At 60.7% G+C, this 229,409-nt stretch carries 189 protein-coding genes, 1 tRNA gene and 4 pseudogenes; 105 read left to right on the top strand and 89 right to left on the bottom strand.

The annotated features are described in order from the left end of the window. Positions 1-121: 121 nt before the first annotated feature. The 4 genes and pseudogenes from GOB93_RS06015 to GOB93_RS06000 form a co-directional block, all read left to right on the top strand. A pseudogene (locus GOB93_RS06015) lies at positions 122-412 on the top strand (HIT domain-containing protein); the annotation flags it as partial. 530 nt (positions 413-942) lie between these two features. Then, positions 943-1,695, top strand: a complete 753-nt coding sequence (locus GOB93_RS06010; RefSeq protein WP_173582572.1) for a hypothetical protein — start codon at positions 943-945, stop codon at positions 1,693-1,695. A 415-nt stretch (positions 1,696-2,110) separates the two neighbouring features. After that, the gene (locus GOB93_RS06005) at positions 2,111-2,575 is read left to right on the top strand and encodes a RidA family protein (protein WP_173582571.1); all 465 of its coding nucleotides are present in this window, start codon (positions 2,111-2,113) and stop codon (positions 2,573-2,575) included. Continuing rightward, positions 2,575-3,720: a GNAT family N-acetyltransferase gene (locus GOB93_RS06000; RefSeq protein ID WP_173582570.1), complete on the top strand. Its 1,146-nt coding sequence runs from the start codon at positions 2,575-2,577 to the stop codon at positions 3,718-3,720. Before GOB93_RS06005 ends, GOB93_RS06000 begins: the two co-directional genes overlap by 1 nt. An 11-nt stretch (positions 3,721-3,731) precedes the next feature. Here GOB93_RS06000 and GOB93_RS05995 read toward each other — a convergent pair whose 3' ends face one another. Continuing rightward, positions 3,732-3,974 carry a hypothetical protein gene (locus tag GOB93_RS05995; RefSeq protein WP_173582569.1) on the bottom strand — a complete coding sequence of 81 codons (243 nt, stop codon included), beginning with the start codon at positions 3,972-3,974 and terminating at the stop codon, positions 3,732-3,734. A 324-nt stretch (positions 3,975-4,298) separates the two neighbouring features. Further along, positions 4,299-4,799, bottom strand: a complete 501-nt coding sequence (locus GOB93_RS05990; protein WP_173582568.1) for a DUF721 domain-containing protein — start codon at positions 4,797-4,799, stop codon at positions 4,299-4,301. 11 nt (positions 4,800-4,810) lie between these two features. Between GOB93_RS05990 and GOB93_RS05985 the strand changes: the two genes are divergently transcribed. The 4 genes from GOB93_RS05985 to hemH all read left to right on the top strand — a co-directional run bounded on the left by GOB93_RS05985 (position 4,811) and on the right by hemH (position 8,070). Next, entirely contained in the window at positions 4,811-5,989 is a 1,179-nt protein-coding gene (locus GOB93_RS05985; protein ID WP_173582567.1) for an NUDIX domain-containing protein, read from the top strand. Beyond that, positions 5,986-6,621 carry a hypothetical protein gene (locus GOB93_RS05980; protein WP_173582566.1) on the top strand — a complete coding sequence of 212 codons (636 nt, stop codon included), beginning with the start codon at positions 5,986-5,988 and terminating at the stop codon, positions 6,619-6,621. The genes GOB93_RS05985 and GOB93_RS05980 overlap by 4 nt, the downstream gene beginning before the upstream one ends. Positions 6,622-6,724: 103 nt before the next feature. Beyond that, complete coding sequence (locus tag GOB93_RS05975) at positions 6,725-6,883, top strand: hypothetical protein (RefSeq protein WP_173582565.1); 159 nt, start codon at positions 6,725-6,727, stop codon at positions 6,881-6,883. A 152-nt stretch (positions 6,884-7,035) separates the two neighbouring features. Next, positions 7,036-8,070, top strand: coding sequence for a ferrochelatase (gene hemH / locus GOB93_RS05970; protein ID WP_173582564.1), 1,035 nt, complete (start codon positions 7,036-7,038; stop codon positions 8,068-8,070). Between the two features lie 38 nt (positions 8,071-8,108). Here the strand turns inward: hemH and GOB93_RS05965 are convergent, their stop codons facing one another. The 3 genes from GOB93_RS05965 to GOB93_RS05955 all read right to left on the bottom strand — a co-directional run bounded on the left by GOB93_RS05965 (position 8,109) and on the right by GOB93_RS05955 (position 12,945). Continuing rightward, positions 8,109-9,683: a S10 family peptidase gene (locus tag GOB93_RS05965; RefSeq protein WP_173582563.1), complete on the bottom strand. Its 1,575-nt coding sequence runs from the start codon at positions 9,681-9,683 to the stop codon at positions 8,109-8,111. A 72-nt stretch (positions 9,684-9,755) separates the two neighbouring features. Next, entirely contained in the window at positions 9,756-11,135 is a 1,380-nt protein-coding gene (locus GOB93_RS05960; protein WP_173582562.1) for a sodium:solute symporter family protein, read from the bottom strand. A gap of 145 nt (positions 11,136-11,280) precedes the next feature. Further along, positions 11,281-12,945 (bottom strand): TSCPD domain-containing protein, encoded by a 1,665-nt coding sequence (locus GOB93_RS05955; protein ID WP_173582561.1) that lies wholly within the window; start codon positions 12,943-12,945, stop codon positions 11,281-11,283. A gap of 427 nt (positions 12,946-13,372) precedes the next feature. Here GOB93_RS05955 and GOB93_RS05950 point away from each other — a divergent pair, with 427 nt between their 5' ends. From GOB93_RS05950 to GOB93_RS05920, 7 genes are all read left to right on the top strand, one after another. Beyond that, the gene (locus GOB93_RS05950) at positions 13,373-13,741 is read left to right on the top strand and encodes an NADH-ubiquinone oxidoreductase subunit NDUFA12 family protein (RefSeq protein ID WP_173582560.1); all 369 of its coding nucleotides are present in this window, start codon (positions 13,373-13,375) and stop codon (positions 13,739-13,741) included. A 142-nt stretch (positions 13,742-13,883) separates the two neighbouring features. Further along, positions 13,884-14,441: an outer membrane lipid asymmetry maintenance protein MlaD gene (gene mlaD / locus GOB93_RS05945; RefSeq protein ID WP_173582559.1), complete on the top strand. Its 558-nt coding sequence runs from the start codon at positions 13,884-13,886 to the stop codon at positions 14,439-14,441. Then, positions 14,441-14,656: a hypothetical protein gene (locus tag GOB93_RS05940; RefSeq protein WP_173582558.1), complete on the top strand. Its 216-nt coding sequence runs from the start codon at positions 14,441-14,443 to the stop codon at positions 14,654-14,656. Before mlaD ends, GOB93_RS05940 begins: the two co-directional genes overlap by 1 nt. Position 14,657: 1 nt before the next feature. Continuing rightward, on the top strand, positions 14,658-15,272 hold the full coding sequence (locus GOB93_RS05935; protein ID WP_173582557.1) for a DUF2155 domain-containing protein: 615 nt from the start codon (positions 14,658-14,660) through the stop codon (positions 15,270-15,272). 317 nt (positions 15,273-15,589) lie between these two features. Continuing rightward, the gene (otsB, locus tag GOB93_RS05930; RefSeq protein WP_242010570.1) at positions 15,590-16,330 is read left to right on the top strand and encodes a trehalose-phosphatase; all 741 of its coding nucleotides are present in this window, start codon (positions 15,590-15,592) and stop codon (positions 16,328-16,330) included. 2 nt (positions 16,331-16,332) lie between these two features. Next, positions 16,333-17,694 (top strand): alpha,alpha-trehalose-phosphate synthase (UDP-forming), encoded by a 1,362-nt coding sequence (locus tag GOB93_RS05925; protein WP_173582556.1) that lies wholly within the window; start codon positions 16,333-16,335, stop codon positions 17,692-17,694. A gap of 73 nt (positions 17,695-17,767) precedes the next feature. After that, complete coding sequence (locus tag GOB93_RS05920; protein WP_173582555.1) at positions 17,768-18,313, top strand: disulfide bond formation protein B; 546 nt, start codon at positions 17,768-17,770, stop codon at positions 18,311-18,313. Here GOB93_RS05920 and GOB93_RS05915 read toward each other — a convergent pair. Then, complete coding sequence (locus tag GOB93_RS05915) at positions 18,282-18,449, bottom strand: DUF1328 domain-containing protein (protein ID WP_173582554.1); 168 nt, start codon at positions 18,447-18,449, stop codon at positions 18,282-18,284. The two genes, GOB93_RS05920 and GOB93_RS05915, sit on opposite strands and share 32 nt — an antisense overlap. 262 nt (positions 18,450-18,711) lie before the next feature. Here GOB93_RS05915 and GOB93_RS05910 point away from each other — a divergent pair, with 262 nt between their 5' ends. Further along, positions 18,712-19,410: a fumarylacetoacetate hydrolase family protein gene (locus GOB93_RS05910; protein WP_173582553.1), complete on the top strand. Its 699-nt coding sequence runs from the start codon at positions 18,712-18,714 to the stop codon at positions 19,408-19,410. 232 nt (positions 19,411-19,642) lie between these two features. After that, on the top strand, positions 19,643-20,683 hold the full coding sequence (locus GOB93_RS05905; RefSeq protein ID WP_173582552.1) for an aldo/keto reductase: 1,041 nt from the start codon (positions 19,643-19,645) through the stop codon (positions 20,681-20,683). Between the two features lie 230 nt (positions 20,684-20,913). Here the strand turns inward: GOB93_RS05905 and GOB93_RS05900 are convergent, their stop codons facing one another. The 3 genes from GOB93_RS05900 to GOB93_RS05890 form a co-directional block, all read right to left on the bottom strand. Next, on the bottom strand, positions 20,914-22,272 hold the full coding sequence (locus GOB93_RS05900; RefSeq protein ID WP_173582551.1) for a glycosyltransferase family 2 protein: 1,359 nt from the start codon (positions 22,270-22,272) through the stop codon (positions 20,914-20,916). A gap of 136 nt (positions 22,273-22,408) precedes the next feature. Further along, the gene (locus GOB93_RS05895; RefSeq protein ID WP_173582599.1) at positions 22,409-23,842 is read right to left on the bottom strand and encodes a DUF2252 domain-containing protein; all 1,434 of its coding nucleotides are present in this window, start codon (positions 23,840-23,842) and stop codon (positions 22,409-22,411) included. A gap of 513 nt (positions 23,843-24,355) precedes the next feature. Then, positions 24,356-25,282 (bottom strand): LysR family transcriptional regulator, encoded by a 927-nt coding sequence (locus GOB93_RS05890; RefSeq protein WP_173582550.1) that lies wholly within the window; start codon positions 25,280-25,282, stop codon positions 24,356-24,358. Between the two features lie 119 nt (positions 25,283-25,401). Here GOB93_RS05890 and GOB93_RS05885 point away from each other — a divergent pair, with 119 nt between their 5' ends. The 6 genes from GOB93_RS05885 (at position 25,402) to GOB93_RS05860 (ending at position 31,522) form a co-directional block, all read left to right on the top strand. Further along, a complete protein-coding gene (locus tag GOB93_RS05885) occupies positions 25,402-27,096 on the top strand; it encodes an MFS transporter (protein ID WP_242010561.1) in 1,695 nt (564 codons plus the stop codon). A 21-nt stretch (positions 27,097-27,117) separates the two neighbouring features. Further along, on the top strand, positions 27,118-28,194 hold the full coding sequence (locus GOB93_RS05880; RefSeq protein WP_173582549.1) for an HlyD family secretion protein: 1,077 nt from the start codon (positions 27,118-27,120) through the stop codon (positions 28,192-28,194). 94 nt (positions 28,195-28,288) lie between these two features. Further along, entirely contained in the window at positions 28,289-29,803 is a 1,515-nt protein-coding gene (locus tag GOB93_RS05875) for an efflux transporter outer membrane subunit (RefSeq protein WP_173582548.1), read from the top strand. Continuing rightward, complete coding sequence (locus GOB93_RS05870) at positions 29,800-30,546, top strand: pirin family protein (protein WP_173582547.1); 747 nt, start codon at positions 29,800-29,802, stop codon at positions 30,544-30,546. The genes GOB93_RS05875 and GOB93_RS05870 overlap by 4 nt, the downstream gene beginning before the upstream one ends. An 80-nt stretch (positions 30,547-30,626) precedes the next feature. Then, on the top strand, positions 30,627-31,307 hold the full coding sequence (locus tag GOB93_RS05865) for a hypothetical protein (protein WP_173582546.1): 681 nt from the start codon (positions 30,627-30,629) through the stop codon (positions 31,305-31,307). Beyond that, complete coding sequence (locus GOB93_RS05860) at positions 31,304-31,522, top strand: hypothetical protein (protein WP_173582545.1); 219 nt, start codon at positions 31,304-31,306, stop codon at positions 31,520-31,522. Before GOB93_RS05865 ends, GOB93_RS05860 begins: the two co-directional genes overlap by 4 nt. Positions 31,523-31,808: 286 nt before the next feature. On the opposite strand, the gene GOB93_RS05855 is transcribed toward GOB93_RS05860, so the two are convergent. Next, positions 31,809-32,465, bottom strand: a complete 657-nt coding sequence (locus GOB93_RS05855) for a recombinase family protein (protein ID WP_173582544.1) — start codon at positions 32,463-32,465, stop codon at positions 31,809-31,811. Between the two features lie 534 nt (positions 32,466-32,999). Here GOB93_RS05855 and GOB93_RS05850 point away from each other — a divergent pair. Then, entirely contained in the window at positions 33,000-33,611 is a 612-nt protein-coding gene (locus GOB93_RS05850) for an HNH endonuclease signature motif containing protein (protein ID WP_198912677.1), read from the top strand. 439 nt (positions 33,612-34,050) lie between these two features. Here the strand turns inward: GOB93_RS05850 and GOB93_RS05845 are convergent, their stop codons facing one another. The 5 genes from GOB93_RS05845 to GOB93_RS05825 all read right to left on the bottom strand — a co-directional run bounded on the left by GOB93_RS05845 (position 34,051) and on the right by GOB93_RS05825 (position 37,764). Then, positions 34,051-35,703 (bottom strand): tyrosine-type recombinase/integrase, encoded by a 1,653-nt coding sequence (locus GOB93_RS05845; protein ID WP_173582543.1) that lies wholly within the window; start codon positions 35,701-35,703, stop codon positions 34,051-34,053. A 126-nt stretch (positions 35,704-35,829) separates the two neighbouring features. Beyond that, a tRNA-Ser gene (locus tag GOB93_RS05840) sits at positions 35,830-35,920 on the bottom strand. A 55-nt stretch (positions 35,921-35,975) separates the two neighbouring features. Continuing rightward, complete coding sequence (locus GOB93_RS05835; RefSeq protein ID WP_173582542.1) at positions 35,976-36,617, bottom strand: phosphoribosylanthranilate isomerase; 642 nt, start codon at positions 36,615-36,617, stop codon at positions 35,976-35,978. A gap of 1 nt (position 36,618) precedes the next feature. Then, the gene (gene pyrF / locus GOB93_RS05830) at positions 36,619-37,326 is read right to left on the bottom strand and encodes an orotidine-5'-phosphate decarboxylase (protein WP_173582541.1); all 708 of its coding nucleotides are present in this window, start codon (positions 37,324-37,326) and stop codon (positions 36,619-36,621) included. A gap of 12 nt (positions 37,327-37,338) precedes the next feature. Continuing rightward, the gene (locus GOB93_RS05825) at positions 37,339-37,764 is read right to left on the bottom strand and encodes a lipopolysaccharide assembly protein LapA domain-containing protein (RefSeq protein ID WP_242010560.1); all 426 of its coding nucleotides are present in this window, start codon (positions 37,762-37,764) and stop codon (positions 37,339-37,341) included. A 70-nt stretch (positions 37,765-37,834) separates the two neighbouring features. On the opposite strand from GOB93_RS05825, the gene GOB93_RS05820 reads away from it, so the two are divergent. From GOB93_RS05820 to GOB93_RS05810, 3 genes are all read left to right on the top strand, one after another. After that, positions 37,835-38,173: a hypothetical protein gene (locus GOB93_RS05820; RefSeq protein ID WP_242010559.1), complete on the top strand. Its 339-nt coding sequence runs from the start codon at positions 37,835-37,837 to the stop codon at positions 38,171-38,173. A gap of 94 nt (positions 38,174-38,267) precedes the next feature. Beyond that, positions 38,268-38,831: a protein-export chaperone SecB gene (locus GOB93_RS05815; protein WP_173582540.1), complete on the top strand. Its 564-nt coding sequence runs from the start codon at positions 38,268-38,270 to the stop codon at positions 38,829-38,831. 221 nt (positions 38,832-39,052) lie between these two features. Continuing rightward, positions 39,053-42,055 carry a glycosyltransferase gene (locus tag GOB93_RS05810; RefSeq protein WP_338422304.1) on the top strand — a complete coding sequence of 1,001 codons (3,003 nt, stop codon included), beginning with the start codon at positions 39,053-39,055 and terminating at the stop codon, positions 42,053-42,055. A gap of 79 nt (positions 42,056-42,134) precedes the next feature. Here GOB93_RS05810 and GOB93_RS05805 read toward each other — a convergent pair whose 3' ends face one another. The 4 genes from GOB93_RS05805 to GOB93_RS05790 form a co-directional block, all read right to left on the bottom strand. Further along, positions 42,135-44,186, bottom strand: a complete 2,052-nt coding sequence (locus tag GOB93_RS05805) for a hydantoinase/oxoprolinase family protein (protein ID WP_198912676.1) — start codon at positions 44,184-44,186, stop codon at positions 42,135-42,137. Between the two features lie 58 nt (positions 44,187-44,244). Then, a complete protein-coding gene (locus GOB93_RS05800; protein WP_173582539.1) occupies positions 44,245-46,107 on the bottom strand; it encodes a hydantoinase B/oxoprolinase family protein in 1,863 nt (620 codons plus the stop codon). 97 nt (positions 46,108-46,204) lie between these two features. Continuing rightward, entirely contained in the window at positions 46,205-47,563 is a 1,359-nt protein-coding gene (locus tag GOB93_RS05795) for an MmgE/PrpD family protein (RefSeq protein WP_173582538.1), read from the bottom strand. Continuing rightward, positions 47,560-48,753: a M20/M25/M40 family metallo-hydrolase gene (locus tag GOB93_RS05790; protein ID WP_173582537.1), complete on the bottom strand. Its 1,194-nt coding sequence runs from the start codon at positions 48,751-48,753 to the stop codon at positions 47,560-47,562. The genes GOB93_RS05795 and GOB93_RS05790 overlap by 4 nt, the downstream gene beginning before the upstream one ends. Positions 48,754-48,948: 195 nt before the next feature. Between GOB93_RS05790 and GOB93_RS05785 the strand changes: the two genes are divergently transcribed. Then, entirely contained in the window at positions 48,949-50,142 is a 1,194-nt protein-coding gene (locus tag GOB93_RS05785; protein ID WP_173582536.1) for a citrate synthase, read from the top strand. 31 nt (positions 50,143-50,173) lie between these two features. Here the strand turns inward: GOB93_RS05785 and GOB93_RS05780 are convergent, their stop codons facing one another. Together GOB93_RS05780 and GOB93_RS05775 are read right to left on the bottom strand one after the other, a co-directional pair. After that, positions 50,174-51,949 (bottom strand): M28 family peptidase, encoded by a 1,776-nt coding sequence (locus GOB93_RS05780; RefSeq protein ID WP_338422303.1) that lies wholly within the window; start codon positions 51,947-51,949, stop codon positions 50,174-50,176. 79 nt (positions 51,950-52,028) lie between these two features. Then, positions 52,029-52,886, bottom strand: coding sequence for an IclR family transcriptional regulator domain-containing protein (locus tag GOB93_RS05775; RefSeq protein ID WP_173582535.1), 858 nt, complete (start codon positions 52,884-52,886; stop codon positions 52,029-52,031). Between the two features lie 376 nt (positions 52,887-53,262). Between GOB93_RS05775 and GOB93_RS05770 the strand changes: the two genes are divergently transcribed. The 11 genes from GOB93_RS05770 to GOB93_RS05720 all read left to right on the top strand — a co-directional run bounded on the left by GOB93_RS05770 (position 53,263) and on the right by GOB93_RS05720 (position 71,385). After that, positions 53,263-55,008, top strand: a complete 1,746-nt coding sequence (locus GOB93_RS05770; RefSeq protein ID WP_173582534.1) for a M28 family metallopeptidase — start codon at positions 53,263-53,265, stop codon at positions 55,006-55,008. 101 nt (positions 55,009-55,109) lie between these two features. Further along, entirely contained in the window at positions 55,110-57,539 is a 2,430-nt protein-coding gene (locus GOB93_RS05765; protein ID WP_173582533.1) for a TonB-dependent receptor, read from the top strand. Between the two features lie 35 nt (positions 57,540-57,574). Further along, positions 57,575-59,350, top strand: a complete 1,776-nt coding sequence (locus GOB93_RS05760) for a hydantoinase B/oxoprolinase family protein (RefSeq protein WP_173582532.1) — start codon at positions 57,575-57,577, stop codon at positions 59,348-59,350. Further along, positions 59,337-61,388: a hydantoinase/oxoprolinase family protein gene (locus GOB93_RS05755; protein ID WP_173582531.1), complete on the top strand. Its 2,052-nt coding sequence runs from the start codon at positions 59,337-59,339 to the stop codon at positions 61,386-61,388. The genes GOB93_RS05760 and GOB93_RS05755 overlap by 14 nt, the downstream gene beginning before the upstream one ends. Continuing rightward, positions 61,388-62,794 carry a M20 family metallopeptidase gene (locus tag GOB93_RS05750; RefSeq protein ID WP_173582530.1) on the top strand — a complete coding sequence of 469 codons (1,407 nt, stop codon included), beginning with the start codon at positions 61,388-61,390 and terminating at the stop codon, positions 62,792-62,794. Before GOB93_RS05755 ends, GOB93_RS05750 begins: the two co-directional genes overlap by 1 nt. 36 nt (positions 62,795-62,830) lie before the next feature. Continuing rightward, positions 62,831-64,213 (top strand): MFS transporter, encoded by a 1,383-nt coding sequence (locus GOB93_RS05745; RefSeq protein ID WP_173582529.1) that lies wholly within the window; start codon positions 62,831-62,833, stop codon positions 64,211-64,213. Positions 64,214-64,262: 49 nt separating this feature from the next. After that, positions 64,263-65,405, top strand: coding sequence for a M20 family metallopeptidase (locus GOB93_RS05740; RefSeq protein ID WP_173582528.1), 1,143 nt, complete (start codon positions 64,263-64,265; stop codon positions 65,403-65,405). Positions 65,406-65,424: 19 nt separating this feature from the next. Next, the gene (locus GOB93_RS05735) at positions 65,425-66,762 is read left to right on the top strand and encodes an MFS transporter (protein ID WP_173582527.1); all 1,338 of its coding nucleotides are present in this window, start codon (positions 65,425-65,427) and stop codon (positions 66,760-66,762) included. A 35-nt stretch (positions 66,763-66,797) separates the two neighbouring features. Further along, the gene (locus GOB93_RS05730) at positions 66,798-67,598 is read left to right on the top strand and encodes an SDR family NAD(P)-dependent oxidoreductase (protein WP_242010558.1); all 801 of its coding nucleotides are present in this window, start codon (positions 66,798-66,800) and stop codon (positions 67,596-67,598) included. A 29-nt stretch (positions 67,599-67,627) separates the two neighbouring features. Beyond that, positions 67,628-69,694, top strand: coding sequence for a hydantoinase/oxoprolinase family protein (locus tag GOB93_RS05725; protein WP_173582526.1), 2,067 nt, complete (start codon positions 67,628-67,630; stop codon positions 69,692-69,694). Continuing rightward, on the top strand, positions 69,691-71,385 hold the full coding sequence (locus GOB93_RS05720; protein WP_173582525.1) for a hydantoinase B/oxoprolinase family protein: 1,695 nt from the start codon (positions 69,691-69,693) through the stop codon (positions 71,383-71,385). Before GOB93_RS05725 ends, GOB93_RS05720 begins: the two co-directional genes overlap by 4 nt. 765 nt (positions 71,386-72,150) lie before the next feature. Here the strand turns inward: GOB93_RS05720 and attM are convergent. Both attM and GOB93_RS05710 read right to left on the bottom strand, forming a co-directional pair. Beyond that, a complete protein-coding gene (gene attM, locus GOB93_RS05715) occupies positions 72,151-72,942 on the bottom strand; it encodes an AttM family quorum-quenching N-acyl homoserine lactonase (protein ID WP_173582524.1) in 792 nt (263 codons plus the stop codon). A 26-nt stretch (positions 72,943-72,968) separates the two neighbouring features. After that, on the bottom strand, positions 72,969-74,123 hold the full coding sequence (locus tag GOB93_RS05710; RefSeq protein ID WP_173582523.1) for an iron-containing alcohol dehydrogenase: 1,155 nt from the start codon (positions 74,121-74,123) through the stop codon (positions 72,969-72,971). A gap of 1,279 nt (positions 74,124-75,402) precedes the next feature. Here GOB93_RS05710 and gluP point away from each other — a divergent pair. Together gluP and nagB are read left to right on the top strand one after the other, a co-directional pair. Further along, the gene (gluP, locus tag GOB93_RS05705; RefSeq protein WP_338422302.1) at positions 75,403-76,704 is read left to right on the top strand and encodes a glucose/galactose MFS transporter; all 1,302 of its coding nucleotides are present in this window, start codon (positions 75,403-75,405) and stop codon (positions 76,702-76,704) included. Between the two features lie 5 nt (positions 76,705-76,709). Then, a complete protein-coding gene (gene nagB / locus GOB93_RS05700; RefSeq protein ID WP_173582522.1) occupies positions 76,710-77,510 on the top strand; it encodes a glucosamine-6-phosphate deaminase in 801 nt (266 codons plus the stop codon). Between the two features lie 4 nt (positions 77,511-77,514). Here the strand turns inward: nagB and GOB93_RS05695 are convergent, their stop codons facing one another. After that, entirely contained in the window at positions 77,515-77,748 is a 234-nt protein-coding gene (locus GOB93_RS05695; RefSeq protein ID WP_173582521.1) for a hypothetical protein, read from the bottom strand. A 97-nt stretch (positions 77,749-77,845) separates the two neighbouring features. Between GOB93_RS05695 and GOB93_RS05690 the strand changes: the two genes are divergently transcribed. Both GOB93_RS05690 and nagA read left to right on the top strand, forming a co-directional pair. Then, positions 77,846-80,014: a beta-N-acetylhexosaminidase gene (locus GOB93_RS05690; protein WP_242010557.1), complete on the top strand. Its 2,169-nt coding sequence runs from the start codon at positions 77,846-77,848 to the stop codon at positions 80,012-80,014. Between the two features lie 194 nt (positions 80,015-80,208). Beyond that, the gene (gene nagA / locus GOB93_RS05685; RefSeq protein ID WP_173582520.1) at positions 80,209-81,318 is read left to right on the top strand and encodes an N-acetylglucosamine-6-phosphate deacetylase; all 1,110 of its coding nucleotides are present in this window, start codon (positions 80,209-80,211) and stop codon (positions 81,316-81,318) included. An 86-nt stretch (positions 81,319-81,404) separates the two neighbouring features. Here nagA and GOB93_RS05680 read toward each other — a convergent pair whose 3' ends face one another. Beyond that, on the bottom strand, positions 81,405-82,064 hold the full coding sequence (locus GOB93_RS05680) for a TetR/AcrR family transcriptional regulator (protein WP_242010556.1): 660 nt from the start codon (positions 82,062-82,064) through the stop codon (positions 81,405-81,407). 321 nt (positions 82,065-82,385) lie between these two features. On the opposite strand from GOB93_RS05680, the gene GOB93_RS05675 reads away from it, so the two are divergent. The 13 genes from GOB93_RS05675 to GOB93_RS05615 all read left to right on the top strand — a co-directional run bounded on the left by GOB93_RS05675 (position 82,386) and on the right by GOB93_RS05615 (position 98,758). Next, positions 82,386-83,882, top strand: a complete 1,497-nt coding sequence (locus GOB93_RS05675; RefSeq protein WP_173582518.1) for an aldehyde dehydrogenase family protein — start codon at positions 82,386-82,388, stop codon at positions 83,880-83,882. Then, on the top strand, positions 83,882-85,477 hold the full coding sequence (locus tag GOB93_RS05670; protein ID WP_173582517.1) for a GMC family oxidoreductase: 1,596 nt from the start codon (positions 83,882-83,884) through the stop codon (positions 85,475-85,477). Before GOB93_RS05675 ends, GOB93_RS05670 begins: the two co-directional genes overlap by 1 nt. A gap of 122 nt (positions 85,478-85,599) precedes the next feature. Next, the gene (locus tag GOB93_RS05665) at positions 85,600-87,171 is read left to right on the top strand and encodes an acyl CoA:acetate/3-ketoacid CoA transferase (RefSeq protein ID WP_173582516.1); all 1,572 of its coding nucleotides are present in this window, start codon (positions 85,600-85,602) and stop codon (positions 87,169-87,171) included. 52 nt (positions 87,172-87,223) lie between these two features. After that, complete coding sequence (locus tag GOB93_RS05660) at positions 87,224-88,366, top strand: acyl-CoA dehydrogenase family protein (protein ID WP_173582515.1); 1,143 nt, start codon at positions 87,224-87,226, stop codon at positions 88,364-88,366. After that, positions 88,363-89,130: a 3-ketoacyl-ACP reductase gene (locus GOB93_RS05655; protein ID WP_173582514.1), complete on the top strand. Its 768-nt coding sequence runs from the start codon at positions 88,363-88,365 to the stop codon at positions 89,128-89,130. The genes GOB93_RS05660 and GOB93_RS05655 overlap by 4 nt, the downstream gene beginning before the upstream one ends. Before the next feature lie 8 nt (positions 89,131-89,138). Further along, positions 89,139-90,290 carry a dihydrodipicolinate synthase family protein gene (locus GOB93_RS05650; RefSeq protein WP_173582513.1) on the top strand — a complete coding sequence of 384 codons (1,152 nt, stop codon included), beginning with the start codon at positions 89,139-89,141 and terminating at the stop codon, positions 90,288-90,290. Next, complete coding sequence (locus GOB93_RS05645; RefSeq protein WP_173582512.1) at positions 90,290-91,147, top strand: sugar phosphate isomerase/epimerase family protein; 858 nt, start codon at positions 90,290-90,292, stop codon at positions 91,145-91,147. The genes GOB93_RS05650 and GOB93_RS05645 overlap by 1 nt, the downstream gene beginning before the upstream one ends. Positions 91,148-91,162: 15 nt before the next feature. Further along, positions 91,163-91,924, top strand: coding sequence for an electron transfer flavoprotein subunit beta/FixA family protein (locus GOB93_RS05640; RefSeq protein ID WP_173582511.1), 762 nt, complete (start codon positions 91,163-91,165; stop codon positions 91,922-91,924). Next, entirely contained in the window at positions 91,924-92,850 is a 927-nt protein-coding gene (locus GOB93_RS05635; RefSeq protein ID WP_173582510.1) for an electron transfer flavoprotein subunit alpha/FixB family protein, read from the top strand. The genes GOB93_RS05640 and GOB93_RS05635 overlap by 1 nt, the downstream gene beginning before the upstream one ends. Before the next feature lie 599 nt (positions 92,851-93,449). Further along, positions 93,450-94,787: a carbohydrate porin gene (locus tag GOB93_RS05630; RefSeq protein ID WP_173582509.1), complete on the top strand. Its 1,338-nt coding sequence runs from the start codon at positions 93,450-93,452 to the stop codon at positions 94,785-94,787. 36 nt (positions 94,788-94,823) lie between these two features. Continuing rightward, on the top strand, positions 94,824-96,023 hold the full coding sequence (locus tag GOB93_RS05625; RefSeq protein ID WP_173582508.1) for an MFS transporter: 1,200 nt from the start codon (positions 94,824-94,826) through the stop codon (positions 96,021-96,023). A 130-nt stretch (positions 96,024-96,153) separates the two neighbouring features. Then, positions 96,154-97,461, top strand: coding sequence for an MFS transporter (locus GOB93_RS05620; RefSeq protein ID WP_173582507.1), 1,308 nt, complete (start codon positions 96,154-96,156; stop codon positions 97,459-97,461). A gap of 403 nt (positions 97,462-97,864) precedes the next feature. Then, positions 97,865-98,758, top strand: coding sequence for a LysR family transcriptional regulator (locus tag GOB93_RS05615; RefSeq protein WP_242010555.1), 894 nt, complete (start codon positions 97,865-97,867; stop codon positions 98,756-98,758). A gap of 5 nt (positions 98,759-98,763) precedes the next feature. Here the strand turns inward: GOB93_RS05615 and GOB93_RS05610 are convergent, their stop codons facing one another. The 10 genes from GOB93_RS05610 to GOB93_RS05565 all read right to left on the bottom strand — a co-directional run bounded on the left by GOB93_RS05610 (position 98,764) and on the right by GOB93_RS05565 (position 108,462). Beyond that, positions 98,764-100,146, bottom strand: a complete 1,383-nt coding sequence (locus tag GOB93_RS05610; RefSeq protein WP_173582506.1) for an amidohydrolase family protein — start codon at positions 100,144-100,146, stop codon at positions 98,764-98,766. Beyond that, the gene (locus GOB93_RS05605; protein WP_173582505.1) at positions 100,143-101,153 is read right to left on the bottom strand and encodes an ABC transporter substrate-binding protein; all 1,011 of its coding nucleotides are present in this window, start codon (positions 101,151-101,153) and stop codon (positions 100,143-100,145) included. The genes GOB93_RS05610 and GOB93_RS05605 overlap by 4 nt, the downstream gene beginning before the upstream one ends. Positions 101,154-101,174: 21 nt before the next feature. After that, positions 101,175-102,158, bottom strand: a complete 984-nt coding sequence (locus tag GOB93_RS05600) for an ABC transporter substrate-binding protein (RefSeq protein WP_173582504.1) — start codon at positions 102,156-102,158, stop codon at positions 101,175-101,177. A gap of 118 nt (positions 102,159-102,276) precedes the next feature. Then, positions 102,277-103,050: a cysteine hydrolase family protein gene (locus tag GOB93_RS05595; RefSeq protein WP_173582503.1), complete on the bottom strand. Its 774-nt coding sequence runs from the start codon at positions 103,048-103,050 to the stop codon at positions 102,277-102,279. Next, the gene (locus tag GOB93_RS05590; protein WP_173582502.1) at positions 103,047-103,463 is read right to left on the bottom strand and encodes a cupin domain-containing protein; all 417 of its coding nucleotides are present in this window, start codon (positions 103,461-103,463) and stop codon (positions 103,047-103,049) included. Before GOB93_RS05590 ends, GOB93_RS05595 begins: the two co-directional genes overlap by 4 nt. Positions 103,464-103,465: 2 nt before the next feature. Beyond that, positions 103,466-105,136, bottom strand: a complete 1,671-nt coding sequence (locus GOB93_RS05585; protein WP_173582501.1) for a CocE/NonD family hydrolase — start codon at positions 105,134-105,136, stop codon at positions 103,466-103,468. A gap of 66 nt (positions 105,137-105,202) precedes the next feature. After that, complete coding sequence (locus tag GOB93_RS05580) at positions 105,203-105,976, bottom strand: ABC transporter permease (protein WP_173582500.1); 774 nt, start codon at positions 105,974-105,976, stop codon at positions 105,203-105,205. Further along, on the bottom strand, positions 105,973-106,767 hold the full coding sequence (locus tag GOB93_RS05575) for an ABC transporter ATP-binding protein (protein ID WP_173582499.1): 795 nt from the start codon (positions 106,765-106,767) through the stop codon (positions 105,973-105,975). Before GOB93_RS05575 ends, GOB93_RS05580 begins: the two co-directional genes overlap by 4 nt. Before the next feature lie 71 nt (positions 106,768-106,838). Beyond that, complete coding sequence (locus tag GOB93_RS05570; protein WP_173582498.1) at positions 106,839-107,846, bottom strand: ABC transporter substrate-binding protein; 1,008 nt, start codon at positions 107,844-107,846, stop codon at positions 106,839-106,841. A gap of 106 nt (positions 107,847-107,952) precedes the next feature. Next, positions 107,953-108,462, bottom strand: coding sequence for a DUF2165 family protein (locus GOB93_RS05565; protein WP_173582497.1), 510 nt, complete (start codon positions 108,460-108,462; stop codon positions 107,953-107,955). A 183-nt stretch (positions 108,463-108,645) separates the two neighbouring features. Between GOB93_RS05565 and GOB93_RS05560 the strand changes: the two genes are divergently transcribed. The 9 genes from GOB93_RS05560 to GOB93_RS05520 all read left to right on the top strand — a co-directional run bounded on the left by GOB93_RS05560 (position 108,646) and on the right by GOB93_RS05520 (position 120,249). After that, a complete protein-coding gene (locus GOB93_RS05560) occupies positions 108,646-109,470 on the top strand; it encodes a c-type cytochrome (protein WP_173582496.1) in 825 nt (274 codons plus the stop codon). Positions 109,471-109,504: 34 nt separating this feature from the next. Beyond that, the gene (locus tag GOB93_RS05555) at positions 109,505-110,326 is read left to right on the top strand and encodes a creatininase family protein (RefSeq protein ID WP_173582495.1); all 822 of its coding nucleotides are present in this window, start codon (positions 109,505-109,507) and stop codon (positions 110,324-110,326) included. Positions 110,327-110,348: 22 nt separating this feature from the next. Then, positions 110,349-111,692, top strand: coding sequence for an FAD-binding oxidoreductase (locus GOB93_RS05550; protein WP_173582494.1), 1,344 nt, complete (start codon positions 110,349-110,351; stop codon positions 111,690-111,692). Positions 111,693-111,695: 3 nt separating this feature from the next. Next, on the top strand, positions 111,696-112,979 hold the full coding sequence (locus GOB93_RS05545) for a cytosine deaminase (protein ID WP_173582493.1): 1,284 nt from the start codon (positions 111,696-111,698) through the stop codon (positions 112,977-112,979). Between the two features lie 270 nt (positions 112,980-113,249). Continuing rightward, positions 113,250-115,616, top strand: coding sequence for a TonB-dependent receptor (locus GOB93_RS05540; protein WP_242010554.1), 2,367 nt, complete (start codon positions 113,250-113,252; stop codon positions 115,614-115,616). Between the two features lie 257 nt (positions 115,617-115,873). Continuing rightward, a complete protein-coding gene (locus GOB93_RS05535) occupies positions 115,874-116,815 on the top strand; it encodes a nucleoside hydrolase (RefSeq protein ID WP_173582492.1) in 942 nt (313 codons plus the stop codon). 84 nt (positions 116,816-116,899) lie between these two features. Continuing rightward, complete coding sequence (locus GOB93_RS05530) at positions 116,900-118,039, top strand: carbohydrate kinase (protein ID WP_173582491.1); 1,140 nt, start codon at positions 116,900-116,902, stop codon at positions 118,037-118,039. After that, positions 118,036-118,950, top strand: a complete 915-nt coding sequence (locus GOB93_RS05525; RefSeq protein WP_173582490.1) for a pseudouridine-5'-phosphate glycosidase — start codon at positions 118,036-118,038, stop codon at positions 118,948-118,950. Before GOB93_RS05530 ends, GOB93_RS05525 begins: the two co-directional genes overlap by 4 nt. A gap of 54 nt (positions 118,951-119,004) precedes the next feature. Further along, positions 119,005-120,249, top strand: coding sequence for a NupC/NupG family nucleoside CNT transporter (locus GOB93_RS05520; protein WP_173582489.1), 1,245 nt, complete (start codon positions 119,005-119,007; stop codon positions 120,247-120,249). A gap of 67 nt (positions 120,250-120,316) precedes the next feature. Here GOB93_RS05520 and addA read toward each other — a convergent pair whose 3' ends face one another. The 5 genes from addA to fliI all read right to left on the bottom strand — a co-directional run bounded on the left by addA (position 120,317) and on the right by fliI (position 130,009). Beyond that, positions 120,317-123,919: a double-strand break repair helicase AddA gene (gene addA / locus GOB93_RS05515; protein ID WP_173582488.1), complete on the bottom strand. Its 3,603-nt coding sequence runs from the start codon at positions 123,917-123,919 to the stop codon at positions 120,317-120,319. Next, on the bottom strand, positions 123,886-127,083 hold the full coding sequence (gene addB / locus GOB93_RS05510; RefSeq protein WP_242010552.1) for a double-strand break repair protein AddB: 3,198 nt from the start codon (positions 127,081-127,083) through the stop codon (positions 123,886-123,888). The genes addA and addB overlap by 34 nt, the downstream gene beginning before the upstream one ends. Beyond that, positions 127,080-127,589 carry a tRNA (adenosine(37)-N6)-threonylcarbamoyltransferase complex ATPase subunit type 1 TsaE gene (gene tsaE / locus GOB93_RS05505; protein WP_173582487.1) on the bottom strand — a complete coding sequence of 170 codons (510 nt, stop codon included), beginning with the start codon at positions 127,587-127,589 and terminating at the stop codon, positions 127,080-127,082. Before tsaE ends, addB begins: the two co-directional genes overlap by 4 nt. Before the next feature lie 478 nt (positions 127,590-128,067). Next, positions 128,068-128,496: a flagellar FliJ family protein gene (locus tag GOB93_RS05500; RefSeq protein WP_173582486.1), complete on the bottom strand. Its 429-nt coding sequence runs from the start codon at positions 128,494-128,496 to the stop codon at positions 128,068-128,070. A 115-nt stretch (positions 128,497-128,611) separates the two neighbouring features. Further along, positions 128,612-130,009 carry a flagellar protein export ATPase FliI gene (gene fliI / locus GOB93_RS05495; protein ID WP_173582485.1) on the bottom strand — a complete coding sequence of 466 codons (1,398 nt, stop codon included), beginning with the start codon at positions 130,007-130,009 and terminating at the stop codon, positions 128,612-128,614. 171 nt (positions 130,010-130,180) lie between these two features. On the opposite strand from fliI, the gene ctrA reads away from it, so the two are divergent. Then, positions 130,181-130,939 (top strand): response regulator transcription factor CtrA, encoded by a 759-nt coding sequence (ctrA, locus tag GOB93_RS05490; RefSeq protein WP_173582484.1) that lies wholly within the window; start codon positions 130,181-130,183, stop codon positions 130,937-130,939. Here the strand turns inward: ctrA and thiD are convergent. From thiD to GOB93_RS05455, 7 genes are all read right to left on the bottom strand, one after another. Beyond that, entirely contained in the window at positions 130,924-131,784 is an 861-nt protein-coding gene (gene thiD / locus GOB93_RS05485) for a bifunctional hydroxymethylpyrimidine kinase/phosphomethylpyrimidine kinase (protein ID WP_173582483.1), read from the bottom strand. The two genes, ctrA and thiD, sit on opposite strands and share 16 nt — an antisense overlap. 4 nt (positions 131,785-131,788) lie before the next feature. Continuing rightward, positions 131,789-133,147 (bottom strand): phosphoglucosamine mutase, encoded by a 1,359-nt coding sequence (glmM, locus tag GOB93_RS05480; RefSeq protein WP_173582482.1) that lies wholly within the window; start codon positions 133,145-133,147, stop codon positions 131,789-131,791. A gap of 187 nt (positions 133,148-133,334) precedes the next feature. Continuing rightward, a complete protein-coding gene (gene pyk, locus GOB93_RS05475; protein ID WP_173582481.1) occupies positions 133,335-134,774 on the bottom strand; it encodes a pyruvate kinase in 1,440 nt (479 codons plus the stop codon). Further along, positions 134,774-134,920 carry a hypothetical protein gene (locus tag GOB93_RS05470; RefSeq protein ID WP_173582480.1) on the bottom strand — a complete coding sequence of 49 codons (147 nt, stop codon included), beginning with the start codon at positions 134,918-134,920 and terminating at the stop codon, positions 134,774-134,776. The genes pyk and GOB93_RS05470 overlap by 1 nt, the downstream gene beginning before the upstream one ends. Before the next feature lie 92 nt (positions 134,921-135,012). Continuing rightward, positions 135,013-136,146: an SH3 domain-containing protein gene (locus GOB93_RS05465; protein WP_242010551.1), complete on the bottom strand. Its 1,134-nt coding sequence runs from the start codon at positions 136,144-136,146 to the stop codon at positions 135,013-135,015. A gap of 77 nt (positions 136,147-136,223) precedes the next feature. After that, on the bottom strand, positions 136,224-136,706 hold the full coding sequence (locus tag GOB93_RS05460) for a DsrE family protein (RefSeq protein ID WP_338422301.1): 483 nt from the start codon (positions 136,704-136,706) through the stop codon (positions 136,224-136,226). Next, complete coding sequence (locus GOB93_RS05455; RefSeq protein ID WP_173582479.1) at positions 136,703-137,542, bottom strand: molybdopterin-synthase adenylyltransferase MoeB; 840 nt, start codon at positions 137,540-137,542, stop codon at positions 136,703-136,705. The genes GOB93_RS05460 and GOB93_RS05455 overlap by 4 nt, the downstream gene beginning before the upstream one ends. A gap of 154 nt (positions 137,543-137,696) precedes the next feature. Here GOB93_RS05455 and GOB93_RS05450 point away from each other — a divergent pair, with 154 nt between their 5' ends. Further along, entirely contained in the window at positions 137,697-138,314 is a 618-nt protein-coding gene (locus GOB93_RS05450) for a DUF2939 domain-containing protein (protein WP_173582478.1), read from the top strand. A 195-nt stretch (positions 138,315-138,509) separates the two neighbouring features. Here the strand turns inward: GOB93_RS05450 and GOB93_RS05445 are convergent, their stop codons facing one another. Continuing rightward, positions 138,510-138,740 (bottom strand): DUF3126 family protein, encoded by a 231-nt coding sequence (locus GOB93_RS05445; RefSeq protein ID WP_173582477.1) that lies wholly within the window; start codon positions 138,738-138,740, stop codon positions 138,510-138,512. 378 nt (positions 138,741-139,118) lie between these two features. Between GOB93_RS05445 and GOB93_RS05440 the strand changes: the two genes are divergently transcribed. The 8 genes from GOB93_RS05440 to GOB93_RS05405 all read left to right on the top strand — a co-directional run bounded on the left by GOB93_RS05440 (position 139,119) and on the right by GOB93_RS05405 (position 147,148). Next, positions 139,119-139,799: a hypothetical protein gene (locus tag GOB93_RS05440; RefSeq protein ID WP_173582476.1), complete on the top strand. Its 681-nt coding sequence runs from the start codon at positions 139,119-139,121 to the stop codon at positions 139,797-139,799. Positions 139,800-140,106: 307 nt separating this feature from the next. Beyond that, positions 140,107-140,670 (top strand): DsbA family protein, encoded by a 564-nt coding sequence (locus tag GOB93_RS05435; protein WP_173582475.1) that lies wholly within the window; start codon positions 140,107-140,109, stop codon positions 140,668-140,670. A gap of 60 nt (positions 140,671-140,730) precedes the next feature. After that, positions 140,731-141,360, top strand: coding sequence for an NUDIX hydrolase (locus GOB93_RS05430; RefSeq protein ID WP_173582474.1), 630 nt, complete (start codon positions 140,731-140,733; stop codon positions 141,358-141,360). 257 nt (positions 141,361-141,617) lie between these two features. Further along, complete coding sequence (locus GOB93_RS05425; protein WP_173582473.1) at positions 141,618-142,982, top strand: NAD(P)-dependent oxidoreductase; 1,365 nt, start codon at positions 141,618-141,620, stop codon at positions 142,980-142,982. 14 nt (positions 142,983-142,996) lie between these two features. Continuing rightward, positions 142,997-144,274, top strand: a complete 1,278-nt coding sequence (gene preA, locus GOB93_RS05420) for an NAD-dependent dihydropyrimidine dehydrogenase subunit PreA (RefSeq protein WP_173582472.1) — start codon at positions 142,997-142,999, stop codon at positions 144,272-144,274. Between the two features lie 61 nt (positions 144,275-144,335). Continuing rightward, positions 144,336-145,607, top strand: coding sequence for a M20 family metallo-hydrolase (locus tag GOB93_RS05415; RefSeq protein WP_173582471.1), 1,272 nt, complete (start codon positions 144,336-144,338; stop codon positions 145,605-145,607). A gap of 196 nt (positions 145,608-145,803) precedes the next feature. Then, on the top strand, positions 145,804-146,196 hold the full coding sequence (locus tag GOB93_RS05410) for a tautomerase family protein (protein ID WP_173582470.1): 393 nt from the start codon (positions 145,804-145,806) through the stop codon (positions 146,194-146,196). A gap of 301 nt (positions 146,197-146,497) precedes the next feature. After that, positions 146,498-147,148: a TetR family transcriptional regulator C-terminal domain-containing protein gene (locus tag GOB93_RS05405; RefSeq protein ID WP_173582584.1), complete on the top strand. Its 651-nt coding sequence runs from the start codon at positions 146,498-146,500 to the stop codon at positions 147,146-147,148. Here GOB93_RS05405 and GOB93_RS05400 read toward each other — a convergent pair. After that, the gene (locus GOB93_RS05400) at positions 147,081-148,535 is read right to left on the bottom strand and encodes an NCS1 family nucleobase:cation symporter-1 (RefSeq protein ID WP_173582469.1); all 1,455 of its coding nucleotides are present in this window, start codon (positions 148,533-148,535) and stop codon (positions 147,081-147,083) included. The genes GOB93_RS05405 and GOB93_RS05400 overlap by 68 nt on opposite strands. 126 nt (positions 148,536-148,661) lie before the next feature. Between GOB93_RS05400 and hydA the strand changes: the two genes are divergently transcribed. Both hydA and GOB93_RS05390 read left to right on the top strand, forming a co-directional pair. Further along, positions 148,662-150,065 (top strand): dihydropyrimidinase, encoded by a 1,404-nt coding sequence (gene hydA, locus GOB93_RS05395; RefSeq protein ID WP_173582468.1) that lies wholly within the window; start codon positions 148,662-148,664, stop codon positions 150,063-150,065. Between the two features lie 595 nt (positions 150,066-150,660). Beyond that, on the top strand, positions 150,661-151,155 hold the full coding sequence (locus tag GOB93_RS05390) for a nucleoside deaminase (protein WP_173582467.1): 495 nt from the start codon (positions 150,661-150,663) through the stop codon (positions 151,153-151,155). A gap of 117 nt (positions 151,156-151,272) precedes the next feature. Here GOB93_RS05390 and GOB93_RS05385 read toward each other — a convergent pair whose 3' ends face one another. The 5 genes from GOB93_RS05385 to GOB93_RS05365 all read right to left on the bottom strand — a co-directional run bounded on the left by GOB93_RS05385 (position 151,273) and on the right by GOB93_RS05365 (position 156,536). Further along, on the bottom strand, positions 151,273-152,442 hold the full coding sequence (locus GOB93_RS05385; protein ID WP_173582466.1) for an AI-2E family transporter: 1,170 nt from the start codon (positions 152,440-152,442) through the stop codon (positions 151,273-151,275). After that, positions 152,442-152,726: a hypothetical protein gene (locus GOB93_RS05380; RefSeq protein ID WP_173582465.1), complete on the bottom strand. Its 285-nt coding sequence runs from the start codon at positions 152,724-152,726 to the stop codon at positions 152,442-152,444. Before GOB93_RS05380 ends, GOB93_RS05385 begins: the two co-directional genes overlap by 1 nt. A gap of 26 nt (positions 152,727-152,752) precedes the next feature. Next, positions 152,753-154,918, bottom strand: a complete 2,166-nt coding sequence (locus GOB93_RS05375) for a S9 family peptidase (RefSeq protein WP_173582464.1) — start codon at positions 154,916-154,918, stop codon at positions 152,753-152,755. A gap of 132 nt (positions 154,919-155,050) precedes the next feature. Next, positions 155,051-155,386 (bottom strand): hypothetical protein, encoded by a 336-nt coding sequence (locus tag GOB93_RS05370; RefSeq protein ID WP_173582463.1) that lies wholly within the window; start codon positions 155,384-155,386, stop codon positions 155,051-155,053. A gap of 103 nt (positions 155,387-155,489) precedes the next feature. Continuing rightward, complete coding sequence (locus GOB93_RS05365) at positions 155,490-156,536, bottom strand: aldo/keto reductase (RefSeq protein ID WP_173582462.1); 1,047 nt, start codon at positions 156,534-156,536, stop codon at positions 155,490-155,492. A gap of 320 nt (positions 156,537-156,856) precedes the next feature. Between GOB93_RS05365 and GOB93_RS05360 the strand changes: the two genes are divergently transcribed. After that, a complete protein-coding gene (locus tag GOB93_RS05360) occupies positions 156,857-157,507 on the top strand; it encodes a TetR/AcrR family transcriptional regulator (RefSeq protein ID WP_173582461.1) in 651 nt (216 codons plus the stop codon). 254 nt (positions 157,508-157,761) lie between these two features. On the opposite strand, the gene GOB93_RS05355 is transcribed toward GOB93_RS05360, so the two are convergent. From GOB93_RS05355 to GOB93_RS05310, 10 genes are all read right to left on the bottom strand, one after another. Next, positions 157,762-158,181: a ketosteroid isomerase-related protein gene (locus GOB93_RS05355; protein WP_173582460.1), complete on the bottom strand. Its 420-nt coding sequence runs from the start codon at positions 158,179-158,181 to the stop codon at positions 157,762-157,764. Between the two features lie 15 nt (positions 158,182-158,196). Continuing rightward, on the bottom strand, positions 158,197-159,075 hold the full coding sequence (locus GOB93_RS05350; RefSeq protein WP_173582459.1) for a carbon-nitrogen hydrolase family protein: 879 nt from the start codon (positions 159,073-159,075) through the stop codon (positions 158,197-158,199). Beyond that, positions 159,075-159,710, bottom strand: coding sequence for a GNAT family N-acetyltransferase (locus tag GOB93_RS05345; protein ID WP_173582458.1), 636 nt, complete (start codon positions 159,708-159,710; stop codon positions 159,075-159,077). Before GOB93_RS05345 ends, GOB93_RS05350 begins: the two co-directional genes overlap by 1 nt. Beyond that, complete coding sequence (sucD, locus tag GOB93_RS05340; protein ID WP_173582457.1) at positions 159,710-160,591, bottom strand: succinate--CoA ligase subunit alpha; 882 nt, start codon at positions 160,589-160,591, stop codon at positions 159,710-159,712. The genes GOB93_RS05345 and sucD overlap by 1 nt, the downstream gene beginning before the upstream one ends. Next, positions 160,591-161,790, bottom strand: a complete 1,200-nt coding sequence (gene sucC, locus GOB93_RS05335) for an ADP-forming succinate--CoA ligase subunit beta (protein ID WP_173582456.1) — start codon at positions 161,788-161,790, stop codon at positions 160,591-160,593. Before sucC ends, sucD begins: the two co-directional genes overlap by 1 nt. 23 nt (positions 161,791-161,813) lie before the next feature. Then, positions 161,814-162,293: a Cys-tRNA(Pro) deacylase gene (gene ybaK, locus GOB93_RS05330; protein ID WP_173582455.1), complete on the bottom strand. Its 480-nt coding sequence runs from the start codon at positions 162,291-162,293 to the stop codon at positions 161,814-161,816. A gap of 195 nt (positions 162,294-162,488) precedes the next feature. Then, complete coding sequence (locus GOB93_RS05325) at positions 162,489-164,024, bottom strand: DUF2142 domain-containing protein (RefSeq protein ID WP_173582454.1); 1,536 nt, start codon at positions 164,022-164,024, stop codon at positions 162,489-162,491. Positions 164,025-164,233: 209 nt separating this feature from the next. Next, complete coding sequence (locus GOB93_RS05320) at positions 164,234-164,590, bottom strand: hypothetical protein (protein WP_173582583.1); 357 nt, start codon at positions 164,588-164,590, stop codon at positions 164,234-164,236. 234 nt (positions 164,591-164,824) lie between these two features. Further along, the gene (gene secB / locus GOB93_RS05315) at positions 164,825-165,340 is read right to left on the bottom strand and encodes a protein-export chaperone SecB (protein ID WP_173582453.1); all 516 of its coding nucleotides are present in this window, start codon (positions 165,338-165,340) and stop codon (positions 164,825-164,827) included. Between the two features lie 227 nt (positions 165,341-165,567). Then, on the bottom strand, positions 165,568-166,107 hold the full coding sequence (locus tag GOB93_RS05310; RefSeq protein ID WP_173582452.1) for a histidine phosphatase family protein: 540 nt from the start codon (positions 166,105-166,107) through the stop codon (positions 165,568-165,570). Between the two features lie 52 nt (positions 166,108-166,159). Here GOB93_RS05310 and GOB93_RS05305 point away from each other — a divergent pair, with 52 nt between their 5' ends. The 7 genes and pseudogenes from GOB93_RS05305 to GOB93_RS05280 all read left to right on the top strand — a co-directional run bounded on the left by GOB93_RS05305 (position 166,160) and on the right by GOB93_RS05280 (position 174,254). Continuing rightward, positions 166,160-166,339: a hypothetical protein gene (locus GOB93_RS05305; protein WP_173582451.1), complete on the top strand. Its 180-nt coding sequence runs from the start codon at positions 166,160-166,162 to the stop codon at positions 166,337-166,339. A 66-nt stretch (positions 166,340-166,405) separates the two neighbouring features. Next, positions 166,406-167,083 (top strand): Tim44/TimA family putative adaptor protein, encoded by a 678-nt coding sequence (locus GOB93_RS05300; protein WP_173582582.1) that lies wholly within the window; start codon positions 166,406-166,408, stop codon positions 167,081-167,083. 74 nt (positions 167,084-167,157) lie between these two features. Beyond that, positions 167,158-168,009: a DNA-methyltransferase gene (locus tag GOB93_RS05295; protein ID WP_173582581.1), complete on the top strand. Its 852-nt coding sequence runs from the start codon at positions 167,158-167,160 to the stop codon at positions 168,007-168,009. Between the two features lie 112 nt (positions 168,010-168,121). Next, a complete protein-coding gene (locus tag GOB93_RS05290) occupies positions 168,122-169,546 on the top strand; it encodes a cytochrome c peroxidase (RefSeq protein WP_173582450.1) in 1,425 nt (474 codons plus the stop codon). A gap of 437 nt (positions 169,547-169,983) precedes the next feature. Continuing rightward, positions 169,984-170,320: pseudogene (locus GOB93_RS21440) on the top strand (transposase); the annotation flags it as partial. A 184-nt stretch (positions 170,321-170,504) separates the two neighbouring features. After that, a pseudogene (locus GOB93_RS22375) lies at positions 170,505-170,920 on the top strand (transposase); the annotation flags it as partial. A 1,003-nt stretch (positions 170,921-171,923) separates the two neighbouring features. After that, positions 171,924-174,254, top strand: a complete 2,331-nt coding sequence (locus tag GOB93_RS05280; protein ID WP_242010550.1) for a TonB-dependent receptor — start codon at positions 171,924-171,926, stop codon at positions 174,252-174,254. Positions 174,255-174,356: 102 nt separating this feature from the next. Here the strand turns inward: GOB93_RS05280 and GOB93_RS05275 are convergent, their stop codons facing one another. Beyond that, positions 174,357-175,271 carry a mitochondrial fission ELM1 family protein gene (locus tag GOB93_RS05275; protein WP_173582579.1) on the bottom strand — a complete coding sequence of 305 codons (915 nt, stop codon included), beginning with the start codon at positions 175,269-175,271 and terminating at the stop codon, positions 174,357-174,359. Positions 175,272-175,506: 235 nt separating this feature from the next. After that, the gene (locus GOB93_RS05270; protein WP_173582448.1) at positions 175,507-176,529 is read right to left on the bottom strand and encodes an alpha/beta fold hydrolase; all 1,023 of its coding nucleotides are present in this window, start codon (positions 176,527-176,529) and stop codon (positions 175,507-175,509) included. A 320-nt stretch (positions 176,530-176,849) separates the two neighbouring features. Here GOB93_RS05270 and eno point away from each other — a divergent pair, with 320 nt between their 5' ends. Continuing rightward, the gene (gene eno, locus GOB93_RS05265; RefSeq protein WP_173582447.1) at positions 176,850-178,130 is read left to right on the top strand and encodes a phosphopyruvate hydratase; all 1,281 of its coding nucleotides are present in this window, start codon (positions 176,850-176,852) and stop codon (positions 178,128-178,130) included. A 417-nt stretch (positions 178,131-178,547) separates the two neighbouring features. Then, positions 178,548-178,877 carry an FtsB family cell division protein gene (locus tag GOB93_RS05260; protein ID WP_173582446.1) on the top strand — a complete coding sequence of 110 codons (330 nt, stop codon included), beginning with the start codon at positions 178,548-178,550 and terminating at the stop codon, positions 178,875-178,877. Between the two features lie 225 nt (positions 178,878-179,102). Here GOB93_RS05260 and rpmG read toward each other — a convergent pair whose 3' ends face one another. Next, complete coding sequence (gene rpmG / locus GOB93_RS05255; protein WP_146887705.1) at positions 179,103-179,270, bottom strand: 50S ribosomal protein L33; 168 nt, start codon at positions 179,268-179,270, stop codon at positions 179,103-179,105. Between the two features lie 155 nt (positions 179,271-179,425). On the opposite strand from rpmG, the gene GOB93_RS05250 reads away from it, so the two are divergent. The 4 genes from GOB93_RS05250 to GOB93_RS05235 all read left to right on the top strand — a co-directional run bounded on the left by GOB93_RS05250 (position 179,426) and on the right by GOB93_RS05235 (position 183,328). Beyond that, positions 179,426-180,631 (top strand): molybdopterin molybdotransferase MoeA, encoded by a 1,206-nt coding sequence (locus tag GOB93_RS05250; RefSeq protein ID WP_173582445.1) that lies wholly within the window; start codon positions 179,426-179,428, stop codon positions 180,629-180,631. Positions 180,632-180,780: 149 nt separating this feature from the next. Next, on the top strand, positions 180,781-181,488 hold the full coding sequence (gene lexA, locus GOB93_RS05245; protein WP_173582444.1) for a transcriptional repressor LexA: 708 nt from the start codon (positions 180,781-180,783) through the stop codon (positions 181,486-181,488). Positions 181,489-181,656: 168 nt separating this feature from the next. Continuing rightward, the gene (locus tag GOB93_RS05240; protein ID WP_173582443.1) at positions 181,657-182,406 is read left to right on the top strand and encodes a hypothetical protein; all 750 of its coding nucleotides are present in this window, start codon (positions 181,657-181,659) and stop codon (positions 182,404-182,406) included. Between the two features lie 136 nt (positions 182,407-182,542). After that, the gene (locus GOB93_RS05235; RefSeq protein ID WP_173582442.1) at positions 182,543-183,328 is read left to right on the top strand and encodes an MBL fold metallo-hydrolase; all 786 of its coding nucleotides are present in this window, start codon (positions 182,543-182,545) and stop codon (positions 183,326-183,328) included. A 22-nt stretch (positions 183,329-183,350) separates the two neighbouring features. Here the strand turns inward: GOB93_RS05235 and GOB93_RS05230 are convergent, their stop codons facing one another. Continuing rightward, positions 183,351-184,604: a class I SAM-dependent methyltransferase gene (locus GOB93_RS05230; protein WP_173582441.1), complete on the bottom strand. Its 1,254-nt coding sequence runs from the start codon at positions 184,602-184,604 to the stop codon at positions 183,351-183,353. 206 nt (positions 184,605-184,810) lie between these two features. Between GOB93_RS05230 and GOB93_RS05225 the strand changes: the two genes are divergently transcribed. Next, complete coding sequence (locus GOB93_RS05225; RefSeq protein WP_173582440.1) at positions 184,811-185,740, top strand: nucleoside hydrolase; 930 nt, start codon at positions 184,811-184,813, stop codon at positions 185,738-185,740. Between the two features lie 33 nt (positions 185,741-185,773). On the opposite strand, the gene GOB93_RS05220 is transcribed toward GOB93_RS05225, so the two are convergent. After that, positions 185,774-186,682 carry an AraC family transcriptional regulator gene (locus GOB93_RS05220; protein ID WP_277877216.1) on the bottom strand — a complete coding sequence of 303 codons (909 nt, stop codon included), beginning with the start codon at positions 186,680-186,682 and terminating at the stop codon, positions 185,774-185,776. Positions 186,683-187,260: 578 nt separating this feature from the next. On the opposite strand from GOB93_RS05220, the gene GOB93_RS21955 reads away from it, so the two are divergent. Beyond that, positions 187,261-188,892, top strand: coding sequence for a methyl-accepting chemotaxis protein (locus tag GOB93_RS21955; RefSeq protein ID WP_198912675.1), 1,632 nt, complete (start codon positions 187,261-187,263; stop codon positions 188,890-188,892). A 735-nt stretch (positions 188,893-189,627) separates the two neighbouring features. Here GOB93_RS21955 and nadC read toward each other — a convergent pair. The 7 genes from nadC to GOB93_RS05180 all read right to left on the bottom strand — a co-directional run bounded on the left by nadC (position 189,628) and on the right by GOB93_RS05180 (position 198,302). Then, positions 189,628-190,485, bottom strand: a complete 858-nt coding sequence (nadC, locus tag GOB93_RS05210) for a carboxylating nicotinate-nucleotide diphosphorylase (RefSeq protein ID WP_173582438.1) — start codon at positions 190,483-190,485, stop codon at positions 189,628-189,630. Further along, the gene (locus tag GOB93_RS05205; RefSeq protein ID WP_338422299.1) at positions 190,476-192,026 is read right to left on the bottom strand and encodes an L-aspartate oxidase; all 1,551 of its coding nucleotides are present in this window, start codon (positions 192,024-192,026) and stop codon (positions 190,476-190,478) included. Before GOB93_RS05205 ends, nadC begins: the two co-directional genes overlap by 10 nt. Before the next feature lie 30 nt (positions 192,027-192,056). Further along, complete coding sequence (gene nadA, locus GOB93_RS05200; RefSeq protein WP_173582437.1) at positions 192,057-193,037, bottom strand: quinolinate synthase NadA; 981 nt, start codon at positions 193,035-193,037, stop codon at positions 192,057-192,059. Positions 193,038-193,122: 85 nt separating this feature from the next. Then, positions 193,123-194,013 carry an NUDIX hydrolase gene (locus GOB93_RS05195; protein ID WP_173582436.1) on the bottom strand — a complete coding sequence of 297 codons (891 nt, stop codon included), beginning with the start codon at positions 194,011-194,013 and terminating at the stop codon, positions 193,123-193,125. Positions 194,014-194,415: 402 nt separating this feature from the next. After that, positions 194,416-194,973 (bottom strand): hypothetical protein, encoded by a 558-nt coding sequence (locus tag GOB93_RS05190; protein ID WP_173582435.1) that lies wholly within the window; start codon positions 194,971-194,973, stop codon positions 194,416-194,418. 121 nt (positions 194,974-195,094) lie between these two features. Next, the gene (locus GOB93_RS05185; protein WP_173582434.1) at positions 195,095-196,354 is read right to left on the bottom strand and encodes an aminopeptidase; all 1,260 of its coding nucleotides are present in this window, start codon (positions 196,352-196,354) and stop codon (positions 195,095-195,097) included. Between the two features lie 325 nt (positions 196,355-196,679). Continuing rightward, positions 196,680-198,302: an ABC-F family ATP-binding cassette domain-containing protein gene (locus tag GOB93_RS05180; protein WP_173582433.1), complete on the bottom strand. Its 1,623-nt coding sequence runs from the start codon at positions 198,300-198,302 to the stop codon at positions 196,680-196,682. 198 nt (positions 198,303-198,500) lie between these two features. Between GOB93_RS05180 and panS the strand changes: the two genes are divergently transcribed. The 3 genes from panS (at position 198,501) to GOB93_RS05165 (ending at position 201,215) form a co-directional block, all read left to right on the top strand. After that, positions 198,501-199,406, top strand: coding sequence for a ketopantoate/pantoate/pantothenate transporter PanS (gene panS / locus GOB93_RS05175; RefSeq protein WP_194299984.1), 906 nt, complete (start codon positions 198,501-198,503; stop codon positions 199,404-199,406). A gap of 299 nt (positions 199,407-199,705) precedes the next feature. Continuing rightward, a complete protein-coding gene (locus tag GOB93_RS05170; RefSeq protein WP_173582432.1) occupies positions 199,706-200,512 on the top strand; it encodes an NAD kinase in 807 nt (268 codons plus the stop codon). Between the two features lie 211 nt (positions 200,513-200,723). Beyond that, positions 200,724-201,215, top strand: a complete 492-nt coding sequence (locus GOB93_RS05165) for a DUF523 domain-containing protein (protein WP_173582431.1) — start codon at positions 200,724-200,726, stop codon at positions 201,213-201,215. Positions 201,216-201,288: 73 nt separating this feature from the next. Here GOB93_RS05165 and GOB93_RS05160 read toward each other — a convergent pair whose 3' ends face one another. From GOB93_RS05160 to GOB93_RS05145, 3 genes are all read right to left on the bottom strand, one after another. Next, positions 201,289-202,893, bottom strand: a complete 1,605-nt coding sequence (locus GOB93_RS05160; protein ID WP_173582430.1) for a GH39 family glycosyl hydrolase — start codon at positions 202,891-202,893, stop codon at positions 201,289-201,291. A 412-nt stretch (positions 202,894-203,305) separates the two neighbouring features. Next, on the bottom strand, positions 203,306-203,602 hold the full coding sequence (locus GOB93_RS05150; protein WP_173582428.1) for a SelT/SelW/SelH family protein: 297 nt from the start codon (positions 203,600-203,602) through the stop codon (positions 203,306-203,308). Then, positions 203,599-204,840, bottom strand: coding sequence for a multidrug effflux MFS transporter (locus GOB93_RS05145; protein ID WP_173582427.1), 1,242 nt, complete (start codon positions 204,838-204,840; stop codon positions 203,599-203,601). Before GOB93_RS05145 ends, GOB93_RS05150 begins: the two co-directional genes overlap by 4 nt. A gap of 415 nt (positions 204,841-205,255) precedes the next feature. Between GOB93_RS05145 and GOB93_RS05140 the strand changes: the two genes are divergently transcribed. The 5 genes and pseudogenes from GOB93_RS05140 to GOB93_RS22210 all read left to right on the top strand — a co-directional run bounded on the left by GOB93_RS05140 (position 205,256) and on the right by GOB93_RS22210 (position 211,853). Next, complete coding sequence (locus tag GOB93_RS05140) at positions 205,256-206,410, top strand: efflux RND transporter periplasmic adaptor subunit (RefSeq protein WP_338422298.1); 1,155 nt, start codon at positions 205,256-205,258, stop codon at positions 206,408-206,410. Further along, on the top strand, positions 206,403-209,516 hold the full coding sequence (locus GOB93_RS05135) for an efflux RND transporter permease subunit (protein WP_173582426.1): 3,114 nt from the start codon (positions 206,403-206,405) through the stop codon (positions 209,514-209,516). Before GOB93_RS05140 ends, GOB93_RS05135 begins: the two co-directional genes overlap by 8 nt. Continuing rightward, positions 209,509-211,110, top strand: a complete 1,602-nt coding sequence (locus GOB93_RS05130) for an efflux transporter outer membrane subunit (RefSeq protein ID WP_173582574.1) — start codon at positions 209,509-209,511, stop codon at positions 211,108-211,110. The genes GOB93_RS05135 and GOB93_RS05130 overlap by 8 nt, the downstream gene beginning before the upstream one ends. A gap of 283 nt (positions 211,111-211,393) precedes the next feature. After that, positions 211,394-211,537, top strand: a pseudogene (locus GOB93_RS21420) (transposase); the annotation flags it as partial. 4 nt (positions 211,538-211,541) lie between these two features. After that, a complete protein-coding gene (locus GOB93_RS22210) occupies positions 211,542-211,853 on the top strand; it encodes a hypothetical protein (protein ID WP_408742362.1) in 312 nt (103 codons plus the stop codon). A 46-nt stretch (positions 211,854-211,899) separates the two neighbouring features. On the opposite strand, the gene alr is transcribed toward GOB93_RS22210, so the two are convergent. Together alr and GOB93_RS05115 are read right to left on the bottom strand one after the other, a co-directional pair. Then, positions 211,900-213,021, bottom strand: a complete 1,122-nt coding sequence (gene alr, locus GOB93_RS05120) for an alanine racemase (RefSeq protein WP_173582425.1) — start codon at positions 213,019-213,021, stop codon at positions 211,900-211,902. Between the two features lie 75 nt (positions 213,022-213,096). Beyond that, a complete protein-coding gene (locus GOB93_RS05115) occupies positions 213,097-214,119 on the bottom strand; it encodes an NAD(P)/FAD-dependent oxidoreductase (protein WP_173582424.1) in 1,023 nt (340 codons plus the stop codon). Positions 214,120-214,518: 399 nt separating this feature from the next. On the opposite strand from GOB93_RS05115, the gene GOB93_RS05110 reads away from it, so the two are divergent. After that, positions 214,519-215,025: a peroxiredoxin gene (locus tag GOB93_RS05110; protein WP_242010563.1), complete on the top strand. Its 507-nt coding sequence runs from the start codon at positions 214,519-214,521 to the stop codon at positions 215,023-215,025. Positions 215,026-215,644: 619 nt separating this feature from the next. On the opposite strand, the gene GOB93_RS05105 is transcribed toward GOB93_RS05110, so the two are convergent. After that, a complete protein-coding gene (locus GOB93_RS05105; protein ID WP_173582422.1) occupies positions 215,645-216,493 on the bottom strand; it encodes an SDR family oxidoreductase in 849 nt (282 codons plus the stop codon). A gap of 211 nt (positions 216,494-216,704) precedes the next feature. Next, positions 216,705-218,156, bottom strand: coding sequence for an APC family permease (locus tag GOB93_RS05100; RefSeq protein ID WP_173582421.1), 1,452 nt, complete (start codon positions 218,154-218,156; stop codon positions 216,705-216,707). A 267-nt stretch (positions 218,157-218,423) separates the two neighbouring features. Between GOB93_RS05100 and glyA the strand changes: the two genes are divergently transcribed. Further along, on the top strand, positions 218,424-219,710 hold the full coding sequence (gene glyA / locus GOB93_RS05095) for a serine hydroxymethyltransferase (protein WP_173582420.1): 1,287 nt from the start codon (positions 218,424-218,426) through the stop codon (positions 219,708-219,710). A gap of 594 nt (positions 219,711-220,304) precedes the next feature. Here the strand turns inward: glyA and GOB93_RS05090 are convergent. Next, the gene (locus GOB93_RS05090) at positions 220,305-221,033 is read right to left on the bottom strand and encodes a CHAP domain-containing protein (protein WP_173582573.1); all 729 of its coding nucleotides are present in this window, start codon (positions 221,031-221,033) and stop codon (positions 220,305-220,307) included. 162 nt (positions 221,034-221,195) lie between these two features. Here GOB93_RS05090 and GOB93_RS22370 point away from each other — a divergent pair, with 162 nt between their 5' ends. After that, positions 221,196-221,606 (top strand): hypothetical protein, encoded by a 411-nt coding sequence (locus tag GOB93_RS22370; RefSeq protein WP_456304260.1) that lies wholly within the window; start codon positions 221,196-221,198, stop codon positions 221,604-221,606. Here GOB93_RS22370 and cydB read toward each other — a convergent pair whose 3' ends face one another. Both cydB and GOB93_RS05075 read right to left on the bottom strand, forming a co-directional pair. Continuing rightward, the gene (cydB, locus tag GOB93_RS05080) at positions 221,607-222,653 is read right to left on the bottom strand and encodes a cytochrome d ubiquinol oxidase subunit II (protein WP_173582418.1); all 1,047 of its coding nucleotides are present in this window, start codon (positions 222,651-222,653) and stop codon (positions 221,607-221,609) included. It abuts the gene before it with no gap. 3 nt (positions 222,654-222,656) lie between these two features. Next, positions 222,657-224,090 (bottom strand): cytochrome ubiquinol oxidase subunit I, encoded by a 1,434-nt coding sequence (locus GOB93_RS05075; protein ID WP_338422297.1) that lies wholly within the window; start codon positions 224,088-224,090, stop codon positions 222,657-222,659. Between the two features lie 565 nt (positions 224,091-224,655). Here GOB93_RS05075 and GOB93_RS05070 point away from each other — a divergent pair. After that, positions 224,656-225,201, top strand: a complete 546-nt coding sequence (locus GOB93_RS05070; protein WP_173582413.1) for a hypothetical protein — start codon at positions 224,656-224,658, stop codon at positions 225,199-225,201. A gap of 35 nt (positions 225,202-225,236) precedes the next feature. Here the strand turns inward: GOB93_RS05070 and GOB93_RS05065 are convergent, their stop codons facing one another. Genes GOB93_RS05065 through GOB93_RS05055 form a run of 3 tightly spaced genes read right to left on the bottom strand, consistent with a single transcriptional unit; the run spans position 225,237 to position 229,288 of the window. Continuing rightward, a complete protein-coding gene (locus tag GOB93_RS05065; protein ID WP_173582416.1) occupies positions 225,237-226,562 on the bottom strand; it encodes an NtaA/DmoA family FMN-dependent monooxygenase in 1,326 nt (441 codons plus the stop codon). Positions 226,563-226,603: 41 nt separating this feature from the next. Beyond that, on the bottom strand, positions 226,604-227,566 hold the full coding sequence (locus GOB93_RS05060; protein ID WP_173582415.1) for an ABC transporter substrate-binding protein: 963 nt from the start codon (positions 227,564-227,566) through the stop codon (positions 226,604-226,606). 18 nt (positions 227,567-227,584) lie between these two features. Then, positions 227,585-229,288 carry a TonB-dependent receptor plug domain-containing protein gene (locus tag GOB93_RS05055; RefSeq protein ID WP_173582414.1) on the bottom strand — a complete coding sequence of 568 codons (1,704 nt, stop codon included), beginning with the start codon at positions 229,286-229,288 and terminating at the stop codon, positions 227,585-227,587. Positions 229,289-229,409 lie beyond the last annotated feature (121 nt).

Raw genomic sequence — 229,409 nt, 5'->3', positions numbered from 1 at the left:
ACTGCGTTCAGAACCCGCCGCCAGAAGCAGAATATCGTCAATATTCCAGATCGGGCTCCTGTGGGATGACTGAATTCTACAAAATGACCCGAAATTGCCTCAAGTGTGAGAAATCCGCGTCGAGAACGAATGGGCGCTCGCCTTCCACGATATCGGTCCGAAAGCCCCCGTCCACGTCCTCGTTATTCCCAAAGGTCCCTACGTCTCCTTCGTGGACTTCAGCGCCCGCGCCTCGGACGATGAAATCACCGGCTTCACCCGCGCCGTCGGCCACGTCGCCACTTCTCTGGGTCTCAATGAACCCGGCTACCGTCTCATCGGCAATGTCGGTCCCGATTCCGGCCAGGAAGTGCCTCACTTTCACGTCCATCTCCTCGGCGGACGCCTCTTGGGTGCTCTGGTTTCGCCCTGAAATGCTGCTTATTACGTTGACACACTGACCGGGACGAACCGTCTCCGGCCTCTGTCCGAACCCGACAGAGGCCGCAGGACCCTGTTCTCTTTTTGCCGGCGTTTGTATGCTTTGCACATGCAGGCGCGGCAGCTTTTTGGGTTTTGCCCCAAGCCCCGCAAAGGGACGCGGTCTCTTTGATCCCGGTTTGTTAAGACAGAGAGGGGAGCAAGTCGCCGTGCATAAGTACACCTTCGCATGCTGATCTCTCTCAGGCGCAAGGCAATAGGGTCTGCTCTGTCTCCTGTCTGCAAAATATATAAACGCTGTTTTGTTCATCGATCGGTTTTTCTGATCTCTGTCAGATTCATTTTTGAACAGGACAGAATGAGACGTAAGATTGCGGCATGACCGGCGCGATTTCGGAAAGCAGATTTGCGCTGTAAGTTTCACAGAGGCATCGGCCGAACGGCCCGGCAGTCAAATGTCCTCCGTAACAATCCGCGTGCGTGATACGCTGTGTGAGGCATCAGCCTGAAAAGGATTCCCCGATGTTCTTGCGCCATCTGATCCGGTACATGCGCTGGCTCACTGCCGGTATCGTAACATGCATGTTTTCCCCATACGCTGCACATGGGGCGCCTGTCCGGCAGAGAAATTTCGTCGGATGTCCCGCTGATGGTCAGACAGGTCCGATCGCCCCTCCCGATCATTTAAGCACGAACTTCTCCACACCACGGACTCTGCCGGCAGGTCTGACAATCTATGCCGCGGAAGATATTGCAGCAGTGGCGCCGGCGGGGTGGCATTGTCTTGAGATGTATGGATCATCGGGCAGTTTTCTTCTTCTGCAGCCGCAACCCATTCCATCCAGCGCCATCATTTCTGACTTCCGGCTGACCGGCCCGGCAATCCAGGTCTCTTCCATCAATGGTGAGACGAGCGGTCGCTTCGCGGTTGCCGGAATAATCGCGCGTCTGTTTCCGGCTCATCAGGCGTTTGTCGACAAGGTGATCCACGAAGGGATCGAGCCCGCGACAGATTTCCCGCGCGGACCTTACCCTGCGGATCAGATGACACGCGTCAGCCCGCAGGAATGGCGTTATACGACGCCCGCCCACGCGACGGGTCTGGGAACGCAAAGCCGGCTGGCTCCCAACAGCGATCCTGTCAGTGGAATCGTGAAACTCGACTCTGACATGGGCGTTTTTGAAATACAGGTGCGCCTGGGGCCGGCAGATTCGAAACAGACACCCGATGTAATCAGCCTGATTTATGAACTTAATCGCAGAGCAGCAGAATAGCGCGGTTCCCGCCCTGTTTTGACGACTTCATATCCGCAGGTGACACGGAACGGCTGACCGTCTCCCCATCAATCCGGCATCGAAAAAGCTTCAGAAGACACCGCCTTTTTGAAAAAAGGCGGAACCCAAAAACTTCCTGATGATTTAAAGGAGGTTTCACGAACGGGCGTTGAAAACGGTCTGTTGCACCATACGCATTCCGGCCGGGGTCGCCTGCCGACATTCCGTTTTCCCTGCATCAGGACGTCGCCACTTTCCTGCGACACAACCTGCGTCAGAGGGCGCGGGCTTTTCCCCGAACCCCATACTCACAGGCGTGATCCCACAAAAATCAGGCTCCGCCCTTGCCCCGTTTCCGTCCCGAAGGCACCCTGCGCCCTTCATATCCGATGACCAGCCGCAAGGATCGACACCGATGTCCGAAACCCCGGAATCCCGCCTCTCTTCCCTCGGGATCACCCTGCCGACACCGGCAACGCCCGTCGCCAACTACCTCCCGTGGACCCGCTCCGGCTCGCTCATCGTCATCTCCGGCCAGCTCCCGCTAAAGGACGGCAAACTCCTCGCCACCGGCAAACTCGGTGACGCCGTTTCGCTCGAAACCGGCACAGAAGCCGCCCGCTACTGCCTCATCAACCTGCTCGCGCAGCTGAAAACGGCTGTCGGCGACCTCTCGAAAGTCACCCGTGTCGTCCGCCTTGGCGGTTTCATCTCCTGTACACCGGGCTTCACCGCCCATGCCAGCGTGATGAACGGCGCGTCCGATCTCGCCGTTGACGCCTTCGGTGATGCCGGTCGCCATGCCCGTTCGACCGTCGGCGTGCCGTCTTTGCCGCTCGACGCGCCGGTCGAGGTCGAAGGGATGTTCGAGGTCGGCTGATGTCCGGCTGGACTGTCTCTCTTCACGCGAAAATCGCGGATATCCCGGTCGCGGACTGGGATGCCTGCGCGGGAGAGGACAATCCGTTCGTCAGTCATGGCTTTCTGTCCGCTGTGGAAGACAGCGGCTCGGCCACGCCCCGGACCGGCTGGCTGCCACAATACGTGGTGCTGCGTGATCCGTCCGGCCGTGTGGTCGCTGTCGCCCCGGCCTATCTGAAGTCACACTCCTACGGGGAATACGTGTTCGATCACGCCTGGGCACGGGCGTTCGAAAACGCGGGCGGAGCATATTATCCGAAACTGCAGATTGCTGTGCCATTCTCACCTGCGCCAGGTCCCAGGCTGCTGGTCCGGCCGGATGCGCCGACCGGCACGCGGGCCGCGCTGGGACAGGCGCTGGCGCAGGTCTGTGACGAGCTTGATCTGTCATCGGCGCATGTCACATTTTGCAATACGCAGGATTACGACTGCCTCGCAGACCAGGGCTGGCTGCGGCGGCTCGGCATGCAGTATCACTGGCACAATCGCGGCTATGACAGTTTCGATGCGTTTCTCGACGCATTGTCTTCACGCAAACGCAAAGTGCTGCGCCGTGAGCGCCGCGATGCCAATGCCTGCGGCCTCACCTTCCGGACGATCCGGGGAAGCAGCATCACCGAAGCGCTGTGGGATGCATTTTTTGTCTTCTACCACGCGACCGTGGACCGGAAATGGGGTCAGGCCTATCTGACGCGCCGCTTCTTTTCTCTGCTGTCAGAAAGACTTGGCGACCGGGTCGTTCTGATGATTGCCGAACATGAGGGCAGACCTGTTGCGGGAGCGCTTAATCTTCTCGGTGGCGACACTCTGTACGGCCGGAACTGGGGCTGCACCGGCGACTGGCCGTTCCTGCATTTCGAGCTTTGCTATTATCGCGCCATCGATTTCGCCATCGGGCATGGTCTGGCGCGTGTCGAGGCGGGGGCGCAGGGAGAACATAAAATCCAGAGAGGGTATCTGCCCGCTCTGACATTCTCAGCGCATCTGATCAGAAATGCCGGACTGCGCGGAGCCGTTTCGGATTTTCTCGATCAGGAGCGGCCTGCTGTCATGGCGGAAGCCGAGGCCCTTCTCGCCTTTTCGCCATATCGGCAGGAAAACTGAAATCCGCGGGCTTATGCCTGGACGGGTTCGGCAAGAGGCCGGTCGCACTGGTTTTCCGGCGCGGCTGTCCGGTCAGCAAGATGCGGACTCGTTCGCCGCAGCAGGCTGGCGCGAAGCATGGCGCCCGTGTCGCGGGGCGACATCTGTTCCCAGCGGGCCAGAAAATCGAGATCGGACCGTGTCTGCGGGTCCTGCTTCGGGACGATGTCAGCGTGCTCCCCGGCAACTGATCGCCCGGTGGTGTCGTGATCCATTGTGTACTCCTGCCGGAACGAACGCAGCTTCGCGAATCAGCAATTGCCGGATCCGGAAAGCGGGTCGATCTCGCATGTCTCCATGACCAAAAGGTAAAGTAATTTTCAACGCATAGGGGGCATACCGGAAGCTCCGGTCTCCGTCTGTCTCAGTCGTCCCGCAACCCACAGAAAACACCCGTGTCATATCGCTGGTCTGCCCAGGCTGAGCCTCTTTCGGGTCCCGGCGTACCCCGTCTTCCTTCGTACTGTCCGGTTGTTAGTGAAGACTCTGCCGGACATCTCTGGCTTTTTCGTGACAGCTCCGCCGGACCGGTTCGCCCGTCAGCGCTGGCGGCGGCGGTTTCGTTCGCTGATGCGGCTGCCCAGAGCTTCCAGCGCGGTCCGCAACGGCCCTTCCGGCATGTCCGGCAGTGTCACGGGCGGCGCGGAAGCCAATTTTGACCGCGGCGCGCGGGAGGAGCGGGCGGGAGGCTGAAAATCCTGCGTCAGGCGCAGACGTTCAACGGTTCCGGGGCCGCACCATGTGTTGATCCGTTCGATCAGGCTGGTCTGCATATGCTGGAGCTCCATCGCCGCTGGCCCCAGACAGGCAATGGTGAGTGTGCCGGCGGAGAGTTTTTTCGGCTCCGTGCGCAGGGCCCAGTTCGGACCGACCACATTATGCCAGTCCAGAAAGAGGGTTACGGCAACGGGCGAGCGCTTGCGGAACGCCGGGCGCGTCACGGCGGGAAGCAGGGCGGAGAGACTGCGGGCGGTGAATGCGCGTCTGGGCGGCTGCGTTTCTGCAGTGTTGCCCTTGCCGGTTGTCTTCGCGGCTTTCATAACACGTCCCTGTGACCCTGAGTTCATCTGCGCTTCTTAACTGGTATGACCGGAATCGCCGTTCGCTGCCCTGGCGCGCGTCTCCGGGCGATCTGGCCGATCCTTATCACGTCTGGATCAGCGAGATCATGCTGCAGCAGACCACAGTCAGGGCTGTCATTCCATATTATCTGAGATTCCTCGAACGATTCCCGACGCTTTCGTCCCTGGCCGGCGCGCCGGTTGATGACGTTCTCGTTCTCTGGGCTGGGCTGGGCTACTACTCACGGGCGCGCAATCTGCATCGCTGCGCGCAGGTTCTGGTGGAAAATGGCGGCTTCCCGCGCGATGTCGAAGGACTGAAAGCGCTGCCGGGGATCGGCGCCTACACGGCCGCGGCGATTGCGGCAATCGCTTTCGGGATACCGGTCGTACCTGTGGACGGCAATGTCGAACGGGTGACGGCGCGCGTGTTCGCCGTCGAGGCCCCATTACCCGGCGCACGAAAGATACTGGCTGAACGGGCCGCCACGCTCAATATGGGCAGAGCCGCCAGAAACCGTCCTTCCGATTTTGCCCAGGCCCTGTTCGATCTGGGCGCCGGGATCTGCACGCCACGCTCTCCGGCCTGCGTTCTATGCCCGTGGCAGGATGGCTGCGCGGGACGTAAGGCGGGGATACAGGCGCTTCTGCCTTACCGGGCGCCGAAAGCGGACCGGCCAGCCCGTTATGGTGTCCATTTCCTCCTTACGGATGATACCGGCCGGATTCTGATGCGGCGCCGTCCGTCGACGGGGCTGCTGGGCGGAACAGTCGAACTGCCGGGAACGGACTGGCGGTCAGCGCCATGGCCGCCAGGAGACGCATTGCCCTATGCGCCGTTCGCTGAGCGGGCCGGTGAATCTGAGCGCGCAGGTGAAAATGTGAGATGCATCCGGTGGGAATCCGCCGGTTCCGTTAAGCATGTATTTACCCATTTCTCGCTTTCTGTAGCAGTGCAGGTGGCGAGACTTTCAACGATGCCCAACCCTGACGGCAGCGATGGTTTTCTGGTGCGGACGGATGAGATGCAGAAGAACGCGCTCTCCTCTCTGATGAAAAAATGCGTGCAGACAGGGCTGGAATTTCTCGGAGAGGCTGCCACCCCGTTGCCACAGGATGGGTCCGTCCGGGTGAGCCGCAGGAAAAGGACCGGAGGAAACAGCGTATGAGTCAGGCGCAGAATTCCGGGCAGGAGATCTGGCTGATGGATTATTTCGGCCGCTTTCTGCACAACGACCCCCGGCATGACCGGATTGTCGCTGTGACGCCGGACGCGTGTCCGGATGGGCGGCCGGGGCTGCTTCTGGACATCGATCCCCTGCGTGACGATGCGCCTTTCGCGCTGGTCAAACGCGAATCGAGCCCGATGCCACTGCCGCATATCGAACCCGTGACACTGAACGGCCTGGCGATCGCGATAAAGGTTCTGGACGAGGATGGTCCTTACGCTGAATGCCGGGACAGGTTTTTTTCCAGCCAGCCCAGCGGGGAAGTGATGTTTGATCGCAGTCACTGTTCGGGATGGGAGTTTTACGCGCCCATTCCCGCCAGCACCGCCAGAACATTATTCCCGGGCAGCGGATTTATTCTCCGGGACGATAAGGACAATGTATTTCCGGCGCCCGTACCGGAAACCGGTCATTCCGTCCTGGTCGCGGGGCGGACCTATCCGCTGGACACGGTCAGCACGTTTCTGACGCAGCTCGGCGCTCTCGCGCCAGATGAGAGCGCCCGGCTTGTTCTGCCTCCTCTCGGCGATCATCCTGAAATGCCCGTGACGGCCACTCATCTGCATGGATGATTTTGCACTTGCGCCCCGGCCGGCAGCGTGTCCTAGTTGAAAATCCGGAAGCAGCCGCCGTGCGCGAGGCCCGGCATTGCACCGGAAGCGTGGGAGTAGCGAAGTGTCTTTATTCAGTGACATCGCGTCATACATGCCGCATCTGAACATTGCCGAAATGATTTGTCTGTCTGCCGCCGCCGGAATGGCCGTGCTTACGGGGCGTCTGTCCGCACGCAGCGCCGCCCTGCGTTACGTCCCGGTTCGCGTCCGGCGTCGCTGATCCGGTTCTGACTGTGTGAGCCCGCATAATACCTCGCGGGTTCATGAAGGTGCCGGAACGGTATACCGTCTGACTGTCCCGGTTCTGATATCGGGTGTCGATCTCTGTCGTCCGCATTTCGCGAACGGAGCGATTGCGGTAAGCAGGATCGTATGAGCTTTCTGCATATTTCCGGCCCTTCCGCTCCGGCCCCGATGGGACAGGGCCGTATCGGCATTCTTCTGATCAGTCTCGGAACGCCGGACGACACCAGCTTTTCCGGTGTGCGGCGATATCTCTCCGAATTCCTTTCCGATCAGCGCGTCATAGAAGCGTCGCCGGTTGTGTGGCAGCCCATTCTGCAGGGCGTGGTGCTGACAGTCCGGCCCCGTCGCAGTGGCGCCGCCTACCGTCGCATATGGAACACCGGGCGCGATGAAAGTCCGCTGCGGACCTATACCCGCGAACAGGCGGATGGGCTGGCAAAGCAGTTCGCGGATGAGAACGTCAGCGTCGCCTGGGGCATGCGTTATGGATCTCCCTCCGTAGCGACGGCTGTTGAGGAACTGGTCACGGCCGGATGCGACCGCATCCTGTGCATGCCGCTTTATCCGCAGTACAGCGCAACGACGACAGCAACGGCGAATGATCAGCTGTTCCGGTTCCTGATGAAACTGCGTCGTCAGCCCGCCATCCGGACATTACCCGCTTTTGCCGATCATCCCGTCTATATCAGGGCTCTGGCGGAGACAGCGCGACAGGCCCTGAGCGCGCTGTCCGTGCCACCGCAGATGATTGTGACCTCCTTCCACGGCCTGCCGAAAGACTATGTCGCCAAAGGCGATCCATATCGCGAAGACTGCATGCGGACGGTCATTGCGTTGCGGGCGGCGATGGGCATGACGGAAGCGGACATGCCGCTGACATTCCAGTCGCGCTTCGGACCCGCAAAATGGCTGGAACCCTATACCGCGCCGTTTATCGCCGGCCTTCCCGCGAAAGGCATCAGACGGATCGCGGTCATGATGCCGGGCTTCATGGCTGACTGTATCGAAACGCTCGATGAGATCGGTAACGAAGTGCGGGCCGAGTTCCTCACGGCCGGAGGGGAGGAGCTTAGTCTAATCCCCTGCCTGAACGGCAGCCCCGAGGCGATTGGCCTGCTGGAGGCACTGGCGCGGTCTGAGCTTCAGGGCTGGATCGCATAACGCGGCCAGAGGGGAATTTCCCCCTCCGGCCTGGCGGTTCACGGCGTCAGGAAAGCCTTTACATCCCGCGACAGGGCCGCGCGGCTGGCGGGACGGGTGTAGAGCATGTGACCACCCGGATAGACATGCAGGTCAATCCGGTCGCGGCCGACAGGAATATGTTCGGCAACCCAGCGGGAACTGGCGAACGGACAGACCAGATCGAAATAGCCGTTGGCGATGAACACCCGCAAAGTGGGATTGAGCGCCAGCAGTTTGCGGAGCTGCGGAATTTCGCTGGCGACCGGCTCACCCTCGCCGCGATAATCCCAGGCGCTGTTCACTTTCAGATCAAGCAGATCATAGGTCAGCTCGGTATGAAAGCCCAGGGTCTGCGCGGCGTAACCTTCAAAGGCATTGCCATAGGCCCGCCCGAAGCCGAACAGAACGGGGTCCGGGCTATCACTGTTTTCGATCCCTTCGGGAAACGGATCGGCAATGGAAAGCGTGCCGTCATAGAGGGAGAAAAGGCGGCCGTTGCGGCTGCGGACATCGTGGGCCTGAGGGTCCGGCGTGCCACGCTCGCGGGCCACGACTGCCGGATCGAGCCCGGTTCTGGTGGCGACTTCCGCATAGAAACCACGGGCGTCATCGCTGCTGGCCGGCAGCGGAGCGGCGAGAGTCGTCAGATAGGGGCCGAAGGCGTAGCGATATGAGTCCTCGATCGCATCCGGCGTCAGCTTATGCTGCATGTCGAGACGCGAGGCCTCCAGCGACGGCAGCAGCATGGCGGAGGCAAGCGGATTGTTCGCCGCGTCCAGCAGTTTCATTTCCAGAGCCGGCGAGATCATGATGATTCCGTTCAGGATCATGTTCTGCTGCTGCTGAAGCGCCGTAGCCACCTCGATCGAGCGGATGCCGCCATAGCTTTCCCCGACCAGGTAATGCGGTGAGGCATGCCGGCCGTTCGCGCCGATCCACAGACTGATCGCCTTGGCGAAGGCGCGGGCATCGGCTTTCGTGCCGTAGAACATCTTGTCGGCGGTATCCGGTTTCACCGGCACGGAATAGCCGGTGCCGATCGCGTCGATGAACACCATGTCCGTGGCGGCCAGCCAGCTGTCGGGATTGGGACCAAGCTTCGCATTGGCGCCGTCTGTCGGATTGCCGGCAGGCATGGTCAGCGCGGTCGGACCAGCTGCGCCCAGATTAAGATATGCGCTGCCGCCACCAGGACCGCCATTAAAGAAGAAGGAAACAGGCCGTTTGTCCGCCTGACCGCCATCAAGAGTATAGGAGACATAGAAGACGCGGGCGGTCGGCTCGCCCTTGTCATCCCGCAGCGTGAGCGTGCCGGCATGCGCTGTGTAGCCAAGCTGCTTCCCGCCTGATGTGAGCGTCTGATGCGTAACGGAATCGGCCGGCAGAAGAGCGGCGGAACCGGTCATTTTCGGCTTGTCGTCGCTCTTGTCCGGATCGGTCTTCTGAACCGGATGCGGCTTGTCGAGCGCCATGGCCGGCATCGCGGACGTGACAAACAGCCCCGAGGTGACGAACAGCGTTGTGGCGCAGAGCAGAACGCGATTCAGAACCCGTTTCCGCGTTCCGGCGTGCCTGCGGGGATGTGTGACCATGATGCCTCCGTTGTGACAGAACCGGCCCGCCGCACTCCGGACGGACTTCACCTGCGGAGAGAAGCGATACCGTCAGCGCGGCGTCTGTGCCAGCCCATGCCGTGACCGCAGCGACACCGCCGTCACGATGGCGGCGTTGAAGGCGAGGCCGATCAGACCCGGATTGATGCCGTTCGTGTCGATGCCGCCGAGGAACAGCACGGTCGGGATCGTCACACCGGTGATGAGGCCGGCGATGACGCCGCTGGCCGGTACGGACAGATCGAGGCCGATGATCAGAACACCAGGAAGAAGCTGCGTCAGCCCGAAATAGCTCAGATTGTTCATGGTGGCCGCGATCGAGGCGGCCCAGGTGGCGCCAAGCATGGAGGCGATCAGATAGATCACCGAAATAAACTGCGCGCCGCGCTTCTGATGCCTCTCGCTGAGTCCCTTCAGCAGATTGTGAGTCAGGAGCGGGCCGATCACGAGGCAGGTGCTGGCGAGCACGACCAGCCCCGACAGCGCCGCGCCGCCGGCCACGACCCCGATCAGCCATGGAGAGAGGAGGTGGCGGGCCGTATCGATGAAAATGTGGTTCGGAGAGAGGCCGGAGCCGAAAGCGCCACGGGCATAAAACGCAGTCAGCATCAGAAACACGAACATAGTCATGTAAAGCGGCATGGCGATCATCGCGCGCCGGATCGCCTGCGGATTACGGGCGGTGAAAAACGACGCGATGGCCGCGGGAAACAGGAACAGGCCGGATGCCTGAAACAGCGTGTTCGTGATCATCACGCGAATGTCGCGGCCGGTGAAGACCGGATCATCAAGACCCTGCAGCATCGTTTGGTACCCATGCGGCAGCCGGAAGATCGCAAGCCCGACCACGACAATCGCGGCCAGCAGCAGCGTGTCCTTGATCACCGAGACATAGGCCGGCGCGCGGATGCCGGAAATGGCCGTGTAGCTGTAGGCGAGAATGGCCGCGACCGTCATCAGAACCCAGGACGGCAGCGTGAAACCGAGCCCCTGCAGCACCATTGTCAGCCCCATGAACTGCATGACGCCCCAGGGAATCATGAAGACGATCGCGACGAGAGAAACGAGGATTTCGAGTGTGCGGCTGCGAAAATGCCGGCAGAACAGATCCGAGACGGTCACCGGATCATAGCGCCGGGCAGCGTTCCAGATCATGGGAGCGAGGAAGTATCCCACCGGAAAGGCCAGCACCACATAGGCTGTGAACCAGATGCAGAAAGAGGTGCCGTGGAGATAAACTCCTCCGGGAAATGCCGTAAGAACGCCGAGGCTGTACGTTTCACCGGCGGCAAGAAAGAACAGCAGAAGGCCGCCGAACTGGCGTGACGCCACGAAATAGTCGTGGATTTCATCGTGACGCCGGCCGCCACGCGACCACCAGGCCGTGAGCAGCGATGCCGCCAGAATCGCAATGAAGACAAATCTGGTCATCAGGCGGGGCCGCTCCGTATCCGGTGTCACTCTGCCGGGTCAATGCCGACGCGGCAGAGTCAATACGGACAAGAAATAACAGGCCTGTCGAGAGGGGATCGTGAAAAGTGTCCCCCGCTTCTCTCTGCTCCGGTCTCGGCCCCGTCTAGCTGACCAGCCGGAGGCCCCGTGGTCGCGGCTGCCCCGGAGGCCGCGTTCCGGCCGCCCTGGCGGCATCGAACTCGAATGGCAGCAGCGGCGAGAAATCCTCTCCGGAGTCCCGTGGCGCGTCGGGCAGCCTGCGCCCAAGATAGAGATCGGAAAGCGCCCGGAAAGCATAATCGAGCATCGATGTCGCGTAGGAGGCAACCGGATCGCCTTCAACGGTGCCCGCCGGCCCGAAGCAGGAATAGGCGAAGCGCTCCACGAAGTCCTCAAGGGGAACGCCATATTGCAGGCCGATGCTCACGGCTTCGCTGAAACACTCCATCAGCCCGCGGACCATCGCGTTTTCCCGCGCCGGAGTCAGCGAGATTTCCCCGAGCGTGCCGTCTTCGTATTCCGCTGTGCGCAGGAACAGGCGATGTCCGCCGATCGCCGTCTTCTGCATGATCCCGGTATGACGTTCCGGCAGCGCGCGGGCCACACCACGAGGCGGGATGCGCGGCAGCGGAGACGCCGACGGGTCCGGGCGCGCCGGCATGCGATCAACAAATCCCGCCAGCGCCCGGTACATCCGCATATGCGCGTCCGGTGCGGGCAGGGCGAGCGGAACGTCTCCGGCAAGACAGGCCGCGAAGGCTGTTTCGAGCGACAGACCGCGCGCCGCCAGACGGGCGAGGGTGCTGGTCGCCAGCCGCCCGTCCACGCGCAGCGGCGAGAAGATCGGGGCGAGACCGCAGGCTTCGCAGCCCAGCAGCGCGTCGACCGGTCCCGGAGCGGAGAAGCCGGTTTCGATCCGCCGGGCCGGCATGTCGGTTTCAACGGCGGCGCGCGCCCAGGCTTCCCGTGCAACGGGTGCGAGACCAGGGATGACATGACGATGCGGCGTCAGTGGCAGATGGTCGCAACCCGTGCCTTCGCGCACGACGAGCGTGGCGAGTGCGACGAGCGAACAGGCCGCGTCGCGCCCGTCATTGCTGTCATAATCAAGACCGAGCGCGGCAAGACAGGCGTCGAGATTGGTCAGCAGGATCTCTCCCGCGACAGGCTCCGGCTCGCCGAGAGGCAGGCCTGGTGCCGGATCTGCATCTTTTTTATCGGAAGTTTTCCCCGGCTTCTTCCGTTCCGGACGGGCGGATGATTCCAGAGGCAGGTCGAACAGCGTCGGTGCCACGATGGTCTCATCGAGAGCCAGTTCGCCGTTTCGCCTGTTCGCTTTTTCCTCCGCCTCTGTGCGCAGCGTCGCGCAGAGCAGCCGCAGGGCGGCGACATAGGCCTCTCCGGAGAATCCTTCTCCCGGCAGCGCGAAAGCGGCCAGGTTGACGACAAAGCCCGGACGCCGGTCGAACTCTCCGCTCCACAGCGCCAGTGTCGGCGCCGCCTGCCGCAGCATCAGCAGCCATGCGAGGGAGCGTCCGCTGACCGGAGCGAACTCCTCGCTTCCGGACGCTTCCCGGCCGCCGCCCGCAGGCGCCACTGCGTCGATCCATCGCGCGGATTCATCCGCGACAGAGACAGCGCCTGTTCCCGGTGCGATGCCGGCGAGCGCGGCAGCCGCGTCGTCATCCCAGTCGGCAGGAAGCGTGACCTGGCGCGTCGGGGCGTCAGGATCGGCGGAGGCCATCACAGTGCGCATCCGCACACCGTTCCAGTATCGTTGGGCGTTCATGAAGACAGTCTATCCCTCCGCCTGGCCGGTGCGGAAGCTGCGATCAGGCCACTGACGGTTCGCTAATGGTCCGTAAAACGAGGATATGGGGGATAACTTTTTCAACGACCTTGTCCGGCCCCTCAGCCGGCCTCCGGACCGATGGGATTTCGGGAAGACTCCGGCCCTGTCGGGACATGGGAAAGTGCAGGTGACAGCATTCTCATGCTCCGGACTCAGGACAGAGCCGGTCCGGAAGATCTCCGGGACATCAGAATCCAGGTACGGGGAGCCGGGCAGGGGGGATGTGACGGGGACAGACAGCAGGGACAGACAGTGAATCGATTTATTTCCGCCATCCGGACAACAGGGCCGGACAGCAGATTGTGAACGGGCAGAGACGCCGGATCTGTGGACGTCTTCTGTCCGGCACCGTATCGTCAGCGCCATGGCAACGCTCGGCACACTTCTTCACACCCGCCTGAACGGTCGTCTGGTCGGTAAAGACCAGGATGGTCGCTCTTACTACGAGTCGCGTCGTCCGACCCGCAAAGGCGGCGGCGTGCAGCGCTATGAACGCTGGGTTCTGTATCATAAGGGCGAGGATGGGTCCGCCCTGCCGCCTGAGTGGTGGAACTGGATTCATCATGTCGAGGATCAGCCGATCCCGATGGAGGCGCGGAAACCCTGGCAGCTTCCGAATCAGCCCAATCTGACCGGCACTCCGGGTGCGTACAGGCCGTCCGGCAGCGCCTATCGCGGTGGCAAACGGCCTCCTGCCACAGGCGATTATGAATCGTGGTCGCCGGACGAGTAAGCCGGCTGGCCCGATTCCGGCCCGTTACACATTCTTCACGCCCGAAGGACAGCCCTGCCCCCTTCACGATGATCTGCTATTGGTGCAGACAGGCTTTCAGCCCGGAGGCTGATGCCGCGACCGTGGATATGAATGAGGGCCGATGAATTCCGTTTCGACCAGTGCCGCGACACCTTCCGCCGTGCCCGCGCGTCCGTCGCGTTCCACCGTGGAACTGATCGCCGGCTTCGTCGTGATCGCTCTGCTGCTGGCCATGCTGGCGCTGGCTGTGCTCGGAACCGGGCGGAAGAGCGATGAGGGCTACCCGCTGACAGCCGGATTCTCCCATATCGATGGCCTCGATGTCGGCTCCGACGTGCGTCTCGCCGGCATCACCATCGGGCATGTGGCGTCCGAAACGGTCGATCCGAAGACGTTCAGAGCCAGCGTGACTTTCACGGTCAGACCGGATGTGCATCTCCCCGTCGATACGGCTGCGATCATCACCAGCGACAGTCTGCTGGGCGGGAAATATATCGCGCTCTCGCCGGGCGGAGATACCCGGATGCTCCGGGCGGGAAGCACGGTGGCGGAAACGCAGGGCTCGATCAGCCTCGAACAGCTTCTGAGCAAGTTCATCTTCTCCGTGACCGACACGCTGACCCAGGCGAACCGGGCGAAAGCCGGTTCTTCCCCGCAGGGCGGCGGAGATCTTCCGTAATGCCGGACGAAACGCCGAAAATATGGCCCCAGCCTGACGGGGCACCGGTGTCCTGCACCGAAAAGCTCGTCGTGCTGCGGGAAAACTGGGAAGAACTGCGTGACGTCATGCGGGACGCGTTCGAGGACGCCGTGCTGATGGGTGTCGATGAAGGCGAGATGAGACGGATGATCGCGGAGATGGCCGCTTCCCTGGCCCGGCCGGGAGAGCAATGAAATGAGAGTCCTGAAAGCCGGACTGGCGGTTGCCGGTCTCGGCGCGCTTGTGACGACCTGCGGCGCCATGCGGCAGGCGCGGGGAGCCGAACCGCTCGCGCCGCCCGCCATATATCCGGCCGGCACCTGGCAGGGGAAAAGCGAGGCCGTGCTGCGCGTTCTCAACCGGCTCGACGGTCATGTCGAAACCATTCATGTCACGGCCGGCGGCTCTGTCAGCTATCAGCATCTGACGATCGGCGTGGCGCGGTGTCTTGAGAACGCTCCCACTCTGCGGACCGACGCCGCTGCCTGGATCGACGTCCAGGACACACGGACCCAGGATCCCGGTTTTCATGGCTGGATGCTGGCGGCCGAACCGTCGCTCGGTATTTTTGAGAACCCTCTCTATGATATCCGCGTTACCGGCTGTGCAGGCGATGCCGTCGCTCCGGCGTTGCCTCAGCTTGAGCATCCTCCGGTCCCGCCATTGCCGGGGGCTAAATCAGACACCGGCGCCGCCGCGCCGGAAACACAGGGCGGGGCGCTGCCGGCCACAGGCAGCGGGTCAGCCCCCGGCCAGCCGGCAGCGCCTGCGACGCCGGATCAGAATGGCGCCGATACGGGGCCGCTCTGATATCACGATCCGTTGAAACAGCGGATGCCGGTGCCGGACCGGATGTCCTGCACGGAGAGCTGTGGCATGTGATCCGCTCATTCGGTCCGCAGGGCGTTTTGCAGTCCTGTCTCCCGGGATGAGACGCTTGTCGCTCTTCGGAGGGTCCGGCATTGTGGGTTTCTTCATGTCGCGGCGTCAGCGTTGCGGCCGGTGGTTCCATGCTGCCGTATGAACCCTCTGCGACGGCGTGGAACGTACTTAGAAGGAAAGAGGGTCCACCAATCGTGATTGCCTCAACCAGAGACACATCCGCATCTTCGGGCTCGCAGCCGCGTCTGTCCCGCGATCATCTGCCACTGTCGGAGGTGGCGTTCCTTCTCGATTTTGACGGGACGCTCGTCGATATCGCACCGACGCCGGAATCGATCGTGGTGCCTCCGGGGCTGAAGGAAACCCTTCTTCGTCTGCGGGCCGCCTGCGGGGATGCGCTCGCCGTCATCACCGGGCGTCCGGTTCCCCAGATCGACGAGTTCCTTGGAGACGTACCTTTCGCCGTGGCCGGTGAACATGGAATCGCCATCCGGCATCGTCCCGGCGGCCCGATAGAACGGGCGGCACTTCCTCCCGTTCCGGGCGAGTGGCTCCGGGAAGCGCAGGACCTCGTGGCCTCGCTGCCGGGAACACGACTGGAACGCAAGGTCGGCGGATTTGTCCTGCATTATCGCGCGGCACCGGAGTCCGGAACAACTCTGCGGAAGGCCGCCGAGGCCTGGGTGGCTCCGACAAACGGCCTTTTTCATGTCCAGGCAGCCAAAATGGCCTGGGAAATCCGGCCCGCCGGTGTCGATAAAGGCTACGCCGTGCGGCTGCTGATGGAAAATGCGCCGTTCGCCGGCCGCAGACCCGTTTTCGTCGGAGACGACGTGACCGACGAGGACGGTGTGAAGGCCGCCGTGAGTCTCGGCGGCCTCGGTCTTCGCATTCCGGCTGATTTTCCGACCCCGGCAACATTCAGGGCGTGGCTCGCCTCGCTTGTACCGGCCACCGGAGATGCTGCTCCGGCCGGAGGTGCGTGACGATGGGACGTCTGGTCATTGTCTCGAACCGCGTGCCGGATCCGAGGGAACGGGATCAGCCCGCCGGCGGTCTGGCCGTGGCGCTGGCCGACGCGCTGCGCGACGAGGAGAGCAGTCTGTGGTTCGGCTGGTCCGGCCAGCAGGTGGATTTCGAGGGCGACCCGGAGGTCGCGGTCGACAGCCACCACAAGGTGACATACGCGACCATTCCGCTCACACCGGCGCAGCACCGGGGCTATTATCAGCGGTTCTCGAACGGAATTCTCTGGCCCTTATGCCATTACCGGCTCGGTCTGATGAATTACACCAAATCGGACTGGGAATCGTACCAGGACGTGAACACCATGTTCGCCCGGGCGCTTCTGCCGCTGCTGGAGCCCGGCGATACGATCTGGATTCAGGATTACCATCTCTTTCCGCTCGCGCAGATGCTGCGTGATCTGGGTGTGACGGCACCGATCGGCTTTTTCCTGCATATTCCGTTCCCGCCCTGGAGCCTCTTCAGGGCGCTGCCTCCCGCCGACGCGCTCCTCCGCGACATGGTCGCCTACGACCTGATCGGTGTGCAGACGGATGAGGACGCCGAGAATCTGAAGGAGTGCCTGCGGATCGAAGGGCTGGACGAGGGCGTGTCCCGGGTCATGGCGTGTCCGATCGGGATCGATCCGGTCAAATTTGGTGAGGAAGCCCGCGCCGCCTGGGATGGTGAGGAAGTCGCCCGCCTGCGGGACAGCATGCATGCCGAGCCGCTGATCATCGGCGTTGACCGTCTGGATTACTCAAAAGGTCTGGAAGAACGCTTCCTTGGATACGAACGGCTTCTGACGCGGTATCCCGAGCACCGGGGCCATGTGACCTATCTGCAGGTCGCGCCGGTTTCGCGCGGCGAGGTCGAGGAATACCGCCTGCTGCGTCGTCAGCTCGACGAGACGATCGGACGCATTAACGGCGCTTTCGCGGAATTCGACTGGACGCCGATCCGCTATCTTACGCGCCCGGTGCCGCGGACGGTCCTGGCGGGCTTCTATCGTCTCGCCGATGTCGCGCTTGTCACGCCGCTGCGGGACGGGATGAATCTGGTGGCCAAGGAATATATCGCCGCGCAGGACCCGGAAAATCCCGGCGCGCTGGTGCTGTCCCATCTTGCCGGGGCCGCGCCGGAACTTACCGAGGCTCTGCTGGTTAATCCTCATGACGCCGACGCCATCGCCGACGCGCTGCATCAGGCGCTGACCATGGACAAGGCGGCGAGGAAACGTCGCTGGAAACTGCTTGACGCGGAAGTACGCAGCACGACGGCGGGAACCTGGTCACGGGATTTTCTCACGGCTCTTCACGATGCGGGAAAGGCAAAGACTGCGTGATATCCTGCCGGATTGTGTTTGCATCCCGTGATCCGCGCGTTGTCCGCGCATCCACGGGAGAAGGGCGGTCTCAATGAGTCTGTATCCTCGCCGGCGTATTTTCCGCCGGACCGTGCCGGGACCGGTGAGGCTCCCGAACCTGCTGCTCGTCGTCGCGAGCGCGGTTGCCTTCGGCATGGTGTGGTGGGTGCAGGACGTGCGCGGAATCATGCCCTGCGGACTGTGCCTCTGGGAGCGATGGCCCTGGAGGATTGCGCTCATCATCGGCATCATTGGGCTGCTGGTGCCCAGGCGGATGGCGCGGGGGGTGGCCTGGCTTGGCACCCTGCCTCTGCTGGCCGTGGCCGCGCTGTCCGTGCTTCACGCAGGTGTGGAGTGGAAATTCTGGCCCAGTCCATTGCCCGAATGCCGGGCGCCGGTGCTTCACGGCACAACGATGGCCGAGCGTCTGGCGTCAATGCCGCTGACGCCCGGCAAACCATGCGATGCGCCGACCTATCTGGTCGACTGGCTTCCTGTTTCCATGACGGTGCTGGACGGTGTCGCAGCACTCGTCGTTCTTGCGCTGCTCGTTACTCTCCTGCGCGTCAGCGATTCTGGCGTCCGAAAAACAGGCTGACCACGAACAGCACGACGAAAATGAAGAACAGAATCTTGCCAATATAGGCAAAATTGGCCGCGATCCCGGTGAAACCGAATACGGCGGCGATCAGGGCGAAGATAAGAAAAATAAGTGTCCAGCGAATCAGGTCCATGGGGCTTTCTTCCATATCTGAGTGCAGGTCCAACGCGGCAGGATTGATCCAGGTTGCCCGGCACAGCGCTGTTTTGTGGCTCTCTGCTGCTGCATGCGTCTTTTCTGCATGATCGACTGTGCCAGACGGTTCTCCGGGGCGATCCCGGCGCACCGGATTTTCCCGTCGCGGCTTCGGGCACCGTTCCGGACACGTTTGCGGGAGCGGCCGGCGGAACGGGCGGCGTCCGATGTTATGATGCGACGCAGAGGAGACGTTCACGATGAACTACGTGTTTGAACCACCCGCGCAGGCCAGCATTCCGGTCGCCGGGGAAGCCGCCAGTTTTCCTGTGCGGCGCATCTGGTGCGTTGGCCGGAATTATGCGGAGCATACCCGGGAAATGGGAGGAGACCCTTCCCGTGATCCGCCGATTTTCTTCTCAAAACCCGCGGATGCCGTCACCACCGAGCGGTTTCTGCCGTTTCCGCTCCATACCGAAAATCTCAGTCATGAGGTGGAACTGGTTGTTGCGATCGGCGGAACAGGCGTCAATGTGGACCCGGAGGACGCTCTGGCGCTTGTCTACGGATACGCCGTCGGTCTCGACATGACACGACGCGATCTTCAGAACATCGCGAAAAAAGCCGGGCAACCATGGGATCTGAGCAAAGGGTTCGACCAGTCCTGCCCGATAACCGCGATCGTGCCTGCCGCGAAAGCGGGCCATCCGGATAAAGGCCGGATCACGCTTGAAGTAAACGGTGTGCTGAAACAGGATGGCGATCTGGAAGATCTGATCTGGTCAGTATCACAGATCATTGCCTTCCTTTCGACCTATGTCAGGCTGTGCCCCGGTGATCTGATCATGACCGGGACGCCGTCAGGCGTCGGCCCGGTGAAACCGGGGGATACGCTGCACGCAGAGTGCAAGGGGGTGGGACGTCTTGAAGTGACGTACACCGGCAAAACCGGAGACTGACGGTAAGGCGGCGAGCCGGGCATTGCACGGCTGCGCCGCAAAAGGCCGGAGTTGCTGCATCGCTCCGGCAGACAGACCGGAGCACGGACTTGCCCTGTCCCGGTCGCGGGCTGCGAGCGCATCCCGCCTGCGCCGGAGAAATGACCGGAGCGTCTCTGATATTATCCGCCAGATCAGTGCGGATGTCCCGGTATCAGGGACATCATGTTTTTACGGACGAGGAACACAATCAATGTATTATCGCCAGCTTGGCCGTTCAGGCCTTCGTATTTCCGCGTTCACACTGGGAACGATGACGTTCGGTGGCAGCGGTGACTTCGCGAAGACGGGGAATACGGACCTCGCGGGCGCGAACCGCCTGATCGATCTGTGCATCGATGCGGGCATCAATATGTTTGATACGGCCGATGTCTATTCGACAGGCGCTTCGGAGGAGATTCTCGGCCAGGCGCTCCGCGGACGGTCCGGCGAGATCATGGTGACGACCAAGGCGCGGTTCCGTATGGGACCCGGCCAGAACGACGCCGGTTCGTCCCGATATCATCTGATCGCCGCCTGTGAGGCGAGCCTGAAGCGTCTCGGCCGCGATCATATCGATCTGTATTATCTCCATGAATGGGACGGCCTGACCCCTCTGGAGGAGACGCTCGAGGCGCTTGATACACTCTGCCGGTCAGGCAAAATCCGTTATGCGGGCGTGTCGAATTTCACTGGCTGGCAACTGATGAAAACGCTTTCTGTTGCGGAACGAAACCGCTTTATCGCGCCTGTCTCGCAGCAGATCTACTATTCTCTCCAGGCCAGAGAAGCGGAGTACGAACTGCTCCCCGCCGCCGTGGATCAGGGGATTGGCGTGCAGGTCTGGAGCCCGCTCGCCGGCGGTCTGCTTTCGGGAAAATATCGCCGGGGCAGGCCGGAGCCGAAAGGACGGCAGCTCGAAAACTGGGGCGAACCGCCGGTCTACGACAAAGAGCATCTGTATGATGTCGTCGAGGTTCTGGTCGGTATCGCCGAAGCGCGGAACGTGCCGGCCGCGGACGTGGCTCTCGCCTGGACAGTGTCCCGCCCCGGCATCAGTTCTCTCGTCATCGGCGCGCGCAATGAGGATCAGCTGAAAGCCAATCTGAAGGCGATCGACCTTGTGCTGACACCGGACGAAACGAAAAAACTGGATGAGGTCAGCCGGCCGCCACTGATCTATCCTTACTGGCATCAGGCCAGAAATGCCGCTGACCGCCTGTCCCCCGCGGATCGTGTTCTGATTCCCGAATGAGCAAACCGGAGCCGATGAAGCGGATGCCGTCGCCAGATGTTCTTCGGACGGTCTCCGCCGGCGCTCACGCTCGTGCACCCGGACCGGAAACCGGTCCCGCATGATCCCGATACTGAAAACCGGACACAGCGATATTCACAGTGAGATGAATGTCGCCGGCAGATTCCGGAAAGTCTGCGATCAGAGTTGAAATTCAGGCTGTGACGCGGGCGAAAACGCATCCCGTATGTTTATGGAATGATATCCCCGATGACCTCTACCTGGCTCAGATGCAGGTATTCTTTCCGGGGAAGTCTGAGGCGGAGAATATCGCAGATGACAGGCTGATCCGGAGAAATTGTAAAGATATTATTGTGGGCGCTCCCGGCCATCATGCCTGAATCCAGAGTGCCGATCTCACGCCAGTCACCATGAGGAAGCCTGACTTCGGCGATAAGCCCGTTTGCGCGGTAAGGGACATCCGGTCTGTTGTGAATCACGACCGAGCGGATCAGGACCGGATCAGGAAAGGTCAGCGTCCACCAGGGATCTGGCTCATGTTCGGTATGAAAATGATATGCGCCGTCCGATATTCCGTTGATACCATTCGCCGCATCGTTGCGGGTCGTGGCTCCGACCGACCAGGGAGACACCGAACTCTGATCCGCGATTCCAAAGCGTTCGATTTTTATATTCTGCGTATTGCCGGAATTCGTCGTGGATCTGTTTCCGTTAAGCAGAAGGTCCATCCAGTATCTGCGAAGATACGTATCTTTCACTGCATTGAGCGGAGCGAAAAAGCCCTGCAGATTGCCGCTGTCATAAAGATCTTTCCAGGCTTTCTGACCGGAGAAGGAACCTTCCGTGCTGCGGCGCGCGCGTGCCACGAGATCCTTTTCGGATTTGAAGGCGTAATGAAAGATGCACGCCGTTTCGAGTATGCGCTGTGAGCGGTTTTCCTGATAAAGATAATGCGCCTTTTCGTCGTCTGAACCGTCAATGAAAGCCGTATAATCTTCTCCGAGGACATTTTTCACTGTCAGCCCCGGATGGGATGCGGGCGAGATGCGGTGATGGAATATGGCATCAAGATTTTCAATGCGGATTTTTTCATCGAAAACCGATGATTTAATCAGGTGTTTTGTCAGAATGAACACACCGGCGGACCGGTTGACATAATTCAGCAGCACAGAACCGCCAGGACGTTCGACAAACCCGCTGTTTCCGAACCAGACCCAGTTAAAGACGATATCGTCGCAGTCATTCAGGCCATTCTGCACCAGGGCGTCGATATTGTTCGTATTCCGGATACAGACGAACTCATCGACATCAAGAAACATGAACCGTTCGGTTTCATGCCGGAAATGTTGCAGAAAATGCCGGTACATTCCGTTCTGATCACCTTTTTGCGGGTGAAACAGGAATGTTACAAACGGCTCCGTCCCAATATTGAACGGAAGAATTTTCTCATACAGATCATCAGGTCTGTCGTCATTGCAGTAAATATAGACATGATCGAAACCAATCGACCTGTGATAGACAAGCCACTCCTGAATACAGTCTTTCTCCCAGCGTGCGCATGTCACCAGGCTGTAATTATTTTTCTTCATTAACTTCACCGAAACTTTTTAAGATGTTAGATTTTACCGATACATAATCATTAATATTATAACGATTTTCCTATAAATCGTAAATATCGTTCCGCCGCGATGGCCCGGGCGGAGTCAGCCACGCACCGGATCTGGCTTACGCCGGCCCGGACGGGGCAGGCAGCTGATTGTCTTTCAGCGCCGCAGTGAAAACGGCCCAGTCTCTGTGGGTCTGTTTCGCGTAGGCGGCGGAGAACCGGCTGATGGCATCCGCGAAAGCAGCACCCTTGCCGAGATAGCCGGCGATGGTCGCAACATCGCCGGAGCGCGCATGGGCGCGGGCGAGCGTCCGGCCACACAGCCTGGCGTAATCGGCCAGTCCCTGCTGGGCGGAATCCGAACCGATGGCGGCGAGGCGGGTGTCCTTAAGGCGCCGGACGTAAAACTGGCGTCCCTGGCCGGACAGGTCCGGGGCGGCGTTTCCCTTGTCCGTCTGGGGTCCGTCGCTGCGGGTCCAGCCCAGGAAGGAATCCGAAACGGCCTGAGTGATGCGCTGGCCGGTGACGACGCGTTCACCCTGATTATGGAAACAGGAGGGACCGGTAAACGGGGCAAGGACGGATTCCTGCGCCTCCTTGATCTGGAGAAGCAGCGTTTCACCATCGGCCGTGGCGAACAGGCCGATCGCGCAGAACGTGCCGACGCTCCCGATCCCGACGACTTTGAACACGACATCGCGCAGGCGGTAGCGATCGAGCAGAACGGCGCGTTCGGCGGGCTGGGTGGCGACGTAACGGGAGAAGGCCTGCCTGATGGTGTCCTCATGAGCGGGCAGACGCATGACGAATGGCGGGCGTTCACGCAGAGACGGAGCCGGGCCACTATCCGCGACAAGGCCGAAATGGTTGCGGGCGCTGTCAAGACGCCGTGCGAGCTGGGCCTGAACGGCCTCCCGGACCTTGCGGTCTTCGAACTGCGCGATGGCGGCAACCAGATCGACGCGGTCGGTCCAGATTTCGAGCGGACTGAGACCGGCCAGCCGCGTCATTTCCTTCGCATAGGTGAGCGTCATGTCTCTGGAAAGAAGCCGGGCCGCCTTATCCGACAGGCCGCCTTCAAGACCGGCCAGAACCAGAGACGTGCCAAGGCGCCTGATGTCCCATTCGAAAGGCGCGCGAAGCGTTTCGTCAAAATCGTTTATATCGAAGACGGGAATGCCCTCCGGCGAGGCATAGCTGCCGAAATTGGCAAGATGGCAGTCACCGCACGCCTGCACGGTCAGGCCGGTTGTAGGAGTGTGAGCAAGATCGGCCGCCATGACAGCGGCCGCGCCCCGGAGGAACGCGAACGGAGAAGCCTTCATCCGGGCATAGCGGACGGACAGCAGATCCGGGATACGGGTCAGACCCTGAGTGGCCAGAATGGCGACCGGAGACGCCCGGCCGGCAGGTGTCGTCCAGTCGGCATGGCAGCCGCGCCGCACGCTCTTCCGCAGTTTTACACCGGCGGCGTGGCATTCCTTCCTGGTCTGCAGGTGGGGGGCGGCTTCTGGCCGGAGAGAGGCGCTGGCCTGGCTGTGCTGAGTTTGCATCCCCGCATTATGGACCGGACCGGGCGATTCAGGCCAGTCCGCACCTCTTTCAGGGCTCTCCCCGAACTCCCCGCAAAGAGGCGAGACCTTTCTTATCCCGGTCATCTGGCCACTTCAGTCGGATCAAAGAGCACTGAGCGATCAGCCTCTGATAAAAAGTAATAAAAATTTTTGGGTGCCGCCTTTTTCCAAAAAGGCGGCGTCTTCTGAAGCTTTCCGGGGAAAGGTTCATCAGAAAATTCTTGATAATTTGAAGTATTTTTAAGTTATTTGTATATTTTGCAAATACAGACGAGATGGCTTTTCAGGGCTTTGCCCCGAACCCCACAAAGGGACACAGTCCCTTTGATCCCCGCCTGTTAAATTAGATGGATGAAAGGCAGAGCCCTGCTTTGTCTCCCGTTTGCAAAATACATAAACGCCCTTTTCAAACAGTCTCTGATAAAATGAGGTGCAGACTCCCACACCTCCTGCCGTGACCGGGTTTCTCCCCGGTCCGAAAGCACCACGCTCTTACGACATGTGAGAGTCGGGAAGCGCCGTATGGGCGATACGAAACAGTGTTTCCCGCAGCCAGCGATGCACCGGATCGGTGTCGCGTCTGGGATGCCAGGCCTGGAACGCCACAATGTAAGGCAGGGGCAAAGGAAATTCGAAAGTGGCGAGCCCGAGTGCCTCCAGGGAGATATTGTCCAGAACCAGTCCGGGCAGAGGCAGAATGAGATCCGTGTCCTTCATGCTCTCCACCATGCAGTGATAATTCGGAACGACCATGGCGATCCGGCGGGTCAGACCATACTGATCGCGCAGAATGGTATCGATCGGTCCATGGGCGCGCCCGCGCCGGGAGACGCTGATATATTCGTAACGGACCATCGTTTCCGGGGTGACGCCTTCGGTCAGGATCGGATGATCCTTTCTGACCACGGCCTGCATCGTGTCGCGGCTGAGCGTCTGACGACGGATCTCCGGCTTCATCACATCCGTGGCACCGATATACAGATCGATGCTGTCATGACGCAGAGGATCGCTGGCCGGATCATCGACTTCCGGCGCGAAGACCAGCTCGCATTGCGGGCAGTCCCGGCGGAGCGCCCGCAGCAGCGGCAACCCCAGAGCAGCGATGATGAGATCGTTGGCGCGGATTCTGAACGTCGGCGTAAGATTATGCAGATCGGCAAGGGCGCGGGTCTCGATCAGGCCGTCAGCGGCGCGAACCACCTCCTGCACCCGGTCCAGAATGCCGAGCGCGAATGAGGAAGCCGTCATCCGCCGGCCGGACTGAACGAGGATCGGGTCCCTGAACACCGTGCGCAGCTTGGCGAGGTGACGACTCATCGCCGGCTCGCTGATCTTCAGGCGACGCGCCGAGACCGAGACGCTTTCCTCTTCGATCAGAACCTGAAGGTATCGCAACAGATCAAGGTCGTATCCACGCATCCTTCCATTTTTAGACTTCTCCGAACGAAGACGCCAGCGAGGACCGATCCGGAAAGTGGAATCTATGATTGCCGGAAACAGGGGTATATCTGGTCCTCTTTCCAGGCAACATGGCCGGCATGCAGACTGCCTCCCCAGCTCCGGCAGAACCGGTCCTCCGGACGGATGCCGCGCCAGCGCCAGCGTCGGCACCGGCAACGACGCCGGCCGCGCCGGTTATCCACGCGTCGCCGCCCCGGCCGTCTTACATCCCGCCTTTCGGCCTCCGTACGGTCATCGGCTGTCTGGGGATGCTGCTGGCCGTGCATGTCGCGGGTTTCAACGAACACGTTACCGAGATCGGGCTCTCCGATATCCGCGGCGCGATGCATATCGGGCACGATGAAGGAACGTGGCTGATCGCGATCTACGAGGCGTTCAATATCGCCGCCATGGCGTTCACGCCGTGGTTCTACATGACGTTTTCGATCTACCGCTTCTCGATCTTCGTGACAGCCGTCATGGCGCTGCTGTCGATCCCGGCGCCGTTCATGCCGGATGTGACATCGCTCTGCATCCTGCGCGGCTTTCAGGGACTGGCCGCTGGCTGTCTGCCACCGGTTCTGATGACCGTCATGCTGAAATACCTGCCGCCGGAAATCCGGGTCTTCGGAATTGGCGGCTACGCGATGAGCGCGACCTTCGGCCCCAATCTCGGCCTGCCGCTGGAAGCCTTCTGGTTCGAGGACGCCGGCTGGCACTGGCTCTACTGGGAAATCATCCCGCTGGCCGCCCTGTCCATCGCGATGATGGCGTACGGTCTGCCGAAAGATCCTGTGCATATCGAACGGTTTGAGAAATTCAACTGGTTCGGAATTCTGGTCGGCCTCCCGGCCATCTGCTCCCTCGTCATCGTGCTGTATCAGGGCGACCGGCTGGACTGGTTCCGCTCGCCCGTCATCACGAATCTGGCTTTCTGGGGCGGGGCGGCGTTCATCGTCTTCGTCATCAACGAAGCGTTCCATCCCAGCCCGTATTTCCGGATTCAGTACTGGAAAAGCCGTAACATCCAGGCGTCATTGCTGTCTCTGGTCGGCATTCTGGCCATCTGTGCGCTGATGGCGGACATTCCGGCGACCTATCTCGCCGCCGTGCGGGGATACCGCCCGATCCAGACAGCGCCGATCTCCCTTGTGGTCGCACTGCCGCAGCTGATCATGCTGCCCCTGATCGCCGCGATCTGTAACAGCCGCAGGGTCGACTGCCGCTATGTGCTGGCAGGCGGCATGCTGTGCCTGGCCGCCGCCGCCTGGCTGGGCACCTGGCTGACCCCGGACTGGGTCCGCGACAATTTTTATCCCCTGCAGATCCTTCAGGTTTTCGGACAACCCATGACGGTGATCCCGACCCTGATGCTGGCGACGCTGGCGATGGGTCCCGCCGACGGTCCGTTCATCTCAGGCATGGTGAACATGCTCAAGGGCCTGGCGAACGCCGTCGCTTTCGCATTGTTCGCGGCACTTTCGCGGCGGCGTGAGCAGTATCATTCCACCATGCTGCTGGATCATTACGGCACGCACGGCCTCGCCCTGCAGGGAACGGGCGATCCCATCAGCGGACAGCTCTCCGTAACCTCGCCCGACGCCGCGCATGTCGCCCGCAATTCACTCCAGGTTTTCCATACCTACGTTCACGAACAGGCCCTCGTTCTGGCCCTGAACGATATCTATTACGTGCTGATCTGGGTCTGCCTCGGATACGCCGTTCTCAATCTCTTCCTGCCGCACCGGGTCTTTCCGCCCCGACCGCCTTCACCCGCGGCGCCCGTCCGCTGAGTATCCGAAAAAGCTGCAACCATGATCTATAAAAAACCACTTCTCTATGCCGGCTGCGCCGCCGTCGTTCTCGCCGTGGCCGCCTGGGGCGGCAGTCGTCTGGTCAACGGGAACGGTGTCGATCAGTATACGAACGACGCCTATGTCACGGCGGATTTCACCACCGTCGCGCCGAAAGTCTCCGGCCGGATCGACCGCGTGATCGCGCAGGATAACGAGCAGGTCCGGACCGGCGAGGAACTGGCCCATATCGAGGACGACGATTACCGTGCCGCTCTTGAGGTGGCGAAGGGCAACGTCCTCGCCGCCCGGGGCGATGTGTCCAATCTGGAAGCGGAACTGGGCCGCCAGGATTCCCTGATCGCCGGAGCGAAGGCCGCCGTCCTGTCCGATCAGGCGTCGCTTCAGTTCGCGCGGGAAAACGCGGTGCGGTACCGGAACCTTTCATCAGGCGGCGCCGGCACGGTCGAACAGAAACAGTCCTCGGAATCCCGCGAGAAAGAAGCAAATGCCGTCGTCGCCCGCGATCAGGCGGCCGTCGACGCGGCGGTAAGACAGGTCGCCGTGCTGAAAGCGCAGCTGCAGCGTGCCCAGGGCGTTCTGCTCCGGGCGCAGGGCGATGAAAAACAGGCCGCGCTGAATCTCTCCTATTGCACCATTCCCGCGCCGGTGGACGGCGTGGTTGGTGAACGCGGCGTCCGTGTCGGTGCTTACGTCCATCCCGGCACCGGCATCCTCGCCGTCGTTCCGACACAGGCGGCCTATGTGCTGGCCAACTTCCAGGAAACGCAGCTGACGAAGGTCCAGACCGGACAGACCGCGACCATCTGGGTGGATACCTTCCCCGGTCATCCCCTGAAGGCGCATGTGGACTCGCTGGCCCCGGCCACCGGGGTCGCCTTCGCGCCGATCCAGCCGGACAACGCGACCGGCAATTTCACCAAGGTCGTGCAGCGCGTGCCGGTCAAACTCACCTTCGATCCGGGCCAGGCGCTGGCGTCGAAAGTGCGCGTCGGCATGTCTGTCGAAGTGAGCATCGACACCGCCTCGCAGCCAGGCGGGCCTCACGCGAACGATGCGCGCTATGTCTGGCGCTGACCTCATGAAAACCCGCCTGACACCGGCAGCACCCCGGCCAGCACCCCGGCCAGCGCTCCGGACAGCGACGCGAGCAGCGACAAGGCGGGCGGCCATGCTGTCGCTGGGCGTTGCCGCGCTCGCCGGATGCACGGTGGGACCGGATTTCCATAAGCCGGACGTTCACGCTCCCGCCTCCTGGCACGAAAGCATGACCCCGGCGGAAAGCCGCCCTGTCATGGCAAAGATCGATCCGGACTGGTGGAAACTGTTCGGCGATCCGGTCCTGACCGCGCTGGAACAGCAGGTCACGGCCGATAATCTCGATCTGCGCGCGGCGGCGTATCGTCTGGCGGAAAGCATCGCCGAGCGCCGCATCGCCAGCGCGGCGCGCTTCCCTCATGCCGAAGCGGCCGCGTCCTACGGCCGGGAACGGGCGAGCACGAATGGCGTGCTGGGCCTGCTCGGCACGATGGAGCGCGAGGGAACCGGCACCGTCGCGAACGGGGCACAGGGTTTCGGACCGACAGCGCTGCCCGGCAGCGTCGGCAACCCGTCCTTCAACCTGCCGCAGTACGGCATGAGCGCGTCCTGGGAAGTCGATTTCTGGGGGCATGTCCGGCGTCAGGTCGAGGCCGCCACGGCCGCGATGCACGGCACGGAAGAAATGCGCCGTGACGTCATGGTCTCGCTCATGGCCGAAACCGCGCAGGATTATATCGATCTTCGTGGCATCCAGGCGCAGATCGGCATTCTGCAGCACAATATCGAGATCACGCAGCACAGCGTACAGCTGACGACGCTGCGTTATCAGCAGGGCGCGGCAACCCGGCTGGATGTCGCGGAATCGACCGGCCAGCTCCATACTTTCGAATCCCGGATGCCGGCGCTGAAGAGTCAGGAAATTCACCTGATCAACGCACTGAGCTTCCTCGTCGCGCGGGAGCCGGGGGCGCTGACGGTGCAACTCGGTCATAGCGGGGCGATCCCTCCGGTCCCGGCCACCGTGCCGACGGGACTGCCTTCGGAACTGGCCGATCGCCGTCCCGATATCCGGATGGCCGAGGACCAGCTCCACGCCGCCACCGCAAGTATCGGCGTCGCCATCGCCGACTTCTTTCCGCGCGTCACACTGTCCGGCAGTCTCGACATTCAGGCGCTTCAGTTCAGCGGTCTGGGCTCATGGGCCTCACGCCAGTACGGGTTCGGGCCAACCGCCACGCTGCCGCTCTTCGAAGGTGGCCGCCTGACCGGGCAGCTGCATCTTCGCAAGGCGCAGCAGCGTGAAGCGGCGGTGATGCTGCAGCGGACCGTTCTGAAAGCCTGGCAGGAAATCGACGACGCGATGGCGGATTTCTCCGCAGCGCAGACCGAGCGGGATCGCCTCGCCGAGGCGGTGCATGAAAACCAGATCGCGGTCGATACGGCGCAGATGCAGTATGTGCAGGGCTCTTCGGACTTCCTGAACGTGCTGACCCTGCAGAACGCGCTGCTGTCGTCGCAGAGTGCTCTGGCCGAAGCGACAACACAGGTTTCGCGCTCCGTGACCCATCTCTATCGCGCCCTGGGCGGAGGCTGGGAAACAGCCTATCCCGTGGCATCCGTTCAGAAAGCGAGGACCGTGCGATGATCACCGTGCGTCGGCAAACATCGCTCGGCCTGGTGCAGGATCAGGACATAACACTGCGCTGCCACTTCCCTTTCCGGACATATACCGATCCGGCGCATGGCGCCTGTGGACGGTTGCGGGTGCTGAATATCGGTGTCCTGTCCGCGAACGCTGCGTATCGCGCGGGTCCTGAATCCAGCATCGATATCCTGACCTGGCTGTGGCAGGGAACGCTGTCGACCTCGGCCGCAGGGTTCCCGGATGACAGGCTGGAGGCCGGCGGCCTCCAGGCAGTGAGCACGGGAGAGGGTGTGTCCTGTCTCGCCTGGCGCGCAGGACCGGACGGCGCCACATTCCTGCAGTTCTGGTTTCTGCCGGATGATGAAAGCGGAGAGCCATCGCAGGAGGTGCGTCCGGCTTTTCCCGCTCTCGAAGACGGAGGGTTCCGGATTCTGGCCTCCGGTTTCCCGGAGGACGATCCCGAAGAATGGCGCGATATCGCGGACGGAGCCCCGGTGACAATCCGGGCGCGGTCGCGGCTGATGGACGCGCGTGTCCCGGCAGGCGAAGGCGCGCGTTACGACACCACAACAGGCCGCGCACTGTATCTGGTTGTGGTTTCAGGCCGTGTGACACTCGGTCCGGACACGCTCGCCGCCGGCGATGCCGCCACGGTCATGAACCAGACCGGAATAACAGTGATGGCGGCTGAAGACGCGGTGGTGCTTCTGGCGGACACAGCCGCATCGGAAAGCGCGCTCTGACACTGACCGGGCACATTCTGCCGGGACGGCCGTTCTGATACTGCGTTATAGCCTGTCAGCAGAGTTTACAGGAGGCCGGGTTGCGCAGTCTTGACTTCAGTTCATGGCACAGTGTGCTGGCAACCGTCATCGGACTGGCGCTGTTCACGCTGATCGGCGTCGGTGTCCGTCTGGTCATGATGCTGACGATTCAGCAACGGAGAGAACGGTTCAACCGTCAGATCAACGAACGCCTCCGGGTACTGATCGCCGCGTACAAAACACTCGGCGGTTCGTTTACCGGTACCCTGAGTGTTGATCCGACGCACCGGCGCGATCTGAAGCCGCGTGCCGACACGGCTGATGAACACGCTCCGCTGGACATTTCCGGCAATTCCGACCGGTCGCGACGGATCCGGGACGCAGTCGAGGCCGCGCTGTCCGATGTCATTCTGCTCGGAACCGGGGAGCAGGTCCGGATGGCGGTCCGGGCTGCCACGGAACTGGCCGAAGGGCGCGCGATTCACACACATGATCTGGTCGTCGCACTTCGGAATTTCATCCGCAAGGCGCTGGATCTCGATCCCGTGCCGTCCGATCTGCTGTTTCCGAAACAGGGTCCGGCCCGGCCGTCAGGCTCGGGAAGCCGCGAAAAGGGAGAAGGCGGGAAAGACGGTGGCGGAAAAGCGGGTGGCGCTGGCGGCGGTGACATGGGTGGCGGCATGGGCGGAGGCGGCATCACGGACAGTGATACGGAACCGCTGTCCGGCCATCATTCATGACAGACGGTCTTTATATATTTTGCGAACGCGTGCCTGTAACTGCACAATACAACACTGTAACAACAGCGTTGTCTGATGTGCTGACTTTTCATGGAAAAACAGAGATATGGCGGAGAGAGTGGGACTTCACGCCTTATCGCTTAAAAACCGCAGAAGACAGCCATTTATTGGCCAAAACATGTAACGCTCAGCGCCCTGTAACGGCCTGGTTGTAACGCTCACCGCGCCTTGGGGCCTCCTTATCGGTCCTTTGAGACGATTGCAATTTCATTCAAAGAAGGCCGAACGCATAGCAAAACGTCGGTCCCATTGAATCTGCCACATGGTCCTCAGAGCTAACCAGCTCACCGCACAGGCCCCTTCAGCTTCTCATGGCTCCATTGGTGCCCATGCGACCACAAGGCCCTCAGCGGCCATCCTCGGGGCTGTCCTTGGGAGCTGAAGCTCTTTGGGTGGCGTTACAGAGCCTCAGAGCTGCAAGCTCCTCAGAGCCTCAGCTCCTCAACTCCTCAGGACCCTTTGCACAGCCGCTGCGGTCCAAAAGCCTCCTCTGGCTGTCCTTACGCCCTGCTCAGTCAGTCTTGCAGCGATCTGGCGCAGGCTGAGGCCTTCTTCACGCAGCCCGGCCACCATTGGTCCCACGCCTGCCCTGAACGCCTCAGCGGCCCTCTGGACAGCCTCTGTGCCCTTCCTGTGGTCCACCTTCGGGGCTCCCTCGCGATAACCGCCCAGCTTTACTCCACGGGCCTTTGCTGCAGACAGGGCCGCCTTGGTCCTCTCGGAAATCATGCGGCGCTCCTGGTCAGCTACAAGGGCCATAATGCCGACTGTCAGGCGGTTAGCGTTCGGCATGTCCGCTGCAATGAACTCCACGCCTGCTTTCTCAAGCCCGAGCAGAAAGTGTGCATCACGGCTCAACCTGTCCAGCTTGGCGATGAGCAGGACTGCGCCAGTCAGGCGGCAACGTTCCATTGCTTCCGTCAGCTTCGGTCGCTCGTTGTTCTTACCGCTCTCTATCTCAGTGAACTCAGCCAGCACCCTGCCTCCACTCTGGGTCACATACGCGGCCACGGCGGCCTGCTGCGCCTCAATGCCAAGCCCGGAGGCTCCCTGTCGTGCTGTCGAGACGCGGAAGTAGGTGACGAAAGAAGGAAGCATGGCGGCGTGTCCGTATCGTGAAAGTCATCGGTCGTTGACTGGTCTGATACGGCATAACCAGCGCCCCTGAGAATCCCCGGAAGGTGAATCCGTCACATACAGAAGGTGAATCAATAATCCCCGGAGTCCCATGCGCCGGTCCCTGAAATTCAAACTGATGACCTTGAGGTGACTTCAAAACCCCGGAGTAAACCACTCTGCTGGTGGTGTTGGATACTGCCTTCAGAGCTGCAAGCTCCTCAGGTTTCCTTTAGCGGCCCTTTATGGAGCCATACGGGCCGTTTTACAACGTTGCAGTATATATCTGAGAAGTAGTCTAAAATGGCTTCTTATCAGGGATGATGAGAGAGGTCCGTTGGATTGTCCATAACGCAATCCAGAGGATTCCATAACGCTCTATAGTATGTCGGCAAACTCTTGGAAATCACGGCTTTAGCCCCGGTGATGAGAGAGACCGAATGGATTGTCCATAGCGCAACCCGGTCAGTCCCGGCGGGCCTCTGTCATCCACCAACCTGAAGATAAGAGAAGATAATGAACGACGACTCACGCCTTACGCCTGAAGAACTGGCCCGTCTCATGTCTCATATTGAGAAGGCCGCTAAGCCCCTGCCAGAGATGCTAAGTCCCTGCTGGAACTGGACGGGGGCAGTTAAACAGGGGACGGACCGTCCAACCTTCGGACTGAGAGGCAAGATGGTCAGCCCGTATCGGACGCTCTATCAGCATTACCACGGCCCGCTCCCGGAGGGCAAAGTGGTCCGCCATCGCTGTGATAATCCCCTCTGCTGCAACCCTCATCACCTTGAGGCCGGGACGCACAAAGAGAACTCCCACGACATGACCATGAGGAATTCCCGTGGCCGTCCTCTGGCTCGCCTCCAGATGGTGGTCAGGCACAAAGAAGACGGCATGACCGTAGCAGAGATAGCCAGCGTCACTGGTCTGCACCACCTTGAGGTGGACCGCCTTCTGGAATTCCATGAGGAAGACGCGGGGCTTTACACTATCGAGCGGACCATGTTTGGCCCTGACGAAGCCAACAGACGCCGCACTGAACGCCTGCGGTCTGAATATGCCGGTCTGACCAAGATGGGCGAGTTCATAAGCATGAACAGCAGAGGCAGGGACGCCACGGCGGCATAACCAAGCACCCCAGAGCCACTGGCTTACGGCCATCCAAAGGAATCATAACGGTCCTCTGGGTGGCCTTCTGGTTAGCTTACATCTTCTGGTCATCACATAATAAGCCAGCCCTGACGCCATCCATGCGTATTCCTGGGACTCCATTGGGCAGGCACTGTCTGCTGGTGAGCCTATGGCTCTGGGAAGGTTTCGGACATGACAGACGACACGGTGATTGTCCTTGAGCCATTCAACCCCGAGACAGACAAGAAGCCCCCGTCGCATCCCCATGACTCCGAGGAACTGAAGCAGGCCTCTTCGTCCGCTTCTGGGTGTTCATGCCTGCCCTCGCTTTCTAAGTGCCAATCTGGCTCCCGTAGTGAAATAAGCCTATATACAAAGGCTTACAGACGATCCCTCGAAGCCTCAGAGCTAACCAGCTCCTCAGCTCCTCAGAGCCTCATAGGCACTCCCTCACAGCCTCAGGCATTCCCTTGTCCACCATGCCCATGATGGCCCGCTCATAGACAGGCCAGGCCATGTCCTTCTCAGTGTAAACGCTCTGAGTAATGGTCTCCAGCTTATGGCCCATCAGCCTCTGGACCACCGAAAGCTGACACTCAGGGACACCAGCCACGGACGCCCTGTGCATGTAAGTGCCAAAGTTCTTCCTGAAGCTGTGAAAGGCGGTCGCGCCATCGGATTCCTCAGCGCCCAGCACCCTCCTGCGGAACTCAGTGAACCTCTTGGCAAAGTAGTAGCTATGCTTATTCCCGGCGCCACCCGGTTTACACTCAGGGAACAGCAGCGCCTCTGCGCTCCCGTCAGTCTCACCTAAGCGCCTCTCAATGATCCTGCGGGCCAGTGGGTGCAGAGGAATACGCCTGACTGAACTGGTGGTCTTGGCTTCCGCATCGGTCACTGAGATTCCCCAGAGCTGTCCAGCTCCCCAGAGCGACCCATGCGCCAGCACCTGATCCCTGTTTATGATCCGCCCGACTGTCAGGCTGCAAAGTTCATTCTCACGGGCCCCTGTAAGCAACGCAAGACGCATCAGGTCACTGATGGCAGACCCCCACGCCCAGCGTCTGCGCAGTCCCGGCTCCTTTCCCTCATCAGGATCAGCAGACAGCAGCTTAACCAGCTCGTCCTCAGTGAATTCCCTGCGTTCCTTACCGTCCCTGCTGACTCTCTGGGCTTGCTTCTTCATGCCCTCCGTGGCCCCTGTCCATGGGTTTGGCCCGGTGATGACATGCTTGCGTATGCACCATTGCCAGAAGACCTTGAGCGGACTCACACGCCCCTGAGCGGTCTTCACACGCAGACCTCTGGACTCCAGCAGCCACTCCACGAAGCCACCAGTCACGCTGGGTTCAATCTGCTGAACGGCCATCAGCCGGAGGGCCTGCAATGGGGCGTCATTGGCTCTTGGTGAACCGTCACCCGTGCCTGTGGCGCTTACGGCCCTTGGCATGACCTCACAGACATACTCAGCGAAGTGATTGAACGCCGCCCTGTCAGCCGCCCTGCTGGTGTCTGTTATGCTCCGGTCCCGCTCTCTGCCCCAACGGTCCAGCAGCCCGCCCAGAGGCGTATGGGTGCCGTCAATGACCCCCATGGTGGTCCGATAGTAACGGGCTCCGTCAGCAGGCGGCATGGCCTCGGCGGCCTCTTCAACCTGATCCCGTATTACGTCTGCCAGCAGTTCCCGCTGGGTGTCTGGGGCGCCATCATCGGGCGCATGAGGATCGTCTCTTGCTATGTATTCGCCTGAGGCCTTCTCAAGGTCCTGCCGATAAGCCAGACCGTCCTCTACGGCCCGCTGATCCACGGACGGCCACGGAGGCTCCCAGTCACCATGAAGAGGGGCCAGACCAGCAGCCACCAGCTTGCTATCCAGCTCACGCCTGATGGCCTCCAGTGCCTTGTCACGGCGTCTCAGAGCCTCCCGGTGGTCCTTCGTCCCAAGCGTCCTCACGACCTCCATGCGGACAGGCGTGCGGCCAAACTTACGGCTCTCGGTGCCTGTGGCTTTCCCGGCGTCCTCCCAGCGGTCCTGAGGGACGATAAAGCGGGCATAGTAAGTCTGCCCGCGCTTCAACAGATTACGCATGTCTTTAGCAGCCCCTGCCTCTTCATCAGTGGGGGCCGGTGTAACGCTGGACCTGTAACGCACAGTCACATGACCTGTAACGCTGACATGCTATAAGTCACTGTTTCTATTGGATTTATGAGCCTATGGCGGAGAGAGTGGGATTCGAACCCACGGTACGCTATTAACGTACACACGCTTTCCAAGCGTGCGCCTTAAGCCGCTCGGCCATCTCTCCGGCGCAGGGACAGCTTCATACCAGTATCCGGCGGAGACTCAAGAGGAAAACCGCATCACACGCAGACCGGCTGCCGTGCGGCCGCGACGAAGCGTGCGACTGCCACCGGATCTTTAATGCCTGGCGCGGTTTCGACGCCCGATGAGACATCGACAGCCGACGCGCCGCTCTCGGCAATCGCGCGGGCGACATTATCCGGACGCAGGCCGCCAGCCAGCAACCAGGGGACCGGCGCTGTCCAGCCATGGGTGAGCGCCCACGGAAAAGCCACGCCATTACCGCCAGGACGGCCGGAATCCTTTGGCGGACGTGACTCTATGACGAGACGCTCCGCGACAGAGCTGTCCGGCAGGTCCGTGACAGCGGAGACAGGGCAGGACAGCCAGACCTCCCGGCCGAATCTGACCTTTATCTCCCGCGCCCGTTCCGGCGACGTATAGAGTTGCAGCACGTCCAGAGGGACTGCGGAAACTGCCGCTGCAATCTCGGCGTCAGACGGCTCGACAAACAGTCCCACACATCCGGGGCGAACCTGTGCATCCGCAAAATGATCCGCCAGTTCCGACGCACGCGCAGGAGTCACATATCGCGGCGACCGGGCGAAAAACACGAAACCGATCCAGTCGACCTGCTCCGCGAGACAGGCCGCGAGGCCGGTCTCCTCAGTCAGTCCGCAGATCTTGACCTGAACAGACATGCTATTCCGCCAGTTCGCGCGCGATTGCGGCCGCGGCTGCCCCCGGATCGGCCGCTCCTGTAACGGGACGCCCCACCACAATCCAGTCTGCGCCCGCGTCACGCGCCTCTCCAGGCGTCATGACGCGCTTCTGGTCACCTGCAGCCGCGCCCTGCGGCCGGATACCAGGCGTGACAAGAACCGGTGAGTCACCAAACTCCGCTCTCAGAGCCGCAAGTTCGTGGGCCGAGCAGACAAGCCCGTCGGCTCCGTTCCGCAGCGCCAGATCGGCCAGTCGCAGAACCTGGGATCTCACTCCGCCTTCCACTCCCGTTGCCGCGAGGGCGGCGTCATCGAGGCTGGTGAGAACCGTGACGGCCAGCAGGACCGGCCTGTTTTCCGTGGAGAAATTCTCATTCAGCGCATGACTGGCGGCAGCGACCATCGCGGCACCGCCGGAGGCGTGAATCGTCAGCATCGCCGGGTTGATTCTGCTCAGGCTGCCAATCGCGGCACCGACGGTATTCGGAATATCGTGGAGCTTGAGATCAAGAAAAAGCGCTCTGCCGGCTGCAATTTCGGAGACAGCCTCAAGTCCGGCGGCATAGACGAATTCCAGCCCGAGCTTGATCGCCGACGCATGGGGAGTCACGGCATCGGCCCAGCGGGATGCCTCACGCGGATCGCGCGTATCGAGGGCGGCAATCAGGCGTGTCCTGCGGTCAGACATCAGCACAGATCCTTACAGCGGTGGCGGCATTGTCGGAACGGCAGCCGGAGCTGAAGGCGGAGAATGCGGCTGCGCGCGAAGCTGCGCTTCCTGTGCGGCCAGCGTGGCTTCCAGCTCCCGCACTTTCGCTTCCGCCCGGCGCGCCCGGCGCCGCTGTCCGAGTTCGACAATCCACACGGAAAACGCCCCGAGAAGAAACGACACCGCGGCGACGAGAAGCGCAAGCACACCGATGGAGCAGGACCAGCCATAGGCCAGCAGCCACATCTGGGTGGATTCCTGATTGCTCGCGGCAAAAAACACCAGAGCCAGAAGGAAAGGAACAATGAGAATAAGCCGGATCATACTGGCTTCGTAGCCCTGTGACGGACTGAGAGCAAGAAAATGCGGTCTGTGCAGATTCGCGTCAGACTGCTGCGGACCGGTGACTTGCAACATCTGTGCCGGACATGGTCTCGTCAGTCCGCATCCCGTGTATCGTTCGTGTATCCTGGGCGGGATGTCCCGGATGGGAAACAGTGAAGCTGAGGGACCCGACCCGATGGCAACCATTCTGCCATTTGACCTGCCCGGCAGGCGCGGCGGCGATGCCGGACGCGACAGAATATGGGCCGTGATCGCCATTATCGGGCGCCGAAGACGGGTCGCGAACATTTATCCCACACGGGAAGCCGCGCTGACCGACTGCGCCTGGCGTCGCGAGCAGGTCAAAGCGTATGAGCGGTTCCTCAGTCAGTCCGAAGAACCTGCGCCGCTTTACCACATCGCGCCCATCCATCGCTCAGAACTGCCCCGTGGATGGAAACCGATGCCTGCCCTTGGTCTTTTGCAGGGACGTTTCACGTAATGGAAAGAGTTTCTCTGATACACTCGTCGGCGTAACACGAATTTGCTAGATGTTCGCACAGAACAGGTCATGAGAACGGAAAGACTTTTTGAGCATGGTCGATTTAAAAACGATGGAAACAGTGACAGGCGCCGGAACATATCCCGCCGGAAGCGGAACGGACTCCGTGACCGGAACCGGGACTGCGCCCGGGCAGCGGTCGTCACGGCCAGCCGTTCTCATGGGCGCGCAGTATGTCCGTTCCGTCACGTTCCGGGTCGTGGACTCAATCATGCTGCACACCCGTCCCCCCGTTCGTCCCAACACATCGCTTACACTGGATGTCAACGCCCGGCAGGTTGGAGAAAACCTGCCTGATTTCGAGGTCGATCTCGGAATGCGCTGTCATGGCATGGCCGACGCTCCGGCTGACGGCAGCCAGCCACCGACCCTGTTCGAGGCCGATATCATCTATTCCGGCCTGTTCTCCCTGCGCAATGTGACGGCCGAGACGTTCGAGCCCCTGCTGCTGATCGAAGCGCCCCGCATGCTCTTCCCTGCCGCCAGAAACTATCTGGCCGATCTGACCCGTGAGGCCGGTTTTCTGCCGGTTATTCTGCAGCAGTTCGATTTCGAGGCGCTCTGGATGTCGCAGCAGGCACAGAAAAAAGCCGGCTGAACCTTACCATATCAGTATCCTGCCGATCGCAGCCCTGCCGGTCGGCGCCCTGCGGGTCAGTTCTCTGGCGGATTTGCCTTTGCAATCATCCCGCGCGTAAACAATAAGCCATTGTTCAGAAAAGGAGACTGCCGTGCTTTCACTCTGCGGTGATCGTCCCTGCTGTGCGGACCAACGTGGCATTCCGGGCCGGAATACGCGTCAGATCAGTGTGAGGTAGCGTGTCGTCGGAGTCAGTGAAAGGGCCATCCTGGGCACGATTTGATGCCGGATGGTACCGTCAGCGATACGCGGATCAGCTTGGCGACCTCGCCCGGGCGGATGCGGGCACACTGGAGGCGCATTATCTCTCGGACGGGAAAACGCAGGGCTTCTCGCCCAATCCGTTCTTTGACGAGGCATGGTACCTTGCGGTCAATCCCGATGTCGCCGCGGCGGTCAGGCATGGTGGCTTTGCATCGGGTTTCGATCATTACCGCCTGAATGGCCACAGTGACCGCTCGCCGCACTGGCTGTTTTCAGAAACGGATTATCTTTCACGCTACCCGGATCTGACCCGGTCGACGCTTGATCGCCTTGGCCTCGTCAATGGTTATGATCATTACCTGACTTTCGGGGACCGGGAATTCCGGTCCGGTCATCTGTTCTTTGACCCGCGACTCTTTTACGCCAGAGCGCTGCAGGCCCCTCCGGCTTCCGCCGACGCTCACCCCGCGACAGAGATTCCCGAACGCGGTCCGTTCGCCTCATTCCTCGCCCGGCCAGATGCGGGCAGCAAAATCCGCTCAGCCTGGTATTTCGATCCTGACTGGTATCTGTCGACATATCCGGAGGTCGTTACAGCCATTCAGGCCGGAGAATATGAAAATGCCCTGCATCATTTCCTGACCAATACAACGCCGCAGGCGTTCTGTGCGCTCGAATGGTTCAGTGAAGAGTATTACATCGAACTCTATCCCGATATCGGCGAGGCCGTCTCGGCGGGACATATGACGTCGGCCTACGATCATTTCGTTCGCTATGGCGCACCTGAACGACGCAAGCCCCATCCCGATATCGATCTGCAGGCCTATTTCTTCACGGGCACCGTACGTGCGGACATTGAGAACGGGCTGGTGCGGGACGCTTTCGTCCACTGGCTGTCCCGACGTCATATCGTATCCCCGGACTCTGACACCTCCCGACCGGAACTGAAAAAATTCGAAGGACTGGCCGCGCGCAAGGCGGAATCCCTGATTCCGCTCCTGATCAGAAATCCTCTGATTTTCACACCAAAAACCACACCGGCGCTCAGCGTCATTCTCTTCGTCCACAACCGCCTGCCCGTCACGCTCGCGACGCTGTCCGCGCTGCGTGCCAGCATACGCGACTCAGCCGAGGTGATCGTCGTCGACGCCGGATCGCGGGACGAGACGCGACGTCTGGAGCAGTTCGTCCATGGTATCCGCGTGCTGCGCCTGCCGCAGACGACATCCCGGGCAGAAGCGCTGAAAGCAGCCCTGCCGCATGTCACGACAGAGACGCTTCTCTGGATCGGGCAGGGTATCCGGCCAGAGCACGGCGCCATAGCAGCGGCGCTCGCCCATCTGACGGGAACGCCCACGGCGTTACCAGGAAAACCGAAGGTCGGCATCGTCACCGGCAAAATACTGCGTGCCGATGACAGAATCCTTGAGGCTGGCGCTATCGTCTGGCGCGATGGCTCACTGGGCCATTACATGGAAGGCGCTGCACTGGAAGCGCCGGAAACATGTTTCCGGCGTCTTACGGCATGCGGAACCGTCCCGTGTCTGCTGTTCAGCCGTACTCTTGCCGAAGCGCTCGACGGCTTTGATCCGGCCTGTGAATCCGAGGCTGGCGCGCTTGCCGATTTCTCGCTCCGGGCGGCGGAAAAGGGGTTTGCGACCCTGTATGAGTCGGCAATGATTGCGACCTTCGACATCCGTGATCCGGATGCCTCGTCATACGGTCCGGGCGACATGCGCACCCTGCGTCGTCGACACACCGCCGCTCTCCACACCGCCGAACCACCTTCGCCCGCGCTTGTCGCCCGTGCCCGGACAGCCGGGAAAAGAACGCGCCGTATTCTGTTTATCGAGGACCGGATTCCGACGCGGCGGCTCGGATCAGGGTTTGTGCGTTCGAACGACATCGTCCGCACAATGGCGGCTCTCGGTCATGAAGTGACCGTCGCGCCGATTTATTCTTCCGTGGACCCGCTCCCTGTGATCTATGCCGATTTCCCGCCGGAGGTCGAACTGCTCCACGATCGCGGCTACGAGGTGCTCGACAGGCTGCTGGAAGAGCGAAGCGGCGCGTATGACTGCGTCTGGATTGGCCGCACCCATAATCTCGGTCGTCTGATGCCCGTTCTGATGGGGCACGCCTCAGCTCTTCCAACGGGCGGCATCGTGCTCGATACCGAGGCGGTGACAGCGCCCCGCACCGCTCTGCGGGCTGAAGTGCTCGACCTTCCTCAGACCAGAACCCTCAGCGAGGCGCTCGATGAGGAACTTTCCTGCGCATGGCTGTGTGAGACCATCGTCGCGGTCAATGCGATCGATGCCAGGGTGCTGCGTGATGCCGGTTACGACAATGTCGCCGAACTGGGTCATCTCTGCCCGGTCAGGCCCACACCGGCGGGATGGGCGGACAGGCGGAATCTCCTGTTTCTCGGTGCGATCCATGAGCCGGACTCACCCAATCATGACAGTCTGATATGGTTCGTCCGCGAGGTTCTGCCTCTGCTGAAGGACCGGCTGCCGGAAGATGTCCGCTTTACTGTGGCCGGCTTCCGGGGACCGGCCGTCGATCTCAGCGCTCTGGGTCGCGATCCGCGCGTCGAGCTGATCGGCCCGGTCGCAGACGCCTCAGTTCTTTACGGAACGCACCGTGTCTTCGTGGCGCCGACGCGCTTCGCCGGAGGCATTCCGTTCAAGATTCATGAAGCTGCATCCTATGGCCTTCCGGTCGTCGCATCAGAACTGCTCTGCCGGCAGCTTGGCTGGCGTGACGGACAGGAAATCGTCTCAGGCGGCACAAACGACCCGCACCGCTTCGCAGCCCGTCTTGCCGGGCTGTACAATGACGAGGACCTCTGGAACGCTGTCCGCGCCGGTTCGCTGCGGGCTCTTGAGGAAGAGAACAGCGAAAAAGCTTACAAGGTAAGTCTCAATACTATTCTGCAACATGTTTTCGCGGCGTCTGACCGGGCGAAACACTGAGACAGGTTCAGGATGTTATCTGTTGAATCGCTGATCACCACCCGGTTCAGCACTGGAAGATCGGGACAAAGGATAGCGCCTAACTTTCCTCGCTGACACAGAGAATGCCATAGCAGTCCACTGAAGCGCGCTGACCAGGAAGCACGTAGGTCGTGGCGTCCAGTTGCTCAATGATCGCAGGTCCGCTGAACGTCGCTCCGGCGCCGAGCCGATCGCGATCATAGACGGGGCAGGAAAGCCAGTCGCCATTGCTGTAGACCTGCTGCGAGCCCGTTATGGCATCGCTTGCGGCTCCCGTGATTTTCAGCGTGCGGAGCGCAGGTTTGGCAAACCGGCCGACTGCCGTTGCGCGTGCCAGCACAAGCTCCACCGGCATTTCCGGCTGAGAGAACGTATAAAGCTGGTGATGCGCTGAGTGAAAATTCCCGATCGCAGCAGTCAGTGTCGCGTCAGACACCTCTTTTACCGGCCACGGGACAAGGAGTTCAAAGCCCTGGTGAGCATAGCGCATGCTGACGAACCACAGAATATCCCGGTCGCTGTCTGGCACACCCTCCGTTTCGAGCCAGTTTCTGGCCTGGGTATCGAGTGACTGAAATGCTTTATCTAATAAGGAAAGATCTAAACTGTTCGTTTTCAGAATACATGTCTGCGAAAAATCGCTTTTCAGGTCCGACCAGAGCAGTCCAAGACTTGACAGCACGCCTGCCTCCGGTGGCACCATTGCCGCCTTCATGCCCAGAAGGCGGGTGAGAAAGCCGCCATGCAGCGGTCCCGCACCACCGAATGGTGCCAGAACGAATTCGGCGGGATCATATCCACGCTCGACCGAAACCACACGGATGGCACCGATCATCGCATTGTTGGCGATATCAAGGATCCCGCGCGCGGCTTCGTGGAGACCGATGCCGAGAGGACGCGCCACCGCACGTTCTATCGCCCGGGCCGCGGCATCGACGTCCAGTGTCATCGTGCCGTTCAGCAGGCGTGGTGGAAGATGACCCAGTACGACGTGTGCATCGGTCACGGTCGGGTCCGTTCCGCCGTGCCCGTAACAGGCAGGTCCCGGTAACGCTCCCGCACTGCCGGGACCGACCAGGAGGGAGCCATTCTCAACCCGGGCTATCGAACCGCCACCCGCTCCGATCGTATGGATATCAACCATCGGCAACGCCAGCGGCCAGTTTCCGACACTGCCTTCCGTTGTCACGGTCGGTATGTTTCCGTCGATGAGACAGATATCCGCCGATGTACCACCCACGTCGAACGAGATGAGCCTGTTCTCGCCGGTCAGCCGGCCGATAAGACTGGCTCCGACCGCACCGGCAGCCGGTCCCGACAATGCCGTATGGATCGGCAGGCGACGGATCGAACCGGCTCCCGTCACACCGCCGTTCGATTTCATGATCAGAAGGCGTCCGTCCGCTCCCTCTCCGGCGATCCTCTCTTCGAGGCTGGTGACGTAACGCGATACTTTCGGCATGACATAGCCATTCAGCAGCGTCGCCATACTGCGCTCGAATTCCCGGAAAACCGGCAGGACATCCGAGGACAGAGAGACCAGAGCCCGGGGATATTCCTCGGCGATGATTTCCCGCGTGCGCTGCTCATGAACGGCACTGACATAGGCATGAAGATAGGATACCGCGATGACCGGAATGCCCCTGCGGCGGATATCGGCGACGGCACGGCGCACCGTATCCTCCGACAGGGGGGCGATCTGCTTCCCCTCGAAATCGAGGCGGCCTTCGATTTCGTAAATTCGGTTTGCTGGCACTGGTCGTTCCGGCTTCACCCAGGAATGGATATTCCCGTCTCGGGGAATGTCGTGGCGACCGATTTCAAGGACATGACGGAATCCGGCAGTAGTCAGCAGAGCACAGGCAGCACCGTTCATCTCCAGGATTGTATTGGTTGCGACCGTTGTCCCGTGGAAAAAATGGCTGATGCTGTCAGGAGTCAGGCCTGCCTGCGCAAGTATGGTTCTGACCCCGGTGATAAATCCGACTGAAGGGTCGTCCGGTGTCGAGGGAACCTTGGCCTTGCAGAGGATTCCGGTCTCACGATCGACAAGCGTTATGTCTGTAAACGTTCCGCCAGTATCGACAGCTATCGAAATTGTACGGTTCACGGTGGCTCCTTCTGTCTGACAGGGTGGAAGCTTCATGTCAGGAGTGACGGGGTGGCGGTCATGTAACGGAAGGCAGAGCCTCGTTGCGGGTCGCGGCATCGGCCTCATCCCACCAGCTTCTGGGGTCGAAATAGTGCCTCCGGTGGAAAAGCTTTGTCGGCCAGCGTTTCACCGAACGATGGTCGAGAGTGGCGACGAGATCGATCGTTTCCGTTTCCGGCTCGATCACCACGCCATATTCCTCCAGTGCGCTTTCCATGCTTACGAACCCGGCTGTCACGTCCCGCAGAACCTGTTCCGGTTCCCGGTCAAACGGATGTCCGACTCCACCCCCTCCGGGCATGGCAATCCTCAGAACATCGCCAGTACGCAGAATAACTCCGTCCTGCAGGGATGGCAGAATCCGCTCGTCTGGTCTGCCGGGATTAAGTGTGAAACGACCTGAACGCCCGCAAAGGCCGCCTTCCACGCCGTAGGCCGGCCACTCCACGTTACTCATCCTCAATGATACAGAGGCTGTTTCCGAGCGCATCTCGAATTCCCGGATGACCCCGCATCCGCCCCGCCAGCGTCCCGGGCCGCCGGAATCCCGATTGATGGCATAGCATCTGATGATGAGTGGATAATTCTGTTCGGCAAATTCGACAGGATAATTTTGCTGGCTGAGGAAATAGATCGCATCAGGCCCGTCGGAGTCATGACGTGCGCCCTGACCGGCTGCGACGGCCAGAGTCTTAAGAAAAGGTGTGTGCGTGACCGGCCATGTTCCCCGAAGCTTATTCGCACTGTAGGCTGAACTCGATGCCTGCGGGCGCTCCGGTTTCGCCACATTGATCAGACCGACGCAGGCGCTCATGACCCGTGCGAGGGTGACCGACCGCTGGCCGAGAGAAGCCGGGAAACAGGGCTGGAGAATGCTTCCTTTCCGGAGCCGGACCTCGTCTACAAGGGTGAGCAATCCTTCGTTGAACATGAATTCAGGATGACCGGAGATCATATGGATTCCGAAAATCATCTGCACAGCAGAGGGATGCATCAGAAAATTGATCGGCCCCCTGGTCTGATCGTCCGTACCGGTGGCATCCAGAACCAGCCTGTCCTGCGCCGCGGTCATCACCATCCGGATGGCGATCGGTCCGGTACCATGCCCGTCCGTGTCGATCAGTTCGGCAAACTTGTATGTGCCGGAGCGGAATATCTCCCGCATCCTCTTCCGGGCGAAGTTTCTTGTCTGGTCAATCAGTATATCGAACGCCAGGTGTGCGGGACCGATGCCGAAGCGGCTGAATATCTCGATCATGCGCCGCCGCCCCAGTTCGACGGAGGCGATCATGGCCCGGACATCGCCAACGACAATATCGGGAAAGCGTGAATTGCGCGCGAAGGTACGAAACAAATCCTCGTTGAGCACGCCTTCCCTGTAGAGCCTGACCGGTGGCACGAGAATGCCTTCGTGAAATATCTCCGTGGCGTCGGGCGTTGTCGAACCGGAGCGGGTTCCGCCTATGTCCAGAAAATGTGCCCAGGAATGAGTGAAGCCCACCAGGGCCCCATCCACGAAGATCGGACTGACGAAGACCTGGTCCGGCGTATGCGAAACACCACCCTCAGAAAGATAGGGGTCATTGTACCAGTAAACATCGCCGTCCCGCATATCCGCGATCGGAAACCGCTCAAGGACCGGTGCAAGAATATTGCCGAGAATCGGCAGCTTCGTACCGATCAGAAGACGTCCGTCACGATCGAAAAGACCGCAGAAATAATCCTGCTTTTCCCGGATTACCGGCGACATCGCCGTACGCTGGAGAAGACGCTCCATCTCCGCCTGGGCTGAACGCAGCGCACCTTTGATGATCTCGGTCGTCACCGGCACGACGATCGATTTGCGACATATGGTCGCCTCCGTATTGCTGTCACTCACAGGTAATGCCCCTTTCCTTCGGATCCCGCCGATATGCCGCGACCGCCCTGCAAACAAACCCTGTGCATGTCCCGGCAGGGGCTGCATTCCGGAAGCATTATCGTGCCTTCCCGAAAGCACAGGCGATGAAAGCCAGATCCGGTTGCTTCTCAAGCGTCAGAAGCCGCTCATAAAGAGTGTCAGCATCAGAACGATCGAGATGCCGGCTGCAGCAGTCCAGATACTTGTCCCGCCGGTCGTTCTCGTTGAAGGTGCGGGCAGGCGGACTTGCCTCCGCCGTCCGTCCGGACCGCAGTGTCCGTCCGTCTTTGAGCCTTACGGTCACACGATGTCGCGGGACGGCAGATTCTTCTGCGCCACAAAGATGCGGATGGATCAGGGAGAGGAGCCGACGCCTCGCCGGTTCCTCCACAGCCTCCTGCGTGAAGTCCGAAAGACGCGGCACGCCCTGAAGAAGTGTGACAGCCGCACAGTAAGTCATCGAGAAACGCGCCTGCATCCCGTTCACCGGTTCCATGTAGGACAGATTGTCCATGGCCACCGCATCCAGCGCGATATCGACCCGTTCCACGTCCGCCGCGTCAAAACCATGCAGGGTCCTGAGATCAAGCAGCCTGTCAAGCGTGTCGTGTGTTGCGGCGCAGCAGGGATAGCGCTTGGGCGTCAGGCCGATGGACTCAATGGAATGCGGTGCGCCTGGCGACATCATGATCTGCGCCCATTTCTCGCCTTTGCCGGCACAGACTTTTTCCAGACCCATCGCATGTTCGATGATGTCCGGCCGTCCCGTCAGACCGGTCGCAGCGAGCAATGCCGCTTCGACGGCATTCCGCGCTGCAAGACCGGCATGAAGCGGCTTTGCCGGTGTGCCAAACTGTCCCTTGAGGCCCGAGGCCATGCTGACGGCAAGACTGGCGGCACGGGTCATACCCTCCTCGTCGAGTCCCAGCAGCCAGGCTGTCCCTATCGATGCCCCGATCGCGCCCACTGTCGACGTCGCATGCCATCCGGCAGCGTAATGACCGGGATTGAGACCACGCCCAAAGAGCGCCTGCGCTTCCAGACCAATGAGATAGGCCTCCGTCAGGCGCATACCACTGGTGCTGACCAGACCAGCCACCCCCAGCAGGGCGGGGACAAGCACTGCGGAGGCATGCCCCGACAATGGCCCGAACGTATCATCGTAATCCTGGGCATGGGCGGCCGTCGCATTGATCAGCGCCGCGTGCCCCGCCGGCGCTCCGCCACCGCCGATCACCGCGCAGGGACCTCCCGCCGGAGCAGAAAGCGCCTGACGCGCCATAACGACAGGCGCTTCCGCGACACCGGACACGATGCAGCCGATCGTATCCGTGAAAGCGTGCGATGCCCGGGTACGCGCGGTCAGACTGAACTGTGTATCATGCACGGTCCGGCGGGCAACGGATCCGATAACACTCGTGGAGAGATGATTCATGCCGTGTGGAAATCCGGCGTCGTTGCGATGACATCGCGACGCGGAACAACTGTGTAATCAAGACGCGCCAGAAGCAGGACGAGTTGTTGCAGGCCGTCAACGATCGAAGGAACATAAAGACTTTCGTCCGGCCTGTGCACATTCTTTCCAAGGCCTGACCCGACGCAGATAGCGGGAATGCCCATCGATAATGCAATATTAGCGTCTGTACTCGCCGCAGAGAGACGGGGCGTAATACCCATCCCATGCAGCACATCTGCTCCTGTCCGCACGAGCGGATGGTCGGCCGGAAGCATACCCGCAGGCCGGTCTCCGACCTGTTCCAGTTCCATCCCGCAATCAAACACTTTCGCGGTCTCCGAAAAAATATCGAGCACGGAGATAACAAGTTTTTCAAGTTCCGTCTGGGAAACCGAGCGCATGTCAATAATGGCGACTGCCTCCTGGGCAATGGCATTAACTGAGGTGCCACCATGAAATTCGCCTATGTTGAGAGTGGTCTTCGGCTCGGGCGGCAGTGAAATCTGGCAAAACTGCGCGCAGGCGCTTGCCAGTCCGTGAACTGCGCTGGGCTTTCCGAAATCCGCGAAACTGTGTCCGCCCGACGCCCGATAGGTGATTCTGAAACGTCGGCTCCCCACGCCGCAATGAACGACATTGCCCAGATCGCCATCGTAGACCACAACAGCATCAAATGACGCGCCCCGGTCGGCCATCAGCTTCCGCATTCCACGAAGATCTCCCAGCCCCTCTTCTCCGACGCTGCTGGCCAGCCAGAGATCGCAGGGCAAAGAGAGGTCAGCCTCAGCGAGAACCTGGGGCAGTCTGATCAGACTGGCGACAGCAGCGGTATTGTCCCGGATGCCGGGACAGAATACGCGGTCCTGTTCAAATCTCGGGACAAGCGGGGTGCCGGCCGGAAACACGGTGTCCATATGCGAGATGACCATGACCCGTGGACCCGCTCCTCCTTTCCAGTGTCCGATCACATTTCCGATTTCATCAGTGGTGACATCGGAAAGTCCGGCACACACAAACCGTTCCGCGATCCGGCTGCTGCGTTGTGCTTCTCCGAAAGGAGGAGCCGGAATGGTCACCAGATCCAGGAGTTCCGCCATCATCTGCGGTTCCTGTTCCCGAATCAGGCGAAGGGCCCGTTCCAGCTCACTGGCTGCTTCTGATGCACGCATGCCGGCGTCTCCTCCTTCAGGCGGGTCACAGCGCAGATGGGGCAGGGCGGGTCATCCTGCATCGCGCTGATCCGGTGTTGAAGTCGGAATATTCGGACTGATCCTTATATATTGCCGACTTTTTGAAGAGCTATGGAGAAGTTGACTTCGTGTCAATGTTGAATCAATCTTTCAATATATTTAGAAAGAAAGCCGATGTCTCAGGAAAATCCGCATGGATTTGTCGATGCCGCCTCGGCCTCTGCTTCGCTCAGCGTCAGCCGGTCGACACTCTATGCCTATGTGAGCCGTGGCCTGATCCGTTCGGTCCCGCAACCGGGAAACAGCCGTGCCAGGCTGTATGTTCAGGCTGATGTCGACAGGCTGGTATGGCGTAAGAATCATGCACGCAGACCCTCGGCCGCCGTCGCCACCGCACTGGACTGGGGATTGCCGATCCTCGAGACACATATCAGTCAGATCGAGAAAGGGCGGCTGACTTATCGGGGGCGGGATATCACCGCTCTCGCCGGTCATGCATCGCTTGAAGACGTTGCCGTGCTTCTGTGGGACGCGCATGCCGCTCCGTTCGATAAAGCACATTTCGACCCCGCTCTCGTTCCGGGATGGGCCGGAACGGCACGGATCAAGGCGAATGCACCGCCCGTTGATCGCGCGCTCGCGCTGCTGGCCCTTATGGACCCGTCGGCCTCCTCTGCACGACGACCGGAAAACGAACGTCTGGCCGCCGCCGTCTGTCTCGTGCGGGCTCTGGCCTGTGCCATGGCATCCGCGAAACTGGATGTCACGAAAAACCTGCATGATGCTCTGGCGGAAACGTGGCAGCGCCCAGACGCACGCGAAGTCATCCGGCGCATCCTGGTCTGCTGCGCAGATCACGAACTGAACGCAGCCTCATTCGCGGTCCGGGTCGTTGCGTCGATGGATGCGGACCTTACCTCGGCATTGCTCGCAGGTCTCGGGGCCTTTCGTGGCCTCGAACACGTAACCGCCTTCAAAGATGTCCGGGTTCTTCTGGAAGAAGCTGCGGCCACGGACGACCTGGAAGATTTCGTCAGGCAAAGAACCGGGAAGAACGGCGCCCTTCCAGGTTTCTTTCACCGTCTTTACCCGGAGGGCGATCCGCGTGCCGCCGCCATCATGGCGCATGTGCCGGTGCCACCGGCGACCGCGAAACTGATCGACAGTGTCGCCAGGCTGACGGGGCTGCGTCCCAATGTCGAACTCGCCCTGGTGATCACTGAAACCGGCTACGGCCTGGGACAGGAAGTAGCGGAGACTTTGTTCACAATCAGCCGTTCGATCGGATGGATCGCCCATGCCATTGAACAGCAGAAAAGCGGTATCCGTATTCGTCCGCGCGCCTGTTCACGCGCGACAGAGCTGTAACCGAAACAATATCCGAACACAGGCTTTGTCGTTATTCTCCTGTCTGTGTTTGCAGTGCCTCCCCCACGCTGTCCTGTGCAGCGACAGGCTGCAGCGCGGCGATCGCCTGCTGCAACGCAAACATCATCCGGTTGACGCTGCGTTGGGCCGCAACTTCGAGAAACAGGCTTTCATCCGTTTCCGCTGGCACATCCACCAGTTTTCGCAACGGGTCCAGAACCGGCCAGGCATGCTGCGGAAGCGCCGGATCATGGCCGAAACGGTCGCCCGTGGTGTAATCGACTGGAACGAATGCGCGTGACACCGCGATCAGGGCAGTATTGATGGCCGGAATCTTGCGTTCTTCCATTGTTTCCGCAAGGGTGTAACGCAGGCCGACACACTGCGCGTGCAACTGCCTTGCCCGGGCCACAAGAGAGGTAAGCGAAAATCTGCCATCCAGGTGGTTCTGCAGAGCTTCGAGTTCGGACAGGAGTGCGGCTGTCGCGCTCTGATAGTCCAGCGGCAGGATTGCCGAAGCCAGAAGCTGCCACAGGACATCTACGTAAACCTTTGTATCACGCAGAAGAAATTCGGGATCAATCTTGTCGATGAGATCTTCCGGCGTGTGCCACCACCAGCCAAGGCCACCACCCTGCCGGTCATCTTTTCCTGAACCCGGAACAGCCGGTTGCTCGCTCAAACTCATGAACATCGAGGGAATGCCGATACCCCAGAATGACTGGTCCCCCGCCCGAAGCATGCGGCGTCCCGTGAGATCCTGACCCGCCTCCCGTTTCACAGCCCGCATGGCGAGCGCTGCCAGCTCCGCTGAGACCGGGGCATCCGCCAGTACGGTGGCTCCCTTTCCGCCGGTCGAGTCCACATTCACATGGGCTGCGCAACGCCCGGCGAGTTCTTCCCAGTAATGATCAGCATACCACGCCGAACCGGCGTATCGCCCGTGGGAATGTCCCGACCAGAAACAAAGCCGGAGCCCCCGTTGCCACTCAGCACGCCGTTCTGCCAGAACACGCGCCGCTTCCAGCATCGTGGCGTTGGCACTTCCGTTATCCATCACTCCGAAATACCAAGCGTCATGATGACCCGACAGCAGAACGAAACTGTCGTCATTGTCGCGCGGAGACGTTAATTCCGCAACGAGAAGCGGTATCTTTCGCCATTCTGTTATGACTCTTGTGTGGAGTGTCGCAGTTACAGTCTCGCCTTTCGCCAGGCGTTGTTTCAACGAAACGCCAACGTGGTTCAGAACGCTGACGACAGCGGTCTTCGGCAGGTTCCCCTGCTCAATATCTGTTGGACTGCCCCAGACCGGGGAGATGCACATATCATGCAGATGTTCATGCGGGCTGATCTGAATCTGGCCAATTGCTCCCGCCTGTCCTGCACGCAAACTGGCGCCGGGATTCGCTATTCCGTCCATGAGAACGATCTTGCCTGCCACATTCCTGTCGGCGAAATCGGCCGGATCTCCACGCCCCGCCCAGATCACTTCGCCGGAGATGCCGGTCGCCGGCGTTGATTGCGAAAAGGAATGCGTGATGCATGTCGGAAAAACACCGTCGATCTCGATCTGCGCCTCTCCGGGTTCGCTGATATAGGCGGCATGGCGAAACAGAGTTGTGTCGTAGCCATAACCGGTCAGCGTCTTTTCCAGGTAGAGAAAGCTGGCATATTCGTCGGGCGATCCGGACATCTTTGTCCGCCGCGCGAATTCAGTCATGTGAGCCATCATCACATCCATGTCCACGGCGGCATGTGGTGCTTCCGGGACATCCGTCGAATCCGACGCTATGGTATCAGTCACGAGTTTTCTCCTGCATTGAAACGGGAATGTGATCTCGGCTGCCGAACAGGCGTTACAAAAATGCCGGTAATCGCCGAGGTCACGCGGCAACGCCATTTATCTGTCTGAGACGGCTGGTCAGGTCCTGCACATTCGATAGCAGATTCTCCAGAATCGTCTCGCGATGTTCGACAAAACTGCTAGTGACGCAGCCAACATTGATTGCGCCGAGTACCTTGCCTGCGCTGTCGAAGAACGGTGCTGCCACCGAAGAAGCGCCGACCATGCGTTCCTCAAAATTGACTGCGAAACCCTGTTCACGGATGTGCCGCAGACTGGCCCGGAATGCATCAGGTTCAACAATCGTACTGGCCGTCAACGGAGGCATTGGTGTATTCTGTATATAATATTCAACAAAATCTGTCGGAGAATAAGCAAGTATAGATCGGCCAATTGCTGTGCAATAAGCTGGAACCGGGTTCGCAATATCTGTATCGTATCGGATAACCTGTGGGCTCACACATTTTTCTACCAGCCTTACAGTCAGATCGGGCTGCATGACGCCGTACAGAACCGTTTCCCGGACAGCCTGCGAGAGCGTGAGCATGACCGGGCGCACCAGACGCAGCATCGCGCAGTTTGGTCCTCCAACCCAGTCCGCCCCGCCTGCATTCAGAATGGGATCAAGGTAGTAGCGTCCTTCCGCGTTTTTCATAGCGTAACCACGGGAGACAAGAGTTCTCAGCAGCAGCAGAGCACTGCTTTTCGGCAAGGCAAGCACATTGCGGACTTCGGCGAGCGAGACAGGTTCGGTCCGTAAAGCGAGAAGATCGAGGATATCGAGAATACGCCCGGCCGATTTGACCGAAGTATCGGCCTTTTGGTTCTCAGCAGGATCAGTTTTTGTTTGACGATACGGTTCGGTCATGCAACATTCTCCTACGGAAACGATGTTCACATATATGAACGGATGATCCGATGCAAATGTAAAGAGAAATCTGAAGACCGCTGAACCGGCCGAGGGATATATCCATTATCTCCGTTGCGGTTCGGGATCAGTATCTGTCACGGAGCAGCAGTCGGGCGTCTGACAGGACGCTCCCTTTCGCTGCTGAATTTCTGTGCCAGAAAATGGATTTATTATCACTGTGAGTGTTCCGAAAATACTTCATAACGATGAAATTTAATTTCATTGAATTGTGAAAGAAATAAGAACGCCGTTGGCATCATATGTTCTGTCGTAAGTATTAAACACAAATATAAAATCGCCGTAATGCGCTGAATTACGAAAATATCCAGACTGATACAGAAACAAGAATCGATGGAGAGACGAAATGACTGTCACGGATCTGGAGAAACGGTTTCTGGATGAGGTCCGGGTCGAAACCGCATGGAAACTTATTGAACTGTTTTCAATGAAACCTCGCTGGCGTCCGCAGGACGTTAATGCAGCGGCGGATGACATTACTTCCGCTCTGAGTGCTCTTGGGATTCCTGTCCAGGTCTGCGAACCTGATCTTTATCTTTCAGTCCCGCTCGAGGCATCCATCGCGCTTGACGGTGCTGCAATCCGGGCCAAAGCACCCTCATCGTCGTTCAGTGCACCGGACGGCGTGTCCGGCGAACTCGTTCATCTTGAAGCTAACCGGTCAAATCTTCGAAGCTATACGCGGGATATTGACGGACTGTTCGGTGGTGGAATCCATACGATGGCGGATCTCTCCGAACGCGTCCGCGGAAAAATACCTGTCCTGTCCGGATTTGGAAATCCCGCCCTGACGTCTCTGATCGAACAGGCGGGCGGACTGGGCCTGATCGTCGCCAATCCAGGAGCAGATGTTCATTGGGGCACCTGCACAACGATCTGGGGAAATCCCGGGCTCGCGGATCTTGCGCGCAAACCCCGAATACCGGTGGCGGCGGTATCCGCTCCCGACGGTGAGCGTCTTATGCGGCGCGCTGATGAAACGTGTGGCGTTGTTATCCGGACAACACTTCAGGAAGGCTGGTTTCCTCAGAAAATTCCGGTTGTGACGATTCCCGGAGCATCCGAGCCGGATGATTTTATTCTTCTGCACGGTCATTACGACAGCTGGGATGTCGGCGTCGGAGATAATGCCACCGGCGATGCAACGCTTCTCGAACTGGCGAGAGTGCTCTGGAATAACAGATTGCAGTTGAGGCGATCAGTAAAAATCGCCTGGTGGCCAGGTCATTCCACCGGTCGTTACGCCGGTTCAACGTGGTTCGCGGATAATTTCGCTCAGGAACTCGATCATCATTGTGTCGCGCAGATCAACTGCGATAGTCCCGGCTGTCGATGGGCGACAAGTTATCATCACACTTCGGCATTTTCAGAATGTGCCCATATCGCCACGACCAGCATTCGGGATGTGGTTCCGGACGCAGATATCGGCATTGAGCGTCCGCATCAGGCAGGAGACTACTCTTTCAATAATATAGGCCTTTCCAGTCTCTATATGCTCAGCTCGACGATGCCCGATGCGCTTCGTAAGGAGAAAGGTTACTACGACGTTTCCGGATGTGGCGGGAATATAGCCTGGCATACTGAAAATGACACTATGGAGATTGCCGATCCGGACGTCCTGCTGACGGATATGAAGATATACCTTCTTTCCGTGCTTCGTATCGCGATGCCGGAAGTGCTCCCGTTCCGCTGGACCGACACAGTCAGCGAAATCAAACATACGCTCAGAAATTATGATCAGATGGCGAACGGAGCGGGAGATTTCACGGCGGCACATAATGCGACCGCGAAATTCGGAAAACTGATTGAAGGCGTTTTTTCATCAGACTGCCCGCCGACCAGAAAAAACCGGCTTTCAATGGATCTGGCGCGGATTCTTGTGCCGATAAACTTTACTCGCCTCCCACGTTTCGAACACGATCCGGCCGTCACGGCGAAGCCGCTTCCTGTGCTGTCTGTCGCGAGTGAGATTTCGAAACTCGATGGAAATTTACGCCACTGTGCCGTGACCGACCTTATGAGAGGCCTCAACAGATACTGCGCGGCGATCAATGACGGGATCAGGCTCCTGGAGAGTATACCGTCCACGTAAACGCTGTTTTTAATCCTTTTTCTCCGGCGATTGCCTCCGTCGGAAATAAAAAATGTACGTTTTCTTGTAAATAACCAAAAAACCTGAAACAGGAGAAGGCAATGATCAGTGAAGGCTCCGCCCGCGCCCGACGTATATGTCTCCTCGGTACCATTCTCACCTCGGGAAGCGTTTTCGCGGGGACATCTGACGCTGCGACACGTCTCCACGGCCACCGGGTGCCTCCGCGGCACATAAAAGCAGTTCCCTCGCAGAAACCGGTAGCTGTTTTGCATGCTGCTCCGGTATCGACTGTTTCAACCGCGTCTCCGGAGGAGGTGCAGGTGACGGGGGCTGCGCGGTTCGATAACGGTGTGACGAACACAACACCGGGAGGCGGTCTCATGCCGCCGCAGACAGCGCCAAAAAGCGTCAGTGCAGTAACGCGTGATTTCATCGCCAAGCAGGTTCCGACATCAAATTCTCTTACTCTGGTCGCTAATCTTCCCGGTGTGGTTGTGTCTGGTACCGACCCTCTCGGAATTGGAGACCACATGGGAATCTCCATGCGTGGTCTGCCGCAAAATGAAGTCGGTTCCCTGCTTGAAGGAATGCCCGTCGCTGACCCGATTTCCTATCTCGCTTTTCCGGGAGAATGGGTGGATGCGGATAACATACAAAGTGTGACAGTTTCACAAGGGAATCCGGACATTACGTATCCGGTTCATAATGCTGTCGGAGGGGCCCTTGAAACGAAAGTTCGTAATCCATCAGACAGGTTTGGTGGACTGATCGATGTCAGTTATGGCCGTAAATCGCTTGAGCGTGAGTTCATCCGTGTTGACACAGGTGAAATCGGAAAAACGGGTGTTAAGGCGTTTGTTTCCTTTTCCGACGTGACCTACAATGAATGGCGTGGTTCCGGTCAGGGGCGGCGTGAGCATGTCGACGCAAAACTCCTGAAGGAATGGGGACGTGGCAGCAGTTTTGCATTTCGGCTGGGCTGGAACTCCATGGTGTCTCCTACAGATACGTACCCAACCATGGCCCAGTGGAAACAGTATGGCATTTCGTACAACTACAACAAAACATTTACCCCTGGTGTAGCGAGTTACCAGAAGCTGTCTGATTATTATCGTGACGTTATAAAAATGAATGCGCCAACGACACTCCGGCTTACGAACAGCCTGGATCTTGTTATCAATCCATACTTTTTTTATGTGAAAAGCACGCCAAATGGCGTTACGAACCTCAGTAATGACAACAGCTTCAACGGTGCGGAACCGGCAGGCCCGCTGAATCTGCCGAACCAGGTGGATGGTCAGACAACAGTCCAAAGTCAGGCGCTCTACCGCGAATATATGGGAGGGCAAAACTCTTATTTCAAATGGCGGACGTCACGCAACAATACCATGCGCTTCGGTTGGTGGTACTCCTATATGGATTTCCAGCAGGCGACATCCTTCGCGCTGATTGGCCTCAATGGCAATGTTGCGAGCCAGTACGGCGCATATCCGATTCTGATGGGCAATGGAAAGCCCCTCCGTACCTGGGACGGGCATCTCATTCAGCAGGATAACGGGCTTTACGTCGACGATACACTTAAGCTGTTCGGTGATAAGCTTACTCTGAATGCAGGTTTCAAGGCCGTTATGGTCTCCCGCTATGCAACAAATGCGGTCCCGGGGGCTGCGTATAGCAGTTCATCGCAGGTATTTGAGCCTTTACCGCAGGTCTCGGCCAGCTATCAGCTGACAGAAAAAGATCAGATATATATAAATGGAACAACGTCGTTTTCTCAGCTCAGTGGAAACTACTGGGATGTGTTCAATGTTAAAACAGGAAAGCTGTCTACACTGAACTCTGGAAATCTGGCTCCGGAGTATTCAATTGCTGAAGAAATTGGCTTCAGACATCATGGTCTGTTTAATTTCTCTGTTAGTGCGTTTAATTATAATATCTCAAATAAACAGATTTCGTCACAATCGCTCATTAATGGAGTGGCAACCGGCGTGTACATCAATGCCGGCGGAGAAACAGGACGAGGAATCAATGCGGAATTCGGACTGAGGCCATGGCATCATTTCAGCCCTTATGTTTCCGGACAATATCTCCATACATCCATCGATAATAATCTTCTGAGCGGTTCTGACTATCTGCCGACAAAGGGGAAAAGCGAGGTTCTGTCGCCGAAATTCAGCGGGTCGATTGGTCTGAGCTATGATAACGGCAGCGCCTTTGGGAACTTCGCGCTCAATTACGTAGACAGCCAGTATTCGACGTTCATGAACGATGAATCGATTCCCAGCCGGATCACTTCTAATGTTACGATGGGATATCGGTTCCGGAATGTCTGGTGGCTGAAACATCCGCAGATACAAATAAACCTCGTTAATATCGGTGACGAGAAATACCTTTCCGGTGCGTTTGGCGTGACCGGGGCAGCAAAGACGACGCGGGGAGTTTATGGCACGATGATCAGTGGAAGCGCTCCGACTTACTGGGTGGGAGGTGGCTTCTCGGCTTTCGTGTCGATGTCCACCGGGTTCTGATGACAGACACGCGCAGGACGGATTCGGGAGAGATTATGACAGAGACGAAGACAGCGGAGACATGCGACTCCGTCAATCTTGAGATTATCCGCGGCGGTATCCGGTCGATCCAGGCCGAGATGGAGGCGCTGATAGAGCGCACCGCCATGTCACCCTTCATTCGCGAGAAGAAAGATTTCTATACGGCCGTCTTCGATGCGTCGGGCATCATGGCAGTCTGTTCTAATAATCCCATTTTCGGTGACCTCGTCGGCCCCGTTGCCCGGGATTTTCCCCTTGAGACGATGCGGGAGGGAGATCTTTACTGGTATAACGACTGCTACGGATCAATGGGTGCGGTCAGTCATTCAAACGATCAGGTTTTTCTGGCACCGGTCTTTCTTGGTGAACGCCGGGTGGGATTCGTAATGAGCTGGGCGCATTTTGCCGATATTGGAGGACTTCGTCCTGGTTCGATCTCCCCCGATACCACCGACATCTTTCAGGAAGGAATCATCGTCCCGCCAATGAAGCTGGCGACCGGAGGTGTCTACAATGATGCCGCCCTGACGATGTTTTACCGCAACAGCAGATATCCCGCGAGTGCACGCGGAGACACCCGGGCACTGATCGCGAGTGTCGAACTCGGCGTGACCCGCATGCGCGAGCTTGCTTCCCGGTTCGGTCCCGCATGCCTTGGTGACGCGCTGGAACAGCTTGTCTTTCGCACGCGCGCCGTGGTCCAGAAGTGCCTGCGTGACGTCTTTCCGGTCGGTACATGTCGCTTCGTAGATCGTATCGACGGAGACGGGCATGGCAGCGGCACGCTGCGGCTGGTCTTCGAGATGACCCGTACAGAGGACGATCACTTCATAATCGACGCGACCGCGACAGACGATCAGTCCGTGGGACCGGTCAATTTTCTTATGAACCGGGACGTGCCTGGGATGGCGCTTGGCCTTTACTTCCTGGGGGGCAATCCGGATCATGTGATGAACGCGGGAGCCCCCCGTTCGCTCGACGAGGTCCGGTTGCGTGAAGGCTCGCTGCTGCAGCCCCGCTTTCCCGCGCCGCTGGGAATGCGCGGTCTGACCATGATGCGGACGCTGAGCGCGCTCAACGGTCTGCTGTCCGTGGCAGGCAGTCCGGCACCCGCTGCCCATTCATCCTACGTCGTTGTGCTTCTGAGGGGGCACGTCGGAGAAAGGCATTTCCTGATGAGCGACGGAATTGGCGTGGGCTACGGTGCCCGCGCCTATGGCGACGGTCCGGACGGCGTTTATTTCGTCGCCCAGGAAAACTACCCCGTAGAATTTCTTGAGCTGGAATATCCGGTTATTCTGCGTGAATACGGACTGAACCGCGACAGCGGCGGTCCCGGACGCTGGCGTGGTGGTTGCGGCATCATACGAGAATTCGAGATTCTCGCCGATGAAGCGATCCTCGCGATCCGCCTCGACGGCGTACACAATCCTCCCTGGGGTGCGGACGGGGGAATGTCGGCAGGACCCGGCCGGGTCGTCGTCAATCCGGGAACTCCCCGGGAACGCCATCTGAAACCGCTGTCGGATGGCAACCGGCTTGTCAAAGGTGACATCCTTCGCATCGAAACCGGCGGCGGCGGCGGTCGCGGACATCCGTTCGACCGGCCCCCGGCATCAGTGCTGGCCGATGTTCTCGGCGGCATGGTCAGCACCGCTGCTGCCGAGAACATATACGGCGTGGTAATCGCGGATCGCACCGTCGATATGGAAGCTACAGCCGCGTTGCGGAAAAACCGATACGAAACAAAAGATTTTCATCGCGGGAGCTACGCGCATGTCCTCGACTGATCCCGTCTCCTCTGTCGTTTCGGTTGCGGTCGATATTGGCGGTACATTCACTGATATCACAGTCCAGGACCGGCAGGGCCAGGCATGGACCGCTAAGACTCCGTCCACGCCAGGTGATCCGTCGGAGGCATTTCTTCTCGGTGTCAGCCAGGCGCTGAGCAAAGCTGGCATCCCGTCGCACGACGTCAGGCGTGTGCTTCACGGCACGACGATCGCCACCAACATGATCCTTGAGAACAAGGCCGTAGCGACGGCCCTGGTGACAACCAGGGGATTTCGTCATGTTCTGGAAATCGGACGACAGGATATTCCCCGCAAGGCTAACCTGTACACATGGATCAAGCCCGCCCGTCCCGTCCCGCCCGCTCATGTCTTTGAGGTCTCAGAACGCCTTTCCGCGGAAGGGAATGTCCTGATTGAGCTTGACGAGGAGTCCGTCCGCGAAGCCGGGCGGGCCTGTCTCAGCGCCGGCGTGCGTTCCGTCGCTGTCTGTCTCCTTCATGCCTTTGCCCAGCCGGTCCATGAACGTCGGGTGGTCGGAATTCTCACCGACATGCTGCCGGGTGTGACCATCACAGCCTCCAGCGACATCCTGCCCGTCGTCCGGGAATACGAACGTTCCCTTGCCACGGTCATCAACGCGCAGGTCATGCCTGGTGTCTCTTCCTATGTCCGGCGTCTGGAGGAGAGACTGACCGGATACGGTATCGCGGCTCCCCTGTTGCTGATGAAGAGCAACGGAGGGGTCGCAAGCGGCGGCTCCATCTGCCGTTCACCGGCGACGACGGCCCTGTCAGGTCCTGCGGCCGGCGTGGTAGGCGCCCGTGCTGTCGCGATGGCGGCTGGTTTCTCCGATATCATAACGGTCGATATAGGCGGCACGAGCGCCGATATCTGCCTGATGAAGGACGGTGCGATCAGGCTGACACAGCATGGACGGATCGGAGAATGGCCGCTCCCCCTGCCGATGGTTGACATGGTGACGATTGGCGCCGGCGGAGGTTCCCTGGCCCGCGTCACGCCGGACGGAGTGCTGGCGGTAGGCCCGGAAAGCGCCGGTTCTGTACCCGGGCCGGCTGCCTATCGCCGTGGCGGCACTCAGGCCACCGTCACCGACGCGCATGTCGTCCTCGGACATCTTCCCAGTCTTCTGGGAGGAGGAATGGACATCGACGTCCAGGCGGCCCGGAAGGCCATCGCGGATACGGTCGCAAACCCGCTCGGCCTGGAACCCGGCGAAGCGGCACGTGGTATTCTCGCCATTGCGAATAACGCGATGGTCGGTGCGATCCGCGTCGTCTCCGTCGAGCGCGGCTACGATCCTCGTGACTTCGTGCTGGTTCCGTTTGGCGGAGCAGGACCGCTGCATGGATGCGCGCTTGCTGAACTGGTCGGGATCCGCACGGTACTCATTCCTCCGTCACCTGGCGTCCTGTGCGCCCAGGGATTGCTGGCCGCGGATCTGCGGGCCGAATTCAGCAGGGGGCTGAGGGCGACCGGCACGCCCGACGCGGTCATGGTTGAACAGAGCTTCACAGCGGCAGAAACGGACGCCACCACGTGGTTCACGGAAGAAGGCGTCCCGGACGCCCGGCGTGAAATGTCGCGTGTGGCGCTCATGCGTTATGCTGGTCAGGGCGTCGAGCTGACCGTGCCGTGGCCCGGCACAATGGCTCAGGCCGCGGAAACATTCGCCGCCGAGCATCGCGCCCTCTATGGCTTCGATCTTCCGGACGCAACGGTGGAACTGGTCTCCCTGCGCGTGGAGGCAGTCGGGAGGCTGGGCGGCGCAATCACCCGTTCTCTGCCACCCGGTCAGGGTGCCCGCGCCACCGGCATGCAGACAGTCCTGTTCGCGTCCGAACCACTGGAAACCCCGGTCTACGACCGGACCATGCTGGGAGCCGGGGATACATTCGAAGGGCCGGCAATTGTCACACAGCTGGACGCGACAACTCTCGTGCCACCAGGCTGGCACGCCGTCATGGATGAGAGCGGCTCGCTGATCCTGCGGCACAAAATAAAGGAGAGCCGGTAATGTCAGGTCGTGAAGCCGCGATTGCCCGGGCGGTAGCCTGTCTGGACGATGGTGTGTACGAGGCCGTTCTGGCGGATCGCATCGCGATACCGACCGCAAGCCAGGACCCCACCTCAGGACCTGCCCTGCAGGCCTATCTCGAGAAAGACGTGGCCCCCTGGCTGCGCGTCCGGGGATACAGTTGCGAAATTCTGCCCAATCCCACAGGAAAGGGCGGTCCCTTCCTGATCGCCGAACGGATCGAGGACCCGGCGCTTCCCACATTGCTGACATACGGCCACGGCGACGTCGTGCCCGGTCTGGACGCGGGATGGGAGGAAGGATTGTCTCCCTGGCAGCTGACCCGACGGGGAGACCGGCTGTACGGCCGCGGAGTGGTGGACAATAAGGGACAGCACACCGCCAATCTGATGGCGCTGGAGGCGGTGCGCGCGGAAAGAGGTGGCCGGCTGGGCTATAATGTCCGGTTGCTGATGGAGATGAGCGAAGAGGTCGGTTCTCCGGGCATCGACGAGATCTGCCGGGAACACAAAGACCGGCTGGCCGCGGATGTGCTGATCGCCTCGGACGGTCCACGCCTTGTCCCGGAAACGCCCACCCTGATGCTCGGAACGCGGGGTGCGCTGAATTTCGATCTCCGGGTCCGTTACCGTGAGGGCGGCCACCATTCAGGAAACTGGGGCGGCCTGCTGGCCAATCCGGGCATCCGTCTGGCGCACGCCATCGCTTCTCTTGTCGGCCCCACCGGACAGGTTCTCGTTCCGGATCTGGTACCGGAATGCATCCCCGACGGGATAAAGCGTGCCCTGGCGAAATGCATCGTCGGTCAGGACGGAAGCGGCCCCGCAATAGACGCATGGTGGGGAGAGCCCGGCCTGACTGCTGCGGAAAAGGTGCTGGGCTGGAACACGTTCGAAGTCCTGGCCTTCAGCACCGGAACACCGCATGCGCCGGTCAACGCCGTGCCGCCCGATGCCTTCGCGCGCTGCCAGATACGCTACACGGTCGACAGGGACGTGAATGAGTTCCTGCCCGCCATTTCCCGCCATCTCCGGGAGAAAGGCTTCGATGATGTCGAGGTCGTTTCCGTTAAGAGCGGAGCGGAATGGTACGCCACGCGAATGGACCCGGAAGGACCATGGCCACGTCTTGTGGCGGCATCCATCATGGAGACGACCGGCAAGGAAGCGATGATCATGCCGAACTCCGGTGGTTCGCTGCCCAATGACAGCTTCGCGAACACACTCGGCCTGCCGACCATCTACATCCCGCACTCCTACACAGGCTGTTCCCAGCATGCCCCCAATGAGCACGCCCTGGTCCCGCTCGTGCGCGAGGGACTCGCCATCGCAGCCGGAGTTTTCTGGGATCTCGGTGAAACCCGCTGGCCGGCGAGAGATAGCTGAACCACCCTTCCAGTATGTTTTGAGAGGAGACCGGTGATGGCTGGTCAGGCAGTGTCCCCTGTGCCGAACGACTTCGCTCTCAATGAGACTCCCGCTCCCGCTGGTCTCTTCGGCCCGGGCAGCCGGGAGACAGGACGGGCGGTTCTCGCCTCGTCCTTCGGCAATTTCATGGAGATGTTCGACTTCGTCGTCTTCGGATTGCTGGCGCGCCAGATTTCCGGAAATTTCTTTCCGGGGCACGATGGCTCCCTTTCGCTTCTGGCTGCCCTTTCGACCTACGGCGTCGGATTCCTCACACGCCCTCTCGGCGGCATGATCCTGGGCTCCTACGGGGACAGGCATGGCCGGCGGGCCACTCTGATCCTCACATCGGGTCTGATGGCGATCACGACAGCCTGTATCGCGCTGATACCGCCCTATTCCAGAATTGGCATCTTCGCTCCTGTCCTGCTGATTTCCTGCAGACTGATCCAGGGAATCGCTGCGGGTGGCGAATGGGGCGGCGCCGCTGTCTTCCTGGTGGAACATGCCCCGGTAGAGCGGCGCGGACTGTTCGGCAGTCTTCAGCAGCTTGGGGTGGGCGCGGGAAATATCATGGGCGCCAGCATCATCGCCCTGCTCAGTTTTGCGTTGTCTCCGCTCCAGATGGAGCAGTGGGGCTGGCGCATACCCTTCGCTCTCGGCTTCGCCTTGTTTCCGCTGGGGCTCTATGTCCGCTCAAGGGTCTGCGAAACGCCTGTCTATACAAGCAGTCTTGCCGAAGGCGCTTCGGAGATCTCTCCTCTCTCCACCCTGTTCCGCACGCATCGCGCGGCACTCCTGCGCGGTTTCGGAGCATCCGCTCTGTGCATCGTCGCAAGTCAGACGACCAACATATTCCTTCCGGCATTCGCGACTTCTTCCCTGTCCATGGCCGGAGCCCCGGTCTTCCTGTCGTCCATGCTCGCCGCACTCGTCTTTTCGCTGGGAATACCTTTCGCCGGGGCCGCGTCGGATAAATTCGGGCGTCAGCCCGTAGTGCTGACGGGTGCCATCGCCCTGATACTTCTGCTGCCCTTTGCGCTGTATCGCCTGTATCTGACACCATCTTTCGGAACCCTGATCACAACCCAGATGATTTTCGCCGCGTGCCTGACCTGTCTCAGCGGTCCGCTCTGCGCGTATCTCTGTGAAATCTTTACGACGGATATCCGCCTGTCGGGTCTTTCGACCTCCTACAGCCTGGCAGTCACGCTCTTTGGCGGGCTGACTCCGTCGGTCGATCTGTTCCTGACGCAGAAACTGCACAGCCTGCTTGCGGTCATGGTCGCAGTCGGAATCGCTTCGCTGCTCACGATCATTTCCATGCTGTCCGTCAGAAATCGCCACCCTCGTTCGTTCGGCCGGACCAGCGGGGAACAGGGAAAAAAGGACACCTGACGAAACGACGAACCACCCGTCTCAACCCGATGCAACGGAGATTCAGACAATGACCGAAACACGCCCCGCCGCAATGCTTTGCGAAGATACGCTGCTGCGCGAACTACGTGACTGGGTCGGGATCGAAACCCCGACCACCGATGCCCGGGCGGTCAACCGCCTCGTCGATCGTATCGAAGGTGACGCTGTCTCTTCGGGGCTTCGGGTAAAGCGTATTGCGGGAGGCCGGAATTACGGTGATCACCTGCTGGTCGAAACTCCCTGGGGAGAGGCGGAAGAGCCGGGCATCCTGGTCCTGAGCCATACCGATACGGTCCACCCGACGGGCACGCTGACCGGTTTTCCCTTTCGGATCGAGGGAGATACCGCCTTCGGTCCGGGTATCTACGATATGAAGGGCGGCGCGCTGCTGGCGTTCGCCGCGTTTCGCGACTGCGCGGCAGCCGGCGGCAGAACGCCCCTGCCCATCCGCCAGCTTTTCGTCTCCGATGAGGAAGAGGGGTCTCTGGACTCACGCCCGCTGATCGAGGCCGAAGCCCGCCGCGCAAAATTCGTACTGGTGACCGAACCTGCCCGCGAAGGGGGGCGGATCGTCACCGCCCGCAAGGCAACCGCACGGTTCGAACTGACGATCAGGGGGCGGCCGGCACATTCGGGTACCCGTCATCAGGACGGAAGAAGTGCGATTCGCGAACTGGCAAGGCAGATTCTCGAACTGGAATCCATCACCGACTATGAGAGCGGCGTCACGGTAAATGTCGGCATCGTAGAAGCCGGAACCCGCGCCAACGTGGTCCCGGCCTTCGCGCGAGCCGAAATCGACATGCGGGCACCGGACAGCGAAAGCTGCGACAAAACGGTCGCACGGATATTGGCCCTTCGCGCCCATGATCCCGATGTGACCGTTGAGGTCACGGGGGGTCTCAACCGGCCGGCCTACGAAAAGACGCAGGATATAGAGAAGCTTTTCAGCCATGCAGGTCGCCTGGCATCTGAGATCGGCTTCGAACTCAGGGATCTTATGACCGGGGGAGGAAGTGACGGCAATTTCACGGCGGCGCTCGGCGTCGCAACCCTCGACGGGCTGGGCGTAGATGGTCGTGGCGCCCATACGCTAGAGGAGCAGATCGTGATCTCATCCCTGATGCCACGGGGCAGGCTTTTGCTGCGCCTGATGCAGACATTGTCCTGAGATGATGAGCGCCGGAACCATGAAACAAGGATACGAACGACATGGCCGGCGCCAGATCCAGGCGATCGCGGCCGGCGCAATCGGCAATTTCATCGAATTGTTCGATTTCATCATGTTCGGCTTTTTCGCCCTGGAAATCTCCGCTAATTTCTTTCCGGCACGCAGTCCTCTCATCTCCATTCTCTCGGTCTTCGCGACCTACGGAGTAGGCTTCGTCATGCGCCCTCTCGGCGCGGTCTTCTTCGGAAGCTACGGAGATAAGAAAGGGCGCAGGCAGGTTCTGATCCTGACCGTCGGACTGATGGCCGTCACCACCGGCGTGATCGGTATCCTCCCCGTCTATGCGGATATCGGTGTCGGCGCGCCGATCCTTCTCGTTATGCTGAGGCTGCTGCAAGGATTTTCCGCAGGCGGTGAATGGGGAGGAGCGGCGACTTTCCTGGTGGAATATGCGGACCCCGGTGAAAGGGGAAGGATCGGGAGCCTGCATCAGTGCAGCGCTGCCCTGGCTCTCGCGGCATCCACCCTGTTTGCGGCGTTTCTGCAAACCGTGATCCCCTCCGCCACCATGTTCGCCTGGGGCTGGCGCATTCCCTTCCTCGTCGCCTTCGTGCTGGCTCCCGTTGCCCTGTACCTGCGATCACAGGCCCTGGTCGAGACCCCCTCCTTCCTCGTCGAAAGCCGCCACCACCAGATCCCCCGGGCACCGGTCCGGGAGGCGCTGACCCTTCACTGGCGCCGGATTCTGACGGCCTTCGCCATTTCGGCCGCCGGCACAGCAAGCAACTACATGTTCCTGATCTTCTTTCCGACTTTCGCCATCCAGAATTTCCATATTTCTCCCCGATCCACCTATTACGCGACCGCGCTCTGCGCGACGGCCATGGCACTGGTGACACCGCTGTCAGGTCGTCTTTCCGACCACGTCGGACGCAGACCACCCATGCTGGTCGGGATCGGGGGACAGGTGCTCCTGGCATGGCCCCTCTTCCGCATGGTGATCGACAGCCATGATCTGACAGGCTTCATCTGTGGCCAGTTCGTCGCTGCCGTGCTTCTCGGCATTTCCGCAGGCCCTCTGGTCCCGCTGCTGACCGAGCTGTTCCCGACGACAATCCGGCTGACCGGATTGTCGATCGGATACGGTCTGAGCGTGACCATATTCGGAGGGTTCGGTCCTTTTATCGGAACCCTGCTCATCAGCTGGACCGGCCGGCTCGATGCTGCGGCCTTTTACGTGGTTGGCGCGGGAATGCTCAGTTTCATAACTTTGCTGACACTCAGTGAGCCGGCTGGCCTGCCATTCACCGACGATGCCACCGACGACACAGACGCCCCTGTCATGGCGGCAGACTGAACGCGGAAATCTTACCCATAATCGGCCATTTTTGCATGGGTGACTACAGAACCGGAGTGGATGCCATGACGACGTTGCGATTAAAGTCCGGAAAGGTCGCGCTGGTGACCGGAGCAGCACAGGGTATCGGCCGGGGCTGCGCACAGGCCCTGGCCCGTTCCGGTTTCGCCCTCGCGCTTGTCGATGTCCTGACGCAGGAGCTGGCGCGGACGGCAACAGAAATCCGGGAGTCCGGTGTCGATGTTCTGACGTTCGAGGCCGACGTTACGGACTATGAGCGGGCGCATACGGTCGTCCGGGAGACTGTCAGTCATTTCGGCAAGGTCGATTTCCTCCTGAACAATGCGGGAAAATCCGCACCGGCTGGCATTCTCGACATTACCGAGGCGGAGTTCGACCGGACGCTGTCCATCAATCTCAAGAGCTGTTTCAATTACATCAGAGCGGTCGCGCCCGTCATGCTCGGGCAGGGTGGCGGCCGGATCGTCTCCATGTCGTCGCTGAACGCACATTCCGGGGGCGTCACCGCCGCCGTAAGCCGGTTCGCCTATGCCGCCGCGAAAGCCGGCATTCTTGGCCTTACCCGCGCGCTCGCCAAGGAACTCGGCCCCACCATCCTCGTGAACGCGATCTGTCCCGGCATGATCGAAACCGAGCTGACGAAGCATGTCGTGCTGTCGGAGCGCGGCGCGGACCTCGTGCGGAACGGCATCGCACTTCACAGGGTCGGGACCACGGATGACATCGCACAACTGGTCGTCTTTCTCGCCATGTCGGAACCCTGCTTCATCACGGGTCAGGACTTCGTCGTCGACGGCCTTCAGTACCACCTCTGACACAGGACGTTATCGCCGGAGACATCTGAATGAGTCCGACCGAATACAGAATCGGATGCGATATCGGCGGCAGTTTCACCGATTTCATCCTTTATGACGCTTCGACCGGCGCAGTCGTGACACTCAAGGTCGCCACGACACCGGACGCTCCCGAACAGGGGCTGACAGCCGGAATCGATCATCTGGCCAGACAGCACGCCGCATTGCCCACGTCGCTGAAGACGCTGATCCATGGGACGACACTTGTCATCAATGCCATTCTCGAACGTAAAGGCGCCCGTACCGCCCTGCTGACAACAGCCGGATTTCGCGACGTGATCGAAACACGGCGCGAAATCCGTTACGATATCTACGATATTCGTCAGATTTTCCCCACGCCGGTCATTCCCCGCAATCTGCGCATCGGCGTGGCTGGCCGCATTGCATCAGATGGTACCGAAATCCAGCCGCCCGACCCATGCGAAGTTAAAACGGTGCTGCGACGGCTTGCGGATGACGGGATCGAATCCGTCGCGGTCTGCTTCATCAATTCCTACGCCAACCCGGATCATGAACGGCAAATCGCGGCCATAGCGGAGCAGGCGGCTCCCTTTCTGTCCCTGTCGCTGTCATCGGAGGTCCTGCCCGAAGTCCGGGAATTCGAGCGATTTTCGACAACGGCACTCAATGCCTATGTGAAACAAAAAGTGGATCGCTACCTCGCCGGTGTCGAAGATGCGCTTGCCAGCCGGGGATTCAGCGTCCCGCTCTATCTGATGCAGTCGGGAGGCGGTATCGTCACGGCGCTGACCGCGAGGCACAGCCCGGTCAGGCTGGCGGAATCCGGGCCGGTTGGCGGGGTGCTTGCGACACGCGATCTCGCCCGTCTCGCCGGATATCCCGATGCGCTGGCATTCGATATGGGGGGCACCACCGCCAAGGCCTGTCTGATCCGCAAGGGAGAAATGCCGGTCACCAGTCATTATGAGGTCGACCGTGTCCATCGTTTCAAACGTGGTTCCGGAACCCCTCTGGCGGTACCGACCGTCGATCTGATCGAAATCGGAGCGGGTGGCGGATCAATCGCGCGGATAGACGATCTTGGCCGTCTGCGGGTAGGACCGGACAGCGCCGCCGCCGATCCTGGTCCCGCCTGTTTCGGCCGTGGCGGCGTCCTGCCGACAGTGACCGACGCCAATTTGCTGCTTGGATATCTGGACCCGGCGGACTTCGTCGCCAGCGGCATCGTGCTGGACCCGAACGCGGCATACACAGCAGTGCAGCGGAGTATTGCGGACCCCCTGGGCATTCCTGTCCTTCAGGCCGCTGCTGCCATAATCGAAATCGTCAATGAAAGCATGTCGCAGGCTGCGCGAATCTACTCGGCGGAAAACGCTGGCGATCTGTCCGCGTCAGTCATGGTCGCCTTTGGCGGCGGCGGACCCCTGCATGCCGTGGATGTCGCACGCAAACTGAAAATGCCGCGTGTCATCGTGCCTGAGGCCGCCGGAGTCTTTTCCGCACTGGGTTTTTTGATGGCGGCCCCCCGTTACGAAACCTCGCGCTCATATCCGCGGCGGCTGGATCAGATCACCGATGATATGCTGACTGGAATCTTCGACGAATTGCGGCTTCAGGCTGAAGCCGTCGTCGCTGGTGCTGCTCCTGGCGCGCCGCAGAGCCACAGTCTCTTGGCCGATCTTCGCTATGTTGGCCAGGGGCATCAGTTGCGCGTCCGGATCGAACAATCCGAACGGAGAATCATCGCGGACGCCTTCAGACGCGACTATTTCGATATCTACGGATATTGCTGCGATGATATTAATATCGAGATCGTAACGCTGCGTGTCGAGGCGTGCGCCGACCTTCCCGGACCGGCCTTCAGGCCACTGAGTCATAGCGACGAGCCGGCGGAGGGTGAGCGCCTCGCGTGGGATGATGCTGCCGGAGCAATGATCCCGCACCGCACGCTGGAATTCGCGGCGATCCGCGCTCCCCTGGAGGGGCCGGCGCTTGTCAGCCAGCGAGGAGCTGTTGTGCGGATTGCACGGGGATGCCGCGCCTTGCGGCACGATCGTGGATGGCTCGAAATTACTATGGAGGCAGGTCCGTCATGACCACATCCGATGTCATAGACCCCATACGGCTTCAGGTCATCTGGTCACGACTGATCTCGGTCGCGGATGAAATCGCCACAACACTGGAACGAACCGCCTTTTCCCTGATTGTCCGCGACAACAAGGATTATGCCTGCGCACTCTATGATGCGCGCGGGGTCATGCTCGCGCAGTCCAGCCAGTGCACGCCCGGACAGGCAGGATCGACCCCGACGGTCATCGCCGCGATGCTGAACAGCTACCCCGCCGACGTGCTGACCGAGGGAGACGTGCTGATCTGCAACGATCCCTGGATCGGTGCCGGACATGCCCCGGATGTGTTCATCGCCGTCCCCGTCTTCCGGCATGCGCCGTCCGATGGTGTTTCAGGCGGCACGCTGGCCGGCTTCGCCTGCACCTGCGCGCATCAGGCGGATATGGGCGGCCGTCTGGGCGCGGTCGACGCCCGCGATGTCTATGAGGAAGGTGTCATCATTCCGGTCAGCAAACTGCATCGGGGAGGAGAACGTAACGAGGAACTCTATCGTCTCCTCGCGCGGAATGTGCGGATGTCGGAAAAAGTACTGGGCGACATCGACGCACAGATCGCAGCCTTCCGGGTCGGCGCGCGGGGCATCCGGCAGGTAATGGACGATTTCGATCTGAAGACACTGACGGATATTGCCGATCAGATCACGGCACGGACCGAAGATATGTTTCGGTCCGCGCTTCGACGCCTGCCGCGTGGTCGCTCTGACGCCGAAGTCTTTCACGAACTGCGCGATCCTGACGGCAACAGGCTGCGAATCCGCCTGTCGATGACGGTAGGGGAAGGTGAAGTGCATCTGGATTTCACGGGCACCTCACCCCAGGTTCCGATGCCGGTGAATGCTGTCCTCAATATTACCCGTTCCTATTGCATCTTTCCTTTTGTTGCCACGCTTTGTCCCGAATTACCGATGAACGCGGGAGCGTTTAGTCCGATCGTGCTGTGCGTACCGGAGGGCAGTATCCTCAATCCCCTCTATCCCGCTCCGGGAATGTATCGCTCGCTTCTTTCTTATTTCGTTGTCGAGGCGGTCATGAGCGCATTGTATCAGATTGCGCCTGATCTCGGCATGGCCGCTTCCGGCACCTATCCTCTCTGGATCGAGAAATTCGCCGGTACACGCGACGATGGCACAGAATTTTTATCGCATTACAACGCCCAGGGCGGCCAGGGCGCATTCCGGGATCGCGATGGGGTTTCCGCCGTGGTCTTTCCTGGAAACATCGCAACGACCTCAGTGGAACTGTTCGAACTGGAAGCGCCATACCGCGTCCTGTCGCGCGAGTTGCGACAGGACAGTGGCGGCGCAGGCAGGTTCCGGGGTGGACTGGGGCAGGACACCGTTATGCTGTGCCTGAACCGCACACCGGTTCAGGTCGCTTTTGGTGGCGGACGGTTCGCCGAGCCTGCGCAGGGAAGGGAAGGGGGGCTGCCGGGCGCCCCTGGCGTCATCTGCATACGGGACGACCAGCCGCTGACAATGAGTGGCCGCGATATGATGCAGTACGGCGATATCGTCCGGTTCAGCCAGCCTGGCGGCGGCGGTTTCGGTGACCCGAGGACGCGTGCTCCGGAGGCTGTCGCCCGCGACCTGGCCCTGGGCTATATTTCGGCCGGGGCTGCGATCCAGGTTTACGGCGCTGCGTCCACGGAGACGGACTGAAAGAGTATAAATCAGTCAATACCATGTTCAGAGAGAGCGGGTATCGTTCCGATCCAGCCGGATACGGTTAGGCTCCCGGCTGGAGACGCTTCGTTGAATTTCGGAAATATCTTTCTGGTATATATTAAACAGCATATCAGAGAATGACGGCACAAAGGAAACATGGTCACTGCATCCACTCTGATAGCTCGCCCTAAGTTATGAATCTCGTCTGAACGACCGAAATGAGTACGAGTAACGTCTGTCTGCTTATTTCTGTCAGAAGAGAGGTGGTTCGAATGGTCTGCAGAACATTTCACCCTGCTCACATCGCTGCTGGTTCTGATAAATAATTTTTATCCGCAAGCAAGGATGATCAAAATCTTCTGGACGGATACCTGGTCTGGAGGGGGTAGACGAAGGACTGGACGATGGCAGTAGCCATTAAGCACCAATCTGTAACTCCTCTGATGCAGCCTGGGACAGGAGCCTTGATTATGACGCTGGCCTCACCCGGCTTTCATCTCCCTGAAAGGCGACCGGGACCCGATATGACAATCGTCCCGATAACTATCTCAACACTGTAAGCTCATCTCAGTGAGAACCAGGCGTCGGTATTTATAAACCGGCACCACAGATCCGGTCTCCGGACCAGCCGACCGACAACGGACATTCCTTTTCCCGTTTCTGATCCGGTCTGTCACGAAGTTTACAGACCGCCCCTGTATCTCACCACACGCTGCCCGGACCGTCCGCTATCAGCAGAAGATGGACAGAAACTCCCGATCACGCATAATAATCAGGCGCTTTACGAAATCCGGGCCACGCCTCGGGGTCGTGCCCTGTGACGACCGTAGCATTTGTCTTCTCCGCCAGAGCCCGGAGTTTCTGTACAGAGCGAACCGATTCAATCGTGGACGTCAAAAAGCCGGGAAGCGACCGTTCATTCCAGTGATCGAGTGTATAGGCAGCATCAATGGTCAGGATAAATGACCCGCTTTGCGGCAGACGCACCAGGAAAGACTGATGTCCGGGCGCATGGCCCGGCGTGAATACAGTCGTGAGCGTCCCGTCGCCATACACGTCATAGAAATCGTCCTGCGTTCCGTTCAGAAACTGCCATTTCAGTCCTGGCCGGTCGAAGTCCTTGCGAATATAGCCGCCTGCCGCAAACCAGTCCGCTGTGAAAGCATACTCATATTCCGCTCGCTGGACGATATGAGTCGCATTCGGAAAGCGGCCCACAGCGCCGGTGTGGTCAAGGTGCAGATGGGACTGCACCACATAGCGCACATCGGCCGGATCGATCCCCAGAGCGCGGACCTGATCAACGCAGCCCTTGTCCTTATCAAGGACAGGCCAGTAAACATCGCAGACTGCACCCCAGTATCCGCGCGGGTCCGTCGCCACCTCGACAGCGTTTCCGCCATCGATGATGGTATGGCCGTCCGGGTGAGTAATCAGGAAAAACGGCACGGGAATCTCGTAAGGAGCCCCGTCGCCCTCATTCATTCTGATGTTGTGGACTTTACATTTCAGCGTGCCGGACTGAAGCATGCAGAGCCGGATATCGGTCATTTGACAACGCCTTTTTTCGTGCCGCGTCAGAACGCCTCGCGGTAGAGCGCGAGAGCATCCTCCTCGCGCACCTCAACCGGGTTATTGCCTAAAAGCCGCGTCTGTTTCATCGCATCAGACGCCATGACGGTCAGCATGTTGTCCGTCACCCCCACGTCGCGCAGACGACGCGGCGCACCGCTCCGGTCCATCAGATTTTCCATGTGCCGGACAAACGCTTTCGCGCGCGCCGGCGTATCGTCCCCATCTCCGGCCCCGACCACATCGGCAAGTTCCGCATAAAGCGGCGCCGCCACCCCGCTGTTGAACCGAAGCACCGGCCCGAGCATCAGCGCGTTCGAAAGCCCATGCGGCACATGGTAATGCCCTCCCAGCGGGTAGGCGAGGGCATGAACCGCCGCCACCGGCGCGTTGGCAAAAGCCTGTCCCGCCAGCAGTGCGCCCAGCAGAAGCGACTCACGCGCATCCCGGTTCGTGCCATCCTCGCAGGCCGCAATCAGATTGCCGCTCATCAGCCGCAACGCCTCGCGCGCCAGCATATCGGACAGGACATTTTTTTTGTGCAGGCTCGTATAGGCTTCAATCGCGTGAACCATCGCGTCGATACAGGTCGCAGCCGTATGCAGCTTCGGCAGCCCGATCGTCAGTTCCGCGTCCAGCAACACGTAATCGCCATAAAGCTGGGGCGCCACAACGCCCATCTTGGTTGTCTCACCCGTGGTGATGATTGAGATATTCGTGACTTCGGAGCCCGTTCCCGCCGTCGTGGGCACCAGAACAAGCGGCAGGCGACCGCCCTTCACGTTGCCGATCCCGTACATCCCGGACAATGGCTGGTCGGAGATGGCCAGAACAGCCACAAGCTTGGAAATGTCCAGAGAGGACCCGCCGCCAAGTCCGATCACGATGTTGGTTCCATTCTCCCTGGCCATGCGGGCACACTCGCCGACGACCGATTCCGGAGGATCAGCCACGACACCGTCAAAGATATGCACGGTAAAACCCGCAGCTTCCAGCCCGGATACAACCGGCGTAATCAGCCCGGCCTTTACCAGGCCACCATCCGTCACCAGCATGGCACGCCGCGCCTCAAAACGCCCGCTCAGGCGTTCTCCGAGACGAAGCGCTCCGCCCCAGGCCACGTCAATGGACGGAACAGTCCGGAACTCAAACGGCTTCATTCTGCCTGCCTCCTGCCCGATCACCGGCACAGATATCTGATCTCGGGATATTTCCCGATCTCATAACGGAATCTCTCACGACAAGGTTCCGATCTGCACTGGAATCCGGCGCTCGCCGGCCACATAAGCGTTCTTCAGAGGAGAGGAGCTGATCAGGCAGGTCATCGTTTGCTCGATGCTGATGTTCATTATGCTGAACTTGTTTTTATATATGGAACAATGGCCGGGTGGCTGAAACCTGTCAAGGAATCAGCAAGGCCTGCGCTAAACAGCCAGAGGAATGACGACGAAAACAAGCTACACCGCTGAGCGAACAGGAGGCATCTTCTGATTGCCTCCGCTGTCCTGACTGGCCGGAGATGCAGCGAATCAGGTTATGGCGGAGGCGTGATTTCCGAAGCCCTGCGAGTGGTAATGAGACCACCGAAGGTCAGGCCGCCTTTATTGTATGTTGTCACCAGACACCGGTCAGGCTTCCGGGCGACAGTCAGCTAAAACTGATGACCACCGGAACGACCTGGATGGCGACATGAAAGATTGATGTCAGCGTGTCGTAACCTGCTACGGCGTTTCTGAACTGCGTCAGTCCCGGCGAAAAAGCGTCCAATAACGTTTCTTTTACTGCCAGTAGAAAAGCTTCTGTTCCGGAGCTTGCAGAGGTGTCTCTGTGAAGAAATGACCGGGACAATGTCCCGCTCCCGGGCCTTTCGATGAGCGGACCCGCATCTCGATGAGCGGACCCGCATCGTAAGCCCTGTCAGCGATGCAGGGGTCGGAATTGAGGTTCTTCACGAGAGTTCTATCCCGGTCACATCAGCCGTCTGCCAGGCTGTCAGGGGAAAACAGCGGTGCTTCCCAGGGCATCGGCGATTACGTGGATTGCTGACGACATGCCCCGGACCGGTGTTCAGCATCCATATCGGGTTTGTAATGACCTCTTGTCAGGAAGCCTGTCCCGTCGAAACATTCTGTCCGCAGAAAGCGAGATAATCAGATCAGAATGCATCTTCACCTTTTAACCATTACATATTCACGCTCAGGACACGGATCAGCATAGGAACAGGGCACCATTTTCAGCCCGGAATGAATGGAGATGACCTGTATTCCTGATCAGAATTTCGCCCACGCACCCACAAACTGGTAACTCCCATGAAACCAGTCTTCAGCCAGTGATGAGATCGATAGCCAGTTCCGGTTAAGTTTATATACTTCCCCACGCTGCTGTCCGGTCTCAGCCTGTCCGGCCAGATCGAAACGTTATCTTTGAAGGAAGCGCCGCTTGCTCAGGTTCCCGATATCAAGCCCGGCCGGAGCCTATGGCTGGCGCCCCGTCCTGATCATGGCCGCTCTGTTTTTCAGCATCGGATTTGTCACCTGGCTGAACGGACCGCTGATTACATTCGTCCAGGTGGCGTTCAGCCTGAGCGATGTCGCTTCCTTCCTCGTCCCGGTCTGTTTTTACCTCGCTTATTTCGTGTTTCCCCTGCCTGCCACGGCGCTCGCGCGCCGGATCGGCCTGCGTCGCGGCCTGATCGCCGCTCTGGCCGTCATGGCAGCCGGCACGGCACTGTTCGGCGAATGCGTCAACGACCGCTGGTACGCCGGAGCCCTCAGTGGACTGACCGTCATCGGGGCCGGCCTGTCGCTGCTCCAGATCACCATCAATCCTTATGTCAGCCTGCTGGGCGACCACGAGCGCGCCGCCCAGCGTATCGCCATCATGGGTATCGCCAATAAATTCGCCGGGATCGTCGCCCCGGCTCTTTTCGCCATCATCATTATGCCCAGCGTCGGAGACGTCGCTGCCAGCATACGCAGCACCCCCGCAGGTCCGGCGAGAGACGCAATTCTCTCGCAGTTCACCCACGCCGTCCACATCCCCTATCAGGTGATGGCCGGTCTCCTCGTTCTGCTTGCGGTGCTCGTCGCCCGTGCGCGGCTGCCGGAAATCGAAATGCAGAGCCCCGTTCAGACCGGAACAGACGCCCGCGGGACACACCCGCTCTGGCTGATGACAGGCGTGTTCGCAATGTTCCTTTATGTCGGCGTGGAAGTCATGGCCGGAGACGCCATCGGCTTCTACGGGCGATCCTTCGGTCTTTCCCTCGATGTCACAAAATATCTCACAACGGTGACCCTGGCCTCAATGATGGCCGGTTACATCGTCGGAATGATGATCGTGCCCCGCCTGGTCAGCCAGGAACGCTATATGCTCATCTCCTGCCTCATGGGCATTATCCTTTGTTTCATGGCCACGATGACTCCCGGAATGATCCCGGTCCTGTGTGTCGCGCTCCTGGGTTTCGCCAATGCGATGATCATGCCGGCGCTTTTTCCTGTCGTCCTCGCGGAAGCCGGCTCCGGCGGCGCGGGCGCGACCGCATTTCTCGTCATGGCATTTTCCGGCGGCGCTGTCCTGCCACAGCTTTTTGTCCATCTCGCGCCGTCTCTGGGAACATCGGCCGCCTTCATGACCCTTGTCATTCCGTCCTATCTCTTTATTGCCGGATGGACTGTAGCGCTGCGTGCGAAAACCGGTGCTCCTGTCCCGGAATCGATCATCATGACGCTAGGAGACTGATTTTTATGAAGATTATGATCTGTCCCGATGCTTCGCACGCAAGGACGCTGGCCGCGCGAATTCTTTCCGATCAGATCAGGGAGAAGCCTGCTTCCGTCCTGGGCCTCGCGACCGGCCGCACCATGGAGGCCATTTACAGCCTGCTGGCGGAAAGATCCCGGCATGATGAAATCGATTTCAGCGCCGTCACAACATTCAATCTTGATGAATATGCCGGCCTGCATGCCGGTCACGACCAGTCCTATCGCTACTATATGCGGAAGCACCTGTTCGATCACGTCAATATCGCACCGGACCGAACGCATGTTCCCGATGGTTCCGCTGCCGATGTGGAAGCTGAGGCCGTATCCTATGAAAACCGGATTGCGGCAGCAGGCGGCATCGATCTCCAGCTTCTGGGGCTGGGAGAGAACGGCCATATCGGCTTTAACGAGCCTCTGTCGTCACTGAGCAGCCGCACCCGTGTCGTAACCCTGGCGCAGGCCACTCTCGAACAGAATGCCGTTATGTTCGGCGGCGATCCCGGCAGGGTTCCCACCCGCGCCCTTACCATGGGAACGGGCACAATCCTGGACTCCCGCAAGGTGCTTCTCGTTGTGACGGGCTCAAAAAAAGCCGACATAACCGCCCGCGTCATCGAAGGCCCCGTCAGCGCCCTGGTGCCCGGATCAGCGCTGCAGTTTCATCCTCACTGCCTCGTCATTCTGGATAACGCCGCCGCGTCAGGTCTCACCCAGCGGGACGCCATCGAATGGCAGATGCGCCACGATCCCGAACTCATCGCTCTGTCAGCAGATGGCAGCTGATGTTTCATCCTGATATCGTAAAAGAAACCTGCATTGATGGTCCTGAAAGTCCGTTCATGACAGGTAACGGAATGCCTGGCCGGATCGGGCGCAGACCGGCGCTGACGACAGGAGAACTGACTCTCCCCGAAAGACTGAGGACGATGCAGCGCTTCTCCACCATAGCCGCCAGCGGCATCTCAGCCGGCGCATCCCGAAGCAGCGTCTTCCTGGCTCCCGCCACAGACTCGTCCGGCAAACAGGTTCCGGAGAACAGACCGCTTCATCAGATGCCGGGATCATCGGAAGAATCAGATAAGCACCGGACGCGGCTGCCGTATGGAAAAGAAAAATAAATGATATTCAGAGAGTGTTTTCTCACATGGCGCATGGCTCTGCTCGGTTCCGCTCTGCTTATGAGCACCATGACGGGGACGGCTATGGCTGCGGCACAGAATGTCGCACCGGCTCTTATGCCGCTTCCCGCATCCGTCTCTTTTTCTCCTGAAGCGTTCTCTCTGTCCGGTGGAATAAGCATTTCCTGGAGCCGTCCGCCTTCCCCAATGCTGAGCAGAGCCGCACAGCGTTTCACCGATCGCATCAACGCTCTTGCGGGCCGCATTCTTCCCGCGCCTGATCCTGCCGCGCCTGACGCAAAAAATGCCGCCATACCGGTAAAAATTCAGGTGGGAGACGATCCGGAAGCCCTGACGGTCCACGCCAGGGAGAATTACAGCCTTTCAGTCGGCCATGACGGCGTAAAACTGACCGCTGACGGTCCTGACGGCGTCATTCATGGTCTTGCCACCCTCACGCAGCTGGTCACCCGGGACGAAAACGGCCCGACGCTCGCCTTCGCAACGATCACGGACAGTCCACGCTTCCCATGGCGTGGAATCATGATTGATACGTCGCGACATTTCATGAGCATCGCAACCATCAAGCGCCAGATCGACGCCATGGAGCTGCTGAAACTCAACGTGCTGCACCTGCATCTCAGTGATGGCACCGGTTTTCGTGTGGAAAGCAAAGTCCTGCCCGAACTGACCATCAAAGGATCGCACGGCCAGTATTACACCCGGAACGAAATCCGGGACCTTATCGCCTATGCCGCCGATCGCGGTATCCGGATCGTGCCGGAATTTGATGTTCCCGGCCACGCCCTCGCGCTGCTCTTCGCGCATCCGGAACTCGCCGCTCAGAAACCGGTCAATCCGGCACCGAAAAACAAAAATACAGCCGCGCTCGATCCCACGGTTCCCGGTTCGCTGAATCTTGTCCGCAGACTTTATGGCGAAATGAGCAGGCTTTTTCCTGACACCTGTTTTCATTCAGGCGGTGACGAAGTCGACCCGGATGAATGGCTTAAAAATCCTAAAATCGTCGCCTATATGAAGCAGAACGGCTTCGCGACGCCTCAGGCGCTGCAGGCTGAATTCACCGCCCAGGTACAGAAAATTCTCGCGGCCCAGGGAAAGATCATGGTCGGCTGGGATGAGGTCAGTGAAGCACCGATTCCGGAGGACGTCATTGTGGATGTCTGGAGAAGTTCAAAATTCATCGCCTCGGCCTCCGCCACTCATCATCCGGTCATCGTTTCGGCAGGCTATTATCTTGACCTGCTTCAGCCGGCGTCACAGCATTATCTCGTTGACCCTTATGATCCCGCCGCCAACGGAATTACGAAAGCCCAGGCGGATGTCCTGCTCAGGAAGGGCGTAAATCCCGATCTGGTCAACGCCTTTCTGAAAGAGCCTGCGCCACCATCGCTGACGGACGAGCAGAAAAAATACATTCTCGGTGGCGAGGCGCCGCTCTGGGCCGAACTGGTGACCGATGAGATGCTCGACGCGCGCTACTGGCCCCGCGCGGCGGCCATCGCGGAACGTTTCTGGTCCCCGGCTGCCGTGCGGGATGTGAAGGATATGTATCGTCGCCTTGCCGTCGTGAATTCAGAACTTCAGATCACCGGACTGCACGCGCAGGCCAGTACCGGACGCATGGCGGCGAGACTCTCCCGCGGCAATCCGGACCCCGTGCAGATTCTCGTCAGCGCCACGGTCCCGCTGCAAAATTACAATATGAACCGCTATGTCGGACGGCACGGCAACAATCTCGATGCCATCGGCGAAATCGCCTCTCCCGATCCGTTCCCGGCGATACGGTTCAGCATGCTGGCCGATCGCTACATCTCCGGGGATCATTCGGTGGTGCCGGATCTCCTGGCTCAGCTTCAGATCTGGCATGATAACGATGCGTCCTTCATTCAGGTCGCGACTGTGCGCGGCCTTTCGGAGGCTTTGCCAGTCTCGCATAATCTCGCGGTTATCGCCGGTATCGGATTGAATGCGCTGAGCGGACATAAAAAGGCATTGTCTTCGGAGGAGAGAAAAATCATTGATGATGAAGATGCCGTCATCAGCAGATCGACCGATGTGTCAGGGGCCTCGGGTGCCGCAAATCTGCCTTCCGGCGGCCTGATGATCACCATTGAGCCCGCCGTACGAAAACTGGCCGGCCTCTGAATACAGGCATATAAACGGACAAATCGATGACCGGCTCGCCGGTTTGTCCCGTTTCAGCCATCCGGGCGCATGGTTTTGTCGTCCGTCACGATACGCTACAATAGCAACGATCTGCCGGCCCGGCAGTCGTCCGTGTCCGTGTGCATCCGCTCTCCATCATTGTATCGTTATCCCGAAAGCAGGAATTCTGAATCATGTTACTCAGTGGCCAGATCGTTCTGCCGGATCGCGTTGTGCCCGGAACAGTCCGTTTTGAAGAAAGCGGCATCCAGACCATCACGCCATCCCATGACGCCGGCCGGCGTTACATCCTGCCCGGTTTCATAGACTGCCACGTTCATGGCGGCGACGGCGCCGACACAATGGATGGCGTCGCAGCCATCCGCCGCCTTTCCGCATTTCATCTCCGATGCGGCACGACCACCATTCTGCCGACAACCATCACCCGTCCCTGGAACGAGGTGATGGACGCATTACGGGCCGTCGCCGAAGTCGTCTCGGCACCGCAACCGGACGGACCGGAAATTTATGGCGCCCATCTGGAAGGTCCCTTCGTCAGTCCGCATAAACTGGGCGCCCAGCCACCGTTCAGTGTGTCTCCCGGTCCCGATAAGGTCGCGGAAGTCATCGGCACCGGAATCGTCCGCGTCGTCACGCTGGCGCCGGAACTGGAACACGCGGACAGCGCTGTCGCCGCATTCGCGAAAGCCGGCGTAAGGGTCAGCATCGGACACACAACAGCAGGCTACGAGCAGACGGAGCAGGCCATCTGCCGCATCTGCGCCGCAGGCGGCGTGCCGGGTGCCACCCACCTGTTCAACGCGATGTCACCCGTCGCCGGCCGCAATCCTGGCCCGGTGGCTGCGCTGATGTGCAGCGATGTGACATATGCGGAAATGATTTTCGATCTTCACCATGTTCACCCGGCAAACTTCCGGCTCGCCAGACGTCTGATGGGAAACCGTCTGCTGTTCGTGACCGACGCCATGCGCGGCGCCGGCATGTCCGAAGGACCCAGTCAGCTCGGAGGACAGGCTGTGGAAATCCGTGACGGTGCCGTTCGTCTTCCGGATGGTTCCCTGGCAGGAAGCGTGCTGACGCTCGACACGGCATTCCGCAACGCCATGAGAGAAGGCGGAATGTCCGTGGCCGCCGCTTCCGCTCTCGTGTCCGGCAATGCTGCCCGCTTCCTCGGTCTCCATGACCGTGGCCGGATCGAACCCGGCCTGCGGGCGGATTTCGTGGTGATGAACGAGGATTTTGAGGTCACGGAAGTCTGGGTCGGCGGCCGGCAGAAAATCTGAGGGTTACCCCGGAAGCCGGTGCCGGACCAGACAATATTCTGTAAATGCAACGACCTGCCGCCACGAAACACCTGATAACGACAGACCTACAGGCACAGAAGACGAAGGATCGTATCGGTATTGAAAGCAAGACGTTCTTTCAGCGCGGCCGGTGAAAGAAAATCACGGTTGAAAATAACCGATCCGGTATATCGGTTTGTAAAGTAATAGTACCCGATTGAAGCGATGGTGATGTTGACCTGAACGGCATCAAGATCCGGACGAAAAACGCCTTCCCGGGCACCCTGATCGAGAATAGCCTGAATGCGGCTGACGAATTTCTGGCTGACTTCCTGCAGCAACGGAGAATCTCTGAGGTGACGCGCCTGACACAGGTTCTCACTGTTGACGAGCGTGATGAATTCCGGGTTTTTGATATAGTAATCCCATGTAAAGCGAACAAACGTTATCATCGCTTCTTTGGGAGGCAGTTTTTCGAGATTTAAATTTGCTTCCTGCGTTCTGATATCGAGATAGGCTATTTCAAGAACGACTTTGAAGAGATTCTCCTTGCTCTCAAAATAATGGTAAATCATCCGCTTGTTGGCCCGGGCCTCCAGCGCAATACTGTCCACTCTCGCGCCTTCCAGTCCGTTCTGTGAGAACTCCTTTTTCGCCGCCTCAAGAATACGCAGCTTCGTCGCCTCAGCATCCCGAACACGATGTTTCGGCAGATCTGAAGGCTGATTTTTCTCGGGTGGCGTCAAGTCGGTGATCCTGCGGATTTTGCTGATGCTGCGTATTGAGCGCGCGGGACAGAAAAAAGAAGCATAAAAAAACATTCATAATCAGCTTTCGGCGGCGCGTTAAGCCATCAACCGGACGTGAACGTTCCCCCACAGAAAATGACTCAGCTTTAAGTAACCAATTGGTGCGAACGGCGTTAGGAGACGGAAGACCGTCCACAGCTCAAAGGCGGTGCAAAGCGAAGAAAAATAAAACAGACGCCGGATAAACGCAGAAAACCGGGTGAAAACCAGAGAATTTTACCGGTGTTCCGGCGTAAAAATGCGGGAAGGTTATGATAAATGGCTACGACTGAGCGTAAACTTTCTGTGCCGGCAAAGCCGCGTGAATTCGGCTTCTTCATCGACGGCACATGGCGTCAAGGGCGCGAACTGTACGACCGGGCCTCGCCCGCCCATGATACCGTCGTCACCCGCACGCCGCGCTGCACGAAAGAAGACCTCGACGAAGCAGTGGCTGCGGCCCGCCACGCCTTTGAAAATGACAGCTGGGCCACCATCCCGGCCGCCGGCCGCGCCGCCGTTCTGCTCCGTGTCGCGGACCTCCTGCGCGGCCGCGTCGATGAGATCGCTTACTGGGAAGTCCTCGAAAACGGCAAGCCGATCGCTCAGGCGAAAGGCGAGATCGGGCACTGTATCGCCTGTTTCGAAATGGCCGCCGGCGCCGCGCGGCTGCTGCATGGCGATACCTTCAACAATCTGGGAAAAGATCTGTTCGGCATGGTCCTGCGGGAGCCTGTCGGCGTGGTGGGACTGATCACGCCCTGGAATTTCCCGTTCATGATCCTCTGCGAGCGCGCGCCATTTATCCTGGCCTCAGGCTGCACGCTCGTCGTCAAACCGGCCGAAGTCACCAGCGCAACAACCCTGATCCTGGCGGACATCCTGACGGAAGCCGGCCTGCCAAAGGGCGTTTACAACGTCGTCACCGGCGCCGGCAGCCTGATCGGGCAGGCCATGGCGGAACATCCGGGCATCGACATGCTCTCTTTCACCGGTTCAACCGGCGTCGGACGCTCCTGCGTCCATGCGGCGGCCGACAGCAACCTCAAGAAACTCGGTCTCGAACTGGGCGGTAAGAACCCGATCATCGTCTTCGCCGACAGCGATCTGGAGGACGCCGCCGACGCCGTGGCGTTCGGTGTCAGCTTCAACACCGGACAGTGCTGCGTCTCCACCAGCCGCCTGATCGTCGAGCGCTCCGTCGCCGACGAATTCGAACGCCTCGTGGCAAAGAAGATGGAGAAAATCCGCGTCGGAGACCCGTTCGATCCGGAAACCCAGATCGGCGCCATCACCACGGACGCGCAGAACAGAACCATCCTGAAATTCATTGACAAAGGAAGAGAGGAAGGCGCCACACTCCTCTGTGGTGGCAAGGCCCTGAATTTCGGAAAAGGCCAGTATATCGCGCCAACCCTGTTCACAAATGTCAGCCCCTCAATGGCCATCGCAAGCGAGGAAATCTTCGGCCCGGTCCTCTCATCCTTCCGTTTCGACAGCGTCGCTGAAGCGATCTCGCTGGCCAACGACACGGTATACGGGCTCTCCGCATCGGTCTGGACGAAAGATCTCAGCAAGGCGCTGACAGTGACACGCGGCGTCCGCGCGGGCCGGTTCTGGGTCAACACCATCATGAGCGGCGGCCCGGAAACACCGATCGGCGGCTTCGCGCAGTCCGGCTGGGGGCGGGAGTCCGGAATTTACGGCGTCGAGGAATATACCCAGATCAAGACGGTCCACATCGAAACCAACAAGCGTACGCACTGGATTTCGTAATGACAAAGGGATTTGACTATATCGTCGTTGGCGGAGGCTCCGCAGGATGCGTGCTGGCCGCCCGCCTGTCCGAAAACCCATCGGTGAGTGTGTGCCTTATCGAGGCCGGGAAGCGGGACACAAACCCGCTGATCCACATGCCGGTCGGGTTCGCCAAAATGACCAGCGGCCCGCTGACCTGGGGGCTCGTCTCCGAGCCACAGAAGCACGCCGATAACCGGCGCATACCCTACGTGCAGGGCCGCGTCCTGGGCGGCGGCTCCTCGATCAACGCCGAAGTGTTCACACGCGGCCACCCTTCCGACTTCGACCGGTGGGCAAGGGAAGGCGCCGACGGGTGGGCGTTCAGCGATGTGCAGAAATATTTCATCCGCTCGGAAGGGAACAGCGTCCTGGCCGGCAGGTGGCACGGCACCGACGGACCGCAGGGCGTCTCATGCCTCGGCGATCCCAACCCGACCAGCCTCGCCTTCGTGCGGAGCTGCCAGGAAATGGGCCTGCCCTATAACCCGGATTTCAATGGCCCTTCACAGGAAGGCGCCGGGATCTATCAGATGACTATCCGCGATAAACGGCGCTGCTCGACGGCGGTGGGTTATCTGCGTCCGGTGATGAACCGCAAGAACCTGACGGTCGTAACGCGGGCGCTCGTCCTGAAAGTCACCTTCAGCGGCACGCGCGCGACCGGCGTGCAGTATATCGCCAACGGCGCGCTGACCACCGTTACCGCTGCCCAGGAAGTGCTCGTCACCTCGGGCGCCATCGGCACGCCGAAGCTGATGATGCTCTCCGGCGTCGGACCGGCGAAGCATCTGCGCGAGCACGGCATCCCGGTCGTGCAGGACCTGCCCGGCGTCGGCGAAAACCTTCAGGACCATTTCGGTGTCGATATCGTCGCGGAACTGAAAGGCAGTGAAAGCCTCGATAAGTATAACAAACTGCATAAGATGATGTGGGTGGGCCTGCAGTACACCCTGTTCGGCACCGGCCCCGCCACCTCCAACGTCGTCGAGGCAGGAGCCTTCTGGTACGCCGACCCGTCATCCGATGTCCCCGACGTGCAGTTTCATTTCCTCGCCGGAGCCGGCGCGGAAGCCGGCGTGATGTCGGTCCCGGACGGACGTTCGGGAATCACGCTGAACAGTTACGTGCTGCGCCCGAAATCACACGGCACGGTCAGACTGAAATCCGCCGACGCACGCGAAAACCCGCTGGTGGACCCCAACTTCCTCGCCGACCCGGACGATCTGCGGGTCGCGGCGGAGGGCGTGCGGCTGAGCTACGAGATGTTCTCCCAGCCCTCGCTCCGGAAATACATCCGGCAGATCTGCTTCTTCGGGGATAAAACACCCACCACGGAGTCATTTCGCGCCTATGCGCGCGCGCATGGCCGGACCTCCTACCACCCGACCTGCACCTGCCGGATGGGCCGGGACGAAAACACCGTGGTCGATCCGCGTCTGCGGGTTCACGGCCTTGACGGCATCCGGATCTGCGACAGCTCCGTCATGCCCTCTCTGCTCGGGTCCAACACCAATGCCGCCACCATCATGATCGGGGAGCGGGCGGCCGATTTCATCCAGGGCAACGCCTGAGAAGGACGCTGCTTCCGTGCTCCGGCAGTTCACGAAACTGCGTCTTGCCAGAGCACGGTTTTTCAGTGCATGTTATAAGTAACCATCTGGTTAGATACATAATAAGAAAACGGACCGGAGCCATGACAAAAGTCAGAACAGCCGCTGAAGCTGTCAGCCACGTTCAGAACGGCGCAATGGTCGCCGTCAATTCCTCTTCCGGGCTTCTGTGCCCCGATGCCGTCCTGGAAGCGCTCGGACAGCGTTTCGCGGCGGAAGGGGTGCCGAAAAATCTGACCACCATTCACCCGATCTGCGCGGGTGACATGTTCGGCACAAAGGGCGTCGACCATCTGGCCAGACCAGGCATGATCTCGCGCATCATCGGCGGCTCCTATCCCTCAGGCCCGAGTAATGCCGAACCGCCTCTCATCTGGCAGCGCATCCTGGAAGAAAACCTCACAGCCTATAATGTTCCCTCCGGCATCGTGTTCGACATGCTGCGGGAGGGCGCGGCCAGACGCCCCGGCGTGCTGACGAAAGTCGGGCTCGACACCTTCGCCGATCCGCGCCGCGACGGCTGCGCGATGAACGCCACCGCCCGCGAACGTCCCATCGTCCGAACCATGGAATTCGAAGGCGAGGAATGGCTCTATTTCCCGGCCCTGCAACCGGATGTCGCGATCATCCGCGCCAGCACCGCCGATGAAAAAGGCAACCTGACCTTCGAGCAGGAAGGAGCCACGCTCGGCGCCATGGAGATGGCGCTCGCCGCCCACAACAACGGCGGGATCGTCATCGCCCAGGTGCGCCGCGTCGCCGCCCAGGGCACGCTCAAACCGCACGATGTCCGCGTGCCCGGCATCCTCGTGGACTTCGTCGTGGAAGCCCCCGATCAGCTCCAGACCACCGCCACGCTGTACGATCCCGGCATCTCCGGCGAAATCTTCCGCCCGCTCTCCACTTTCGACATCCCCGCTTTCGGCCCGAACAAGGCCATGGCCCGCCGTGTCGCCCGGGAGATGAAAAATGGCTGGGCCGTCAATATCGGTTTCGGAATCTCCGCGAACGTGCCGCGTATTCTCCTGGAGGAAGGTCAGCACGGCGCCGTCACCTGGGTCATCGAACAGGGCGCCGTCGGCGGTGTCCCTCTGCTGGACTTCAAATTCGGCTGCGCGGCCAACGCCGAAGCCTTCGTCGCCTCGCCGCACCAGTTCTCCTATTTCCAGGCCGGCGGCTTCGACTGCTCGCTGCTTTCCTTCCTCGAAATCGGCCAGGACGGCTCCGTCAATGTCAGCCGTCTCGCCGCCACACCACATCGCACCGCAGGCGCCGGCGGATTCGTCGATATCACCAGTCGCGCAAAACGCATTATTTTCTCAGGAAATTTCAACGCCGGCGCGAAAATGCACATCGAGGACGGCAGACTGGTCATCGACCGCGAAGGTAAGATCGCAAAGATCGTGCCGGAAGTCTCCCAGGTCAGCTTCTCCGGCCGCAGGGCGACGGAAACCGGCCAGGAGATCAGCTACGTCACGGAGCGCTGCGTCATCAGACTTCTCGACGGCAGACTGACCGTAACCGAAATCGCACCCGGCATAGACCTGCAGCGTGATGTCATCGATCAGGCTACCGGCCAGCTGCACGTCGCCCCCGATCTGAAGGAGATGGACGCCGCCCTGTTCCGCGATGCGCCCATGGGCCTCGAACTCTGAAACCTTCCCGTCTTCATAACAGCCTTATTCAGATACAAATCCGGAGCCGATCATGTTTCTCAACGAAACGCAGGAAGAAGTCCGCAACACGACACGGAATTTCGTAAACGCCGTCATTCGTCCCGCTGCCGAGGCGCTGGATCGTGAAGAGCGTTTTCCCTCCGAAATCTATGAAGAAATGGGCAAACTCGGCCTGTTCGGCATCGCCGTGCCGGAAGACCTCGGCGGACCGGGGTTCGACACGCTGACCTATGCCGTCGTCATGGAAGAGCTGTCACGCGGTTACGCCAGCATCGCCGATCAGTGCGGCCTCGTGGAACTGATCTCCACCCTGCTCGTCCGCCACGGCACACCCGAACAGCAGAAAATGCTGCCGGACGTGATGTCCATGAAGCGCAAGGTGGCTTACTGCATCACCGAGCCGGAAGCCGGCACGGATGTCTCCGGCATCCGCACCACCGCCGTAAAAGATGGTGACGGCTGGGTACTGAACGGCGGCAAGATCTGGATTCACAATGCCCCCGTCGCCGATACCGGCTTCGTCCTCGCCCGCACGGACAAGGAAGCCGGCAATCGCGGCATGTCCATCTTCATCGTGGACCTGCATGCGAAAGGCGTCGAACGTGGCCCGAAGGAACACAAGATGGGTCAGCGCGCCAGCCAGGTCGGCGCACTGGGTTTCTCGGAAGTCCGCCTCGGGCCGAACGCCCTGCTCGGCGAAATGAACCGGGGCTTCCACATGATGATGAGCGTGCTCGACAAAGGCCGCGTCGGCATCGCGGCGCTGGCCGTCGGCATCGGCCAGGCCGGGCTGGAAGCGGCGGTCGACTACGCCGGCACCCGCAAACAGTTCGGCAAGCAGATTTCCGAATTCCAGGGCGTCCAGTGGCTGCTGGCCGATATGGCGAAGGATATCGAGGCCGCCCGCCTCCTCGTTTACTCCGCCGCCATGAAGATCGACCGGGGGCTCGACGCCACACGCTCCTGCTCGATGGCGAAATGCTTCGCCGGCGACATGGCCGTGGCCCGCACGGCGGATGCGGTGCAGGTGTTCGGCGGCTCCGGCTACATCCGGGGCTTCGAGGTCGAGCGCCTCTACCGTGACGCAAAAATCACCCAGATCTACGAAGGCACGAACCAGATCCAGCGCATGATCATCGCGCGCGAACTCCTGCGCAAAGGCGCCACGTCATGAGACAGACGGCGCTCGTCACCGGTGCGTCGCGCGGCATCGGTCTCGCGACCGCCGAGGCCCTCGCGAAAGAGGGCTTCGCGCTGGCGGTCAACGGACTGACGGATGACGAGGAACTCCGCAATGCGGTAAAGCATCTTTCCACGTTCGATGTCCCGGTCATCGGAATCGCGTTCGATGTCTCGAACCTCCGGGGACAGGCCGGCTGTCTCGCGCGGGTGGAAGCCGAACTCGGCCCGCTGACCACGCTGGTCAACAATGCCGGTGTCGGCGTCCTGAAACGCGGTGATCTGCTGGATGTGACAGAGGAAAGCTGGGACCGCTGCTTCTCCGTCAATGCACGGGCGATGTTCTTCCTTTCCCAGGCCTTCGCCCGCCGCCTTCTGTCCCGCGACCGTCCGGAAAACCTGTTTCATTCCATTGTGAATATCACATCCTCCAACGCCGTCGCCGTCGCAACGGCCCGCTCGGAATACTGCGCCTCCAAGGCTGCCGCGGCGATGGTCTCCAGAACCCTTGCCGTGCGTCTCGGTCCGGAAAACATCGCGGTCTACGACGTGCAGCCAGGCCTCATCGCCACGAAAATGACCGCACCCGTCATCGACCAGTACCGCAAACGCGCGGAAGAGGGACTGACGCTTTTGCCCCGCGTCGGTGAACCGGCGGAGATCGGCCGTATCGTCGCGAGCCTCGCATCCGGAAAACTCCCTTACACCACAGGCCAGGTCATTTCGGCGGATGCCGGAATGCTTGTGCCCCGCTTCTGAGAACGGCCATGAAAATAGCACTTCCCGATAAAGAAGGCCGGAAAACGGATTATCATCTGACCGGCAAAACCGCGCCGCATGTGCCCCTGTCCGCGCACCCGGCCCGCATCGTCTATTCCGCCGCCCATGTCACAGCCGATCCGTTCAGCGACACGCCGCCCTCCGGCCCGGCGAAGATCGACTGGAAAACCACGATGGCCTTCCGCCATCACCTCACCGGTCTCGGACTGGGCATCGCGGAGGCGATGGACACCGCCCAGCGCGGCATGGGCCTGGACTGGACCGGCGCGCTCGAACTGATCCGCCGTACAAAAGCCGAGCTGCCACACGCCAGGGTCGTCAATGGCTGCGGCACCGACCACCTCGACCCGGCGGACGCCCGCAGCGTCGATGATGTTATCGCCGCCTATATGGAACAGGTCGAGGCCATCCAGAAAGCCGGCGCACGCATCATCCTGATGGCCAGCCGCGCCCTGGTCAGGGTGGCGAAGGGGCCGGAAGACTATCTTCGCGTCTATGCGAAGGTTCTCAGCGCCTGTGACCAGCCCGTCGTGCTGCACTGGCTCGGCGAGGCTTTCGATCCCGCCCTTGCCGGATACTGGGGCGCGCGGGATTTCAGCGAGGCGCTGGAAACTGTTCTGGAGATGATCGGCCAGAACGTCGCGAAAGTGGATGGCATCAAGATCTCCCTCCTCGACAAGGAGAAGGAAATCGTCATGCGCCGCCGCCTGCCCGAAGGCGTGAAGATGTACACCGGCGATGACTTTAACTATCCCGAACTGATCGCCGGCGACGACCAGGGCTACAGCCACGCCCTGCTCGGAATCTTCGACCCGATCGCCCCTCTCGCCGCCAGCGCGGTCAGCCGGCTGGGGGAGGAGGACAGGGCCGGTTTCCACGAACTGCTCGATCCCACCGTCCCCCTGGCGCGGCTGATGTTCGCGGCCCCGACGCAGTATTACAAAACCGGCGTCGTCTTCCTCGCCTGGCTCAACGGATTTCAGAATCACTTCATCATGCTGAACGGCGCGCAGTCGATGCGGCCTTTGCCATACTTCACGGAAATCTTCCGTCTTGCGGATGGCTGCGGCCTGCTGCGGGAACCCGATCTCGCAGTCCGTCGCATGCAGTCCCTGCTCGCGCTCTACGGAGCCGACTGATGCGCGATTTCAGCCGGGATCATTCCGCGCTGGCGCTCAACACGGCCACGCTCGGTCACAATGTTCCGGGTGCCGGGGCCGGCTGGTCCCCGGAGCGCACGCTCGACGCCTGCGCCGAACGCGGCATCGGCGGTATCGTCTTCTGGCGGCCGGAAATCGCGGGACGCGCCGCTGAAATCGGACGCCGGGCGCGTGAGACCGGCGTGAAAGTCGTCGGCCTCTGCCGCTCTCCCTTCCTGACAGGCCCGCTCGGCTTTCAGAACCCGTCCGAAATCACCGACGATTTTTACAGGGCGATCGACGAGACCGCCGCGCTGGAAGGCGATATCCTTACCATCGTCACCGGCGGCGTGCAGCCGGGCACAAAGGGCATTCCCGGCAGTCTCAGTCTGGTCGCCGACCGGCTCGCGCCCGTGCTGGATCATGCCCGATCCTGCGGCGTCAGACTGGCCCTGGAGCCGCTGCACCCGATGTACGGCGGAGACCGCTCCTGCCTGACGACCACGCGGGACGCGCTCGATCTGTGCGACGCCCTCAGTTCCGATATCCTCGGTGTCGCCATCGATGTTTACCATGTCTGGTGGGACACGGACCTGCCCCGTCAGCTCAGGCGCGCCGGCCCGCGCATCTTCGGCTTCCATCTCTGTGACTGGCTGGCCCACACCACGGATTTTCTGGTGGATCGCGGCATGATGGGAGACGGCGTAGCCGACCTGAAAGGCCTCCGCGCGGCCGTCGAGGGCGCCGGTTATGACGGCTTCTGCGAGGTTGAAATTTTCTCTGCGAACAACTGGTGGAAACGCGACCCGGCCGAAGTGCTGGATGTCATGACAGAACGCTTTCGCACCGTCTGCTGAAAAACGGAGAGCCTTATGAAAATTCTCGTTCCGGTCAAACGTGTCGTCGATTACAACGTGCGCGTCCGGGTCCGGCCCGACGGCTCCGGCGTGGACCTGAACCACGTCAAAATGTCGATGAACCCGTTCGACGAAATCGCCCTCGAAGAAGCGGTGCGCCTCAGGGAAAAGGGCATCGCCACCGAGATCGTCGCCGTCTCTATCGGCGTGCCACAGGCAAAGGACACGCTGAGGACAGCGCTTGCCATGGGCGCCGATCGCGCCATTCTCGTTAAATCCGGCGATGATGTCAGTCAGGATCTGGAGCCGCTCTCCGTTGCCCGCATCCTCGCGAAAGTCGTGGCGACGGAAAAGCCGGAACTGGTGATCGCAGGCAAACAGGCGATCGACAACGATATGAACGCCACCGGTCAGATGCTCGCCGCCCTGCTCGGCTGGGGGCAGGGCACATTCGCCTCCGCCGTCAGAATTGATGAAGGCAGCGCGCTGGTCACACGGGAAATCGACGGCGGCCTTCAGACGATCCGCCTGAAGCTGCCGGCCGTCGTCACAACCGACCTGCGTCTGAACGAGCCGCGCTATGTGGCTCTTCCCGCGATCATGAAGGCAAAGAAAAAGCCGCTGGAGGAACTGGCGCTGGCGGATCTCGGCGTCGACACGCGCCCGCATCTCACGGTCGTCAGCGCCACCGAACCCCGTCAGCGTCAGGCAGGCGTGAAGATACAGTCCGTCGATGAGCTGTTGTCGAAACTGAAAAATGAAGCAGGAGTCATCTGATGTCCGTTCTGGTTCTGGCCGAAGCGCATGACGGCCATCTCCTTACCGATCTTCTCGCCCGCACCCTGTCCGCCGTCGCGCCGCTGGGAGACGCAGACGTCCTGGTGACAGGCGGCAACAGCGCCGGCGCGGCCGAAGAGGCGGCGAAACTGGCCGGTGTCTCGAAAGTCCTGCTGGCGGACGATCCTTCCTTCGCGCACGGTCTCGCCGAGCCGCTCGCCGCCCTGATCAGAAGCCTGGCCGGGGATTACACACATATCGCGGCCGGCGCGACGGCGTTTTCGCGGAATGCGCTGCCGAGAGCCGCCATGCTGCTGGAAGCCATGGTCCTCTCCGACGTGACGGCAATAAAGGACGCCGAAACATTCGAGCGACCCGTCTATGCCGGCAATGCCATTCAGACTGTCCGCTCAGCCGACCCGATCAAAATCTTCACCGTCCGCACCGCCGGTTTTTCTCCCGTCGGCGCCGGTGGGCCGGCTCCCGTCACCTCCATCAGCGTCCCGCCCGATCCGGGCCTGTCCGAATGGGTCGAGGACAGAACCATCACCTCCGAAAGACCCGATCTCACTTCAGCGAAAATCGTCGTCTCTGGTGGCCGTGGTCTGGGATCGGCGGAAAATTTCCACCAGATCACCGCGCTCGCCGATAAGCTGGACGCCGCTGTCGGCGCCAGCCGTGCGGCGGTCGACGCCGGATACGCCCCCAATGACTGGCAGGTCGGGCAGACCGGCAAGATCGTGGCGCCCGATCTCTACATCGCAGTCGGCATCTCCGGCGCGATTCAGCATCTGGCCGGAATGAAGGATTCCCGCATCATCGTTGCCATCAACAAGGATGAGGATGCGCCAATCTTTCAGGTGGCCGATTACGGTCTGGTCGGAGATCTCTTCAGGATTCTTCCGGAACTGACGGAAAAAATCTGAGAGGAGACCGGGCACCGCAGGGCGGAGTGGGTGAGTTTGCCACCAGCAGTCACCTCCGCCGGAAATAGTCTTCAGAATCGCGGGAATATCTGCCCGGGGAATTGACGCGCGCGCCATAACGCCCTATCTGGTTACTTAATAAGAATCGGCCTGATAAAAAGCGTGGTAACATTCACGAACGGGTCAGATTCTCACCACTGGTTAATAAAAAAAGAAAGATGACCAGATGACACTCAGAGACAACAGAAAAAGATGATGGCTGCGATCTGAGACCGTCAGGGTCTGCGCGCCCTGATGGCTGTATCCGCAGCACTTCGGTGTACGACGGTTTCATTCACATAACGGCGTAACCTGCTGACGGACCCGTGTGTCCGGAAGCCGGAAACCCCGGATTATTCTGGTTGCCGTGTGCCATGAAAAACATCTCCCTGCGGAGAATGATGGGGTGTATTCCCGTCATTTTCCTTTTTACCATATGGATGCAGACTGCTTCAGCACAGGATCAGACGCCATCTTCCGCTAAACCGGCCGCAGAGAAATCGGCAGTAAAAGAAAAACCCAGGCGAAATTTCTGGGACGATGGCAGCATCGTCCGTTTCATGGAAGCCGATAACGCCGCCGCCTCCTCCCAGCAGCGGGAGCGGACCGGCATGGCCGCAAGCGCCCTCGGATCGGCATGGTCGGAAGTGCGCGTGGTTCCAAAAGACGACCGTATTCTCGGCACCATCGGTGGCCTGAGGACGAAAATGGAGGATTACGGCTTCGCCTTTACCCTGACATACCTGATCGAAAGCCTCGGTGACGTCGCGGGCGGCCGCAGAAAAGGCTTCGACTACACCCATCAGGTGGTCATGGGAGGCGATATCGATTTCGAAAAAATGCTTCACTGGAAAGGACTGTCATTCCATATGCTGGGTGTCCAGCGCGCCGGTCGCAATGTCGCGACCGACTATATGGGCGTCACATCCCTGATCCAGCCACAGGAAGATTACGGCGCGGGCGGCAACGTGCTCTACAAGCTCGTCTACATGTATTTCGAGGAATCGCTGCTGAACAAAAAGCTCGTCATCGATTTCGGACGAATGCCCGCGAATATGAAATTCGGCACGTCCTATCTTGGCTGTTACGCAATGAACATGATCACCTGCGCCCATCCGTCAGGATTGTCCAATTCTTCCAAATGGCGTTCCTGGCCGTTCTCGCAATGGGGGATCATGGCACGCGTCAATCCGGGCTACCATCTTTACGCTCAGGCCGGTCTGTACGAAGTGTCGCCAACGGAAGGCGGCCGCGCCGGATTCAATTTCTCGTTCGTGCAGCAGGGATTTGTCATCCCGATGGAAATCGGATGGGAACCCTCCCTCGGACGGAATAAACTGACCGGCCACTACAAGCTCGGCGGTTATGTCGATACCTCCGATCATCCCGATCCGTTCACCTCCATCGACGGTCGCCCGAAACTGGTTTCGCACCTGCCCGGAAAAACCGAAAGGCAGCGCGGCGCGTGGTATGTCGGCGCGGATCAGATGGTTTACCGCTTCGGTCCCGCCGCGAACCAGGGCCTCATTCTTTTCGGCCTCGCTGGCTTCAACATGGGCGCATCATTGCCCAATCAGAGCCAGTATACACTCGGCATTATCTCACAGGGTATGTTCCCGGCCAGAATCACGGACGCCATTTCGTTTTTCTGGACAAGACAAACCGTCAATCACAAAATCACGCGTGAGCAGGAGATGCAGGCCGATCTGGGATTGCCGCTCCTCAATGGCGTGGCGGCCCCACAGACGAATTTCCAGGTCCTCGAACTGACCTATACGGCCTTCATCAGCCGTGGAATCAAGCTGTTTCCTGATCTGCAATACATCATTCATCCCGACGGAAACCACGTTTATCCGGATGCCCTGCTGGCCGGCTTCCGCCTGACCTCTCAGTTCTGAATCATGCCAGATTCACCGGGTGAAAAGAGAAACGGAATGATCTCAGGACGTCAGCAGGTTCACATCGTCGCAGCCTGCTTCGGCGGCTGGACGATGGACGCATTCGATTTCTTCATTACCGCTTTCGCGCTCAGCGGCATCGCGCACGATTTCTCCACCGATCTCACAACCATGACCTGGGCCATGTCCCTGCCGCTCGCCACCCGGATTTTCGGCGCGCTGAGCGTCGGCTGGCTGGCCGATAATTTCGGGCGAAAACGTGTGCTCGCCGGCAACATGATCGCCTTCGTGCTTTGTGAAGCCGGTGTCTGCCTCGCCCCCTCCCTGTCCGTTTTTCTCCTGTTCCGGGCGCTGTTCGGACTGGTGATGGGCGGAGAATGGGGCGTCTGCACGTCCTACGCAATGGAAAGCATCCCGCCGGGAAAAAGAGGCCTCGTTTCCGGACTCCTCCAGTCCGGCTATCCCGCCGGCTACCTTCTGGCCGCCGTTCTGTATGGGCTGATTTACGAAACTGCAGGCTGGCGCGGCATGTATCTGGTCAGTATGGGCGTGGCGCTCTGTGTCGTCATCCTGCGCATCACGCTGCCGGTTTATCAGACCGCCAGCCGGAAGGACCGCACGGGAACCATCTCTTTCCGGCAGAACATGACAGGCCAGTGGACTCTCCTGGGCTTTGCCGTTCTGTTCATGAGCGCGGGCGCAACCTTCAGCCACGCGACTCAGGATCTCTACCCGACCATGCTGCGAACGGAACGCGGCCTGACCGTGCATGCCGTCGCCCTGGTCGCTGTGGCCTACAATATCGCCGCCGTCGCCGGCTGTCTCTGCGGCGGCGCGCTGTCACAGCGTTATGGCCGCCGTCGCGCGATCGTCTTCGCCGCATGCGCCATCTTTGCGGTTCTGCCTTTCTGGGCCATGGCTGCGGACCTGCCGGCAACAATGCTTTCAGCCGTGGCCATGCAGTTTCTCGTCATGTGCGTCTATGGCGTCATGCCTGCCTATCTCAACGAACTGGCGCCGGCCGCGATCCGCAGCACATTCTCGGGCTTCGTCTATCAGATCGGCTTCCTGCTCACCTCCGCCAACGCGACGGTACAGGCCTGGCTCGCCACGCATGAAGGCTGGTCTTACAGCACCGTCCTTGCCGTAACCGTGGGCATCAGTCTCGCGATTTTTATTTCGCTGATGGCTCGGGGCGGTGAAACAGTCAGGACAGCGGAACGTTCGACGATATAAGATTGCGTAAATCTGTTAACCGGACACAGGATATTGCGTCAGTCGCCACTCTGGTGCGAGATTGAAAAAAGTTCTGTCCCCAGAAAAACGGGTGCCGCTGTGCCCGCAAAAAGAAAAACCGGAGGGCGTTATGAACGGAAAATATCGCTGGATGATATGCGGTCTGCTCTTTGCCGCCACCACGATCAATTACGTTGACCGGCAGGTTCTCAGCCTGCTCAAGCCGCTGCTCGAGCAGAAATTTGGCTGGTCTGAAAGGGATTACAGTTATCTGGTGATCATTTTCCAGGCCTGTTACGCGGCAGGCTTTCTTTCCTGCGGGAAAGTGATCGATAAAATCGGCACACGTCTTGGCTATGCGTTCTGCATGATGAGCTGGAGCCTCGCCTCCATCGGCCATGCCATCGTCGGCGGAACGGTCAGTTTCGGTATCGTCCGGGGACTGCTCGGCTTCGGGGAATCCGGAAACTTCCCGTCCGCCCTGAAAGCCGTCTCGGAATGGTTCCCGGCAAAAGAGCGCTCGCTCGCCATTGGCGTCGTCACCGCCGGAACCAGCATCGGCGCGATCATGGCCCCTGCGACGGTGCCGTGGCTCGCCGTCATGTGGGGCTGGCAGGCCGCGTTCATCATCACCGGCCTGTCCGGCTTCATCTGGCTGGCGATCTGGCTGCGCATCTACCGCCTGCCCGAAGACACGCCCGCCCTCCAGGCAGATGAGTTGCGGTATATCCGACAGAGCCCGGCGGAGAACGACGTGCCGGAATTTAAAGGCCGCTGGATCGACCTGCTGAAAATGAAAGAGACCTGGGCTTTCGCGATCGGAAAGTTCATGACCGATCCGATCTGGTTCTTCATCCTCTTCTGGCTGCCCTCCTATTTCGCCGACCGTTACCATCTCGACCTGCAGCATCTCGGTTTTCCGCTGATGGTTGTTTACTGCTCGACCTCCATTGGCAGCGTCGGCGGTGGCTGGGCCTCGTCTTTTCTGATCGGACATGGATGGAAAGTCGCATCGGCCCGGCGGCTGACCATGCTGATCATGGCGCTCCTGGTCGTGCCTCTTTCAGTCTCCGCACAGGTGAACTCGATGTGGCTGATGGTCGCGCTGCTCAGCGTGGCCGCCGGCGCGCATCAGGGCTGGTCCGCGAATATCTACTCGATCCCGGCCGACTATTTCCCAAAGGAGATGATCGCCTCCGTCCAGGGGATTGGCGGAATGGCTGGCTCCATTGGTGGCATCCTGTTTCCGGTCGGAATCGGTATCGTTCTGGATCATTACCGCCATATCAACAGCATCACGACAGGGTATTATCTTCTGTTCATCGTCTGCAGCAGTGCCTATGTGCTGGCATGGTGCGTTATCCAGCTTCTGCTCAGAGCGAAGCCCGGAAAAGCTCCGGTTGCGTCTCCGATGATGGATACGAAACCGGCAGCATGATCCCTGCAGATCCTGAATAATAAAAGTTTTTGGGTGCCGCCTTTTTTCAAAAAGGCGGCGTTCCCGAGCAGCTTCCCGAAAAAGTTTCGTCAGAAACATCTTTATAATTTACAGGCAGTTTCACGGGCAGGTTAAGGAAACAGCGCCGTTAGTCACCCCCGCAGGCCCCATAACCGCGGGAGAAAGCACCGATAACCCGCTCTCCGGGGCCTTCACAAAGAACCGGCCCTCGCCCTGAGACCACCCGACAAAAAGAACCGGCCTCCCGGAAACGCCGATCAGATCGGGCACCCGCCGGCACACTGATTGACGGTCTGTCCCCAGAGGGTCATTCTTCCCGCAATCCGGCGGTCCTGAAAACCTGCGCACCCCGCAACGCCGCCAGTCCCTGCGGAGAGTCCTGTTGCACAGTCGCGTCCTTGCCTATCTCGACACGGTGGCCCGATGCGGCTCGATCCGCAAAGCCGGAGAGCAGCTCAACGTGGCATCCACCGCGATCAACCGGCAGATTCTGGCTCTGGAAGCGGAACTCGGCACACCACTCTTCGAGCGCCTGCCCCGAAAACTCGTTCTGACGGCAGCCGGGGAAATTCTGCTCGCTCACGTGCGCGAGACGCTCAGAGGGATGAGCCACACCCGCAAGCTGATCGACGAAGTGCGGGGACTGCACAGAGGCGAAATCGTCGTCGCGGGAATGGATGGCCCCGTCACGGCGCTCCTGCCCGACGCCCTCACGGATCTGAGGAAAACGCACCGGAATGTGAGAGTTCACCTCATGGGGCTCGGACAGCCGGAGCTGGTGCGTACCGTCCAGGACGGAGAAGCGGATATCGGCGTCGGTTTCGACCTGCCCGGAGAAGCCGGGCTGCGGGTCATCTGTTCGCGGTCCGTAACACTGGGAGCGGTGGTCAGCGCCACACATCCCCTGGCGTGCCAGGAATCAGTCAGCGTACATGAATGTGAAGCCTGGCCGCTGGTCGTCGCGGACGAAACGATGGCGATCCGGCCTCATCTCGAAGAATTCTATAACCGTCAGAACCTGGCGTTCAGCCCCGCCATGGAGACGAACTCGATCGAATTCATGCGCCAGATGGCCATGAGGGGCGAAGCGATAACATATCTGACCCCGCTCGATATCATCAGAGAACAGCGTGAACGGATGCTGAAATTCCTGCCCTTCCGCGATGCGGAGCTGCAGCCCCAGCGCTTCTCGGTCATCGCACACGCCCGCAACACCAATCCGCTGCTGCCGTTTCTCGTCGAGCGGATCGAGGCGCTTCTGCCGGAAACCGCCTGAGCGGATTATCCGAGCCGCGCGACCACCTCTCTCGCCCGCGCAATCAGACGAGGCATGTCGAACCCGGGAATTACCCCGTCAGTGACCACCGGCCGGCCGGCTTTCAGAACATGGCGCACCGAGCTCCCGCCGGAGACAACCGGCGCGGCCAGCGGATCATGCAGACCCGCATGTCGCGGATCGTCCAGCCCGTGAACGACAAGATCCGCGATCCGCCCCTCCGCGACCACCCCCAGCTCCTCGTAGCCGAGCATCGCCGCTCCCGCCGTCGTGGACCAGCGGACCACATCCTCGACAGAAGCGGCATCCGCGCCCCCGACCGCGCGCTGAACCATCCAGCCCGCATGCATCTCGCTCGCCATGTCGCAGGCTTCATTCGAGGCAGCCCCGTCGACGCCCATCGCCACACGCCCGCCGGCCCGGTCCAGAGCCGCCGCCGGCGCGATGCCCGACCCGAGACGACAGTTGCTCTGCGGACAATGCGCCATCCCGGTGCCCGTCGCGGCCAGCACGGCGATTTCGTCCTGATCGACATGCACCAGATGAGCGAAAAACACGTCCGGTCCCACCCAGTCATGCCGCGCGACAAATTCCACCGGCCGGCAGTCATGAACCTCGCGGCACCAGGAGACGTAATGATCCGTCTCGGAGAGATGCGAATGAAGACCGATACCCATCTGCCGCGCCGCCGCCGCCATTGCCTTCAGTTCCTCCGGCGTCGCGCCCCAGGTCGGCGTGTTCGGAGCCAGCAGGATTTTCCGGCTGCTGTCCGGACCGGCATCGTGATAGCGTGTCGTGAGATCCTGCACCCGCGCCAGCATGACATCGAGGGTCTCGACCGGCATCGGCACAACATCGTCCGTGTCATAGGACCGGTCCCGTGTCGTGCCGCCGCGTGAAAGCGCCAGTCTTATGCCCAGACGTTCAGCCGTATCGAAAAGCACCGCGGCAGGATCGTATCCATAGCGGTCGGAAAACAGATAATGATGATCGTTGACCAGCGTGCAGCCGCTCAGAAGAAGCTCGGCAATCCCGATTTCCGCCGCGACCTGCAGAGCCTCTTCGTCGATCTTATGCCAGTAATGAACCGGAACAAGACGAAGCCATGTCTCAAGCCGCGCATTGATGGCCGAAGGCACAGCCTTGAGGACGCTCTGGAAAAGATGATGATGAACACTGACAAAGCCGGGAGTGACGATACCGCCCCGCGCATCCAGCACCTCATCGCCCGGCAAAGGCGCGATATCGCCGATCGCTACAATCCGGCCATCGCGAACGCGGATATCGCCCGAACGTCGCGCCGCCTCACCGCGCAGTCCGGTCAGGATGCCGGACGCGTTCCGGATCACCAGATCGTGCCGGTAAAGGGCCGTATCGATTTCCGTCATAGCGGCGTCACCTGCGCTGCGTCGGCAAAACGGGACGTAAACGCGTCCCGCCACGGCGCGTCGGCGCCGATCAGACCATTGGCCACCATGAACTCATGCGTCGCGCGCCACCGGTCCTGCGTCATGGTTCCGATATAATGAAAGGCCGGATCATCACTGTTCAGAACCTTAGCGGTTTTCAGCGCATTGATGCCATACGCCATGCGGGCCGCCGATTCATGCGGCGAGGCCTTCTGAATAAGAGCATTTCCAGGTGATGGATCACCATGCAGATAATCCCGCCATCCGAGCAGCGACGCCCGGACGAATGACGCAACCGTTCCGGGATCGCGCTCCGTCATCGGGCGGGTCGTCACGAGCGTCGTGCCGTAAGGAGGATAGCCCTCGTCCGAAAGACGGAAGAATCTGGCAGGAATGTTCTTCTGCACGACATCGAACATCTCCGAACTCTCATACCCCTGGAACGCGATATCCGGAGAGACGAAGAACGGCTGGAGATTGAATGTATAAGGCGCCACCTGTCCGTCATTCAGCCCGTACCGTTTGCGCAGCCAGGGCCAGAATGTCTGGCGCGATGAACTTGCGATCAGAAGACGCCTCGTTTTCAGATCGGCAAGAGACGTCGCCGGCTCGTGCATGATGATGCCCTGCTGGTCATGCTGGAAGGACGTCGCGACCGTCACCAGCGGCATTCCGCCCGCCACGCCGTGCAGGATCTGGAAGTCATAGCCGGTGATGAAATCACACTGACCAGCAAGCAGAAGCTGCACCGCATTCACCTGAGGACCGCCATTCGCGATCGTCACGTCCAGACCCGCGTCCCGGTAGAACCCTTTTGCAAGCGCCTGAAAAAATCCCCCGACCGGCGCCTGCGCGAACCAGGAGAGCGTCAGCCGGACCGGTTTCAGCCCCTCCGCTCTCGCCTGATACGGCGAAAGCCCCGCACCGGCCACCGCCAGACCGGAGCCCGACGCGGCAAGGAAAGTTCGGCGCGACAACAGTGCCATCTCAGCGCGGTCCTTAATCTGTCAGGTAAAAACGGAATCCATCGCCGGAGCGAAAGAAAAGTCGAACGCTTCTTCCCAGTGAACATCTCCGGAAAGCTGATGTGTGGCGACCATGAAATCCCGGACCGCGCGACAGCGATCCGGCAGTATCGTGCCGATATGCGATCCGGCCGGCCCAAATCCGCTGATCTTGCGGAACTGCCCGCGGGACCATGCAATCTGATCGTCTGTCATGATCGGATTTTCAGCGCGGATCAGCGCATTGCCAGGACCCGGATCGTTTTCCATCCAGTCCGCCCAGCCTTTCATGCTGGCATGGAGAAAACGCGCGACGTCGTCCCGGCGCTTCGTTACGACATCGCGCCTCGATAGAAGCGGATTGCCGTAATCCGCGACCGTGTAATCGGAAAAAGGGAAGTAGTTGTAGGGAATCTTCCTGCTCTGAAGCACGTAGGGCTCAGAGGTGGCAAAGCCCTGGATCGCCAGGCTGGGATCGATGATGAAGGGCTGCACATTATAACCATAAGGGCGCACCTGTGAATCGTCGAAACCGTAATGGTCTCGCAGCCAGGGCCAGAGCGTCGACCGCACCTCCGTGCTGAGAAGAATCGTATGCCCTTTAAGATCGGAAAACCGGGTAATATCCGGATGGGTCAGAATGCCCCCCAGAGACGTCTGAAAGGTCGTCGCGACAGTGACAGCGGGCATGTTCCGCTGGACACAGAGCATCGCCTCTCCCGTGCCGCCAATGATGGCGTCATAACGTCCCGCCAGAAGCAGCTGAATATTGTTGATCTGAGGACCGCCATGGTCGATGACCACATCCAGCCCTTCAGCCCTGTAATATCCTTTTGCCTGCGCCTGATAAAATCCGGCATGCTCCGCCTGCGCGAACCAGTTGGTCAGGAAGCGGAACGGCTCCGTCGCCCCGCGCGCAATCCGGGGCATGGCCAGCGTCGCCGCCGCTCCGAGGAATGTTCTGCGTCTGATCGTTGCGGCGCTCATCTGAACTGTATCTCCCATCCGGCAATCGCCATGGCGATGACACGGCTTTCAGTCCCGGATATCTGCTGCCGGATCATGCCATGATCGCAACAGACCATACCGCGTCCGGTCCCGGCGATCACAGCCCGGCACCCGCAGAGCACGCACTGTTCAGCTCGGATGATAATGCAGTAAATCCAAAACACTGCCGCACATTGTACAGCGTCGCTTCGGAACAGTACTGCGGCGAGGTCGTGGCGCAGCAATCCTCAAGCAGAATGGAGTCATAACCAAGACAGCTTGCATCGGCCAGCGTCGAGAGAACGCACTGATCGACGTTAACCCCCGCGAAAAGTAACGTATCAACGCGAAGATTTCTCAGAATGGAGTCAAGTGGCGTGTCCCAGAAACCGCTCATCCGGTATTTCGCGACATGAATATCATCCGCTTCAGTCTTCAGTTCATCGACGATGGCAGCGTTCCAGCTGCCTTCTTCAAGAACACCTTCGGTCTGACCCGAAAGACGATCACCGATTCCGGTACTCTCACCATCCGGATTGTAAACATGCAGAAGAGACGGACTGAGATTCGACCGGTCGGGACGATTTCCCCAGTTGACCCACAGAACCGGCACGCCTGCCAGACGAAGAGCCGGCAGCACCGTCTGCAAAGGCGATATGGGCTTGCGGACAGGCGCGATATCCACGCCAATGCTCGCCAGCCAGCCATCGGGATGACAGAAATCGTTCTGCATATCGATGACGAGGATCGCCGACCGCGCCAGATCGAATGTCAGCATCTGCGGCCGCGCCGGAATCGTCACGGGGCACGACAGGGCAGGGGGGCGCACGAAACTGACAGCCTCTTTCGAAACCTGCCAGACATTGGGGCGCGAGGAACCAAGACTCTTCATCGGCAGAGCACCGCGATATCTTCTGCATCCAGTTCGACAGGCTGACCCCGGCGGATCAGGGCGCCGAACTCCTCATCGGGAATCATGACCGTCAGCGTATAGAGTTTTGACGAGCCGGTGTTTTCAAGAACATGTTCGGAGCCCGGTCTGACCAGCAGTGCGTCACCTTTACGCAACTCCGTCGTCTGTCCGTCACAGTGGGCGCGGCCCTCGCCACTGAGCACATAAAACAGCTCATCGGCCGCGACATGCGAATTTGGCGGCGTCCTGCCACCAGCGGTAAAGATCTCCACGACGGCGACCGATGTGCATTTCGCGACATCTCTGTCAAAGAGAATGGCAAAATAGTTCGTGTCGTCAGGCGATATTCTGAACGCCTGAACCTTGTCGACGGAAGCTTTGAAAAAAGACATGATCACTCCTTGCCGTGTCCTGCGGACACGGCCAGCATCGGGAGATGAAGACGGGACGCGGCACGGTGAATGCGCAGGGTCAGGACGCGCTGGTCGGCGAGAGAAGCCTTCCACGGGTCCGCATCGGTACCGGGGTTGACGGGAAAACATGGGAAGCAGGCCGGAGAGATCGACAGACGAAGCCGCTCCCCGACGCCGACCGTGCAGCAGGTGGCCCGCATCGGCACACGCGCCTGTCCGGGTTTCAGGGTCGCATACCCCTCCGCGAGGGGATAAGCAGCACCATCTTTCGTGACACGGGAGAGCACGGCGTGGATGTCGAACGATAAAGCCGTCGCCTCAGCCTCAATGTCCAGAGTGACGGCCCCGGCCAGCAGCCGTGCCGTGCTGAAAGGTGCGGTGGTGAAGGTGAGCGTGTCGGACCGCGCATCCGTCTGCGCCCGGTCGACCGGCCCGGCCGGCTGACCGAACGTACCCCCGCAGGGCGAAGCAGGCCGCCAGGGGTCCAGCGTGACGGAGTCCGTCGGCACCACCTCCGTCGCTACTGCGATCCCGGAACCATCCGCCACACCGAGAACGCCATCACGCATGTCGATCGCGGCACGACCGGAGCCAGACAGCGCAAAAGCTTCGCTATTCTCAGGGAAAGACGCAAACTCGCGCCACAGATCCGCCCCCATGTCGAAAAGACGTGCGCCTGACAGCGGAGACACGGCCGGCTCGTCTTTCAGCCAGTGGTCGAACCAGGCAATCTGCTGCTGGTCGATATCGGTGACGGCATCCGGCCCGAAATCCAGATCCCCGACACGACGGTCCCACGGAAAATGCGCCCACGGCCCGACAACGATCCGCGTCGGCATCAGCGGACTCAGAGCATGATAGGCCGCAAGCGTTCCCGGAAAATGGCTGTCGAACCAGCCCCCGATCAGCAGAGTCGCCGGAGCGGTGGCCGAAATCTCCGTCAGACGCGCCGCGGGAGAGATCGTTCTCCAGTAAGGATCGTCCGCAGATGTGTCGCGCCAGCGGGCGTAATGGCTGTACCGGGTGAGCAGCGCGTCATGCCCCGGCCAGGCCGGACGGGGACTGGAGAAATTCAGAGACCGGCTGGCGGCAAACAGCGCCGCCTGCGCCTCATGATCACCGGCCAGCCGCGCCGTTTCCGCCGCCAGCTGCGTCGCCCAGCCGATATTCGCCCGCAGCGCGAAAGCCCCGTTCTCATAAGCCCAGTCGTGGTAAAGATCCCACCCGATCATCGCCGGAGCCACGGCCTTCAGGGCCGGACAATGCGTGCCGGCGGCGAGAAGCTGATTGGTCCCCTGAAAGGAAAAGCCAAACATCCCGACACGGCCGTTGCTTTCCGGGAGCGCAGCCGCCCATGCGACAGCATCGGCGCCGTCATCCGCCTCGTGCTCAAACAGGGTGAACGCGCCACCGGAATCACCCCGCCCGCGAACATCCTGCATGACGACGATATAGCCATGCGCCGCATACCATTCCGGAGGCGCGTAACAGAGGGACGTGCCGATTTTTCGCCCGTAGGCCTGACGCATCATCAGAACGGGAAACGGTCCCGCCCCCTCCGGCTGCCAGATATCGGCCACCAGAACAGTGCCGTCGCGGGCAGTCATCGCCTCCGTGCGGGGAAGCGGAACAGGGAAAAAGCGCCGGCTCATCAGCGGAGATGCTCCTTTATCCATGCCTCTGGCATCAATGCCTCCGGTTTCTCAGCCCCCGGTTTCTCAGCCATGTTCATGCCACCGCCGGAGAACGAGCTGCTGCAGCGCTGCTGTGGCGCCGAACAGAACAAGGCCGGCCAGTGTGATGAGCGCCAGCGCCGCGAACATCCGCGGAATATCCATCTGAAAGCCTGACTGAAGAATTTCGTAAGCCAGACCGGCACTGTTCCCTCCGGTGCCGGCCACGAACTCCGCCACCACAGCCCCGACCAGCGCCAGCCCGCTGGAGATGCGGAGCCCCGCCATGAACATGGGCAGGGCACCGGGAATACGCAGGCGCAGCAGAAGCTGCAGGCGTGACGCCTTATGCATCCGGAAAAAAGCTTCAAGGCCCGGATCGACGCTCCTGAGTCCCTGCAGCGTATTGGAAATAATCGGAAAGATCGCGATCAGGGTTGCGCAGATCACCAGAGCAGGCATCGTCGTCTTCACCAGAATGATGATCAGCGGCGCGATGGCGACAATGGGCGTAACCTGCAGGATGATGACATAGGGCATCAGACTGCGTTCGATCACCCGGCTCTGCACCAGAAGAAAGGCGACCAGAACCCCCGCGACCACAGACACGCCAAGAGCGATCAGCGTAACCAGCATCGTACTGCGCAGCGCATGCAGCAGTACCGGCCCGTTGGTCATCAGGGACGCTCCGATATCGGACGGCGCCGGCATCAGATAAGGCGGAATGTTCCAGACGCGGCAGATGATCTGCCAGACCACGAGGAAAAGCACGCCGACAGCAACCGGAGCGCCGATGGAAAGAAGGCGGGACGAGGTCATTGAGCCTGCTCCGTCCGGTGATCCAGATGGGATACTTCACTCAGTAGCGCATTGAGGTCCCGGCAGATCGCGGCGAATTCATTGCTGAGCCGGAAATTTTCGTCCCGTGGCATACCGGGGTCGATCGCATATTCCGCATAAATGCGCCCCGGACTGGCCGCCATGACAATCACCCGCGATGACAGAAAAGCCGCCTCATACAGGGAATGGGTGACAAAGATCGTCGTCAGTCCGTCCCGCGCGCAGAGCCGCGCCATGTCCTCGTCCAGCCGGTTGCGGGTGAATTCGTCCAGCGCCCCGAACGGTTCGTCCATCAGCAGCAGGTCCGGCTTTGTCACCAGCGCCCGCGCGATCGAGACACGCATCCGCATCCCGCCTGAAAGCTGCGCCGGAAACCGCGTCGCCGCATGGCTCAGACCCACCTGCTCCAGAGCGGGCAGAACACGCGCCTCCGCCTCCGCGCGCGGCACGCCATCCAGATCCAGCGGCAGCCGCACATTCGTCGTCACATTTGACCACGGCATCAGCGTCGGGTCCTGAAAAACGAAGGACAGCCGTCTGCCCTCGCTGCCGACACGGGAGAAATCACCACCCCACCAGGAAACCGATCCCGCCGTGGGGGCATGCAGACTGGCGATCAGCTTCAGGAGCGTGCTCTTGCCGCAGCCGGACGGTCCGATCAGCGTGACCAGCTCGCCCTGGCGGATGTTCAGATCGACCGGAGCCAGACCGCGAACACCGTTCGGAAAAACCTTTTCGACAGCCTGAAGCGTGACGGTTTCTGTGACCAAATTCCGGAATCCTGTTTCAGTATTAAGCCGTTTTCAACCGACCGGCCATGTGGTCCGGCCGCATGGCATTCTCAGGCGGGCACCACCTGGGTCAGGGCGTCCGACAGCTCCAGGGACCAGGCGTCTTTCCAGTTCGCGCTCGCAGCCACGGCGCCGGAGGCGACAACCATGTCCTGAATTTTCGCCCACTGTTCATCCGACATGGAGAACAGCCGGTCGCCCTTTTTCCCCATGGCGTGAATAGAACGGAGCTTTTCACGCGACCACGCCAGATGCTCCGTCGTCACCCCCGGATTGTCCCGGCGGATGGCGACGTCGCCAGGACCGGCATCGCCGTAGAGATAGGTCAGCCACCCGTCCGCGGAAGCCGAGAGAAAGCGCGCCAGCACGTCCCGGCGCTCGGTAAAGGTCTTTCGCGAGACGACCAGAGTGTTTGTATAGGTCGGATACCCGAAGTCCGAGAAAAGAAAATAATGGAACGGAATCTTCGCCTGCTCCAGCGCCCAGGGCTCGGACGACACGAAAGACTGAAAGGCCAGATTCGGATTATGTATGAAGGGCTGCGTATTGTACGTATAGACGCCGGCCTGCGAATCCCTGAAGCCATAGGTCTTTCGCAGCCAGGGCCAGTACGTGCTCCGGCCCTCCGTGCTGATCAGGATTTCATGGTCCTTCAGCCCGGACAGATCCGTCACGTCCGGATGCGCCGTCAGCCCGGTCATGCATTTCGGATAGCACGCACCGATCGTCACGAGCGGAATGCCCCGCTGAACCGCCATCAGCACCGCTTCCGACTGGCCGATGATCATGTCACAGGCGCCGGCGATCAGCAGCTGCATCGCGTTGATCTGCGGGCCGCCGGACTGCAGGGTGACCGCAAGCCCCTGCTTCTCGTAGAGCCCCCCGGCCTGCGCGCTGTAGAACCCGCCAAGCTCGGCCTGCGCATACCAGTTGGTGACCAGCCTGAGCGGCTCAGCCGCCGCGCCGCGCCGCATGGCGGCCATCGGGCCAGTCACGGAGGCCGCGGCGGAAAGGCCCAGAAATGTCGCCCGTCGTCCGATTTTCGCAGAGGTCATCATATACCTTCAGCTCAGATGCATACCGGTATCGTAACGGCATGACGCAGGAATTTAAAAGAGGCATTTCCTTCGCGCAGTGCTGCTTTTCCGGCAGCACCCGGATCGCTCATTCCGGCTGCATCACATAAATGCAGACGCCCAGCATCGTCATGAAAAACCGGAAAGCCGGCTGCTGGCCATTCCAGAGCTGGGACTGCCACATGACGAACCACTCCCCGCCAACCACGGAAAAACCGAGAAACCAGATCAGAAAACCCAGCGCCGTGCCCGGCGGGACAAAACGTTTGGCGCGCCGGAACCCCGCGTCATCGGATTTCAGCGCCCGCAGCATGTCCCATGTGGCCAGCGCGAACAGAACACCGGTCAGGGCCTCGCCCGTGATGATCAGCACATAAAATCCATGCCAGACCCAGTGCGCGCCGATGGCCCGCCACGTCAGCGCATTGCCCGGAAATGTCGTGTCCATCGCCAGCACATGGCGAACGAACATGAAATTCGAACCGTAATCCGTGATGTTGTTGAACGCCACAAGCAGCCCGAAAACCGCGAGAGAGCCGGTCATGACAAGCTTTGCAACGCGCCCCCCGGCGGGGAGTCGGGTCAGTTCGGGAGACATGGCAATCCTCCGTTTTTTATCAGCGCGGGCTTAATTGACGCCACTATCCATGGCACAGGATCGGCACTCTGAAGGAGACAAAAAAAGCAGCACCGGGGAAACGATTTGATGCTGTAAAATGTCGGCGAACCGGTGTCTCATGACGATCCGGGAATGAAACGGAGTGGAAATGGGTGAGACCACATGAGATCGGCCCGGCAGTCACGACCGGTCAGGCGCCGTAAGGTCGTCATGGCCCTCGAAATGAGCCTGCTGTGCCTGCCTTCCGCTCATGCCGCCTCCGGAATCCTGACAGTAGGGGAGGGGACGACCGCGAAACAGTATTCCGCCTCCGCGCTGCTCCGGCGCCCGGACGTCACCCGCCTCGATCTCTCCCGCTCCGGCGAGCCGCTCGGCGCCTCCGTGCCGGCCGTGCCACTCCCGCATCTCGTTGCGTCATCGGACCAGGGACTCTCTTTCGCCGCCACCGATAACTTTGTCGCCCGGATTCCACCGGATGTTTTCAGCAGGGCGCGCCGCGACGGTACCTCCGCCTGGATCGCCATCGAGGAGCAGCCCTGGCCCCGGAGAGACGGACAGGATATCGGCCCCTTCGCCCTGGTCTGGACAGGTCCGGGAGCGGAGAAGATCGACCGGGAACAATGGGTCGATCATCTGGCGGCGATCACGCCCGGCCGTGACGCGAAACTGCCCGCCGCCACCGGGAGCGTGGCCCGTCGCGGCCGCGACGTGTTCACGATCAGCTGCCTCCCGTGCCATCGCGTGTCCGGCGCCGGTTACGGAACCCGAGGCCCGGATCTCGGAGGCCCCCTCCCGGTAAGCCGGCGTCTGACGAAAGAGCGTTTTGACCGCACCGTCCGTCACCCGGAACAGGTCCGGCCTGACGCGGTCATGAAAGGCTTCACAGCGGAGCAGATCCCCGACGCCGATCTCGACGCGATCCGGGTCTGGCTCGGTCAGGTCGGCCCCGCCACCACATCCGTCACACAACCATCGCAGAATCGATAATCGGGTGTCGATCATCACAGGAGACAGGGAACAGATGTCCTATACGATGCCGTCACGTCGCTGGGAGGAAATGGTCTCCCGTCAGTTCCGGACCCTTCCGCCGGAAACCGTCGCCGTCCTGCCGGTGGCGGCAATCGAGCAGCACGGACCGCATCTCCCCGTCTGCGTGGACGCCTGCATCAATGCCGGCCTGCTCTCCATGGCGCTCGACCGCGCGCCCGAAACACTGCCCGTAACAGCCCTTCCCATGCAGGCGGTCGGGAAAAGCGACGAACATATCGCCTATCTCGGAACACTGACCCTCTCCGCCTCAACACTGACCGCCCTGCTGCTCGATCTCGGCGCGAGCGTCGCGCGGGCCGGAATCCGTCGTCTCGTGCTGCTGAACTCCCATGGCGGCCAGCCGCAGATTCTCGATATCGTCGCCCGCGAGCTGCGGCGCACGCATGAGATGTTCGTCGTCTGCGCCGGCTGGAGCGCCTTCGGTTATCCGGACGGTCTCTTCACGCCGGAAGAGCGCCGCTACGGCATTCACGGCGGCGATGCCGAGACCTCGCTGATGCTCTTCCTCCGTCCCGATCTCGTCCATATGGACCGGGCCGAAAATTTCGTGCCCTGGCCTCTGAAGATGGCGAACCAGTTCCGCTGGCTGGAAGCGGAAGGCCGGGTCGGGTTCGGATGGCACACCCAGGATCTGCACGAGGCGGGCGCGGCAGGTGACGCCTCCATCGCCACAGCCGAAAAAGGCGAGCTGGTCGCGGAGAAATACGTCGCCGGATTCCTGGAGCTGATAGAGGAAATCTCACGCTATCCTCTGGAGAAGATACGTCCCGCGTCACCGGATCTGGGTCTGTGAGCGAAAGAGGGAGCAGAGAGCCATGAGCGCGGAATTTCTGGCTGCACTCGGAGACGTGCCGGTGGTGACGGAGCCGGCCATCGTGCGCCGCAAGAGCCGTGATTTTTACTGGTACAGCCCGCTCCTCAAAGCGGCCCTGGACGGACTCACCGCCTCCTGCGTCGTCACGCCACGGGATACCGGCGATGTGCTGACCATCGCCCGCGCCGCCCGCGCCACCGGAACCTGCCTGACGCCACGCGGCGGCGGCACCGGCAATTACGGTCAGGCGGTGCCGCTGAAAGGCGGCGCGGTCGTCGATATGAGCGGCCTCGATCAGCTCCTGTGGGTGCGGGACGGCGTCGCGCGCGTGCAGGCCGGCATGAACATGCTCGCCATGGATCGCGCGCTGCACGAATATGGCTGCGAATTGCGGATGTTCCCGTCCACGAAACGGACGGCGACGATCGGCGGATTTATCTGCGGCGGCTCCGGCGGAATCGGCTCCGTCGCCTGGGGCGGCCTGCGCTGCCCCGGCAACGTGCTCGCCGCGCAGATCGTGTCGATGGAGGACGGCCCGAAAATCGTCGAACTGTCGGGCCGGGACACCCAGGTCATCAATCATGCCTATGGCACGACCGGCCTGGTCACCGAAGTCGAGGTCCCCGTCGCGCCCAGGGTCGCCTGGGAGGATATCGCGGTCTCTTTCTCCACTCTGTCCGAAGCGGTCACCTTCGCGCGGTCTCTCGCCATGCAGAGCGGAATCGACAAAAAGCTTGTCTCCGTCGCGGATGGCGGCCTCGTGCCGTTCTTCGCCCCGCTGCGCGATCATGTCCCGTCAGGACATGCCGTCGTCCTGCTGATGATCGCGCCGTCCGGAGCAGCCACGACCGTCGAACTGGCGAAAGCCGCAGGTGGCGCCGTCTATTATCGCGCCGGAACCGCGGAAGCCGAAGACGATCCGGGACGTGTTCCGCTGTATGAGCTGACCTGGAACCACACCACCCTGCAGGTCCTCAAAAAAGATCGTGGCTATACCTATCTCCAGGCCGGATTCCCGCCGCGCGGGACGGTGGATCTGGTCATGGAGATGGCCCGGCTTCTGCCCCCGGAAGAGATGATGACCCATCTCGAATTCATGCTCATGGACGGCGAAATGTCCTGCGCAGGACTGCCGGTCATCCGGTTCACGACACCGGAACGTCTGAATGAGATTATCCGGCTCTATGAGGAGCACGGGGTCCTGATCGTCAATCCGCACGTCTACACCATCGAGGATGGCGGCCCGCATCGCGTGGTCTCACCCGCGCTGGCCGCCGATAAACGCCGTTTCGATCCCGACGGCCTGCTCAATCCCGGCAAGATGCGCAGCTTCGGTCAGGTCTGAGAGATGCAGAATAGCACAGGAACAATCCGGAACGTCCGCATTCCTGCCTGCCTGTCATCCGCTCCGGCGGTGCCGGCCGGCCCGGATGATCTCCTGTCCTGTGACCTGCTGATCGGCGGCGGCACGCTCGCCGATATTCTGCCCGCCGGCACGGCGCCGGCGGAAATGCCGGACATCCTCGACGGACGCGGCCGGATCGTCCTCCCGCTTTTCGCCGATATTCACACGCATCTCGACAAATCCTTCATCTGGGACCGTACGCCCAACCCCGACGGCACCTTCGCCGGCGCCATCGGCGCCGTTGACCGCGACCGGGAGGCATTCTGGACCCCGGACGATGTCCAGGCCCGGATGGAGTTTTCGCTTCGCTGCGCCTGGGGCCACGGAACCGGCTTTCTGCGGACACATCTCGATACGATGGGCGCGCATGGTGAAGCTGTCTGGCCCCTGTTCCGGGACATGCAGGCCAGATGGGCCGGACGCATCGCGCTGCAGGCCGTCTCCCTCGTGATGCTGGAGCGCTATCTCGATCCGGAAAGTGTCCGGATTGCACAGGCTGTTGCCGAAACACCGGGCGGTATGCTCGGTGCGGTCATCATGCACGACAACGTCACCTCCGATCGTCTCGACGCCCTGTTCGGACTGGCCGAAGAGTATGGCTGCGATCTGGATCTGCATGTCGACGAAAACGGTTTCCCTGACGGCACGGCGCTGGAACAGATCGCCGAAAAAGCCATCAGCCGGCGATTTCAGGGAAAGATCGTCTGCGGACATTGCTGCAGCCTCTCCCGGCAGGATTCCGGACGGCAGAAGGACATCGTGGCGCGGGTCCGCGATTCAGGAATCGGTATCGTCAGCCTGCCAACCTGCAATCTTTATCTTCAGGACAGAAAGCATGGCGCGACGCCATTCTGGCGCGGCGTCACCCTGGTGCATGAACTCGCCGCCGCCGGCGTCCCCGTGATGTTCGCCAGCGATAACGTGCGGGACCCGTTTTTTCCTTACGGCGATTACGACATGCTGGATGTCTTCTCCCGCTGCGTCCGCATCGCCCAGCTCGACAGCCCGGTCGGAAACTGGCCCGAATCCGTAACGACCCGCCCCGCGCGCTGGATGGGACATAACACCATGCTCCGCTCCGGCGGAGGCGCGGATTTCATCCTGACCGACGCCCGCACGATGAATGAGATGCTGAGCCGCCCCGGCGCCGGCCGCCGGCTCATGCGTGACGGGCAGTTCATCGAACCGGGAATTCCCGATTACGATCAGTTATCGACAGGCCAGTAAAAAATCCGGTTTTTCCTGTACAAACGCAGCCTGTAAAATCATTATTAATTCGTTACGAATGGAAACGGCAGATTTTGCCATATAATTTAACCTGCCGGTTAGATTATCATTGCGGAGTCGTTCCATATCCCTGTATTCTCCGATCACTGTATGGTGAGATGGAATGCCAGCGGTGTCAGGTAGTCGGGTGTCGGCCTGCGCGACAGGGCGCTCCACAAACAGGCGAGTAAAAAGATGAGTCAATGTCGGATCTGGACAGTTCATATTCTGATGACGGGAACAATGCTCGGTTCAGTTCTTTTCAATGACCCGGCTGCCGCCCGCCGTACAACCCACGCGCAGACCTCCCAGACCAGAGGCGCGGCGACCACGGCTAAATCGCATGTCGTTCCGGTAAAAAACAGAACACCCGCGAAACCGCGCCCGACTTCCCGGGAGGCGTCCGAAAGTGACGCCGAGGCCGTCTCGGTCAGACTGTCGCGCCACGCGCGTGACGGCGGCGGAGGCATGATGCGGCTTGAGACGGCGCCCGTCTCCGTGCAGACCGTCGGCCGCCAGCTGATCGCGATGCGGAGCCCGAACTCGACAGGCCTGGATCTCGTCGCGAATATGCCCAGCGTCAGTATCGCCATGCCGGACACGACCGGCTTCAAGGGCGGCTCGATCTTCATGCGCGGTTTCACCGATCAGGACATGGCGCTGATGCTCGACGGCGCCCCGTCCTCGAACGCGGGCTATCTTCAGCAGAACGTGGACCCGGAGAATATCGAAAGCGTCCAGCTGACACCGGGCAGCTCACCGATCGACGCCCCCGCCACCCGCGCCGCCGCCGGATCGCTCGATGAAAAGACGATGACGCCGGCGAAGAAGATGGGCGGCGCGATGGATTTCTCCTACGGGACCAACAACCTGTCCCGCGAATTTCTCCGTCTCGAGTCCGGTTACATCGGCAACAGCGGCGTGCGGATGTATATCTCCGGCTCCCACGCCCATGCCCGGCAGTGGATGGGTGCCGGCACCAACGAGCGCATCCACATGGATGTCGGCGTGATGAAGGATTTCGATAACGGATCGTTCGTCAAATTTTTCGGCTCGTGGCACAACTCGATGTTCACGATCGATAATTATCCGACCGAAGCGCAGTTCGAGCTCTACAAAAAGACCGGACAGGGCTGGAACCGCACCAATATCTGGAATCCTGCTTCTTCCTCGGCCGGTAATTACTGGAAAAGCAATATCGATTCATGGAACCAGTTCTTCGTCAGCACCCAGGCGCATGTCATCCTGACAAAGCGTCTGACTCTGGACGTGACGCCCTATCTGTCCACCGGTTTCGGCTTTGACGGCTATGGTGTCGGCACGGTTTCCGGGCTTGGCGGCGTCTGCTCCGCAGGATGCACCACGGGCGCCGGCGCACAGGCGAACCCCAACGCACAGGTCAGCAATTACTGGGGCCAGCACTGGTCGCCGCAGGTCGGCCTCACCGCCAAGCTGGGCTATGACGTTGACCGCCACAACCATGTCACGTTCGGCTACTGGTACGAAAACAACGCCATTTCCTATCTCTCACCCTACATGCTGACCATGGAGAGCGGACGCAATCCGAAACTCTCCGCCAATGACTACAAGCTTTATACGGTGGACGGACAGGAAGTCAGCTCGCGCTACAACGCGGGGTATGAGCTGAACTCGTTCTTCATCTCGGACACCGCGAAGTATCTGAACGACCGGCTGACGGTGAACGCGGGCTTCAAATACGTGATGTCGAACTACTGGGATCACGGCGTCGGCGTAGGCACGGACACGATTTCGAGCTACAAGTTCGGCGCGAACTCCACGGCGCCGCTGCCGCATCTCTCGATTTCGTATCAGTTCAACGAGCACAATCAGATTTACGTCAACGCGGAAGGCGATTTCCGTCAGGCCCAGCCGTCACAGCTCTCGGCATCCACCTCCCTGCCGAAGAACCAGTATTCGATCACCGAGCAGATCGGTTACCGTTACAACAACAAATGGTTCATGCTGGATCTGTCCGCCTTCAACTCCAACATCACGAACCGCCTGCTGACGACCTATCTGCCGAACACCGCCTATGCGGTATCGAACGCGGGCAATATGACGGTCCGCGGTTTCGACGTGATGGTCGCAGGCCGCGACTACCATCACTTCAGCCCGTTCGCCTCCTTCGAGTATCTGCACGGCACACAGGATTCCAATATTCCTTACGGGAATACCTATCTCCCGACGAAAGGACTCCAGTCGATCCTCACCCCGCGCGTCATGGCCAATTTCGGTGTGAGCTATAACAGCACAGGCTTCTTCGGAAACTTCGCCCTGCATTACACCGGTCCGCAGTCGGTCACTCTGGTCGACGACCAGCGCATGCCCGGTTTCGTGACTGATACACTCGCCATCGGCTATCATTTCAAACCGTTCTCCTTCATGAAATCACCAACGTTCCGGCTCAACTTCTCCAACCTGACCGGGTCGATCGTCCGCGTCGGCACAACCGGCGTGGCAAACAACCTCCATAACGTCACACTGCTCGACGGCTCCACTCTCGCCGGCGGCAGCGGAGCCAGCTTCTACGTCCTCCCGCGCTTCTCCATGACCGGAACCGTCTCGACAGATTTCTGATCGGAAAACAGAGAAACACGGTAAGGCATTATCGCCACCAGAGCAGTCGTTCAGCAGAACGACAGCCATCGGCTGGTCACCGCCGGACAGCCCGCAAGGGCGAAGCAGGGGCAGCGGATCTGACGCGCAGTCCCTGTTTTTTTCGTCTGGCCGGTATGTTCACGGCCCCCGGCATCAGACGGAATTTTATCTTGCGGCCTGTTCTCCAGCGTCGATAATTCCGGTTCCGGAAAGCCCATAATCAGGAAATCTGTGCCTTGAAACGGAAAATCATCATCGATACCGATCCCGGTCAGGATGACGCGGTCGCCATTTTTCTGGCGCTGGCATCGCCTGAAATCGATGTGCAGGCCATTATCGCCGTCGCCGGCAACGTCCCTCTGCACCACACGGTCGAAAATGCCCGTCGCGTGCTGGAGATGGCCGGACGACCCGACATCCCCCTCTACGCCGGCGCCGCGCGGCCACTGCGCAGAACCCAGACAACAGCGGAACACGTGCACGGCCCGTCCGGGCTGGACGGAATCGACACCTCCTGGTCGCTGTCCATGCCCGTCCAGACGCAGAGCGGCGTCGATTATCTGATCGGCGCGATCCGTGCGGCGGAGCCGAAGGAGCTGACCCTCGTCATGCTCGGCCCGCTGACCGATCTCGCCATAGCCCTGACCCTCGCACCCGATATCGCCGGACGCCTGCGCGAAGTCGTCCTGATGGGGGGCGCCTGGTCCGAACTGGGCAACATCACACCCGCCGCCGAATTCAACATCTACGCGGACCCGGAAGCAGCCGACATCGTCTTCAGCGCCGGGATTCCGCTGGTCGTCCTGCCGCTCGATGTCACCCATCAGTGCCTCGGCCTGCCCGAACGACTGACCGCCATGCGGGAAAACGGCAACCGCTGCTCCGTCGCCGCCGCCGATATGCTCTCGTTTTCGGAGCGTTTCGATCTGAAAAAATATGGCTGGCCAGGCGCGCCGCTGCACGATCCCTGCACAATCGCCTGGCTGCTGAATCCCGAAATATTCGGCGGCAGAACCGTCAATGTCAGCATCGAAACCGGAAACGGTCTGTGCGCCGGCATGACAGTGGTCGACTGGTGGCGGGTCACGGACAGGACACCAAACGCCCTGTTCCTGCGGGATGTGGATTCGGATGCGTTCTATTCTCTCCTGACCTCGCGCCTGGCAACGCTGCCATGAGCGGACCGGCGGCACCGCACGTCCCGGAACTATTGTTTATCCGGTAAACATGTGTCAGAGTTCCGGCGGATCACGGAGCCGGAAATGCTGCCACGTCATGCGCTGAGCGAGAATGAACGGATAATCCTTGATATGATCGTGGAAAATCCGTTCGCCTCACAGAAAGAACTGGCCGAACGCTGCGGCCTCACACGGCCGACACTCGCCACCTATATCGGCCAGCTCACCCGAAAAGGCTTCCTGCTCGGCCGCGCTTATATCGTGGCCGAGCAGGGCCGCTGCGTCTGTATCGGCGGCGCTGCGATCGACAGAAAGTTCCGCCTCGCCGGACCGATGGTCCAGGGCACCTCCAATCCGGCGACCGGACACACGACCTTTGGCGGCGTCGCACGGAATGTCTGCGAAAACCTCGTGCGCCTCGGCCAGAATACAACGCTCCTGTCCGTCGTCGGCGACGATCCTTCCGGACATGCCCTTGTCGGGCATATGAAAAACTGCGGCGCGGACACGTCGCGCGTCATGTTCGCCAGCAATGTTCCGACAGCGGAATATGTCGCCATCCTCGACAACGATTCCGACCTCGGAATCGGCGTCTTCGACGCCTCCGTCTCGGATTTTCTGGACATCGCCTACCTGCAGCGCAACGCATCCCTGATCGCTTCGGCGGAATGGGTTTTCGTCGACTGCAACGTCTCGGCGGATGTGCTGTCCTGGCTTGTCCAGGAGGCCGCGCAAAGCCCCTGCCGTCTCGCCTTCGACACGGTCTCCGTCAGCAAGGCGCGTCGCCTGCGCGGTCATCTTCCCGGTGTCGACGTCCTGTTCACCAACCGGGACGAAGCGCTGCTGCTGCTCGATGACGCGCAGAACCTCACGGTTCCCGAACTCGCCAGGGCTCTCGTCAGAGCAGGCGTCACAACCGCGATCATCACCGAGGGCGCCCGTGGCCTGACCGTGGCGGATGCCGGTGGAGTCCGCCGCATCCCGGCCTTTTCCGCAAAAGTCGTGGACGTCACCGGCGCGGGCGACGCCCTGATCGCCGCGACACTCGCAGCCCTGCTGGAGGACGCGGAGATCGATACCGCATGCCGTCAGGGAACCGCCGCCGCCGCCATGACGATCGGATGCAGGGAAAGCGTCTGCCCGGACCTCGATCGTGAAACACTTGCGTCATTCATGGAACATTCCTCACCCGTCAGGGAAACCCGAAAGGTACAGACAGTATGAACACGACCAGTCTCCCGCTCATCCTCTCCCCGGCCGTCCGGGACGCTCTGGATAAAAAACAGGCCGTCGTCGCGCTGGAATCGACAATCATCACCCATGGCATGCCGTGGCCCGATAACGTGAACACAGCGCGTCTCGTGGAAGACGCGGTGCGGGCGGAGGGCGCCGTGCCCGCCACGATCGCGATCATCGAAGGCAAAATCCATGTCGGTCTCGATGACAAAACGCTCGAATGGCTGGGCACGGCAAAAGACGTGATGAAAGTCAGCCGCGCCGATCTCGCATTCGCCCTGTCCGCCGGCCGGCATGGCTCCACCACCGTCGCGGCGACCATGATCTGCGCCCACCTCGCCGGAATCAGCGTGTTCGCGACAGGCGGGATCGGCGGCGTCCACAGAGGCGTCGAGGAGACAATGGATATCTCGGCGGATCTGACCGAATTCGCGCGCACGCCGGTCGCCGTCGTCTGCGCCGGCGCCAAGGCGCTTCTGGATCTGCGCCGGACACTCGAATTTCTGGAAACCCAGGGCGTGCCGGTGGTCGGTTATAAAACCAGCGATTTCCCCGCGTTCTGGAGCCGCTCCAGCGGTCTGCCCGTTCCGCTGCGCGCCGACAGCGCCGCCGATATCGCCGCCATGATCAGCATGCGCCGCACGCTCCGCCTGGAAGGCGGCGTGGTCGTGGCCAACCCCGTCCCCGAACAGGATGAAATTCCCCAGGCGGAGATCGAAGCCCTGATCACCAGAGCCGTCGGCGAGGCCCTGGAAGCCGGTATCTCCGGAAAAGCCGTGACCCCCTATCTGCTTTCCCGCATGCTTGAACTGACGGACGGGCGCAGCCTCCGCACCAACGTCGCGCTCGTGCTCAGCAACGCGCGTCTGGCGGCGCAGATCGCCCGCGCTCTTGCATAAAGGCCCGCGTCGCGTCATTCCGAAGACGAAACAGGGCAGGGAACAGGGCGACGCATGACGGTTCATCTCCGGCCGCTTCTCGGCATCGCCGTTCTTCTGCTCACAGGAATCGTGTTCTCATCGGACAGACGCCGGATCAGAGCCCGCGTCATCGGGCCGGCGCTCCTCTGCCAGATCGCCGCCGGACTGGTGATGCTCGGCCTCCCCGCCGGCCGCGCCGCGCTCAGCCATGTCGCTGGCGCCGTCTCATGGGTCGCCGATTTCGGCCAGGCCGGCATCGCCTTCGTGTTCGGCGCGCTGGCCAGCCCGGAACTGACGAAAAATCTGTCCGGCGGGGGCTTCATCTTCGCCATCAGCGTTCTGCCGCAGATCATCTATCTCAGCGCCCTGATCGCCGTGCTGTATCATTACAACATCATGCAGATCATGGCGCGCGGCATCGGCGCCATCCTCACGCGGCTTATCGGCGTCAGCACCGTCGAAGCCTTTTCCGCCGCCATGGCCATGTTCCTCGGCCAGACCGAAGTGCCGATCGCCATCCATCCCTATCTCGCTTCCCTGAGCCGCAGCGAACTGCTGTCGGCCATGTCGAGCGGCACAGCCTCCATTTCCATGTCGATGCTGGCGGCCTATGCCGGGCTCGGCGTCCCCGTGGAGTATCTGCTCGCCGCGTCCTGCATGGCGATGCCAGGCGGCCTGCTGTTCGCCAAACTGCTCATGCCGTCGGACGGACGGGAACAGCCCCGCCTGACCGTCACGGAAACCGCTGAAATACGCTCGGCAAATCTCTTCGACGCCCTCGCGGTCGGCGCCGGCAACGGACTCAGGGTCGCAATTTCCGTCGCCGCGATGCTGATCGCCTTCATCAGCACCATCGCGCTGCTCAACGCGGTGCTGGGCGGAATCGGCCACCAGGCAGGCTTCAATGATCTGTCAGTCGGAACCATCATGGGTTTCGTCCTCCGCCCCGTCATCTGGCTTCTGGGCGTACCATGGGATCAGAGCAACGTCGTCGCCGGCATCGTCGGAACCAAGATCGCGGTGAACGAGTTCGTCGCCTATGGCAACCTGACCCCGTTCTATCAGCATCACCTTCTCACCCCCCAGACCCTCGCCATCGCCTCTTTCGCCCTCTGCGGTTTTGCCAATCTGTCATCCATCGGCGTTCTGATCGGCGCCTTCGGCAGCCAGTGCCCGGAGCGCCGGCAGGAAGTCGCCCGCCTCGGATGGCGGGCCGTGCTCGCCGGCACACTCTCAAACCTGACCAGCGCCGCCATCGCCGGAATGTTCATCGCGTAAATCCGCTGCCCGGATCGATCATTTTCCGCTACATGCCGGCTTTAAGGACTGTCCGCACAGCCCTTTCTCACGACGAAAAACCCTGCTCATCCAGAAGCGCATTCGGAAGAGGCATGATCATCGGCGTCTCGGTCCAGACCAGACTGCACTCCACCCTGCGGCCGGGATAAAGATTGCTCAGAAGCGCCCGGTACGCCGCCATCTGACGCAGATAAAGAACCGGAACGCGCCCGACCGTATCCGGAGGGCGACGGTTCGTCTTGAAGTCGCAGATCAGAACACGGTCTTTCAGGACCTGCATGCGGTCGACCTGACCGACAATGACAGCCTCGCCCACAATGCCGGCAAGCCGCTGCTCGGCCCGGCTTCCAGGTGCGAAAAGCGGCGCCAGGGCAGGGCTTTCCATCACCTCAAGCACCCGCGACACCAGACGGGCCGCCTCGCGTTCATCAAGCCCGTTTCCAGGACGCAGCAGCCATTTGTAAGCAATCTCCGTCCGATCTTCCTGTGGCCGGTCAGGAAGAAACTGAAGCAGGGCATGGACCAGAGTCCCGCGCCGGAAAGCCGCCTCGCGGGCTGCGTTCGGAGTCAGCGCGGCAAGATCGAGCGGTGACCGCGTCGGCGGCCTTTCGCCAAGCGTCGCATCGTCCGGCCGGCTCGGAGACAGCGGCCGGGCCAGAGCGGCCTCCTTCGGCGGCGGCGCGGGCGTCCAGTCCGGAGCCCGCCCGGCCCAGTCCGGCAAAGGCGGCGGAGAAAAAACCTTTATATGCCCGTTGCTTTTCGCGGGAACCGTCCGCTGCTCCTCGATCACCAGCCGCTCGCCGGCCCAGCCACCGTCAAAGGGCACGGATTTCGCACCCGCCGCGACAAACCCGTCCACACAACGGGAATACCAGCTCTCCTCGCTGAGCTTCCTCGGCTCCCACCCGCAGACAACCAGCCTGTCACTCGCACGTGTCAGGGCGACATAGAGCAGCCGGTTGTATTCCTCAGCTGCCCGCAGACGGAGTTTCTCCCGCAGCACCCGCGTCGTTTCGGTCGCCGTATCGCTTCGCGGCACGAAAAGCGGCAGCGCCGGTTCGTTTTTCTCCCGCGGCAGCCAGAGAAGACGGGAATCCGAGCGCGGCAGGCCAATCGTATCCGGAAGAATCACCAGACGCGCCTGCAAACCCTTCGAACCATGCGCCGTCATCACCCGCACAGCATTCCCGGTCGCGTCCGGCTCCCGCCTGACCGCCTCGTCCGAATGCCGCAGCCAGTGCAGAAAACCCTGCAGGGACGTGGCGTGCGCCTCTTCGAACCGCAACGCGGCGGAGAGCAGTTCATCAATGGGTTCCGCCGCTTCCGGACCAAGCCGGGCAAGAATGCGGGCGCGGCCGCCATGCGTACCCAGGGCCTCGGATAACAGCCTGTAAGGCGACGCATAATCCACGCGCCGGAACAGGGCGGAAAGAAACGCCCACGCCGCCGCCCAGTCCGGCCGCTCGGCATGGCGCTCCCGCAGAACGGTCCAGAGCGGCTCCGGCCGCCCGCCGGGTTCATGAGAACCGGCGGCTTCATCAGCGGATGTGCGATCGAGCGCCAGCGCCATCAGACTGTCATCCGTCAGCCCCCCGAGCGGCGACGTCAGCACGCAGGCCAGCGTGAGATCATCCTGAGGCAGCAGCAGCGCATCGCAGAGCGCCATCAGATCCTGCACAACCGTCTGATCGGCGAGCCCGGTCCGGACCAGCGTCGCGACCGGCACATCAACGGATTTCAGAGCCCGGATCAGCGCCCGCACAAAAGCGGAGCGACGCGGCACCAGAACCAGCACGTCACCCGGCGTCAGCGGCTGTTCCCCCGGCGCCGCCGGCTTCAGCAGTTCGGTCGCAATCCACCGGGCCAGCGTGTCCGCAAGCCGCTGAGACGGCGAGATCTGCGCGGCATTTTCCGTCGGCGCGGCCCAGGGATCGGACGGCGCCGGCCCGGAAGCTCCCGCGCTACTCTCTTCATCGCCCCCCTCTTCCTTCGGCACCAGCGGCCAGAGCTCAGCACGCCCGCCCTGGCCCGGCCGCGCACTTTCGTGACGCGGCATGGCCTCATCCGGCTCGCTGACCCCACGGGCCGCCAGAGGATTGCTGAACACCGCATCGACCAGCGAGAGCACCGGAGCCGTCGAACGGAAGGACACGGTCAGCGAGGGTTCCCGCCACTGCTGCCCGGCCGCCCTGACCCGCTGCTCAAAGCGCCGCCGCCACTCATGAAACGCATCCGGATCAGCGCCCTGAAACCCGTAAATGGACTGTTTGTAGTCCCCGACGGCGAAAACCGTGCGTGGCCCGCGCGCCCGTTCATGAGCGCCCTCTCCGCTGAAAAACTCCTCCGTCAGATCGCCGGCGATCCGCCACTGAGCGCGGGACGTGTCCTGAACCTCATCGAGCAGCAGATGATCGATGCCGCCATCCAGCTTGTACAGCACCCAGGCCGCGCCGGGATCGCGCAGCAGGCCCAGGGTGCGGAGGATGAGATCGTCATATTCCACCTGCCCGCGCAGACTCTTGCCCGTCGCATAGGTGTCCAGAACCGGCGCCGCCGTCCGGAGAAGCGAGAGCGTCAGCGTGACGAGCGCCAGCGCCCGCCTGGTTTCCTCAACCGCGAGAATGCGCGCCGCCTCGGCTTCCAGCACCGTGACGATGTCCTCGTTCGCCTCCGCGAACTTTTTGTTCAGACCGGCATTTTTTCGCGGCTCACCCTTCGAGGTGAGAAAGAGTCCGCGCCACGCCGCCCAGCCCGCGGCCCGCGCGCCGGCCTCCTGTGCAAGCCAGTCGAGCATCGCCAGAGCCATGACTTTCACACTGGCGGACCCGCCTTCCGCAACCTGCTTCAGAGCCTCCCGCAGCCGGTCTTCCTGCGGTATCGCCGTGGAGGCCTCCCGAACCGGATCGGACGTCCCGGCATCCTCCACCCCAAGCCCGCGCAGAAGCCGCGCGCGCAAGGTGTCAGGATCGGTCCGCGCCAGGGCGAGAGCGCCACGGGCATGACCGCCGCTGCGAAGCTCGGCCAGAAGCCCGGTGAAATCGGTCAGCGTGATCTGCGCGGCCAGCGGCGCGATCCTGCTCGACGGCAGCCGGGCCAGCTCGGTTTCCGTGGCGTCCTGAAGCGCCAGAGACGCATCCGTGTCTTCCAGCAGCGTAAAATGCGGATTGATCGCCGCCTCAAGCGGAAACCGTCTCAGCAGGGACTGGCAGAAGGCATGAATCGTGCCGATCCGCATCCCGCCGGGCAGATCAAGAACACGGGCAAACAGCGCCCGCGCATGAGCCCGCGCCGAGACCGGAACCCGCAGCTCGCGCAGGGCCTGGTCCAGCTTCGCATCCGGAAGCGTCACCCAGGTCCCGAGCGTCCGCTGCAGCCGGATCGCCATCTCCGCCGCCGCCGCCTTCGTAAAGGTCAGACACAGAATACGGGCCGGATCAGTGCCCGGAATCAGCGGCCCGGCCGGATCGTCCGGGCAGGGGCGGGGCAGCATCAGACGCAGCAGCCGGTCGATGAGCAGCTTGGTCTTGCCGCTCCCGGCCGACGCGGACACAAAAACCGATGCATTCGGATCGGAGGCGACAATCTGCTGCGCGCAGGCCAGTTCGATGGCGTCCATCATTCCGCTCCGTCTTCCCGCGCCGTGCTCCATTCCGCGACACGCGCCAGCTGCGCATAATCGGCGAAGCGCGGCTCATTCCCCGGATGCGGATGCGAGAGATAAGGCTGATCCGGATGATCGTACGCCGCCACCCGCAGGCGCAGACTTTCCCAGGCCTGCGCGGCAAGATCGGCGATCGTGCCGTCCTTCACGCTGATGGCCGCATCCTCCCCCGGCTCCGCGCCCCCCGTCAGCCGCCAGTACAGCAGCTCCCTGACACCAGCCCCTGCAACGTCCCCCGGGCCGGCCACTCCCCCCGACCGGGCCGTCACTGCCGGAAATCCCCCCAGCGCAAGCATGGCGGCTTCCAGCGGCAGCTGCGGATTCCAGCCGCGCACCACAGCGGTGTTCGACGGCACGGAACCGGTTTTGTAATCGAGGATCGCAGTGCCGCCATCCGCGAACACATCGATCCGGTCAGCCCGTCCCCTCAGTGAGAACGCACCGCCCGGCAGGTCTTCCATCGTCGCCCGCCCCCTGGCCTCCGTGACGATCGCCGCCGGCACCCCGTTCTCACGCCGCGCCGTCTCCGCACCGGCCACCCAGGCCGCGATGCGGATCAGACGTGGACGCCACCACGCGGCAAGCGCCGGCCGGAGCCCGGCCCCGTCGAGACTGGCGAGAAACATCGCCCGCAGCCGACCCGCAGCATCGTCCGGCCAGTTCGTGCGCTGCTCGCTGAACCACGCATCGAGCGCGCCATGAACGAGCGTGCCGTAATCCGACGCATCGACCGACTGTTCGAGCGGATCGAGCGGCCGCAGCTTCAGAACATGGCGGGCATAGATCGCATATGGATCGCGGATCCACGTCTCGATCTCGGTGACGCTGAGACTGCGCGGGCGCCGGCTGACTGGGGGGCGCGGGGACGGGGGAGGCGCCGCAACCGGCGCGCCGTCGGGACGATCGATCTGCTTCAGCCAGGACTGCGCCGGATGCTCGGTCAGATTCTGATCCCGCCCGGCAAGAAACGCATCGAGCCGCACCAGCCACCGCGCCGGCACCGCCGGCGCGCCTTCAAGGCGGCCCGGAACCGACAGAATCACCTCATCGGCGGCAGCCACACAGGACGCAAAATCATGCGCCGCCTGTCCGATCGCCCGTTCAGGAGACGGCAGCCCCACACGGGTCCGCATCGGCCGGCTGAGCCACGGCCCAGGATCGGTCGCCGGCGGCCAGACCCCTTCGACAAGCCCGCCCAGCACAATCAGATCGACAGTCTGCAGCCGGGCCTCGGCCAGACCCCAGATAAATACGCGAGGATGCAGCGTGAGCGCCGCTTCGCCCCGCCCGCGCAGCGCATGACGGGACTGAATCCGCTCCTCCGTCAGCACCGCGCAGAGCAGACCGTCCAGCACGGTCCAGGGCTGCGGCGGCAGAACATCGCAGGAGGCCAGCAGATCCGAAAGCCGGTGAGCCAGCGCGTTTCCGTCCTCGCCCCGCCAGAGACGATCCGCGCCCGACATGTCATCCGTGCCGGCAAGCGCCTCCGCGGCCTTCAGCAGACCGGTCAGCAGATCCGGCAGAGATCCCGGCTCACGGGCCGCTTCCAGCGCCGGCGCAAGACAGGTTTCGAGACGATCGAGGAAAACATCGACAGGCTGCGGCACATCCGGCCGGTCAGCGGACACCCCCGGCAGCGCCGCCCCGGCGGACTCTCGTTTTCCCTCCGCAGCCCGATCTTCCGTAGCCCGGTCTTCCGCCGCCCGCGCCCGGAGCCCCGCCATCCCCGGAGCCGGGGCCGGACCCCGCAGCAGCCGGCGCTCCAGAAGGCGCGCGGAGGCACGGCACGCCCCCGGATTCATCCCGCACGCCACCAGCGGATGCTTCAGCAGCGCCAGCAGCGCCACCGGCGACAGAGCCTGGTCAACCGCCTGCGCGAGCAGACGGATCAGCACAGCCGGCGGCGTCGCGATCAGAAGCTCGCCCGCGCTGTCATCCGCAAGAATATCCCATCGCGCAAGCTCGGCCGCGACCCGCCCCGCCAGAGCGCGATCCGGCGTGACCAGAGCGGCCCTCCGCCCTTTCCGCCCGATCGCCTCCCGCAGCGCAAGAGCGATGGCCGCCGCTTCCTCCTGCTGGTCAGCCGCCGTCAGCCGCGTCAGACCCGTGCAGTCAACACGCTCCGGGTCCTGCGCCCAGTCCCCCAGCGCACTGGCCGGCAGCAGGGCACGGGCAATCAGGCGGGACCGCGCCGCCGGCACCGCGCGCCGCTTTTCGCCATCCGGCAGAACCGAAGACCAGAGCGCCACATCGCCCCGCCGCGCCCCGAGACCGGCCAGCAGACGGGACAGCCCCGCCTGCGGATGACCGTCCGGCAGGGTTGCGAACGTGTCCTCATCCATGGACAGATCGACACCCGGAAAGACGAGAAGACCCTCCGGATTCGTCAGAATCCCACGCAGCGCCTCCGTCGTCGCCGGCAGCGCGTCCGTGAAACCAACAGCCCAGAGCCGGCCGGCGACACCGCTCTCAGCCCGGCCCCGGACATCATGCCGGGTCCCGTCATCGTCGCTCCGTGCTCCGTGCTCTTTCTGAGCCCAGTACTCTCCCTGCGCCTTCAGAAGCGCGACCTGGCGCGCAACCGGGTTCATCAGCCCTTCCTCACGCAGCCAGTCAGGCCAGATACGGGTGACGATCCCGAGGAATTTCAGCGTCACCTGCCAGTGCGCCGCGAAACCCTCCTCCACGGCATCGGGCAGCGCAGCCGCGAGATCCACGCCGGAACGCTCAGCCTCGTCCATGAGATCCGCCAGCGCAGCGGCCAGCGGCCAGGCCTGATCCAGCATCGGCCGGGTGCCGAACGCCTCTCCGGCCTGCAACACCAGCCGCGTCAGCACAGCCAGACGACGCATCGGCGGCACGGCAGGGGGAAGCAGCAGACTGTCCGGACTGGCAAGCGCGGTCTCCGCCTCATCCAGCCCGCCAATGGGAATGATCCGCGGCAGCAGAATGGCGCGCCCGTCAGCATGGCGGAGAAAGGCCTCCGTCAGCGCCCGCGCCGCGCGGCGACCGGGCAGAACAAGCGTCCCGTCCCCGATCCGCTCCGGATCGTCATCGACCCCGGCCGTCCAGCGGGCCGCGATCTCATCGAGAAAACACAGATGCGCGGGAATCGTCGCCAGCGGCAGGGACAGGGAAGCGGCCTGAGTCATTCCGGGGAAACCTCGCCTGTCAGCACCGCATCGAGCCGGTCGCCCCAGCCGGTCAGAGTCGCGATCCGGGGCACATCGTCCGCATCCGACCCTCCGGCAGAAAGCCCGTCCGCCACCTCGTCCACCATAAGGGTGACAAGCAGCGCGTCCGCCGGCGTCTCCTCCTCAAGCCGTTCCGGCCACTCAACCAGAACAACGCCATTCCTCGCGTCATCCCACCCCAGCTCCTCCAGCGCCTCAGGACCGTCGAGACGCCAGAGATCGAAATGGGCCACCGGCGCGACCGGCGAGTCATAGGTCTGCACAAGGGTAAAGGTCGGGCTCGGAACATCCATGGCCGGGTCTCCGCAAAGCCGCCGGAGAAATGCCCGCGCGAATACACTCTTTCCCGCACCGAGCGGGCCGGACAGCAGAATCGCATCTCCCGGCCGGACAGCCTGCGCGATCAGACCGGCAAGACGCCCGGTATCAGCCCTGGTCCGCAGCCTCATCGTGGTGTCCGTCATGCGCGATCCGTCCCGGTCGGAGCTGTGTCAGAAGCGACTGTGTTTACCCCTGTTAGCTGTCACGGACGAGTTTGCCAGGTCGAATCCGGCAGGAATCTGACAGGATGAATCCGGCAACATGAAACCCGCAGCATCGCCCCGGCCGCATGAACCCGTCAGCACGAAGCTGAAAGCGAGAAACAGGCACCGGGAGACAGAGGCCCTGAGGCCAGCACCACAAGGCCGTCACCATAACTCCGGCAGAGCAAAGTTCAGCGCGCGGCTCCGCTATACGGAGTCCGCCCCTGATTCATCTCCCTGGCTCTACCCCCGCTTCTGGCCTCAGTTGTGGGGCTCCCGGTCTGGCCGGAACAATGCCGGCCCGCGCGCACCCGACAGGCAAGACCGACCCCCGTATCTGGCTCCCATACCTGCCGTCCGGCCCGTCATGCCCCTGTCCGGCCCGCGCAAATCCGTCAGAACCACCGCGCGGAACCAGCTACTCCGTGTCGTGGGAGCGCCGCGCGGAGAGATCGTCGATCATGTTCTGCTCCTGCCTGTCCGCCCGCGCCTGAGCCTCCCGCGCCCGGCTCTCAGCCAGTTTTTCCGCAACTTCCAGCGCCGACCGGGCCATATTCACCCGTGTCCGCGAGGCCTGAACCCCGGACGCCGCGTCCTGCTCCAGCGCCCTGGCCCGGTCGAGAGCCGCTCTGCCGATCGGCAGCCAGCGGGAATAGGCTTCCACCGTCCGGTCATCGGCCGAAAGATCAAGCGCGATATCACGCTCACTGACCATGTTCTGCTCGGCGGTTTTCACGGCTTCCGCCGCCGTCATGGCCTGCGCGAGCGCTTCGGACAGCAGGCGCTTCGCTTCGTCGAGTTCCTGACGTCTCAGACGAAGAAGCGAGTCGAGAGGAGTGCGGGGCATGATGTCTGTCCTGTCAGGAAATAAGCCGGCCCCGCGTCCGGATAAGGGGGCCGGTCATAGTCGGGAATGATAGTCAGATCCGGGAGGCAGGCCCGGTCATCACAGGGAAGAAGGCTCACCCGCTGGCGTCCGGGTCCGCCGGTTCAGGCGTCTCAGCCAGAGCGTTGCGGAGAGCGGCGAAACAGTCGGGCAGCCGCGCGCATTCATGCCGGCCCTGAGCCAGAACCTGCCCGATGGCGGGCTGAAGCCGGATGGCCTCATCAACCTTCGGGTCCGCTCCGGGACGATAGGCGCCGAGACGGATCATGTCGGCCATCTCGCTGTACGTGGCCAGAATGGCGCGGGCGCGGCGCGTCAGCGCGTTTTCATCGTCCGAATTGCAGCCGGGCACGGTCCGCGACAGGGAGCGAAGAATATCGATGGCCGGATACCGCCCCTCTTCCGCGATCCGGCGGTCCATCACAACATGGCCGTCAAGAATGCCCCGCACGGCATCCGCAATCGGTTCGTTCTGATCGTCCCCCTCGACAAGCACGGAAAACAGCGCGGAAATCTGTCCGGCCGAACCATCCGGCCGGACAATCCCCGGCCCCGCCCGTTCGAGCAGCCGGGGCAGCTCAGCAAAAACCGACGGCGGATATCCCCGCGTCGCCGGCGGCTCACCCATCGAAAGCCCGATCTCGCGCAGCGCCTGACAGAAGCGGGTGACACTGTCCATAAGGAGAAGCGCCGACTTTCCCCGGTCGCTGAAATGCTCGGCCACGGTCAGCGCGGCATAGGCCGCCTCCCGGCGCATCAGCGGCGGCGAGTCGGAGGTCGCCACCACCACCACGGAACGCGCAAGCCCTTCCGGTCCGAGATCGTCCTCGACAAACTCCCGAACCTCGCGCCCGCGCTCGCCAACCAGCGAGATCACACCCACATCGCAGGCCGTGTACCGCGCCAGCATGGACAGCAGGGTCGATTTCCCGACACCCGAACCGGCGAACAGACCCAGCCTCTGACCTTCGCGACAGGTGGTGAACAGATTCATCGCCCGCACGCCAAGATCGATGCGCGGGCCAAGCCGGGCGCGCAGCGTCGCCTCAGGCGGGGAAGACCGCACCGACCGCGCCCTGTCACCCTGCGGAAGCGGCCCCTTACCATCCAGAGGACGTCCCAGCGGATCGATGATCCGGCCGATCCACGCATCGGACACGCGCAGACTGCCGCCCGGCTTCGGAGCTGAAGGACCGATAAAGAGCGGAAACCGGACCTCGCTTCCGCTCCCGATCCCGTCGAGGCTGCCGAAAGCCATGGCGCGCGCGACATCGCCCGAAAACCCGATGATCTCGGCCGGCGTCTCCGTCCCGTCGCGCCTGATCAGCGTAATACGGTCGCCCACGGACGCGAGTCCCCCCAGCCCGGCGACCGTCACGGCGAGTCCCGATACACCCGTTATGCGTGCAGTCGCGGTCGCGGCCGGAATACCCGCACAGGTTGCAGAAAGACAATCCGGCAGATCCAGAACCATCAGAACCTCGGAAAACTGCGGTTTTGTATCGGTTTCGTCTCAAAAATCATACGTTTTCCGTTTCATTAACGAGTTTAGAAATTCTTTATACACGCTTTACGTGAAATTTCCGTAGACTAATACAACCTGTGGTAGTAACTATTGGTCAACAACGAACCGGGAGTTACTCAGATGCGTGTTCTGCTCGTCGAAGATGATACGGTTGCGGTGAACGAGATCACCCAGATCATGAAGGGCGCTGGATTTACTGTTGATCATGTCGGCAGCGGAGAAGAGGCCATCGAGATGCTCCGGCATTACGATTACGACCTCGCCGTGCTGGAGCTGATGCTTCCGGATGTCGAGGGATACGAAGTCGTCCGCCGCGTCCGCGCCGCGCGCGTCGCAACCCCCATCGTTGTCCTGTCCGGCCTCACCCGTCCCCAGGCCAAGGTGAAAGCCTTCTCGGTCGGCGCCGATGACTATCTCACCAAGCCGTTCGATCCCGAGGAGCTGGTCGCGCGCATGCAGGCCATCCTCCGCCGCTCGAAAGGGTTCAGCGAGCCCACGCTGCGTGTCGGCCCGCTGCAGCTGAGCCTCGACAGCCGGGAAGTCACGGTCAATGACGCCCCCGTTCATCTGACCGGCAAGGAATATGCAATTCTTGAGCTGCTGGTGCTGCGCAAGGGAATGGTCCTGACAAAAGATGCGTTCCTGAACCATCTATACGGCGGCATGGATGAACCGGAGATGAAGATCATCGACGTTTTCATCTGCAAGCTTCGCAAGAAACTGCAGTCCGTCGGCGCCGGTAACCTGATCACCACCGTCTGGGGACGCGGTTACATGCTCCGCGAACAGCTCCAGCGCATGGATGTCGCCGCCACCGAGATCGCTCCGGAGGCTTCAGCCAGAACGGCTCCCGCCAGCCGGGCTCAGGTCGCCGCCTGAGACGAAGCGTCCCCGGAGGAGGCTCCGGACGGGTCGTCACTCCCGCCGGTCCATTCCGGCGAGACGGTCACGCCATGATCCAGCGGGCCGGCTCCTGCTCCGAAGCCCGGAGCCGCCGCAATGGCGGCTCTGAGATACACGCGGCTTTCCATCACGGCGTCGCGCAGGGTCCGTCCCTGTGCCAGCCGGGTCGCGATCCCGCTCGCCAGAGTGCACCCGGTCCCGTGTGTATGCCGGGTCTCAATCCGTTGTGCCGTAAAGGTCTCGATGCTGTCCGCGGTCACGAGCACGTCCGTCAGACGCGTGCCAGGCAGATGCCCGCCCTTCAGCAGAACCGCCGCCGCGCCTCTTTCCCGCAGTTCCCGCGCGGCAGGGACCATGTCCTCCTCGCCGCCGATCCGCCGGCCCAGCAGCGTCTCCGCTTCCGGAATGTTCGGCGTCAGAACCGTGCAGAGTGGAATCAGCGTGCCGGTCAGAGCCGTGAGTGCATCCCCGCTCAGCAGGCTCGCCCCGCCTTTCGCGACCATAACCGGATCGAGCACGAACGGAACCGGCCGGTACGCGCGGATTTCTTCCGCGACAATCGTGATATTGCCAGCCTGACCCAGCATGCCGGTCTTGAACGCATCGGCGCCGATGTCGTCGAGAACACAGCGGATCTGCTTTCGCAGAAAATCAGCCGGAATATCCATCACACCGGCCACACCCAGCGTGTTCTGCGCCGTGACAGCCGTAATCGCCGTCATCGCGAAGCCACCCATCGCGGTAATGGTCTTGATGTCCGCCTGAATTCCCGCCCCGCCGCCGGAATCGCTGCCCGCGATGCTCAGGACCCGGCCGCGCACCGCGTCAGGCCGGCTCGTGAACGGCGCGGATAGCCGCGCACATGTCGTCAACCGCGCTCTCGACCGTCGCCGGATCTTCCGCCTCGACCATCACCCGGACAAGCGGCTCGGTACCGCTTTCCCGCAGCACCAGCCGCCCGCTTTTCCCCAGCCGGGCCTCGATCTCCGCCCGCGCAGCTCTGACTTCCGGAAGAAGCAGCGGGCTGGAGCCGGAAAACCGGATATTTTTCAGCATCTGCGGATAAGGCGAAAACACACGGCACACTTCGCTGGCCGGCCGCCCGTCCTCAATCAGAACAGCCAGAACCTGCAAGGCCGCCAGCAGACCGTCCCCCGTGGTGGCAAAATCGGACAGCACGACATGGCCGGACTGCTCGCCACCGACATTGGACCCGTTTTCCCGCATGCGCTCGACCACATAACGGTCGCCGACCGCCGTGCGCTCAAGCGTCAGATCAAGCGACGCAAGAAAACGTTCAAGACCCATATTGGACATGACCGTCGTCACGATCGCCGATGTCGCGAGCCGCCCGCTGGCCGCCCAGGACCGGGCGATCAGACCGATGATCTGGTCGCCATCGATGAGATTGCCCCGCTCATCGGCCAGCAGCATCCGGTCCGCATCGCCATCGAGCGCGATGCCCAGATGCGCGCCATGCTCGACAACCGCCCGGCACAGCGCGCCGGGATGAGTCGAACCGCAGTTCTCGTTGATATTCACCCCGTCCGGCTCACAGCCAAGACGGATGACCTCCGCGCCGAGTTCCCACAAAGCCGTGGGAGCGACCCGATAGGCCGCGCCGTTCGCGCAGTCGATGACGATCTTCAGACCATCCAGACGGCAGCCGCGCGGAAAGGACGCCTTCACATGCTCGACATAGCGTCCGGCGGCGTCGTTCAGCCGCGTCGCCCGCCCGATCTCGGCCGGAGCCGCCAGCCGGCCCGACAGATCGGCGCCCATCATCGCCTCGATCGAGGCTTCCTCCTGATCGGAAAGCTTGAAACCTTCAGGGCCGAAAAGCTTGATGCCGTTATCGCTGAACGGATTGTGAGACGCGGAAATCATCACGCCGAGATCAGCGCGTAGCGACCGTGTCAGCATGGCGATCGCCGGCGTGGGCATCGGCCCGACCAGCGTCACATCCATACCGGCCGAGAGAAAGCCGGCCACGAGCGCACATTCGATCATATACCCGGACAGCCGCGTGTCCTTGCCGACCAGCACGCGATGCCGGTGATGACCGCGCATGAAATGAAGGCCCGCGGCCTGTCCCAGTTTCTGCGCGACATCGACCGTCATGGGATGGGTATTGGCTTTCCCACGTATGCCGTCTGTCCCGAAAAATTGCCGTGTCGTGCTCATGTCGCGCCTGATCGTTGTGTGCGTGCGAAAGCAGGCGGAAGCCCCGCGCGCCCAGCCGGTTTTCTGTCGTCATAGCCGGGCAGGGCGCGGCATTCCAGAGCGGACCCCTCCAAAAAACCGCCCGTAATCCCCGCAGACAACACTCCCGGACTGAAACAAAGCCGGATTCCGTCCCTTCTTCAGCCCGTCAGGCGTCAGCATCCGGAATGCGGGCGACACGCAGCGTATTCGTCGAACCGCTGACGCCAAACGGCATGCCCGCCGCGATCACGATCGTATCGCCAGGCTTCGTCACACCACTCCGCACCGCGATCTCAACCGCCGCCGTGACCATGGTTTCCGTGTTGTGCACATGGCTGCCAGGGTCCTCCACGAAAGCCTGCACACCCCAGACAAGCGTCAGACGCCGCGCGGTCGTCTCCGTCGGCGTCACACCCAGAATCGGAGAAAACGGCCGCTCGCGGGCAAGGCGGAGCGCCGTCGGTCCCGACCGGGTATAGGCGACGATCGCGCCGGCCCCCAGCGTCCCGGCAATCTGCTCCGCCGCCCCCGCAATGGCGTCCGCAACGTAATTCTCAGGCTCCAGCCGCCCCGCCTTCATCACGGCCTGCCATCCCTTGTCCGCCTCCACGCTCTGAACAATGCGGTTCATGATCGTCACGGCTTCACGGGGATATTTGCCTGCGGCCGATTCCGCCGACAGCATCACAGCGTCCGCCCCGTCATAAACAGCCGTCGCCACATCCGAAGCCTCGGCGCGGGTCGGCGTCGGCGCGGAGATCATGCTCTCCAGCATCTGCGTCGCCACAATGACCGGTTTGCCCAGCGTCCGCGCCAGCCGGGTGATGCGCTTCTGCGCAAGCGGCACGGTCTCCGGCGGCAGCTCCACCCCAAGATCGCCACGCGCCACCATCACGGCGTCGGTCACATCCAGAATCGCTTCCAGATTATCCATCGCCTGCGGTTTTTCGAGCTTCGCCACAATCCAGGCCCGCCCGTTTGTCAGCGTGCGGGCCTCAACGACATCCTCCGCGCGCTGAACAAAGGACAGCGCGACAAAATCCACCCCCAGATTCAGCGCGAAATCCAGATCGTCCCGGTCCTTCTGGGTCAGCGCCGGAATCGGCAGAATCAGATCCGGAACATTCACGCCCTTATGGTCGCTGAGCGTCCCGCCGACCACGACCTCCGTCTCCAGAAAATCCTTCCCGACCGTCGTCACCGAGAGCTTCAGCTTGCCGTCATCCAGCAGCAGAACACTCCCCGGCTTCGCGACGGAAATAATTTCGTGATGCGGAAGACTGACCCGCGTCACATCCCCCGGAGTCTCATCGAGATCGAGGCGGAACGGACGCCCCGTTTCCAGCACGACCCTGCCTTCGGCAAAGCGGCCGACACGCAGCTTCGGTCCCTGGACATCGGCCAGAATCCCGATCGGCCGCCCGATCTCCTTCTCCACCTGACGCACGATACGGTAGCGCGCCGCATGATCGTCATGAGTGCCGTGAGAAAAATTAAACCGGAATACATCCGCTCCGGCCAGAGCAAGATCCCGGATCGTATCCAGGTCGGAAGAAGCCGGCCCGAGAGTGGCGACAATTTTCGTACGGCAATGCGGAGCAGTCATTATGCAGTTTCTCCTGGCAGCACGAATGAAGACAGCCGCCAGCGCAGAAACGCCCCGCGACAATCACCATCGATGACAGGCGCCGCCTGTGACGGGCACCACCGATGCGGATCATGCCGCGACGTCTCCGTGACGAGCCGCTTCACCCATTATCCGGCACGGCCGGATGGCGGTGAAACGCATGACCACCGGGAGCGTTTCCACGTGCCCGCCCCACATTTCCGTGTCCGGGCGCGTATCAGGACGGCGGGTAAGGCTCGCCCGCCGAAAGACCCCAGATCGCACTGCGCTTCAGCCAGCCATCATACTGCCGCACCGACACCCTGCACCAGGCCGAGCCTGAGGCACAGGTCTTGATCGTCCCGACAGCGCCAGGCTGCAGCACCGCGACAGGCGCCGCCCCGTCGTCAGCCGACGCCCGCAGAACGACAGCGCCGGGAATGCCCGTAACGTCCGCGACAGAGGCAATATGCCCGACAACCTGCGATTCCGTGTGCCTGGCCGCCTGCTGGTCAGCGTTATGATCCGCCGCCCCCGGCTTCTGCCCGGCATCCGGACTCTGCCCCGCCGCTGAAGACGTCCCCCCCGCAGGCGCTTCTCCCGCAGGCGCTCCCCCCGACGACGCGCTCCCGGGCGGCACACTCCCCTGAGGCGCCGTCCCTGCCGGAGACGGCACAACAAAATCACGCGCTCCGGCAAGAGTCGCCTGATGCACCCAGCCCTTCACGCCGTCCGAATCCTCAACCAGCCGCCAGACATCGAACTCGCGCTCGATCTGAACCGGCAGCCCCCGCCGGTGATAGACCCACTGAATCGGATAGCGCTCGCCTGGGCCGGCCCGCATGTTGACCTTATCGGCCCGCAACGAGGCAAAGCGCGGAAGCGGCAGACCCGTATTGGTGCCTTTCGGCGCCTCGGGCGGCGTCCCGGCCGGCCCGTTCGCCCCGTCCGGCACAGCGCCGGGAGTGTCCGGCGCGCCATCATCCTGCGTCAGCGGAGCCGCCACCGGATGGCCGGACGCCGGATGCGCCGTTCCGGCATGCGGGTGTTTCGATCCGGCCGCTTTGTGATGCGGCTTTTCCGCGTGGTCGCCGGATTTCTTCGTCACATGTCCCTTCGCGCCATGCGTTTTCGTCGCAGCCCCTTCCGCCGACGCCTTGCCATGATGCGCGCCCGTCTTCCCGGAACCCGCTTTCCCCGAACTCGCCTTCGCGGACGACGAAGCCGCAGCCTTGTCCCCGGCCTTATGATGATGGTGGTGATGATGAGGTTCATCCTGCTGCGTGGCCGCACCGGCAACGCTGGCGAATGACACGGGGGCGGTCGCGGCCATCAGTATGGCGGCCGCGCGCAGAGGACGGAGAGCGATCATGGCCGCATCCGTGCCAAGCCAGACGCGCCTCGGCAAGAGGCTTCGTGCATTTGCACTGTTCCGGACGGCAACTTCGCTCAGAATGTCACGATCTGATGCCCCGCCGCGAGGTCGAGAAAGGTCGGGAGCCCCGCAACGCGGACGCCACCGATCAGATCCGATGCCTCGCAGCCGGTTCTCCGCAATCCCGATTCGCAGACAAGCAGAGTGGCATCCATCGCCACAAGGGCATCGCGAAGCACGAACAGGGACACCACGCCCCGTTCGGCAAGCCCCGCATTCTTCTCCGCATAAACAAGTGACGGCGCCTCCCGGCACAGCGCCAGCACCCCCGGCCCCGTCGCAAAGACAAGAACCGGCCGGTCAAGAGCCAGAGCGGCGGCCGCCAGCATGAATCCCGCATGAAGCCGGTCGAAATCGTCCCCGCACAGCATCAGCGCGAGCCCCTGCCGCCCGTCGCTGTCCCCGATATCGCCTCCGGTATCGCCCCGGATCTCATCCCCGGCATCAGCGCCCGGCTCACCACCGCCCCGCCCATCGTCCCCGACCCGGTCCGTCACAGCCGCGCCTCCCGCCCGTGCTCCGCTTCCGGCTCATGCTCCGCGCCACGCTGCGCCCCGCGCTCCGCCTCCGGCACAGACCCGCCGCAGACCGGACAATGCGGATCGCGCGCGATCGAAATCGTGGTGAACCGGGTGGCCAGCGCGTCCCACAGCAGCAGTCGCCCCGCCAGCGTCTCTCCCAGATCCAGAATTTCCTTCAGTGCCTCGGTGGCCTGAAGCGTCCCCATCACGCCGGTAACCGCACCGAATATCCCCGCATCCCCGCAGGACGGCGCATCGCCAGCGCCCACGCTCCGGGGAAACAGACACTCGTAACAGGGACCACCGATATGCGGGCGAAACGTCGAGATCTGGCCATCGAAACGGGTCACCGCCGCTGAAATCAGCGTCCGGCGCTCCGCCACGCATGTCGCGTTCACCAGATAGCGTGTCCCGAAATTATCGCTTCCGTCGCACACAAGATCATAGGCGCGCACCAGTTCCGCGGCGTTGTCCGTTGTCAGGCGCGTTTCATACGTCTCGATCACGATTTCCGGATTGAGGGCGGTGAGAGTCTCACGCGCCGAGTCAACTTTCGGCGATCCGACACGTTCGGTTGTGTGAAGAATCTGCCGCTGCAGGTTCGACAGCTCAACCCGGTCGTGATCGACGATCCCGATCCTGCCCACCCCGGCCGCCGCCAGATAATGAGCGGCCGGCGATCCCAGGCCCCCGGCTCCGACGACCAGAACCGACGCCTCGCGCAGACGGATCTGTCCGGTGCCGCCAACCTCGGGGAGAAGAATGTGGCGGGAATAGCGCTGAATTTCGGCTTCCGTAAGGTCAGGGGACACAGTGATCTCCGGTCTGCGAGGCCTGGAGCGAAAGAACACGATGTGCCAGGATGGAAATCACTTTTTCGTGATAACCGCACGAATCAGGGTGCGGATAAATGCATAACTGCGTTGCGCGTGGTATAAGGGTCACAACAGTCACCAGGAACGAGTCATGTTTACCGCACCAGTCACCCCCACCTCCGACGCATGGGCCTGTCCCGCCAGGAAGCGGGCACGTGTGATCTGCGTCGCAGCTTTCATGATGTCCTTCGCGCTCTATGCCGCGTCCCCGTTCGTGACATTGTGGACCATCGCATCCTTCGTCTCGACACGTGACATGACCGCTCTGGGTCAGACGATCAACTGGTCCTCTCTCGATGCGTCGCTCAAGGAACAGGTCATGGACGGGCTGCATCTCGGTCCCGCCGCGCAGCCGGTGGATGACCTGCCCGAATTCGGATCGTCATTTGCCACCAGTGTCGTCTCGAACGCCGTCGATCTGACGATCAATCAGAAAAATCTCGGCCACGTCGTAGACGAGGCGATAGCGGCTGCCCCCGGCGCCGTTCACGGCGGACAAATGGTCGCTGCTCTGACGCACGCCGTCGTCAGATTCACCAGCGCCAGTTCGTTCGAGGCTCAGGTCGCGCTTCCCGGTCACGAGAATGAAACGCCCCTGCGCATCCAGCTCCGGATCGAAGGCTGGAAATGGAAGCTCACCCGCGTCGATCTTCCCGCTCCGGCCAGCCACCCGGTGATGGAAGCCTCGATCACCCAGCGTCACGCCTGACGCACCACTCAGGCCTCGTCAGCTTTCTGTGTGAGCAGATCCGTGCCGGGAGGTTTTCCGGGGCTTTGCCCCGAACCCCACAAAGGGACGCAGCCCCTTTGATCCCGGTTTATCAGACATAACGGGGTGAAGGGGTCCGAGACCCCTTCCGGGTGCAGGGCAGAGCCCTGTTCTAAAAGAAGTCAGACGCCGTACTTATGCTTTGGCCGGCGGAAGATCTTCCTCCAGAAGCACGATATTGAGGTTATAGGACACCTCGCCCTCGTCATCGTCGCGATGAATGGTGCCGATAACCTCGCCGTTGACAGCAAGTTCGACAGAAAGCCCCGCCCGTGGCGGCGCATTGACCGTAAGACCCTGCGAACCCAGCAGGCGGCGCAGACAGATCTGCAGGCGGGTAATCTCGCTCGGTGAAATCGTGCTCATTGATGGCGTCTCCGGGGAAAAGGGCAGGGGGCTCAGGCTCATCTGTGCCGCCCGGAAGCTCAGACCCGCCCTGTGTGCTGATATGTATGCTGATACCTGTGCATGTACCGGTCTGTCTGTGCCAGCACAGGTGCATCCGTCAGATGCGTGGGGTTGGCTAATAGGCATTGCCGGCCAGGCCTGCAACACTTTCGCGGCGGTGAACGCGCCAGCCGCCGGAATGACGGCATAACCGCATGGTTTTCCGCAAAAACAGCCGCGCCGGATTGACAGCGGGAGACCGTTTGTCTTGTTTCGTCACAAAATCAATAGTGTTAATGATCTTTAACTTGCGGCAGTTGAATGACTGCTTCCACGAAAGTCCGTTACGGAGAGTTTATGTCCCGGTTTGGATCGCGTCTGGTGCTGATTGGTGTCGCCCTGAATCTGAGTGGCTGCGGTTACTTCGCTTCCCGCTCCGTGCATAAAGCGCAGATGGCGATGATTGGCATGACGTCAAACGATCTGCAGGCCTGCGCCGGTGCGCCCGATAAGGTGACGAAGCTGAACGCAACGACGCAGCTCTACCAGTACGCCTACAAACCCGGCACGACCGGCGCATTTTCAATCAACCCGTTCGGCCTCGGCGCCGTCAGCTTTACCGGGAACGGCAGCTCCTGCACCGCAATCATGCGCCTCGACCACGATCAGGTGACAGAAGTCCATTACACCGGCGACAACGACCGCGCCATCGGCAATGACGGCGTCTGCGAACCCCTGGTCCGCGGCTGTATGCGTCAGCCTGAATCCACAATGCGGACAATCAACGGCGGTCCGTTCGGCCCCGTCTCCGGCTTCACGCCCCCGCCAATCCCGGCCCAGAGCCAGGGCGCGGTCTGGAACGGTCCCGCGGCCGCCCTGCCGGCAACCGCCACACCGGGCACGGCAGGCGCGGCCAGCGCCGCAGCCGCCGCCACGTCCTCCGCACAGACCGCCGGCACAGCCGCCGCTGCCAGCGCCGCCAGCAGCGGAACCGCGATCATCAATCGCAGCTCCACGACAGCCGGATCGGCCCAGTAATAACGGGCCAGTAATAACGGCCTGGTCACAACGACCCGAACAGCAGCCCGGAAAACAGCGGCCACAAACCGCACCCGGGCAGCACCCGGCTCTGTCCAGGCAGGGCGCAGCCCTGACCAGGTCAGCCCGGTCCTTTAGATTCCATCCCCCTCTTCACACTCTGCGCCTTCACCCCCGCCCCGACGGCCGCGAAATTTCCGCAGCGCACGGATTGCTGTTAGCGTCCCGTCCTGTCCCGAAGCAGACCGGGATCAGAACAGAGAGACCGGAAAAGACAGCACAGCAAAGGCAGAAGAGGGGAACCGCAATGTCACAGTCACCATCCACATGGCGGGCCGACCCGCTGGTCTGGGGCCACGGCGCCACAGTCTTCGAGGCATTTCTGGAACCAACCTGCCCCTTTTCCGTGCGGGCCTTCGGCAAGCTCGACGAATTGCTGCGGACAGCCGGCGAAGACAGACTCACCGTTAAAATCAGACTTCAGTCGCAGCCCTGGCACCTCTTCTCCGGCGTCATCGTACGCTGCGTCCTCGCGGCCTCCACACTCGAAGGCGGAAAAGAAACCGCAAGGAAAGTCATGGCCGCCGTGGCCGCCCATCGGGAAGAGTTCGAATTCACAGACCATTGCTCCGGCCCCAATATGGACGCCACGCCGAACGAGATTATCGCCCGGCTCGAAGGCTATAGCGGTGTCAGCCTTGCGAAGGCATTTGCCATTCCCGGCCTCCAGAAAACCGTCAAATGGCACTGCAAATACGCGCGGCAGAACGGCATCCATGTATCGCCGACCTTCATGGTCGACGGGCTGATCGTTCCGGCAATCAGCAGCGGAGATTCCGTCCAGGAATGGATCGGAAAGATTTTCGCCTGAAAGAGAGCCGGCGAACCGGAAACCCCTCAGCCCGGAGACCTACATGAAGATGCGGCAGCCATGAGCGAACCCGACTGGCTCACCTGGGCACGCGAGATGCAGGCCATCGCCCAGACCGGCCTCGCCTTCACGCAGGACCAGTACGACCGCGAGCGTTACATCGCCCTGCGTGACCTCTCCGCCCGCATCTTCGCCACCTACACGGACATTTCCGCCGAGCGCATCGCCGCCCTGTTCGCCGGCGAAACCGGCTACGCCACGCCGAAAACCGATGTCCGCGCCGCCGTCTTCGACATGGAAGACCGCCTGCTGATGGTCCGAGAAACAGCCGACCATAACCGCTGGACCCTCCCCGGCGGCTGGGCCGACACGAACGTCACCGCCGCCGAAAACGCCGTAAAGGAAGTCGCGGAAGAAAGCGGCTACCAGGTCACCGTCACAAAACTCGCCGCCCTGTGGGACCGCACCCGCCAGGCCCACCCGAACGGCGTCTTCTCCTGCTACAAACTCTTCTTCCTCTGCGATCTCACAGGCGGCGCCCCCGCCACCAGCATCGAGACATCGGAAGTGGGATGGTTCGCGGAGAGCGACATCCCACCGGACCTGTCCGAAGGCCGCGTCCTCCCCGCCCAGATCCGGCGTATGTTCGACCATCGCCGTAATCCGGACCTCCCGACCGATTTCGAATGACAGACCGGCGGAACACACCGGACCATTCCACGCTCCGGATCGCGTCCCGCCATACCGCGCCACGACCGTAAAAAAACACCGGTCCCCACAAAATCCCGCAAATTGCTGTTTTAAAACCGTTTCTTTCTCCTCACGGAATAAATGCCCGGCAGTTTTGGCCGTCCGCGCATAAAAATTGAACATATGGTCAGGAAATATGTTGCGAAAACGGATTAATGCCCCGTAATATCGTGACAGAACATGTGACAGGAGCAGTCATGACGCGAACGCCCGATATCGCCAGTGGTCGACTGAATGACACTGCACTGGCCGTCAATTTCTCCGATGCCCACCCGCCGCTCACAAAGGAACAGGCGGTCGTGGAAGCCGATCGCTGCTTCTTCTGTTACGATGCGCCCTGCACCGAGGCCTGCCCGACCGGCATCGACATCCCGAAATTCATCCGGGGCATCGCCACCGGAAATATGAGGGGATCGGCGCGCACCATCCTCGAATCCAATATCCTCGGCGGCTCCTGCGCCCGCGTCTGCCCGACGGAAATTCTCTGCGAAGAGAAATGCGTCCACAACACACGCGAGGAAGGCCACCCCATCCGCATCGGCGCCCTCCAGCGCCACGCCACGGACTGGCAGATGGATCACGGCGGCCAGCCCTTCACCCGCGCCCCGGAAACCGGCCGCCGCATCGCCGTCGTCGGCGCCGGTCCCGCCGGACTCGCCTGCGCCCACCGCCTCGCCATGCACGGACATGACGTCGTGCTGCTGGACATGCACGACCACGCCGGCGGTCTCAATGAATACGGCGTCGCCGCCTACAAACTCGCCGGCGATTTCGCGCAGCAGGAAGTCGCCTTCCTCATGGAGATCGGCGGAATCACCTTTAAGGGCGACCAGAAGCTCGGCCGGGATTTCTCCCTCTCCGATCTGCGCCGCGACTATGACGCCGTCTTCCTCGGCATGGGCCTCGCCGGCGTGCGGGCGCTCGGAATCGAAGGGGAAGCACTGGAGGGCGTGCAGGACGCCGTTGCCTTCATCGAGGACGTGCGCTCCCGCGACAAAAAAACCGTGCCCGTCGGACGGCGCGTCGTCGTGATCGGCGGCGGCAACACGGCCGTGGACGCCGCCGTGCAGGCCCGCCGCCTCGGCGCCGAAGAAGTCACCCTGGTGTATCGCCGTGGCCACGAACAGATGTCCGCCACCCCGGTCGAACGGGAATGGGCGCAGACCAACGACGTCACCGTCCGCCTCTGGTCCTCCCCCGTCCGGATCGTCGAAGAAGACGGCGCCCTCGCCGGTGTCGAATTCTCCCGCGGCGCCGCGACCGGCGATGGCCGCGCCACCTATGACGCGCAGGACACGTTCATCGTGCCGGCCGATATGGTGCTCAAGGCCGTCGGCCAGCTTTTCGTGGCCGATCCGGTCAGCGGCGATTCCATCCTCATCGAAGGCGGCCGGATCGTCGTCGACGGGTCGTACCGCACAACCATGGAAGGCGTTTACGCGGGCGGCGACTGTACCGTCGGCGAGGATCTGACCGTCGCGGCCGTCCGTGACGGGCGGGACGCGGCGGAGGCCATGCACCTGGCCCTGTGCGCGGCTCCCGTATCTGGCGTCCCGGCATAACAGGAGAACGGATAATGGCTGATCTGCGCAGCAATTTCGTCGGCATCAAGTCGCCCAACCCGTTCTGGCTGGCCTCCGCCCCGCCAACGGACAAGGAATACAACATCCGCCGCGCCTTCGAGGCCGGCTGGGGCGGCGTCGTCTGGAAAACCCTCGGCGAGGACCCGCCGGTCGTCAATGTCAGCTCCCGCTACGGCTCGCTTGACTATAACGGCACAAGAATGATCGGCCTGAACAATATCGAGCTGATCTCCGACCGCCCGCTCGCGACCAACATCGCGGAAATCAAAGACGTCAAAAGAGATTATCCGGACCGCGCCGTCGTCGTCAGCCTCATGGTCCCCTGCGTGGAGGAAAGCTGGAAAGCCATCCTCCCCATTGTCGAGGAAACCGGCGCCGACGGGATCGAGCTGAATTTCGGCTGCCCGCACGGCATGTCCGAACGGAATATGGGCGCCGCCGTCGGCCAGGTTCCGGAATATGTCGAGATGGTGACCCGCTGGTGCAAGCAGAACACCCGCATGCCGGTCATCGTGAAACTCACCCCCAACATCACCAACATTCTCATGCCCGCCAAAGCCGCCCTGCGCGGCGGCGCGGACGCCGTCTCGCTGATCAACACCATCCAGTCCGTCATCGGCGTCGATCTCGACCAGATGGTGCCAATGCCCGTCGTCGGCGGCAAAGGCACCCATGGCGGCTATTGCGGCCCGGCCGTGAAACCCATCGCCCTGCGCATGATCGGCGACATCGCCCGCGATCCGGAACTCGGCGGCATCCCCATCTCCGGCATCGGCGGCATCTCCACCTGGCGCGACGCGGCGGAATTCCTCGCCATGGGATCGTCCACGCTCCAGGTCTGCACCGCCGCCATGCATTACGGCTTCCGGATCGTCGAAGACATGATCGACGGACTCTCCGCCTGGATGGACGAGAAAGGGTATGCCACCCTCGCCGACGTCACCGGCCGCGCAATCCCGAATTTCGTGCCGTGGAACCAGCTGAATCTGAAATTTAAAACCATCGCGAACATCGATCAGGATGCCTGCGTCAAATGCGGCCTCTGCTACATCGCCTGCGAGGACACATCGCACCAGTCGATCTCGAAATCTCTCGTCGGCAACGAACGCCGTTATGAAATCATCGAAGAGGAATGCGTCGGCTGCAATCTCTGCGCGCATGTCTGCCCCATCGATAATTGCATCACGATGCAGCCGCAGCCGGTTGACGGCATGCTGACCTGGCCCGAGCATCCCAACAATCCGAACCGGGTGGTGGAGCCCGTCTCCTGAGAGACGGACCCATCACGGATACGGAACAGTTCAGCGTGGTTTCGTCGCGAAAGGCACAGGAATGACAAAGCAGACCGGGAATACAGGCAGCAATCTGAGGGTCGACGGGCAGGCGCTCTGGACGGACCTGATGGAAACAGCCCGGTTCGGCGGCACCCCGAAAGGCGGCATCAGACGCCTGACCCTGACCGACGAAGACCGTCAGGTCCGCGACTGGTTCGTGAAAACCTGCGAAAGCCTCGGCTGCACCGTCACCTTCGACTCAATGGGCAACCTCTTCGCCCGTCGCCCAGGCCAGGACAACGCCCTGCCGCCCATCACCATGGGCAGCCATCTCGATACCCAGCCCACCGGCGGCAAATATGACGGCATCCTCGGCGTGCTCGGCGGCCTCTCCGTCCTCCGCGCCCTGCACAGATCCGGCTACACCACCCGTCACCCGATCGAACTCATCAACTGGACCAACGAGGAAGGCTCCCGCTTCACCCCGCCGATGATGTGCTCCGGCGTCTTCGCCGGCATCTTCACCGAACAGGAAGTCCTCGACAAACGCGACCGTGCCGGCATCCGGTTCGGCGACGAACTGGAACGGATCGGCTATCGCGGCGCCGAACCCTGCGGCCAGCATCCGGTCACCGCCTATTTCGAACTCCATATCGAGCAGGGACCGATCCTCGAAGCCGAGGAAAAAACCATCGGCATCGTCGAGGGCGTGCAGGGCATGCGCTGGTACGAAGTCACCGTGCACGGCAAAGACGCCCACGCCGGCTCCACCCCGATGCCCATGCGTCATGACGCCCTGGTCGCCTCCGCGAAAATGATCGAAGCCCTCAGCGAGATCGCCTTCGCCCACGCCCCGACCGCCGTCGGCACCGTCGGCCTGATCGAAAACCGCCCGAACAGTAACAATGTCGTGCCCGGCGAGACCTTTTTCACCGTCGATCTCCGCGACCCGAACGACGCCGTCGTGCTGGAGATGGAAACCGAATTCAGAAAGCGTTTCCCCGACATCGCGGAATCCTGCGGCGTCACTCTCGACATCGTGCAGATCTGGGACGCCCCCGCCGTCCATTTCAGCCCCGCCTGCATCGATATGGTCGCCGAAGCCGCGGCCGAAGGCGGTTACTCCGCCCGCCGCATGGTCTCCGGCCCCGGCCACGACGCCGCCTACCTCGCCAGCGTCGCCCCCACCTCCATGATCTTCGTCCCCTGCAAGGACGGCCTCAGTCATAACGAGGAAGAAAGCATCCTGGAGCCGGACGCCGAGGCCGGCGCCAACGTCCTGCTCCGCGCCGTCCTGAAAGCCGACGCCGCGTTCAGCCGGGAACCCTGAACCACACCCGACTGTTCTGATAACAGGGGTTTCCGGAACACACGATCCGGCTCACTCTCAGAATCGAGGTGTCAGGGCTCCGGCCCGAAACCCTCCGGAGGCCCCGCCAGAAGCCGGCAGCCTCCGGAAACCACCGATCCGGGACGCACGGGCCTGATGAGGTCCTGTCCCGTCATCCATCTCCAGGGAGCACACCATGCCACTGCTGCATTTCCACATCGTCAAAGGCAGCCGCACCCCCGACGAACTGAAATCCCTCCTCGACACGGCGCACGGCGCCATGCTGGAAGCCTTCAAAGTCCCGCCCCGTGACCGCTATCAGATCGTCTCCGAGCACGAGCCGACCCACATGATCATCGAGGACACCGGCCTCGATATCCCCCGCACGAACAAGGTCGTCCTGCTCCAGGTCGTCTCCCGCCCGCGTTCGAAAGAGCAGATCGAAAACTTCTACAGCCTGCTCGCGAAAGAGCTGGAGAGGGGCTGCGGCCTCGCACCGGCGGACCTGATGGTCTCCATCGTTCAGAACAGCGACGAACACTGGAGCTTCGGCCTCGGCCGCGCACAGTTCCTGACCGGCGATCTGTAAACTGGCGATCTGTAAACCGGCGATCTGTAAACCGGACGCCCTGCAGCCGGGCAGTCCGTAACCGGGCGACCTGTAAAAACCGGGTGATCAGCAGGCCGGGCGACCCGCAGGCAGCCCGTCATAAGCCGGCATCAGGCGGGCCGTCCGGTACAGTACCGCACGGCCCGCAGTTGCGTTAAACGGGGCACGTCCTACAATCCCCGATACCAAACAGGATGACAGACAGGCTGGTCTTTTGCCCGAATCCATTTCCAGTTCGAAACCACCGGCAAAACCCCCGGCAAAATCAGCCGCGAAGCCCGTGGCAAAATCCGGAAACCCGCGCAGAAGCACGGTCCCCCAGATTCTCAACGCCGCCGAGAAAATATTTTCCGCCCGCGGATTCGCAGGCGCCCGCGTCGATGACATCGCCCGGGCCTGCGATCTGCCCAAGGCCAATGTCCTTTATTATTTCGGCACAAAAGAAGACCTCTATCAGGCAACGCTCGAACGCCTGCTGACCCACTGGCTCGATGACGCCGATCACTGGCTCTCACCCGAGCACGAGCCGATGGTGGCCTTCGAAGGCTATATCCGGATCAAAATGGCGTTTTCCCGCCGCCGCCCCGAAGCCTCCCGCATTTTCGCCTACGAACTGCTCTCAGGCGGCACATTCGTGAAGGACTACCTCTCCGTCACCCTGCGCGAACACGTCGAACGCCGCGTGGAAGTCTTCCGCCACTGGCAGGAGCAGGGACTCATGACGACAGGGTTCGACCCCGTCCATTTCATGTTCCTGCTCTGGTCCATGACCCAGGCCTACGCCGACATGCAGGTCCAGCTCGTGGCCGTCCTCGGCCGGACCGGGATGAAGGAAAAAGACTTCGAAGCCGGCGTTCAGACCATTATGAAACTGGTCGCGTCCGTCTGCCTGCCTGCACGGCAAGATGTGTCAGAGCTATGTGCAGAATAAGACCGGCGAAAAAACCGATAAACCACGAGAAATTCTGCAGCGGACCCAGAAACGGCACAAAAATGGTGCTCAGACCGCACGCCACCGAAAGCAGCAGCGCCATCATCGCCACCGGATTGACCCCGTTCACATACCAGTAAGGCCCGCGCGGCGAGGCGCTGTATAACGCCTCCGGCGCCATCTGCTGTTTCCGCACGATATAATAATCACCCAGCAGAATACCGGTCAGCGGCGCAATGAACATGCCCAGCGTATCGAGCGTCAGATGAATCAGTTCAGGTCGCGCATACAGATTCCACGGCATGACGATAATCGCGCCCGCCGCCGCGATCAGCCCGCCCATGCGCCACGAAATGCGGCTGGGCGCCATGTTGGAAAAATCGAACGCCGCCGAAACAAAATTCGCCGAGATGTTGATGCCGATCGTCGCCACCACGAACGTCGCCACACCGAGAATCACCGCCAGCGAATTGTCGATCTGCGTCACCGTCTCCACCGGATCGAGAATCATGCGCCCGAAAACCGGCACAGTCAGCGCGATGGTCATCAGGCTGAGCAGCGAAAACGCCACGTAATTGAACGGCAGACCCCACATATTGCCCCGCCGGATATCGGCCATACTCTTCCCGTAGCGGGCGAAATCGCCAAAATTCAGAGCGATCGGAGAGAAAAAGGCGACCACCAGCGCCGTCGCATTCACAATCAGCGCCACCCGATGCCCCATGCCCGGCGGCGCGATGTGGAAAACATCAAGACTCAGCTGCCAGTGCGCCCGCGAGAGCAGCCAGACATCCAGCAGAACCATCATCACGTAAATGACCGGCCCCGCCCAGTCGATGAAGTGACGGATCGCCTCCATCCCGCGCCAGAACACCAGCGTCTGAAGCGCCCAGACCAGCAGAAACGCCCCCCAGCCAAGCAGCGACAGCCCCAGAAACCCGTGCAGCGCGACATTCGCCCACGGCGCCAGCCCCGGCCAGAAACGCATAAGAAGCAGAATGACGGCGTTCGAGGCCAGCCACGTCTGAATGCCATACCAGCCGACCGCGATCACCCCGCGCACCACAGCCGGAACCACCGCGCCATGCACGCCAAACGCCATCCGGGCAATGACCGGAAAAGGCGCCCCGGACCGGAAACTCGGCGCGGCGATCAGATTACAGACAAGCCAGACAACGAGAATCCCGAGAATGAACGCAATAAACACATCGCCCGGAGGCAGACCCATGGTAAACAGGCTGCCGGCCGTCACATAACCGGCCACGCTGTGAATGTCGGACATCCAGAGAGACAGATAATCCCGCCACCGCCAGTGCCGTGCCGTGACAGGCGCCAGGTCCTCGTTGATGAGACGACTGTCCGCATGAACGCCACTGGTTGCCGTCATATAATCTTCCCCGAAACCTGTTCCCCGTCCGGAACATTATATTGACCGAAAAGTCAGAATAACAATACGCTGCCGGGATGGGGCGGCAGCGGGCCGCGTGACATGCACTGATACGAGGAGAAAACGGTGCTTCTTATCAAGGGCGGAACAGTTGTCACAGCGGAACAGTCACACAGAGCCGACGTGCTCTGCGACGATGCAGGCCACATTGCCCGCGTCGCGCCGGATATAGAAGCCCCCGCCGGCTGTGAGGTGACCGACGCCACCGGACTCCTCGTCATGCCCGGCGGAATCGATCCGCACACACATATGGAAATGCCCTTCATGGGCACCGTCGCCAGCGACGATTTTTACACCGGAACCGCCGCTGGCCTCGCCGGCGGCACCACGACCATCATCGATTTCGTCATTCCCGAACAGGGCGGATCACTGCTCGACGCCTGGAAGGAATGGCGCGTAAAAGCAGAAAAAGCCGCCGGAGATTACAGCTTCCACGTCGCCGTCACCCACTGGGACGACAAGGTGCACGCCGATATGGAAACGCTGGTCCGGGACTGCGGCGTCAACTCGTTCAAACACTTCATGGCCTATAAAAACGCCCTGATGGTGGACGACGAAACCTTCATGCACTCCATGCGCCGCGCCGCCGGACTCGGAGCCCTCTCCACCGTCCACGCCGAAAACGGAGACGCCGTTTACTACCTCCAGCGCGCCCTGACGGAAGCCGGCCAGACCGGCCCCGACGCCCACCCGCGCTCCCGTCCCGCAACCGTCGAGGGCGAGGCCGCCCAGCGCGCCATCGGACTGGCCTCCCTGCTCGACGCGCCGCTCTACATCGTCCACGTCTCCACCGAAGAAGCCACCCGCGCCATCGCGGAAGCCCGCCTGCGCGGCCAGACCGTTTACGGCGAAGTCCTGCCGCAGCATCTCGTCATCGACGAAAGCGTCTATCTGGACAAAGACTGGCTGAACGCCGCGCGCCACGTCATGAGCCCGCCCTTCCGCGAACGCCACCACCAGAAAGCGCTCTGGGGCGGCCTCACCTCCGGCCAGCTCCAGACAACGGCGACCGACCATTGCTGCTTCTGCCGCGAGCAGAAGGAAAACGGCCGCCAGGACTTCACGAAAATCCCGAACGGAACCCCAGGCATCGAGGACCGCATGAGCGTCCTCTGGCATTACGGCGTCAGAACCGGAAAGCTGACCCCCGAGAATTTCGTCGCCATCACCTCCGCCAACACCGCGCGGATCTTCAACATCCACCCGCGAAAAGGCACCGTCACCGAAGGCGCCGACGCCGACCTCGTGCTGTGGGACCCGGACGCGACGCGCACGGTCTCCGCCAGAACCCACCACCAGAACGTCGATTACAATATCTATGAAGGACTCGAACTGACCGGCCTCGCCCGCAAAACCATCAGCCAGGGCCGCATCGTCTGGGATGACGGAGACCTCCGCGCCACACGAGGCGCCGGCCGCTACATCGAACGCCCCGCCTTCCCGAAGCCACTGCGCGCCCCCGTGGTCTGACACCCCCGGACAGCGGCGCGAAAATATCCGCCGGGAAACATCCGGCGGACATACCGCACCAGCAGGCAGGGAACCCCGGCATACACACAGCGCCGCCCGGCGCATGGCCCGACAGCACACAGGGCGGCAGGATGCCGGGCCACGGCGTGAGCACACAGGTTCGGTTGACGTAACGGTCCGGCCGAGACACAGGGCATTACAGGACGCAGGGCTCCGGTAACGCACGGGACTGCCAGACGCATGGCCGTGTCGGATATACAGGGATTTGCCTGCGCATGATCCGGCAGATACCCGGACACAACAGACACAGCAGGGCCGGCAGACGTCCGGCGGGACACGAATACAACAGACGCACGGACCCGGCGCAGACAGACGTCAGACGGATGCACAGTCACAGCAGGCAAGCACACGCGGCCAGCAGAGAAACATCCGGCAGATAACACGGACACAGCAGACGTAAGGGACCGGCAGACAGAGACAAATGTCCGGCCAGGAACTCAGGTCCGGCAGACACGCGGGGCCGGCAGACACACAGGCCCACCAGACAGACAGCCCCGGCAGACGCCAGGCACACCAGACGAGGAGGAACAGAACGATGCCGGAAACGCCACAGGACGAGACATATCTCCGCCTCGCTTTCGCCGCCGCCCGCCAGGCCCGGGAGAACGGCGACCACCCCTTCGGCGCCGTCCTCGTCGACGCGGACGGCACCGTCCTGATGGAGCAGGGCAACGGCTACAGCTCGGAAGGCGGCGACATGACCGCCCACGCCGAACGCGTCCTGTCCAGCCGTGCCAGCCGTGAATACGGCGTCGCCCGGCTGCGGTCCTGCACACTCTACAGCTCAGCCGAACCCTGCGCCATGTGCGCCGGCGCCATCTACTGGGCCGGTATCGGACGCGTCGTTTACGGCCAGTCGGAAGCCCATCTCCGGACCATCACCGGAAACCACGCCGAAAATCCAACCCTCGATCTCCCCTGCCGCGACGTGTTCGCCTCAGGCCAGCTCCCGGTGGAGGTCATCGGACCAATGCTGGAAGAAGAAGCCGCGGAACTGCAACGAGCCTTCTGGGCCGCCCGGCCAGAGTAACCCGCCAAAAGTAACAGGTCCGGTCTCAGCCTCTGGCGACTTCCGGCTTCCATACTCTGACACACAGCGCCGCCCGCACGATGTCACAGCCCGGATCGTGACCAGAAGCTCCACACCTCAGCTCGTCCGGTCCGGCCCATGCTCCCGGACCCAGTTGCTCCACAGCAGATGCAGCGCCGCCATCGCCGCCGGCCCCACAAACAGCCCGAGCAGCCCCCAGGTCTCCGCCCCTCCGAGAATGCCCAGCAGCACCCACAGAAACGGAAGCTGCGTGCTGCCGCCAATCAGGCTCGGCCGGACAAGATGGTCCGCAACAAAAATCACCACGGCGCCCGTCACCAGCACACTGATGGCAATAAACGTGCCGGCGCCGCCGATCAGAAGCAGAACGGAGGCCAGCGCAACCGGAATCATCGCGCAGAACGGAATCATCGCCGCAATCGCCGTCGCCACACCCAGCAGCGCGGAATGCGGCGCGCCGGCGACAAGATAGACAAGACCCATCACAAAGCCTTCCCCCACCCCGACCAGCACCAGACCGGCAACCGTGCCATGGATGGAAGCCACAATCTGCTGGCCGATCACCTCGCCCCGCCGCCCGAAAGCCCGGCGCGAGGCCAGCGTGCACTGCCGCGTGATCGCATCGCCGTCCTTGTAGAGAAAGAACAGCGTCAGGATCGAAAAGAAAAACAGCGTCGCGCGATGGACAAGCTGCGACCCCACCGTCCGCGTCATCGCAAGACTGCGGCTGTCCACGGAACTGAGCAGCTCATTCGCCGCTCCCGGATCGGACAGATTGTTCTGCCACCAGGTCGCAACGGTCTTGCTGCCCGCCGGCAGCTCACGCACCCAGGACGGAATCGGAATCCCGGTATGCCGCGCATGGTGCATCAGCAGAAGCACGCTCTGTGCCTCGTTGGCCGCCTGCACACCCGCCAGAATCATCGGAACCAGAAAGATCAGCGCCATCGCCGCCGTGCAAAGCAGAGGCAGCAGAACACCCTTGCGGGCAAGTCCGGGCCAGCGTTTCTCAGTCTTCTTATAAAGCGGCCGGGTCGCCACGGCAAAAACACAGCCCCAGGCCAGAGCCGTCAGAAACCCGTGGATCGTGTAAATCGCAACCGCCACAATCACGGCGACAAGAAATTCACGCGCTTTCCACTGCGCCCGTCCGGTCACCGTCCGCTGCGTCTCGGCTTCGCCTTCCGGACCATAAGGCGTGAGAGGTGCAGCAGGACGCAGCCTGTCACTTTTCCCGTCATGCGGAGGCGGTCCGGCGTGCGACATCAGGCGTCCTGTTCCCCTGCAAGCCTCTTCATCCTGTCCGAAAAAAGCGCCCGCCCCGATGAAGATGCCCGCGGAGAAAGGGGAGACGCCATGCGTTCATACGCGGCGGCACCATAAACCAGTTTCCCCCGGTCAGCGAACAGACAGGCGAACCGGCGGACGACCATAACGGCAGACACCGGCGCCACCACACCCGCGCAGACGACAGAACGCCCTCCGCCGCCGTCACCCCCGGAAACCGGACAGTCTCTCACCACGCCACCGTCATCAGACAGCCACGCCAAATACGGGTCCGTCCACCGGCCACACGTTAACCGCGTGTCTCCCGCGCCACTTCCGCCCGTGTTTCGCCGGCCTGTTTTTCTCCGACCTGTGTTTCTCTGGCCCGCTCCTCCGCCCAGATCGCAAACGCATGGATCAGCGCCGCCTCGTCCAGCGATTTAAACCGCCCCGAGGCCCCGCCATGTCCCGCCTCCATGTTGATCCGCAGCAGCAGCGGATTATCGGACGTCGAATACTCCCGCAGCTTCGCAATCCATTTCGCCGGCTCCCAGTAGGTCACACGGGGGTCCGTCAGTCCGCCAATCGCGAAAATCGCCGGATAATCCTTCGCCTCAATCCGGTCATAAGGCGAATACCCCGCAATCCGGTCGTAAGCCGTCGTGTCCGTCAGCGGATTGCCCCATTCCGGCCATTCCGGCGGCGTCAGCGGCAGCGTGTCATCCGACATCGTGTTGAGCACGTCCACAAACGGCACCACCGCAACGATCCCGGCAAACAGATCGGGACGCAGATTGGCGATCGCCCCCATCAGCATCCCGCCAGCCGACCGCCCGTCCGCCACAATCCGCCCGGCACCCGTGTAACCCTGATCAATCAGATGCTCCGCACAGGCGATGAAATCGGTAAAGGTGTTCGTCTTGGTCTCCCCGCGTCCGCCCAGAAACCAGTTCCATCCTTTCTCCGATCCGCCCCGCACATGTGCGATCGCATAAACCCAGCCCCGGTCGACGAGGCTCAGATTCCGCGTGGAAAAAATCGGATCGATCGAAATCCCGTAAGACCCGTACCCATACAGCAGCAGCGGCGCCGGCTCGCCCTCCGGCGTGTCGACATGCGACAGCAGCGTGATGGGCACCATCTCCCCGTCCGGCGCCCGCGCCAGCAGCCGCCGCGTGCGATACTTCGCCGGATCGTGCCCCGACGGCACATCCTGCTCCTTCAGCAGTTCCCGCGTCCGCCGCGCCATGTCGTAGGCGTACCACTGCCGCGGCGTCGTCGGCGACTGATAGGAATACCGGAGCTCATCCGTGGCGAATTCATAAGCGCCGTCGAGAGAAAGCGCATACGCCTCCTCATCCGTCGCCAGCTGATGCCGCACGCCGGCCCGGTCCTCAATCTCGATCACCGTGTTCGCGTTGACCCGTTCCGTCCACACCAGATGATCGGCAAAGCAGATACAGCCGGTCACATAATGCCCCGGCCGGTGCGGCACATGATCCTTCCACGCGGCGCGATCCCCGAGCGCGTCGTCCATCACGACCATCAGTCTGAAATCGGTCGCTCCGTCCGCGTTGGTCCGCACCACAAACCGGTCATCCCAGTGAGACAGGTCATACATCAGCCCCTTCTCACGCGGCGCGACACAGACAGGCGCCGCTGTCGGATCGCCCCCCGGAATCACCCAGCATTCCGATGTGTCATGATCGTTCGTGCTGATGACAATCCATTTGCCCGACCGGCTCGCGCTCACGCCGGTAAAGAACCCCGGATCAGGCTCGGCATAAACCAGCACATCCTCTGCCGGCATATCCCCACTGCCCGACAGAGCCCGGCGGAAAATCTTCACCGGCCGACCGTTCTCATCCCGATACGTCCAGAAAATATGCTGTGAATCCGGCGAGAAAGTGAAATCTCCCGAACAGTTCCCGATTTCAACGGGAAGAATTTCCCCCGTCGTCAGATCCCGCACCCGGATCGTATAAATCTCCGATCCCTGCGTGTCCTCAGCCCAGGCGAACAGACGATGGTCCGGACTGTGTGTCGCAGACCGCGCCGCATAGTAAGACAGATCCTTCGCCCGCTCATCCGCATTGAGCAGCGTTTCCGGCTCGTCCGGATGCCCCTCCCGGAACCGCACATAATGCGGATACTGCCCGCCGGTCTCATACCGCACGCCATAATGCCAGTCGCCATGTGGCAGGGCAGGGAAGGACTCATCCTCCTTCATCCGCCCCTTCATCTCAGCGACAATCTCCGCCTGCAGCGCCGCCGTCGGCGCCAGAACCGCCCCGGAATACGCGTTCTCGGCCCGCAGATAATCGGCAATATCCTCACGCAGCAGCGCGGGATCGCGCAGAACCGCCTGCCAGTTATCGTCCTTCATCCACGCATAATCATCCGTGCGCACACGCCCGAGCTGCTCGATACGGCGTGTTTCCTTATGGGGAACGGGTGGTGTGGGAATACCGGACATGAAGGCCTTTCCGAGAGACCAGGGGGAAGGGGAAAAAGCTTCGGCTCTGCATCCTGGCTGACTGATACAGACCGGTGTCCAGAGGCCACCGGCCTCTGGCGTGTTTCAGGGCGAAGCCCTGAGAGGTCAGACTCAGCCCTCGTTCTTCAGGGCTTTCTCTTCTTCCTGATACGTTCCAAACGGCACTTCCCGCTTGTCATCCAGCTCGTTCATGCTGCCGCCCGGATTGCCCAGATTCTCCTGAATCCGCGCATCCTCGATCGGCTCTCCGTCCGGACCCAGCGGCACCGGCGGCTCAACCGGAATTTCGCCCGCGTCAGGATTGATCTCCATCCCGATCAGATCGGTCGCCTGCTCCATATAGCCCTCCGGCCCGCAGGTCGGTTTGCCATCCGCAATCCACATCTCTTTCGCCTTAGCGCGGATTTTCGCATCACGCTGCGGGGAGTCCTCAAGCGGATTATCCATAACACTCTGTCCTTTCGCTCAGCCTGACGGCTCGTCCTGTGAACGGACGACCCGTCCGGTCGTTCCGCTCATCCTACCATACAGCGACAGCTTCACCCCATACTCAGGGAGCAGGGTTGGAATGAACCTGATGAATCGCGTTGATCTTCTTCTCCAGCTCCGGCGTGATCACAACATCCACCGAACCGAGAATCACCCGAAGCTGCTCCACGCTCGTCGCGCCGATAATGTTCGACGTCACGAACGACCGTGACGTAACAAACGCCAGCGCCAGCTGCACCGGATCGAGCCCTTCCTCCCGCGCCAGCGCATGATACGCCCGGATCGCCTCATCGACACCCGGTTTCTGATAACGCTGACCACGATCGAACAGCGTCGTGCGCGCACCCGGCGGACGCGCCCCGTCCAGATATTTGCCCGTCAGATATCCCTGCGCGAGCGGCGAATACGCCAGCAGCCCCACCTTTTCGCGCAGCGCGATCTCCGCCAGCCCGATCTCGAACGTCCGGTTGATCAGATTGTAAGCATTCTGAATCGACGCCACCCGAGGCAGCCCGTTTTTCGAGGCCGCGACGCACTGCATCACCCCCCAGGCCGTCTCGTTCGACAGCCCGACATGGCGGATTTTCCCTTCCGTCACCAGATCGCCAAGCACGCCCAGCGTCTCTTCCAGAGGAACCGCATCATCCTTCGGCACGCCCTGAAACGTTGTCCCGTTCGACCCGAACAGATTCACCTGCCGGTCCGGCCAGTGCAGCTGATAGAGATCGATATAATCCGTGCCGAGCCGCCGCAGTGATCCTTCCACCGCATAGCGGATCTGGCGCGGAGTCAGACGCGCTTCCTCCCCGTCCGGCCGGAACCAGGGCATTGCGGTCCGCCCGACCACCTTGCTCGCGATCAGCAGCTTCTCGCGCCCGCCGCGCGCCTTCAGCCAGCTTCCGATAATCTTTTCCGTCGATCCCGCCGTCTCCGCCCGCGGCGGGATCGAATACAGTTCGGCCGTGTCAATGAAGTTGATGCCATGCTCCACAGCCATATCCAGCTGCGCATGACCTTCCGCTTCCGTGTTCTGCTGACCAAATGTCATGGTCCCAAGGCAGATCTCACTGACCATCAGGCCGGTACGGCCAAGTTCACGTTGCTTCATAAAGAGTGTTCACCCGTTGCAGAGAGGACCGTAACGGCGATTGTTACGCCCGTTCCTCCGAAGCGCAAGCTCACGAGACTTTGCCCCGCACCCCGGCAGAAGGTGCGGCCTCCTGCACCTCATTTTACTAAACAAACCGGGATCAAAGGGTCTGCGCCTCTTTGCGGGTTTCAGGGCAGAGCCCCGAGCCGAAAGAAAACACCCTCTTCACAATAGTGACGATTTTTCCATCACGTGTTGAATGTTTTTGGAAATCCCTGTTTAACCTCCACAGAGTTTACTCTCTGGTTCTCCTGACCGCTCCGGACGAAACCATACCCATGCCCATCCAGCATTCCGCAACCCTCACGCCGCGCAAACGTGGTCGCCCCGCCAAAGGGTCGCCGCTCACGCGTGACGCCGTGCTGGGCGCCGCCATGGAGCATTTCGCCCGCGCCGGTTTCGAGGGAACCGCCCTGCGGGACATCGCACAGGATGCCGGCGTAGACGCCGCCCTGATCTGCCATCATTTCGGCAGCAAGCTCGATCTCTGGAAAGCCGTCGTCGATGAAATCGCAGGCCGGCTCGGCACCGCCCGTCAGGCCATCCTCAGCCTGCAGGACAGCGATCAGCCCTGTGACGCCAGAGTGCGTGCCGGTCTGTCGAATTTCATCGCGGCAAACTGCAATGTTCCGGAATTTGCCAGCTTCCTCTCCGATGGCATCAGCTCGGTCGGAGAGCGCCGGGATTACATCATGCACCGGATCTGGGACCCGTATCAGGAAGCCATGCTGCCCCTGCTCAGAGAAGCGCAGACCGAAGGTTTCCTGCGTCAGGGCAACCCGGAACTGACTCTGATGATGGTCATGGGTGCCATCATGCTGCCCCTGATGATGATCCGCTCCGCCGGAACGGAAAGCCTCCAGGAACTGGCCGCCCTGAAAGTCAGACTGGTCAAAAACGTCATCCCGATGTTTCTGCACACAGCCTGATTGTTCTGATCTCAGGGCTCTGCCCTGAAACCCGCCAGAGGCCGGCGGCCTCTGGACACCGGTTTGTTTAATAAGCTGAGGTGCAGGAGGCCGCGCCTCCTGCCGGGGTGCGGGGCAGAGCCCCGCAAAAGCAGACAAACCCGGCTCTGAAAAATTCCCAGCCTTCTGCGGATCACTTTCTCAGAAACAAACCGGGATCAAAGGGACCGCGCCCCTTTGCGGGGACCGGGGCAGCGCCCCGGATGACCATCCCCTCAGACCGAAGCCGCGTCGATCTGCTTCGTCCAGAGCGGCAGATTGTAGTAGTTGGTCACGCGCGCGATCTTCCCGTCCCGCACTTCAAAAAACGCCCCGACCGGCAGCACGTATTTCTGACCCTTCGCCGGCGGCAGACCGATTTCCGTCTTCACATAAGCCCCGTGCACGGCAAACTCAGCCGCCGCACGCGTGCCGTCAGGCGTGGTCATGATAACCAGTCCTTTTGACTCTTCCTTGTAATGCCCTTCCATTTTGGAAAGGAATGTCCGGAATTTGTCACGACCGACCTCCTGGCCACCCTGATTGATGTCATGCACGACATCGTCAGCAAGCAGCGCCAGAACCGCCTCGTTGTCCTCACGATTGAAGGCGTCATAATACGCCCGGATGATCTTCTGTGTTTCTTCAGCAGACATGGATTTTTCTACCTCTCAGCCTTCGACCGTAATCACACGCGGCGCAGGAACCGATTTCGGCCAGTCACGACAGTTGCGAACCGCCCCGTTTTCCTGAACCTCAGCCAGCGTCGCCGGATCGAGCGTGGCATACACCCAGCCCCCCTGGTCCAGCTTACCCTCGGCAATCACGCCATCATCCGGGAACCCCCGATCGACCGGCCCGTAAACCCCGGCGCAGCCATGATTCTCGTCCAGCGTCGCCAGCCACGGCGCATCGCCAACCGTCGGCGAGACCGCGACGAAACACTGGTTCTCCAGCGCCCGCGCCTCAGCCGAAATCTTCACGCGATTGAAGCCGTGCATGGAATCCGTGCAGGTCGGAACCAGAATCAGCCATGCCCCGGCTTCGATCTGAGCCCGCCCCAGCATCGGAAATTCGGAATCGTAGCAGATCGACGTGCCGATCTTCCCCCACGGCGTTTCAAAAACACCCGGCGGATTGCCGGCTTTCACGCCCCAGGACTCCGTCTCGAAACGGGTCATGACATGCTTGTCCTGAAAAGCGATCTTCCCGTCAGGCGCAATCAGCGGCGCACGGTTGCGCACACCGGATGCCTCCGGGCGGGGCAGGGTGCCTGGCATCAGCCAGACCTTATGCTTCACCGCCGCATCGCGCATGATCGCCAGGATCGCGTCGCTCTGCGCACAGACCGCTTCCAGCTCGGCGTTCGGATCAGGCCTGTCCGTCAGCGCGCCCGCCACTTCCATGCAGGAATACTCAGGCATCAGCAGCAGATCGGCATTCGGCGCCGCCTCGGCAACCAGCGCATCGAGATGCTTCGCGTAATCCTCAACCGTCTCACAACGGGCTACCGGCCACGCAAGAACACCCAGGCGAAGAGTCTTGTTCATCAGACGGTCTCTCCGTTCAGCAGCACAGCCGGAACCGGCCTGCCGCGCAGGGATTTAATGAAAAAATCGAGCAGATGCGGCGTCTCGCCCTCATCGCCGGGTTCCTTCCAGTCAATGGAGCAGGTCACGCCCGGCAGCGGATGATAACCCCGCTTCGCCCAGAATGCATGCAGAGTCGTCGCCCCTTCCGGCTTCGACGGATGCACCTCCGGACGACGCACCGAGCAGAAGGTCGCAAAATCCGAGCTGCTGGTCTCCAGAGCATGCTTCTCCCGCTCCTGGAAGAACCGCACACCCAGCCCGTGCCCGCGATACTCCTTCTGAAGAACGGATTCCCCGAAATAGAAGAAATCGCTGACCGGAAGACCACGTTTCTCGAACGGCTCGCGAATGGCGTCCATCTCGTCCGCCATCGGCAGACAGGTCGATGCCCCGATCACCTTTTCCCCGTCACGCGCCAGAATGACCGCCGCACCGGCGCTTTTCACGTAGAGCTGAAGATATTTCTCTTCATAAGCCACATCGCCGTCATAGAGATAAGGCCATTCACGAAACACCGTGATCCGCAGACGGGCAAGATCCGGCAGAAACGGCTCGATCGCCGTTCCCGTCATGGTTTCAACAGTAATGGACATCAGTTTTTCCCTTTAAGGACGGACTGCAGCGTCTCGCCCAGAAGCGCAGGGCTGGAAGAGATGTGAACCCCGGCCGAACGCAGCGCGTCGATCTTGGCCGCCGCCGTGTCGTCACCACCGGAAATCACCGCACCCGCATGACCCATCCGGCGCCCCGGAGGCGCCGTCTGCCCGGCAACAAATCCGACAACCGGCTTGGAAGAACGCGCCTGTTTCAGAAACTCCGCCGCATCCAGCTCAGAGCGGCCGCCAATCTCACCGATCATGATGATGGAATCCGTGTCCGGATCGGCCAGGAACATCTCAAGCACGTCGATAAAATCAAGACCTTTCACCGGGTCGCCGCCGATGCCGACACTCGTGCTCTGCCCGAGCCCCAGCGCCGTCGTCTGCGCCACCGCCTCATAGGTCAGCGTGCCCGAGCGGGAAACAATCCCGACATGCCCGCGCCGGTGCGCCGGTCCCGGCATGATCCCGATCTTGCACTCGTCCGGCGTGATCACACCCGGACAGTTCGGCCCGACCAGCCTGCTGGCCGACCCGTCAAGCGCGTAGCGCACCCGCACCATGTCGAGCACCGGAATGCCCTCCGTGATGCACACGATCAGCGGCATCTCCGCTGCAATCGCCTCAAGAATGGCATCCGCCGCCCCCGCAGGCGGCACATAGATGACCGAGGCATCTGCGCCCGTCGCGTCACGGGCCTCACAGACCGTGTCGAAAACCGGCAGATCGAGATGCGTCGTCCCGCCTTTGCCCGGCGTGACGCCACCAACCATCTTCGTCCCGTAAGCCAGCGCCTGCTGCGCATGGAACGTTCCCTGCGCGCCGGTAAAACCCTGCGTCAGAACTTTCGTGTCGCGACCGATCAGAATCGACATCAGGATTTCCTTCCCTCGCGGACAGCCGCAACAATCTTCCGCGCAGCGTCTCCGAGATCGTTCGCCACCAGAACCGGCAGACCGGAGTCCTTCAGTTTCGTCAGACCTTCCTCAACATTCGTGCCGGCCAGACGCACCACCAGCGGCACCTTCAGCCCGACCTCATGCGACGCGCTGATCACCGCATCCGCGATCACATCGCAGCGCATGATACCGCCGAAAATATTGACGAGCACACCTTCAACTTTCGGATCGGCCAGCAGAATGCGGAACGCCGCCGCGACCTTCTCGCGGGACGCCCCGCCGCCCACATCCAGGAAGTTCGCCGGCTGCTCGCCCTCGGCGTTGATGATGTCCATCGTCGCCATCGCCAGACCGGCGCCATTGACCATGCAGCCGATCGTGCCATCCAGCCCGATATAGGACAGACCGAACCGGGCCGCTTCCTGCTCGCGCGGATCTTCCTCGTTCTCATCACGAAGATCCTCAAGATCGCGATGACGGAAGAACGCATTCTCGTCAAAGCTCATCTTCGCGTCGAGCGCCAGAAGATCACCCTCTTTCGTGACCACCAGCGGATTGATCTCGACCAGCGACGCGTCATACGTCGTGAACGTGTCGTAAGCCGCCCGCAGCACCTGAATGAACTGACGGATCTGCTTGCCGCGCAGATCAAGCCGCACCGCCAGATCCCGCGCCTGCCACTCCTGAAACCCCATGCCAGGATCAACAGATGCCGTCAGAACACGCTCCGGCGTCTTCTCAGCGACTTCCTCGATATCCATGCCCCCGTCCTGCGAGGCCACAATCGTCAGACGCCGCTTTTCGCGATCCACCAGCAGCGACAGATACAGCTCCCGTCCGATCTGACAGCCCGCCTCGACATAAAGCTTGCGGACCAGACGCCCCTCCGGACCCGTCTGCTTCGTGACCAGCACCCGGTCGATCATCTCACAGGCAAAAGTCTCGACTTCACCCGCAGACCGCGCCAGACGCACACCACCCGTCGCCGGCTCACCGACATATTTTCCGGCGCCACGGCCGCCGGCATGGATCTGTGCCTTGACGACAAAAACATCGCCGGGCAGCGTCCGCGCAATATCCTTCGCTTCAGCAGCGGAATGAGCCACATGCCCCTGAGGCACCGGCATCCCGCAGGACTTCAGCAGCGTCTTTGCCTGATACTCGTGAATATTCATCAACAGTTCCTGAAATCTGCTGCTCAGGCCGCAGCAATGTCGGCAACGACGGCGTTCGTGACCTTCTGCGCATCGGCAGGAGACAGCTTCACGACCAGCCCGCGATCACCGGCGTTGACATAAATATAGGGCCGGTCCATCGCCTGACTGGCGATCACAACCGGCACAGGCGTCACCGATCCGAACGGACTGGTGCCGCCCGACTGATACCCGGTCAGGTTATGCGCCTTCTCCGGATTCATCATCTTAGCGTTGCGGCCTTCAAAAAGCGCCGCCACCGCCTTGAGATTCACTTTCTGATCGACCGGAACAACGACACAGACAGGCGTCTTTTTATCGACCTCGACAATCAGCGTCTTGAGCACATTCCCCGTGTCTTCCCCGATCGAGGACGCCGCCTGCATCCCGATCAGACCGCCACCCGGCGCATACTCGTAAGTATGAACCGAAAACGGAACGTTCTGCTCTGTCAGGAATTTCGTAGCACTGGTTTCTGTCGTCACGATCCCTTGCTCCGGGCAGATTTTCCACACATCATCACTGATATGTCAGATTATAAAATCAATGACCGTTGAATAGTTGGAGCGGACCTGCGCCGTCAATAGTCCGCATCCCTGAACCTGCGGCGATAATCAGGATCGGATCGCGTCATAAACATAATGCGCAACCCCCGCGCATTTCTGATGCTCCGGAGCCGGTCAGGCGGAAGGCCAGTAACGATACCCCAGGGTGTGGTACATCGTTATTGTCGTCAGAAGCAGGAAAACCGCGACTGCCACGGTCACAGCCCTTCGCAGGGCAGGCATATATGACCACCGGCCGGTGAAAACCGGTGTTCCCGACTGATCCGGCTGAAACGCAATGACGGGGAGCAGAGGAAGCATCATGGCGAGGGGCAGAAAATATCGCCCCTGAACCCCGTCGATAAAAGACTCCCCCACGCGGGTCCAGCTCAGAAATAATGCGACGTAAATGCCAGTGAAAGCAGCGAGAAGGGCGGCAGAAGCCGCGAAAACACGCAAAGCCCGCATCCGCCACTCCGTCAGCACCGGCGTCTGTTGCGACGCAGAGCGGGAGAGGGCGAGCAGCCACAGCGGAATAACAGACAGGGTCGCGGCAAGATATCCATACGCCAGTTCGCGAAAAACTGCGGGAACGGGCGTATCCAGCCACCCGAGGACCCCTATGAACTGATGCAGATTGTCCCGTCCGCCGAGAGGCAGCGTATGAAAGAAAAGCCCGCAGAACTGCAAAGGATGATGCACAAGAAACCGGGCCTGCAGCGCCACGGAGCCACCGGCCTGCTGCGGCGTCGTCGTCATGGCTGGCTTCAGCCCGCCGATAAACCAGAGCAGAAACACGCTGACGGCGATCAGGGACAGTATCGCCGGACGCAGGGAAAACAGATGTTTTCGCAGCAGAAAAGGCAGCAACACCAGGGTGATATAAGGACTTTTCGCAGCGATGACACAACCGAGAGCGCTCCCCGTCAGGGCAACCAGCCGCCACGGCCAGCGCCCGGGAGGGTATTCAGACAATCGCAGCAGTCCGGCGCAGGCCAGTGCGGAAAGAGCGATAATCACGCCATCCTGAGAGCATGTCGTCGCCAGGTGAATTGTCATCGGCAGAGACAGAACGATCACGAGAAAAGGCGCTGCGATGCCGCCGGCAGCTTTTTCCGCCAGTCTTACAGCAGCCATGCCGAGCAGAACGCAGAGAATCAGATTGCCGGCTCTGGACAGGTAGAAAGTGCTCAGCATCCCCGATCCGGCAGCGCGGGCAGCGGCAATGCCGAGCGCCGAACCGAAATAAGAGGTTGGCGGGTAGAGCGCCGTATTCGGAAGATTCTCGAAAACGACCGACGAGTCATGCTTTAAAGCAAAAGCCTGTTCGATCATCTGCGGTGAAACTTTGAGGTCCGGTGCGAATTTCAGAGGATCGAATATCTGGCTTAGCCGGGGGACGGAGGCAGGCAGATAAGCGCCCGCCTCCGTGTCGCCGCGCCGGACAGCGGTCAGTCTTCCATGGGATATCTGCAGAGCACGGAAATAATGATTCGGTTCATCCGGAGCCTGAAACGGAGGCGTCAGAAGAATGCATAAAGGACCGGTCACCAGCATGAACAGGCCATAAAGCCGGCTGAGAGAACAGTTTGTAAAAACCCTTGCGAGAGCATAGGAAAAAAACCGCACACCAGAAAAAACAGCGGATTTTTTTTCTCTGATGCGGCTCATCGGCGTCCTGTAAGGTAAACTTTGCCTTCTTCCTCGTCTTCACTGAAGCAGAAGGCGGCCGCTCCTGATCAGAAGCGGCCTTCTGACCGGCAGAAACAATCCGGACTCAGCCGAAACCTGTCCGGTAAACGGATCTGAGCATATGTGCGAAGAAAGCCCTGGCGGATCACTGAGATCTCAGATCAGCCCGGATTCCGCATCCTGATGACTTACCGGCACACCCGCCGCGTATTGTCCGACGCAATATAAGTCTGCGTCGCCGGGTCGAAACACGCGTTCTGCGTGCAGGCATTGCCGCTCGAAAGCGGCTGCGGATACATCGCCGCCCCCATCGCATTCGCCTCGCGCGCCGCCGTGCCACAGAGCGGCGTATTTGCCGGCGCGGACGGATCGTTCACCAGCTGCACGTTCTCCGGCGGCGGCGTCTCGGTCACCGTGCCCGGCGGAAATTCCTGCGGCGGAATGCGCGCCGGCGGAACGGACGCCGTCGCCTCCGGCGTCTTCTCAGCGCAGCCCGTCAGCCCAACGGACCCAACCATCGCCGCCAGCAGAACAGCACGCGACATCAGGCGAAAAGACCAGCGCCGCCCGGCGGAACCCGCTTCTGTCACGCCGGCGCCAGAGGCCGGATTGCGGTCCGGAGAGTAAGCCATGAACACAGTCCCGTCAGAGCATGTAACAGATACGCGGCCCGCAGAGGAACGGCCAGAGACGCACCAGAAGACGCCGCCGGAAAACCAGCCAGACCCGCGGCGAAACGCCCGGCCCGACTGTCTCCGGCCACACACCGCCTGATCGGATCAGGCGTGACCGACAGCTTCCGTCTGCGCGAACTCATTGCGGCGCGCCTGCCACAGAGCCACGAAATCGATCGGCTGCAGCACCACAGGCGGGAAGCCGCCATCACGGGTCACATCGCCAAGAATGTTCCGCGCATAAGGGAAGATCAGACGCGGCACTTCCACCAGCAGCAGCGGCTCAACCAGCTCCGGCGGCGGGTTGTTCAGAGACACGACGGCGGCATAGGTCAGCTCGGCGATAAAGACCTTGCGGCCGGCCGGACCACCCTCGGTCGCCGGGGCCTCGCTGGCCTCCGTTTTGATCGTCAGCGCAACCTCGAACACGGACTGGTCGTTCTGAAGACGGTTCGCCTGCACGTCGATATTGACCGAAATCTGCGGCGCGGCCTGCAGGGCCGTGAAAATCTCCGGGCCGGCCGGCACCTCGAAGGACAGATCCTTCGTGTACTGCAGATTGATGGCGAGCGGCAGGGCAGGGGGGACGCCCTGCGCACCCGTCTGGCTGGAATCGGACATGTAGCTTTGGTTCCTGTGTCTGTTTGGGCGCGTTTCAGCTACCGCGCGGTAGCATGATAGCCGGAGTTCGCCAACAGCGCATCCGTGACCACCCCGGCCCCGGCCACCCCATCGCACCGGCCCGCGAAGCACAGCCCGGCCAGCCATCCGCAGGATTTCCGACCCCAGCGATCCACAGAACTCACCCCCGGCCGCTCATCCGCCCCGGACCCGGCAACCCGCCCGGCTCAGACCGCAGGCAGCGGCTTCGTCGGATCGATGCGCCGCCAGCTGCCATTCTCCATGCTGGCCGCCGTCAGTGCGATCAGAAACCCCCAGTGACTGACCACCAGCGTCTTCCGCCAGACCGGGCTCGCGCTCATCTCGGTCCGGAAAATCGCCGCCCGCTCCTCCACTTCCTCCGGCGTCTCGATGCCGGTGGTCCACCACGTCTCCGCCAGCCCCGAAAAATCCAGCTCCGGCCAGGCCAGCGCCAGCCGCGCCGGCGGCGAACCCACATCGCAGGAGAACGCCGCCCGCTCGCGGATCAGCGGATGCACCACCGGCTTCACCCCCAGCGCCTGCGCGAGCGGCGCCGCCGTCTGCAGCGTCCGGGTGAACGGAGAGACGATGATGCGGTCGATCTTCTCCCCCGCCAGCGCCGGCACCAGAGCCTCAGCCTGCCGGTGGCCATGCTCCGATAAAGGCGGATCCGGAATGCCGGGGTCCCGGCGGGTCGCGGTGAAAAGCCGGTTAAATTCGCTTTCGCAGTGTCTCAGAACGATCATGATATGTCGCATATGAGCAACGGACGGATAATGTGCAATCACCAAAGTGGCCTTGCCCCGCTCTTCCTCCCGCCAGCCACAGGACAGGCGCCCGGTTCCGCAACCCGTCCTGCGCCCCGTTCTGCGCCCCGACCTGCGGATGAACGGAAGCGGATATGACGGATTTACCGCCCTTATCGGGGCACGGGTCATTGCGCGGCGCCGCCACGCCGCCTATTCTCTTAAGACGTAATCAGTACTTCATGAAGCGGGCCGGACTGTCCGGCCCTGTGTATCTCGGATCTGGGTGGCATCGCAGATGGACGGTTCCTTCGGCCGGTTTCCGGTCGACATTGTTATCTTCGCTCTGATCGCCGCGTTCCTCGCGCTGCGACTGCGCAGCGTGCTCGGCAAAAAAGTCGGCTTCCAGCCCATGCCGGTTCCCACGCCCGCGCCGAGAGAAGCCGAAGGACCGGTGATCGAAGGCCGGGCCGAGCCGCCCTCATCCCCGAAATTCGACATCCCCGCTCCCGGAACCCGCGTCGGTCAGCAACTCGCCCTGCTCGCCACGAAAGAACGCGGCTTCACCCCGCAGCAGTTCCTGACCGGCGTTGACGGCGCCTTCCGCCAGGTCGTGACCGCCTATGCCGCCGGCGACCGTAACGTCCTGCGCGAGCGTCTCACCCCCGCCGCCTTCACCGCGTTCGACGCCGCGATCACCGCCCGCGATGCCGCCAGCGAGGTGCAGAAAAGCGAAATCCGCGCCATCAACAGCATCGCCATCGAGGACGTGCGGATCGAAGACGTCGCCGCGGGCACCGCCGCCGCCATCGACGCCCGGATCGTCTCCGATCAGATCAGCATGACCCTCGGTCCGGACGGAAAGCCCGTCACCGGAACGGACGCCGTAACCGAGTTCTCCGATCTCTGGACGTTCGAGCGCCTCATCGGCGTCTCCGGCTCATCGTGGCGCCTCGCCGCGGCGCGGAGTGCGTGAAGCGGACAGCCTGCGTCGCAGATATCAGGCCTGTCGCGGAGACCGGGTCCGGGAATATCAGCGGGCCTGAGAATATCACGACGTCAGAAAATATCGCCGGACAGGCGGCCCCTCCCGCCGCCCGCGCCCGTGTCAGACGCTACCATATCGGCCGGCAGGAAATCATTCAGGGCGACTGCCTGCGCGTCCTGCGGCGGATGAAGCCGGAATCGGTGGATGTCATCGTCACATCCCCGCCGTACAATATCGGCCTCGGCTACCGCTCCTATCAGGACCGGCGATCGGAAAACGATTATCTCGACTGGATGGTCGAAATCGCGACCGCCCTGCGGCGCGTCCTGCGCCCGGACGGGTCATTTTTCCTCAATATCGCCGGAACCTCGGCCGAGCCCTGGCTGCCGTTCGAACTGGTCGTGCGGCTGCGCGCCCTCTTCGCGCTGCAGAATCATATCTCCTGGGTCAAATCGATCGCCGTCCCGGATGATTCGTTCGGCCATTTCAAGCCAGTCAACAGCGGCCGGTATCTCAATCGCAACCACGAACACCTTTTTCATCTGACTCTGAACGGCGACGTCCGTCTCGACCGTCTGGGCGCCGGCGTGCCGTTCAAGGACAAGAGCAACATCGCCCGGCGCGGTCACGCCCAGGACCGCCGCTGCCGGGGCGACACCTGGTTCGTGCCGTACGAGACCGTCCGTGACCGGGAGCAGAAATTCAATCACCCGGGAACCTTCCCCGTCCGCCTGCCGGAACTGTGCATTCAGCTCCACGGCCGCGCCGGCGCCGTGGTGCTCGACCCGTTCATGGGAACCGGAACGACGCTGCTCGCCGCTCAGAAAACCGGATCGCGCGGAATCGGAATCGAAATTGATCCTGATTATGTGACGATCGCCCGGAGCAGGCTAAAAGACGCCCCGGACGTCTGATTCCAGACAGAAACGGCGGTCGCGGGCGGTCCGCGGGAAAAAATAATAACTTTGACAGAATGACCGGATGTGCTCAGGAACGGAGCATGACATCATTGACCGGAGGATATGAGTGAAGGGCGTTATTCTGGGGATCGCGGGGGCAGGGCTTATCGTCTATGGCGGTACTGTCGCGTATCTGACACGTTTTGATCATGCGGGCGGACCGAAACTCGCAGCAGAGTCTCCGACACAGAACAATGCCGCGGCAAAAGCCGCGTTCGAGGTGATCCACGAAGCCCGGTGTGACTACTGTCATACAAAAGGCGCTGATCTTCCGTTCTATTTCCACCTGCCGGTCGCTTCGCAGCTCATGCAGCGCGATCTCGACCAGGGCCTCCGGCATTTCCGCCTGGAGCCGGTGATCGCCGCCTTCCAGAAAGGCGAGGCGCCGACCGAGGAAGAACTGTCCCGCATCGAGGAAGTCATCCGTCAGAACCGGATGCCGCCATCGATGTATCTGCTGATGCACTGGCACGCCCATCTGTCAGAAACCCAGCGCCAGACCGTGCTGAACTGGGTCAACGACGAACGCCGCAAACATTACGTGGCCAGAGACGTCGCGCCGGAATTCACCACCGAACCCGTGCAGCCGATCCCGGAAAGCTGGCCCGTCAGCGCCGACAAGGTCGCTCTCGGCCAGAAACTGTTCTTCGACAAACGCCTGTCCGGTGACGGCACCCTGAACTGCGCCAGCTGCCACGGCCTGGACAAGGGCGGCGTCGACAACCTGACAACAGCGACCGGAATCCACGGCCAGAAAGGCCCGATCAACGTGCCGACGGTCTATAATTCCGTCTACAACGTCGTGCAGTTCTGGAACGGCCGCGCGAAAACCCTCGCCGATCAGGCCGCCGGCCCGGTCATGAACCCCGTCGAAATGGGCTCGCATGACTGGAACGATGTCGCCGCGAAACTGACCGCCGACCCGGATTACGCCGCGGCATTCGAGCGCATCTATCCCGGACAGCCGGTGGGCCAGAACACGATCACCGACGCCATCGCCGAATACGAAAAAACCCTGATCACGCCCGACAGCCGCTTCGATCTGTATCTGAAAGGCGACAAAACCGCCCTCAGCGACCAGGAAAAACGCGGCTACGAGCGCTTCAAGGCCATCGGCTGCTCCGGCTGCCACAGCGGCCCGGATATGGGCGGCGGCGCCATGGAGGTCATGGGCCTTGAAGGCGATTACTTCAAAGCCCGCGGCGGTAAATTCACCGACGCCGACGACGGCCGCGAAGCCATCACCCACGACCCGCTCGATCGCTCCCGCTTCCTGATCCCGACCCTGCGCAACGTCGCCCTGACCGGCCCCTGGTTCCATGACGGCAGCGCAACAACACTGGAACAGGCCGTCCGCGAGATGGCGAAATACCAGACCCCTGACGAGAATATCTCCGATCAGGACGTCAGCGACATCACCGCGTTCCTGAAAACCCTGACCGGCAAATACAAAGGCACCCCGATCGACAAACTCGACGCGTCCGCAGAATAACCCGGCGCTTCACAGCACATCACCCGAAACCGGGCCGGCAGGCACTCCCTCCGGTCCGTTTTTTATTCCGAAAAGAACATGCCACCGCTGCCCTGTCCCCGGAAGAGACCATCACGCGAAGCTGCGCTTCACATAATGATACTTTTATTCAGGCGTTTATGTATTTCGCAAACAGGAGACAAAGCAGGGCGCAGCCTTTCACCCATTTAATTTAACAAACCGGGATCAAAGGGACTGTGTCCCTTTGTGGGGTTCGGGGCAAAGCCCTGAAAAGCTATTTCGTCTGTATTTGCAAAATATACAAACGCCTTTCTTTTTGGGGAGTGAGCAGGGCTCCGCTCTGCACCCGGAAGGGGGCGCGGATCTTTTCACCCCTTTTGACTTAGAGCGCCTTTCAAAACCCCATGTACTTTGGTGAAGGACAGGTGATGGGAGGCATGGCCAGCCCTCTTGTTTCCGATGCTCTGCGAGTAGTGATCGAACCGCTCCTGCCCGTCGTTTCTGTGCGCCCGAAAGGTGGACGCCCGCGAGTGCCCGACCGCGCGGCGCTTACCGATTCTGTTCGTTCTTCTGACAGGCATTCCGTGGGAGATTCTGCCGCGCGGGAAGGAGTGCGGCCCGGGCGTGAGCTGCTAGCGCCCTCTGCGCGACTGGCAGGAGGCCGGCGTATGGGCGAAACTGCACCGTGAGTTGCTGACGCGTCTGCACTGCGCGGGCCTGATCGACCGGAGCCGGGTCTGCATGGACAACTCGTCCATTCCTGCAAAAAAAAAGCGTTTATGTATTTTGCAAACAGGAGACAAAGCAGGGCTCTGCCCTGCACCCGGAAGGGATCGCAGATCCCTTCACCCATTTAATTTAACAGGTTGGGATCAAAGGGGCTGTGCCCCTTTGTGGGGTTCGGGGCAAAGCCCTGAAAAGCCATCCCATCTGTATTTGCAAAATATACAAACGCCAAAAAAAGGGGGGGGAGGCGAGCAATCCAGACCCGACGGATCGTGGCAAACCGGGCTCAAAGCGTCACGTCGTCACTGACCGACAGGGTATTCCGCTGACCGTCCTGCTCTCGGCGCCAGCGCCCATGACAGCCGGATGCCCGAACCCCTGCCCGATGCGATCCCCGCCTTCCGGGTTAAGCCCGTCCGCCCGAAACATCGTCCCGCAAAGCTCCATGCCGACAAGGGATACGACTATCGGCGCTGCCGCGCCGCCGGCACGCAACGAGGCATCAGGCACCGCATCGCCCGCTTCCGTTGCCTCGCCGTCCGCTCCGAAAGACATGCCGACATTCATCTTGCCTTCACGCTCATCGCCTGCGTACTCATCTGCCTCAAAGCGCTCAGTTCACGGTTTGAAAAGCACTCTAAACCGTAATCAAAAGGGCCACGCCCCTTTGCAGGGGCAGGACCCCGAAAACCCGCTCATATATGTTCGCACCACATGCAAACAATTTCACTGAAAACAGCCCTTAAAGCATAAGCCTTTTCCGTTTCAGCGATATCCGTAACGCTCACGGTAAAGATACAGTCCCGAAGCCCCGACACCTCCGGCCGGAAACAAAGAGACCGTCCTCTGCAAACAACCCGGCACGCAACAGAATATCCGGAATCGCCCGCAAGGATCGGCAGCAGACGAAAGGACACCCCCAAACCATTCCTTCCCCCTGATGACACAACGCCTGCTCAACTACTCCCCTCGATCCAATGGCTGACAGAGCTCCGGACCCCGCCGATGCCCAACCGTAAATCCGAAGCCCGGTCCGAGGCCTCAGTTCTCCCCAACGCTCCGCTCATCACCTGCCGCGCCAGAGACAGCATCATCATTTCAAACACCCTCTGCCCGCAGCGCAGAACCCGAGCAAAGAAGACAGCGCAGCCACGACTCAACCTGTCAGGATTTCTGTTTCGGCGGCCTCTCGCCACTCTTTCCAGCTCCCCCAAAAAACCATTCCACTCCCGAACCATATTTGTCCGGAACTCTCTGGAATTCCTTCCGTCCCCGGACTGAACCAATCCTCTTTGGACAAAAAAATTGTCCATCGCCGAACCGGAGACAGGTTCACTCACCGATCAGCCACATCCGGAACCCCGTCATGCCATTCCGCAATCACCCTCAGCGCACTCCACTCATCCGTCCGGCCCTCCCGGCAACATGCCACTTCTTCAGTCCGCCAGAAACAATCTGTGATGACCGCTCAGACCACCCCGACCTGTCTGGAAAACTTTCCCTCCCGGGGCCGGTCTTAAAGGGAACCGCCATGAACACAGGAATCGGCGTCTCACCGAAAATCGTTTCACTTCCGTGCAAAAAGCAGTTGATATGTTATAACATATCATTGTAGAACAGCTCCGGATTACCACGACCGGAACCGCCTTCTATGCCATCGCCTCAACACCTGCGGCTCCTGACACTCCTTCTCGTCAGCTCCGCCCTGATCCCCGCCGTCCCGGCCTGCGCCGCTGCTCAGGTACCCGCTTCCGACACAGCCACGGAAGCCCCCGGCGCAGTTACGGATACGAAGACGCTGAAAAAAACTCCGGCAAAGACAAAAGAGAAAGAAACGGAAACAACCGACGCCCGTTCCTCCTTCCAGACGAACCAGGCCGGAATCGAAGACTCTCTGTCCAATGAAGAGCACATTGTCGTCAACGCACGCCTCGACCGCCAGCGCGCTGCCCTGCAGCCCGCGACGGGCGCCACGATCTATCGCTTCTCCCGCAGTGATATCGAGAAAATCCCCGGTGGCGACAACGCCCCGCTGAACGCTGTCCTGCTCCAGGCCCCCGGCGTCGCTCAGGACAGCTACGGCCAGATCCATGTGCGCGGCGATCATAATGAAGTGCAGTTCCGCCTCGACGGCGTCATGCTCCCCGAAGGCATGAGCGTGTTTGGTCAGGCCCTGATGACCCGTTTCGCTCACTCCATGTCGATGACAACCGGCGCGCTGCCGGGTGAATACGGCTTTCTTCAGGCCGCCGTGATCGATATCACCACCAAAAACGGCAGCGCCGACCCCGGTGGCGAAGCCTCCGTTTACGGCGGCGCCCGCGATTACTTTTTCCCCTCTGCCCAGTACGGCGGACATACCGGGAAATGGGACTACTTCGCCACGGCGGATTTCGTGCATGACCGCGTCGGCATTGAAAACCCGACCCCGAAATTCAACGCGCTGCATGACCTGAGCAACCAGTATCACTTCCTCGGCCATCTGCGTTACACGGCTGATGAGAACACCCGCATCAGCCTGACAGCCGGCGTCTCCAGCGCCGAATATCAGCTTCCGAACAATCCTGGGCAGCAAAGACAGTTTGCCAATCCATCCTTCCTCGACAGCGCCCTCGCGCAGCAGGTCTATGGCAGTGTTGACAGCGCCAGTCTGAATGAACGCCAGAGGCAGATTACCGATTTCGGTATTCTGTCGCTCCAGAAAGAAATGGGTAAATTCAGTCTGCAAAGTTCGGCAATTGTCCGCTACAGCTCCCTCGGCTACTCCCCCGATCCGCTCGGCGAACTCGTCTATAACGGCATGGCTCAGCGCGCCCAGCGCTCCGTCTTCTCATCCGGCTCGCAGAGCGACGTCACCTGGCGTGCCGACCCGCACCATACCGTCCGTTTCGGATATCAGGCCTATGTTGAACGGACGATTTCAAAATCCGACTCAACCGTCTATCAGCAGACCGGAACAGATGAAGACGGAAACGCCGTGTATGACGGCCAGACCGTCAGCATCCATGACGGCACCGGCCGCACCGGCTGGGTCTACGGCCTCTACGCACAGGACGAATGGCGTCCCGTGAAAGGACTGACCATCAATTACGGCCTGCGTTTTGACGGCGTGGATGAATACACTCATTCAAAACAGGTCAGCCCCCGCCTCAATATCGTTTATCAGCCCTGGCATGGCGGCGCTTTCCACATCGGCTATTCCCGCTATTTCACGCCGCCACCCTTCGAGCTGATCGGGTCGACCCAGCTGAACAAATTCGCCAACACCTCCGGTGCACCCGGCACTTTTCAGAACACCACGGTCAAGGCCGAACGTGATCATTACTTCGATGCCGGTTTCTCTCAGGAACTTCTCCCCGGCTGGCACGCCTCCGTCGACGGGTACGTCAAGCTGGCCAAAAACCTGATCGATGAAGGCCAGTTCGGCTCCCCGATCCTCCTCTCGGTTTTCAATTATCGCCGGGGACAGGTGCACGGATACGAATTCTCTACCGATTATTCACATGGCCCCTTCAGCGTCTATGGCAACTTCGCCTGGTCCCGTGCCATCGGTAAAGACATCACCACCGCCCAGTGGAATTTCGATCCTGACGATCTCGCCTATATCCAGCATCGCTGGATTCACCTCGACCATGACCAGCGCTGGACCGCGTCAGCCGGTGGAAGTTACACCGCCTTCTACAAAACCGGCCACCCGCTGCGCCTGTCCGCCACCATGGTCTATGGCAGCGGTCTCCGCATGGACGGCCTCACCCCGAACGGCGCTTCCGTCCCGCAATACGCGACATTCAATCTCTCCGTCGTGCAGAGCTTCAACGATCTGTTTCACGTCTCCTTCCTCAAACGCACCCAACTGCGCCTGGATGTGACCAATCTGTTCGACAAACGCTACGAATTGCGTGACGGCAGCGGGATCGGCGTCGGTGCACCGCAATACGGCCTGCGCCGGACAATCCTGACCGGCATTTCACAACGTTTTTAGGCACCGGCTCCAGTGAGGCGGAACCGGAGCATTGCTTCGTATTCCTCCTCACTGAACAGACCCCTTACAAAGTCACGATTTTTTCAGGACGAAGCGCTGCTTTCAGTCCCTGGGCCGCAGATACGCCATGAGCCCCAGCCGCCGGCACATCTCCCGCGCCATCAGCGGCGTGTCATCCAGCGGCGTTACCGGCCAGGTTTCCGGTTCACCCTCAAACATCCTGATCCGCCCGGCCTCTTCCAGTGTTTTCAGAAACAACCCGATCCGTCGGGACTTTCCCGGAAGCCGGTACACATAAACCGGCGCCGGACCGGCGACAGCCTCCGAAACCATCGAGACACTGTCCGCCGTCACAACAAGAAAATCGGCACAGGCAATCAGTCCGATATACGGATTATCCTTCCCGCCGCTCCACAACCGCCCGCCAACTGATTCCACGGCTTCCCGCAGAACAGAAATCGCCTCATCGCCCGTCCGGCGCGAGGTTGTTACAAACAGCGCCGCGTCAGCGCAGCGCGCCGCATGAATCAGATGCCGCGCCAGAACTGTTGCCTCCTCCCGCCCAAACCGGAACCGGCCATTCGCCCCCCCCACCAGCGCCGCCATCAGCGGCCGCCCCGGCACTCTCAGCCGTTCTGACCAGGTTTCCCGCGTCACTCGGAGCCGGGAAGGCGTCAGCCCGTGCAGCGCCGTCCGGCTCAGCAATACATTCGGTCCCCGGATCTCATCGTGATTATTCGCAATCACAAGATTAAAACATGACGGACTGACACGAGGATTCTGAATCTGCACCACCGTGCGCCCCTGCCCATGAAGTATGCGCCCGGCAGCGCCTCCCTTACCCGCGACACTCAGAAACAGATCATGCCGCTCCGTTCCATCCACATCCCGCACGGTCCGCAGAGGATCAGGCCAGAACCGGAACGGAATTTTCTTCAGAAGCCCGGCAGGACTGACCGGACAGAACCGTGCCGGCAGAGAAAGATGCTCGGCCAGACCGAACGCCTGGGAGCGCATCCCGGCCAGATCTTCCGCGATCACGGAGATCCGGTCATATTCTCCGTCACTCACCTCAGTTTATCCGGCACAACTGAACATCCTTATCCGATAATTCTGACTTAATAACGCATTGAGAAAAAACAATAAAAGTTTTTGGTGAAGCTTTTTCCAAAAAGCTTCAGATACGCCGCTTTTTTGAAAAAAGGCGGCACCCAGAAACTTTTGTAATTTAGAGAGTATGACCGACAGTCTCTTAGCGGAGAACTTCCAGCAACGCGCTGTGGAAGGCCTCCGGGTCCTGAATCTGCGGCGCATGGCCCAGCGTCGGAAATTCAATCAGCTTCGCACCCGGAATCGCTGCCGCCGTCGCTTTCGCCAGAACCGGATAATGTCCCAGCCGCGCCCGAACCTCCGGCGACGCGCCATCCGCCCCGATCGCCGTGATATCCTTGTCGCCAATCATCAGAACCGTCGGCACCCGGAGCGCCGGAAATTCATACAGAACCGGCTGCGTGTAAATCATGTCGTACAGCCGCGCCGAATTCCACGCCAGCGCCTCACCTCCGGAGCCGCGATACTGTCCGGCCAGCATCTGCACCCAGGGCTCATAGGCCGGCTTCCATCCCCCGGCGTAATACACCTTTTTCTCATAGGCCCGGATCGTCTCCGCCGTTTTGTGCCGCTCGGCCGCAAACCACTGATCCACGCTCCGCCAGGGCGCGCCTTTCGCCCGCCAGTCCTCCAGCCCCAGCGGATCAACCATGACAAGCTGCGTAAGCCGGTCCGGGAACATCAGCGCATACCGCGCCGCCAGCATGCCGCCCGTCGAGTGGCCGATCATCACAGCCTTCTCAACGCCCAGACTGTCCAGCAGAGCGCGCGTATTCAGCGCCAGCTGCTCGAATGAGAACTGATAGTTTTCCGGCGTATCCGATTTGCAGAATCCGATCTGATCCGGCGCGATCACCCGGTATCCCCGGCCCGTCAGAACCCGGATCGTCTCCGCCCACGTCGCCGCGCAGAAATTCTTCCCATGCAGCAGCACGGCAACCTGTCCGTTCGTCCGCTCCGGAAGAACATCCATATAAGCCATTCTCAGCGTCTGACGCTGCGAGGCGAAGCTGAATTCCCGCACCGGCCACGGATATGCAAACCCTTCCAGACGCGGGCCATAAACAGGCGCCGGTTCTGCCTGCGCTTCCATGGTGACAGCTCCTGCGCCCATCATCAGAACAGCGGCGGCCTCCACCCACCCTGCATGCTTCCGTTTTCCCATGACTGTTCAGGTCCTCTAAAAGCCATCCGGCCATCCTGCCGGGGTTTATATCGGCACTGCATAAGGAAGTTTCAGTCTCTCAGGGACTGGTTCTTCCCGTCAGCAGCCCGGCCCTCGGTTTCGATGCCGAAACCGGCTCAGCCTCGCGTGGTTCCGTTTCCGGGGGTGCGCCCGTGGCCAGGGGCCAAACGAAGCCCATCTGTCCGCCTCCGGATTGTCAGTTGACAACTTCCGTCCGAGAGGCCTTCTGACAGACAGTGATCCGGCAGCGCGCCGGACCCACGTGCCGTAATAAGAACGCAACACGCAGAGGCAGATCAATGAGCGCTATCGTCGATATCATCGCACGGGAAATTCTCGACAGCCGCGGGAACCCCACCGTCGAAGTGGACGTCGAACTCGCATCCGGCGCGAAAGGCCGTGCCGCCGTCCCCTCCGGCGCATCGACCGGCGCCCATGAGGCCGTTGAACTGCGTGACGGCGACAAATCCCGCTATGGCGGCAAAGGCGTCCTGAAAGCCTGCGAAAACGTCGAAACGGAAATCTTTCCCACCCTCCAGGGCGCGGAATCGCAGGACCAGATCGATATCGACAACGCCATGATCGATCTCGACGGCACCCCCAACAAAGGCCGTCTCGGCGCCAACGCCATCCTCGGCGTCTCGCTCGCTATCGCCAAAGCGTCCGCCGCCGAACTGCAGATCCCGCTGTATCGCTATATCGGCGGTCCGTTCGCCCACACGCTGCCCGTCCCGATGATGAACATCGTCAATGGCGGCGAACATGCCGACAACCCCATCGACATCCAGGAATTCATGATCCAGCCGGTCGGCGCACCCACCGTCTCGGACGCCATCCGCTGGGGCTCGGAAATCTTCCAGAAGCTGAAAAAAGCCCTGTCCGAGGCTGGCCTCAGTACCAATGTCGGCGACGAAGGCGGTTTCGCGCCCAATATCGGCTCCGCCGACGAGGCGTTGTCCTACATCATCCGCGCCGTTGAAGCCGCCGGCTATCGCCCCGGTGAGGACATCACCATCGCGCTCGACTGCGCCGCGACCGAATTTTACAAGGACGGCAAATACCACCTGGCAGGGGAGGGGAAGACCCTCGACGCCGGCGGCATGGTCGCCTACCTGGAAGACCTCGCGAAGCGCTACCCGATCGCTTCCATCGAAGACGGTATGTCCGAGGATGACTGGGAAGGCTGGGCCCTGCTGACCGCCACGCTCGGCAAGACTGTCCAGCTCGTCGGCGACGATCTGTTCGTCACCAACCCGCAGCGCCTGCGGCGCGGCATTGAGGATGGCATCGCCAACTCCCTGCTCGTCAAGGTGAACCAGATCGGCACCCTGACGGAGACGCTGGCCGCCATGGAAATGGCCCATCGCGCCGGCTACACCTGCATCGCCAGCCATCGCTCGGGCGAGACGGAAGACGCCACCATCGCCGATCTCGCCGTCGCCACGAACTGCGGCCAGATCAAAACCGGTTCACTCTGCCGCTCGGACCGCACCGCGAAATATAACCAGCTCATCCGTATCGAGCAGGAACTCGCCACGGCCGGCGCCTATGCCGGCCGGACAATCCTCAAAAAAGCCTGAAACCAGAGTAGCAGGCGGACCGGGGCTTTGCCCCGGACCCCACAGAGGGACACAGTCCCTCTGATCCCGGTTTGTTTTTAATAATGAACGGGGCAGTGTCCCTTTCCGGGTCCTGGGGGCAGAGCTCCATCCACATCACAATCAGAGCCGCCAGGAATCAGCGACCCTTAACCAGATCGGGTGCATTCCGCACGCTGGCTATCTTCGTACAGCGCAGACTGTCTGTTGCCGAAAAACCACATGATCTGAAAAAAGATTCAAAGGTTTCTCTCTGTTCACCTTTGACTCTCCATAACCTTGTGACCCGTTTTTGGGACAGGCAAAGTCACGATCTGCCCGACTCCTGCCAGAATCGTGGCTTATTTTTATACTCAGTCCCCGCTTCCCGGAGGACGTTATCGGAGGTCGCAGACTCGCATGCAGCTTGGTCGTCTGTTCCGACGCGCGATGAACGCGGTCCTCCCTCCCGCCGTCTTCCTCTCTCTCTCAGGGTATTTCGGCTGGCAGGCCACCCAGGGCGATCACGGCCTCACCTCTTATCATCATCAGCTTCAGCTGCTGGATGAGGCCCACGAGTCCCGGACAAACGCTGTTGCAGAACAGACCGCCTGGCGCCGCCGCGTCTCAGGCCTCAGTGAGGGCGCTCTGAACGGTGACATGCTCGACGAACGCGCCCGGGCCATGCTCAATCTCGCCAACCCGAACGACATCGTCGTCCCCTACGACAAACACGATCAGCTTTACTGAGCTTTCGCCGGAGACCGGCTCCTGGTCCCGGTCGTTTGTAATATGACCAGCCGCGCTTAAGCCTGATAAACCGGGATCAAAGGGACTGTGTTCCTCTGTGGGGTCCGGGGCAAAGCCCTGAAAACCGCCCCGCCCGTATCTGCAAAATATCCGGACACTATAAAAAAAAGCGCTGCCTCCCGAAGGAGCAGCGCTTTTTACATAAGCCTTTCCCGAAGGAAAAACTTATTTGATTTTCGCCTCGCGGAAGACGACGTGCTTGCGGGCAACCGGATCGTACTTCTTCAGTTCCATCTTGCCGGTCTGGGCGCGGGCGTTCTTCTTCGTAACGTAAAAATATCCGGTGTCTGCCGTCGAGACGAGCCGGATCTGAATGACATTGCTCTTGGCCATAAGATCCTCGGGGTGGTAGCCAGGCCGCCGGTCCGGATATGCAGCCCGATCGCGACCCTGTTCAGATTTGGCGCAATTTGCGCATCCGGGCCTGTCAGGTCAAGCTCTCATGCGCCCCGGAGCCCTCCGGAACCCGAAAAAAGTCGAAAGTCGCCATGATCGACCCCTCCGAAGCCCGCACCCGAATCGTCTCAGGCCTCCCGCTTATGGGAACCGAAACCGTTTCGCTGACCGAAGCCGCCGGCCGAATCACCGCCACGGCCGTTCTCGCACGCCTTTCCAATCCCCCCGCCGACGTGTCCGCGATGGACGGTTACGCCGTCCGCGCCGCCGATACCACGGAGGGCGCGGAACTCCGCGTCACCGGAGAAGCCCCGGCCGGTCATCCCCCGGACCAGACAGTCACCCCCGGAACCTGTGTGCGGCTCTTCACCGGCAGCGTCATGCCGGCCGGAGCCGACGCCGTCCTCATCCAGGAAAACACCCTCCGTAACGGCGACTGCATTACCGTCACACAGCCCGTTTCACCCGGCCGTTTCATTCGCCCTTACGGTCAGGATTTCACTGCAGGCCTCCCCGTCATTCCGGCCGGAAAGCGCCTCTCCGCCCGCGATATCGGCTTGGCCGCCGCCGCAAACTGCCCCTGGATCACCGCCCGTCGCCGCCCCCGCGTTGCCATTCTGAGCACCGGCGACGAAATCGTCATGCCAGGCGACAACGTCCCTCCGGGCTCCATTATCGGCTCCGCCGCTTTCATGCTCTCAGCTCTTCTGAAAGAAGCCGGCGCCGATCCCGTCATCCTGCCCGTCGCCAGAGACAGTACCGGCGATATCCGTCAGGCGACCAGCGGCCTTGCCACTGTCGATATGCTGCTGACCATCGGCGGCGCCAGCGTTGGTGATTACGATCTCGTCAAGGCCGCGCTGGGCGAGGCCGGACTGGTCACGGATTTCTGGAAAATCGCCATGCGGCCCGGCAAACCGCTGATGTTCGGCCACCTTGATGCAACGCCCGTCATTGGCCTGCCCGGCAACCCCGTCGCCGTCTTCGTCTGCGCGATCGTTTTCGTCCTGCCCGCGCTTCGTAAGATGACCGGTGAGACCACACCCGATAACGGCCCGGAAAAAGCCCGCCTCACCTGTGACCTTCCCGCCAACGATCTCCGCTTCGATCACCTCCGCGCTACCCTGAAACGCGATGAAGCCGGTACCCTCATAGCCACCCCTTTCTCAAAGCAGGATTCCGGCATGATGAATCCCCTTGCTGCCTGCGACGCTCTTATTCTGCGCGCCGCCCACGCCCCCGCGGCCAGAACCGGGGATGTCTGTGACATTATCCGTTTCGGCCGGCGCGACGACTGATTTCGACCCGCCGGACTGTCCGGTCTCCGGGTGATTCAGGAGGCTCAGTCCGGCAGTCAGACTCCAGATCTTATTGACCCCGAATGAGAACCAATGTAGAACAAACTTCTCTGATTCCATCTCGAAAAACAGAATAAAGGGTCCGGTGAATGCTCACACGCAAACAACATGAGTTGTTGCTGTTCATCGACACCCATCTGCGTCAGACAGGCTTTTCCCCGTCTTTCGATGAGATGAAGGAGGCTCTCGGCCTCAGGTCGAAATCCGGCATCCACCGTCTCATCTCAGGTCTGGAGGAGCGTGGCTTCGTCCAGCGCCGGCATAACCGCGCCCGCGCACTGGAAGTCCTGCGCCTCCCGGATTCCGGTGACCGCCCGGAGAACGCCCCGGCCCGCCAGCCGCGTACCCTTAACGTCATCAAAGGCGATTTCTCGCAGCGCCTGCCCGGCGTCCGCACCGGCGACGCCACCAGCTCGGTCAATCTTCCGCTCTACGGAAAAATCGCCGCCGGTCTGCCGATCGAAGCGCTCAGAGATAGCGGCTCCCAGGTGGAAGTCCCGGTCGCCATGCTCGGTACCGGCGAACATTACGCTCTCGAAGTCTCGGGCGATTCCATGATCGAAGCCGGAATCCTCGACGGCGACACCGTCATCATCCGCCGCACCGAAACCGCCGACAGCGGCAAAATCGTCGTTGCCCTGCTCGACGATAACGAAGTCACCCTCAAACGCCTCCGCAAACGCGGCAACACCATTGCCCTCGAAGCCGCCAACCCGGCTTACGAAACCCGGATCGTCCCTGCCGAACGCCTCCGCATCCAGGGTCAGCTCGTCGGCCTTCTGCGCCGTTACCATTAAGAGTGCCGAGGCACTTCCGTTTCCGGTCTGCTCATGCCGGGAGCGGCATTTTCTGCCAGTCGGACAGAGGCCTGTAACCGGTTGATCAGACTTCATGCAGGCATTGCCTCCGGAGCAGAAAAAACAGAATGTTCCGGTTTCATAATAAAATGACAGGACTCAGAAAGCGTGCCATCTGCAAACAGAGCACCCGATATCGCATACCCGCTGCTGTTCGGGACCGCGGTGTTCCTGTCCGTGCTGACAGCCCACGCATTCAATTTCTTTTTCCACGAATATGCCCATTCATTTATGGCATGGGGCCTCGGCTGGAAGGCCGATCCGTTCGCTCTCGATTACGGAACACCAACGATCGACAACATTCTGCTCCAGCAGCAGATCAGTGAAAACGTCGATTACACCCCGATTTTCGCCAGTGGACATGGCTGGCAGGCCGCCCTGATCGCCGCCGCCGGCCCTTTATTTGCGAATGGCGGCACCGCGATTGCATGCAACAGTCTGCTTGCCCGGACACACCGTCCCGGCTGGTTGTGGTGTCTCGTCTGGACCGACGCCTTCGCCACCTTCAATGTCTGGAGTTATGCGCCTCTCCGTACTCTGACAACGCATGGTGATATGGCCCTGCTCGCTGCCGGCCTCGGAATTTCCACCTGGCTTCTGTTTCCTTTCGTCACGGCCTTCGCTCTCTGGCTGGTCATCCGCTTTTCCTGCCACGCTCTGCCCGTCGCGCAGGACCGTATGTTTCCCAGGACCGCGCAGCGCACACTCAGCACTACCGTCATCGCCGTCAGTCTGGGATTTTTCTCCATTGCCGGTCTTGCGCCACAATACGGACTGGCATCCGTGCTTCTGAGCGTGGCAAGCCTTCTCTTCCTGATGCCGGTTCTCATCGCAGCACAGGATAACGCGCCGCAATAATCATCAGCCGCTCACTCTGATGTCATTTCGGGGCGCCCCATTTTCCAGCAACAGATAAGACCAGGAAAAACAGAACAGGGCATCCGGACCTGTTCACAAAAGAAAACAGCCCGCCCCATGCCCCCATCCCGTTACCTTGAAGACACCCCCCGAATACGGCCAGGCCCTCACCGAAGCGCCCGGTCTCCGCCGCATCGTCGCCCGTAACCCCGGTCCGATGACGTATCACGGCACCAACACCTGGCTGATCGAGACCGGACCCGGCTGGCTCGTCGTCGATCCCGGACCCGATGATCCCGATCACCACAAAGCCGTGCTGGACGCCTGCGCTGGCAAAATCCATACTATCCTCGTCACCCACAGCCATCACGATCACGAAGCCGGCGCGCAGACCCTCGCCCGTCTCGCCGACGCCCCGCTCTGGGGCGGAACCCACGGCCAGAACCCGGATACCCTGACCATCCCCGGCCTCCGTCTCGTCAGAACCCCCGGGCACACCATGGACCATGTCTGCGTCGATATCGGCGAAGGTCGTCTCCTCACCGGTGATCACATCATGGGCTGGTCAACCTCCGTCATCCTCCGCGCCCCGCATGGCAGCATGAGCGCATATCTCACCAGCCTGAAAGACGTGCGCGCCCGCAGCGACGCCACCCTCTTCAGCGCCCACGGCCCGGCCATCACCGAACCGGAATCCTTCCTCTCCGGGCTGCTCCACACCCGCCTGCGCAAAATCGCCCAGACCCGGGACGCCCTCACAGCCAGCCCGCAGACCGAAAGCGAACTCCTCACCACTCTCTATAAAAACCTGCCGCAAAATCTCACCCGCGCCGCCTCGGAAATGCTCGGCTCCATGCTCGAATATCTCGAAGCGCAGGAAGAAGCTGTCCATGACGGCAAAAGGGGGTGGCGGAAGAACTGAGCATCTGTGACAGCCCTGCCACTCAGGGAGGCGGGGCCAGCAGCACCCGGTTAAGGCCTTCCAGCGTCACAAAAATCTCTTTCCACACTGCCGGAAACCGCTTCGCCGACAGGCCCCGGCTCTCCATCGCTTCCGCCAGATCCCGCACCGTCCGCACTCCGTCAATCAGTGGCAGCAGCCCGCGCGCCTGACCGGGCAGCGGAACCAGAACCTCCAGCGTCCCGAACGCAAAGCGCAGCCGGTTGTCCGGTGTCATCCGCTTCACCAGCTCCGCACCGGGAATCTCCCGCATCACCGGCACACTTTCCGGCGCCATCGGGTCCGCCCGCACCGGCTCCCTTCCACGACGCACCACATACACCACATGCGTCGCCATGTTCCCCGCCAGTTCTTCCGCCAGCGCAGCCCGCGCCCGCCGGTCCAGCCCCTCAATCCGCGCCCGCAGCCGTGGATCGGGCAGCAGCAGCGCCGGATCGTACCGTGACGGTTCCATCAGGCACGTCGCCGTCAGCCCGGTCCGGTCCAGCAGACCGAACAGCGCCGGCACGTCATAAGCCCGGTCACGCGGATTCAGCAGCAGGTCGTAAAGCCCCGCATCCCCGCCACTCAGATGATCGCCAAAATTCCCGTTCGCCCGCAGCCACGCCGTCGCCGGCAGATGACGCATCACCCGCCGCGCCACATCCAGCCGTTCCTTCGGCGGTTCAGACGCCGGAGCCAGACGCGCCAGCGCATCCTGCAGCATGTAAACCCCGGTCCGCCCATACGGCGCATAAACCATCAGCCCCATGCCGCCGCCCGGCGCCAGCACCTGTTCCAGCCCCGCCAGCGCCGCATCCGGGTCCGGCAGATGATGCAGAACCCCACAGCAGTCGATGTAGTCGAACAGCCCGTCGCCCGTCGCCTCCGGCTCCAGCAGAGACCCCTGTACGAAACGGATATTCTCCAGCCCCCGCATCTCAGCCCGCGCCCGCGCAACCGACAGCGCCTTCTCTGACCGGTCCAGCGCCACGATCTCACCCGCCCGTCCGGCCCGCGCCATATGCGTGCCCAGCATGATCGCCGCGTCCCCGGTCCCGCAGCCAGCAATCAGAACCCGCAACGCCACACTCCGTGGCCGCGTCGCCCCGAACACCCAGTAATCAATCTCCCGCAGATGACTCGGACTCCCGATCAGCAGCCGCTTCGTCTCATCCCGCGGATCACGCTCAGGGTAAGGATAAGCCTCATACTGAGACACCAGCGCCTCATCCCGTGCATCCTGTTCCCCGGCCATCGCAGCGTCCTCTCCTCAGTCACGCCGTCCTTGCAGCACCCGTCATCCGGTGTCGCAACCCGCAGGGCCATGCAGAGAGCGGGAAGACATCATGCGTGAGAGACAGGGTGCGGAGAGTGACGCTGGGCCGCATCCTGAGCGTATCCCCACAGGATGACACGCTCCCGCCATCCGGTCTAAGCCCACCGGAAGACAGCGGAGGCACCATGAAGATCATCATCGATACCGATCCCGGCCAGGACGACGCCCTCACCATCCTGCTGGCCATCATCAGCCCGGAAATCGAGCTCCTCGGTGTCACAACCGTCGCCGGCAATGTCAGCGTCGATCAGGCCACCATCAACGCCCTGAAAACCATGGATCTCGCCGGCCGCACCGATATCCCCGTCCATGCCGGCGCTGACCGCCCCCTCCTGCGCGCGCCCATCGACGCCACCCATGTCCACGGCCGTACCGGCTTCGAGGGCGCCGATCTGCCCGATCCCACGCAGAAAGCCGCCCCCGGACACGCCGTCGATTTCATCATTCGGACAGTCATGGACAATCCGCCCGGCAGCATCACGCTCTGCGCCATCGGTCCCATGACCAATATCGCCCTCGCCCTCGCCCGCGAGCCTCAGCTCCGCACCCGTATTGGCCAGATCGTCACCATGTCCGGCGCCTTCGCGGAGGTCGGCAACATTACCCCGACCGCCGAATTCAACGTCTATGCCGACCCGCACGCTGCCGCCATCGTCCTGGAATCCGGCATCAAAATCACCATGGCGCCCCTCGACATCACCCACAGCCTGCACACCAGCGCCGCCCGCCTCGCCCGCATCGAGGCCATCGGCAACCGCATCGGCAGGGTCGTCGCCGACTGGCTCCGTTTCGAAAAGGCCTTCGAGGCTGGCAAATACGGCACCGATGGCGGCCCGCTCCACGACCCCAATACCGTGCTCTGGCTCCTGCGCCCTGACCTCTACAAAGGCCGTCAGGTCAATGTCCGCGTCGAAACCGGCAGTGAACTGACCATGGGTCTCACCGCCGTCGACTGGTGGGGCATCACGAAGCTCCCCGGAAACGTCTTCTTCCTGAAAGAATGCGACACGGACGCGCTCTACGACGTCATCACCGAACGCCTCGCCCGGTTCTGACAGATCACCCGGCAGAGCCGCAACGGCAGACCGTCAGCGCTTCGCCAGCTGCGCCGGAGACACGCCATAGGCCTCCCGGAAATATCGGGTGAAACGCCCTGTATTCGTAAACCCCCAGCGCAGGGCGATGTCCTGAACGGACGTTCCCGGCTCGCGCAGAATGTCCTCCCGGGCCCGCTCCAGCCGGACACGCCGCTGATAGGTCGTGATCGATGTCCCGGCAAACTGGCGAAACCCAGCCTGAAGCGACCGCAGACTCACTCCCGACAGCGCCGCCAGCTCGGCGCCGCTCGAGATATGCTGCGGATTGTCCCGGATGAGATCGATGGCGCATTTCACATGCCGCGGCGCAACCATCGGCGGCGGCCGGTTCAGCGCCTCGGAGTAGCTGTTCGGCCAGCGCTCCAGCACGAAATCGATCAGCAGTTCATGGATATGCGTCGCCGTCAGCCTCGCCCCGTTCAGCTCACCGGCAAAATCCGGAGCTGTGAGAAAATGAAGCAGCGACCGGAGCGCCGGAACAGGCTCGCTTCCGGCTGCCATCAGCGGCTCAAAGGCCAGACTGCTGACAACCGCCCGGCCGAGCAGCACCGACAGCCGCTCAACCAGCAGGGCCCGGCTGATGATCAGCGCGCAATGCGCATGGCCCGCCGGGATTTCCAGGGACTGAGCCGCGATCGTATCGACCGCCAGAGCCGTCTCAGGCGTGGCGGAAAGGCTTTCAGCCTCCGTCCGGACCGTCAGAACACCTTGAGCGGGAAGGCAGAAGAACACCGCCTGCAGCGGCGTCTGCGGAATGAGGCTGAACCCGCCGGGAAAATGCACCCGGCTGAAATCGACACCTCCGATGGCGCCAAACACTCCCCGCATCGCCGGGATCTCTCCGGGTCGCAGCGGTTCAGCCCGTGCCGGCGCAAAACGACGGGTGAAGACCCCGGTCAGACTTTCCGCACCCTGAAAATCGAAATGCGCGACTCCCTAGGAGGCGTATGTATTTTTTCTTTTGGGCATGACGAAACAGCAGTCAGAGCGCGAACGAAACAACAGGGGAATCGTTACAGGCATGGCTGTCGGCATGTGTGGTCATAGCAGAATCCCATCGCAACCATGGTTTATGCTATTCGCCGGGTGTCGCCGCTGTCTCGCGCGACCTGCAGGGCCGGTTCATGCCGGTCCGCTGTCATTACGGTTTCGATATCATAATGGACAGCGTATGCGCCGGCAGCTTCTGCGACGACCTTATCGCAGAACAGAAAGGTGCGACCATAGGACAGTTTGCGCAGAAGCAGAACAAAATGCGCGAAATTGTTTCCGGATAAACCGGCAACGTTCCTGGTATTAAGTAATCCATAAGAACCAGATACCCAGATATAGCGGCAGCCTGGACACTAAAACAATTCCTTCCTGAGTGATTCAGTCTGTAACGGAGACCGGCAATATCAGCGATACGTCCTTCTGTACAATGCTGATTACCGTCTCCACGCAGTGAGAATCGTAACCAGGATCCGGAACCCCATCAGGTGAACAATCCATCGTCGAAGCCGCACCACACAGAAGCAGAGACACACGGCCACGCTGACGAAAGCAGGGTGGTGCGGGAGCGCCTGCGCTTCATGCAGATGACGCCGCCGGACTGCGCCGCGATCCGGTCGCTGAAACCGCTGGTGGAACGGGAACTGCCCGTCGCCCTGGACAAATTCTACGCCCAGGTGCGCAAAACCCCGGAAACCATGAAATTTTTCTCCTCGGAGAAGGACATCAGCCGGGCCGCCGCCGCGCAGGCCGGACACTGGGGCAATATTTCAAACGGCGATTTCAGTCAGGATTATGCGACCCGCGCACAGACCGTCGGCAGGGTGCACGCCCGGATCGGGCTGGAGCCACGCTGGTATATGGGCGGATACGCCATCATCCTCGATCATCTGATCAGAGCCGCCGCCGATGAGGTTTTTCCCAAAGGCGGCCTGTTCAGCAGGCCGTCGATGACAGCCGCCGATTTCGGCAAGGCCCTGGGCAGCCTGGCAAAGGCTGTCCTGCTCGACATGGATCTCTCCATCTCCGTCTACATCGACGAAGCGGAGAAAGCCCGGCAGCTCGGTGAAGCCAACGCCATCGCGGAAGAGCAGAAACTCGTCTCCGATACGTTCGGTAACGCCATGGCCGGCGTCGCCCGCAAGGATCTCACCTGCGAAATCAACAGCGAACTCCCGGAGGCCTACCACCCTCTGCGGGAAGATTTTAACAATTCGGTCGAAATTCTGCGCCAGTCGCTTCTGTCCGTCGCACAGGTCGCCACCTCGATCGAAAGCGCAACAGGAGAAATCAGCCGCGCCGCTGATGACCTCTCCGCTCGGACCGTGCAGCAGGCCGCATCCGTCGAGAAAACCGCCGCCTCCCTCGACCAGATCACGGTCATGGTGCGTTCCACCGCAAAGCGCGCCGAAGATGTCGGCAATCTGGTCGAACGCTCCCGGGCAGGCGCCGAACAGTCGGAAGGCGTCGTCCAGAAAGCCATGGAGACCATGAGCGCCATCGAACGCTCTTCCGGTGCAATCGGAAGCATCACGGATATGATGGATGAAATCGCTTTCCAGACAAATCTCCTGGCACTCAATGCCGGCGTGGAAGCCGCCCGCGCGGGGGAGGCTGGTCGGGGGTTTGCCGTCATCGCATCCGAGGTTCGGGTGCTCGCTCAGCGTTCTGCCAGCGCGGCGAAGGAGATTAAGGCCCTGATCACACAGTCACGGGAGGAGGTCCGCTCTGGCGTCGCCCTCGTGGGTGAGACCGGCTCCGCCCTGAAAGCCATTGTTGGAGACGTCGCGGAAATTAATCAGCATATCTCTGCTATCGTCGAAGCTGCGCGCGGCCAAGCCAGCGGCCTACAGGACGTCAACGCTGCGGTCGCTACAATTGATCATAACACCCAGCAGAACGCCGCGATGGTTGAGCAGACTTCCGCAGCCAGCCGGAATCTCGCCGCTGAGGTCAGGGAACTCAGCGCCATGCTCGGCACGTTCCGCCTCGAGGGCAGCGGACTACCAGAAAAAATCAAAAATCTGACCAGTACGCGCGCTTTGCCTGTCAGGAGATTGCACAGTCCAGGAAGCCCATTGCGTCCGGCAGAAGCGGACCCAACAGCCGAAATAGCATGATGCGAACGACGCGAAGCGGGGAATTTCCAAATTACATATGGACCACGCATGCTCACGTGGTCCTTCTACGGTATTGCTGATTGTTGTCAGGGTGGGCTCTGAAACTGTTTGCAATGCAATCAGACTACCGGTCCGGATATTTTGCCAGGAGTTATCCTGAGATGACGGAAAGAGAAAATTCTGGGATTCCAGACCCGAGGTCCAGTATGTGACATGGAAAAGGCTGCATATGCCTTTTGTTTTTAGAAAGAAACATCTTTTCCGGATGGAAGACTTGCCGACTCTATGCTCTGAAACTGAATGATTCCGGGTAGAAAACGCAAATCTGACGAACATCCGTTATGATGAAATCCGGACTTGAGCATGTCAAGCCTGAAAATCGTCCTGCTGGCTGCCTGAGAACCGGATGATGACGCTCGCTGAACTTCATGGTCTCATCAGGTGGCATTCAGTCGGCAATGCTATCGCTTACAATGTTAAAATCAGGCACTGGCATTTTGAGAAATGCTATCTCGCGCGACATCATCGGATAACCGGTCCTGATATTGCGATTCTTCCCGAAATGCTTGTCATTACGAAAAATATCGACCGTCATACTATATAGTTTTTGTATTTCTATAGGGACAAAATAACTGAGGATAAATCGTGATAATCGACAGATTGAAACCTGTTTCTCCTGCTTCCGGTTGTTGTCACGTTCATTGAACGTACTAACTGCCAGGGACTGACCTGCCTTCAATGAAGGATGTCGAGTCCGATATCGAGCGCCTGGACACTGTGAGTAAGCCATCCCAGAGATAACACGTCCACGCCCGTCTCCGCGACAGAACGGGCTGTTTCCGGGGTGATGCCGCCGGACGCTTCTGCAATGGCCCGATTGTCAATGAGATTTACAGCCTGTCGCAGTGCTGGCAGATCCATATTATCGAGAAGATAGCAATCGGCGATGTTACAGGAGAGAGCTTTTTCAAGTTGCTCGATAGTGTCAACTTCGAGTTCGATTTTGACGAGGTGACCGGCGCGGCTGCGTGCGGTCTGAAGAGCGGAGACGACATCTCCGCCACAGAGAGCAAGATGGTTATCCTTGATCAGGATAGCGTCATCAAGGCGATATCGATGATTGTGTCCCCCTCCGGCTCTGACAGCATATTTTTGTAAAGACCTTAGTCCCGGAAGGGTTTTTCTGGTGCAGGTAATGCGGGCCTTAGTCCCGGAAACCGCATCGGATATCTGGCGGGTAATGGTGGCTATCCCGCTGAGATGGGAAAGCAGATTAAGCGCAGTACGCTCTCCACCAAGTATACTTTCGGCCCTGCCCTCGACAGTGGCGATAACGACGTCAGGATAAAGAATGTCGCCATCTGTAAGGCTGGCATTGAAGCGGGTCTCGGGGTCGAGGAGCGTGAAAGCCAGTTTTGCTCCCTGCAATCCCGCAACAACACCGGGTTTGCGAGCCCGAAAAATGGCTTTCAGTATCTGACCAGGTTCAACCAGAGCCTGCGTGGTGATATCTCCGCCAATGCCGAGATCTTCAAGAAGTGCATTGCGGATGACAGGTTCCCACAGGATGTCGGGCAGCGATATTACAGACATTGTTCAAAAACCTTTTCAGGAGTGACGTCTCTTGCAGAAATTATCTGCCGCGTGAAAACCTGTGCAGATATGTTCAGGTTGCTTTGCTGGCTTTTAAAGGTCTCCGTCCCGGGCCGCATCTCGTGGGTCTCTGCGGAAACATCGTCTGTCCTAAAATGACTGCCCCGACTTCTGTGTCGGTTTAATGCCGCCTGTGCAACGAGAGCTGCCACCAGGGCGTTCTGGTCATAATTAATATATGGACCAGTTTTTTTAAGAAGACTTTTCAGACCGGCTGTATTCCGAAGAATGCCCGCATGCTCCATGAGAGCATTTCCAATATTCAATGTAGCAGAAAAGCGACCGGCCGGCCGGGGATGCACAATGCGAACAGTCTCAGACAACCTGTTGTCGAGATCGCGGGCAGCCCACTGACCGGTGACAAATGCTTCAGGCAGGGAATTGCTGGCAAGACGGTTGGCACCATGGAGTCCGTTACAGGCCGCCTCGCCCACCGCCCACAGGCCGGTAACAGAGGTGCGGGCATTTATATCGGTAGCGATGCCGCCCATGTGATAGTGCATCGCTGGTCGCACAGGTATGAGTTGCTGATCAGGATTAATCCCTGCAGCGCGACACGCAGCTGTGATTCCTGGAAACAACATTGAGAAACGCCCGCCAGACAGGGAGCGTGCATCCAGGAAAACCCTGTGACCTTCTCGCTGACAGGCGGCAATCGCACGTGCGACGATATCCCTGGGAGCCAGCTCATCGGTAAAGTTTCGCCCGGTTTCGTCAATGAGGCGTCCACCCGCGCCACGGACGGCTTCACTGATCAGGGGGCGACGGCCAGAGCAGGTCCCGGTATCAAGGGCCGTCGGATGAAACTGGGTGAATTCCATATCGATGAGATCTGCACCGGCACGGGCTGCGATGGCCAGTCCGGTGCCGGTGCAGCTTATGGGGCTGGTGGCTCCGGCATAGAGTGCGCCTATACCGCCGCTCGCGATCACACACCCCCTGGTGGGAATGAATCCATGATTTGTCCAGACACCATGAAGTTCATTATCTTCGGTGTGCAGACCGGTGAGAATCGTGTTTTCAAGTACTGCGATGCGAGGTGTGTTTCTCACGCGCGCAGCGAGAGCTTTCATGATCGCGGCTCCGCTGGCATCACCGTTAGCATAGACGATGCGATGGCGGGAATGGGCTGCCTCAAGATGAAGCGCGAGATCTCCACTGGCAGTCCGTGCGAAAGGAACGTCCCAGTTCAGAAGAGTTTCGACAGTCTGAGGACCGGCGGCAGTTATCTCGCGGACAACCTTCGGATCGCAGAGACCGACCCCGGCGGCGAGTGTGTCGGCTGCGTGCAGTTCAGGCGTGTCATCGGAGCCGATTGCCGCTGCCAGCCCGCCCTGAGCGAGGCTGCTGGCAGCGTTTTCTCCGAGCGGTCCGCTGGAAAGAAGAATACAGGGATGTTTCAGATGCAGAGCGGCAGAAAGTCCGGCCAGGCCGGATCCGGCTATGACGGGCCAGCCCGCGTATCGGGAGAGGGTAGTCACTTTTATACCTCCCTGACCGTCAATCCGTTCTCAGGCGGCCAGCATTCGCTCAACTGCCTGGCGCGCGCGCGGCTGGAGATGTTCCGGAACAGACACGGGTGTTTCCATCGTTTCCAGTGAGCGGCGAATACCGGCGAGCGTGATGCGCTTCATGTGGGGACAAAGATTACAGGGACGCACGAAGCTGGTGGCCGGAAACAGAACCGAAAGGTTATCACTCATGGAACATTCCGTCACCAGCAGGACTTTTTCGGGCTGCTTCATGGCGATATAATCCTGCATCTGAGCCGTCGAACCTGAATAGTCAGCTTCAGCGACGACTTCCGGCGGACACTCCGGGTGAGCAATGACGGTGACGCCTTTATGGATACGGCGATATTGCCGGATTTCCTGTGGTGTGAAGCGTTCATGAACTTCACAGTGAGCCGGCCAGGTGACCATCTCGATGCCGGTCTCGGCCTCGATGTTCCGGGCAAGAAATTCATCCGGGATCATGATAACTTTCGGAACACCCAGGCTTTCGACGAGACGTCTCGCATTCCCAGAGGTGCAGCAGATGTCTGATTCCGCTTTTACTGCAGCAGTAGAGTTTACGTAGGTCACAACCGGGACGCCCGGATGCGCCGCTTTCAGAGCACGGACATCCCCGGCAGTAATACCTTCGGCAAGGGAGCATCCGGCATGCGTGTCCGGGATAAGGACCGTTTTCTCCGGGTTCAGCAGTTTGGCGGTTTCAGCCATAAAATGAACACCGGCAAGCACAATCACGCTCTGGCTGAGCGTCTGGGCGGCGCGGGCCAGGGCCAGGCTGTCTCCGCGGATATCGGCCACGCAATGGAAGATTTCAGGTGTCTGGTAATTATGCGCAAGAATTACGGCGTCTCGTTGTTTTTTAAGGCGCAGAACAGCTTCGATATCGTCAGCATAGAGTCGTTCCCAGTCGTTGCGATGCATGAGATGTGAGACCGGTTCGTAAAGAGACGCACGACGATCGATGAGGGTCTCTGACATGGTCGCGCTCCTGCGCTTATTATACTCAACATGAGCATATATAGGCCGGAGTTCTGTTGATGCAAGAGAATGCATGTACACGTTTTCATGAGGACAGCGTCACAGGACTCAGCGGAAGTTTGGCGCCGGCCAGATAGCAGTTTTCAGATCCCGCGGGATCAAAACGGTAAAGACGCGCGGGCCTGCCTTGTCCTGCCTGTTCATAGCTACCGGTTTCACTGACGAGATGCTGGCTGAGCACCAGTCGGCGAAAATTTTGCTTATGCATAAAGCGGCCAGCAAGAGCTTCCATGGTCTGCTGAAGCTGAAACAGCGTGAAATGCATCGGCAAAAGATCAAATACGGCTGGAGTGTAGCGAATACGCGCGCGAATACGGGACATTGCTGTCGCCAGCACGCGTCGGTAGTCGTCGCTCATGGCGCGGCTGTGGAGAATGAACTCGCCCTTGATGTGAGATTCGGCGACCAGCCCCGCCTCCCAGAGAAGTTCATAGCGCTGAAGGACGAGTTCATCGTTCCAGGGGTGATTATCAAGCCCGAATGCAATCGCGCAACGCCGGTGGCGATCAGAGCGACCATCAGACCATTTGCGAATATGCTTAACGATTTGCGTCAGGATAACATCCGTATCACCTCGTCGTCGATCTTCCCATGGGAAATAGTCATAGACCGATCTCCAGTCACCTTCATCGGTCGATGTGCTGGTAAGAGCCATATAAGAGATCCGGACCAGTCGCATACCATCCTCGCACTGGGTATCACCGAACGTATACAACTGCTCGATATGACCGAGATGGAAGCCGGTTTGCTGCTCAACCCATGCCCGAAGACCTTTCTGCAGCGAACGATGGGCTGATTTCAGCGGGCCGGCCGGGAGGGAAGAGCCGTTTCTCAGCGTCAGTATATGAGGGGTTTCGTCTCTGACTGTCATGAGCACCGCAACGAGATCGGTTCTGCACAGATTTGCTTCAGTCATAAGGAAGGTAATTTTTACTCGAAGATCGCAGGAGACTTATAACCATACAGATTCACAGGATGTATATAACTGCGAAATTCCACCAGAAAATGAGAATTTTTCTTCCTTTTCCATGAGGTCTGCGTAAAATTTTTGCCTGTTTTCCGGGAAGCACAGAATGGAAAGATATCTGTCAGGCAGATATCCGCCTGCTCCTGACTGAACAGGAAGTGGATTTCTCCAATTTCTTCCTGACACTATCGTGAAAAAAACGGAATTTCAGGATGGCGTATTTTTCCAGGCATGGGAGCGCCATTATAACCTGTAAGTGCCAGGCTGCCTGTACTGGCCTCTGCAGGTGCCGTACAAGACGGATACCTGTAATAGTTTCCGGAGGCAGTTTACCGCATCAGAGTTGTGTTTTTATTGTTGTGGCTGAGCGTTCATCTCCTGCATCAGAGCCTGAACCCCTTCCGGGCTGGAATTAATGAGGGCAACATTGGCCGGATTGAGTTTTGGTGCCTGTGGAGAGTTCTGAGCCTGTGGATTATGAGTCAGCGCCACTGTCATTCCAAAGCAGGTAAGGCCAATCACGAAATCACGGGCTGTAAACCCATGAGCTTTCAGGAGCGGGTCCAGGCCGGGTACGCCGTTAACGCGCTGAATGGTAGCGTCGAGGGAAAGCTGTCCGGCGGGCGGTGGTGGCTGGAGACCCGAACTCCGGAGCGCCTGCAGCGTACTGGTCATGCGGGGAATGAAGTCAGGTGGCAGGCGCCAGGCTGCGGCAGTCTGAACATCCTTGCGCATCTGCGCCATTTCTGCTGCGGAAGGCTGAGGAGGGGGCTCTGCCGTAGATTGCTGACCCTGCTGCGCGGGCATATCCATCTGTCCGCTCTGTGCCAAGGCAGCGGCCGGAGAAAGCAGCATGCCTGCAAGCACGAAACCGGTGATCTGACGAGAGATAAGACTATATGCGATCATGATAAAAATTTTCTCCTTGCCGGAAAGTTGTCGTTTCTGTCAGTATCTGAGTGAATTTTTCGGTGGAACTGCCGGGCTTCGCCTGCTCTGAGAACCGGTGGCTCACTGCCGGGATTTGTTTTCAGACAGCGGTGACCCACTCTCCGGCGCGCATCAGCGGCACAGTTCCTCCCGCGGCGTCCAGACCTGTAACGCTGATTTCCCCTGAGCCGATCATCCAGTCGATATGAATGAGGCTGCTGTTGGCTCCCCGGGCAGCGAGAGCCTCGGTGGTTTTTCCACCTTCTTCTGTCATGCATTCGGAATACGCCTGTCCGAGAGCGATATGACTTGCAGCGTTTTCATCAAAAAGAGTGTTCTGGAAGAGAAGGCCACTCTGAGAGATCGGAGAGGAATGCGGCACAAGCGCGACCTCACCAAGTCGACGGGAGCCTTCATCGGTATCAAGCACACGCATAAGTACGCTTTCACCTTTTGTAGAATGAGCCTCGACAATCCGGCCATCGGCAAAGCGCACTTCAATGTCCTCGATGAGCGTGCCCTGATATGAAAGCGGTTTCGTGCTGCGAACGTAGCCTTCTACCTGAAGCCGGTGAGGTGTAGTGAAAACCTCCTCCGTGGGAATATTGGGATTACAAAGGATTCCGTTTTTCGCTTTGCTGGAGCCGCCAGCCCATAAGTGACCTTCGGCCAGTCCTACTGTGAGATCGGTTCCGGGACCGGCGAAGTGGAGTGCTGCAAAGCGGCGCTTATTCAGATAGTCCGCGCGGCGATGAAGCTGATCGTTATGGACGGCCCAGTCTGCGACCGGATCTTCGCCGTTGATGCGTGAGGCAGAAAAAATAGCGTCCCATAGCCGCGAAACAGCGATAGGTTCCGGCACACCGGGGAAAACGAGTGAAGCCCATGCCGGTGTGGCTGCTGCGACGATATTCCAGTTCACGGCAAAACTGGTGATGAGTTCCAGAGCGGGCCGATTGGCCACCGATGCTGCCCGGCTGGCACGTGACACAAGATCAGGGTTCTGACCGCTGAGCAGGGCAGGGTTTCCTCCGGTGATGGCAAGGCGGGCAGCGCCTTCACGGAAGCCGGCTGCCATGCCGTCAGCGAACCATGTGGCGGCGGTGTCAAAGGTGTCTTCGGCGGCATTGCTGAACCGGGCAAGGGTGGCTTCATCGTCAGCATAGAATGTCGTGACGAGCGAGGCGCCGGCCTTGTAGGCATGTTTCGTGATTTTCCGGACCAGAGGCACAGCCTCAAGAGGAGCCGTGATGATGACCTGCTGTCCGTGTCTGACATTCAGGCCGACACGTACGGCTGCCTCGGCAAGCCGGTCTGTTCCGGCTTCAATCTTATTTTCGACAGGGCAGGGTATGACCATGAATATGCAGCTTTCCTCATTACGTTCTGGCGGGCCGCCAGCCAGAGCGGATCAGAAGTGAAACTGAGCATCCGTCGCGAAAAAGAGCAACCCGGATGGGTAGGGTCTGGTTTGCGGACCGCATGAGAAATGTAATTCCACATGGGGCGAGTTTGTTAAGGAATTTAATACACTGATTTCTTTGAAAATATCCGGGAGCCATAAGATAAACACCCTGTAAAAACAGGTGGCCGGAATGGTTCCTGCGGACGCGGGTAAAACGGGAAATCAATAAATTTCAGGCAACTAGCCATTCTCCGAATACACGGCAAGGTTAAAGCTGCCCTCACACGTGCAGACCCGGCGCCTCCCGCCCGGTCCTGGCCACATATTCGGTATATCCACCGTCATAGCGATGAATTCCGTCCGGCGTCAGCTCAAGAACCCGGTTGGACAGTGCTGCCAGAAAATGCCGGTCATGCGAGACAAACAGCATCGTCCCCTCATAATCGGCCAGCGCCGCGATCAGCATTTCTTTCGTCGCAATATCGAGATGGTTCGTCGGTTCATCAAGCACCAGAAAATTCGGCGGATCGTACAGCATCAGCGCCATGACCAGACGTGCCTTCTCGCCGCCCGACAGCACCCGGCAGATCTTCTCCACATCGTCGCCTGAAAACCCGAAACCTCCCGCCAGCGCGCGCAGTGAACCCTGCGCCGCCAGCGGAAACGCATCGCTCAGTGTCTCGAATACCGTATGATCGCCGTTCAGGACATCCATTGCATGCTGAGCAAAATATCCCATCCTGACGCTGCCTCCGAGCGTTACCGTCCCCGCATCCGGCTCCGTTGTTCCCGTCACCAGTTTCAGCAGCGTCGATTTGCCTGCACCGTTGACGCCAAGCACGCAACACCGTTCCTGCCGGCGAATGAGCAGATCCAGGTCTTTATAAATTATCCGACTGCCATAGCACTTATCCACACCTCTCAGACTGACAACCGCGTCTCCCGAACGCGGCGCTGGGGGAAACGTGAAAGACAGCGCCTGACGCCGCTTCGGTGGTTCAACCCGGTCGATCTTATCCAGTTTTTTCACCCGGCTCTGCACCTGTGCCGCATGAGAAGCCCGCGCCTTAAAACGTTCGATAAAAGCTACTTCTTTCGCCAGCATCGCCTGCTGCCTGTCGAACTGTGCCTGCTGCTGCTTCTCATTCAGTGCCTGCTGCTGTTCGTAAAATTCATAATCACCTGAAAAGCTCGTCAGCGTGCCGCCGTCAATCTCAATCACCTTGTTGATGACCCGATTCATGAAGGCCCGGTCATGGGATGTCATCAGCAACGCGCCGTCATATCCCGCCAGGAACTGCTCCAGCCAGATCAGACTTTCCAGATCGAGATGGTTGCTGGGCTCATCGAGCAGCATCACATCCGGCTTCATCAGCAAAATGCGCCCCAGCGCCACCCGCATCTTCCACCCGCCGGAGAGACGCCCCACATCGCCGTCCATCATCTCCTGACTGAAACCCAGGCCGTGCAGAACCTCGCGCGCACGGCCCTCCAGCGCATACCCACCCAGTTCCTCAAACCGCGCCTGCACCTCGCCAAACCGTTCAAGGATGACGTCCAGTTCGTCAGACCGCTCCGGGTCAGCCATCGCAGCTTCAAGCTCCGCCAGCTCTGCTCCGATCTGCGCCACCGGACCGGCCCCGTCCATCACCTCGGCAACGGCACTCCGTCCGGCCATTTCCCCCACATCCTGGCTGAAAAACCCGACCGTCACGCCGCGATCCGTCAGTACTTGTCCTTCATCCGGCTCATCCTGACCCGTAATCAGCCGGAACAGTGTTGTTTTGCCTGCCCCGTTCGGCCCCACCAGCCCGACTTTTTCTCCTTTCTGAAGCGCTGCCGATGCCTCGATGAAGATCACCCGATGACCATTATGCCTGCTTATGTTGTCGAGACGGATCATGCGTCCTCAGAGCGGTGGAAAAGAAGTGAAATAAGAGATTGTGTCCTTATTACGCAGCCCGCTCAGCCCGTAAACAGCCCGTTGTCCATCTTGTCAGCGCGCCTTTAAACCGCTTGAAAGGCTGCCATTCTTAATCCCGGCTTCCGCGGAGACGCCCATGTCCCGGACAGCTCAGAGCCCCGGCCGTAAATATCTCCGATGCTGACACGCCTTTTTCCCGTCTGGGCGATCCTGATCTCCGCCTGTGCCATCGCATTTCCGGCACCGTTCGTCAGGCTGCTCCCTGCAGTGACACCACTCCTCGCTTTCATCATGTTTACCATGGGAGTCACGCTCACTCCCGGTGATTTCATCCGCATTATGCGTCGCCCTTTCCCCGTCCTGGCGGGCGTCGGTCTGCATTACCTTGTCATGCCTCTCGCTGCATGGGTTATCGCGCGCGCACTCGCCATGCCACCTGCTCTCGCCACTGGCATGATCCTCGTCGGCTGTGTGTCCAGCGGTACTGCGTCCAACGTGATGGTTTATCTTTCACGCGGAGATGTTGCTCTCTCCATCAGCATCAGCGCGCTGTCCACTCTGGTCGGAATTGTCGCCACGCCCATACTGATCCGACTTTACGTCTCCGCCGGCGTCACCGCAGACAGCTGGGGGTTGTTCCGCAGCATTGTCAGCATGGTCGCGCTTCCTGTTCTCGGCGGCGTCATTATCAACATCTTTTTTCATCGTACCATCCGGAGGATCGAATTTGTCCTTCCGCCGGTCGCTATGTTCTCTGTCCTGACAATAATCGGATGTGTTGTCGCCGGTGCCGGGCCGTCCGTTGTTACGGCTAGTCCCGTTATCCTGCTCGGCGTTATTCTTCACAACGCTGTCGGTCTCCTCGGCGGCTACTGGGGTGGGCGTCTTTTGGGCTTCAATGAGAGCATATGCCGTACCCTTGCTCTGGAAGTCGGCATGCAGAACTCCGGTCTCGCCGCCACTCTCGGAAGGATTTATTTTTCGCCTCTCGCAGCTCTTCCGGGCGCAATTTTTTCAGTCTGGCACAATATTTCCGGCTCGATACTCGCCGCGATCTGGAGATATCGCCCGGTAAAACGATAGTATTTATCGTGGGAAGCCACTGGAAAAATCCGTCTGATGCTGTGGTTGCCGGGTGCGACACCGATGAGCGGGTGTTGCAGTAGCCTGAGTGAGCCAGCCGGAGGCGGACTGGCTGAGGATATTGCTGATCGGGACCCTGCTTTGTATGAATTTCGCGATGAGATTCAGTGTTTATGGACAGGAGACTTTTGAGGCGACCATCCGGCGAACACGGCTTGCAGAGAATGCTGTTGTCTCTGCTATAGAATGATTAGCAGCCATCCGGGGAACCTGACGACTATGATGTTACGATCTTCGCTATGAACAGCGACATCACTGATTCGCCATGGGCAGGATCTGCCCCTCCCCAGAATCTCGCCTTCGTTGCAACAAATACTCCTAAAGCCGAAGAGGGCCTTGCAAGGCTCAGTCAGCGATATGGGAACTGCCCGGTCGGAACAGCGGATGTGATTGTCTGTCTGGGCGGAGATGGTTTTATGCTCGAAACGCTCCGTCATGTGATGGACCGGCCTGTTCCGGTCTATGGCATGAACTGTGGGTCGGTTGGATTTCTGATGAATCCGTTTGACGAGGACAACCTGCCGGAAAGGCTGGTAGCGACGCAGAGCGCTGTCTTGCATCCTCTTCATATGCGTGCCACATGCGTCGACGGAGGTATTCACGAAGCGGATGCGCTGAATGACGTTTTTCTGTTCCGTGAGACACGACAGGCGGCAAAGATCCGCGTAGATGTCGATGGGCGCGAGCGGATGCCTGAACTGATTTGTGATGGGGTTCTGGTCGCAACACCTGCCGGTTCGACAGCCTATAATCTTTCCGCGCATGGTCCAATCGTGCCTCTGTCGGGCAACCTGTTGCCTCTGACGCCCATCAGCGCTTTCCGGCCGCGCCGCTGGCGTGGCGCACTTCTGCCATCGACAGCGACGGTTACGTTTACAATTCTGGAGACAGAAAAACGTCCGGTCGCTGCCGTTGCCGACTTTACCGAAGTCCGGGACGTTGTATCCGTCGTAGTCCGGGAAAACCGGACGCGTTCAGTCATGGTCCTGTTCGATCCGGGACAGACGCTGTCTGAACGTATTATTGCCGAGCAGTTTTCAGCTTAGATGCCACTCGGAGGCTTGTGCGCTGAAGCCGGATCAGCCGGCTTCCGAAAGCCATAACCGTCAGCAGGAATCTGTTGCCCGGCTCACCTGTTTCATCGCGCTCACGGTACTGCAGACCATGATGCAAACGGTCCGGCCAGCATTTGCCGTCTTAGCTTATAGTCTCCACAGAAGCTGTCGGAATTAATCTGAATATGAAAAATAACCGGGTATGAAAGAAAAAATCCTTATCAGTTCCTGCCTTATCGGTCAGCCGGTCCGCTATAACGGCACCGCTAAGCAGGCACATCACCCGGTCCTGACCAGATGGCAGAACGAAGGCCGTCTGGTTCCCGTCTGCCCCGAGCTTGCCGCTGGTTTCAGTGTGCCACGCTCTCCGTCCGAGATCGCAGATAACCTGTCCGGAGAAGAAGTTCTGAATGGAACAGCCCGCATCGTCACAGATACAGGGCAGGACGTTACTTCCCTTTTTCTCTCAGGTGCACGGATCGCACTTGCTCTCGCGCAGCAGCATAAGTGCCGCTACGCCATCCTGACAGATAACAGCCCGTCCTGTGGCAGCACCACGATTTACGACGGTACATTCTCAGGGAAAACCCACCCCGGAACCGGTGCGACCGCTGCGCTTCTGCGTCAGAACGGAGTCGAAGTCTTCAGTCACACTGATATCGGTAGCCTGCAAAAACGGATAGACGGGTTCTGACGTCAGAGCGTTACCCGAACCTTGCAGTGCCCGGTTTCACTCCTTTGAGAATCAGTCTGCATAGCCTCTGGTATCAGTTCAGACTGTCACGAGGCACCTCCAGCAATACCAGCCCATGCGCCGGAACTGCCACATCAATCCCCGCAGCCGGAATCACAATATCCTGTCCACTATCCGCTGCAGCCGCCTGCAGCAGCAATTTCTGCTGCGCCGGTGTCGGCACAGCGGGTTCGCCAAGCCGTTTCCAGGCCGGCATGACATTTCCATGCGCCTGATCTACCCGCCACATCCGCGCTTTCACCCGAATGGAGGATGAGCGCATCCGCACATGAAAAATCTTCTTCTTTCCATCCGTAACTGAAGCCGTCTGTGAAACATCAGGGGGCGTATAGTTCCATAGCGCCACATCCATCCGGCCATCTGCATTCCGTGTGACCAGCGCCTCATCGTTGCGTTCCGGCAGGCGCCTCTCTCCGAGCCTGTGCAGAAGGCTGAAAGCATGAAAAGCCGGTTTCGGAATTCCCTGTTCAGACACGATCCCGAACACGCCCGGCAGTTCCGCGCGCGGAATGCCCTGTTCCTCGAAATTATCCGAAAATGTCCAGTAACTCATCATCTCCGTCAGGCCGTCGCAGTCATGCGCTGTTTGTGCCAGCCACGGACCGATATAGGTACTGGCCGCAAGTCCGTCGTCAGAGTTCCAGTCCGCCCCGAATTCGGAAATAATCAACGGGAGCCGTGCCTGCTTTGCTTCCCGCTTCAGATCGGCAACATGCGCCGTTGCCGCGCATACCATATGTGCCGGCGTCTTCTGCGCATCCGGTACCGGAACCCGCTCTGGCGGATCGTTGGCATAAACATGCGTGGACAGAAAATCGATCGGACTGTGTGCCGTCGTTACATGTGCCAGGAACTCCGGTACCCAGCTTGTCGTCGCCGTCGCCGGCCCTCCAACCCTCAGCCGCTCATCAACAGCTTTGACCGCCCGTGCTGTATGGTCATACAGCGTAAAATATGTGTCCATTTGCGGGTTTCCAGCCCAGGACGCCTGATTCGGTTCATTCCACACTTCAAAATACCAGTGCCGGACCTCATCCTTCCCATACCGGTCCTCAACATGTCGCGTAAATGCCCGGATCAGATCATCCCATTGTGCGTAATTCTCCGGTGGTGACACATTCGCCCGGTACCAGAACGTCCCGCTGCTGTAATCTGTCACCCGATGCAGCTTCTGAGCATCCGCCTGCAGCGGCTCCAGACCGCCACGTCTGCGAAAAGCATCCGATCCAAGCGGGCTCGGCATGTAACCGATTTCCACAAATGGCCGCACGCCGCGCGCAAGCAACTCGTCATATATCTGATCGACATATCGGAAGTTATAGACAGGACGTCCATCATCGCCGAACGAGACAATGCCCATCTCATCCCCGAAAACCCCATGAAACCGCACGTAGCTGAACTGCGTCACGCCTTTCACCAGCGCCATGTTCTTCAGATAGTTCTGACGCAGACCGAGAACCGCCCGCCCCGATCCGAACATCTCTTCCCAGAAATGCGGAAACGGTTTTCCGGATTGCTGCGGGTCAATCACGATCTCTTCTGTCTGCGCCCGCGCGGAAGGTATCAGCATCACAGTGAAGGAGAGCAGTATCAGAAGTGACAGATATTTTCCGGTCATGGCGGTCGGCAGATCCCTTGCAGTGGAAACCGGCACTCATCGTCGGGCGCAACCGGAAAGCGGACCCCCGACTTTGTCGTTTCTGTAACGGTTCGTAAAAATCAAGATTCAGCAACAACCCTGCTCAAACCATAAATCACGCCGTCTGGCAAAAATGATCCCTCCCACGGCTCGTTGCATAAGGTGCCCTCGCTACGGACCATGTCATCTGAGCTGACGCAACCGGACAGTTCGCAGAATGGTGACTACGGTAAGATCTCACCTTGCCGGGACCAGAACGGAGGGCTGCATCGCAAAGGCGTTCCGCACCGGAAAGTCCTGTTTGCGTCCGATGTGACGCTCTTTGGGCAGATGCGTGCCAGTGGTGTCACCTGCCGGACACATCGCTGATCAGCTTTCTGAGTCCCGCCTGTTATCGGTCCACGTGTCCCAGATCCCGCTCCGGTTCGATCACATCCCGAACCCGTTGCTTCAGTTCCTTCGGTCCCGGAAACCCGCCATCCCGTTTCCGCTCCCAGACAAGAACCTCTCCGACCCTGATCTCGAACACTCCGCCTGTATCCGGGATCAGCGCCACTTCGCCCAGGGCCTGTCCGAATGTCGACAGCAACTCCTGAGCCATCCAGCCCGAACGCAGCAGCCAGTTGCACTGCGTGCAATACCGGATCGACACCCTCGGCCCATTCCTGTCGTCCGGACTGTCCGTCATGACTCGGTTACCTCCGCACACCACCGGCGCCTCAGCATGTTCGCGATCAGCATCATCGCCGGCCCCACTGCCATTACACCCGCCATCGGAACCACGGAATCTGTTGGCATGAATCCCATCAGAATGCCGCTGACCGCTCCGATAGTGAACTGCATTGTCCCCAGCATCGCCGACGCGCTGCCTGCATGAGCGCCATGATGATGGAACGCCAGGACCGTCGCGTTGGCTCCCACGAACCCAAGCGCCGCATTCACGCCCATGATCAGTGCTCCGATCAGAGCCGGATGTGCCGGAGTCGCCACGCCCGTCGCAGTCAGCAGCAGGAACAGGCCGGCCGTCAGCGCCGTGCCAAAAATGCCGGACTGCATGAGCGTCTCCAGTCTCACCCGATGCACCAGTCGCCCGCTTATCTGATTGGACGCAATGAATACCGCCGCGTTCGCCCCGAAAAACAACGCGTATTGTTGCGGCGTAAATCCGATCAGATGCTCGAATACGACCGGTGAGCCACCGAGATAGGCAAAGGTCACAAACGTGCCCGCGCTTGCGATCAGCGCATTCAGAACGAAATGCGGCTCGCGCAGGATTGCCATATACCGCGCCAGAATCGCCGCGGGCGGCAGATGAAGCCGCTTTGCCAGTGGCAGCGTGTCCGGAAGCAGAAACCAGATCGCGGTAATCGCCAGAACGCCATAAAGCGCGGCGATCCAGAAAATCCATCGCCAGGATCCGACCGCCAGAACCAGGCCTCCCAGCGATGGCGCCAGAATCGGCGCCACACCAAAAATAAGCGTCAGCTGTGTCATGATTCGCGCACCCTCGCGCCCTGTCGCGACATCGCGGATAAGTGCCCGCGGCACCACACTGCCCGCCGAACCGCCAAGCGCAGCCAGAAAACGAAACAGACAGAACGCCCGGTAATCCCCGGTCACCGCACAGCCCACCGAAGCCAGGGTGTAAATTCCCATCCCGAAAAGCAAAGGCACCCGCCGCCCGAACCGGTCCGACAGTGGCCCGCAGGAAAACTGTCCCACCGCCAGCCCCGCAAACCACGTCGCCAGTGTGAACTGCGCCGAACCTGGCCCGCCTCCGAGATCACGGTCCAGCTGAGGAAACGCCGGCAGATACATATCGGTCGAAATCGGGCCGATTGCCGTAATCAGACCAAGCAGAGCAATCAGATAAAACGGCAGACGACCAGTGGCCTGAATCGTCTGAAGCGCAAGCGCGGGCGACATATTTCGACCTGTCATAAAAGGCGAAAGGGGATGGCGGTCATTCGACCGTTTTGAGCGCTCTGTCCACGGGTGCCATACGCGCAGCCGGCCCCGATCAGCGCATGGCAGATCAGAAAATGGTGAACAGAACGATGCGCCGCCGGTCTCATCCGGTTGTGGGTCGACATAAAAGTTTAAAAAATGTATCGCCTCGTATCGCCTGAAAGCGCTGTGAGACCGTTGCAGAGGCGGCTTCACTGTTTTAGGTGCAGGGTCTCTCTCAGGCGCAGTCGACAGCCCGTCCGGTCCGGTGCGTCTCCTGGCGTCACCAAAGGAAGCAGACCGATTGCCACACTCACTTTACGATGGCGGTACATGGGGTCTGAAATCCGGGCGTTCGAAATCCGGTCAGGCCTCAGGGACAGCGTTCCGGCCAGTGTCTGATAGCTCCCGGACGCTGGTGTCGCCACATTTTCTTCGTATCGCCATGACAGCCCTGACGGCTGTGTTGTTCGTCGTATCCGTAATGCCGGCCCGTGCCGGTGAGAAAGCTGCCGGGACCGAAACAGTCCCGGATGTGGAGCACCGTCCGAACGGAGTGCTTGTCGTCGAGCCAGGTTCGCCGGTCGATAAACGCCTCGTCGTCAGTACTGTGAATGTCAGCAAATGGAACCGCGGCACGACTTCACCCGGAACTATCGTCGCCGAACCCGCACGGAACGTCACCGTCCTGCCACCTGCCGCAGGCCGCATCATCGATATGACGGTCAAGATCGGTGACCATGTCCAGGTCGGAGATGAACTCGCTCATATTCTCTCTGCCGACGTCGCCCAGGCCACTGCCGACGAAATCAAGGCCCGCGCCGACCTTGATCTCGCCCGTCGCACTCTTAAGCGTACCCAGGGGGTTCTCTCCGCAGGTGGAGGCACGACCCGGGATCTCGAATCCGCGAACACGGCTCTTATCGAAGCCGAAGCTGAGGAAGATCGCGCCCAGACCAGACTGGACGCCCTTTCTGCAAGCACCACCGACAGTGGCGTCATGACACTGAAATCGCCCATCGAGGGTGATGTCAGCGTCGTCAACGCCACCGCCGGCATGAACATTACCGACATTACCCAGACGCTCGTTGTCGTCACCAGTATTGATGAGGTCTGGGCAGTCGCTGATGTCCCTGAGCGCGACATCGCGGGTCTCGCCCTCGGTCAGCCGGTCAACCTCACCATGCCCGCCTTTCCGGACAAAATCTTTCATTCCACCGTGTCCGGCATCACGCCCATCATGCAGCCCGACTCACAGGTCCTGCACGTGCGCGCCATCCTTCCCAATCTGGATGGCAAGCTCCATCCGAATATGTACGCAAACATGACCGTGATGGAGCCGGAACCCGCCACCTTGTCCGTGCCCCAGTCGGCCTTGCTGATGAACAATGATGCGGTCACCGTCTTTGTGGAAATAAAACCCCACACCTTCGAGCGGCGCGCCGTCAGAATCATCTACGATGAGGGCGATAACTGTCGGGTCCTCTCCGGTCTGAATCCTGGTGAGCGGATCGTGACCTCAGGCGCTATCCTGCTGAACGATGATTAACAAAATCATCGCAGGCTGCCTGCGTCAGCGCCGGCTGGTCTTCCTCGGCGCCCTCATGCTCGCCATCTGGGGCGTTATCTCCTGGCGCAACATCGCCATCGAAGCGTACCCGGACCTGTCCGCCGTCACTGTTATGGTGACGACACAGGTTCCCGGCCTCGCCGCCGAAGAAATCGAACAGCAGATCACTATCCCGCTCGAACGTCAGCTCGCCAGCACACCAGGTCTCGTCGATACCCGCTCTTCCAGCACCTTCGGCCTGTCCCTCATCACGCTGATCTTCAAAGACGGTACAGATGTCTATTTTGCCCGTCAGCGTGTCACCGAGCAGCTTGCCCAGGTCACGGTGCCATACGGTGCAACTCCGGGACTGGGTCCTGTCACGAGCCCGTCCGGCGAAATCTACCGCTACACGCTGGAATCTGACCGCGCGAATCTCATGCAGCTTTCGGAGATCCAGCGCTGGGTCGTGATGCCCGCGCTGCTGCAGATTCCCGGCGTTGCCTCCGTCAACAATTTCGGTGGATTCACCAGAGAATATCAGCTCGTTCTCAAACCGGGCGCGCTCCAGCGATACAATGTCGGCCTCAACGACGTCCTTACAGCTATTCAGAACAACAACGCCAACGCTGGCGGTGGTCGTGTCACGCGCGGCGACCAGTCCTATATTGTCCGCGGCAACGGTCTCGTGCGCAATCTTGGCGACATGGCCGATATTGCCGTCACGCAGCGACATGGCGTCCCGGTCCAGCTTCGCGATCTCGGCCAGCTCCAGCTTGGTCATCAGGTCCGCGAAGGTATCCTGGGCAAAGATAGCAATCCCGACACCATTGAGGGCATCGTCCAGATGCTCACCGGCCAGAACGCTTCTCTGGTGCTGAAAAACATCCATCAGCAGGTCGCCTCACTCCAAAAGCAGCTTGACCCGCTGGGTGTGAAAATCGTGCCCTATATCGATCGCGACACTCTCGTGAACGCCACCACCGACAAGGTGATGGACACCGTGTTCAAAGGTGTCGGGCTGGTTATCATCGTCCTGCTGCTTTTCCTGGGCAGTCCCCGCAGCGCCCTGGTGGCTGCCATTACCATTCCGCTGGCCCTCGCCTTCGTGTTCGTCGTCATGAACGCGCTTGGTATGCCGGCAAACCTCTTCTCTCTCGGTGCCATCGATTTTGGCGTGGTCGTGGATGGCGCCATAGTCATTACCGAAGCCATTCTGCGCCTCCGCGAGGAGCGTCCGAAAGACGTGATCGAGCTGAAAGACGTGTTGACGCTGACCAATCAGATTGGTCGTTCGATCCTTTTTTCTACTCTCATCATCATCGTGGCTTACAGCCCGCTTTTCGCGTTCGAGGGTTCGGAAGGCAAACTCTTCCGTCCTATGGCCTACACCGTCAGCTTCGCCCTGTTCGGCGCCCTGCTGAGCGCGACCATGCTGACACCGTCACTCGCCTGGCTTGCCATGCGCAGGCCGCATCGCCTGTTCCGAAACAAACCGCTCGAATGGCTTCATCGCCAGTATAAACACTGGCTCGGTCATTTCGTCGATCGCCCTCTGCTTGCCTATGCCGGCGGTGGCATCGCTTTCGCTGCCGTCCTTGTCCTCGGCATGACCGTTGGACGCGAATTTCTTCCCGAGCTCGACGAAGGCGCTCTCTGGCTTCAGGTCAGCCTGCCGTCAGGAATCTCGCTGGACAAGGCCAGCGAGATGGCCAGCGAGATTCGCCGGACCATCCACTCCTTTCCTGAAACCTCCTACGCCATCACTCAGCTCGGCCGGAACGATTCCGGCACTGATCCCTGGACGCCGTCTCATATTGAAATGCCAGTCGGTCTGAAACCGTACAGCACCTGGCCGAAGGGCGAGACGAAAGCGCAGTTCGAGCAAAAACTGCGACAGCGCCTTCACCAGATTCCCGGTATCAGTTTCGATATCAGCCAGCCGATTGAAGACGGCATGAACGATCTCGTCGGGGGCGCCCATTCGCCACTTGTGCTGCGTGTCTATGGCGATGATTTCCGCGAAATGCGCCGGATCGGCGATGATATCACCCGTCTGCTCAAAACCGTGCCCGGCACAACCGATGCGTCCATTTTTCAGGGGCCGGAAATACCGGAACTGTCCATCGCCGCCAACCGCCCCGCCATGGCCCGCTACGGTGTCAGCGTCTCTGACGTCATGAATGTTGTCCAGAACGGCATTGGCGACGCGCCCGTCTCACAACTTTATATCGGTGACCGCACCTATAATATGACGGTACGCTTCCAGGACGATCAGACGCGGAATCTACAGCTTCTTGCCCATCTGCCGCTCACAGGGTCATCGGGAGCTCAGATACCGCTTGAAGCTCTGGCAAAAATCGGACTGGAAACCGGACAGTCCAACATCTCGCATGAATACAACCACCGGCAGATAACGATCCGCGTGAACAACGGCAGCCGTCCTCTGTCGCAATACCTGCCGGACGCCCAGGCCCATATCGACCGCTTCGTCCATTTCGACACGACGAAATACCGCCTTGAATGGGCCGGAACCTTCCAGCAGGAACAGCGCGCCCAGGCCCGCCTCACCATCGCGCTGGCCCTCATGTTCGCGGTTATGCTCATCCTGCTCTTCGGCGAGTTTCGCCTTTTTCGTCAGGCGCTTCTGGTTCTCGCCGTTGTGCCGCTCGCCACTCTCGGCGGCCTCATTGCTCTGCATGTCCGCGGCGAGACCCTCAATGTAGCCACTACCGTTGGATTCATTGCCCTGTTTGGCGTTGCTATACAGAACGGCATTATCATGGTCTCGAATATCAACCATCTCCGTTCCGGCGGCATGGGCTTGCGTGATGCCGTGCTCGAGGGCGCCGGCGAACGCTTCCGCCCCGTTCTCATGACCGCCACGGTCGCCTCCGTCGGCATGCTGCCCGCCGCAATCGCCACCGGCATCGGAACCGACGTCCAGCGCGGCCTCGCCACTGTTGTTGTTGGTGGTCTCGGCATCGCTACAATTCTGACGCTCTTTATCCTGCCTACCTATTATGCCGAACTCGAAGCCTGGGTCGAAAAACGAGACAGCCGCAAACAGAGTCGGGATTCCACGGGAGACAGTCGTGATGACTGAGCAGGGCAGGGGGAAACACATCCGCTCGGAGGCTCACGCCGAACGGCACGGCAAACCGGCCCGGGGCAGCGCCTGCCTGCTCCTCGCCGCCACTGCTCTGCTCTCCGCCTGCGCCGTCGGCCCCGACTTCCATCGGCCTGGTGCTCCTCAGACCCGATATATTCAGGGAGGTGTCAGACCGGCAATCAGTGCAGTTTCGGAACGTCTGCAGGGGAATACTCAGACCTTCACCCCCGGTGCAGATATCCCCGCCGACTGGTGGACCCTGTTTCACTACCCGGAACTCGATCAGCTCGTACGCCGTATCCTGGAACGCAGCCCGACCCTGGAAGCTGCCAACAAGGCTCTTCTGGCATCGCAACAGGATAAAAAAGCCAGTGAGAGCGCGCTCTATCCTTCAGTCAGCGGCATGTACAATCCGGCCCGTTTCAAGACCTCACGCGCCTACTCTAACGTACCGATGGCGGATAACTGGAATTACACAATCCATACCGCCCAGCTGAACATCTCCTACTCTCCGGATCTCTGGGGCGGCGTACGGCGTCAGATCGAGTCCGCAAGAGCTCAGCGGAATGCCCAGCGCTATCAGCTGGAGGCCACCTGGCTCACGCTCACTAGCTCCGCCGTCAACGCTGCCATCTCCTATGCCATGGTGCGCCAGCAGATACGCACCACGCAGGAAATGGTCGCTGACCAGGAACGCATACTGAAATCGACCGTCGCCCAGCAGGCTCTTGGCAACATGTCCGGTAACGATGTCGCCATGCAGCGCACGCTCCTTGCTCAGACAAAGGCTACCTTACCCCCCCTGCAGCAGACCCTGGCTGCCCTGCACGACGAACTTGCCGCCCTGGCCAACGACATGCCGGATGCCCCGACGCCGGAATTCGAGCTCGACCGCTTCCATTTGCCGGACAGTCTTCCGGTCAGTCTGCCCGCGCAACTCATCGACCAGCGTCCCGACATCCGCACGGCCCAGGAATATTTCCATGCCGCCTGTGCCCAGGTTGGCGTCGCCATCGCCAATCGCCTGCCTAATGTCCAGCTCGGCTTCTCACCCGGTTTCGCTGCCGCCACCATCGCCCAGATGGCCGTTCCCGGCTACGGTCAATGGACCCTGGGCGCCATGATCACCCAGCCGCTTTTCGATGGTTTCCAGCTTCAGCATCAGGAAAAGGGCGCGCGCCTGCGCTACGACCAGGCCGCAGCACAGTACCGCGCCACTATTGCCAGCGCCGTGCAGGATGTTGCTGACAGCCTGAACGCCGTCCACAACGACGCTGACGCTCTTACCCAGGCCAGTGAAGCCGCCTCTCAGGCCACCCGGACCGCCACCATTTCAAAGGCTGAAACACATCTCGGTGCTCTCAGCCAGATCGCTCTTCTCAATGTCCAGACATCCTCGCTCCAGACCCGTCTCGCCCTTGTCGAAGCTCGCGCTGCCCGCCTCTCCGATACTGTCGGCCTCTTTCAGTCTCTCGGCGGTGGCTGGTGGAACCGCACAGACGACGTGGCTGACAGCAAAGCAGCCGGCGGCTCCGGCAAACAATCGCAGTCTGTCACGTCATCTCGCGTTCTGGCGACAAAGGGCTGACCGGGGCTTTTCTTTGTCCGAAGATCGCGGTTGCCGGGATCTCACTGGAAATGGCTGACAATACCGGCGCATGAGCTCTGGTGATGTTGGCAGGATCGCGGTCACAATTACGGAGCCATAAGGGCTGCCAGCGCTTCCTGAGATATGACCGCTCAGTTTTGTCAGTAAGCTGTCCGGCCTGAGACCCTAAGGCGTGTCGTCAGTTAGCGCGGTGCCATGAGGCTTGTACTTCCATCTGATCTGTGATGTTTTCTCCCTGTTTTTGGGACGGGGAAAGATGGGAATGCGACGGTATGGCCTGAGTGACAGCCAGTGGGAGCGGATAAAGGATTTCCTGCCTGGCCGTGAAGGTCATGTTGGGGGAACGGCATCAGATAACCGTCTGTTTGTGGAAGCCGTGCTGTATCGCTATCGCGCAGGTATTCCCTGACGTGATCAGCCGCCAGATGCAGGAAAATCTGCTCGATAACACCGCTTTCGCACCAGCGGCGCAGACGTCTATAAACATTTTTCCAGTAGCCGAACCGCTCATTGAAAAGCTCGAAGAGCGGCAGATTACAGTAGTCATTCCTTCAAGGAAAACCGTCGTAATCCACGGAAAATACTGTTCCAGCTTTATAAAAAAAGAACGGTTCTTCGTCAGACTGAAGCAGTTCAGAGACATTGCAACACGCTGTGACAGACTGGAATCAATCCTCCTCGCAGCAGCGCAACTCGTCTCCGCCATCATCGGAATTAACTGACGACACGCCCTGGTCGGGTTGCACATGAATTAAGACATGGAAGGCATCAAACATAGCTTCGGTGATAGCGGCCTCCGAGATCGGTGAGCAGTTCGTAGCCAATGGTGCCGGCGGCGTCGGCGGCCTCTTCGAGCGTATTGTGGGGACCGATGAGGTCAAGGGGGGTACCGGGGGGAACCGGAATATCACCGAGATCGGTGATGTCGATGGCCAGAGAGTCCATCGAAACCCGACCGATAATAGGCAGGCGGATGTCCGGATGAGATGGAAGGACGGCGCAGCCCCGGTTGGAGGTGGAGCGGTGGAAACCGTCGCCGTAGCCTATGCCGAGCAGGGCGACGCGGGTCGGACGCCGGGCGACGAAGAGGGCGCCGTAGCCAACGGACTGGCCTTCCGGAATGATCCGGGTCTGGATGACGCGGGCCTGGAGGCGTACGACCGGGGTCATGGGGTTTGGCTGACCTGGTGTCGGGTTGATGCCGTAGAGAGCGGCACCAGGTCTCGCCAGATCGAAGTGCCAGTCGGGGCCGAGAAAGATGCCTGACGACGCCGAGAGGCTGCGGGGGGCTGCGGGCAACAGGGCGCTGAGATGACGGAAGGCGTCGAGCTGAGCAGTGTTAGCGGGGTGCTCGGGGGTGTCGGCGCAGGCGAGGTGGCTCATGACGAGCACGGGGTCGATCCCTGTATAGCTGTCCGGAGTTTCCGCGAGCGTCGCAATGGTGTCGGCAGTGAGGCCGAAGCGGGCCATACCGGAATCGAGCTGGATCGCCGCCGGGAGGGCTTTTCCGCGCTTTCTGGCGAGAACCCGCCATTCCTCAAGCTGTTCGGGGCTGTTGAGGACAGGAGTGAGGCCGGCTTCAAGCAGGTCTTCGGAGGTTCCGGGCGGGGGGCCATGCAGTACGAAGATGGGGACAGCACGGGAGATGGTATTACGGAGGGCGGCACCTTCGGAGAGGTGGGCGACAAAGAAGCGGCGGCATCCGGCTTCTTCGAGGACGGGAGCGACGCGGGCGGCTCCGAGGCCGTAGGCGTCGGCCTTGATGGCGGCCCCGCAGACAGTTTTAGCGCCCCCGCGTGTAACGATTTCAGTGAGGTGCCGGTAGTTGGCCGCGATGGCGCTGAGGTCGATGGTCAGGGCGCCCCCGGCCCACTGTGCTGCAACATCCATCTCTGCGTCCTGCCTCCGACTGCTTTCGCTCCGCAAGCGCCACAGTATAGCGCCCCCGGCAGGAGGCGCCACCGGTCATTTCGTGTCTGGAACGCCCTTGCTGGTGGAGTATTCGAAATGGAGAGCCTGGTCCGGATTGATGATCGGGTAGATGGCGTGGGCAGCCATGGCGGCCTCGCTGAAGCCCTGAAGGATGAGCTTCAGTTTGCCAGGATAGGTGGCGACGTCGCCAATGGCGAAGACGCCGGGAAGACTGGTCTCGCAGGTCGAGGGGGTAACGGGGATTGTGGAGCGGATCTGGTCCATGCCCCACTGGGCGACCGGGCCGAGATCGGTGGCGAGGCCGAAGAATGCCAGAAGATGATCGGCGTCGAGAAGGCGGGTGTCACCATCAAGGGTAGCGAGTTCGACGCCGGAGAGCGTTCCTTCCTTCCCTTTCAGGGATTTCAGCTGATAAGGGGTAATTTTCTCAATCTCGCCTTTGGTGACAGCTTCATCGAGCTGACGGAGGCTCTCCGGCGCGGCGCGGAATTTGTCGCGACGATGGACGAGATAAATTTTGCGGGCGACTTCGCGGAGTGAAAGCGCCCAGTCAAGAGCGGAGTCACCGCCGCCGGCGATGACGAGGGTTTTATCAGCGAAATCCGCGCGGCGGCGGACATAATACTGGACGCCGCCGGTGGCTTCAAAGGCTTCGAGGTTTTCGAGCGGCGGCCGGTTGGGACCGAAGGCTCCGGCCCCGGCGGCGATGATAACCGCTCTGGCATGGATGGTGTCGCCTTTGCTGGTGCCAAGCGTGAAGGCGCCGCGGTGACCGGTGAGTGTCTCGACACGTCGGCCGAGGAGGCGCGGAACATCGAAGGGCTCGATCTGTTCGGCGAGGTTTTCGATCAGGCGCGCACCTTCGACGGCTGGAAGCGCCGGAATGTCGTAGATGGGTTTCTCAGGGTAAAGCGCGGTGCACTGGCCACCGATATCGGCGAGGGCGTCGATGAGAATGCTGTTCAGTTTGAGCATTCCGCATTCGAAAGCAGCGAACAGGCCGGTCGGACCTGCTCCGATGATGGCGACGTCTGTTGTGATCGTTTCGCCTGCCATAGTCGCGCTGCTCCTGTCTGCTATGGGGCCGGTAGTCCGGGCCGAATGGGTTCGGAGGATATGTGCGACAGACGGGGGCGGGACGCAATGTCGGAACATTCCTGGACCGATGAGGAACTGTTGTGCGGGTTTGCAGCAGGCGAAAATTAAAGTCCTGTCCCGCGCAACGTGACCACCGTTCGGCCCTATCCATATTTCCTAAGCGCCTTCGTGAATGACTTCGCTGCAGACTTTATTCATCTCCTGAACTGACTTCTGGTCTGGCGTCCACGGAGTATATTGCGGCAATGATGACGTCGTCCCGCCGTTGGTGGCATTATACTGACATGCCCGGACTCAACGGAAAGAACTGCCATTATGAAAAGTCACGTTTTTGCGCTTGTTGCCGTCACAATACTGATGCTGGCCGGCGGACAGGCCGCTCGCGCCGCACTCCCTGTAGGGCAGGCGGCACCCTCTTTCACACTACAGGCCAGTATGGGTGGCAGAGACTTTACATATTCGCTGGCAGGCGCACTGAAAAAGGGGCCGGTCGTGCTGTATTTTTATCCGGCCGCATTTACGCCGGGCTGCACGATCGAGGCACATGATTTCGCTGACGCGATGGATCAGTTCCATGCGCTTGGCGCGAGCGTCATTGGCGTTTCGATGGACGAGATCGATAAACTGCGCCGCTTCTCCGTCAGTGAGTGCCGTAGCAAGTTCCCGGTGGCAGCGGATCCAAAGGGTGAAGTGACCGGTGAATACGATGCTAAGATGGCGAGCGGCACACATGCGAACCGCACTTCGTATGTGATTGCACCAGATGGCCGGATTCTGATGAGTTACTCCGACCGCTCACCCGACGAGCATGTGACCCGGACGCTCGCTGCGCTGCAAACATGGAAGAACGGACATACGCATTAAACGGAAATGTTCTTTTTCGATCGTGTGATCCGCACGGCTCACCAAAGCAACTTTCCCGTGGCATGCTTCGTTAATGCGCGGGCTCTTCCAGGCCGTTGCTGCCGGCCGGGTAAACGGGCTCTTTCGCATATCACGAGCGACAAACTGTCGTATGACGCCGGCGGAGCTTTTCAGAACTGTTTTCTCCTGAGACGCCGATGGTGATCGCCTCTCATTGTCATAGGACATAATAGTTCCCTGACCACGCTTTCCTGGACTTTATCCTCCATAGTGCCGGCTTGGCCACCTGATGAAGTGATCCCATGAAAAGCAGGCTGCCTGCGCATCTCAGTAAGGTCCGGCGCAGTTCTGCGCCTCGGCGTTGTTGCCACAGTGCCGGCTCTCGCCGGTGTCGCATTTCTGTGGGCCGGGGAGGTTTTCTCCTCATCAGCTGATGCAGGACGCGCTGATGAACGCATTTCGCGCCGTGGATGATCCGTAGTCTCCCGTTGCAGATCATGCTTCCGCGGAGCGCTAAATGGCGCGTGGGTATCAACAACATTCCGGTCTTTCCGGTGCGAACCGTACGAAATTTCGATGAACTGACACTGGTTTCGCAGCCGGTTTGCATTGTCCGATACTACACGGGTGTGGCTGGCCTGATTTCAGAAGCTTTCTGCACAAGTTCCGCGCGTGTTCCGAGATGATCGGCGGAGCGGAGGGACCAGGTGGCTTCCAGCTGTTCTTTCTGCTGGCCGATGATGTCTTTCGGCTCGACGTTCCGGTAGGTGCCGATCTGGCCGGTGAGGACGCCGATGGTGGTCTCGAAGACGGGTTCGGGGTCGTACTGTTCGTGGGGGAAGGCGATCTTTGCGTAATCGAACAGGCGTTTCGTGGGGTCATCCAGCCAGCTTTTCCAGGTTTCGAACATCCGGTCGTTAAAGCCGGTCAGGAACGGGCCGGGATTGATGGTGGCGACCTCGACGCTGAATTCGCGGAGTTCCTGCTGCAGGGCGGAGGCGATGGCTTCGATGGCGTGTTTGGAGGCGGAATAGGCACCGGCGAACGGGTCTGTGGTCAGGCCGGCGACGGAGGACATGAAGACGATTTTGCCTTTTCTCTTCGCGGCCATTTTTCTGGCGATGTCGCGGGTGAGCAGGGCGGGGCCGATGACGTTGACCTCGAACTGATGCCGCAGATTTCTGGCGGGGATGTCGACCATCGAGCCGCCTTCCGAGATGCCGGCGTTGTTCAGCAGGACGCCGACATCCCAGCCGGACGCCTTGTGGCGGTCGCCGGGGCAGGTGACATCGAGCTTCTCAATGCGCAGCCGGGTGTTGCGGGCGGCGGCTTCGTCCTGGAGGGATTTGACCTGTGCGGCGATTTCGACGCCGGCGATGACGCTGTGGCCCTGTTCGGCCAGACGCAGGGCGACTTCTTTGCCGAAGCCGGTGCCGGCTCCGGTGATGAGGATGGTGCCTGCTGACATGCTGTGACTCCGCGATGAGGGGCAAACGCCGTTTTGTTGTTTTTTGCGACGGCGTCGTGATTTTAACATGCGGAGAGCGTGATGGTTCAGCTGGTGAGACAACGGCACTGCGTGCGGGCAGTGCCGTGACTGTTGTGAACAGGCGTCCGTGTGTCAGCGTGGGAACGGAACTGGTGCTGTTGGTGCGGGGCGGAATGCCCCGGCCTAGGTCTCAGCGGTTCAGCAGGCTGTGGCGGCGGCTGTAGCCGAAATAGATGATTGCGCCGAGGGCGAGCCAGACGACGAGGCGGAGCCAGGTGAGGCTGTCCAGGGAGATCATGACGGTCAGGCAGGAGGCGATGCCGAGGATGGGAATGACCGGGCCGCCGGGGACGCGGAATTTGCGTTCCATGTCCGGCGTGGTGCGGCGGAGGATGAGAACGCCGGCGCAGACGATGGTGAAGGCGAGCAGGGTTCCGATGGAGGTCATGTGACCGAGTTCGGCGATGGGCAGGAAGGCGGCGAGGACGCCGGTGATGACCATGAAGAACAGGTTGGACAGCCAGGGCGTATGAAAGCGTTTGTGGGTTTTGCTGAACAGCGGCGGCAGCAGACCGTCTTTTGACATGGCGAAGAAGACGCGGCTCTGGCCGAGGAGGAGGACGAGCAGAACGGAGGTGAAGCCGGCGAGGATACCGAATTTCACGGCGAGTCTGAGCCAGGTGGCGTGGGTGCGGTCGATGGCGGTGGCGACGGGGGCGGGGTCTCCGATCATGTCCTTATAGTTCACGATGCCGGTCAGGACGAAAGAGAAGCTGACATAGGCGAGGACGCAGACGAGCAGGCTTCCGATGATGCCGATGGGCATGTCGCGCTTCGGATTCTTTGTTTCCTGGGCGGCGGTGGAGAGGGCGTCGAAGCCGATATAGGCGAAGAAGATGGTGCCGGCGGCGCGCATAACGCCGGAGAAGCCGTAATGGCCGAAGGTGCCCTCGTTGGGCGGGATGAAGGGATGGTAGTTGGCGGTGTCGATATAGGGCAGACCGAAACCGATGAAGGCGGCGATGACGGACAGTTTGATGGTGACGATGACGGCGTTGACTCTGGCGGACTCTGACGTGCCGCGAATGAGCATCAGCGAAACGAGGGCGATGATGAAGGCGGCGGGGACGTTGGCGATGCCGGTTGTGGTGGTGCCGTCGGGGAGAGGGATGGTTTCGAAGGGAGAGGCGGTGAGGCGGGCGGGGAGATGGATGCCCCATTCGGCGAGCAGGGAGGTGATGTAGCCTGACCAGCTGACCGAGACGGTGGCGGCGCCGACGGCGTATTCGAGAACGAGGTCCCAGCCGATGATCCAGGCGACGAGTTCACCCATGGCGACATAGGCGTAGGAATAGGCGCTGCCGGAGACGGGGATCATGCTGGCGAGTTCGCTGTAGCAGAGTCCGGCGAAGCCGCAGGCGATGGCGGCGATGAGGTAGGACAGGGTGACGGCGGGTCCGGCATTGTCGCCGGCAGCGATGCCGGTGAGCGAGAACAGACCGGCGCCGATGGTGGCGCCGACGCCCAGCGCGACGAGGCTGGCGGGGCCGAGGACGCGCTTCAGGCCGCTGTCATCCTCTGTGGTGACGGGTTTGAGCCGGAAGAGGGTGCTCAGGGCTGACGGGCTCGTCGGTCGGGGCATGAACGGATGGTCTCCGGCTCTTGTTCGTCTGGATGTTTGTTACGGGTGTGTGAATAGCGGCTGCCGCGGAGTTTGTCGCGGGTTTGTCGTGACTGCGCAGGTGACGGGCCGGGGGCTGCGATGGTTCCGGTTGTGGCTCTGGCTGTGGTTTTGGCGGTGGTTTTCCGGTGCCGGACGGGCTACAAGCGCGCGGATGGCAGGGGGCCTCCCGGCTGGCATAGGGAGGCTTTTCTGCATGGCTGAAGCTCGTGGACAGGGATTTTGCAAATGAGCGACACGGATCTGCATCGTTTTTTTGGGTCTTCTCTGGGTGAGGTGGATGCGGACGTCGCCTCTGCGATCGGGGACGAGCTTGTTCGGCAGCGGGATGGCATTGAGCTGATTGCCAGTGAGAACATGGTCTCCCGTGCTGTTCTTGAGGCTCAGGGCAGCGTTCTGACCAACAAATATGCCGAGGGGTATCCGGGCCGGCGCTATTATGGCGGCTGCGTGGATGTCGATAAGGTCGAGGTCCTTGCGATTGAGCGCGTGAAGCAGATCTTTGGTGCGGGGTTTGCCAATGTGCAGCCGCATTCCGGCGCGAACGCCAATCAGGCGGCGTTCATGGCGGTTGTGGCGCCGGGCGATACGGTTCTGGGTATGAGCCTGGCGGCGGGCGGGCATCTGACGCATGGCGCGGCGCCGAACTATTCCGGCAAGTGGTTCAATGCGGTTCAGTATGGCGTGCGGCGTCAGGACGGGCTGCTGGACTATGACGAGATGGAGGCTCTGGCGCGCGAGCATAAGCCGAAGCTGATCGTGGCCGGCAGCTCGGCCTATCCGCGGGTGATCGATTTCGTCCGGTTCCGGAAGGTGGCTGATGAAGTTGGCGCGAAGCTGATGGTGGACATGGCGCATTTCGCCGGTCTGGTGGCGGCGGGGCTGTATCCGAGCCCGCTGCCGTATGCGGATGTTGTGACGAGCACGACGCACAAGACGCTGCGTGGTCCGCGTGGTGGTCTGATCCTGACGAATGACGAGGCGCTGGCGAAGAAGATCAACTCGGCGGTGTTCCCTGGTCTGCAGGGTGGTCCTCTGATGCATGTGATTGCGGCGAAGGCTGTGGCGTTCGGCGAGGCGCTCCGTCCGGAGTTTGCGGACTATCAGAAGGCGGTCGCGGCGAATGCGAAGGTGCTGGGCGAGGTTCTGCTGGAGCGCGGGTTCGATCTGGTGACGGGGGGCACGGACAGCCATCTGCTGCTGGTGGATCTGCGTCCGAAGAAGGTGACCGGCAAGGCGGCCGAGAAGGCGCTCGAGCGGGCGGGCATTACGGCGAACAAGAATGCGGTGCCGTTTGATCCGGAGAAGCCGGCGGTGACGTCCGGTATTCGTCTGGGCAGCCCGGCGGCGACGGCGCGGGGGTTCAGTGAGGCGGAGTTCCGGGCTGTTGGCGAGATGATTGATGAGGTGCTGACGGCGCTGGCCGCTTCGGGCGGCGAGGGGGACGCGGCAGTGGAGAATGCGGTGCATGAGCGCGTGAAGGCGCTGTGCGCGAGGTTCCCGATCTATAAGTGAGGGGAAGGCTCCGTCTGTTTCAGGGCGGGGCTTTTTTGTGAGAATGTGAGGCCGGGTCCTGCTGGGGATCCGGCTTTTTTTGTGGTTAATCTTTTGCAACAGGAGACGGAGCGGGGTTCTGTTCTTTACCTGTTTAAGTTTAATAAACCGGAATCAAAGCGCCTGTTATTCGCAAAGTATACAAACGCTTTTTTTATGGTTTTCTGTCGGAGATACGAGCTGATCCGGTCAGCGGCCGGCTGAGCGCTTTTCAGATATTGGATGATTTAGCAAAGCAGGATCTGAAAAATATTTCGGACGTGGAATTCTGATGATGTGGCTGATGTGAATGTGGCTCAGGCACGGCAGAATTTTGCTGTATCAGGGTGTGCTCAGCAGGGAGACTTGCAGTGTGTTCTAATGCTTATAAAGAAAAAAGCCGTTACATTGAAAATACAGGCCTTGGCATGAGAGGACGACAATGTCTTATTTTGTGGGGTTGTCCGGAAGGAGTAATTCCTTCTTCAGAACAGCTCCTGGCTCCTGAAAATCATTTGTAAAATAAATGAAGATTCAGAGTTGTTCTGGCCTGCTCACAGGCCGGAGTTTTTGGTGCTACCGGCGTCTGCGGTGAATCGTTTTGCGGACATGGTGATCTGAAAAACTGGTTGCCAGGTAATGGTTTTCAACAGTGCCGGCTGTGGGGGCTGCTTCTGCGTACTGCGCGGCGGCCTGCTGGGCGGAGGGGCTATCGGCAGTCATGACCTGAGAGCCGTATTCAGGTCTTGGGTAGATGAAGCCGTATGTTGGATAGATGGAGCCGAAAGTGCCAGTTTTGCCATTCAGTTCGACGCGGACGGCGGACCAGTCATTATCCGGAGAGACATCGACGACACGCACATTGCGCGAGATGCTGTTCTGCCCCCAGTGGGACTGGTCGATCGTGATAACGCGGCTGTTGAGAGTGCCGGTGACGATTGCGACGTGTCCCAGTGGCATGCGCCGGATTGGGCGAAAGTTAAGGACGCTTCCGGATTCAGGTGCCTGACCTCTCGCATAGCGACCGGCAGCGTTGCTCCACCAGTCACGGGCGTTTCCAGGCAGAGCGATATCTGATTCAGCTTTGGCGAATGCTACACACTGAATGACATGTCCTGACGAAGGACGATAGCTGTGCCAGTTACTGTGTGCAGCAGCAAAACGAATGCTTCTGACACCAGAGCGGTGATGGAGGTGGGCTCTTGTGTGAGCAGAAGCAGTTGATGGTTTGGCGGCACTGAAGACGGAAGCGATTGCGACGGCAGTTAAACTTAACTGTTTAAACCCAAGTCCGCCCAGCCGCATGTCGCAGTGCCTCATCTCTTTGAATTTCCTGATCTGCGTAGCAAGCGCAATGCTGATCTGACAAGGCCCTGGGGCTGAGCTTTCTGAAGGTTTTGCAGATAGTCGCTGGCAAAAAGTATCGCCAGTAATTTTAGGAAATAAATCCTATCATAGAGAAGCAATATGGACGTGATTTTACGTGGCGATCTGCCGCCTGGCGTATGGGGCATTGCTGCCTGGAATAGGAGATTCGGTCTGGATGGAGAGGATATAAATGAGTATTTGCCGGACGCCACTGATCCTGTTCCGGCTGTAAGCATCGCGGTTCTGTCTGAAGTGTTTGCCTGCCAGACTGGCTACTCTGGCACGGTCCGAAGTGCGGAAGCACTGTCCGGATTCGTAACGATCAGAGAAGCCGGTACCGGCAATCAGGAGTGTATGACGAGTCTGAGTATCGTCGCGACTACTGCGAGACTTGCTACACCGGCGAACCAGAGGCCTGCGAACCAGGCAAGTTTGACCGGGAGAGATTTTTCGATTGCCTGGTTCACAGTTCTTCTTTGCATGATGATGGGTCTCGTGGTGGTTCTTTAGTCAGTGATAGCTTTCACTGTGCTCGTTCACCGTGCCGCGGAACACGTGATAGGCGAAGGCGGTGTAGCTGAGGATCAGAGGCAGGAGGACGGCGGCGCCGACCAGCAGGAAAGTCTGGCTGGCGGGAGGAGCCGAAGCCTGCCAGATCGTCATCGAAGGTGGCACGATATAAGGCCAGATATTGATGCCGAGGCCGCTGAAGGCGAGGAAGAACCAGCCGAGCGCGCAGAAGAACGGAATACGACGCGAGGTTTTTCCGCGCAGGGCCTGGAACATGACGAGAGCCAGTGTGATGACCGCGACGGGGACCGGAGCGACGTAGAGGATGCGGGGCCAGGTGGTCCAGTTCTGCATGTAGGTGGCGTGCAGGGCCGGGGTCCAGACGGAGACGGCGGCGATCATGCCGAGCATAGCGAGGGACAGGAAGCCGGCCCATCTGCGCATGGTGGCCTGAAGATCGCTTTCGGTGCGCCAGATCAGCCAGGTTGCGCCGAGCAGGGCATAGCCGCAGGCGACGGCGAGGCCGCAGAAGAGGGGGAAGGGAGCGAGCCAGTCGAAACTGCTGCCGGCGAAAGCGTTGTTTTCGATTTTGATGCCTGAGATGAGGGTTCCGAGAATGATCCCCTGCATGAAGGTGGCGACGAAGGAACCAAGGCAAAAGCCGATATCCCAGAGGTTTCTGGTCTGCTCGGTGTGCATCCGGGAGCGGAATTCAAAGCCGACGCCGCGCAGGATGAGCGCGAACAGCATGATGAGCACCGGCAGGTAGAGCGCGGGCAGGATGGTGGCGTAGGCGTTGGGGAAGACGCCATAGAGCGCGGCGCCGCCGAAGATCATCCAGGTTTCGTTGCCGTCCCAGACCGGGGCGACGGTCTGGATCATGATGTTGCGATGTTTCTTGTCGGGCTCGGCCAGGAAGAGCATGCCGAGACCGAGGTCGAAACCGTCGAGGACGATATAGATAAAGATGGCGGCGGCGGCGAGGACGGCCCAGACGATGGGGAGCCAGTAAGCCGCGCCGGTGAGGCCGGTTGTCGCGAGATCCATCGGTTATTCTCCTGAACCGGTGTGACCGGCGGCTGCGGTGTCTGAAACGGCGGACGCCATGGAGGCGGCGCGTTGCGGATGATGGGCGTCAGGGCCGGTTTCGCCCTGATGCGGTTCCTCGGCGAAGCCGCGCAGGAGGATGCCGATGCCGGAGGCGAAGACGATGAAGTAAACGGCGACGAAGGCGGCGAGGGTGAAGCCGATGCTGGCGCCGGGAACGGGAGAGACGCTGTCGGTGGTGCGGAGCAGGCCATAGACCGTGAAGGGCTGCCGGCCGACTTCGGTGGTGACCCAGCCGCAGAGCAGGGCGATGAAGCCTGCCGGGGTCAGGAACAGGGCTGCGCGAAGAAGCAGTGGGTTTGTCCAGAGGGCGCCTTTCCGGCGCAGCCAGAGCGAGAAGAGGCCGGTTGCCGCCATGAGAACACCGAGCAGGATCATGATGCGGAAGCTGAAGAACACCACGTAGGACGGTGCGCGCTGGTCTTTCGGGTAGTCTTTAAGGCCCGGGACCTTGCCGCTGAGACTGTGGGTGAGGATCAGCGATCCCACGTAGGGAATGGCAATTTTGTAGTTCGTGACCTCATTTTCCATGTCCGGGATGCCAAAGAGCAGTTCCGGGGCATAACCTTCTGAATTCCAGTCGCCTTCCATCGCGGCGATTTTGGCAGGCTGATATTTCAGCGTGTTCAGACCGTGTGCGTCACCGGCGAGGATCTGCAACGGGCCAACGATGGCGGCCATCCACATGGCCATGGAGAACATGACTTTGACCGCTTCTGTCGGCTGGTTTCCGCTGCGTTTCGCGCGGAGCAGATGCCATGCGCCGACGCCGCCGACGACGAAGGCGACAGACAGGAAGGCGGCGAGCGCCATATGGGTGAGGCGGAAGGGGAAGGAAGGGTTGAAGACGATGGCCCACCAGTTCTCCGGGATGAAGCGCCCGGTTCCGGGTTCGATGGCATAGCCGCGCGGGGTCTGCATCCAGGAGTTGGAGGACAGAATCCAGCTCATGGAGATGAGAGTGCCGAGGGAGACGACGCAGGTAGCGAAGAAATGCAGTTTCTTCCCGACCTTGTTCATGCCGAACAGCATGATTCCCAAGAAGCCGGCCTCCAGGAAGAAGGCGGTCATGACCTCATAGCCGAGGAGGGGGCCGAGAATGGGACCGGCTTTCTGGGAGAACTGCGCCCAGTTGGTGCCGAACTCGTAGGACATGACGAGACCGGAGACGACGCCCATGCCGAAGACGATGGAGAATGCGCGGAGCCAGTACTGAAACAGGTCGAGATAGACCTGTTTGTCTGTCTTCAGCCACAATCCTTCGAGGACGGCGAGGAAGGCGGCCAGCCCGATGGAGAAGGCGGGAAAGACGATGTGGAATCCGACTGTAAAGGCGAATTGCAGTCGTGCCAGGAAGAGGGCGTCGGCTCCGGTCACGGGATTACTCCGGTTAGAGAAAACGGGGATATGTGTGGTTTTTTTTGGTCTTATCATGTATATATTCAGCGAATATTTATTATTCAGAACGTTATTTCTGATGGTATGTAAGAAGTAACGCAGAATGAACTCGGGATTCATTTGTAATCTTCGAAAGAAACTAGGCTTCCATCGGAATTATGACAAACTGTTTCTTTTTATCGCATCATAAGTCTGATTTATGATGCGCGCATACACATGGCTGAACACAACTGTGTATGGAGGGATTCTTACGGGTTGTTAGTAAAGGCAACGCCGCGGGTTGGACGGGGGATGCATCACGAAGTGTTTCAGGGACATGAAGTGATCCTTTTAATTAATGAAATTCATTAATTATGAAATTATTATAATACGTACTATTTAAATGTGAAGACGTAAAGGCGTCTCCATAGGAAATCCCATTTGTTCTGTTTGCGTTTTGAAAAAAGAGGCCAGAGCGCTTTGTATCGGAATGATACATTTGCTGATTTGCTTCGATAAACTTTTTTCTTTTCTGTGATGCCAAAGTCACAGTTCGGGGCGTAAAATGCTGGATATGCGCGGATGGGGGGCGAGGTCGGATCTGGCGTCTGTGCCGTATCGGGGTTTTTCGTCGGCGGTCTGCCTGATGGTGCCGCTTCTTCTGGCTGGTGGTCCTGCGGCGCGCGGAGAGGAGGGCGGCTATTTCATGCCGCCGTCGCAGTCGGATGGGCGAAAGAGCGGCGGGATCGATGCCGGGACGAAGAGGGGCCAGACGACAGCCGGTGTGAAGCCTGACGGGGCAGCGCAGGCGGCGAACAGGGTGAATGCGCAGATTGCAGCGGATCAGTATTATGTCACTGCGCCACGGCTGGATCTGAGTGCGAAATTTGATTCGCACGATTTCTCTCATGTGGGGCCGTTCGCTGTGGAGCACTCGGATGCGAGTCCGTCGCTGCTAGAGCATGGCAGGACGGTGACGCTGGCTTATCCGGTGAAGGGCGTGAAAGGTATGGATCTGACGATCAATACGTTTGCCGGACATCGCGAAACGAATACCGGCAGCAATGTAGGATCGACGGCGGTGACGGCGGGTGTGCGGTTTAAGTGGTAGGGTGTTCTTCCTGAGATGCTGCCAGAGAGGCGGGATCAGGGAACAGTGAGACCGAGATTGTCGCGCAGGGTTGTGCCGGTAAAGCTGCTGCGGATCAGTCCCCGCTCTCTGAGGAGGGGCAGCACTTCATTGATGAGACGCCGGAACTGAGAGGGATGTTCGAGATAGATATTCAGGGCATCGAATGCGCCTTCTTCGAACCAGTGCGTGATTTCGTCGGCGACGGTGAGGGCCGAGCCGATGAAGGGGGTGCCTTTGCCAACGGCGGCCTTGTTGCCTTTCTGTGTACGTTCGATCACCTGCCGGAGTGTGAGGTTCTCCGCGAGGGCCTGTTCGGTGATCTTTTTTGCGCCGGTGTACCAGCTTCGCTCCGCAAATTTCAGAACGCCAGTCGGGAAAGGCGCGTCGGGATCATAGCGTGTGAAATCGTGCCAGCCGAACAGACGGCCGAACTCCCCGAGCGCCTGTTCGAAGCTGTGGTCGGTTTCGTCGTAATGACCTGCGATGTCGCGCGCTTCAGCGTCTGTATCGCCAATGACGAATTTGATGCCGGGAGCGATCAGCAGACTGTCGGGATCGCGGCCTGCACGTGCAGCGCGAGAGCGTAAATCCTGTCGAAATTCTCTGGTATTTTCGAGTGTCGTGGCATGGGTGAAGATAGCGTCGGCATATTGTGCTCCCAGATTCCGGCCTGGTTCTGAATCGCCGGCCTGGAAAATGACGGGTTCGCCTTGCGGCGACCGTTCGATGTTCAGGGGGCCGGTAACGCTGAAATATTTTCCTTTATGACCAAGCGTGCGCAACTTTGAAGCATCAAGAAATTTCTTCCGGACGCGGTCACGCGGAAGAGCGCCCTCTTCGTAGGAACGCCAGAGACCGCGAATGACCTCGATGCTTTCGGCGGCGCGGGCGTGACGTGTTTCGTAATCGTAATGCTCTTCGAGGCTGAAATTGCCTGCGGTTCCGGCGTCCCCGGTGGTGACGACATTCCATCCGGCCCGTCCATGACTGATGAGATCGAGAGAGGCGAGACGACGGGCGATATTGAACGGGTCATTATATGAAGTGCTGAGCGTGCCGGCGAGACCGATATGATGGGTGACGACGGCGAGAGCGGAGAGCAGGGTGAGTGGTTCCAGGCGGCTGAGATAGTGAGGCGGAGACTGCGGGGTGATGAACTGGCTGTCGACGATGAAGATCCAGTCGAACTTTGCCGCTTCGGCCTGTTTCGCGATATCAATGTACCAGTCGATGTTCACGCTGGCGTCTGGTGGAATCTCCGGATCGAGCCAGCGGTTATAGGCACCCGGACCGCCGACACCGGTGGGTATGACGCCAAGTCTGATCTGTTTCTTTGTCATGATCTGTTCTTTCTCCGGGATGCTCGGGCTTTCGGATATCGTTATCCGATAAGCGGGATCGTGCTCATGTCGCTGCCAGGGGCGAGGATACCGGCGGCAGTGTATCGGGTTGCTATGGCTTCAAGTGCGGCGATATCGGACTGACTGGCGGCTCTGACAGAAAAATTCCTGTTCCTGAGAACCTGAGAGACGATATCGTCTGGCATATTCTGCCACTGTCGGGAGAGGATCTTCGCAGCCTCTTCCCTGTTGCCTGTGATCCAGGTGGCGGCGTCCCGCAGGCCGGCGCGGATGAGCGGGATGGTTTGCGGATTGTCCCGGACGAAGTTGCGGTCGGCCATGTAATAGCGGTTGTAGTGCATGCCGGCGGCGGCGCCATCTGTCAGAACGGAGGCTTCGGGCAGGGCGCGCCCGAAGGTGAGGAACGGATCGAATGTCGCCCAGGCATCGACGGAACCGTTTCGGAACGCCTGGAGGCATCCGGGTTCCGGAAGAAAGACCGTGTGAATATCAGAAAGTTTCAGTCCCGTTTGCTGCAGGGAGAGGATGAGGAGATCAAGGGCGCTCCCGGACTTCGCGACGGCGACGGAGTGGCCGGCCAGGGCCGCGAGAGAGGTTATGTTCCTGTCTTTGCGGGTCAGGATGCCCAGGGCATGGGGGCTGGGGCCTTCCGCGGCGTAGAGCGCCAGATCGGGAAAGAACCGGTGGATGAAGGTGGGAACGGCCTCGGCTACGTCGCTGAGGAAGTCCACCTGTCCCATTTCGGCGGGAGAATGTCCAAGTGTGCTCCAGACGATTTCAAAACCGGAATCGTGCAGAGAAGGAACGAGAAGATTCCGTGACCGGGCGATCTGGAACAAAATAGATGATTCCTGCGCGCTGATGCGCAGCGTGTGCGACGGCGCGGCGCAAAGAGGAGACGTGACCGTTGCCAGGAGGGTTGCGACACCTCCTGCCAGAATCTGCCGCCTGCCGCGAGTGATTGCTTTTCCGGACGTCGTCATGAGATTTCGTCCCTTGTTCTAAAAGGAAAATCCGACACGGGTGTAGTAATAAGACCCGGAGATAGGGATACCGGACGAGGAGGTGTCATAGATTGAATTGCCTTCATAACGGAGGATGAGCGGGAGTTTGCGGGGGCGAACATTGAAAAGATTGTTGATGCCGAGAGTGGCGTGCAGGCGGTGAGACAGAAAGTGGCGCGTGATTTCCAGGTCAGTCATCCAGCATGGTTTGTTTTCAAACTGCGCGAACTGTTCAATGGAATAACGGATGTCCGCCGGGGCGGCGATCTGGTAGGTCATATTCCCGGTGGTCTGGCCGTAACGGGTCTGGCGGACGTTCACATCCCATTCGCCGATGGTCCAGCGGGCATTGAGGATGATCTTGCTGCGGGGCATGGAGGTTGTCAGCCAGCCGATGGCCTGGGCGTTCAGGAGGGGCTGTCCGTTTGTATCATTCGAGAGGTGATGCAGGCGGGTTCGGTTAAGATCGATTCCGGCGGACCAGTCGACCCGCCCGAAACGGCCGAAACGAGTGGTGTAGTCGATGTTGATGTCGACGCCCTGTGTCCGGGTGCTGGCACCGTTTGAAAAGTAATTGGCGGTGACATCGGCCGGATCGAGACCGGAAGGCAGGGCGATCCCGGTCAGCCCGATGGCCTGTTCGGCTATGGCGCCGCTGTAGTTGCCACCGCCGACAATGCGGTCGCGGATATTGATCTGATAGACGTCTGCGGTGACATGCAGGAGCGGGAACGGTTCGAAGACAACGCCGGCACTGACATTGGTTGAACGCTCCGGTTTGAGTGCGCTGGCGCCAAGGAGGCGGGCAGCTTCTGAATCGACGGCGAGGCTTCCGGCGGCCCCGGTAGGGGTGACGCTGAGGCTGCTGAAATGCTGTTCAGCAAGAGTAGGAGCGCGGAAACCATTACTGATGGTGGCGCGGAAGGCGAGACGCCTCGAAACTTCGTAACGGGCAGATATCTTGCCACTCTCGGAATTTCCGAAATCTGTATAATGTTCGAAGCGACCGGCAAAATCGAGATCAAGCCTTCTGACCGGTGAGATATCGACGTCGATATAGCCGGCCCAGACGTCGCGGCTCCAGTTTCCGGCAGACTGGGGAGTAAGACCCGGCGCACCCTGCAGGCCACCAAGCTGCCAGGTGGGGGCGTTCCCCGATGTGATCGTATAGGTTTCCAGGCGGTGTTCGGCACCAAAGGCGAGTTTGAGGGGGCGTGTCAGGACGCTGAAGGAGCGGGTAACGTCGAAATTATTGGTCCATTGTGCGTTTCTGTAGGCTTCCGTGAAACCTTTCGTTGGTGTGTATCCGTACGTGGCGTAATAACTGAGATTTGCTGAGTTAATCGTTGAAAGTCTGCTTTCGTCGGCACCATAGGTCGTACTCAGATCCCAGTGGAAACCCCCGAAGAGATTATCGCCGGTGAGGCCGAGGGTTGCGGCATAATCGTTTTCCTCGTTCACGACGGATGGGTTGAATCCGTAGGGATAGACTTCCGGCAGGACGGAGGCGATGCGGTTTGTCATGTAATTCTGAATGTGCCGATGCATGTAAGTAATATTAAGATATGATCTGATATTTTCGGTGATGTCGCGCCCTGCTTCGATAGCAAGAGATTCCCGTGTTTCTTCGGGGAGGCTGAAATTGTAGTCCTGCGGACGGTAATCCCGTGAGCCGGTTACGTAATGATCAGCGTGATACATCTGGCCGCTGAGTGTCTGACCGAAAATGAGTTGAGTGATTTCAGCGGGTTATGATTCATGGGTTTGCGATAACCTGATGAGATCAAGATGGCCTGGACTGAAATCACCCGAGCGCAGTATC

This window comes from Acetobacter musti (assembly GCF_011516835.1).
Lineage (GTDB): Bacteria > Pseudomonadota > Alphaproteobacteria > Acetobacterales > Acetobacteraceae > Acetobacter > Acetobacter musti.
This window is presented reverse-complemented; position numbering and strand designations above follow the sequence as displayed.

What these genes read in the sequence shown, in the direction of transcription:
- GOB93_RS05795 (WP_173582538.1), bottom strand. Translation starts at nt 47,563, where the DNA reads ATGAATCATCTCTCCACGAGTGTTATCGGATCCGTTGCCCGCCGGACC.
- GOB93_RS05665 (WP_173582516.1), top strand. Translation starts at nt 85,600, where the DNA reads ATGACAAAAGTCAGAACAGCCGCTGAAGCTGTCAGCCACGTTCAGAAC.
- addB (WP_242010552.1), bottom strand. Translation starts at nt 127,083, where the DNA reads ATGACTCAGGCCGCTTCCCTGTCCCTGCCGCTGGCGACGATTCCCGCG.
- GOB93_RS05610 (WP_173582506.1), bottom strand. Translation starts at nt 100,146, where the DNA reads ATGACGGAAATCGATACGGCCCTTTACCGGCACGATCTGGTGATCCGG.
- GOB93_RS05820 (WP_242010559.1), top strand. Translation starts at nt 37,835, where the DNA reads ATGGGAAACAGTGAAGCTGAGGGACCCGACCCGATGGCAACCATTCTG.
- GOB93_RS05940 (WP_173582558.1), top strand. Translation starts at nt 14,441, where the DNA reads ATGCCGGACGAAACGCCGAAAATATGGCCCCAGCCTGACGGGGCACCG.
- GOB93_RS22370 (WP_456304260.1), top strand. Translation starts at nt 221,196, where the DNA reads ATGGACGTGATTTTACGTGGCGATCTGCCGCCTGGCGTATGGGGCATT.
- rpmG (WP_146887705.1), bottom strand. Translation starts at nt 179,270, where the DNA reads ATGGCCAAGAGCAATGTCATTCAGATCCGGCTCGTCTCGACGGCAGAC.
- pyk (WP_173582481.1), bottom strand. Translation starts at nt 134,774, where the DNA reads ATGACTGCTCCGCATTGCCGTACGAAAATTGTCGCCACTCTCGGGCCG.
- GOB93_RS05400 (WP_173582469.1), bottom strand. Translation starts at nt 148,535, where the DNA reads ATGACGGCAACCAGTGGCGTTCATGCGGACAGTCGTCTCATCAACGAG.
- GOB93_RS05280 (WP_242010550.1), top strand. Translation starts at nt 171,924, where the DNA reads ATGCCATCGCCTCAACACCTGCGGCTCCTGACACTCCTTCTCGTCAGC.
- GOB93_RS05445 (WP_173582477.1), bottom strand. Translation starts at nt 138,740, where the DNA reads ATGAGCACGATTTCACCGAGCGAGATTACCCGCCTGCAGATCTGTCTG.
- GOB93_RS05320 (WP_173582583.1), bottom strand. Translation starts at nt 164,590, where the DNA reads ATGTCGCGTGCTGTTCTGCTGGCGGCGATGGTTGGGTCCGTTGGGCTG.
- nagB (WP_173582522.1), top strand. Translation starts at nt 76,710, where the DNA reads ATGAAGATTATGATCTGTCCCGATGCTTCGCACGCAAGGACGCTGGCC.
- GOB93_RS05360 (WP_173582461.1), top strand. Translation starts at nt 156,857, where the DNA reads ATGCCCATCCAGCATTCCGCAACCCTCACGCCGCGCAAACGTGGTCGC.
- GOB93_RS05730 (WP_242010558.1), top strand. Translation starts at nt 66,798, where the DNA reads ATGGGTGACTACAGAACCGGAGTGGATGCCATGACGACGTTGCGATTA.
- GOB93_RS05960 (WP_173582562.1), bottom strand. Translation starts at nt 11,135, where the DNA reads ATGACCAGATTTGTCTTCATTGCGATTCTGGCGGCATCGCTGCTCACG.
- GOB93_RS05710 (WP_173582523.1), bottom strand. Translation starts at nt 74,123, where the DNA reads ATGAAGCCGTTTGAGTTCCGGACTGTTCCGTCCATTGACGTGGCCTGG.
- pyrF (WP_173582541.1), bottom strand. Translation starts at nt 37,326, where the DNA reads ATGTCTGACCGCAGGACACGCCTGATTGCCGCCCTCGATACGCGCGAT.
- addA (WP_173582488.1), bottom strand. Translation starts at nt 123,919, where the DNA reads ATGGAGCACGGCGCGGGAAGACGGAGCGGAATGATGGACGCCATCGAA.
- GOB93_RS05180 (WP_173582433.1), bottom strand. Translation starts at nt 198,302, where the DNA reads ATGATCCGTCTCGACAACATAAGCAGGCATAATGGTCATCGGGTGATC.
- GOB93_RS05860 (WP_173582545.1), top strand. Translation starts at nt 31,304, where the DNA reads ATGACAGACGGTCTTTATATATTTTGCGAACGCGTGCCTGTAACTGCA.
- GOB93_RS05070 (WP_173582413.1), top strand. Translation starts at nt 224,656, where the DNA reads ATGCTGGATATGCGCGGATGGGGGGCGAGGTCGGATCTGGCGTCTGTG.
- GOB93_RS05520 (WP_173582489.1), top strand. Translation starts at nt 119,005, where the DNA reads ATGACGGTTCATCTCCGGCCGCTTCTCGGCATCGCCGTTCTTCTGCTC.
- GOB93_RS05190 (WP_173582435.1), bottom strand. Translation starts at nt 194,973, where the DNA reads ATGATCGCATATAGTCTTATCTCTCGTCAGATCACCGGTTTCGTGCTT.
- GOB93_RS05410 (WP_173582470.1), top strand. Translation starts at nt 145,804, where the DNA reads ATGCCACTGCTGCATTTCCACATCGTCAAAGGCAGCCGCACCCCCGAC.
- GOB93_RS05300 (WP_173582582.1), top strand. Translation starts at nt 166,406, where the DNA reads ATGGACGGTTCCTTCGGCCGGTTTCCGGTCGACATTGTTATCTTCGCT.
- GOB93_RS05090 (WP_173582573.1), bottom strand. Translation starts at nt 221,033, where the DNA reads ATGCGGCTGGGCGGACTTGGGTTTAAACAGTTAAGTTTAACTGCCGTC.
- GOB93_RS06010 (WP_173582572.1), top strand. Translation starts at nt 943, where the DNA reads ATGTTCTTGCGCCATCTGATCCGGTACATGCGCTGGCTCACTGCCGGT.
- GOB93_RS05275 (WP_173582579.1), bottom strand. Translation starts at nt 175,271, where the DNA reads ATGCGCTCCCAGGCGTTCGGTCTGGCCGAGCATCTTTCTCTGCCGGCA.
- GOB93_RS05060 (WP_173582415.1), bottom strand. Translation starts at nt 227,566, where the DNA reads ATGACGACGTCCGGAAAAGCAATCACTCGCGGCAGGCGGCAGATTCTG.
- GOB93_RS05630 (WP_173582509.1), top strand. Translation starts at nt 93,450, where the DNA reads ATGGAAGCCGATAACGCCGCCGCCTCCTCCCAGCAGCGGGAGCGGACC.
- GOB93_RS05640 (WP_173582511.1), top strand. Translation starts at nt 91,163, where the DNA reads ATGAAAATTCTCGTTCCGGTCAAACGTGTCGTCGATTACAACGTGCGC.
- GOB93_RS05785 (WP_173582536.1), top strand. Translation starts at nt 48,949, where the DNA reads ATGTCTCAGGAAAATCCGCATGGATTTGTCGATGCCGCCTCGGCCTCT.
- alr (WP_173582425.1), bottom strand. Translation starts at nt 213,021, where the DNA reads ATGGATGTTGCAGCACAGTGGGCCGGGGGCGCCCTGACCATCGACCTC.
- GOB93_RS05310 (WP_173582452.1), bottom strand. Translation starts at nt 166,107, where the DNA reads ATGATCGTTCTGAGACACTGCGAAAGCGAATTTAACCGGCTTTTCACC.
- GOB93_RS05250 (WP_173582445.1), top strand. Translation starts at nt 179,426, where the DNA reads ATGATCGACCCCTCCGAAGCCCGCACCCGAATCGTCTCAGGCCTCCCG.
- GOB93_RS05935 (WP_173582557.1), top strand. Translation starts at nt 14,658, where the DNA reads ATGAGAGTCCTGAAAGCCGGACTGGCGGTTGCCGGTCTCGGCGCGCTT.
- GOB93_RS05765 (WP_173582533.1), top strand. Translation starts at nt 55,110, where the DNA reads ATGATCAGTGAAGGCTCCGCCCGCGCCCGACGTATATGTCTCCTCGGT.
- GOB93_RS05135 (WP_173582426.1), top strand. Translation starts at nt 206,403, where the DNA reads ATGATTAACAAAATCATCGCAGGCTGCCTGCGTCAGCGCCGGCTGGTC.
- eno (WP_173582447.1), top strand. Translation starts at nt 176,850, where the DNA reads ATGAGCGCTATCGTCGATATCATCGCACGGGAAATTCTCGACAGCCGC.
- GOB93_RS05110 (WP_242010563.1), top strand. Translation starts at nt 214,519, where the DNA reads ATGCTGGCCGGCGGACAGGCCGCTCGCGCCGCACTCCCTGTAGGGCAG.
- GOB93_RS05955 (WP_173582561.1), bottom strand. Translation starts at nt 12,945, where the DNA reads ATGAACGCCCAACGATACTGGAACGGTGTGCGGATGCGCACTGTGATG.
- GOB93_RS05980 (WP_173582566.1), top strand. Translation starts at nt 5,986, where the DNA reads ATGAGTCAGGCGCAGAATTCCGGGCAGGAGATCTGGCTGATGGATTAT.
- GOB93_RS05160 (WP_173582430.1), bottom strand. Translation starts at nt 202,893, where the DNA reads ATGACCGGAAAATATCTGTCACTTCTGATACTGCTCTCCTTCACTGTG.
- GOB93_RS05725 (WP_173582526.1), top strand. Translation starts at nt 67,628, where the DNA reads ATGAGTCCGACCGAATACAGAATCGGATGCGATATCGGCGGCAGTTTC.
- GOB93_RS05350 (WP_173582459.1), bottom strand. Translation starts at nt 159,075, where the DNA reads ATGAACAAGACTCTTCGCCTGGGTGTTCTTGCGTGGCCGGTAGCCCGT.
- GOB93_RS05875 (WP_173582548.1), top strand. Translation starts at nt 28,289, where the DNA reads ATGCTGTCGCTGGGCGTTGCCGCGCTCGCCGGATGCACGGTGGGACCG.
- GOB93_RS05580 (WP_173582500.1), bottom strand. Translation starts at nt 105,976, where the DNA reads ATGACCTCGTCCCGCCTTCTTTCCATCGGCGCTCCGGTTGCTGTCGGC.
- GOB93_RS05385 (WP_173582466.1), bottom strand. Translation starts at nt 152,442, where the DNA reads ATGTCGCACGCCGGACCGCCTCCGCATGACGGGAAAAGTGACAGGCTG.
- GOB93_RS05115 (WP_173582424.1), bottom strand. Translation starts at nt 214,119, where the DNA reads ATGGCAGGCGAAACGATCACAACAGACGTCGCCATCATCGGAGCAGGT.
- GOB93_RS05415 (WP_173582471.1), top strand. Translation starts at nt 144,336, where the DNA reads ATGACAAAGCAGACCGGGAATACAGGCAGCAATCTGAGGGTCGACGGG.
- GOB93_RS05850 (WP_198912677.1), top strand. Translation starts at nt 33,000, where the DNA reads ATGAACGACGACTCACGCCTTACGCCTGAAGAACTGGCCCGTCTCATG.
- GOB93_RS05760 (WP_173582532.1), top strand. Translation starts at nt 57,575, where the DNA reads ATGACAGAGACGAAGACAGCGGAGACATGCGACTCCGTCAATCTTGAG.
- GOB93_RS05745 (WP_173582529.1), top strand. Translation starts at nt 62,831, where the DNA reads ATGGCTGGTCAGGCAGTGTCCCCTGTGCCGAACGACTTCGCTCTCAAT.
- secB (WP_173582453.1), bottom strand. Translation starts at nt 165,340, where the DNA reads ATGTCCGATTCCAGCCAGACGGGTGCGCAGGGCGTCCCCCCTGCCCTG.
- GOB93_RS05130 (WP_173582574.1), top strand. Translation starts at nt 209,509, where the DNA reads ATGACTGAGCAGGGCAGGGGGAAACACATCCGCTCGGAGGCTCACGCC.
- GOB93_RS05600 (WP_173582504.1), bottom strand. Translation starts at nt 102,158, where the DNA reads ATGAGCGCCGCAACGATCAGACGCAGAACATTCCTCGGAGCGGCGGCG.
- GOB93_RS05065 (WP_173582416.1), bottom strand. Translation starts at nt 226,562, where the DNA reads ATGACAAAGAAACAGATCAGACTTGGCGTCATACCCACCGGTGTCGGC.
- GOB93_RS05675 (WP_173582518.1), top strand. Translation starts at nt 82,386, where the DNA reads ATGGCTACGACTGAGCGTAAACTTTCTGTGCCGGCAAAGCCGCGTGAA.
- nadC (WP_173582438.1), bottom strand. Translation starts at nt 190,485, where the DNA reads ATGTCTGTAATATCGCTGCCCGACATCCTGTGGGAACCTGTCATCCGC.
- cydB (WP_173582418.1), bottom strand. Translation starts at nt 222,653, where the DNA reads ATGGATCTCGCGACAACCGGCCTCACCGGCGCGGCTTACTGGCTCCCC.
- GOB93_RS05195 (WP_173582436.1), bottom strand. Translation starts at nt 194,013, where the DNA reads ATGACTGAAGCAAATCTGTGCAGAACCGATCTCGTTGCGGTGCTCATG.
- GOB93_RS05750 (WP_173582530.1), top strand. Translation starts at nt 61,388, where the DNA reads ATGTCAGGTCGTGAAGCCGCGATTGCCCGGGCGGTAGCCTGTCTGGAC.
- GOB93_RS05225 (WP_173582440.1), top strand. Translation starts at nt 184,811, where the DNA reads ATGAAGATCATCATCGATACCGATCCCGGCCAGGACGACGCCCTCACC.
- GOB93_RS05905 (WP_173582552.1), top strand. Translation starts at nt 19,643, where the DNA reads ATGTATTATCGCCAGCTTGGCCGTTCAGGCCTTCGTATTTCCGCGTTC.
- GOB93_RS05435 (WP_173582475.1), top strand. Translation starts at nt 140,107, where the DNA reads ATGTCACAGTCACCATCCACATGGCGGGCCGACCCGCTGGTCTGGGGC.
- GOB93_RS05720 (WP_173582525.1), top strand. Translation starts at nt 69,691, where the DNA reads ATGACCACATCCGATGTCATAGACCCCATACGGCTTCAGGTCATCTGG.
- ctrA (WP_173582484.1), top strand. Translation starts at nt 130,181, where the DNA reads ATGCGTGTTCTGCTCGTCGAAGATGATACGGTTGCGGTGAACGAGATC.
- GOB93_RS05345 (WP_173582458.1), bottom strand. Translation starts at nt 159,710, where the DNA reads ATGTCCATTACTGTTGAAACCATGACGGGAACGGCGATCGAGCCGTTT.
- GOB93_RS05595 (WP_173582503.1), bottom strand. Translation starts at nt 103,050, where the DNA reads ATGAAGAGTCTTGGTTCCTCGCGCCCCAATGTCTGGCAGGTTTCGAAA.
- attM (WP_173582524.1), bottom strand. Translation starts at nt 72,942, where the DNA reads ATGACCGATATCCGGCTCTGCATGCTTCAGTCCGGCACGCTGAAATGT.
- glmM (WP_173582482.1), bottom strand. Translation starts at nt 133,147, where the DNA reads ATGAGCACGACACGGCAATTTTTCGGGACAGACGGCATACGTGGGAAA.
- GOB93_RS05270 (WP_173582448.1), bottom strand. Translation starts at nt 176,529, where the DNA reads ATGGGAAAACGGAAGCATGCAGGGTGGGTGGAGGCCGCCGCTGTTCTG.
- GOB93_RS05735 (WP_173582527.1), top strand. Translation starts at nt 65,425, where the DNA reads ATGAAACAAGGATACGAACGACATGGCCGGCGCCAGATCCAGGCGATC.
- GOB93_RS05755 (WP_173582531.1), top strand. Translation starts at nt 59,337, where the DNA reads ATGTCCTCGACTGATCCCGTCTCCTCTGTCGTTTCGGTTGCGGTCGAT.
- GOB93_RS05555 (WP_173582495.1), top strand. Translation starts at nt 109,505, where the DNA reads ATGTCCTATACGATGCCGTCACGTCGCTGGGAGGAAATGGTCTCCCGT.
- sucC (WP_173582456.1), bottom strand. Translation starts at nt 161,790, where the DNA reads ATGAATATTCACGAGTATCAGGCAAAGACGCTGCTGAAGTCCTGCGGG.
- GOB93_RS05670 (WP_173582517.1), top strand. Translation starts at nt 83,882, where the DNA reads ATGACAAAGGGATTTGACTATATCGTCGTTGGCGGAGGCTCCGCAGGA.
- GOB93_RS05835 (WP_173582542.1), bottom strand. Translation starts at nt 36,617, where the DNA reads ATGTCTGTTCAGGTCAAGATCTGCGGACTGACTGAGGAGACCGGCCTC.
- GOB93_RS06005 (WP_173582571.1), top strand. Translation starts at nt 2,111, where the DNA reads ATGTCCGAAACCCCGGAATCCCGCCTCTCTTCCCTCGGGATCACCCTG.
- GOB93_RS05230 (WP_173582441.1), bottom strand. Translation starts at nt 184,604, where the DNA reads ATGGCCGGGGAACAGGATGCACGGGATGAGGCGCTGGTGTCTCAGTAT.
- GOB93_RS05965 (WP_173582563.1), bottom strand. Translation starts at nt 9,683, where the DNA reads ATGGTCACACATCCCCGCAGGCACGCCGGAACGCGGAAACGGGTTCTG.
- fliI (WP_173582485.1), bottom strand. Translation starts at nt 130,009, where the DNA reads ATGGTTCTGGATCTGCCGGATTGTCTTTCTGCAACCTGTGCGGGTATT.
- GOB93_RS05885 (WP_242010561.1), top strand. Translation starts at nt 25,402, where the DNA reads ATGCAGACTGCCTCCCCAGCTCCGGCAGAACCGGTCCTCCGGACGGAT.
- GOB93_RS05150 (WP_173582428.1), bottom strand. Translation starts at nt 203,602, where the DNA reads ATGACGGACAGTCCGGACGACAGGAATGGGCCGAGGGTGTCGATCCGG.
- GOB93_RS05550 (WP_173582494.1), top strand. Translation starts at nt 110,349, where the DNA reads ATGAGCGCGGAATTTCTGGCTGCACTCGGAGACGTGCCGGTGGTGACG.
- GOB93_RS05620 (WP_173582507.1), top strand. Translation starts at nt 96,154, where the DNA reads ATGAACGGAAAATATCGCTGGATGATATGCGGTCTGCTCTTTGCCGCC.
- GOB93_RS05430 (WP_173582474.1), top strand. Translation starts at nt 140,731, where the DNA reads ATGAGCGAACCCGACTGGCTCACCTGGGCACGCGAGATGCAGGCCATC.
- GOB93_RS05650 (WP_173582513.1), top strand. Translation starts at nt 89,139, where the DNA reads ATGAAAATAGCACTTCCCGATAAAGAAGGCCGGAAAACGGATTATCAT.
- GOB93_RS05105 (WP_173582422.1), bottom strand. Translation starts at nt 216,493, where the DNA reads ATGTCAGCAGGCACCATCCTCATCACCGGAGCCGGCACCGGCTTCGGC.
- GOB93_RS06000 (WP_173582570.1), top strand. Translation starts at nt 2,575, where the DNA reads ATGTCCGGCTGGACTGTCTCTCTTCACGCGAAAATCGCGGATATCCCG.
- GOB93_RS05055 (WP_173582414.1), bottom strand. Translation starts at nt 229,288, where the DNA reads ATGTATCACGCTGATCATTACGTAACCGGCTCACGGGATTACCGTCCG.
- GOB93_RS05900 (WP_173582551.1), bottom strand. Translation starts at nt 22,272, where the DNA reads ATGAAGAAAAATAATTACAGCCTGGTGACATGCGCACGCTGGGAGAAA.
- GOB93_RS05895 (WP_173582599.1), bottom strand. Translation starts at nt 23,842, where the DNA reads ATGCAAACTCAGCACAGCCAGGCCAGCGCCTCTCTCCGGCCAGAAGCC.
- GOB93_RS05325 (WP_173582454.1), bottom strand. Translation starts at nt 164,024, where the DNA reads ATGAGCCGCATCAGAGAAAAAAAATCCGCTGTTTTTTCTGGTGTGCGG.
- GOB93_RS05825 (WP_242010560.1), bottom strand. Translation starts at nt 37,764, where the DNA reads ATGTTGCAAGTCACCGGTCCGCAGCAGTCTGACGCGAATCTGCACAGA.
- GOB93_RS05655 (WP_173582514.1), top strand. Translation starts at nt 88,363, where the DNA reads ATGAGACAGACGGCGCTCGTCACCGGTGCGTCGCGCGGCATCGGTCTC.
- GOB93_RS05925 (WP_173582556.1), top strand. Translation starts at nt 16,333, where the DNA reads ATGGGACGTCTGGTCATTGTCTCGAACCGCGTGCCGGATCCGAGGGAA.
- nadA (WP_173582437.1), bottom strand. Translation starts at nt 193,037, where the DNA reads ATGTCAGAGACCCTCATCGATCGTCGTGCGTCTCTTTACGAACCGGTC.
- GOB93_RS05570 (WP_173582498.1), bottom strand. Translation starts at nt 107,846, where the DNA reads ATGATGACCTCTGCGAAAATCGGACGACGGGCGACATTTCTGGGCCTT.
- GOB93_RS05165 (WP_173582431.1), top strand. Translation starts at nt 200,724, where the DNA reads ATGAAAGAAAAAATCCTTATCAGTTCCTGCCTTATCGGTCAGCCGGTC.
- GOB93_RS05260 (WP_173582446.1), top strand. Translation starts at nt 178,548, where the DNA reads ATGCAGCTTGGTCGTCTGTTCCGACGCGCGATGAACGCGGTCCTCCCT.
- GOB93_RS05910 (WP_173582553.1), top strand. Translation starts at nt 18,712, where the DNA reads ATGAACTACGTGTTTGAACCACCCGCGCAGGCCAGCATTCCGGTCGCC.
- GOB93_RS05565 (WP_173582497.1), bottom strand. Translation starts at nt 108,462, where the DNA reads ATGTCTCCCGAACTGACCCGACTCCCCGCCGGGGGGCGCGTTGCAAAG.
- GOB93_RS05950 (WP_173582560.1), top strand. Translation starts at nt 13,373, where the DNA reads ATGGCAACGCTCGGCACACTTCTTCACACCCGCCTGAACGGTCGTCTG.
- GOB93_RS05425 (WP_173582473.1), top strand. Translation starts at nt 141,618, where the DNA reads ATGACGCGAACGCCCGATATCGCCAGTGGTCGACTGAATGACACTGCA.
- GOB93_RS05100 (WP_173582421.1), bottom strand. Translation starts at nt 218,156, where the DNA reads ATGCCCCGACCGACGAGCCCGTCAGCCCTGAGCACCCTCTTCCGGCTC.
- GOB93_RS05915 (WP_173582554.1), bottom strand. Translation starts at nt 18,449, where the DNA reads ATGGACCTGATTCGCTGGACACTTATTTTTCTTATCTTCGCCCTGATC.
- GOB93_RS05540 (WP_242010554.1), top strand. Translation starts at nt 113,250, where the DNA reads ATGACGGGAACAATGCTCGGTTCAGTTCTTTTCAATGACCCGGCTGCC.
- GOB93_RS05880 (WP_173582549.1), top strand. Translation starts at nt 27,118, where the DNA reads ATGATCTATAAAAAACCACTTCTCTATGCCGGCTGCGCCGCCGTCGTT.
- GOB93_RS05530 (WP_173582491.1), top strand. Translation starts at nt 116,900, where the DNA reads ATGCTGCCACGTCATGCGCTGAGCGAGAATGAACGGATAATCCTTGAT.
- GOB93_RS05740 (WP_173582528.1), top strand. Translation starts at nt 64,263, where the DNA reads ATGACCGAAACACGCCCCGCCGCAATGCTTTGCGAAGATACGCTGCTG.
- GOB93_RS05605 (WP_173582505.1), bottom strand. Translation starts at nt 101,153, where the DNA reads ATGGCACTGTTGTCGCGCCGAACTTTCCTTGCCGCGTCGGGCTCCGGT.
- GOB93_RS05635 (WP_173582510.1), top strand. Translation starts at nt 91,924, where the DNA reads ATGTCCGTTCTGGTTCTGGCCGAAGCGCATGACGGCCATCTCCTTACC.
- GOB93_RS05450 (WP_173582478.1), top strand. Translation starts at nt 137,697, where the DNA reads ATGTTTACCGCACCAGTCACCCCCACCTCCGACGCATGGGCCTGTCCC.
- GOB93_RS05790 (WP_173582537.1), bottom strand. Translation starts at nt 48,753, where the DNA reads ATGCGTGCATCAGAAGCAGCCAGTGAGCTGGAACGGGCCCTTCGCCTG.
- mlaD (WP_173582559.1), top strand. Translation starts at nt 13,884, where the DNA reads ATGAATTCCGTTTCGACCAGTGCCGCGACACCTTCCGCCGTGCCCGCG.
- GOB93_RS05465 (WP_242010551.1), bottom strand. Translation starts at nt 136,146, where the DNA reads ATGATCGCTCTCCGTCCTCTGCGCGCGGCCGCCATACTGATGGCCGCG.
- GOB93_RS05855 (WP_173582544.1), bottom strand. Translation starts at nt 32,465, where the DNA reads ATGCTTCCTTCTTTCGTCACCTACTTCCGCGTCTCGACAGCACGACAG.
- lexA (WP_173582444.1), top strand. Translation starts at nt 180,781, where the DNA reads ATGCTCACACGCAAACAACATGAGTTGTTGCTGTTCATCGACACCCAT.
- GOB93_RS05770 (WP_173582534.1), top strand. Translation starts at nt 53,263, where the DNA reads ATGACTGTCACGGATCTGGAGAAACGGTTTCTGGATGAGGTCCGGGTC.
- GOB93_RS05690 (WP_242010557.1), top strand. Translation starts at nt 77,846, where the DNA reads ATGATATTCAGAGAGTGTTTTCTCACATGGCGCATGGCTCTGCTCGGT.
- glyA (WP_173582420.1), top strand. Translation starts at nt 218,424, where the DNA reads ATGAGCGACACGGATCTGCATCGTTTTTTTGGGTCTTCTCTGGGTGAG.
- panS (WP_194299984.1), top strand. Translation starts at nt 198,501, where the DNA reads ATGCTGACACGCCTTTTTCCCGTCTGGGCGATCCTGATCTCCGCCTGT.
- GOB93_RS05645 (WP_173582512.1), top strand. Translation starts at nt 90,290, where the DNA reads ATGCGCGATTTCAGCCGGGATCATTCCGCGCTGGCGCTCAACACGGCC.
- nagA (WP_173582520.1), top strand. Translation starts at nt 80,209, where the DNA reads ATGTTACTCAGTGGCCAGATCGTTCTGCCGGATCGCGTTGTGCCCGGA.
- GOB93_RS05660 (WP_173582515.1), top strand. Translation starts at nt 87,224, where the DNA reads ATGTTTCTCAACGAAACGCAGGAAGAAGTCCGCAACACGACACGGAAT.
- GOB93_RS05370 (WP_173582463.1), bottom strand. Translation starts at nt 155,386, where the DNA reads ATGGATAATCCGCTTGAGGACTCCCCGCAGCGTGATGCGAAAATCCGC.
- GOB93_RS05545 (WP_173582493.1), top strand. Translation starts at nt 111,696, where the DNA reads ATGCAGAATAGCACAGGAACAATCCGGAACGTCCGCATTCCTGCCTGC.
- GOB93_RS05365 (WP_173582462.1), bottom strand. Translation starts at nt 156,536, where the DNA reads ATGAAGCAACGTGAACTTGGCCGTACCGGCCTGATGGTCAGTGAGATC.
- GOB93_RS05995 (WP_173582569.1), bottom strand. Translation starts at nt 3,974, where the DNA reads ATGGATCACGACACCACCGGGCGATCAGTTGCCGGGGAGCACGCTGAC.
- GOB93_RS05440 (WP_173582476.1), top strand. Translation starts at nt 139,119, where the DNA reads ATGTCCCGGTTTGGATCGCGTCTGGTGCTGATTGGTGTCGCCCTGAAT.
- GOB93_RS05500 (WP_173582486.1), bottom strand. Translation starts at nt 128,496, where the DNA reads ATGCCCCGCACTCCTCTCGACTCGCTTCTTCGTCTGAGACGTCAGGAA.
- GOB93_RS05590 (WP_173582502.1), bottom strand. Translation starts at nt 103,463, where the DNA reads ATGTCTTTTTTCAAAGCTTCCGTCGACAAGGTTCAGGCGTTCAGAATA.
- GOB93_RS05170 (WP_173582432.1), top strand. Translation starts at nt 199,706, where the DNA reads ATGAACAGCGACATCACTGATTCGCCATGGGCAGGATCTGCCCCTCCC.
- GOB93_RS05890 (WP_173582550.1), bottom strand. Translation starts at nt 25,282, where the DNA reads ATGCGTGGATACGACCTTGATCTGTTGCGATACCTTCAGGTTCTGATC.
- GOB93_RS05990 (WP_173582568.1), bottom strand. Translation starts at nt 4,799, where the DNA reads ATGAAAGCCGCGAAGACAACCGGCAAGGGCAACACTGCAGAAACGCAG.
- GOB93_RS05145 (WP_173582427.1), bottom strand. Translation starts at nt 204,840, where the DNA reads ATGTCGCCCGCGCTTGCGCTTCAGACGATTCAGGCCACTGGTCGTCTG.
- hemH (WP_173582564.1), top strand. Translation starts at nt 7,036, where the DNA reads ATGAGCTTTCTGCATATTTCCGGCCCTTCCGCTCCGGCCCCGATGGGA.
- GOB93_RS05920 (WP_173582555.1), top strand. Translation starts at nt 17,768, where the DNA reads ATGAGTCTGTATCCTCGCCGGCGTATTTTCCGCCGGACCGTGCCGGGA.
- GOB93_RS05390 (WP_173582467.1), top strand. Translation starts at nt 150,661, where the DNA reads ATGCCGGAAACGCCACAGGACGAGACATATCTCCGCCTCGCTTTCGCC.
- GOB93_RS05585 (WP_173582501.1), bottom strand. Translation starts at nt 105,136, where the DNA reads ATGAGCCGGCGCTTTTTCCCTGTTCCGCTTCCCCGCACGGAGGCGATG.
- sucD (WP_173582457.1), bottom strand. Translation starts at nt 160,591, where the DNA reads ATGTCGATTCTGATCGGTCGCGACACGAAAGTTCTGACGCAGGGTTTT.
- GOB93_RS05560 (WP_173582496.1), top strand. Translation starts at nt 108,646, where the DNA reads ATGAGATCGGCCCGGCAGTCACGACCGGTCAGGCGCCGTAAGGTCGTC.
- tsaE (WP_173582487.1), bottom strand. Translation starts at nt 127,589, where the DNA reads ATGACGGACACCACGATGAGGCTGCGGACCAGGGCTGATACCGGGCGT.
- GOB93_RS05525 (WP_173582490.1), top strand. Translation starts at nt 118,036, where the DNA reads ATGAACACGACCAGTCTCCCGCTCATCCTCTCCCCGGCCGTCCGGGAC.
- GOB93_RS05870 (WP_173582547.1), top strand. Translation starts at nt 29,800, where the DNA reads ATGATCACCGTGCGTCGGCAAACATCGCTCGGCCTGGTGCAGGATCAG.
- GOB93_RS05375 (WP_173582464.1), bottom strand. Translation starts at nt 154,918, where the DNA reads ATGTCCGGTATTCCCACACCACCCGTTCCCCATAAGGAAACACGCCGT.
- preA (WP_173582472.1), top strand. Translation starts at nt 142,997, where the DNA reads ATGGCTGATCTGCGCAGCAATTTCGTCGGCATCAAGTCGCCCAACCCG.
- GOB93_RS05815 (WP_173582540.1), top strand. Translation starts at nt 38,268, where the DNA reads ATGGTCGATTTAAAAACGATGGAAACAGTGACAGGCGCCGGAACATAT.
- GOB93_RS05185 (WP_173582434.1), bottom strand. Translation starts at nt 196,354, where the DNA reads ATGGTCATACCCTGCCCTGTCGAAAATAAGATTGAAGCCGGAACAGAC.
- GOB93_RS05845 (WP_173582543.1), bottom strand. Translation starts at nt 35,703, where the DNA reads ATGCGTAATCTGTTGAAGCGCGGGCAGACTTACTATGCCCGCTTTATC.
- GOB93_RS05625 (WP_173582508.1), top strand. Translation starts at nt 94,824, where the DNA reads ATGATCTCAGGACGTCAGCAGGTTCACATCGTCGCAGCCTGCTTCGGC.
- GOB93_RS05355 (WP_173582460.1), bottom strand. Translation starts at nt 158,181, where the DNA reads ATGTCTGCTGAAGAAACACAGAAGATCATCCGGGCGTATTATGACGCC.